Source organism: Streptomyces sp. CB01580 (assembly GCF_001905795.1).
In the GTDB taxonomy this organism is placed as follows: Bacteria; Actinomycetota; Actinomycetes; order Streptomycetales; family Streptomycetaceae; genus Streptomyces.
In genome coordinates, this window is the sequence record NZ_LIXJ01000005.1 from 113,765 (window position 1) to 305,238 (window position 191,474).

168 protein-coding genes and 13 pseudogenes (1 of these 181 cut by a window edge) are annotated in these 191,474 nt (G+C 71.1%); 86 read left to right on the top strand and 95 right to left on the bottom strand.

Annotated elements, in window-relative coordinates:
- The 4 genes and pseudogenes from AMK22_RS39460 to AMK22_RS10735 form a co-directional block, all read right to left on the bottom strand.
- Positions 1 to 191: the start of a hypothetical protein gene (locus tag AMK22_RS39460; RefSeq protein ID WP_158072039.1), read on the bottom strand. The gene continues 4,126 nt to the left of window position 1, outside the view; 191 of the gene's 4,317 nt are visible here — the first part of the coding sequence; the start codon lies at positions 189 to 191; its stop codon lies beyond the left edge, outside the window.
- Between the two features lie 514 nt (positions 192 to 705).
- Positions 706 to 876 carry a hypothetical protein gene (locus AMK22_RS40385; protein WP_206780478.1) on the bottom strand — a complete coding sequence of 57 codons (171 nt, stop codon included), beginning with the start codon at positions 874 to 876 and terminating at the stop codon, positions 706 to 708.
- Positions 877 to 1,082: 206 nt separating this feature from the next.
- Positions 1,083 to 1,652 (bottom strand): annotated as a pseudogene (locus AMK22_RS10730) (APC family permease); the annotation flags it as partial.
- A 256-nt stretch (positions 1,653 to 1,908) separates the two neighbouring features.
- Positions 1,909 to 3,120, bottom strand: a complete 1,212-nt coding sequence (locus tag AMK22_RS10735) for a saccharopine dehydrogenase family protein (RefSeq protein WP_073783789.1) — start codon at positions 3,118 to 3,120, stop codon at positions 1,909 to 1,911.
- A gap of 119 nt (positions 3,121 to 3,239) precedes the next feature.
- Here AMK22_RS10735 and AMK22_RS10740 point away from each other — a divergent pair, with 119 nt between their 5' ends.
- Entirely contained in the window at positions 3,240 to 3,962 is a 723-nt protein-coding gene (locus AMK22_RS10740; protein ID WP_073783791.1) for a TetR/AcrR family transcriptional regulator, read from the top strand.
- 444 nt (positions 3,963 to 4,406) lie between these two features.
- On the opposite strand, the gene AMK22_RS10745 is transcribed toward AMK22_RS10740, so the two are convergent.
- The 4 genes from AMK22_RS10745 to AMK22_RS10760 are packed head-to-tail and all read right to left on the bottom strand — an operon-like array spanning position 4,407 to position 10,049.
- Complete coding sequence (locus AMK22_RS10745) at positions 4,407 to 5,657, bottom strand: NAD(P)/FAD-dependent oxidoreductase (RefSeq protein ID WP_073783793.1); 1,251 nt, start codon at positions 5,655 to 5,657, stop codon at positions 4,407 to 4,409.
- Entirely contained in the window at positions 5,654 to 7,090 is a 1,437-nt protein-coding gene (locus AMK22_RS10750) for an NAD(P)/FAD-dependent oxidoreductase (protein ID WP_073783795.1), read from the bottom strand. Before AMK22_RS10750 ends, AMK22_RS10745 begins: the two co-directional genes overlap by 4 nt.
- The gene (locus tag AMK22_RS10755) at positions 7,087 to 8,520 is read right to left on the bottom strand and encodes an FGGY family carbohydrate kinase (protein WP_073783797.1); all 1,434 of its coding nucleotides are present in this window, start codon (positions 8,518 to 8,520) and stop codon (positions 7,087 to 7,089) included. The genes AMK22_RS10750 and AMK22_RS10755 overlap by 4 nt, the downstream gene beginning before the upstream one ends.
- The gene (locus AMK22_RS10760; protein ID WP_073783799.1) at positions 8,517 to 10,049 is read right to left on the bottom strand and encodes an APC family permease; all 1,533 of its coding nucleotides are present in this window, start codon (positions 10,047 to 10,049) and stop codon (positions 8,517 to 8,519) included. The genes AMK22_RS10755 and AMK22_RS10760 overlap by 4 nt, the downstream gene beginning before the upstream one ends.
- 411 nt (positions 10,050 to 10,460) lie before the next feature.
- On the opposite strand from AMK22_RS10760, the gene AMK22_RS10765 reads away from it, so the two are divergent.
- The 3 genes from AMK22_RS10765 (at position 10,461) to AMK22_RS10775 (ending at position 12,630) form a co-directional block, all read left to right on the top strand.
- Positions 10,461 to 11,222: a DeoR/GlpR family DNA-binding transcription regulator gene (locus AMK22_RS10765; RefSeq protein ID WP_073783801.1), complete on the top strand. Its 762-nt coding sequence runs from the start codon at positions 10,461 to 10,463 to the stop codon at positions 11,220 to 11,222.
- A 536-nt stretch (positions 11,223 to 11,758) separates the two neighbouring features.
- Entirely contained in the window at positions 11,759 to 11,977 is a 219-nt protein-coding gene (locus AMK22_RS10770; RefSeq protein ID WP_143203542.1) for a hypothetical protein, read from the top strand.
- Positions 11,974 to 12,630 carry an HAD family hydrolase gene (locus AMK22_RS10775; protein ID WP_073783805.1) on the top strand — a complete coding sequence of 219 codons (657 nt, stop codon included), beginning with the start codon at positions 11,974 to 11,976 and terminating at the stop codon, positions 12,628 to 12,630. Before AMK22_RS10770 ends, AMK22_RS10775 begins: the two co-directional genes overlap by 4 nt.
- Positions 12,631 to 12,818: 188 nt before the next feature.
- On the opposite strand, the gene AMK22_RS10780 is transcribed toward AMK22_RS10775, so the two are convergent.
- Complete coding sequence (locus AMK22_RS10780; protein ID WP_073783807.1) at positions 12,819 to 14,696, bottom strand: amidohydrolase; 1,878 nt, start codon at positions 14,694 to 14,696, stop codon at positions 12,819 to 12,821.
- A 102-nt stretch (positions 14,697 to 14,798) separates the two neighbouring features.
- Between AMK22_RS10780 and AMK22_RS10785 the strand changes: the two genes are divergently transcribed.
- Entirely contained in the window at positions 14,799 to 15,818 is a 1,020-nt protein-coding gene (locus tag AMK22_RS10785) for a LacI family DNA-binding transcriptional regulator (RefSeq protein WP_079186051.1), read from the top strand.
- Positions 15,819 to 16,125: 307 nt separating this feature from the next.
- Here AMK22_RS10785 and AMK22_RS10790 read toward each other — a convergent pair whose 3' ends face one another.
- Positions 16,126 to 16,785 carry a LysE family translocator gene (locus AMK22_RS10790; RefSeq protein WP_242433914.1) on the bottom strand — a complete coding sequence of 220 codons (660 nt, stop codon included), beginning with the start codon at positions 16,783 to 16,785 and terminating at the stop codon, positions 16,126 to 16,128.
- Between the two features lie 446 nt (positions 16,786 to 17,231).
- Between AMK22_RS10790 and AMK22_RS10795 the strand changes: the two genes are divergently transcribed.
- Entirely contained in the window at positions 17,232 to 17,837 is a 606-nt protein-coding gene (locus AMK22_RS10795; protein ID WP_242433915.1) for a TetR/AcrR family transcriptional regulator, read from the top strand.
- On the opposite strand, the gene AMK22_RS40000 is transcribed toward AMK22_RS10795, so the two are convergent.
- Positions 17,838 to 18,098, bottom strand: coding sequence for a hypothetical protein (locus AMK22_RS40000; protein ID WP_199883184.1), 261 nt, complete (start codon positions 18,096 to 18,098; stop codon positions 17,838 to 17,840). It abuts the gene before it with no gap.
- Positions 18,099 to 18,353: 255 nt separating this feature from the next.
- On the opposite strand from AMK22_RS40000, the gene AMK22_RS10805 reads away from it, so the two are divergent.
- From AMK22_RS10805 to AMK22_RS10815, 3 genes and pseudogenes are all read left to right on the top strand, one after another.
- Complete coding sequence (locus AMK22_RS10805; protein ID WP_443333287.1) at positions 18,354 to 19,376, top strand: D-alanyl-D-alanine carboxypeptidase family protein; 1,023 nt, start codon at positions 18,354 to 18,356, stop codon at positions 19,374 to 19,376.
- Positions 19,373 to 20,359 carry an endonuclease/exonuclease/phosphatase family protein gene (locus tag AMK22_RS10810; RefSeq protein ID WP_079186054.1) on the top strand — a complete coding sequence of 329 codons (987 nt, stop codon included), beginning with the start codon at positions 19,373 to 19,375 and terminating at the stop codon, positions 20,357 to 20,359. Before AMK22_RS10805 ends, AMK22_RS10810 begins: the two co-directional genes overlap by 4 nt.
- A 29-nt stretch (positions 20,360 to 20,388) precedes the next feature.
- Positions 20,389 to 20,748: pseudogene (locus tag AMK22_RS10815) on the top strand (response regulator); the annotation flags it as partial.
- Positions 20,749 to 20,883: 135 nt separating this feature from the next.
- On the opposite strand, the gene AMK22_RS10820 reads toward AMK22_RS10815, so the two are convergent.
- Positions 20,884 to 21,525 (bottom strand): nucleotidyltransferase domain-containing protein, encoded by a 642-nt coding sequence (locus AMK22_RS10820; protein WP_073783815.1) that lies wholly within the window; start codon positions 21,523 to 21,525, stop codon positions 20,884 to 20,886.
- Positions 21,526 to 21,608: 83 nt separating this feature from the next.
- Between AMK22_RS10820 and AMK22_RS10825 the strand changes: the two genes are divergently transcribed.
- Positions 21,609 to 22,169, top strand: a complete 561-nt coding sequence (locus tag AMK22_RS10825; protein ID WP_073783817.1) for a hypothetical protein — start codon at positions 21,609 to 21,611, stop codon at positions 22,167 to 22,169.
- A gap of 144 nt (positions 22,170 to 22,313) precedes the next feature.
- On the opposite strand, the gene AMK22_RS10830 is transcribed toward AMK22_RS10825, so the two are convergent.
- Positions 22,314 to 23,123, bottom strand: coding sequence for a hypothetical protein (locus AMK22_RS10830; protein WP_073783819.1), 810 nt, complete (start codon positions 23,121 to 23,123; stop codon positions 22,314 to 22,316).
- The gene (locus AMK22_RS10835; RefSeq protein WP_073783821.1) at positions 23,120 to 23,671 is read right to left on the bottom strand and encodes a SigE family RNA polymerase sigma factor; all 552 of its coding nucleotides are present in this window, start codon (positions 23,669 to 23,671) and stop codon (positions 23,120 to 23,122) included. Before AMK22_RS10835 ends, AMK22_RS10830 begins: the two co-directional genes overlap by 4 nt.
- A 235-nt stretch (positions 23,672 to 23,906) precedes the next feature.
- Here AMK22_RS10835 and AMK22_RS10840 point away from each other — a divergent pair, with 235 nt between their 5' ends.
- Complete coding sequence (locus tag AMK22_RS10840; protein WP_073783823.1) at positions 23,907 to 27,347, top strand: S8 family serine peptidase; 3,441 nt, start codon at positions 23,907 to 23,909, stop codon at positions 27,345 to 27,347.
- A 180-nt stretch (positions 27,348 to 27,527) separates the two neighbouring features.
- Here the strand turns inward: AMK22_RS10840 and AMK22_RS39465 are convergent, their stop codons facing one another.
- Both AMK22_RS39465 and AMK22_RS10845 read right to left on the bottom strand, forming a co-directional pair.
- On the bottom strand, positions 27,528 to 27,665 hold the full coding sequence (locus AMK22_RS39465; protein ID WP_158072040.1) for a hypothetical protein: 138 nt from the start codon (positions 27,663 to 27,665) through the stop codon (positions 27,528 to 27,530).
- Between the two features lie 276 nt (positions 27,666 to 27,941).
- Positions 27,942 to 28,400, bottom strand: coding sequence for a hypothetical protein (locus tag AMK22_RS10845; protein ID WP_143203543.1), 459 nt, complete (start codon positions 28,398 to 28,400; stop codon positions 27,942 to 27,944).
- Between the two features lie 172 nt (positions 28,401 to 28,572).
- Between AMK22_RS10845 and AMK22_RS10850 the strand changes: the two genes are divergently transcribed.
- On the top strand, positions 28,573 to 29,562 hold the full coding sequence (locus AMK22_RS10850) for an ArsR/SmtB family transcription factor (protein ID WP_143203544.1): 990 nt from the start codon (positions 28,573 to 28,575) through the stop codon (positions 29,560 to 29,562).
- Positions 29,563 to 29,809: 247 nt separating this feature from the next.
- On the opposite strand, the gene AMK22_RS10855 is transcribed toward AMK22_RS10850, so the two are convergent.
- The 4 genes from AMK22_RS10855 to AMK22_RS10870 form a co-directional block, all read right to left on the bottom strand.
- Positions 29,810 to 30,106 carry a hypothetical protein gene (locus tag AMK22_RS10855; protein ID WP_242433917.1) on the bottom strand — a complete coding sequence of 99 codons (297 nt, stop codon included), beginning with the start codon at positions 30,104 to 30,106 and terminating at the stop codon, positions 29,810 to 29,812.
- A gap of 261 nt (positions 30,107 to 30,367) precedes the next feature.
- Complete coding sequence (locus AMK22_RS10860; RefSeq protein WP_073783828.1) at positions 30,368 to 31,105, bottom strand: dienelactone hydrolase family protein; 738 nt, start codon at positions 31,103 to 31,105, stop codon at positions 30,368 to 30,370.
- Between the two features lie 387 nt (positions 31,106 to 31,492).
- On the bottom strand, positions 31,493 to 32,683 hold the full coding sequence (locus AMK22_RS10865; protein WP_073783830.1) for an FUSC family protein: 1,191 nt from the start codon (positions 32,681 to 32,683) through the stop codon (positions 31,493 to 31,495).
- Positions 32,684 to 32,723: 40 nt separating this feature from the next.
- Complete coding sequence (locus AMK22_RS10870) at positions 32,724 to 32,918, bottom strand: hypothetical protein (protein WP_073783832.1); 195 nt, start codon at positions 32,916 to 32,918, stop codon at positions 32,724 to 32,726.
- A gap of 443 nt (positions 32,919 to 33,361) precedes the next feature.
- On the opposite strand from AMK22_RS10870, the gene AMK22_RS10875 reads away from it, so the two are divergent.
- The 3 genes from AMK22_RS10875 to AMK22_RS10885 all read left to right on the top strand — a co-directional run bounded on the left by AMK22_RS10875 (position 33,362) and on the right by AMK22_RS10885 (position 35,419).
- Complete coding sequence (locus AMK22_RS10875) at positions 33,362 to 34,198, top strand: alpha/beta fold hydrolase (protein ID WP_073783834.1); 837 nt, start codon at positions 33,362 to 33,364, stop codon at positions 34,196 to 34,198.
- Positions 34,191 to 34,745 carry a TetR/AcrR family transcriptional regulator gene (locus AMK22_RS10880; protein ID WP_073783836.1) on the top strand — a complete coding sequence of 185 codons (555 nt, stop codon included), beginning with the start codon at positions 34,191 to 34,193 and terminating at the stop codon, positions 34,743 to 34,745. The genes AMK22_RS10875 and AMK22_RS10880 overlap by 8 nt, the downstream gene beginning before the upstream one ends.
- Before the next feature lie 131 nt (positions 34,746 to 34,876).
- On the top strand, positions 34,877 to 35,419 hold the full coding sequence (locus AMK22_RS10885; RefSeq protein ID WP_073783838.1) for a DUF3592 domain-containing protein: 543 nt from the start codon (positions 34,877 to 34,879) through the stop codon (positions 35,417 to 35,419).
- Positions 35,420 to 35,583: 164 nt separating this feature from the next.
- Here the strand turns inward: AMK22_RS10885 and AMK22_RS41740 are convergent, their stop codons facing one another.
- Positions 35,584 to 35,709 carry a hypothetical protein gene (locus tag AMK22_RS41740; protein ID WP_274535417.1) on the bottom strand — a complete coding sequence of 42 codons (126 nt, stop codon included), beginning with the start codon at positions 35,707 to 35,709 and terminating at the stop codon, positions 35,584 to 35,586.
- A 17-nt stretch (positions 35,710 to 35,726) separates the two neighbouring features.
- The gene (locus AMK22_RS39470; RefSeq protein ID WP_158072041.1) at positions 35,727 to 35,870 is read right to left on the bottom strand and encodes a hypothetical protein; all 144 of its coding nucleotides are present in this window, start codon (positions 35,868 to 35,870) and stop codon (positions 35,727 to 35,729) included.
- Between the two features lie 154 nt (positions 35,871 to 36,024).
- On the opposite strand from AMK22_RS39470, the gene AMK22_RS10890 reads away from it, so the two are divergent.
- The 3 genes and pseudogenes from AMK22_RS10890 to AMK22_RS10900 all read left to right on the top strand — a co-directional run.
- Positions 36,025 to 37,728: an amidohydrolase gene (locus tag AMK22_RS10890; protein WP_073783840.1), complete on the top strand. Its 1,704-nt coding sequence runs from the start codon at positions 36,025 to 36,027 to the stop codon at positions 37,726 to 37,728.
- Positions 37,729 to 37,759: 31 nt separating this feature from the next.
- Positions 37,760 to 38,569 (top strand): helix-turn-helix transcriptional regulator, encoded by an 810-nt coding sequence (locus AMK22_RS10895; protein WP_073783842.1) that lies wholly within the window; start codon positions 37,760 to 37,762, stop codon positions 38,567 to 38,569.
- A 137-nt stretch (positions 38,570 to 38,706) separates the two neighbouring features.
- A pseudogene (locus AMK22_RS10900) lies at positions 38,707 to 39,762 on the top strand (CocE/NonD family hydrolase); the annotation flags it as partial.
- A 177-nt stretch (positions 39,763 to 39,939) separates the two neighbouring features.
- Here AMK22_RS10900 and AMK22_RS10905 read toward each other — a convergent pair.
- A complete protein-coding gene (locus AMK22_RS10905) occupies positions 39,940 to 41,004 on the bottom strand; it encodes a 2,3-butanediol dehydrogenase (RefSeq protein WP_073783843.1) in 1,065 nt (354 codons plus the stop codon).
- Between the two features lie 269 nt (positions 41,005 to 41,273).
- Here AMK22_RS10905 and AMK22_RS10910 point away from each other — a divergent pair, with 269 nt between their 5' ends.
- A complete protein-coding gene (locus AMK22_RS10910) occupies positions 41,274 to 41,840 on the top strand; it encodes a hypothetical protein (RefSeq protein WP_073784037.1) in 567 nt (188 codons plus the stop codon).
- Between the two features lie 274 nt (positions 41,841 to 42,114).
- On the opposite strand, the gene AMK22_RS10915 is transcribed toward AMK22_RS10910, so the two are convergent.
- From AMK22_RS10915 to AMK22_RS10930, 4 genes and pseudogenes are all read right to left on the bottom strand, one after another.
- Positions 42,115 to 42,576: an SUKH-4 family immunity protein gene (locus AMK22_RS10915; protein ID WP_073783844.1), complete on the bottom strand. Its 462-nt coding sequence runs from the start codon at positions 42,574 to 42,576 to the stop codon at positions 42,115 to 42,117.
- Positions 42,577 to 42,872: 296 nt separating this feature from the next.
- Positions 42,873 to 43,226 (bottom strand): annotated as a pseudogene (locus AMK22_RS10920) (SDR family oxidoreductase); the annotation flags it as partial.
- Positions 43,227 to 43,478: 252 nt separating this feature from the next.
- Positions 43,479 to 43,946, bottom strand: coding sequence for an NUDIX hydrolase (locus tag AMK22_RS10925; RefSeq protein WP_073783845.1), 468 nt, complete (start codon positions 43,944 to 43,946; stop codon positions 43,479 to 43,481).
- A gap of 334 nt (positions 43,947 to 44,280) precedes the next feature.
- Entirely contained in the window at positions 44,281 to 44,901 is a 621-nt protein-coding gene (locus AMK22_RS10930) for a TetR/AcrR family transcriptional regulator (protein ID WP_073783846.1), read from the bottom strand.
- Positions 44,902 to 45,021: 120 nt separating this feature from the next.
- On the opposite strand from AMK22_RS10930, the gene AMK22_RS10935 reads away from it, so the two are divergent.
- Positions 45,022 to 45,969: an alpha/beta fold hydrolase gene (locus AMK22_RS10935; RefSeq protein ID WP_073783847.1), complete on the top strand. Its 948-nt coding sequence runs from the start codon at positions 45,022 to 45,024 to the stop codon at positions 45,967 to 45,969.
- A gap of 154 nt (positions 45,970 to 46,123) precedes the next feature.
- Here AMK22_RS10935 and AMK22_RS10940 read toward each other — a convergent pair whose 3' ends face one another.
- From AMK22_RS10940 to AMK22_RS42010, 3 genes are all read right to left on the bottom strand, one after another.
- On the bottom strand, positions 46,124 to 46,927 hold the full coding sequence (locus tag AMK22_RS10940; protein ID WP_107430521.1) for a MerR family transcriptional regulator: 804 nt from the start codon (positions 46,925 to 46,927) through the stop codon (positions 46,124 to 46,126).
- Positions 46,920 to 47,456, bottom strand: a complete 537-nt coding sequence (locus AMK22_RS10945; protein WP_073783849.1) for a VOC family protein — start codon at positions 47,454 to 47,456, stop codon at positions 46,920 to 46,922. Before AMK22_RS10945 ends, AMK22_RS10940 begins: the two co-directional genes overlap by 8 nt.
- Before the next feature lie 370 nt (positions 47,457 to 47,826).
- Positions 47,827 to 48,120 (bottom strand): MazG nucleotide pyrophosphohydrolase domain-containing protein, encoded by a 294-nt coding sequence (locus tag AMK22_RS42010; protein WP_073783850.1) that lies wholly within the window; start codon positions 48,118 to 48,120, stop codon positions 47,827 to 47,829.
- Between the two features lie 313 nt (positions 48,121 to 48,433).
- On the opposite strand from AMK22_RS42010, the gene AMK22_RS10955 reads away from it, so the two are divergent.
- The 7 genes and pseudogenes from AMK22_RS10955 (at position 48,434) to AMK22_RS10985 (ending at position 55,100) form a co-directional block, all read left to right on the top strand.
- Positions 48,434 to 49,009: a GNAT family N-acetyltransferase gene (locus tag AMK22_RS10955; protein WP_073783851.1), complete on the top strand. Its 576-nt coding sequence runs from the start codon at positions 48,434 to 48,436 to the stop codon at positions 49,007 to 49,009.
- A gap of 115 nt (positions 49,010 to 49,124) precedes the next feature.
- Positions 49,125 to 50,153 (top strand): IS1380 family transposase, encoded by a 1,029-nt coding sequence (locus AMK22_RS10960; RefSeq protein ID WP_107430522.1) that lies wholly within the window; start codon positions 49,125 to 49,127, stop codon positions 50,151 to 50,153.
- A gap of 306 nt (positions 50,154 to 50,459) precedes the next feature.
- Positions 50,460 to 51,536, top strand: a complete 1,077-nt coding sequence (locus tag AMK22_RS10965) for an IS110 family transposase (protein WP_073783853.1) — start codon at positions 50,460 to 50,462, stop codon at positions 51,534 to 51,536.
- A gap of 449 nt (positions 51,537 to 51,985) precedes the next feature.
- Positions 51,986 to 52,318: a DUF4333 domain-containing protein gene (locus AMK22_RS10970; RefSeq protein WP_073783854.1), complete on the top strand. Its 333-nt coding sequence runs from the start codon at positions 51,986 to 51,988 to the stop codon at positions 52,316 to 52,318.
- 79 nt (positions 52,319 to 52,397) lie between these two features.
- Positions 52,398 to 52,526, top strand: coding sequence for a DUF397 domain-containing protein (locus AMK22_RS10975; RefSeq protein WP_079186057.1), 129 nt, complete (start codon positions 52,398 to 52,400; stop codon positions 52,524 to 52,526).
- A 126-nt stretch (positions 52,527 to 52,652) separates the two neighbouring features.
- A pseudogene (locus AMK22_RS10980) lies at positions 52,653 to 53,984 on the top strand (IS1380 family transposase); the annotation flags it as partial.
- Between the two features lie 546 nt (positions 53,985 to 54,530).
- Positions 54,531 to 55,100 (top strand): GNAT family N-acetyltransferase, encoded by a 570-nt coding sequence (locus AMK22_RS10985; protein ID WP_073783857.1) that lies wholly within the window; start codon positions 54,531 to 54,533, stop codon positions 55,098 to 55,100.
- A gap of 108 nt (positions 55,101 to 55,208) precedes the next feature.
- Here AMK22_RS10985 and AMK22_RS40715 read toward each other — a convergent pair.
- Positions 55,209 to 55,373 (bottom strand): annotated as a pseudogene (locus AMK22_RS40715) (DoxX family protein); the annotation flags it as partial.
- A gap of 179 nt (positions 55,374 to 55,552) precedes the next feature.
- A complete protein-coding gene (locus tag AMK22_RS10995; protein WP_199883185.1) occupies positions 55,553 to 56,047 on the bottom strand; it encodes a cupin domain-containing protein in 495 nt (164 codons plus the stop codon).
- Between the two features lie 81 nt (positions 56,048 to 56,128).
- Here AMK22_RS10995 and AMK22_RS11000 point away from each other — a divergent pair, with 81 nt between their 5' ends.
- Both AMK22_RS11000 and AMK22_RS11005 read left to right on the top strand, forming a co-directional pair.
- Positions 56,129 to 56,980, top strand: coding sequence for a LysR family transcriptional regulator (locus tag AMK22_RS11000; protein WP_242433919.1), 852 nt, complete (start codon positions 56,129 to 56,131; stop codon positions 56,978 to 56,980).
- A gap of 624 nt (positions 56,981 to 57,604) precedes the next feature.
- Positions 57,605 to 58,789 (top strand): PucR family transcriptional regulator, encoded by a 1,185-nt coding sequence (locus AMK22_RS11005; RefSeq protein WP_079186059.1) that lies wholly within the window; start codon positions 57,605 to 57,607, stop codon positions 58,787 to 58,789.
- A gap of 39 nt (positions 58,790 to 58,828) precedes the next feature.
- On the opposite strand, the gene AMK22_RS11010 is transcribed toward AMK22_RS11005, so the two are convergent.
- Both AMK22_RS11010 and AMK22_RS11015 read right to left on the bottom strand, forming a co-directional pair.
- Positions 58,829 to 60,229, bottom strand: a complete 1,401-nt coding sequence (locus tag AMK22_RS11010) for a carboxylesterase/lipase family protein (protein ID WP_073783861.1) — start codon at positions 60,227 to 60,229, stop codon at positions 58,829 to 58,831.
- Between the two features lie 118 nt (positions 60,230 to 60,347).
- Complete coding sequence (locus tag AMK22_RS11015) at positions 60,348 to 61,202, bottom strand: alpha/beta hydrolase family protein (protein WP_073783863.1); 855 nt, start codon at positions 61,200 to 61,202, stop codon at positions 60,348 to 60,350.
- A gap of 706 nt (positions 61,203 to 61,908) precedes the next feature.
- On the opposite strand from AMK22_RS11015, the gene AMK22_RS11020 reads away from it, so the two are divergent.
- Positions 61,909 to 62,886, top strand: coding sequence for a peptidoglycan-binding protein (locus AMK22_RS11020; RefSeq protein ID WP_079186060.1), 978 nt, complete (start codon positions 61,909 to 61,911; stop codon positions 62,884 to 62,886).
- 277 nt (positions 62,887 to 63,163) lie between these two features.
- Here the strand turns inward: AMK22_RS11020 and AMK22_RS11025 are convergent, their stop codons facing one another.
- The 4 genes from AMK22_RS11025 to AMK22_RS11040 are packed head-to-tail and all read right to left on the bottom strand — an operon-like array spanning position 63,164 to position 66,901.
- A complete protein-coding gene (locus tag AMK22_RS11025) occupies positions 63,164 to 64,357 on the bottom strand; it encodes an ABC transporter permease (RefSeq protein WP_073783865.1) in 1,194 nt (397 codons plus the stop codon).
- Positions 64,354 to 65,172 carry an ABC transporter ATP-binding protein gene (locus AMK22_RS11030; RefSeq protein ID WP_073783867.1) on the bottom strand — a complete coding sequence of 273 codons (819 nt, stop codon included), beginning with the start codon at positions 65,170 to 65,172 and terminating at the stop codon, positions 64,354 to 64,356. The genes AMK22_RS11025 and AMK22_RS11030 overlap by 4 nt, the downstream gene beginning before the upstream one ends.
- Positions 65,169 to 66,245, bottom strand: a complete 1,077-nt coding sequence (locus tag AMK22_RS11035; protein WP_073783869.1) for a peptidoglycan-binding protein — start codon at positions 66,243 to 66,245, stop codon at positions 65,169 to 65,171. Before AMK22_RS11035 ends, AMK22_RS11030 begins: the two co-directional genes overlap by 4 nt.
- Positions 66,242 to 66,901 (bottom strand): hypothetical protein, encoded by a 660-nt coding sequence (locus tag AMK22_RS11040; RefSeq protein ID WP_073783871.1) that lies wholly within the window; start codon positions 66,899 to 66,901, stop codon positions 66,242 to 66,244. The genes AMK22_RS11035 and AMK22_RS11040 overlap by 4 nt, the downstream gene beginning before the upstream one ends.
- Before the next feature lie 136 nt (positions 66,902 to 67,037).
- On the opposite strand from AMK22_RS11040, the gene AMK22_RS11045 reads away from it, so the two are divergent.
- From AMK22_RS11045 to AMK22_RS11060, 4 genes are all read left to right on the top strand, one after another.
- Entirely contained in the window at positions 67,038 to 67,730 is a 693-nt protein-coding gene (locus tag AMK22_RS11045) for a response regulator transcription factor (RefSeq protein ID WP_073783873.1), read from the top strand.
- Positions 67,727 to 69,361 carry a sensor histidine kinase gene (locus AMK22_RS11050; RefSeq protein WP_079186061.1) on the top strand — a complete coding sequence of 545 codons (1,635 nt, stop codon included), beginning with the start codon at positions 67,727 to 67,729 and terminating at the stop codon, positions 69,359 to 69,361. Before AMK22_RS11045 ends, AMK22_RS11050 begins: the two co-directional genes overlap by 4 nt.
- Positions 69,358 to 69,852, top strand: a complete 495-nt coding sequence (locus AMK22_RS11055) for a hypothetical protein (RefSeq protein WP_073783875.1) — start codon at positions 69,358 to 69,360, stop codon at positions 69,850 to 69,852. The genes AMK22_RS11050 and AMK22_RS11055 overlap by 4 nt, the downstream gene beginning before the upstream one ends.
- Positions 69,853 to 69,951: 99 nt before the next feature.
- Entirely contained in the window at positions 69,952 to 70,812 is an 861-nt protein-coding gene (locus AMK22_RS11060; RefSeq protein WP_073783877.1) for a phosphotransferase enzyme family protein, read from the top strand.
- Between the two features lie 349 nt (positions 70,813 to 71,161).
- Here the strand turns inward: AMK22_RS11060 and AMK22_RS11065 are convergent, their stop codons facing one another.
- The gene (locus AMK22_RS11065) at positions 71,162 to 71,890 is read right to left on the bottom strand and encodes an SDR family oxidoreductase (protein ID WP_073783879.1); all 729 of its coding nucleotides are present in this window, start codon (positions 71,888 to 71,890) and stop codon (positions 71,162 to 71,164) included.
- A gap of 660 nt (positions 71,891 to 72,550) precedes the next feature.
- Here AMK22_RS11065 and AMK22_RS11075 point away from each other — a divergent pair.
- The 4 genes and pseudogenes from AMK22_RS11075 (at position 72,551) to AMK22_RS11090 (ending at position 75,980) form a co-directional block, all read left to right on the top strand.
- On the top strand, positions 72,551 to 73,915 hold the full coding sequence (locus AMK22_RS11075) for an MBL fold metallo-hydrolase (RefSeq protein WP_073783881.1): 1,365 nt from the start codon (positions 72,551 to 72,553) through the stop codon (positions 73,913 to 73,915).
- 72 nt (positions 73,916 to 73,987) lie between these two features.
- Positions 73,988 to 74,362 (top strand): annotated as a pseudogene (locus AMK22_RS11080) (rhodanese-like domain-containing protein); the annotation flags it as partial.
- Between the two features lie 134 nt (positions 74,363 to 74,496).
- Positions 74,497 to 75,243 (top strand): sulfite exporter TauE/SafE family protein, encoded by a 747-nt coding sequence (locus AMK22_RS11085; protein ID WP_073783883.1) that lies wholly within the window; start codon positions 74,497 to 74,499, stop codon positions 75,241 to 75,243.
- Between the two features lie 158 nt (positions 75,244 to 75,401).
- On the top strand, positions 75,402 to 75,980 hold the full coding sequence (locus AMK22_RS11090) for a rhodanese-like domain-containing protein (RefSeq protein ID WP_073783885.1): 579 nt from the start codon (positions 75,402 to 75,404) through the stop codon (positions 75,978 to 75,980).
- 386 nt (positions 75,981 to 76,366) lie between these two features.
- Here AMK22_RS11090 and AMK22_RS11095 read toward each other — a convergent pair whose 3' ends face one another.
- Both AMK22_RS11095 and AMK22_RS11100 read right to left on the bottom strand, forming a co-directional pair.
- Entirely contained in the window at positions 76,367 to 76,990 is a 624-nt protein-coding gene (locus AMK22_RS11095) for an SRPBCC family protein (protein ID WP_073783887.1), read from the bottom strand.
- A 225-nt stretch (positions 76,991 to 77,215) separates the two neighbouring features.
- Positions 77,216 to 78,181: a winged helix-turn-helix domain-containing protein gene (locus AMK22_RS11100; RefSeq protein ID WP_073783889.1), complete on the bottom strand. Its 966-nt coding sequence runs from the start codon at positions 78,179 to 78,181 to the stop codon at positions 77,216 to 77,218.
- A 162-nt stretch (positions 78,182 to 78,343) separates the two neighbouring features.
- On the opposite strand from AMK22_RS11100, the gene AMK22_RS11105 reads away from it, so the two are divergent.
- Positions 78,344 to 78,724, top strand: coding sequence for a hypothetical protein (locus AMK22_RS11105; protein WP_073783891.1), 381 nt, complete (start codon positions 78,344 to 78,346; stop codon positions 78,722 to 78,724).
- Between the two features lie 64 nt (positions 78,725 to 78,788).
- On the opposite strand, the gene AMK22_RS11110 is transcribed toward AMK22_RS11105, so the two are convergent.
- Genes AMK22_RS11110 through AMK22_RS11120 form a run of 3 tightly spaced genes read right to left on the bottom strand, consistent with a single transcriptional unit; the run spans position 78,789 to position 82,653 of the window.
- Positions 78,789 to 79,967 (bottom strand): acyl-CoA dehydrogenase family protein, encoded by a 1,179-nt coding sequence (locus tag AMK22_RS11110; protein WP_073783893.1) that lies wholly within the window; start codon positions 79,965 to 79,967, stop codon positions 78,789 to 78,791.
- Positions 79,964 to 81,148: a CaiB/BaiF CoA transferase family protein gene (locus AMK22_RS11115; RefSeq protein WP_073783895.1), complete on the bottom strand. Its 1,185-nt coding sequence runs from the start codon at positions 81,146 to 81,148 to the stop codon at positions 79,964 to 79,966. Before AMK22_RS11115 ends, AMK22_RS11110 begins: the two co-directional genes overlap by 4 nt.
- Positions 81,145 to 82,653, bottom strand: coding sequence for an aldehyde dehydrogenase family protein (locus AMK22_RS11120; RefSeq protein ID WP_073783897.1), 1,509 nt, complete (start codon positions 82,651 to 82,653; stop codon positions 81,145 to 81,147). Before AMK22_RS11120 ends, AMK22_RS11115 begins: the two co-directional genes overlap by 4 nt.
- A gap of 285 nt (positions 82,654 to 82,938) precedes the next feature.
- Between AMK22_RS11120 and gabT the strand changes: the two genes are divergently transcribed.
- Positions 82,939 to 84,315, top strand: coding sequence for a 4-aminobutyrate--2-oxoglutarate transaminase (gene gabT / locus AMK22_RS11125; protein WP_073783899.1), 1,377 nt, complete (start codon positions 82,939 to 82,941; stop codon positions 84,313 to 84,315).
- Between the two features lie 243 nt (positions 84,316 to 84,558).
- On the opposite strand, the gene AMK22_RS11130 is transcribed toward gabT, so the two are convergent.
- The 3 genes from AMK22_RS11130 to AMK22_RS11140 all read right to left on the bottom strand — a co-directional run bounded on the left by AMK22_RS11130 (position 84,559) and on the right by AMK22_RS11140 (position 90,324).
- Entirely contained in the window at positions 84,559 to 86,064 is a 1,506-nt protein-coding gene (locus tag AMK22_RS11130) for a PucR family transcriptional regulator (RefSeq protein WP_073784041.1), read from the bottom strand.
- A gap of 242 nt (positions 86,065 to 86,306) precedes the next feature.
- Positions 86,307 to 88,283 (bottom strand): hydantoinase B/oxoprolinase family protein, encoded by a 1,977-nt coding sequence (locus AMK22_RS11135; RefSeq protein ID WP_073783901.1) that lies wholly within the window; start codon positions 88,281 to 88,283, stop codon positions 86,307 to 86,309.
- Position 88,284: 1 nt separating this feature from the next.
- Positions 88,285 to 90,324 carry a hydantoinase/oxoprolinase family protein gene (locus AMK22_RS11140; protein ID WP_073783903.1) on the bottom strand — a complete coding sequence of 680 codons (2,040 nt, stop codon included), beginning with the start codon at positions 90,322 to 90,324 and terminating at the stop codon, positions 88,285 to 88,287.
- A gap of 140 nt (positions 90,325 to 90,464) precedes the next feature.
- On the opposite strand from AMK22_RS11140, the gene AMK22_RS39130 reads away from it, so the two are divergent.
- Positions 90,465 to 92,075, top strand: coding sequence for a PucR family transcriptional regulator (locus AMK22_RS39130; protein ID WP_158072042.1), 1,611 nt, complete (start codon positions 90,465 to 90,467; stop codon positions 92,073 to 92,075).
- 106 nt (positions 92,076 to 92,181) lie between these two features.
- Here the strand turns inward: AMK22_RS39130 and AMK22_RS11150 are convergent, their stop codons facing one another.
- The gene (locus AMK22_RS11150) at positions 92,182 to 93,663 is read right to left on the bottom strand and encodes an aminopeptidase P family protein (RefSeq protein ID WP_073784042.1); all 1,482 of its coding nucleotides are present in this window, start codon (positions 93,661 to 93,663) and stop codon (positions 92,182 to 92,184) included.
- A gap of 499 nt (positions 93,664 to 94,162) precedes the next feature.
- Between AMK22_RS11150 and AMK22_RS11155 the strand changes: the two genes are divergently transcribed.
- From AMK22_RS11155 to AMK22_RS11185, 7 genes are all read left to right on the top strand, one after another.
- A complete protein-coding gene (locus AMK22_RS11155) occupies positions 94,163 to 95,386 on the top strand; it encodes an MFS transporter (protein ID WP_073783907.1) in 1,224 nt (407 codons plus the stop codon).
- A gap of 94 nt (positions 95,387 to 95,480) precedes the next feature.
- A complete protein-coding gene (locus AMK22_RS11160) occupies positions 95,481 to 96,269 on the top strand; it encodes a cupin-like domain-containing protein (protein WP_073784043.1) in 789 nt (262 codons plus the stop codon).
- Entirely contained in the window at positions 96,266 to 97,540 is a 1,275-nt protein-coding gene (locus AMK22_RS11165; protein ID WP_073783909.1) for an 8-amino-7-oxononanoate synthase family protein, read from the top strand. The genes AMK22_RS11160 and AMK22_RS11165 overlap by 4 nt, the downstream gene beginning before the upstream one ends.
- Positions 97,537 to 98,418 (top strand): HpcH/HpaI aldolase/citrate lyase family protein, encoded by an 882-nt coding sequence (locus AMK22_RS11170; RefSeq protein ID WP_073783911.1) that lies wholly within the window; start codon positions 97,537 to 97,539, stop codon positions 98,416 to 98,418. Before AMK22_RS11165 ends, AMK22_RS11170 begins: the two co-directional genes overlap by 4 nt.
- Entirely contained in the window at positions 98,415 to 99,380 is a 966-nt protein-coding gene (locus AMK22_RS11175) for an acetaldehyde dehydrogenase (acetylating) (RefSeq protein ID WP_073783913.1), read from the top strand. The genes AMK22_RS11170 and AMK22_RS11175 overlap by 4 nt, the downstream gene beginning before the upstream one ends.
- Positions 99,377 to 100,387 carry a 4-hydroxy-2-oxovalerate aldolase gene (gene dmpG / locus AMK22_RS11180; RefSeq protein ID WP_073783915.1) on the top strand — a complete coding sequence of 337 codons (1,011 nt, stop codon included), beginning with the start codon at positions 99,377 to 99,379 and terminating at the stop codon, positions 100,385 to 100,387. Before AMK22_RS11175 ends, dmpG begins: the two co-directional genes overlap by 4 nt.
- Entirely contained in the window at positions 100,384 to 101,340 is a 957-nt protein-coding gene (locus AMK22_RS11185) for an ornithine cyclodeaminase family protein (RefSeq protein WP_073783916.1), read from the top strand. The genes dmpG and AMK22_RS11185 overlap by 4 nt, the downstream gene beginning before the upstream one ends.
- 2 nt (positions 101,341 to 101,342) lie before the next feature.
- Here AMK22_RS11185 and AMK22_RS11190 read toward each other — a convergent pair whose 3' ends face one another.
- Positions 101,343 to 101,834, bottom strand: coding sequence for a MaoC family dehydratase (locus tag AMK22_RS11190; RefSeq protein WP_073783918.1), 492 nt, complete (start codon positions 101,832 to 101,834; stop codon positions 101,343 to 101,345).
- A gap of 228 nt (positions 101,835 to 102,062) precedes the next feature.
- Here AMK22_RS11190 and AMK22_RS11195 point away from each other — a divergent pair, with 228 nt between their 5' ends.
- Entirely contained in the window at positions 102,063 to 103,418 is a 1,356-nt protein-coding gene (locus tag AMK22_RS11195) for a hypothetical protein (RefSeq protein WP_384410663.1), read from the top strand.
- Between the two features lie 116 nt (positions 103,419 to 103,534).
- Positions 103,535 to 104,254 carry a hypothetical protein gene (locus tag AMK22_RS11200; RefSeq protein ID WP_073784044.1) on the top strand — a complete coding sequence of 240 codons (720 nt, stop codon included), beginning with the start codon at positions 103,535 to 103,537 and terminating at the stop codon, positions 104,252 to 104,254.
- Positions 104,255 to 104,340: 86 nt separating this feature from the next.
- Here the strand turns inward: AMK22_RS11200 and AMK22_RS11205 are convergent.
- Positions 104,341 to 105,186, bottom strand: a pseudogene (locus tag AMK22_RS11205) (response regulator); the annotation flags it as partial.
- A gap of 107 nt (positions 105,187 to 105,293) precedes the next feature.
- Between AMK22_RS11205 and AMK22_RS11210 the strand changes: the two are divergent.
- Positions 105,294 to 105,755 (top strand): annotated as a pseudogene (locus AMK22_RS11210) (inositol monophosphatase family protein); the annotation flags it as partial.
- 196 nt (positions 105,756 to 105,951) lie between these two features.
- Here AMK22_RS11210 and AMK22_RS11215 read toward each other — a convergent pair.
- Positions 105,952 to 107,400: an amidase gene (locus AMK22_RS11215; RefSeq protein WP_073783923.1), complete on the bottom strand. Its 1,449-nt coding sequence runs from the start codon at positions 107,398 to 107,400 to the stop codon at positions 105,952 to 105,954.
- Between the two features lie 429 nt (positions 107,401 to 107,829).
- On the bottom strand, positions 107,830 to 108,537 hold the full coding sequence (locus tag AMK22_RS11225) for a FadR/GntR family transcriptional regulator (protein WP_073783927.1): 708 nt from the start codon (positions 108,535 to 108,537) through the stop codon (positions 107,830 to 107,832).
- A 101-nt stretch (positions 108,538 to 108,638) separates the two neighbouring features.
- Here AMK22_RS11225 and AMK22_RS11230 point away from each other — a divergent pair, with 101 nt between their 5' ends.
- The gene (locus tag AMK22_RS11230) at positions 108,639 to 109,988 is read left to right on the top strand and encodes an MFS transporter (protein WP_073783929.1); all 1,350 of its coding nucleotides are present in this window, start codon (positions 108,639 to 108,641) and stop codon (positions 109,986 to 109,988) included.
- A gap of 192 nt (positions 109,989 to 110,180) precedes the next feature.
- Here the strand turns inward: AMK22_RS11230 and AMK22_RS11235 are convergent, their stop codons facing one another.
- Positions 110,181 to 110,540, bottom strand: coding sequence for a peptidoglycan-binding domain-containing protein (locus AMK22_RS11235; RefSeq protein WP_073783931.1), 360 nt, complete (start codon positions 110,538 to 110,540; stop codon positions 110,181 to 110,183).
- Positions 110,541 to 111,024: 484 nt separating this feature from the next.
- Between AMK22_RS11235 and AMK22_RS41745 the strand changes: the two genes are divergently transcribed.
- The 3 genes from AMK22_RS41745 (at position 111,025) to AMK22_RS11250 (ending at position 113,236) form a co-directional block, all read left to right on the top strand.
- Positions 111,025 to 111,147, top strand: a complete 123-nt coding sequence (locus tag AMK22_RS41745; protein ID WP_274535418.1) for a hypothetical protein — start codon at positions 111,025 to 111,027, stop codon at positions 111,145 to 111,147.
- A 95-nt stretch (positions 111,148 to 111,242) separates the two neighbouring features.
- Positions 111,243 to 112,487, top strand: a complete 1,245-nt coding sequence (locus tag AMK22_RS11245) for a nucleotide sugar dehydrogenase (RefSeq protein WP_338014151.1) — start codon at positions 111,243 to 111,245, stop codon at positions 112,485 to 112,487.
- Positions 112,488 to 112,702: 215 nt separating this feature from the next.
- Positions 112,703 to 113,236: an EF-hand domain-containing protein gene (locus AMK22_RS11250; protein ID WP_073783935.1), complete on the top strand. Its 534-nt coding sequence runs from the start codon at positions 112,703 to 112,705 to the stop codon at positions 113,234 to 113,236.
- 130 nt (positions 113,237 to 113,366) lie between these two features.
- On the opposite strand, the gene AMK22_RS11255 is transcribed toward AMK22_RS11250, so the two are convergent.
- From AMK22_RS11255 to AMK22_RS11275, 5 genes are all read right to left on the bottom strand, one after another.
- Complete coding sequence (locus AMK22_RS11255) at positions 113,367 to 113,801, bottom strand: DUF6917 domain-containing protein (protein ID WP_073783937.1); 435 nt, start codon at positions 113,799 to 113,801, stop codon at positions 113,367 to 113,369.
- The gene (locus AMK22_RS11260; RefSeq protein ID WP_073783939.1) at positions 113,798 to 114,844 is read right to left on the bottom strand and encodes a Gfo/Idh/MocA family protein; all 1,047 of its coding nucleotides are present in this window, start codon (positions 114,842 to 114,844) and stop codon (positions 113,798 to 113,800) included. The genes AMK22_RS11255 and AMK22_RS11260 overlap by 4 nt, the downstream gene beginning before the upstream one ends.
- Positions 114,841 to 116,001: an Ldh family oxidoreductase gene (locus AMK22_RS11265; protein WP_073783941.1), complete on the bottom strand. Its 1,161-nt coding sequence runs from the start codon at positions 115,999 to 116,001 to the stop codon at positions 114,841 to 114,843. Before AMK22_RS11265 ends, AMK22_RS11260 begins: the two co-directional genes overlap by 4 nt.
- Entirely contained in the window at positions 116,001 to 117,425 is a 1,425-nt protein-coding gene (locus AMK22_RS11270) for a M20/M25/M40 family metallo-hydrolase (RefSeq protein WP_073783943.1), read from the bottom strand. Before AMK22_RS11270 ends, AMK22_RS11265 begins: the two co-directional genes overlap by 1 nt.
- A 211-nt stretch (positions 117,426 to 117,636) precedes the next feature.
- Complete coding sequence (locus tag AMK22_RS11275) at positions 117,637 to 118,608, bottom strand: Gfo/Idh/MocA family protein (protein ID WP_073783945.1); 972 nt, start codon at positions 118,606 to 118,608, stop codon at positions 117,637 to 117,639.
- A 527-nt stretch (positions 118,609 to 119,135) separates the two neighbouring features.
- Between AMK22_RS11275 and AMK22_RS42015 the strand changes: the two genes are divergently transcribed.
- From AMK22_RS42015 to AMK22_RS11315, 7 genes are all read left to right on the top strand, one after another.
- Complete coding sequence (locus AMK22_RS42015; protein ID WP_443333286.1) at positions 119,136 to 121,577, top strand: DegT/DnrJ/EryC1/StrS family aminotransferase; 2,442 nt, start codon at positions 119,136 to 119,138, stop codon at positions 121,575 to 121,577.
- Positions 121,578 to 121,818: 241 nt separating this feature from the next.
- On the top strand, positions 121,819 to 122,799 hold the full coding sequence (locus AMK22_RS11290; RefSeq protein ID WP_073783947.1) for a UbiA family prenyltransferase: 981 nt from the start codon (positions 121,819 to 121,821) through the stop codon (positions 122,797 to 122,799).
- A complete protein-coding gene (locus AMK22_RS11295; RefSeq protein ID WP_073783949.1) occupies positions 122,796 to 124,175 on the top strand; it encodes a protoporphyrinogen/coproporphyrinogen oxidase in 1,380 nt (459 codons plus the stop codon). The genes AMK22_RS11290 and AMK22_RS11295 overlap by 4 nt, the downstream gene beginning before the upstream one ends.
- Entirely contained in the window at positions 124,172 to 125,764 is a 1,593-nt protein-coding gene (locus AMK22_RS11300; RefSeq protein ID WP_242433920.1) for a class I adenylate-forming enzyme family protein, read from the top strand. Before AMK22_RS11295 ends, AMK22_RS11300 begins: the two co-directional genes overlap by 4 nt.
- A 319-nt stretch (positions 125,765 to 126,083) precedes the next feature.
- Positions 126,084 to 126,998: a methyltransferase gene (locus AMK22_RS11305; RefSeq protein WP_079186069.1), complete on the top strand. Its 915-nt coding sequence runs from the start codon at positions 126,084 to 126,086 to the stop codon at positions 126,996 to 126,998.
- Complete coding sequence (locus AMK22_RS11310) at positions 126,995 to 128,812, top strand: CoA transferase (RefSeq protein WP_079186070.1); 1,818 nt, start codon at positions 126,995 to 126,997, stop codon at positions 128,810 to 128,812. Before AMK22_RS11305 ends, AMK22_RS11310 begins: the two co-directional genes overlap by 4 nt.
- A complete protein-coding gene (locus AMK22_RS11315) occupies positions 128,809 to 130,575 on the top strand; it encodes a class I adenylate-forming enzyme family protein (RefSeq protein WP_073783951.1) in 1,767 nt (588 codons plus the stop codon). Before AMK22_RS11310 ends, AMK22_RS11315 begins: the two co-directional genes overlap by 4 nt.
- 41 nt (positions 130,576 to 130,616) lie before the next feature.
- On the opposite strand, the gene AMK22_RS39475 is transcribed toward AMK22_RS11315, so the two are convergent.
- The 4 genes from AMK22_RS39475 to AMK22_RS11335 all read right to left on the bottom strand — a co-directional run bounded on the left by AMK22_RS39475 (position 130,617) and on the right by AMK22_RS11335 (position 133,460).
- Complete coding sequence (locus AMK22_RS39475; RefSeq protein ID WP_073783953.1) at positions 130,617 to 130,991, bottom strand: substrate-binding domain-containing protein; 375 nt, start codon at positions 130,989 to 130,991, stop codon at positions 130,617 to 130,619.
- A gap of 125 nt (positions 130,992 to 131,116) precedes the next feature.
- A complete protein-coding gene (locus AMK22_RS11325; protein WP_073783955.1) occupies positions 131,117 to 131,497 on the bottom strand; it encodes a peptidase inhibitor family I36 protein in 381 nt (126 codons plus the stop codon).
- 478 nt (positions 131,498 to 131,975) lie between these two features.
- Entirely contained in the window at positions 131,976 to 132,173 is a 198-nt protein-coding gene (locus AMK22_RS11330) for a hypothetical protein (RefSeq protein WP_143203546.1), read from the bottom strand.
- Between the two features lie 345 nt (positions 132,174 to 132,518).
- The gene (locus tag AMK22_RS11335; RefSeq protein ID WP_073783959.1) at positions 132,519 to 133,460 is read right to left on the bottom strand and encodes a hypothetical protein; all 942 of its coding nucleotides are present in this window, start codon (positions 133,458 to 133,460) and stop codon (positions 132,519 to 132,521) included.
- Positions 133,461 to 134,016: 556 nt separating this feature from the next.
- Between AMK22_RS11335 and AMK22_RS11345 the strand changes: the two genes are divergently transcribed.
- A complete protein-coding gene (locus tag AMK22_RS11345) occupies positions 134,017 to 134,292 on the top strand; it encodes a hypothetical protein (RefSeq protein ID WP_073783960.1) in 276 nt (91 codons plus the stop codon).
- Between the two features lie 115 nt (positions 134,293 to 134,407).
- On the opposite strand, the gene AMK22_RS11350 is transcribed toward AMK22_RS11345, so the two are convergent.
- From AMK22_RS11350 to AMK22_RS11385, 8 genes are all read right to left on the bottom strand, one after another.
- Positions 134,408 to 137,224, bottom strand: coding sequence for a DUF5682 family protein (locus AMK22_RS11350; RefSeq protein WP_073783962.1), 2,817 nt, complete (start codon positions 137,222 to 137,224; stop codon positions 134,408 to 134,410).
- Positions 137,221 to 138,333 (bottom strand): ATP-binding protein, encoded by a 1,113-nt coding sequence (locus AMK22_RS11355; RefSeq protein WP_073783964.1) that lies wholly within the window; start codon positions 138,331 to 138,333, stop codon positions 137,221 to 137,223. Before AMK22_RS11355 ends, AMK22_RS11350 begins: the two co-directional genes overlap by 4 nt.
- A gap of 188 nt (positions 138,334 to 138,521) precedes the next feature.
- Positions 138,522 to 140,159, bottom strand: coding sequence for a vWA domain-containing protein (locus AMK22_RS11360; protein ID WP_242433921.1), 1,638 nt, complete (start codon positions 140,157 to 140,159; stop codon positions 138,522 to 138,524).
- Positions 140,156 to 141,547 carry a hypothetical protein gene (locus AMK22_RS11365; protein ID WP_199883190.1) on the bottom strand — a complete coding sequence of 464 codons (1,392 nt, stop codon included), beginning with the start codon at positions 141,545 to 141,547 and terminating at the stop codon, positions 140,156 to 140,158. The genes AMK22_RS11360 and AMK22_RS11365 overlap by 4 nt, the downstream gene beginning before the upstream one ends.
- On the bottom strand, positions 141,547 to 142,050 hold the full coding sequence (locus AMK22_RS11370) for a hypothetical protein (RefSeq protein ID WP_073783970.1): 504 nt from the start codon (positions 142,048 to 142,050) through the stop codon (positions 141,547 to 141,549). The genes AMK22_RS11365 and AMK22_RS11370 overlap by 1 nt, the downstream gene beginning before the upstream one ends.
- 518 nt (positions 142,051 to 142,568) lie before the next feature.
- Positions 142,569 to 143,786 (bottom strand): outer membrane protein assembly factor BamB family protein, encoded by a 1,218-nt coding sequence (locus AMK22_RS11375; protein WP_073783972.1) that lies wholly within the window; start codon positions 143,784 to 143,786, stop codon positions 142,569 to 142,571.
- Between the two features lie 312 nt (positions 143,787 to 144,098).
- Positions 144,099 to 144,326, bottom strand: coding sequence for a helix-turn-helix domain-containing protein (locus AMK22_RS11380; RefSeq protein ID WP_073783974.1), 228 nt, complete (start codon positions 144,324 to 144,326; stop codon positions 144,099 to 144,101).
- Entirely contained in the window at positions 144,323 to 144,949 is a 627-nt protein-coding gene (locus AMK22_RS11385; protein WP_073783976.1) for a DUF2975 domain-containing protein, read from the bottom strand. Before AMK22_RS11385 ends, AMK22_RS11380 begins: the two co-directional genes overlap by 4 nt.
- Positions 144,950 to 145,410: 461 nt before the next feature.
- Between AMK22_RS11385 and AMK22_RS11390 the strand changes: the two genes are divergently transcribed.
- Both AMK22_RS11390 and AMK22_RS11395 read left to right on the top strand, forming a co-directional pair.
- The gene (locus AMK22_RS11390; protein ID WP_073783978.1) at positions 145,411 to 147,141 is read left to right on the top strand and encodes an ABC-F family ATP-binding cassette domain-containing protein; all 1,731 of its coding nucleotides are present in this window, start codon (positions 145,411 to 145,413) and stop codon (positions 147,139 to 147,141) included.
- An 80-nt stretch (positions 147,142 to 147,221) separates the two neighbouring features.
- Positions 147,222 to 148,859, top strand: coding sequence for an ABC-F family ATP-binding cassette domain-containing protein (locus tag AMK22_RS11395; protein WP_073784053.1), 1,638 nt, complete (start codon positions 147,222 to 147,224; stop codon positions 148,857 to 148,859).
- Positions 148,860 to 148,973: 114 nt separating this feature from the next.
- Here the strand turns inward: AMK22_RS11395 and AMK22_RS11400 are convergent, their stop codons facing one another.
- Positions 148,974 to 149,687 carry a TetR/AcrR family transcriptional regulator gene (locus AMK22_RS11400; RefSeq protein WP_199883186.1) on the bottom strand — a complete coding sequence of 238 codons (714 nt, stop codon included), beginning with the start codon at positions 149,685 to 149,687 and terminating at the stop codon, positions 148,974 to 148,976.
- 113 nt (positions 149,688 to 149,800) lie between these two features.
- On the opposite strand from AMK22_RS11400, the gene AMK22_RS11405 reads away from it, so the two are divergent.
- Positions 149,801 to 151,255, top strand: a complete 1,455-nt coding sequence (locus AMK22_RS11405) for an amidase (protein ID WP_073783980.1) — start codon at positions 149,801 to 149,803, stop codon at positions 151,253 to 151,255.
- A gap of 144 nt (positions 151,256 to 151,399) precedes the next feature.
- Here the strand turns inward: AMK22_RS11405 and AMK22_RS11410 are convergent, their stop codons facing one another.
- Positions 151,400 to 151,972 (bottom strand): GNAT family N-acetyltransferase, encoded by a 573-nt coding sequence (locus AMK22_RS11410; RefSeq protein WP_079186073.1) that lies wholly within the window; start codon positions 151,970 to 151,972, stop codon positions 151,400 to 151,402.
- A gap of 441 nt (positions 151,973 to 152,413) precedes the next feature.
- Between AMK22_RS11410 and AMK22_RS11415 the strand changes: the two genes are divergently transcribed.
- Positions 152,414 to 153,052 (top strand): LysR substrate-binding domain-containing protein, encoded by a 639-nt coding sequence (locus AMK22_RS11415; protein WP_073784059.1) that lies wholly within the window; start codon positions 152,414 to 152,416, stop codon positions 153,050 to 153,052.
- Between the two features lie 118 nt (positions 153,053 to 153,170).
- On the opposite strand, the gene AMK22_RS11420 is transcribed toward AMK22_RS11415, so the two are convergent.
- A complete protein-coding gene (locus AMK22_RS11420) occupies positions 153,171 to 153,884 on the bottom strand; it encodes a hypothetical protein (protein ID WP_073783982.1) in 714 nt (237 codons plus the stop codon).
- Between the two features lie 289 nt (positions 153,885 to 154,173).
- Between AMK22_RS11420 and AMK22_RS11425 the strand changes: the two genes are divergently transcribed.
- On the top strand, positions 154,174 to 155,013 hold the full coding sequence (locus AMK22_RS11425) for a S1 family peptidase (protein WP_073783984.1): 840 nt from the start codon (positions 154,174 to 154,176) through the stop codon (positions 155,011 to 155,013).
- Positions 155,014 to 155,103: 90 nt separating this feature from the next.
- On the opposite strand, the gene AMK22_RS11430 is transcribed toward AMK22_RS11425, so the two are convergent.
- The 6 genes and pseudogenes from AMK22_RS11430 to AMK22_RS11455 all read right to left on the bottom strand — a co-directional run bounded on the left by AMK22_RS11430 (position 155,104) and on the right by AMK22_RS11455 (position 159,592).
- Positions 155,104 to 155,646, bottom strand: coding sequence for a DapH/DapD/GlmU-related protein (locus tag AMK22_RS11430; protein ID WP_073783986.1), 543 nt, complete (start codon positions 155,644 to 155,646; stop codon positions 155,104 to 155,106).
- An 88-nt stretch (positions 155,647 to 155,734) separates the two neighbouring features.
- The gene (locus tag AMK22_RS11435) at positions 155,735 to 156,721 is read right to left on the bottom strand and encodes a LysR family transcriptional regulator (protein ID WP_073783988.1); all 987 of its coding nucleotides are present in this window, start codon (positions 156,719 to 156,721) and stop codon (positions 155,735 to 155,737) included.
- A 428-nt stretch (positions 156,722 to 157,149) separates the two neighbouring features.
- Positions 157,150 to 157,278: pseudogene (locus AMK22_RS42280) on the bottom strand (aminoglycoside phosphotransferase); the annotation flags it as partial.
- A gap of 273 nt (positions 157,279 to 157,551) precedes the next feature.
- Complete coding sequence (locus AMK22_RS40005) at positions 157,552 to 157,896, bottom strand: hypothetical protein (RefSeq protein WP_199883187.1); 345 nt, start codon at positions 157,894 to 157,896, stop codon at positions 157,552 to 157,554.
- A 443-nt stretch (positions 157,897 to 158,339) separates the two neighbouring features.
- Positions 158,340 to 158,945, bottom strand: a complete 606-nt coding sequence (locus tag AMK22_RS11450) for a hypothetical protein (RefSeq protein ID WP_073783992.1) — start codon at positions 158,943 to 158,945, stop codon at positions 158,340 to 158,342.
- Between the two features lie 359 nt (positions 158,946 to 159,304).
- Positions 159,305 to 159,592: a hypothetical protein gene (locus tag AMK22_RS11455; RefSeq protein WP_073783994.1), complete on the bottom strand. Its 288-nt coding sequence runs from the start codon at positions 159,590 to 159,592 to the stop codon at positions 159,305 to 159,307.
- A gap of 107 nt (positions 159,593 to 159,699) precedes the next feature.
- On the opposite strand from AMK22_RS11455, the gene AMK22_RS11460 reads away from it, so the two are divergent.
- From AMK22_RS11460 to AMK22_RS11470, 3 genes are all read left to right on the top strand, one after another.
- A complete protein-coding gene (locus AMK22_RS11460) occupies positions 159,700 to 160,536 on the top strand; it encodes a helix-turn-helix domain-containing protein (protein WP_073783996.1) in 837 nt (278 codons plus the stop codon).
- Positions 160,533 to 160,748: a DUF397 domain-containing protein gene (locus AMK22_RS11465; protein ID WP_073783998.1), complete on the top strand. Its 216-nt coding sequence runs from the start codon at positions 160,533 to 160,535 to the stop codon at positions 160,746 to 160,748. The genes AMK22_RS11460 and AMK22_RS11465 overlap by 4 nt, the downstream gene beginning before the upstream one ends.
- A 591-nt stretch (positions 160,749 to 161,339) precedes the next feature.
- Positions 161,340 to 162,569, top strand: coding sequence for a hypothetical protein (locus AMK22_RS11470; protein ID WP_073784000.1), 1,230 nt, complete (start codon positions 161,340 to 161,342; stop codon positions 162,567 to 162,569).
- A gap of 121 nt (positions 162,570 to 162,690) precedes the next feature.
- Here the strand turns inward: AMK22_RS11470 and AMK22_RS11475 are convergent, their stop codons facing one another.
- The 3 genes from AMK22_RS11475 to AMK22_RS11485 all read right to left on the bottom strand — a co-directional run bounded on the left by AMK22_RS11475 (position 162,691) and on the right by AMK22_RS11485 (position 164,505).
- Positions 162,691 to 163,671 (bottom strand): helix-turn-helix transcriptional regulator, encoded by a 981-nt coding sequence (locus AMK22_RS11475; RefSeq protein WP_073784001.1) that lies wholly within the window; start codon positions 163,669 to 163,671, stop codon positions 162,691 to 162,693.
- Between the two features lie 156 nt (positions 163,672 to 163,827).
- Positions 163,828 to 164,163, bottom strand: coding sequence for a hypothetical protein (locus AMK22_RS11480; RefSeq protein WP_073784002.1), 336 nt, complete (start codon positions 164,161 to 164,163; stop codon positions 163,828 to 163,830).
- Positions 164,164 to 164,184: 21 nt separating this feature from the next.
- Positions 164,185 to 164,505 (bottom strand): hypothetical protein, encoded by a 321-nt coding sequence (locus AMK22_RS11485; RefSeq protein WP_073784003.1) that lies wholly within the window; start codon positions 164,503 to 164,505, stop codon positions 164,185 to 164,187.
- Between the two features lie 583 nt (positions 164,506 to 165,088).
- On the opposite strand from AMK22_RS11485, the gene AMK22_RS11490 reads away from it, so the two are divergent.
- Positions 165,089 to 166,174, top strand: coding sequence for a hypothetical protein (locus tag AMK22_RS11490; protein WP_143203547.1), 1,086 nt, complete (start codon positions 165,089 to 165,091; stop codon positions 166,172 to 166,174).
- A gap of 61 nt (positions 166,175 to 166,235) precedes the next feature.
- A pseudogene (locus AMK22_RS11495) lies at positions 166,236 to 166,499 on the top strand (TetR-like C-terminal domain-containing protein); the annotation flags it as partial.
- Positions 166,500 to 166,786: 287 nt separating this feature from the next.
- On the opposite strand, the gene AMK22_RS11500 reads toward AMK22_RS11495, so the two are convergent.
- The 4 genes from AMK22_RS11500 to AMK22_RS39480 all read right to left on the bottom strand — a co-directional run bounded on the left by AMK22_RS11500 (position 166,787) and on the right by AMK22_RS39480 (position 170,120).
- Positions 166,787 to 167,551, bottom strand: coding sequence for a choice-of-anchor P family protein (locus AMK22_RS11500; protein WP_073784005.1), 765 nt, complete (start codon positions 167,549 to 167,551; stop codon positions 166,787 to 166,789).
- 255 nt (positions 167,552 to 167,806) lie between these two features.
- Positions 167,807 to 169,168, bottom strand: coding sequence for a glycosyltransferase family 2 protein (locus AMK22_RS11505; protein WP_107430525.1), 1,362 nt, complete (start codon positions 169,166 to 169,168; stop codon positions 167,807 to 167,809).
- Complete coding sequence (locus tag AMK22_RS11510) at positions 169,165 to 169,734, bottom strand: archaeosortase/exosortase family protein (RefSeq protein ID WP_158072043.1); 570 nt, start codon at positions 169,732 to 169,734, stop codon at positions 169,165 to 169,167. The genes AMK22_RS11505 and AMK22_RS11510 overlap by 4 nt, the downstream gene beginning before the upstream one ends.
- 212 nt (positions 169,735 to 169,946) lie before the next feature.
- The gene (locus tag AMK22_RS39480; protein WP_158072044.1) at positions 169,947 to 170,120 is read right to left on the bottom strand and encodes a hypothetical protein; all 174 of its coding nucleotides are present in this window, start codon (positions 170,118 to 170,120) and stop codon (positions 169,947 to 169,949) included.
- A gap of 425 nt (positions 170,121 to 170,545) precedes the next feature.
- Here AMK22_RS39480 and wecB point away from each other — a divergent pair, with 425 nt between their 5' ends.
- Positions 170,546 to 171,718: a non-hydrolyzing UDP-N-acetylglucosamine 2-epimerase gene (wecB, locus tag AMK22_RS11515; RefSeq protein WP_073784007.1), complete on the top strand. Its 1,173-nt coding sequence runs from the start codon at positions 170,546 to 170,548 to the stop codon at positions 171,716 to 171,718.
- 214 nt (positions 171,719 to 171,932) lie between these two features.
- Positions 171,933 to 172,520, top strand: a complete 588-nt coding sequence (locus AMK22_RS11520; RefSeq protein WP_073784008.1) for a hypothetical protein — start codon at positions 171,933 to 171,935, stop codon at positions 172,518 to 172,520.
- A 225-nt stretch (positions 172,521 to 172,745) separates the two neighbouring features.
- Here the strand turns inward: AMK22_RS11520 and AMK22_RS11525 are convergent, their stop codons facing one another.
- From AMK22_RS11525 to AMK22_RS11545, 5 genes are all read right to left on the bottom strand, one after another.
- The gene (locus AMK22_RS11525) at positions 172,746 to 172,982 is read right to left on the bottom strand and encodes a chaplin (RefSeq protein ID WP_073784009.1); all 237 of its coding nucleotides are present in this window, start codon (positions 172,980 to 172,982) and stop codon (positions 172,746 to 172,748) included.
- 375 nt (positions 172,983 to 173,357) lie between these two features.
- Positions 173,358 to 173,930 carry a transcriptional regulator gene (locus AMK22_RS11530; protein WP_073784062.1) on the bottom strand — a complete coding sequence of 191 codons (573 nt, stop codon included), beginning with the start codon at positions 173,928 to 173,930 and terminating at the stop codon, positions 173,358 to 173,360.
- Between the two features lie 553 nt (positions 173,931 to 174,483).
- Positions 174,484 to 175,254 carry a GntR family transcriptional regulator gene (locus AMK22_RS11535; protein WP_242433922.1) on the bottom strand — a complete coding sequence of 257 codons (771 nt, stop codon included), beginning with the start codon at positions 175,252 to 175,254 and terminating at the stop codon, positions 174,484 to 174,486.
- A gap of 9 nt (positions 175,255 to 175,263) precedes the next feature.
- A complete protein-coding gene (locus AMK22_RS11540; RefSeq protein WP_073784010.1) occupies positions 175,264 to 175,770 on the bottom strand; it encodes a VOC family protein in 507 nt (168 codons plus the stop codon).
- Between the two features lie 545 nt (positions 175,771 to 176,315).
- Positions 176,316 to 177,080, bottom strand: a complete 765-nt coding sequence (locus AMK22_RS11545) for a DJ-1/PfpI family protein (RefSeq protein ID WP_073784011.1) — start codon at positions 177,078 to 177,080, stop codon at positions 176,316 to 176,318.
- 610 nt (positions 177,081 to 177,690) lie between these two features.
- Between AMK22_RS11545 and AMK22_RS39485 the strand changes: the two genes are divergently transcribed.
- The 4 genes from AMK22_RS39485 to AMK22_RS11565 all read left to right on the top strand — a co-directional run bounded on the left by AMK22_RS39485 (position 177,691) and on the right by AMK22_RS11565 (position 182,227).
- Positions 177,691 to 178,056, top strand: coding sequence for a hypothetical protein (locus AMK22_RS39485; RefSeq protein ID WP_158072045.1), 366 nt, complete (start codon positions 177,691 to 177,693; stop codon positions 178,054 to 178,056).
- 509 nt (positions 178,057 to 178,565) lie between these two features.
- A complete protein-coding gene (locus AMK22_RS11555) occupies positions 178,566 to 179,252 on the top strand; it encodes a PASTA domain-containing protein (RefSeq protein ID WP_073784013.1) in 687 nt (228 codons plus the stop codon).
- Between the two features lie 177 nt (positions 179,253 to 179,429).
- The gene (locus tag AMK22_RS11560; protein WP_073784014.1) at positions 179,430 to 180,206 is read left to right on the top strand and encodes a methyltransferase domain-containing protein; all 777 of its coding nucleotides are present in this window, start codon (positions 179,430 to 179,432) and stop codon (positions 180,204 to 180,206) included.
- A gap of 647 nt (positions 180,207 to 180,853) precedes the next feature.
- Positions 180,854 to 182,227 (top strand): S41 family peptidase, encoded by a 1,374-nt coding sequence (locus AMK22_RS11565; RefSeq protein WP_073784015.1) that lies wholly within the window; start codon positions 180,854 to 180,856, stop codon positions 182,225 to 182,227.
- Between the two features lie 140 nt (positions 182,228 to 182,367).
- On the opposite strand, the gene AMK22_RS11570 is transcribed toward AMK22_RS11565, so the two are convergent.
- Positions 182,368 to 182,751 carry a DUF1801 domain-containing protein gene (locus AMK22_RS11570; RefSeq protein WP_073784016.1) on the bottom strand — a complete coding sequence of 128 codons (384 nt, stop codon included), beginning with the start codon at positions 182,749 to 182,751 and terminating at the stop codon, positions 182,368 to 182,370.
- Between the two features lie 145 nt (positions 182,752 to 182,896).
- Between AMK22_RS11570 and AMK22_RS11575 the strand changes: the two genes are divergently transcribed.
- From AMK22_RS11575 to AMK22_RS11590, 4 genes and pseudogenes are all read left to right on the top strand, one after another.
- A complete protein-coding gene (locus AMK22_RS11575) occupies positions 182,897 to 184,168 on the top strand; it encodes an APC family permease (RefSeq protein ID WP_073784017.1) in 1,272 nt (423 codons plus the stop codon).
- A gap of 109 nt (positions 184,169 to 184,277) precedes the next feature.
- A complete protein-coding gene (locus AMK22_RS11580) occupies positions 184,278 to 184,775 on the top strand; it encodes a DUF2975 domain-containing protein (protein WP_073784018.1) in 498 nt (165 codons plus the stop codon).
- The gene (locus AMK22_RS11585) at positions 184,775 to 185,017 is read left to right on the top strand and encodes a helix-turn-helix domain-containing protein (RefSeq protein ID WP_073784019.1); all 243 of its coding nucleotides are present in this window, start codon (positions 184,775 to 184,777) and stop codon (positions 185,015 to 185,017) included. Before AMK22_RS11580 ends, AMK22_RS11585 begins: the two co-directional genes overlap by 1 nt.
- A 109-nt stretch (positions 185,018 to 185,126) precedes the next feature.
- Positions 185,127 to 185,573: pseudogene (locus AMK22_RS11590) on the top strand (GNAT family N-acetyltransferase); the annotation flags it as partial.
- A 176-nt stretch (positions 185,574 to 185,749) separates the two neighbouring features.
- Here AMK22_RS11590 and cpt read toward each other — a convergent pair.
- Positions 185,750 to 186,265: a chloramphenicol phosphotransferase CPT gene (gene cpt, locus AMK22_RS11595; protein WP_073784066.1), complete on the bottom strand. Its 516-nt coding sequence runs from the start codon at positions 186,263 to 186,265 to the stop codon at positions 185,750 to 185,752.
- Positions 186,266 to 186,509: 244 nt separating this feature from the next.
- Here cpt and AMK22_RS11600 point away from each other — a divergent pair, with 244 nt between their 5' ends.
- Complete coding sequence (locus AMK22_RS11600; RefSeq protein WP_242433923.1) at positions 186,510 to 186,998, top strand: hypothetical protein; 489 nt, start codon at positions 186,510 to 186,512, stop codon at positions 186,996 to 186,998.
- A 106-nt stretch (positions 186,999 to 187,104) separates the two neighbouring features.
- Here the strand turns inward: AMK22_RS11600 and AMK22_RS11605 are convergent, their stop codons facing one another.
- Entirely contained in the window at positions 187,105 to 187,470 is a 366-nt protein-coding gene (locus tag AMK22_RS11605; RefSeq protein ID WP_073784020.1) for a VOC family protein, read from the bottom strand.
- 132 nt (positions 187,471 to 187,602) lie between these two features.
- On the opposite strand from AMK22_RS11605, the gene AMK22_RS11610 reads away from it, so the two are divergent.
- Positions 187,603 to 188,619, top strand: coding sequence for a helix-turn-helix transcriptional regulator (locus AMK22_RS11610; RefSeq protein WP_073784021.1), 1,017 nt, complete (start codon positions 187,603 to 187,605; stop codon positions 188,617 to 188,619).
- Positions 188,620 to 189,382: 763 nt separating this feature from the next.
- Here AMK22_RS11610 and AMK22_RS41750 read toward each other — a convergent pair.
- Positions 189,383 to 190,690, bottom strand: coding sequence for a hypothetical protein (locus AMK22_RS41750; protein ID WP_073784022.1), 1,308 nt, complete (start codon positions 190,688 to 190,690; stop codon positions 189,383 to 189,385).
- Positions 190,691 to 191,330: 640 nt separating this feature from the next.
- On the opposite strand from AMK22_RS41750, the pseudogene AMK22_RS38295 reads away from it, so the two are divergent.
- Positions 191,331 to 191,474: pseudogene (locus AMK22_RS38295) on the top strand (N,N-dimethylformamidase beta subunit family domain-containing protein); the annotation flags it as partial.

The window sequence follows — 191,474 nt, forward strand, 5'->3', positions numbered from 1 at the left end:
CGATGTTCCTTCGGCAGCGACGAGCCCGGCCGCTTTCCCTTACGGGCCGACTCCAGTTCGCCCTTGCGCGCGTCCGCGGTGGCCGAGGCGGCCGCGGCACCACCGTCCGGGAGCCGTGCGGGCAGGACGGGCTCCTCGGCCGGCCGCGGCCGGTCCGGCCGCGCCGCCTTCTCGTCGGTCGGCGGCCTCATGACGGCACGAGGGGCGGCGGGGCGCGCTTCGGGGGCGTGGGCCGCCCCCTCCTCCGCGCCGAAATCGCCCATCCCCGGGGAAGTGCCGGGCGAGGTCCCGGGAACGGCTTCCTGCCGGTCCGGCGCAGACCCGCCGTACGCAGGCCCTTGAGCAGGGGGGCCGCCCGGCGCCCGATTCCCCGGGCCCCCGAAACCCTGCGGGCCCGCCGGTCCCTGGCGTACCGGTGGCCGCGACGGGCGCTGCGCAGCCAGCAGCCGTGACACGGCAGCGTTGCCCGCCCCGCGCTGCAACCGCTGAACGGATCGAGCGTCGAGCGTACGGCCGCCACGTCCCGCGGGCTGCGGAGTCCGCCGCTCCCCGCCCCGCTCCACCTGTTGCTCCGGGGTCCTGGCCTCGTCGTTCTCGGGCGCGCTGTCACGAGCGTGCACGGCGGTGGCCCTTCACCGGTGGTTCGAACGTCGCGTCCGAGCCTCCATCGGGCAGCGCGCCCACGAGAGAGCCGTCGAGGCAGCATCACGGGCAGTCCCGGCTGCCCTTGCCGCCCTTCCGGGTGCCGTCGTCACCGTCCGCGCCACGTGTGCGAACCGCAGACCGCGTGTCACCGTCCGGACCGCCGCCGGGCTGCTGGGCGGCGTCCACCACATTCCGTTCCGACGCGTCCAGGACCTCGCCCTGGCCGGACATTCCGACGACGAGATCGCCGGGACCATCACCGCGGAGGCGGCGCCGGGAACGGGTGGTCCGGGTCCTCGGAGGGCGGTTCCGTCGCGCCTGCGGCACGGATCCCCGCTGCCGGGTGCAGATGGCTGACCGTATCGGCCGCCACGGTCGTCACCGGAACCCGGCGGCCCGGTGACGACGCCGCCGAGCGGCGGTTCCCGCCGTGGGCGTCATGCGTCCATTCCGTCGTGAGCAACGGCTGCGGGGGCGGGGGCGGTTGCGTGCGGCATCACGGTGGCACGGGGGGACTCCGGCCCGGCCACGCTCGGGCGTTCCGCCCAGAAGGCGGCGGAGAACAGGCGCCGTACGAGCATGGTGACCACTCCGACGACCGCGATGCCGATACCGATGACGAGCGGCGGGCCCAGCGAGAACCAGGTGTTCCCGCTGTACGAGTTCTCGGGGTCGGACATGTCGATGACCGATTCCACGAGCAGCCAGGTCAGCATGGCGGCCCCGATCAGCGGGCCGACGCCGAGCAGGACGAAATCGCGAAGGCTCTCGAACAGGCGGCGGCGGTAGTAGACCGCGCAGGCCACGCCGGTGAGCGCGTAGTAGAACGCGATGAGCAACGACAGCGCGGTCAGCGAGTCGAGCAGCGCGTTGGCGCTGATCAGGCTGACACCGAGGTACCAGACGATGGCCACGCCGGCGACCCACCAGGTGCTCACGTGGGGGGTCTGGAAACGGTGGTGCACACGGCCGAAGTGGCCGGGCAGGGCGTGCCGTCGGGCCGATGACCGCGGCGAGGGAGTACGCGGGGGAGGTGGAGTTCAGCCCGATGACGAGTGCATCGACGAAGCCGATCGCGTCGGCCTTCAGTTCCCCGGGCGGACGGGCGTCCGCAGCGTCGTCTTTCATGTGCTCCCTTGCTTCGGGGTGTCGGCGTGGTGCGTGGTGTGCGGTGCCCCCGGCCGGGCGCGGGCGCGCGACGGCCGGGGGCAGGGGTGCCGGCCCGGCCCCCGGGACGGGACGGGTCGGCCGTGAGGTGCAAAATCACTGATCGCGCAGGCCCCAGGGGGAGCCGTGCTCGTTCAGCAGGTCCAGGAAGGGGCGGGGGTCGAAGGCCTCGGCGCCGAGGACGCCGGATCCGGTCCAGGTCCCGGCCGCCATCAGCTCCAGGGCGACGACCGGGTTGATGGCGGTCTGCCAGACCACGGCCTGCGAGCCGTACTCGCGCATCGACCACTGGTTGTCGACGACGTGGTACAGGTACACCTCGCGCGGCTTTCCGTCCTTCATGCCCTTCACCCACGTACCGGCGCACGTCTTGCCGTGCATGCGGTCCCCGAGCGTGGCCGGGTCGGGCAGGCAGGCGGCGACGACGTCACGCGGGGAGACCTGGGTGCCGTCGCCGACGGTCACCTTCTCCGTGCGGTCCAGACCGAGCTTGTGCAGGGTCTTGAGCGTCTCGATGAACTCGTCACCGAGTCCGTACTTGAAGGTGACCCGCTCGGCGTCCACCCAACGCGGGATCAGCAGCACTTCTTCGTGCTCGACGTTGACGCACTCGACGGGGCCGATGCCCTCGGGGAAGTCGAAGACCTCCGGCTCGCTGAAGGGCGCCGTGGTGAACCAGCCCCGGTCCTTCTCCCAGATCACCGGCGGGTTCAGGCATTCCTCGATGGTTGTCCAGATGGAGAAGGACGGCGCGAAGTCATGACCGTCGACCGTCAGGTTGGCGCCGTCGCGGACGCCGATCTCCTCGATCTCGTCGAAGAGTTCCTCGGCGGCGTAGCGGGCGAAGACGTCGGAAAGACCCGGCTCCACCCCGACGCCGACCAGCGCCAGCCGTCCGGCCTTCTCCCATTCGGCGGCGCGCTCGAACTGCGCGTCGCCGAGCTTGACCCCGCACTGCTCGTACGGCCGCTCGGGGTGCGGGTACGACAGCGACATCGCCATGTCGAGGTAGTGCGTCCCGGCCGCCGAAGCGGCTTCGAACAGCGGCATCACGAACCGCGGGTCGGTGGCGTTGAGCAGGACGTCGCACCGCCCCTGGGTGAGCAGGGCCGTGACGGCCTCCTGGTCGGAGGCGTCGATCTGCGCCGCGCTGAATCGGGTGCCGGTGTCATCCAGCGCAGCCACCGCCGCTTCGGCCCGGGACAGGTCGTAGTCGGCGACGATGATGTGGTCGAAGAAGGAGCGGCGAGCCGCGATCCGGGTGATCGCCGTTCCTACGCCGCCCGCGCCCACAAGCAGTACTCGCATGGCAGAGATGCCTTTCATCTACAGAGGCCGGAGCCTTGGTGCGCCCATGAAAGGTCCCCCGCCCCAAACACGTCAATGGCGTTGGCATAAGCTGCGAAAGAGGTGCTGGAGGAGCGGTCATGCCCAAGGAAGTAGTGCCGGAGACGGAACGAAGGCGCAGAAAGCCCACCAAAGGTGGCGTAGTCCTGTCGGAGCGGCTCATTGTCGAGACCGCGATGCGGCTGCTGCAGCAGCACGGCAGGGAAGGCCTGAGCGTGCGACGGCTCGGCGTGGCACTCGGTGCCGACCCGAGCAGCCTCTACCGCTACTTCCGCAGCGCCGACGACCTCACGCTCGCCATCGCCGACGCGTTGATCGGCCGTGCCATGCGGGGCTGGAAGGCCACCGGCGACTGGCGCACCGACCTGCGCGACCTGGGTCTGCGCATCCACTCCGCCTACCTCGCCCACCCGCAGGCGGCCGTGCTCACCGCCAGCCGGGTCAGTGGCCGGGCGAACGAGATCGACGCCGACGAGTCGATCCTCGGGGTGCTGCGCTCCGCGGGCCTGCCCGACCCCGAGGCGGTGCGCATCTACCACGCGTTCATCGACCAGACGCTCGCCTTCGCCGCGCTGGACGCGGCCGGCCTCGCCCTCCCGCACTCCGCACGCGCCGCCGACGAAGCGGTCTGGCAGGCGACCTACGCCCGGCTCCCCGCAACGACCCATCCGAACATCGCGACCACGGCCCCCCTGCTGATCGCCCGCATGAACGACAGCGCCTACCCGACCGCGCTGGAGATGCTGCTGGACAACGCCGCCGCCACGCTCGTCCGTGCGAGGAGGGCCGATCCGGGGGCATGACGCCGCGTCCGGAGTCGGGGCACTCGTCCGTGACGCACGCGCCACGCCGACGAGCCGCTGCTTCACCCGACCGACCGGCTGCCGCCGCCCCTGCGGATTCCGGGCCGGCGTGCTGTCTCCGACTCCGAGCGGACCCCGTCCCACCTCACGGACCGCGTGGGTCGCGAGCCGGTCCCCCACTCCGCGGCCGCTCCCGAGCCTCGCGGCGGTGTCGGGCATCGCGGCGCCCCGTCCCGTCCCGCGTGCGGGACGCGGTGCGCATTCCGGGCTGCCGCGGCGCCGGGGCGTGGCGTTGCGAGAGGGCGAACAGGTCGGCGAACGGATCGGCCGGGGGGGCACACCTCCGCAGGGCGCCGGAATGGTCTCACGCTCCTGAAGGCGGAGCGAGTCCGCGATGGTGGCCGGCGGGTGCGGGGCACCATCGCGAACTCGTGGCGCGACAGGCTACATGGTGATGTGGACGGGGCCTCCGGTGAGGGAGATCCCGTCGAGGACCGAGGACGGGATACGGAAGACCCGACCGGGGGCCGCAGGCCAGGCAAGGGTGCGGCGGGTGACGACACGGCCGTCCTGACGGACCGTCACCTTGGGGAAGCGGACGAACTCGTCCGTCCAGAGCAGGAGCCGGTCGCGGGCCGGAGCCGGATCGCCGGGGCGGAGGATCTGCGGTGCGATCCAGCGGAACGGGGCGTCGGCGATCAGGCGGACCCCCTCGGTCGGCTCGCGCCTTCCGTCCAGGTGGTCGATGACCTGCTGGGCGACGTGCTTGCCGTCGAGGGCGGCCACGTCTGCGGTGTCGACGGGGTGGAGCATGTTGCCGACCGCGAAGACTCCGGGCCGGCTGGTGCGCAGCGCGGTGTCCGTGAGGGGGCCGAGGGTGCTCTCGTCGAGGGTGATGCCCGCGGAACGTACGAGTTCGTGGTCGGGGATCCAGTCGCCGGTGAAGACGACGGTGTCGCATTCGACGGTTCGGCGCCTGCCCGTGTCGAGGTGCTCGATCTCGACAGCCTCGCAACGGCCCTTGCCCAGGATCCGGGTGACCCGGCAGCGGGTGGCGACCGGAACGCGGAGAACGGTGCGGCCTGCGGCGTTGAAGGCGCCGTAGGACTCCGCCTTCGGGTACTTGCTGATCATGAGCGCGGGGGTGCAGCCGGCTTCACGGAGGGTCATGGCCGCGGACCAGCTGACCAGTTCGCCACCGACGATGACGGCCCGCTCGCCGACGGGCTGGTGGTGGAGGTGGACGAGGTTTTGGAGTTGACCGGTGGTGTAGACCCCGTGGGGGCGGTCTCCGGGGATGCGGCGTGCGGTGCGGGGCCGTTCGCGGGCTCCGGTCGCCAGGACGATGGCTCGGGCACGGATCTGGTAGCGGCCCTCGGGGCTGGTGACGTCGACGGTGCGCTGGTCGGACCAGCCGGTGACCATGGTGCTGGTGCGGATCTCCGCTCCGGACCGTGCGGCCCGGTCGGTCAGGTGACGGGCGTAGGCGGGGCCGGTCATCACACGGCGCAGGTCTCGCAGGCCGTATCCGGTGTGGTCGCTGTGCCGGGGAATGCCGCCGGCCTGCTTCTCCCGGTCGACGACCAGGACCCGCCCGGCACCACGGTCGACGAGTTCGGCGGCGGCGGTGAGCCCTGCGGGACCGCCTCCGATGATGAGGACATCGGGCTCGATGAGGGGCAGCTGGTGGGTCATCGGTTGTCCTTGTGCTGGCTGCAGCAGCCGTCGTTGGTCTGGTGCCGGGTACGCAGGGCGGCGACGGCCGCGCCGCAGAAGAAGCCCTGGCAGCGGCCGTTCATGGCCCGGGTGCGTCGGCGCAGCCCTTCCAGACTGCGCGCGGGCACCGGGGCGTGGCAGGCGTCTCGGATCTCGCCCTCGGTGACCCGTTCGCAGAAGCAGACGATGGTGCCGTAGGCGGCGTCCTCGGCGATGAGGTCGGCGTCCTGGTAGGGGCGTGTGGTGGCTTCGCCGATGTTCGGCATCCGGGGCGGGGCAGGCAGGTCGCTGCGGCTGCGGAGCCCGAGTCCGGCTTCCGCCAGGAGCCCGCTGACGTGCTCGGCGATGGCGATGCCTGCCGTCAGGCCGGTGGAGCGGATGCCACCCACAAGGAGGTATCGCTGTTCGGGGGTGGCTTCGATGAGGTAGTCGTCGCGGTCGATCGCGGCACGCAGTCCGGCGTAGCTGGCGGTGACCTCCTCGTCGAGCAGGCTCGGCATGAGCCGCGCGCCCTTGCCGAGGAGGAAGTCGTAGCCGTCCTCGGACGTGGCGGTGTCGGTGCGGTCGGTGAGGTCCTCGGCGGTGGGGCCGAGCATGACGTTGCCGTAGATCGTCGGGGAAATGAGCACGCCCTTGCCGCGGGAGGAGGGCACCGGCAGGACGATCTTGCCGGCCTTGGGCCGTGCCAGCTTGTCGAACACGAACAGTTCGCCGCGGCGGGGGGTGACGGTGAAGCGGTCGTGGCCGAAGAACCGGTCGATCGTGTCGGCGCCGAGGCCCGCCGCGTTGACGACCCAGCGGGCTCGCACATCGCCCTGGGCGGTGTGCAGCGTCGTCGCGTCGTCGCCCACGTCGATGCCGGTCACGGCGTGTTCGAGCAGGATCGTGGTCCCGCGTTGCCTGGCGTCCGTGGCCAGGGCGAGGTTGGTGGTCCAGGTGCAGATGATGGACTCGTCGGGAACGCTCAGGCCGCCGAGCACACCCTCGCCGAGATCGGGCAGGACCCGGTACACCTCGTCCGCGTCGACGATGCGGCAGTGCTCGTATCCGTTGGCCTCGGCCTTCTCCTTCAGGGCGGGCAGGGCGTCGAGCTCTTCCTGGTTCCAGGCCACCAGCACGGCGCCGGTGTGCTCGACGGGGATTCCGGTGGCCTTGGCGTAATCGCTCAGCAGGTGGTAGCCGCGAGCCACGAGCCGGGACTCCAGCGTGCCCGGTTTGGCGTCGAAGCCCGTGTGCAGGATGGCGGTGTTGGCCTTGCTGGTTCCGTCTCCGACGTCGTCGCGGGCTTCGAGCAGCGCCACGGAGACGTCGTGGCCCGACAGCTCGCGTGCGATGGCCGAGCCGACGATGCCTCCTCCGATCACCACGATGTCGAAGACTTCGGGGTGAGAACGGTGGGGGGTGGGGGTCATGAGTGGTCTCCCTTGGTGGCGCAGGCCGCGGCGGCCTGCGCCCATGTGGTGCGGAACTCCTGGGCCCGGTCCTCGGACCAGCGGGGTTCGTAGACGGCCGCCGGCTGCCAGTCGCCGACGGCCTCTTCGAGGCTGATGGCGGGGTCGAGCGCACAGCGGGCGAGCGCGGCGGCGCCGAGGGGGGTGGCGTGCGCGTTGGGGTAGATGTCGACGGGGAGCTGGGCGATGTCGGCCTGGGCCTGCATGAGGGCGGCGGAGTTGGTCAGTCCGCCGTCGGCGCGCAGCCGGTCCAGGGGCCGGTCGAGGTCGCGGCCGACGAGGGCCGTGAGCTCGGTGACCTGGGCGGCTATGCCCTGGAGCACGGCCAGGACGAGGTGCTCGCGGCGGGTGGCCAGCGTCAGACCGGTGAGGGAGGCCGTGGCCTCGGAAGCCCACCACGGAGCGGCGAGTCCGGCGAACGCCGGGACGCACAGGACGCCCTCGCTGTCCTCCGCGACCAGCGCGTCGAGCTCGGTGGCGGACTGAAGAAGACCGAGGTCCTGCAGCCAGCGCACGGCCGAGGCCACGGTGTAGACCTGACCGTCCAGGCAGTACCGGGTCTGCCCCGCGGCCTGCCAGGCCACCGACGTCGTCAGGCCCGCGCTGGAGCGCACGGGGACCGGTCCCGTGTTCGCCAGCAGGAACGCGCCCGTGCCGTAGGTGCACTTGGCCGTTCCCTGCTCCAGGCACGCCTCGGCGACCAGGGCGGCCTGCTGGTCCACGATCAGGCCGGCCACCGGCGTCTCCGGCCCGAAGGCGCGCGTGGTGCCGACCACCTCGTCACTGCCGACGATGCGCGGCAGCCGCTCGTCGCCGAGGGAGAACAGATCGGCGAGATGCCCGTCCCACGCCGCGCCGTCCAGGTCGAAGATCAGGGAACGGCTGGCGGTGGAGGCGTCGGTGACGAACTCGCCCGTCAGGTGGTGCACGAGCCAGGTGTCGGTGGTGGTCACCACCCCGTCACGGGTGAGATTGCGGCGCAGCCACGCCATCTTGGGCGCGGAGAAGTAGGGGTCGAGAACGAGACCGGTACGCCGCGCGATGTCCTCACGGTGCTCGGCCAGCTCGGCACAGATGCTCTCCGCACGACTGTCCTGCCAGACGATCGCCGGGGACAGCGGCGTTCCCGTGGCCTCGTCCCAGGCCAGGACGGTCTCTCCCTGGTTGGCCAGGGCCACGCCGTCGATGGGCCGGCCGGCCATGCGCATGGCCCGGCGGCCGGCGGTGAGGACGGAGTCGAGCAGTTCGTACGGATTCTGTTCGACGCCTCCCCCGGGCAGGTAGGCGGGGCGGATGGTCTCCTCGGCTATGGCGACCGTTCCGTCCTCGGCGTCGACGACGATGGCTTTGGTGCCCGAGGTGCCCTGGTCGATGGCGAGGATCGTGGTCATCGCGGGGCCCCTTCCGTGCCGGCTGCGGAGGGCGCGGTGGCGCTGTCCAGGGCGCGGTCGACGTCAGCCATGTCCGGCATCGTCAGGGCGGCGCGTCCGCGCCGGGCGATGAGCGCCACCAGGTAGACGGCGCCGATCCCGCACAGCACCAGGACGTAGGCCCAGGGGCCGCGGAAGGAGGCGTCCCGGAAGATGAGCAGCTCGTACACCAGCCAGATCGCGGCCAGAATCAGGACCGGGACCTCCCACCGTCCCAGGGAGAAGCCGCGCGACGGCGGCAGGGAGGAGCGCTTGACCGCGTACATCGCGACCGTGCCGGCGTAGATGACGGCGGGCAGCAGGGTGGCGGCGGAGAACAGCTGGAACAGGGCGTCGGTGGAACGGGAGAAGACCGCGAGGACGATCTGCGCAATGAGCATCATGAACACGGTGGCGTTCAGCGGCGTCGCCGTCCGGGGGTGGATGCGCTTGAGCAGACGCCATCCGGGGAAGCGCTCGTCCCTGGACATCGCGTAGACCAGGCGGGTTCCGCTGAGGGTGATCACCAGTCCGCAGGAGAAGATCGAGACCACGACGAGGACCAGGAGGGCCTTGCCCACCACGGACCCGAGCACGGCGGTGATCACGGTGGCCACCGGGGTGGCCGACTCGGCGGCGCCGTCGACCTGGCCGACGGCGGCGGTCACGGCGACCAGGAAGAGGAAGCCGAGGACACCCAGGGACAGGACGGCCTGGACCATCGCCTTGGGGATGACGCGGGCGGGGTTCTTGGTCTCCTCCGCCAGGTTCGCCGCGGACTCGAATCCGACGATGGTGAACGCGCCGAGCAGGAATGCCAGGGCGAAGGGGCCGGCGTCGGTTCCGCCGCCCAGAGCGTAGTAGCCGCTCTCCGGAATCGTCCCGGTGTCGAACAGGGTGGCGAAGTCGAGCTTGCCGGTGAAGTAGCCCACCGCGAACAGCAGCACCGTCAGTGTGATCATGCCGATGAGCTGTGCCGTCACCGCCGCGCTGTTGACCTTGTGCGTGATGCGCGTGGACGCGGCGACCAGCAGGGCCTGCAGCAGCACCACGCCCGCCGTGATGACCCAGGCGTTCTGTGTCGTGCCGATGTACTGGAACAGCTCGGGGAGGATCGTGGAGGCGATCGTGTAGTCCACGGCGACCACGACGACCCCGAGGAAGGCGAACGAGATCCAGCCCATGATCCAGCCCCACACGGGCCCGACGATCCGCGACACCCACTGGTAGGAGTAGCCGCTGATCGGGATACGCGCCGCCAGCGCTCCGAAGACGAGGGCGATGCAGAGCTGGCCGATCACGGAGATGGGCCAGGCCCAGATGCCGCGCGGGCCCGAGGTGGCGAGCACCGAGCCGTAGGCCGTGAAGATCCCTGTCGCGATCGACACGAACCCGAACGCCACGGAGAACGAGGCGTACCAGCCCAGCTCCCGCGCCATCACCTGGTTCGGCTCGCCCTGCTGCACCTCAGCCGTTCTTGGCGCCTGAGCACCTGCTTCTGATTTGGCCATGACCTCGTTCCCTGCTTCAGAGTGCCCCGCCGTCGCCGCGGAAGCCAGTGGGTGGTGGAGAACCGGATGCGGTCGGTATCGAGGCGCGCGCCCCACAGGGATGCGCTGGAGCCTGTCCGTGGCGGGACAGCTGCAAGGGCGCGCGGTCCGCGCCACCTCGATGCCTTTCAACAGTCCCTCGTGACCGTTTGTGTGGACTATTGACTGCTGAGAGTGTGGACCCTTGCCCGTTTGCCGTCAAGGGTTCACGCTCGCGACCTGGGGAGCCACCGCTGATCGCTTAGCAGAAACCGACCTTGAGCTGCAGAGAAAACCGAATTTTGCGGCCGTCGGCGATGCGTTCCGGACATCACATGAGCCCTAGAATGCAGTCAGGGTTCCACAGAAACAGTCAATCAGAGAGGGTCGGACGTGCTAGCAGCCGAGCGTCACCGCAGGATCGTCGCCGAGATCGCCCGGCTCAGATTCATCACGACCGACGACCTGACCAGCCTGCTGAGCGTCTCCCACGAGACGATCCGCAGGGACCTCGCCCTCCTTGAGCGCCGCGGCGAGCTGGCACGCGTCCACGGAGGCGCCACCGCCGTCCAGTCCCCCGTCGGGGAGGAGGCATCCTTCAATGAACGCAGGGGCGCCTTCCTCGCCGAGAAGCAGGCCATCGGCCGAGCCGCAGCGGCCCTGATCGAACCCAACCAGACGGTCGTCATCGATGTCGGCACCACGGCTCTGGAGGTGGCCCGCGCCCTGCCCGCCGACCACGTCGGCGTCATCGCCACTCCCTCCCTGCTCGTGGCCGCCGAAGTCAGCTCCCGCCCGCGCGTCGAGGTTCTGGTCAGCGGCGGGCGGCTGCGCGGAGGCGACCTGGCCTGCTCCAACGCCCAGACCGTCGAGTTCTTCGACAACCTGCGCGCGGACGCGGTCTTCCTGGGCTCCGGAGGCATCGCCTCCTACGGCCTGACCGACTTCCACCTCGACGAAGTCGCGACGAAGCGCGCCATGCTCGCCAACGCGTCCCACCGCTACGTACTCGCCGATTCCAGCAAGTTCGGACGCACGGCCGCCCACCGCGTCTGCGAACTCGACGGCTTCGACACCCTCATCACCGACAGTCCCTGCCCGGACGACCTGAGCGACGCCCTCGACGCGGCGGGCGACAACATCGTCGTGGCCTGAGGAACCGTGGCCCGAAGGACCGTGTCCCGAAGAACCGTCGCGGCCCGAGGGCAGGGCAGCCGACCCCGTTTCCTTCAGCATCGGCAGATCCCTCGACGTCGGCAGATCTCCCGGCATCGGAAGATCCCTTGCCTCTGGCGCGGCGGGGGGCGCACGCACGCGAGGAGCAGCGCGAGGAATCCCGCCGTTCCGCCGCGGCCGTGCAGACGATCCACCGACGCCTCCCACCTGGACCTCCTCTTGACTCCCTCCTGCCACCGCGTTCACAATCGCAGACAGAAACAGTCAACTTTCCACATGTTCGGGCATCGGAGCGGCGACGCGTCATGACAAGATCGAGACGCCGCAACCGGCCTTCTATTACCGGACGAACCACTGCAGCCGCCCCGCGCGGGAGTGAGGGACGGCTCCAGCTCTCCACCGGAACCGAGGGACCCCCTGTCCCGGCGCGGGAACATCTCTCGGGGTCCCCCCGCGAGCCTGTGCTCGGGTGCTCCCGGGCCGCCCGCGTCGGGAACCAGGTCTTCGCCGCCGACATGACGGCCGGGGCCGCCGACGGGGCCGCCGAATATGCCGAGGCAGCAGCGCGGGCGCGCGAGATCCTCGGCCGCATCGACGCCGGCTTAGACCCGATGAGCGCCGTCCACGGCGTTGGCTTCCGCGACGTCCTCCCTGATACGGCGGTCGTCGAGGTGGGCGTGCTCGCTGCCGCAGACCCTCTCGTCGAGACGAAAGCCGACACCCTCCCACAGTGAACCCGACCGAGAACATCACCTCGATCTTCGACCTCGACGGCGTCCTGACCAGCGACGACACATTGTCGTCACTGGTCAGATCCCGTCTGGCAGCTCGTCCTCTCCGGTTCGCCGCTGCGCTCCCACCGTTCCTGCTCGCCTCGGCCGCACCACCGGACGGCACGCTGAGGCCCGCGATGAACCGGGCGATCGTAGCCTTGGCGCTGCGCGGAATGACCCGCGGCCAGTACGAGGAGCTGGCCGCCGCGACGGGCCGGACCATGGCGGCCCGGACAGCGGTCGGGCAGGCCGTGACCAGGTGCCTGCGCGCCCTCGACGAGGGTCCGACAGTCGTGGCGACAGCCTCGGAGGAGAACCTCGCGCGTGCGTTTCTGGACGGTGTCGGCTTGCACGGCATCCCCTTGGCCGCTTCCCGGCTCGACTTCACCCCACGAGGGCCTCGACTCGTCGCGCACAACGTGGGCGAAGCAAAGGTCGATGCCGTCCGAGCGCTGGGGTTCGCCCCCGAGGAAGCGGTCCTGTACACCGACTCGGCCAGCGACCTCCCGCTCGCCCGTGTCGCCCGCCGGACCGTCACCGTCAACGCCGCCCGTCGCTCGATCGCGAAGCTCACCGGCGCCTCCGCGGACATCCGTCACGAGCGCTGGCGCTGAGACGGCACGAGCTGCCCCAGGCGGTCCCCTTCCACGACGGACGAGCACCCAGGCGTGGAGCAGCCGGTCACCGGACTCCGCGACGGCCAGGGCCGCGGTCCAAAACGCTCAGGCCATCCGGTGGGGCGGTACGCAAGGGGCCGTGCCGCCCCACCGGCACGTTCGGTCAGAAATGCGGAGTCGGACCGCTACGGTCGGTCGTCTTCATGGCCGCAGGCCCGGTGCCGTCCGCCGTGCACCGCCGCGCTCGCCGACGGGCGCGGAGCGGTGGTGGCCCGGTCGAGTCGCGCGGCCGCGGCCCGTCCCGCCGACGAGTGCGCGTCGTGGACGACCCGGCCGCCCACCAGGGTCAGCTCCACACGGGTGTCGCTGATGTCGGCCACAGGGCATTTCGTCACATCGCGGTCGAGAACGATCAGGTCCGCCGCCAGCCCGGGGCGGACGGTTCCCGTGAGCCGGTCCATGCGCAGCTGCCATGCCGTGCCGTGCGTGTGCATCCGCAGCGTCGACGTACGGCTCAGCCCCTCCAGCTCCCGGTGGAGCGGCCCCTCGCCCTCCGCGCCCGTGCGGTCGATCGCCGTACGGATCTGGTTCCACGTCTGGAGCGGGTCCACCGGCCAGTCCGAACCGCCCGAGAGCCGGGCCCCGTGCCGCTCCAGGGAGCGGGCGGGGTACATCCATCGGTGCCGCTCGGGCCCGATGTACGGCAGCAGCGCCTCCATCGTCCACGTGTCCTGTGCGGCCCACTGGAGCTGCATGCAGGCCACGACGTCCAGCGCGGCGAACCGCCTCAGATCCGCCGGGTCCACCAACTGGAGGTGAGCGATGGTGTTCCGGGCACCACGCAGCCCGGTCGTGCGCCGGGCGTACGCGTACCCGTCGAGCGCCGTACGCACCGCGCGATCGCCGAGCCCATGAGCGTGCATCTGCCAGCCGGCCCGGTTGAAGACCTCGGTCAGCCGCCCGTATTCCTGTCCGGTGGCGTACAGCTCACCGCGGTTGTCGGTCGGGTGTCCGGAACCGTCCAGATAGGGTTCCAAAAGCGCCGCCGTCTGCGCCGGGTACTCGATCACCCCGTCGAGGAACACCTTGATCGTCCCGAACCGCAGCCCGGGTACGTCACGGAAGGAGTGCCGCAGCCCGCGCGCATGGGCAAGGGCGGCTTTCGGATCCTTCACCAGGTCTGCGTCGATCCTGATCGCGGGGACGATCCGCTGCGGCAACGACCCCGCGTCCGCCAGGGCCTGATAGAGCGCCAGCTCGCTCTGCCCGACCAGCGCGTCCATCATGGTCGTCACGCCGCAAGCCGCTGCCTGGGCGAGGACCCGGGCGCAGGCGGCGACCAGTTCGGCCTTGCCGGGCTCCGGAATGTGACGGGTCACCAGCGGCTGGGCGTCGTCCTTGAGCACTCCGCTGGGCTGCCCGTCCGGCCCCTTCACGATCTTTCCGCCCACAGGATCGGGGGTCGCCGCCGTGATTCCGGCGATCTCCAGGGCACGGGCGTTGACCCAGATGTTGTGGCCGTCGCCCCCGATGAGCGCGACCGGGCGGCGCGTGGGAAGGGCGTCGAGCAGCGAGTGGTGAGGGAGGGTGCCGTGCGGCAGCAGACCGATCGGGTTCCAGTCCGAGACCACCAGCCAGCCCTCGGGTTCCTGGCCCGGCGTGTCCTGGAGAAATCCGGTGAGGATCGCCACGAGTTCCTCGGCGGTCGTCTCGGCACCCTCCAGGGAGGGGCGCAGTGAGCGGTCGCCCGCGGAGAGGGGATGCACATGGCCGTCGTGGATGCCGCTCATCACGGTCGCCCCGCGCGCGTCGACGATCTCGGTGCCACGTCCGGCGAGGCGGCGCAGGTCGCGGCCCCGGCCGGTGGCGAGAATCCGGCCGTCGTGCCCGACGGCCACGGCCTCGACGGGGCGGGCACCGGGAAGTCCGGTGAACACCTGTGCGTTGTGGACGATCAGGGCGGCGGCGCTCCGCTGGGCGGCGGCCGCGGGGCCGGCCGCCGCACCCACCAGTCCGGCCGCACCCGCGGCAAGCACGGTCCGCCGGGCGAGAGAAGAAGTCATGGCCACTCCAAGGGTTGGGCTGCATTCGCTGTGGCCGGACCCTCTTTGATTAACGCCGTAACCAGAACCCGTTCGGAACGACTGAATCCGTAGGATGACGCCATGTCAGGGCCCACTCTCGCAGATGTGGCACGCGCCGCAGAGGTCTCCACCGCCACCGTCTCGCACGCTCTCAACGGAACAGGCCGGCTCGCCGACTCCACGCGCCGCCGGGTCCGCGAGGTGGCCATCGCGCTCGGCTACGGCGCACAGCGAGCCCCGCGGGCCGAGAAAACCCTGGGCGTGGCCGTCACCACCTATGCCGGATCGGCCTGGAACTTCCTCGATGTCCCGTACTTCGCCCAACTCCTCACTGTTGCCACGGCCACCGCGCACGCCCACGGCTACGCCCTGACCATCCTCCCCGCCACCTGCGGGGCCGAGACGCCCTGGCACACCCTCACCGTGGACGGCATGCTGCTCCTCGACAGCCCCACGGACGACCCGGTACTGCGTGCGCTGCGCGCCCGGGGCATCCCGCTCGTCTTCGACGGCCGACCCGTCGATCCGAGGCCCGGGGACATCTGGGTCGACAACGACCACATCGCCACCACCCGCGAGGTCCTCGGCCACCTGACCGCCTCGGGCGCCCGACGGATCGCCCTGCACGCCGGATACGGCGACGAGCACTACACCCGGACCGTGACCCGCTCCTACCAGCAGTGGTGCCACGAAAACGCCCGGACTCCGCTGGTCCTCACCTTCGACCCGTACGACACCTCGGGCCACGGCTTCGACGCCGTCTTCGCCGCCCGCGCCTGCGACGCGGTCTACACGGTCTACGATCCCGGCGGTCGCCAGGTCCTGGCCGCAGCGGCTCGCCACGGCCTGCGGATCCCCGACGACCTCCTCCTCGTCTGCGCCAGCGAGGACCGGGCCTACGCCGAGAGCGATCCACCGGTGAGCACCGTGACTCTGCACCCCGCGACGATCGCCGAGACCGCGGTGACGGCCCTGGTCTCCCGCCTGTCTTCCACCGCCCCGCCGCCGCCCCTCGGCGCCCTGACCGTCCCGGCGGTCCTCCACCCCCGCCGCTCCTCACTCCGCCGGGCCCGGTCCGGCTGCACTCGGCCGGGAGGTTGACACGCGTTCCTGCCGGTTGTTGATCACGAGGTCGCGACCGCCCCTCAGCGACCGGTCGGCCCAGGGATCTGTTCGGGGGGTGCTGCGCGCCCCGGGTCCGATGCGGCGTCGCTCAGGCTGAGGTGGCGGGGAACGCTGAGGTGGCGGGGAACGCAGGCCCCATCCGACATCGCCGCGGATGCCGTGGCCGAGGTCGTCGAGGTGATGGCGCAGGCTGGGAGTCCCCTGCTCGTCCGCGAAGGCGTCAGCCGCACCGGCGGCGGACAGCCGGTGCCGTACGCACGCACAGTGAGTCATGTGTTTCCGATCAGGCGACCAGCGGTGCCGCCATCCAGACGGCAACTCCGATCAAGGTGGAGGCGAACAGGTAATCGATGCATCTCTTCGACCGCTCACTGCGGAACAGTGCGGTGAGCGCTCGGCCGCCAAGTGCCCAGACGATGAAGGCAACGAGGTTGTTCACGGTGAAGACGGCCGTGATCACCAGCACCGCGGTGACGCCCTCGTCGGCGGACGGCGTGAGGAACTGCGCGCACATCATCGCGATGATGTAGTACGCCTTGGGGTTCAGCAGCAGGACGATCGCACCGGCCCAGAACCCGATCCGCTGCTTCCCGACGGGTGCGGCATCCGCCGCCTCCCCTCCCTTCGACCGGGCGGCACGAATGAACGCCACCGCCAACCACAGCACGTAGAGGCTCCCGACCGCGCTGAGCACCTTCGCGAGCACGGGATGCTCCAGGACGGTGACCCCCATCCCGATCCCGATCACCGTGGTCACAGCGAACGTCGCGACGTGGTACCCGGCGAGCGCCGGAACGGCGGCGCGCAGCCCGTGCGATGCGCCGATCGCCGCGAAGAACGCGTTTCCGGGGCCCGGACTGTACGCGAGCGGGAACAGGAAGACGACGAGCGCGACGAGCATGTCAGCGCTCACCGCCGATATCAGGTCGGTTGAAAGGTTCACACACCGAGCTTTCAGAACCGCCGCCGCTCGCGCTGGCGGAAGTCAGACATCGCACCACAACAACACCGGGCCGCTCCATGCCCCGCTCAAGGTCGAGCTCCGCGTCCATCGACACCGGGACCGTGGCGGCCCTCGGCTCTATTCCCTGGCGTAGATCCGGTCCGCCGCGCTGCCGGGACTCCCGGGGCGATGTCGGCGACGAGAAGGGGAGCGCTCAAAAGGCGCGACGCACCCGCTCGCCCGGTCGGATGCCGTGCTCGCGCAGCGGGACGATCAACGGTCCGCAACCCCTTGCATGTTCTATGCCATACACCCTGACTTACTGTCCAGTAGCCCCTCCAGGGGCGTCTCGTACCGGAGTTGGGGGAGGCGGTTCTCGGTATGGCCCATCGTGCTGTCGGAAGCCGGGCGGCCGTGCGCCGCGCACCCGCAGGGCCGGTGGTCCCATGAGCCCGCGCAAGAGCGACAACCGTGAGCGGATGGTCCTCAGTGCTGCGGAGTTGCTGCGGGAGTACGGCGCAGGCGCGACGAGTATCGACCGGGTGCTGGCACACAGCGGCGCCCCTCGGGGCTCGGTCTACCACCACTTCCCCGGCGGGCGGGCGCAGTTGATCGACGAGGCGGTGTCGCTCGCCGGTGCCTTCGTCTCCGGCCTGATCGACGCGGCCACGCAGGCCGATGACCCCGTGGAGGCGGTCGACGCGTTCTTCGGGCTGTGGCGCGAGCGGCTGGTGGAGAGCGATTTCCGGGCCGGATGCCCGATCGTGGCAGTGGCCGTGGAGACCAACGACGAAGCCCCGCACCTGGCCCGCTCCGCAGCTGCGGTGTTCGCCCGCTGGCAGGAGGCGCTGGCGGCCCTGTTCGTCCGGCACGGCCTGCCCGAGCAGCGAGGAAAGCGGCTCGCCGCCTTCGTCATCGCCGCGGTCGAGGGCGCAGTGATCATGTGCCGCGCCGAACAGAGCACCGCCGCACTGGAGGCGGCCGCCGCCGAGATCCACGACCTCTTGATCCACGCACTGCGAAACCGGCCCGAGCCCGTCCCCGGGCCGTGATCAGTCCACCACCTCGTCCGACCCCACCGTGAGGGAGCCGACGCGAACAAGGCCGACGACACCCTCGGCACCATCAAGGCCCGCATGTACGCGCCCGCGCTCGCCGCCCTGCGCGACACAACGGCCCCGCTCGGCTGACGGGCCGCCGTACACGGCGATCCGGCCCGCCCCGGCGCCCTCCACCGCGCGCCGGGCGGCCACCGCCCCGTTCAGGGCGCAGAGCCGACCAGGAGACGACGCGATGCCGGCCGACCTGCCCACCTGGCGGCGATCGGACGCGAGCGTCGTCCGCGAGTTCGCCTTCCGCGCCGGACACATGCAGCACGGTCGCGGCGTCGGTTCCGCCTGCCCGCACTTCTTCGCCCCCGTGCAATGACGGGAAAGGAGCCCTGGTTACAGGACCGACACAATTCCGCGCGCCGCCCGATGTACGGCCACAACCGCCCGGATGCGCTCCCCGCCGAAGGTGAGGGGGTGTGCGCGGCCTGTCGCGCACATGTCCTGGAGAGGTGGTTGCTGGTGAGTGCGCAAGAGACGGGTGCACAAGAGATACGCGGCGCCGGGCCCGATGGGGCGCGCCGGAACCGGCCCCGGGTCGGCGGGGTGTGCGTGGCGGCCGCGGTGCTGATCGCCGTCGGGGCCGGCGGCTGTTTCGCCGGGAGCCGCGCCGACGAGGGCGGCCCGGTGTCCGCGTCCTCGTCGGCCATGGGCCTGCTCGGTCTTTCGCTGCCGTGGCCCGGGGAGGGCCAGACGAGCATCCTGGTGGAGGGTCTGGGCAGCCTGGGGAGCAAGGGCGGGCGGCGGCCGGTTCCGATCGCGAGTCTGACCAAGGTGATGACCGCGTACGTCGTCCTCAAGGAGCACCCGCTCGGGGACGGGGAGCCGGGGCCGTTGATCACGGTCGACGAGCGGGCTGCGCAGGAGGCCTTCTCCCTCAGCGAGTCCACCGTGCCCCTGCGCGAAGGACAATCGCTGACGCAACGCCAGCTCCTGGAGCTGTTGTTGCTCCCTTCCGGCAACAACGTGGCGAGGCTGCTGGCCCGTTGGGACGCGGGCAGTCAGGAGGCGTTCGTCGCCAAGATGAACGACGCCGCCCGGGACCTCGGGATGACGCGGACCACGTACACCGGGGCGAGCGGGATCGAACCCACCACCGTCAGCACGGCCGAGGACCAGCTCGTGCTGGCCCGGCAGGCCATGGGGATCCCGGTGCTGCGGACCGTGGTCGCGCTGCGCAGGACGACCGTTCCGGGAGTGTCGGGCACGGTCGTCAACACCAATCGGCTGCTGGACAGACCCGGTGTGATCGGGCTCAAGACCGGGTCCAGCTCGCCCGCCGGGGGCGCTTTGATGTGGGCCGCCGAGGCGGGATCCGGTACGAAGCGACGCCTGGTGCTCGGTGTCGTCCTCGGACAGCGGGTCGACACCACGCCCGAGGCGGGCCTGCGGGCCGCCCTCGACCGGAGCGGTGCGCTGATCGAGGCCGTGCGCGATGCCCTGCCCGCGGTGCTCGACAGCCGGGGGCAGGTGCGGGCATGACCACGATCCTCACGCGTACGACCACCGGGACCGGGCACGAACGCCGGAACGGGAAAGGTGGCGGGACCGCGGCGCGGCGCGGACGCCGGACCGCGGCGGCGGCCGTGGTGACGGGAATCGTCATGTTCGCCGCCGCCCGGCTTCCGTCCGGGCCCGGCAACCTCGTGAACCTGCTGCAGACCTTCCTGCCCTGGCTCGGCCTGAGCGTGCCCCTCCTGCTCGTCCTGGCCGCCGTCCGGCGCGCACCGGCCGCCGCCGTCGCCGCCCTGGTTCCCGCTGTCACGTGGTGCTTTCTGTTCGGCGGACTGCTCACCGACAAACGTGCCGACGGCGGGGACATGACCATGGTCAGCCAGAACGTCCACGATGCGAACCCCGACCCGCGCGGGACCGCCCGCGCCCTCGCCGCGTCCGGCGCCGAGCTGCTGGCGCTGCAGGAACTGACGTCCCGGACCGCCCCCTCGTACGAGAAGGCGCTGGCCGACACGTACCCGTACCACGCGGTGCGCGGCACGGTCGGGCTGTGGAGCACCTACCCGCTGCGGGACCCGGAGCCCGTCGCGATCATGCCGTGGACCCGCGCGCTGCGGGCCACCGTCGCCACTCCGAAGGGACCGCTCGCCGTGTACGTCGCCCATCTCGCTTCCGTGCGCGTGAGCCTCGCGGGAGGCTTCGCCACGGAACGCCGCAACGAGGCGGCCGCGAAGCTCGCCGAGGCGGTACGGGCCGAACCGCTGCCCCGTGTCGTCGTGGCCGGTGACTTCAACGGCACACCTGACGACACATCGCTGCGTCCCCTGACCGGAGAGCTGCGTTCCGCGCAGCGGACAGCGGGACAGGGGTTCGGCCTCACCTGGCCGGCCGCCTTCCCGGTGGCCCGGATCGACCAGATCCTCGTGAGGGGCGCCACCCCGACGGCGTCCTCGACCCTGCCGCGCACCGGCAGCGACCACCTCCCGGTCGCCGCCTCCCTGCGCCTGTGAACGCCCTGACGACGGCGGCTACGATCGCTCTGCGACAGCGGTCCGGCAGACGGCCGGACCACCAGGAAGGCAATCCCGCAGTGAGTGTGCACATCCTCCTCGTCGAGGACGACGAGGCCATCCGCAGATCCGTCGGGCTGGCCCTGGAACGGTACGGCTACCGGACCTCGGCCGCCGCCGACGGGCTGACCGGCCTGGAGATGTTCCGCGAGGGAACGCACGACCTGCTCCTGCTGGACGTCATGCTCCCGCACCTCGACGGGATCAGCCTGTGCCACCGGGTCCGCGAGACCAGCCAGACCCCCGTCCTGATGATGTCCGCCCGGAGCGACGCACTCGACGTGATCGGCGGTCTCGAGGCCGGCGCCGACGACTACGTCGTCAAGCCCGGGACGGCTTTGGCCGGCAGCGGAACGCTTCGCCCCAAGACGGCTCACCTGCCGACGGCGCGGCCGTTCACCCTCGTTCGTCGATGGCGGCGACGAGGGCGACGGCTTCGCGGCGAACGGCGCTCCGGTCACGCGTCACCGCCTCGCCAGTTCCGCCAGCCAGGGATGTCCGGGATGCACGCGCGTCAGCCACCCGCCGAGAACGTCGCGCCGCGCCCGATTCAGCAGCGGCAGGACGCCGTCGAAGTCCTCATGGTCCTTGGGCCGTGCCTCCTTCGCTTTGAACAGCAGCACCAGCTCCGGTACCAGGTAGGGGATGCCGTCCGCGGACCGCTCGATGATCGCGTCGTACGGCAGCCGCAGGCTCTCGTCCCGCCGGCAGATCCATGTCCCGCCCTCGTGCGGCTCGCGGAAGACATCGAACAGGAACTGACCACTCGCCGGATCCCGCAGCCAGGTCTGGTGCGTGGCCGCGAGCGCCTCGGCCCCTGCTCCCGCCCAGACCCGTCCCGAGCCCACCGCGTCGAACACGTGCTCGGGAAAGCGGTCCCGAACCTCCGCGAACCCCGCCTCGGGCACCGCGATCTCCAGATCACCGTGGGGCCGGGACTGCTCCCCGCGGAACAGATCCAGCGCCCACCCCGCCACGACGCACCAAGGCGTAGCCACCCCGCCCAACCGCTCAGCGACCTGCTCCGGCCGCCAGGCATCCGCCCACCGAGCATCCAGTTCGTCCACATCAGGAGCAACGCCGCCGGGCGGTACGGAATCGGTCATGGGACCAACATACTGAGCACGGGTGCGCGGCCGGTCCCCCGGCGTTCGGGGCGTTGTCCGAGGGGGCGGTTACGATCCCGGCCATGCGTCTTGAAGAACAGCTGGACAGACTGGCGGAACTGGGGCTGCCGCTCGCGGCCGACCTGACCGTGGACGAGTTGCTGTACTCGTGGCCGCGGGAGGAGTACGAGCGCAAGCCGTTCGACCTGGTGCTGTTCGCGCTGGGCTGCGAGGTCGAGGCCGAACCGTGGGGGCGGTGGTTCTGCGACCGGGCGTGGCACTTCGACACCGAGTGCGTGCGCGGCCGGGGCTCGTACGTGGCGATCGCCCGACAACTGTGCCGGATAGCCGGCCGGCCGGACGCCCTCTCCGACCTGCGGGACCATGTCGACCTCGGCGCGGAGGAGGCGTGGATCGAGTACACGGCCGACGACCGGCGGGTCAACTGGCCCATCGAGGTCAGGGACGACTGGGCCGACCTGATGGTGGTCGGCTACCTCATGGACGAACTGGAACACGGGGGCCGGCGCTTCCATGTCCGGCCCAACGGCCAGGCCATGACGCTCTTCTACCTCGACGACGACGCGGCCGGACGGCTGAACGCGCTGGCCGGCGGACGGGCGGTCGCCCCGTTCCCGGGGTAGCGGCCCCGCCTGCGAGGCCGGGCCGACAGCCGTGGGCGGGCCGGGACGCGGAGGTGGCCGTGCTCGGAGTGATGAGCGGACACCGGCCGCGAGTCCCGCCCGGCCCCGGTCCGCGTCGGGCGGCCGGGGCGGGCACGCCGCGGGTCAGAACTTCCAGGCGGGGTCGTTCGCTATCTTCAGCATCGCGGCGGTGTCCGGCTGCGGCTGTGACGGCGTGCCGCTCGCCCCCTTCGTGCCCGTCCGGCCGGCCCACTGCTGAAGGGTCACCGTCCGGCCGTCCTTGCGGAGCACCCGGACGTACCAGGACTCCCGTCCGTCCCCGGCCCACCGCAGCGTCACGGCCTCCGCCCGTGCGCCATCGGCGAGTTCGACCACCTGGCAGTCGCTCGCCGGGGCGGCGTCGCGCGGAGCCGGTGCGCCGGACCGCGGTGCGACCTTCGGCATCGTGATGCTCGCGCAGAGCGGCACCTTCGGGCTCTTGGCGGTGTATTCGGCTCCGCCGACGAACTCTACGCGGCCGGTGCCGCCGTCCCACCGCACGCGGTAGGTCCGGCCGGGGAAGTCCCCCTCCCGGACGGTTGCCTTCCCCGGCGGGAGCAGCCCGACCAGGGTGTCGGCGAGCCGCTCGCTGCTCCACCGGGTCGTGTGCTCGGTCCCCGAGTCGAAGGCGTCCGGCCGCAGGCTCCGTGGCGCCGCGCTGTCGGCCGCGGCGGGTACCAGCGGGCCGACGAGCGGGTCGGCGGCCGACGGGGTCGGGCCCGGGTCCGCGGCGGGCGTGACCAGTGCCAGGGCGGCCACGGCCGCCCCTGCGGTCAGACCGGCTCCGGCCAGCGCTCCGCGGCGGCGGGCACGACCGCGCCGTCCGGCCGCGACCACCTCGTCCACGCTGGTTCGCAGGGGCGGCTCGTCATGGAGTCCGGCCTCCAGAAGGTTCTTGACGTCGTGGTTGTTCATCGCAGTGCGGCCTTCCTTCGGGTGGAATCGGCTGGAGGAACGAACGCCCCGAACGTGTCGGCGTCCGCGTCGTCCCCCAGGAGGGAGCGCAGGCGGTCCAGCGCCCGCGCGGTGTGGCTCTTGACCGTGCCGACGGAGCAGCCCATGGCCGCGGCGGTCGCGGCGATGTCCAGATCGGCCCAGTAGCGCAGCACCACCACCGCCCGCTGCCGCGGCGGCAGGACGGCCAGTGCGGCGCGTACCTGAAGTCCCAGCGCCGGGTCCGTGCCGGGCTCGGCGCGGTCGGGCAGTACGCAGGAGGGCTGTTCGCGGCGCCAGCGCCGCCGCATGTGGTCGACGCAGGCCCGGGTCAGTACGCGATGGGCGTACGCCTCCAGGTTCCGTATCTGGCGCCGCCGCCCCCACACCGAGTACAGCTTCGCCAGTGCTGTCTGCGTGATGTCCTCGGCGTGGTGCCAGTCACCGCACATCAGGTAGGCGGTGCGGCGCAGGTGCACCAGCTGCTCCTGGGCGAAGCCGCGGAATTCCTCCAGGTCACCGGTACGCAATGCGTGCCCTCCGTTCGTCTCTGTCCCCTTCGACGGAGCGGACCGGGCCCGGGGATGTCACGGGCCGTGAGATCTCTCCGGATTATTTTTCTCTGACGCTCCGTGACATCCCCGCGCGCCGTCCGCTCCGTCGTTCCTCTCGAGACATGGGAGAAGGCGGCGCCCGCGTCCGGAGCGTCCACCCGTGTGATGCGGGCGGACGCTCCCGCGGGGCCGCGCGATCGAGAGGACAGGTATGCGAGGCATACGTACAGCAGGCCCGCCGGCCGCCGTCGTGCTGGGCGCACTGCTGATCGGTACGGCGGCCGTGCCGCCCGCCGGGGCGGCCCCGCCGCGCACGGCCGCGGCGTCCGGCGCGGAGTCCGGGGCGGGCTCCGTGGTGAGGACGACGCTCATCACGGGCGACGAGGTCACCGCCCGGGTCGGCGCCGACGGCACGGTGTCCGTGGTCGCCGTACGGCCGGGCCCCGGGCGTGAGGACATCGCGTTCACCCAGCAGGGCGCAGGGGGTTCGGTGTCGCTGGTGCCGCAGGACGCGGTGGCGCCGCTGCGCGCCGGATTCCTGGACCCGCGGCTGTTCGACATCACGGGACTTGTGGCCCAGGGGTACGACGACGCCCACAGCCCGCAGTTGCCGCTGATCGTCACGTACGACGAGGCGGTCGCCGGGAAGGCGGCTCCGCGGCCACCGGCCGGGGCAGCGGCCGTACGCGCCCTGGCGAGCGTGCACGGCACCGCGCTGCGGGCCGACAAGAAGCGGGTGTCTCAGCTCTGGGAACGGTGGGGACCCGCCGCGTCGAAGCGCCGGTCGGCGGCAGCCCTCGCCCCGGGCGTGGCCAAGGTGTGGCTCGACGGCAAGGTCGGCGCCACCCTGGATCGCAGCACGGCCCAGGTCGGTGCGCCGCAGGCGTGGAAGTCCGGCTGGACCGGAAAGGGCGTGAAGGTCGCGGTGCTGGACACCGGCATCGACTCGACGCACCCCGACTTCTCCGGCTCGATCGCCGAATCGGCGGACTTCACGCGGGGCGACAGTGCCGTCGGCGGCGCCGTCGGCGACGGTGACGGTCACGGCACGCACGTGGCCTCCACGGTCGCCGGGGACGGCACCGCGTCCGACGGCCGCTACCCGGGCATGGCCCCCGACGCCGAACTGCTGGTCGGCAAGGTGCTGGACGACAACGGCGGCGGGCAGGAGTCGTGGGTCCTCCAGGGCATGGAGTGGGCCGCGGCGCGGGCGCCCATCGTCAACATCAGCCTGTCCGGCGCCGCCACCGACGGGACCGACCCGCTCTCGCAGGCCGTCGACAAGCTCTCCGCCGACCACGGCACGCTGTTCGTCGCGGCGGCCGGCAACCGCGGACGCCCCGGTACGGTCGGCACGCCCGGTACGGCCGACGCCGCGCTGACCGTGGGCGCCGTCGAACGCGACGACGCGCTCGCCGACCTGTCGAGCCAGGGACCGCGCCTGGGCGATCACGCGGTCAAGCCCGATCTGACGGCGCCGGGCATCGGCATCGTGGCGGCCCGCGCGGCAGGCACCGACGGCGACAACCCGGTCGACGACCACTACACCGCCCTGTCGGGCACCTCGATGGCCGCGCCGCACGTCTCCGGCGCCGCCGCGCTGCTCGCCCAGGCCCACCCGGACTGGAAGGGACCGCAGCTCAAGGCCGCACTGACCTCCTCGGCGAAGCCGACCGCCGGGCAGGGCGCGTACGAGCAGGGCGCCGGACGCCTGGACGTGGCACGGGCCACCGCCCAGAGCGTGTTCGCGACGGCCGAGGACACCGGCGTGCACTTCACCGACCCCGAGGCCACCGAACCGGTCACCCGAACCGTCACGTACCACAACACCGGCGCGGCGGAGGTCTCCCTCACGGTGGCCGCCAGCACCACCGGCCGGGCCGACGAGCCGGGGCCGAAGGGTCTGTTCACCGCGTCGCCGGCCGTTCTGACCGTGCCCGCCGGGGGCACCGCCCGGACCACGGTCACCATCGACCCGGGCGCCGCGGCGGCCGGAACCTCCTTCAGCGGACGGCTGACCGCGACCGCCGGGAGCGGCACCGTCGTGACCGGACTGGCCTTCGCGGTCACCAAGGAGGCCGTCCACCGCCAGGTCACGGTGAAGGCGGTCGACCGCGACGGCGCACCCCTCGGGCCGGGCTCACGCGAACAGGGCTTCTCCTCCGTACAGTTGACGAACCTCGCCGACGGCCGGACGTTCGGCCTCGCCTTCGACGGCGGCACGGCCACCGCCCGCGTGCCGGAGGGCCGCTACAACCTCGGCGGCACCCTGGTCACCCCGGGAGCCGGGGAGGCCGCACCGACGTCGACCTTGTTCCTCCGGCCCGAGCTGGACGTACGCGGCGACGCCGCGTTCACGGTGGACGCCCGGCAGGGCAAGCCGATCAGCGTCGCCGTCCCGGACCCCGGCGCACAGCCCTACTCGCTGTCGGCCGGATACTGCTACCGCCTGCCCGGGGACAGCATGTGCGCGGACCAGAGCGCCCTGCTCGGCAGGCCCGGACGGCTCTACGTCATACCGGGCGAACGGGTTTCCGGCGGCACGCTCGGCTTCTACGTCCGCAGCATCCAGCACGGCGCGCGGGCCCCGAAGGGACGTCTGCCCGACCGTTACGACCTGCTGCTGCTCACCACGGGTTCGCTCCCCGACCCGGCGTTCCGCCTCGCCCGCGAGGATCTGGCCGCCGTCAGGAACGACTACTACGCGCAGGGTCCCGGTACCGCCGGCAGCACGTCCAGCTGGCCCACCGAGTCCGGTCTGGGCGGGATGAGCATCGTCGAACCGGACTTCGCGCTGCCCGCGGCACGCACCGAGTACATGACCGTGCGCGGCCAGCGGCGCGAGACGTACTTCAGCCAGCAGGTCGGCGAGGGCGGCGAGTACCTGCCACTGCCCGTCACGCAGATCGGCACCGTCTCGTGCACGGCCGGCAGCACCTGCGTCGACCGGTGGAACGCCGCCGTCATCGGCCCGGGCCTGGCTCCCGTCAAGAACGGCGGGCCGTCGATCGGCCGCGCCAGTGACGGCACCATCGGCGCGGAACCGCAGTTGTTCAGCGACGCGGCCCCCGGGCACTACGGCGGCCCGATGCCCGACTGGCTGGAGGACACCGTGGACATCACGCTGACGAAGGACGGGCAGAGGCTCGGCTCCAGCGACTCCCCCAGGGCCACCTTCGCCGTCCCCCGGGACGCGGCCACCTACCGGCTGACCGCCCACGCCACCCGCAAGGAGCCATGGGCGTCACTGTCGACGACGGTGAAGACGGTGTGGACCTTCCGCTCCTCGGCGGTCGCACCCGGCCCCGGCGGTGCGGTGCGCACCGAGGCACTGCCGCTGGACGTCGTACGTTTCATCGCCCCCGTCGACGCCGACAACCGGACCGCCCGTGCCAAGCACACACTGACCGCGCGGGTGGAACGGCAGGCAGGCGCCGCGGCGCCCAGGACCGAGCGCCTCACCGTGCAGGTCTCCTTCGACGACGGCGTGACGTGGCAGGACGCCCCGGTCACCTCTGGCGGCGCCACCGGTCACCGCGTCACCATCACCCCGGGCTCCGGCTCCTTCGTCTCCCTGAGGGCCACGGCGCGCGACGCCGACGGCGGCACCGTGGAACAGACCGTTCTGCGCGCCTACCGTCTGGCCCCCTGACAGCGGCGGAACGCCCCGGACCACGTTCCGTCCGCTCCCCGAGCCACGTGGTAGGCACCCCGCGCGGGACGGCCGTGCGTGACACGTCCGAGGCCAAGTGAGGCGGACGCTCGGGAGCCCGCACCGGACCAGGCCGGCGCGGGCTCCCGCGGACGCGTTGGGGCCTGATACGGGGCCGGGTCAGGAACCGGCCTTCGTCCCGTCCCGCTCGTCGGCCTTCTTCGTACCGACGGGCCGGCCGAAGAGGAGGAGCAGGTTCCGGGCCAGCGAACCGACCGCTCTCACGACAGAGCCGACGAATGCGAGCAGTGGGTCCATCGTGGTGCTCCGCTCCCATCGGTCATCGGTCACGCTGTCGTGCCGTTCCGGTCGGGCTACGGGATCGATGGCGTGGCAGGCGCGGGGCGGGGTTGGGCGGTACTGCTCCCGGCTCTGCGGCACCGCGCCCCGGTGGATGGGCGCGGCGCCGAAAAGCCGGACGGGGTGGTCCCGTATCCGGGGACGTGTGGATCCGCGTACCGGCCGGGAGGGGTCTTCGATGCCGGCGTCGACATCGTGATCGGATCCGCCCCACCCGGCCGGTCTGCCGGTCCGCTACCAGGGCCACGGCGAGCAGAGGAAGGTGTTGACCCCTCCGGCCTTGTCGCCGACGCAGGTTCGGAACCTCAGGTTCTTCACCGGGTGGTTCGAGCTGTAGTAGGGGGAGATGACCTGGCTCCCGTTGGGGCTGCAGTCGATGGCGGGAGAGCGGGTGTCCTCCTTCCAGGTGCCGTTGATCTGGACGTCGTAGTCGATGACCGTGACGGCGCACTCCCCCTGGCTGCCTGCCAGCAGCTTGGCTCCGGCGTGCACCTCGACCGTGGTCCCGCTCCAGTCGACGCGGCCCCATCCCTCGACCCGATTGTCCCTGTCGTGCATGTAGCCGGTCGCCTGGTGGTACGGCAGGCCCGTGCGGTCGGGGATCTGGTGCCACTGGTCGGAGGCGTGCGCGGGGATCACTGTGGTGGCCAGTGCCGCGACGCCACCCGCCAGGACCACGGAGAGTTGCTGCAAGCGCTTCACTGAATTCCCCCTGCTTCGTCGGACGGCACGAGTGGTCTCGGCCGGACGGTCCGTGCGCCCGCCGTTCACGGGCGCCTTGCATCAAGACAACTACCGTTCAAAGCAAGCCTGTTAATGATTCGAACCCCTTCGAATGAGGCAGGCGCGCCTACGATCCGAAGCTGTGATCTCTGTGCTTCTCGATGCGGGAAGTCTGAGCAAGGTCCGGCTCTCGCCGTCTCCCGCGTACGAAGTGGTGATGTGGCTGCGGCTCACGGCAGCCGGGCGCCGTCATCCGCTCCTCGGTGATCCGGGGGCTGCGGCACGGTGGGCGCTGCGCAACCCTGACGTCGCCCTGATCGCGCAGTGCCAGCCCGACGGGACGGGCGGGCTCACCTACATGCCGGACCTGCTCACGCCGAAGCCGCCCTTCGGGCCTGCGGGGCATACGTTCGCCGAGCAGTTGGCCATGATGGACGCGACGTCTCAGGAGGTCGCCGTCCACCAGGTCGCCACGGTGCGTTTCGGCAACGGCCGGATGCCCGCGCCCCTGCGGTCGGCGCTCGAGGCGGGAGAGTTCGGCCGACGGGTCGCCAACGGCATGCGGCAGTTCTGGAAGGACGTCGTCGCCGACGAGTGGACCGGGATGCGCTCCGTCCTGGAGGCGGACATCGCCGCGCGTTCCCGCGAGATGGCCGGACACGGAATCGGGCATCTCCTCGACACGCTGCATCCGCACGCCGGTTGGTCGGGCTGTCGGCTCGACGTACGCAAGGGAGCCTACGAGGAGACGATCCAGCTGACCGACAAGGAGTTGGTGCTGACACCGACCGCGCACGGCTCGGACGTCGGCGTGCAGCTGGAAGCCACCGGCGACTTCGTCCTGCTCTACCCCGCGGCCGGCCTGGGCTCCGTGCTCGACCGCCCCCGCACCCCTGCGATGGGGCGGCTGCTCGGACAGAGCCGGGCCGCCCTCCTGAGCGACCTGGACGCCGCACGCACCACCGGCGAACTGGCGACACGGAACAACCTGGCCCCCGCCACGGTCTCGTACCACCTGGGAGTGCTGCACCGCTCCGGCCTGGTGCTGCGTGAACGCGACCGGCATGTCGTCCGCTACCGGCGCAGCGCGGAGGGCGACACACTGCTCGGACGGCAGCGGCCCGCGGGCTAGTGCCGTGACCGGCAAGGTTTGCCCGGAAGGAGCGGCGTCCGGTGCGTGCGATCGCAAGGCGGCCGAAAGCCCTCGGATGGGGTCTCCCCTGCTCGAACGAAGTCGAGAGCTTGGGGAAGGGCTACGTGGGCTTTCGGCCAACGCCGAAGGGGGTCCCCCCTGGCCCTTAAGGCCTTGGGGGAGTGCGTGCCGGGCGGTGCGACGGGGCAAACGTTGCCGGGAGCGGCACTAGTGCGACCGGAAAGGTTCACCGGCTCGCGACGCCCGGCACGGCACCTCGCCGCGTTGTCGCGTAGAACATCTTCCGCTGCATCTTCTCCCGCAGGGCGACGTCGAGGCGCCACAGGGCGGCGATCTGGTTCTCCGCGAGAGCCTTGGTGCGGTCGGGCGGTGCCGGCCGCCGCTCGATGCCGATCGTCGGGTCGCCTTCGATCCAGCCTTGGCGCTGCCACCAGCCGATCGCCTTGCGTGCGATGGATAGTTCGCGGTTGACGGTGTCGGCGTCCATCTCGTCAGCCCGCGCCGCCGCCAGCTCGGCCAGCAACTCCGGCAGCGCCGGGTCGTCGATCGCGGCGACGGGGAAGACAGGCGGCTTCGCGCCCCGGCGGCCGGAATCGTCCGCCGCAGGTCGCGAAGATCACCGTAGGGGCTCTGCCGCAGTAAATCCGGTATTTACCGCGGCAGTTGCGAACGCTTCTCCGCGATCGAGCATCCGCCCGAATGCGGTTCTGCTGTGCGGACTTGAGGGGAGGGGGATGTCAGTGCCCGACGCCGACCAGGCCCGGCGCCAGCATGCTTACCTGGGTCATGCCCCCAGATCCTCCGTGACGGGCAGGCACTCGGCGAGCAGGTCGACGACGTCGTGCCAGGCTCGCTGCGCATGCCGTGGGTGGTATCCGACGCCGGGGCGCACGATGTGGTCGACCGGCGGGTGGTGGAAGGCGTGCAAGGCGCCGCCGTAGACCACGAGGCGCCAGTCGACGCCCGCGGCCTGCATCTCGGCCGTGAATGCGTCCCGTTGGGCGGGCGGCATGATCGGGTCTTCCGACCCGACCCCGGCCCATACCGGGCAGCGAATGCGTGCCGCCTCGTCCGGTCGGCCGGTGGTCAGTGCGTTGACGGTCCCGATCGCGCGCAGGTTGACGCCGTCGCGCCCGAGTTCCAGCGCGATCGCGCCGCCGGTGCCGTAGCCGATGGCGGCGATCCGGTCGGGGTCGGTCCGAGGTTCGGCGCGGAGCACGTCGAGCGCCGCGTGGCCGATGCCTCGCATCCGGTCGGGGTCGGCGAGCAGCGGCATGCAACGGGCCAGCATCTCCTCGGGGTCGCCCAAATAGCGCCCGCCGTGGATGTCGAAGGCAAGCGCCACGTACCCCAGTTCGGCGAGGGCGTCGGCCCGGCGGCGCTCGACGTCGCTGAGCCCCGTCCCCTCGGGTCCGATCAGGACTGCGGGTCGGCGCTCGGCACCGGCCGGGAGCGCGAGGTGCCCGATCATCGTCAAACCGTCGGCCGGGTACTCGACCGTACGCGTCGTAATCGTCGTCATGAGACTGGACTGTAGTGATCGTCGAGCCTGGTCCGGCCGGTGTTCTGCCGCTGGCAGAACAGCGCCGGTGTCCCTCTGAAATACGGCGAGGGCTCACAAGAACCGTCACAAACCCCGTTCCCACGGCAGCGCTGTCGGACCACCTGCCCAGGCCACGGTGTTGGAGGCTGACCCTCGCGGCAGGATTCTGGCGTATACCGGCCCGCTCCCGTGAAGCGCGTCACCAGCTGGTTCGCCTCACGGTTCAGGCGGCCTGGCCGCAGGGGCGGTTGCCGTACCGGTGCGGTGTGCGGCGACGGTGGCCAGGGCGGCCAAGCCGATGCAGCCGCCGAGTTGGCGGGAGCTGTTCATGAGTCCGGAGGCCGTGCCGGCCCCGCGCCGCTTCGTCTACGGGTGGGGGATCTGCGGGGTCGTGGCTGAGCGGGCCGCGCGGTCGAGGTCGGCGAGCAGGCGTTCGGCGTCGGTCATCAGTGATCCGTACACGTGCCAGGCGCCCGGCTCGGTCAGCGCGCCCTGCTCGATCTCGCCGGTCATCATGGTGTGCCACGCGGCGGCGTCGTCGATGGCCCGGCGCAGTCGCTCGCGGGCGCCGTCCTCGGCCGAGCCGTCGGCCACCCCGGGCGTGGCGAAGCACTTCACCGCATCGCCCGCCGTCTCCAGGGTCGCCGCGTACCGGTCGAGGAACATCTGCGCCGGACGGTGGCCGGTGCGCCGGTCGTCGGCGGTGTCGGCGAGGGTACGGGCGATGCCTCGGACCTGGAAGGTGATCCGGTGCAGGGCGCGCAGCGCCTCGCCGTAACCCGAGGGCTCGCGTCGTCCGCGTACGACGACGCACCGCGTGTTCCAGCGCAGGCTCTCCTGGCTCTCGCGGACGTCCTCGTGCGCCCGCACCGCCAGGTCCTCCAGGCGTCTTCCCTGTTCCAGCCAGGCGTGCGCATGGTCGGCGTGCCGGCGTTCCCGCAGCCCGCGACCCATGTCGACGAGCAGTTCCGCCATGGCGACGGCGAGACCGCGCACCGCGGAGTCGGACGCGCTCAGGTGCACGGGAGGCAGGATGAGGGCGTTCACTGCGATCCCCGCCACCGCGCCGGTCAGCGTCGCCAGGGTCAGCGCGACCACGTGGTCCACGGGAACGGCCGTCGCCGCGGCCAGGGCGAGCACCGCCGTCGAGGCGACCTGCAGACGGCTGTCCGCCCCCCGTCGGCCGGCGACGACCAACGCGATCGCCGGGATGGCGGCCGCGCTCCCCGCGTCCGGGCCGAGCAGCCACACGACGGCCACGGCAACCGACAGACCGGCCGCCCGCGCTGCCACGCTGCGCAGCGCCTGCGTCACCGACCGGTAGACGGTGGGGGCGCTGACCATGGCGAGCGCGGTGGCCACGGCGAGGTACCGCTGCTCCCCCGGCAGCCACCACGAGGCGGCCTGCCAGGCCAGGAGGGCCGCGATCAGGGCCTTGACGGTTCGCACCGCCGCGGGGCGTACCGACCGGAAGGCCCGCGGCGACCACCGGGCCCGGCCCGCGTTCCGCCACCGCACGGCGACGGCCTGACCTCGCGCGAGGACGTGTGCTGTCATGCTCCCGGCTCCTGCCTCATCCACAACGGCGATACGCCCCTCATGGGGCCGACAGCCGTCGACGCACCCCCGCCACGGAGCGCTCGGCGACCCCGCGGCCCACAGCGGCGCCGGCCTCGCCGCGGCGGGCGGCCGGAACCGGCGCGAGGGCCGTGACACCCGTCGGCAGCCACCCGCCCCGCGTCGCGGAAGGCTCGGTGCCTGCCTGATGCCCGGAGGTCTGTTCCAGTTCCATGGCCTTCTCCTTGATCGGCCTGTAACGACCTCGCCCACGATTGTCAGCGGCGTCGTAAGTCCTGCGACAGCGGCCCGGCGATACCCGGCCGCAATGGGACATGGAAGACACTACCGGCAAATATGTTGAAAATTGAACTTCCCGCTTGTGGGTTATGTCATGCCTGCCGGGCCGAAAGGATCGGCGACACTCGCCGCCGAATCGACGACCGACGGAGCACCGCACGGTCGACATGACCGGCGCATCAGGCACCGGACATCAGGCATCGGGCACCGGGATGCCCAGCCGGACCCCGGCCCGACCGAAGCCGCGAGCACGCAGCGACGGCCCGATCCGCCGCCCGCCAGGAGGCGGCTCCCCGCAGGCACGGGATCGACGTTTGACAGAGCAGGCTAATGGCATTAGCTTTCTGGTTATACACATTAGCTCCTGTGGGGGACGGCATGACCGAATTCCTGAAGACCGGCGACGGACAGCTCGCGTACGACGTGACGGGCGAGGGCCCGCTGATCGTGCTCGCCCATGGCATGGGTGACAACAGGGCGGCCTACCGCGAGGTGGCCGCGCGTCTCGCCAGCGCCGGACTCCGCGTCGCCAGCACCGACCTGCGCGGACACGGCGAGTCCAGCACCGGCTGGACCTCCTACACCCGCACCGATGTGGCGGCCGACCTCCTCGCTCTCGTCCGGCACCTGGGCGGCCCCGCCGTCATCGTGGGCCACTCGTTCGCCGGTGGCGCCGCCACCATCGCGGCGGCGCGGGAGCCCGAACTGGTCAGCGCCGTCGTCGAGATCAGCCCGTTCACCCGCGCGCAGAAGATGGACCTGGGTGCTCTGGTGTCCCACGCCCGCTACCGCAAGGGCATGGCGCTGCTCATGGGTACCGGGCTCCTGCGCAGTGTCGGGTTGTGGAAGCGCTACCTCGACCATGCCTACCCGGGCCTCCGGCCCACCGGCTTCGCCGACCATGTCGCCGCGCTCGACGCCGACCTGCGCAGGCCTGGCCGGATGGCGGTAGTCAGCAGGATGGGGATGTCCGCACCCACGGACGCGGGTGCGGTGCTCGCCGACATCCAGTGCCCCGCTCTGGTCATCGGTGGCACGCTCGACCCCGACTGGGCCGACCCCCGGGCCGAGGGCGAGGGCGTCGTGGCGGGGATGCCCGCGGGACTCGGCCGCCTCGAAATGATCGAGGGCGCGGGCCACTACGCCCACGTCCAGTTCCCCGCCGAAGTCGCCGCGGCCGTCCTGGCCTTCCTCAAGGTCGGCGCCCGTGGCTAGGGCCGCGCTCTCCGCGGACGCGGTGGTCGATGTCGCGCTACGGATCATCGACGAGGGCTCTCCCACGGCCCTGACCCTGTCGGCGGTCGCCGGCCGGGCGGGTGTGGCCACCCCCTCTCTCTACAAGCACGTACGCAACCTCGCCGAGCTGCGTGACCTCCTGTCGGCACGCATCATCAACGAGATCGCCGACCAGGTCGGCGAAGCCGTGCTCGGACGCTCCGCCGACGAGGCGATCCGCGCACTCATGTCGGCCTGGCGCGACTACGCGTCGGCACACCCGCACCGGTACGCGGCACTCGTCCAGAGCCCCGAGCCACGGACCGCCGAGGCCGGCACACGACTGGTCAAGATCGTGCTGGCCACCCTGCGGGCCTATGGCATGGAGGACTCCGCGGCGATCCACGCGACCCGATGCCTGCGCGCCGTCGTCCACGGCTTCGCGACCCTGGAGAGCGAAGGCGCCTTCGGGCTCCCCGAGAAGCTGGACGAGAGCTACGACCTGCTGATCCACATGGTCATCACGGGCCTGCGCTCGCCTCGTTGACCTTCTCGCACGTGATTTCCCGGGTAGAACTCTGTTCGGTGGGGAGGACACCTCAGCGGAACGCGCGACGCGGGCCGCCCGGTACGAGGTCCGGCAGGAGGGGCCATGGCTCGTGGGACGGGTGGGAGACGGTGAGCAGGCGGCGGTGGCCGCGCCGGTTCGGTGCGGGGGCGCGCGTCGCCGGGAAGGTCGCGGTCGGGGTGGCCGTGACCATGCTGGCGATGTTGTTCACCGTCCTCGGGTACGGGTTCGTCCGTGGAGGACTCGACGGGCTGGACCACGCCTCCGCGGTCGCCGCGCGTGGGCGGTCGGTCGACGGAGTCGTCCTGGCCACGGACGAAGTGGCTGAGCCCCAGGGGGGCCGCGCCAAGAGGATCGAGGTTCGTTTCACCACGGCCGACGGGACGTCCTATCGGTTCTGGGAAGGCGGCGACGCGGACGTCGGTGACACGGTCCGCGTCCACTACGAGCCGGGACGTCCCGAGACGGCGAGCACCCACTCCGTGACGAGCGACAGGGTGGGGTACGGCATGCTGGCCCTGGTGGGGCTCGCGCTCGTGATCCTCATGCCGCTGCTGGTGCTCATGCTCGGCCGGGAAGGGCTTCGCGCCATGAGGCGGGCGGTGCCCACGGCCGCCCGTCCCAGGGGTGCACGAGCGCCTCGCTCGCGGTGAAGCCGATGAGCACCTGGCCGGCCGAGGGCTGTCCCGTGATCCGTTGCGGATCGGCGCGCGGCGTCGGATGTGGTGCACAGCAGGACGGAGATGCGCCCGCATACCGGATGCATGCGGGGGTTCCGACAACGCGGCGAGGTGCCGCAGCTGTCGTCGGGCGCCCGTCAGGGATTACGGACAGCCCGTGGCGCGGTGTCCTCCGCGTGGAACGCCGATATGCCGATGTGGTTGTCGTCGGCGATCGACGCGAGGGCGATGCCGGTCGGCCTCGCGTGTTCGGATATCGCCACCGGGGCGTGGTGGGCGATCACGTGCCGATGCCGCGTTCCCCGTCGATGCTCAGGTGCGCGGCCGTGGTCCAGGTGTGGCGCCCGGTGGTCGTGCCCTCGGCGGCTCCTGTCCGCCCGGGGCCCGGGCGGGTGACCGCGAGCGGTGCCGTCGGACCGTCCACGAAGGCAGCCGTACGAAGGCCGGCCGTCGGCCCGCCCCCGCGAGAGCGCGTATCGGTGGGATGACCGATGTGCGGGGGGCGGGCGCGCGGTCATAGTCCTCGGGAGACCGTTCGCGGGCAGCCGTGGTGCGCCCGTTCTTCGAAAGGACCTTCTGTGGGCACGTATGCGGATCTGGTGTTTCTCGGCGGGCGGGTGATCACGGTCGATGCGGAGTTCTCCGTCGCCTCGGCCCTGGCGGTGACCGGTGGGATCATCACCGCCGTCGGTGGGCGGGACGACGTCGCGCCGCTCGTCGGACCCGGCACCCGCGTCGTCGACCTCCGGGGGGCGACGCTGCTTCCCGGCATCAACGATTCCCATCTGCACGCGTGCGCCTTCGGCATGGCGACACCCCCGCTCTCGCTCGACCTCGGCCATCCCGCCGTGTCCTCCCTCGCGGACGTGGCCGGAGCGGTGCGGGAGGCCGTCGGGCGGGTTCCGGGCGGACAGTGGATCACGGGGCACGGCTGGGACACCGGTTACCTCGACGAGTGCGTCGCCGATCCGTCGCGGCTGCCCTCGCGGCACGACCTCGACGCCGTGAGCCCGGACCACCCGGTCGTCCTGTACTCCTTCTCCGGGCACGCCACCTGGGTCAACTCCAAGGCGCTGGAACTCATCGGGATCGACCGGCACACCGTCGCACCGCCCGGCGGGGCCGTCGTCGTGGACGAGTCCGGGGAGCCGACCGGGCTGCTCCACGAGGGGGCACAGGCCCTCGTCCAGAACGCGCTGCCGCCGCTCAGCCGACAGGAGCGGACCGACGCGATCAGGTCGGCCCTCGGCACACTGGCCCGGCTCGGCGTGACCAGCTTCACCGAGCCCGGGCTCGGCCCCGGCGGCGACGGCATCATGCGGGGCGCGCTCGGCACGGAGACCCTCGACGTCTACCGCCGACTGCTGGCCGACGGCGAACTGACGGCCCGCGTCGGCGTCCTGCTCCTGCCCACCGGAATGGCGAGCACCGCCGAGGAGTTCGCCCGCGCGCTCACCGCTCTCGGCGAGTCGGGCGACGCCGATCCGCGTCGCCTCGCGACCCACGGGATCAAGGTCTTCGCCGACGGCATCGTCCCCAACAAGACGGCCTGGATGCACGAACCGTACGTCGGCGGTGGCTGCGGCTCCCTGTGCGTCGGCGGCGAGACCGACGGCGAACGGATCGCCGAGATCGGCACCATGATCCGGCACGCCCACGCCGCCGGACACCAGTTGGGCGTCCACGTCACCGGTGACCGGGCGATAGACACCGTCGCGGACGCCTTCGCCGCGGCCATGGCCGAGCACCCGCGGCCCGACGCCCGCCACTACGTCATCCACGGCGACTTCCTCACCGCGCACAGCATGAAGGTACTGGCCGCGCACGGCTTCGGCGTCAACATGAACCCCACCATCAAATGGACCGTCGCCGACATGGAGGAGGAGTTCGTCGGCACGGAACGGGCCGCGTACGCATGGCCCTACCGCGATGCCATCGACGCCGGGGTGCGGGTCGCGAGCGGGTCCGACGCCCCCGTCACGTACCCGGACTGGCGCCAGGGCGTCGCCACCATGGTGCTGCGCGAGTCGAAGGCCGGGGGCCGGGTCAGCGGCCCCGAGCAGCGCATCGCCCTGGCCGAGGCGATCCGTACGTACACCGTCGACGCGGCCTGGCAGGACTTCGCCGACGACTGGAAGGGCTCCCTGGAGCCGGGCAAGGTCGCAGACCTCTGCGTGCTCGACGGGGACCTGCTCAGCGCCGACCCCCACGACATCCCGGAGATGCCCGTCGTCCTCACCGTCGTGGACGGGCAGGTCGTGCACGACACCCTTCGCGATTGACGTATTCCGGGCGCTTGATCATCCTTGGAGGATGGCAGCGGAGCGGAGCACGGCGGACATCCTGGACGCGGCGGTGCAGGTCCGTGAGGCCGCCAGGAGCGGCGCGACCGGCGTCGGCACGGTCCTGGCGGCGCTGTCGGAGGTGATGGAGTACGACCACGCCTCCCTCGCCCGGTGGGATCCGCTGCGGCGGCGCCACACCACCCTGGCCGGGAACTACCCGGCCGACGCCACGGCCTACATCGAGACCCGCCTCCACCACGACCCGGTGTTCCACGTGCTCCGCAGCCCGGCCCGGGGCGGTCTCTGGCTCAGGGACGTGCCCCGGCAACTCCTGGCGACGTCCCCGGGCTTCCAAGAGGTGCTGTGTCCCCTCGGCATCGAGGACGGCGTGGCCCAGTGCCTGTTCGCCGCCGACGGCCGGTACGTCGGCATGCTGAACGTCAGCACCCGCCGGCGGCGGCACACGCCCGATCCGGCCCGCGCCGTGATCACCCTGCTCACCGAGGCGCTCACCACCGCCGTCGACCCCCGCGCGGGTCTGCCGCCCGAGGAGGTCGCCGCGTTCGCCCCCGAGACGGACACGCGACACCCGGACACGCGACACCCGGACACGCGACTCCCGGACACGCGGCGGCCCGGCGGACTCTCGCCGCGGGAGCTCCAGGTGCTGGCCGAACTGACCGCCGGCCGCACCAACCGGGAGATCGCCGAGCGGCTGTACGTCACGCCGCGGACCGTGGGGACCCACATCGAGCACATCCTCGCCAAGCTCGGCCTCCCCAACCGCGCGGCCGCCGCCGCCCGAGCCGCCGCCTGGGGAATCGGGCCCTCCCGCTGACGCGGGTGCGCGCGCCGTCGACGACGACGAGCCGCAACCCCCTCCGAGAACCGGGTACGTCGGCCGGTCTGCCGCAGCGCGCCTCGGTACGGTGCCGAACCGGGGCAATCCGATCGCCGTCCTCGCGGCCCGCTGGGGTTTCCCGACACCCGCCGCGAGTTCAGCAGCTCCTTCCGGGCGGCGTACCGGCTCAGTCCCCGCGCCTTCCGGCAACCGACCCGTACTGGCGCGGCGCTTCCCCGGCCGAGGCGGCCGAGCGGCTCGACGTGCCCACGAGCCTGATCACCGGGTGGCACGACGCGCTGGTCGACCAGACCTTCGGGCAGTACGAACGGCTGCGTCGGGCCGGATGCGAGACCGCCCTGCTCGTCGGCCCCTGGACCCACACCTCCGCCCTGCAGCAGGGCTGGCCCGAGGTGTTGGCCGAGAGCCTCGCATGGCTGCGCGCACACCTGTACGCCGACCCCTCCGGTCTGCGTCCCACCGCGGTGCGCGTGCACCTCGGCGGCGACGACACCTGGCGGAACCTCGACGCCTGGCCGCCGGCCGCGACCGCCACCTCGTGGCATCCCGGCCCCGACGGGCAGCTCACCCCGCAGGCCCCCACGGACTCCGCGCCGTTGACGACGTTCCACTACGACCCGGCCGAGCCCACCCCGTCCCTCGGCGGCCCACTGCTCTCCCGCACCGCCGGTCCGCGCGACCCCCGCGCCCTGGAAGCCCGGGACGACGTCCTGACCTTCACCACTCCCCCGTTGACCGAGCCCGTGGACGTCCTCGGACCGGTCTCCGCACTGCTGAGCGTCTCCACGGACACCGGGCACGCCGACGTCTTCACCCGCTCGTGCGACGTGGACCCACAAGGCCGCTCCGTCAACGTCTGCGACGGGCTCGGCCGGCTCCGGACGACCGAGGACCCACCTTCGACGACCGAAGAGGCGCCCACGACAGCCGAAGAAGCGTCTTCGACGACCGGGCAGGCGCCCTCACGCACCATCGTGTCGATGAGCTCCACGGCCCATCGCTTCCGCGTCGGCCACCGCATACGCTGGCAGATCAGCGGAGGCGCCCATCCGCGCTACGCCCGCGGCACCGGCGAGTCGTCGGTGGACGCCACCGTCTTCGAACCGGTGCGCATCACGCTCCACGCGGGCTCGGCCCTGCTGCTTCCGCGCGATAACGGACCCGCGTGATTCCGGTGCTCGCGATCCGGGGCTCTCGATTCCGGTGCTCTCGATTCCGGTGTTCTCGGGGCGAGGGCGTCCCGGTGCTGTTGAAGAACCTGTTCCGCCTGCGGCGGCCACGCGCGCCGCAGGCGGTGGCGCGGTGACGAACGAGCCCCGGTAACCCGCGGCCGGTCCGACGGCCGGTCAGAGGTTGGGGTCCACCAGGATCTTGACGGCCGTCTCGTTGTGGTGGATCAGGGTCTCGAAACCATCGGCGACGAGGTCGTCCAGGCCGATCGTCTTGGTGATGAACGGCGCCAGGTCGACGCGCCCTTCCTGCACCAGCTTGATGGTCTGCGGGTGGGAGTTGACGTAGGCGATCGTGCCGCGCAGGTCGACCTCCTTGAGGACGAGCTTCTGCATGTCGATCGTCGCCGGCTTGCCCCAGATCGAGATGACGGTGATGACACCGCCCGGCCTGACCGCGTCGAACAGGGTGTCGAGGACGACGTTGACGGACGTGGCCTCGAACGCGACGTCCGCACCCTTGCCGCCGGTGAGGCGCCGGACCTCCTCGGCGACGTCGGTGGTGGCGGGGTCGATGACGTGATCGGCGACCTTGGCGTCCAGCGCCTTCTGCCGACGCAGCGAGCTGAGCTCGCTGACCGCGACCTCGACGCCCATCGCCTTGAGCACCGCGCAGGTGAGCAGCCCGATGGGCCCGGCGCCGCCGACGAGGGCGAAGTCGCCCGCCTTCGCGCCGGAGCGCTCGAACGCGTGGTACGCCACCGACAGCGGCTCGATGAGGGCAGCCTGGTCCAGCGGGACGTCACCGACCGGGTGGACCCACCGGCGCTCGACGACGATCTTCTCCGCGAGCCCGCCGCCGCGGCCGCCCAGCCCGATGAAGTTCATGTCGGGCGAGATGTGATAGGTCGGGTTGTTCTCGCTGGTGTCGACCTCGGGGCGCAGGATGTAGGGCTCGACGACGACGCGGTCGCCCGGCTTCAGGCCCTCGACACCTTCGCCCACCGCGTACACGACGCCGGACATCTCGTGGCCGAGCGTCACGGGCGCGGACTCGCCCGAGACCGGGTGCGGGTGGCCGGCCGGCGGGACGAAGATCGGTCCGTCGAGGTACTCGTGCAGGTCGGTACCGCAGATCCCGCAGTACGCGACGTCGATGCCCACGGTGCCGGGCCGGACAGTGGGCTCCGGGACGTCCTCGATACGGATGTCACCACGGTCGTAGTAGCGTGCAGCCTTCACTTTGAACTGGCTCCTTCGTTCGTTTTCCGCTCACACCTCGTGACAAGTCGTGCCGTGGAGTGAGGTGTGCGAGCCTCGCGCGGCGCATTCACGTCAACAATTAAACAATACGGTGCAATACGGTCAGCTGCCTGGTCGGCCTCCCGGGCCAAGAGGTGCGGCCGGGGCCCGTCGCATGGGCGAGCCCCGTGACGCTCCGTGCGGAGCGGATGGTGATCGATGACCGGCGGTCCGGTGAGGTTGTCAGTCCTCGTTCGTACGATCACGGCATGTCGGATGCCTTCACCGTCCTGTGGACCCATGACACGTGCCGTGCCCTGCGCAGGGAGGGCCGGGTGGGCGAACGGCCGCCGGTCGCCTTCAGCGGGATCCACACGTCCCTTCCCGCCTGGTCGGGTGCCCGCTCCGGGGACGAGGTGTACGCGCTGCACGTCAACCGGCGCGAGGTGTTCGTGGTGAGTCGGATGCGGGTGATCGACCTGGAGCGGCGCGCATGCTGCGGATCCGCTCCCGCGACATGGCAGGACCCGGCGTTTCCCGGACACGCCGACTGGTCCGTGCTCGGCGCCAACGGTTGCGGCGCCGCCGCGGTGCACGTGGACGCGACGCCCGTGCGCTTCGACCTGCCGATACCCGGTGAGCTTCTGGAACGACTCACCTGGCGCAATCGCCGAGGTCGAACCCGCGGTCTGAAGTACGTCGTGGACGGCCGACTGGAGCGCGCGATCAGTCTCCAGGGGTTCTACCGTCTGACGTCCGATTCGGCCGACGAACTGGCGAAGGTCGTCGACTCCCCGGGCCGAGAAGGTCGTTGTTCAAGCAGCGACAGCCGCTGACGGGCCCCGCACGTCCTACGCCCCTCGGCGAGCGGGAGGCCGCCCCCGCCAACAGGGTCCCGGGGGCGAGGACTTCGTCCTCATGGCGGCCCGACGGCCACGTGCGGTCGAGCGCGCGGCGTGCACCATGTCCACGGCTGCTGCCCGACCGGCGATGCCCCCTGCGGGCGTCGGCCGCCGCAGAAGAAGCACCGCCCGCACACGGACCGCACCGAAGCCGATCCGGGCCGCACGCCCGACTCGAGTGAGCGGCCTGCCCCGATGTTCTGCGCTGTCACACGCTCATGCCGTAGCCCAGCTCCTCGGCGGCGACGCACCAGAAGGAGTTCTCGTCGGCAACGGCCTCGGCATCAAGTGCCCCGAATCGTTCCACCAATGCTTCGGTGAGCGCGTCGGCGGCCTCCTCGGCCAGGTCGACAGCCTCGGCTTCGTCGGGACCGTCGCCGGGCCCCTCGTACACGGCAGCCTCGGCCGCGGCCTCCTCGTACGCGCGGTTGAAGGCGACGAACGCCTCGACACCGGAGTTCACCAGATACGGAACGCCGTCCTCCGGCAAGCCCCACAGCGAACCGTCGTCACGCCGGACCCCGAGCGCGCTCAGCCCTGGATCGACCGCGACCAGGGCATACCGCGCACCGTCGACCGTGCGCTCCGTAAAAGGGGAGTCCTGCCATGCTCCGGGGTACGGGCAGCGCGCACATCCGGCCAGGAGCGAGGCGAGTTCGGCATCGTTCATGCCGAGAGCCTAAAGGCTGTCCACGACGGATCAGTGCGATCCATGACGGATCGGTGCGCGGCGTCGGATGTGGTGCATCGCAAGGCGGAGTGGTGTCCGTGTACGAGACCGACCCCCGGACGGCGAAGCCCGGACCGCACGGTCATCCCCGGCCCCGACGACCACCACCCCGCCGGCGGGATACGGCCGACATGCCCGGGACCGTACGTTCAGCGGAAGACACCGGCGTTCTCCGAGGCCCACTGCCAAAACGTCCTGGCCGGGGCACCGGTGATCCGGGAAGAGGTGTCGCGCACCTTGAGCAGCCGCTCGACAGCCAGGTTCTCGTCGGCGGGGCCGGGATGCGGATGGGTCTGAACGGTGATGGACGACACCAGCACCACATGTTCCACACCGGCCCGGCGGGCGGCGTCGAGGATCTCGGCGTCCGAGCCCATGCGCGACATGAGGAACAGCGAACGCACCCCTTCCCGCGTGGACTTCAGCGAGGCCGTCCGAGCCACGTCCCCCTCGACGGCTTCGACCCCTTGGGGTAACGCGGCCCGCGCGGTGTCACGGGTGAGCCCCCTCAACGGTCCGGCACCGACCGCTCGAAGCTGTCGCAAGAGGGCGCTGCCCATGTTTCCGGTGGCCCCGGTCACGAGGATCACGAGATCGTCCCTGTCGTCAGGCGGTGGTCGACGGAACACGGACCCTAAGACCTCGACCGAGCTTCAGATCAAGGGCTACGGCAGACGCCGTGAGCCATGCACCATCGCCGGACAGGCGGACAGGCGGACAGGCAGGCAGGCGGGCGGACCGAGCAGCTCATACGTTCCGAGGAGGGCACGTCGCAGGCCTTCCTGGTCTGCCTCTCGCGAACGTCGCCGGAGCAAGCAGGCCCGGCGGATGTTCGTCACGCCTCAGTGCTGGACCAGGCCGCCGACCGGGACGGGCGCGACGTGGCCGGTCGCCGGAAGGGTCCGGGCCAGAGCGAGTCCGATGTCCACGAGCGATGACCGGCGCAGGCAAGGGACATCGGGGATCGCGGTCCAGACCGACTCGGCGATTTCGCCGTTCGGTTCAGGCCGGAGTCGGCCGCCGGTGATACGGACCCGGTAGAAGACGCCGACGTTCTGGTGCTCGACTCCCGCACGGGCGACGGCCGCGGGAACCACTCGCGAGTCCACGCCCAGCAGGCGATCGACCACCGCGGCGCAGCCGGTCTCCTCGGCGACCTCCCGGATCACCGCATCGAACGGATCCTCCCCATGCTCGACCCCGCCGCCCGGAAGAGTCCAGTTGCTCTCGCCCTCCGGTGGTACATGACGGGCGAGCAGCACCCTCCCGTCCTCAATGCACACGGCGTACGCCGCCAGCCGGAAACTCATCCCGTCCCCTCCCGCCGGCCCCTGTACGACACCCGGCATCCGACATCACTATGCGCGCGGAGTGGAGCCGGATCAACTTCTCCTGCCTGTACGCCACTTCTGCTACGCGCGGTGGAGCCGGCACGGAAGTCGATCCATGCGGCTCGCCGGACGGCGCTCCGGTGGCGACGGCCCGTTCCGACGTGTCCGACGGGTGGCCCTCGGTCGTCGGGGCAGGCGGAGCCCGGCGAGGCCCCGGGCCGTCGGCAGCCCTCTCGTCCCGACGGCGCACGTTCAAACGGCACGGCATCGACCGAGTCGGGCGTGCTCCGGAGGCCGGGGCACGACCGGCTCCTCAGGAAACTTCAGCGGGCCCGGGCAGGAAGATCCGGTCCAGGTGGTGGGCGAGCACTCCGGCGGCCGACTCCGCACTGCGCTGGCCGACGAGCACTCCGGTGCCGAGCCCGGCGGACATGGCGAGCAGCCCTACGGCCGTCGCACGGGGGTCCACGCCGGGCCGCAGGCGCCCTTGTTCCGCCGCCTGCCCGAGCAGACCGGCCACGGTGTCCTCGGCGGTGTCGGGGTCCTTGATGAACGGCTGGGCGGCGAGGGCTTCGTCGGTCACGGCCAGGACCGCGTACGACGTGTACAGGTGGTGGAAGACGCGGCTCTCCTCGTCGACGGGCAGGGCCGCCGCCAGCAGCGCCTCGATGACCGCGCGCGCTCCCGGATCGGTCCCGGCGGCCCGTACCCGGGCGGCCACCCGTTCCCCGAAGCGCTCGGTGAGATACCGGAGTCCGAAGAGGAGCAGTTTCTCCTTGGACTCGAAGTAGTACTGCACCAGCCGGAGGGACACGCCCGCCTCCGCCGCCACGTCGCGCATCCCCACCGCGTGGAGGCCGAGCCGTCCGGCGGCCCGGACGAGTGCCGCCGCGATCTCGGTCCTTCGCTCCTCGTGGTCCACACGCTTGGGCATCGTTCGGCTCTCCGCTCCTCGGCCGGCAGTGCGCAGGCGACCTCCTGCCCTTTTGATGATACGACCGTACCACCATCGTGGTACGGTCGTATCACAAAGATCGACTACCCGGAGGTGGCCATGTCCTCGTCCGCAGCAGCCCGTCCCCAGGCCGATGTCGGCCGCTTCGTCAGCGACGCCTCGCGCGAGCGCTACTTCGCCGCCTGCGACGCGGTCTACGCGCTGGGCGCACCCGCGTCCTGGGAGGGGGACGTGGAGACGTCCTTCGCGACCACGCACGTCTACCGCTACGAACCCGCCGACCCGGCCGCCCGTGACCGCACCCCTGTCGTCCTCGTGCACGGCGCGGGCAGTTGTTCCGCCATGTGGTACCCGAACACCGCCGACCTCGGCGGGGAGCGGCCCGTCTACGCGCTCGACACCCCGGGCGACCCCGGCCGCAGCGTCCAGCGCGCCCCCATCCACCAGCCCGAGCGCGCCGCGCAGTGGCTCGACGAGGCCCTCGCCGGGCTCGGGCTCGACCGGGTCCACCTCGTCGGCAGCTCGTACGGCGGCTGGCTCGCCCTGAACCAGGCGCACTTGAGGTCCGAGCGCCTGGCCTCGGTCACGCTGCTCGACCCGGGCGGCCTGGAGAAGGTGGGGTTGCGCTTCTTCATCTGGATCTTCGCGAGCCTTTTCGCCACCTTCGCCCCCAAGGCGTTGCGACCCCGCCTGGCCTCGTGGCTGGAGCAGCCGGTGCTCGTCGTACCGGAACTGCGCGCCATGATCAGGACCGGGGTCCGCGCCTACCGGATACGCCGCCCTGCTCCCCTCCCCTTGTCCGACGCCGAACTGGCCGGCGTCAGCACGCCGTTGTATCTCCTCATGGGCAGGCGAAGCCTGCTCGTGCACCCGCAGCGGCAGGCGGAGCGCGTGCCGCGACTGCTTCCGGGCGCGCGGGCCGAGATCCTGGCCGACACCGGGCACGGACCTCAGATCGACCACGCCGAGCGAACCAACCGCCTCGTGCTGGACTTCATGGACGCCGTGGAGCGCGGCGTGCCGGAGAGCACCGGACGAAGCCTCTAGGTGTATTGCCCTGTGAGGTTGCGAAAGCAGCGTCGTCCGCCCGAAGGGCGGGGACTTCGAAACACGCCCCAGTGCCGTGACCGGCAAGATGTGCACGGAAGAAGCGTCGTCGGGTCCGGACGCCCGCAAGGATGCAGGCTTCCGGACCCGCGCTCTACTGCCAGGTCGCGGTGTCGGGGTCGATGCCGTGGGCACGCGCGCAGGCGTCGACGATTCGACGGAACCACGTGGCGAGGCCGGCGCGGATGCCGTCGTAGTGGGCGGCAAATGCCGGATCGGTCTCATACATGCGGCCGAGACAGACCTGCATCTGCCTGGTGAGGGGAAAGTACGAAGCAAAGACTTCGCGGTGCCGCTCGACGAGTTGATTCGCCTCCGGGCTACCAGGTGTGACGCCGACGTCCATCGCATCCCCGAGGGCGCGCTCGAGGTCGGCCATGGCGTCGGCGATGGTCTGCCATTCCTCCGGACCTCGAGAGGCGGAGCGCTCGGCGTACTGCCGCCATTGCGTCGTGTCTCCGTAGCGCTGACGGGCTTGGTCGGGCCAGTCCGGGTTCCACTGGGGGCCGAAGATCGCGGCCTGCTGCTCGACGGTCAGCAGCAGGCCGCGCTCGTGGGCGTCGATCATCCGATCCAGTCCGGCGCCGAGCTGCTGGAGGCGGTCGATCCGTTCAGCAACCTGGGTGCGCTGCGCGCGCAATGCGCCGGGCACGTCTGCGGTCGAGTCGTCCAGGACGGCCCGGATCCTGTCCAGGCCGAGACCGAGCTCGCGGTAGACGACGATGCGGTGCAGCCGTTCCAGATCACCGGCGGTGTAGAGCCGGTATCCGGCAGCCGTGCGCAGCGACGGCCGCGCCAGACCGATGTCGTCCCAGTGGTGCAGCGCGCGGACTGTCACGTCCAGTCGCGTCGAGACCTGACCGACAGTCAGGCCATCGGCGGCAGTGGCATCAGGCATGCTCCCCATTGTCGCCGCGGCCGTCGCCCGGTGGGGTGATCCCGATGGCTTCAAGGTTCCGCGCCTCCTGACTGGCCGGATCAAAGGGCTTCGCCGCGGTGAAAACGATCCGTGCGTTCTCGGGGGTGATCACCTCCACGTCGCGGGTGTTCCAGGGAGTGTCCCGCGGACCGTCGACCGAGTTCGGGCGCAACGCACGACAGGCCTCGACAAGGGAATCGACCTGGCTGAGCACGCCGGCGAAACTGAAGCTCATCGCTGGTGCCCGCTCCGGAACGCTCGCCGCCGTGACGAGGAGTACGTCCTGGAACGCCCACCGGCGCAGATGCACCAGCGTGCCGGGGATGCTGAACAGCTCGAAGAACCCGAGCCCACGAGTCCAGAAGTCCACCGACGCCGCCAAATCGCTCGTGGGGATCGTCACGAACGCGGGCATTCCATAGATGCCGCGGAACGGCTCCGGCGGAACCGCATCCGGGCCGGGATCGGGCACGGGACTCATCTCGAACGCGTTGTAGTAGTCGCTCATGCACCCCACCTTTCAGCCTCACGCAACGTGAGGGTCAAGCCGGGCCCGTGATCCCCGCCCCGCTCCGACGATGCGACACATCCCGTCGCCTCCATGGAGGTCAATCCGACGGGTCATCATCCTCACCCTGACGCATGGGTTTACGCGCGCCCGGCCACGCGACCGTGTCGGTCCTGGGACATGTTCCGCGAGGGCCGAGGGGCAGGAGCCGTATCGATCACGGTTCCGGCGTCCGACGAGGGGCACCCGCGGGGCCATCGATCAAGGCAAGGAGTGTTCAGGATGCGCAGGAACCGGAAGTTCGCCATCACTGTCGCCGCCACCGTACTGACAGGTGCCGCCGGTCTCGCGGCTTGTGCGAGGGCAGCGTTCAGTCGCCGTTCGTCCTGATCGGAGTTCCGTGTTCGTTGCGCTCGTACGTGCGCTGGGCGTTCTTCTCGATCTTCCGGGCGGCCTCGGAGTCGAGGTCCAGTCCGTTCATTTCCGCCAGGGCAGTCAGGTAGAGGAAGACGTCGGCCAGTTCTTCCCCCAGGTCCGGGAGACCTTTGCGCCAGGCGGTGAAGGCTTCGCCGACCTCGGCCGTGAGGAGCCCGAACTCCAGGGAGATGTCGGTGGTGTTGAAGCCCTTGACGAGCTTGTCTCCCAGGCGGGCTTCTGGGCGGATGAGATGTCCACGACTCCTCCGGAGCGGTGCAGCGGGTGCTGTCGCAGCCTAAGCCTCGATCCACCGACGTGATGCCTGGGAGATAGGTGTCGGGACGTAAGAGATACCTCGTGACCTGTGATGATGGGCTTGTCGAAGCCTTCTTCACGCACGATCGGCGAGGCATCTCGTGGGTGAAGCCATCCCATGCTGCTTCAGCGGTTTCTGTCTGGTTCGACGGAGCGAATCTGACTGCGGACGCGGTCTGTTGCCGGTGGTCCGGCTGGCGGGTTGGGCTGACCACCGTGGTGCACCAGACCGGTATCGTGAGGAAATGACCTCACCTGACCGTAGCTCAGCCGAACGTGAGGCAGCGGAGGCAATCACCTATCGCGTGGCGGAGAGCGAGAGAGACAAGTCCGCCGTCATCACGGGCGAGTTCAGCTCGGATACCGTCTTCGAAGTGGTCGGTTCCGAGGGCGGGTTCACCATTCGACCCGTCCGGCTGGACCCGCCGATTCACAAGGTCTTCCCCGACGACGGGCCCGAGGCCGCCGATGAGACATCGGAGGGCAAGCGGCGGTTTGTCGCGCTGCATGGCGAACTCGTATGCGGCTATGTCGATACGGAGTATGAGCCCTGGAACCGGCGGCTGATCATTGCCGATATCGAGGTGGCTGGGCCGTACCAGGGCCGGGGAATCGGGCGGACACTCATGAGTTACGCCATCGGTTGGGCCCGGGAATGCAGTGCCGGGCACGTGTGGCTGGAAGTGACGAACATCAACGCTCCGGCCATCCGCGCCTATCAGCGGATGGGGTTCACCTTCTGCGGTCTGGACACTTCTCTCTACCGCGGTACCGAGTCCGAGAGGGAGACGGCACTGTACATGAGCCTCTTCCTCGACTGATCCGCTGGCCGGTAGCCGGTCCAGCGCTTGGACATGGAGACGCGGATGTCCTCTGAGCTGGGACGATGGGACTTCCTACGGTTCCACGTCCGCAGAGCAAGAGGACACTCGCGAGATGCGATCTTCCCATGCCGCTTCAGCGGTGTCCGCCGTGTTCGATGACTCGAATCTGATCGCGCATGCCGGGCTGGTCCCGGTGATGTGGCTGGCCGAGCGGTGTGGGCTGTCGGACCTGGTGGCCGAGAAGGTGAAGCTGACCGGGACGACGAACGGTGCGGGGGCTGCGGCGGACGCCAAGGTCAGCAGCATCGTGGTCGGCATGGCAGCGGGCGCGGACAGCATCGACGACTTGGACGTGCTGCGGCACGGGGCGATACCGATGCTGTTCGGCGGCATCCGCGCCCCGTCCACCCTGGGCACCTTCCTTCGCGCGTTCACCCACGGTCACGCCCTTCAACTCCATGCCGTGCACCGCGGGTTCCTGGCCGCGCTTGCCGCGCACACTCCACTGCTGCCTGGCTCTGGAGAGAAGGCGTTCATTGATGTCGACTCCACCCACAAGCGGGTCTACGGCCGGGCCAAGCAAGGCGCCGAGTACGGCCGGTTCAAGGGCATCCGCACCCTGCACCCCCTGCTCGCCACGATCTGCACCCCGCACTCCCGGCCGGTAATCGCCACAGCACGTATGCGCCGCGGCAAGGCAGCCGATTCCCGCGGGGCCCCGAAGTTCGTCAGTGAGGCGCTGGCCACCGCCGCCGAGGCGGGCTGCACCGGCACCCGGGTCCTGCGAGCGGACTCGCAGTTCTACAACGCCGCGGTGATCTCCGCCTGCCGCCGGGCCGGAGCCCACTTCTCGATCACCTGCGGGATGAACCCCTCTATCAAACGGGCCGTCCTCAGCATTCCCGACCAGGCCTGGCAGCCGATCACGTACCCGACCGCGGTGCCCGATCCCGCCACCGGTGCACTGACCTCGCCCTTCCATACCAAGGCCACCACCGCCACCCTCCGCAGCCACCTGGTCCAGGTCCCGGCCCGGATCGCCCGCTCCGCCCGCCGCATCACCCTGCGCCTACCGCACAACTGGCCCTGGCAGCACGCCTGGACACACGTGTTCTCCACCGCCCACGGACCGGCCGACTGATACGAAAAGTCCCTGCCCACCCCGCCCGCAAGGGCCCGACCGGAACCGAACCGTGGAAGAGCTGGGCAGACAGTGAGGATGTCAGTGGCTTCTCCGAGGGGTCTGACTCATGGGCAGACGGACGTCGTCGGGCTGTCTTGCGCTGGATCCGTCGATCCACTCGGAGAAGCCACTGACACGCGACCGGACGGGCATTCGTGACTTTATAGGAGCTTGGTTCAAAAGCCCCATCACTGTCTTGTCCGCCAGCCCGGCCGGCGCGTGCCGCCCCCGGAACGGACTCTCGCAAGGACGGACACGACCAGCATGACGCACAACACCCCTCAGATCACCGGCGGAGTCGACACGCACGGCCAGACCCACCACGCCGCGGTGATCGACTCGGTCGGACGGCACCTGGCCGACCAGGAGTTCCCCGCCACCATCCGCGGCTACCGCGACCTGCTCGACTGGATACGCTCCCACGGCACGCTCGTCGCGGTGGGGGTGGAGGGCACCGGCGCCTACGGGGCCGAGCTCGCCCGCGTGCTGACCGCCGCAGGGATCACCGTCATCGACGTGGACCGCCCAGACCGCAAGACCCGTCGGATGAAGGGCAAGTCCGATCCGATCGACGCCTATGCCGCTGCGACGGCCGTGCTGTCGGGCCGGGCCACCGGCGTCCCCAAGAGCCGGGACGGTGGGGTCGAGGCGGTGCGGGTGCTGCGGATCGCGCGCCGCAGCGCGGTCAAGGCCCGCACCCAGGCCATGAACCAGATCCGCGGGCTGCTCGTCTCGGCGCCCGCGATGCTGCGCGAACAGGTCGCCGGCCTGGACCGCGCCGCGCTGATACGCACCCTGGCCCGGCTGCGGCCTGGCCATGACCTGTCCCGCCCGCTGGCGGCTACCCGGGCGGCACTGCGGCGGCTCGCCCGCCGTCACCAGGCCATGGACGCCGAGATCACCGAGCTGGACGCGGAGATCGGCCCGCTGGTCGAGCAGGCAGCCCCCGCGCTGCTAGAGCTGTTCGGCATCGGACCCGAGACTGCGGGCCAGCTGCTGGTGTCAGCCGGGGACAACCCCGAACGCATGCGATCCGAGGGCGCATTCGCGCACCTCGCCGGGGTCGCACCGATCCCGGCCTCCTCAGGACGCGCCCACCGCCACCGCCTCAACCGCGGCGGCGACCGGGCCGCCAACAACGCGCTGCACACCATCGTGCTCACCCGCATGCGCTTCGACGACCGCACCCGCGCCTACGTCGAACGCCGCACCAAGGAAGGCCTGTCCAAGAAAGACATCATGCGCTGCCTCAAGCGATTCGTCGCCCGCGAGGTCTACCGCGCCCTGACCACCACACCCACGGAACGAACCACTCAAACCGACCTCGTTCCAGCGGCTTGACAACCATAGGAGCATCCAGCGGACACAACCTGCCCTCACCCGGCCGCCCGACCCGAAACCGATCAAAAAACCACTCTCAAACCACCTCGGTGGATCCTGGCTAAGGGCTGTCCCGTAATCCGTGGTGGACCGGTGCGCGGCGTCAGATGTGGCGCATCGCAAGGCGGAGGGGCGTCCGCATACTGGATGTATGCGGACGTTCCGACAACGCGGCGAGGTGCCGCAACTGTCGTCGCGCACCGGTCCACCACGGATTACGGGACAGCCCTTAGGCGGGGAGTGGTCTCGGTGGAAGGGGATGTGACGGACCGTGAAGAGCAGGCCGACCGCCAGACAATTCGAAGCCTTCCGCTCTCCCGACGGACGCGGTGTACCTCGACCTGACCGGCGGGGCTGTGGCGTAGGCCGACTCTTGTCACATCGGTCACAGGAGCGATAGGAAGCCGGGTGTGACTGAACAAGGAAAGTTCACCCGTGCCCTCATTGGGCTGTCTGCTCTCGTCGTCGCCGTCTGCGCTGTCATCGTGACCGTGAAGGTGGTATCAGCCTCGCCGCAGCCGCATCTGCTGGATCAAGAAGCAGTTGAGCGGCAGGCGTCGGCAGAAGCACGAAGCGGGAAGACGACCAGGGACGGGGTGGCCTGCCCCGCTGCGATAGAGGCCAAGAAGGGCAACAAGTTCGAGTGCAAAGTTAAGGAGCTGAAGGAGTTCGGCAACTACCTGACCGTCCTAGGCGAGGTCACCGACGATCAGGGCGACTTGAGCATGACCCTGCGGGATTAAAGGACGCGGGGCAAACGAGTGCTGGGGCCAGGGCCGCCGCGCTGTCGCCGAAGGCGTCCCTAGCACTCATTGAGTCGTGATGGAATCCCCTGACCTCACCGCAGCTGCGTGGCGCAAGAGCAGCTACAGCGACGGTAACGGCGGCGCCTGTGTCGAGGTCGCCGACGGTTACACCGGCATGCTCAGAGCCCTCTACGCGGGCGGCTGACTAAGCCTCGATCCGCCGAGCAATAGCCGGTCCAAGGCTTGGGCATGAATATGCGGATGCCCTCTGGGCTGGGACGATGGGACTTCCTACGGTTCCACATCCACAGAGCAAGAGAACACCCGCGAGATGCAATCTTCCCATGCCGTTTCGGCGGTGTCCGCCGCGTTCGATGACGCCAACCTGGTTGCGTATGCCGGGCTGGTCCCGATGATGCGGCTGGCCGAGCGGTGCGGGCTTGCCCAGCTGACCGTGGAAAAGGTGAGGCTGAGCGGGGTGGGGAACGGTGCGGGTGCGGCAGCGGACGCCAAGGTCACCAGCATCGTCGCCGGGATGGCCCTGGGCGCGGACAGCATCGACGACCTGGACGTCCTGCGCCACGGCGCGATGCCGACCCTGTTCGGCGGGATCCGCGCCCCGTCCACGCTCGGCACGTTCCTGCGCGCGTTCACCCATGGTCATGCGCTCCAGCTCCACGCTGTGCACCGACGGTTCCTCGGCGAACTGGCCGTACACGCCCCGCTGCTGCCCGGTGCGGGGCAAATGGCGTTCATCGACGTCGACTCCACCCACAAACGGGTCTACGGCCGCACCAAACAGGGCGCCGAGTACGGCCGGTTCAAGGGCATCCGCACCCTGCACCCCCTGCTCGCCACGATCTGCACCCCGCACTCCCGGCCGGTAATCGCCACCGTGCGGTTGCGCCGCGGCAAAGCGGCCGACTCCCGTGGCGCCCCGAAACTGGTCAGCGAGGCCCTGGCCACCGCCCGCGAGGCCGGCTGCACCGGCACCCGCATCCTGCGAGCGGACTCCCAGTTCTACAGCGCCGGTGTGATTGCCGCCTGCCGCCGGGCCGGCGCCCACTTCTCCCTCACCACCGGCCTGAACCCCTCCATCAAACGGGCCATCCACAGCATCCCCGACACCGCGTGGCAGCAGATCACCTACCCGACCGCGGTGCCGGACCCCGAGACCGGCGAACTCGTCTCGGACGCCGAAGTCGCCGAGATCCCCGCATACACGGCGTTCGCCAGCCGGAAGAAAACGGAGCGGGTCACGGCCCGGCTGATCGTGCGCCGGGTCCGTGACCTGGCCAAACCCGCGGTCGTCGGAGAGCAGGGCGAGTTGTTCCCGGTCTGGCGCCACCACCCGTTCTTCACCGACAACCCCGCCGAAACCCTCCAAGCCGAGCGGGAACACCGTCACCACGCCGTCGTCGAGCAGGTCATCGCGGACAGCAAAGCCTCCGCCCTGGCCCACCTGCCGTCGAGGAAGTTCAACGCCAACGCCGCCTGGCTCACCTTGTGGGCGATGGCCTACAACCTGCTGCGGGCCGCCGGGGCACTGACCTCCGCCTTCCACTCCAAGGCCACCACCGCCACCCTCCGCGCCCACCTGATCCAGGTCCCGGCCCGGATCGCCCACTCCGCACGGCGTATCACACTGCACCTACCGCACAACTGACCCTGGCGAGACGCGTGGACACGGCTGTTCGACACCGTTCACCGCCCACCCGAACCGGCCTGACCGCCTCTGCCCGACCCGCCCCGCCAGGGCCCAACCGGAACCGAACCTGTGGAAAAGCTGGGCAGACCAGCGGATACCGCTTGTCCACACCCGGCCGACAGTCCAGAACCCGCCCCGCAAGCCCTCGACGACCACTTCAAAAACACGTCGGCGGATTGAGGCTAAGGGCTGTCCCGTAATCCGTGGTGGATCAGCGTGCGGCGTCGGATGTGGTGCATCGCAAGGCGGAGGGGCGCCCACATACTGGACGTATGTGGGCGTTCCGACAACGCGGCGAGGCGCCGCAGCTGTCGTCGCGCGCCCGCCAGGGAATACGGGACAGCCCTTAGGAGCGTGGGTCGGTAAACAACTCCTGGAATGCCGCGCCTCGTGGTGAAGTGCGGTTGCCGATCCCTGCTCTTGAAAAGGCGTGGCTGCCGGGCAGTCGTGATGCGAAAATCAGTCCGCAACTTGATCCACATCCGCGTCCCGGAGGTCCGCATGGACATCGCCTCGCTGCTGCCGTTGACCACGGCCCGGTTGTCGCTGCGTCTGTTCACTCCCGGCGACGCCGACGACCTGTACGCCTACCAGAGCCTGCCGAGCGTGGCGCGCTACTTGTACCGGCCGGCGCACACGCGTGAGCGCAGCGAGCAGGTTGCCGCCGAGCGCGCGGCGCAGACGGTCTGGCGCGCCGACGGGGACAAGCTGGCGCTCGCCGTCTGCCGACGCGATGAGCCCGGCGTCCTTGGCGAGGTGAGCCTCGCCCTGGCCGATGCCCGCGCCGCCCAGGCCGAGATCGGCTGGACTCTCGACCCAGGTCACCAGGGGCACGGCTACGCGACCGAGGCGGCCGCGGCGCTGGCCGGGTTTGCCTTCGACACGCTGGGCGTGCACCGGCTCTACGCACGGCTGGATGTGGAGAACACCGGGTCTGTGCGGGTCTGTGAGCGCCTCGGGATGCGCCGGGAGGCACACCTGGTCGAGAACGACCTCGACGGGGATCGCTGGGGCAGCGAGTACATCTACGCGGCGCTGTCCGCGGATCTTGGCAGTCGATCAGGCGATTGAGCCCGACGCCGCCTCCTGTTCGTGATCTTCCATCTGGGAGAATCCTGGTATGTCTGGTGGGGATGGCCTGTTCGAGGTGGATCCGGTGGCGGTGGTGAAGCCGGAGATCGCGCCGAGTACTTCGACTGTCCCCAGCGCCCTGAGGGCGGGCAAGGGTACGCGGTCGACCCAGGCCATCATCGGGCGGAGTTGATCGCGGCTGCGGATCACCTTCAGCGTTCCTGCGTAGCAGTAGAAGAGCGTGAGCAGTCCGGCGACGATCCAGTAGGCGATGTTCGTCGTTCCCGTTCATGGGCCACCGGTTCGCCGGGCCCCGTCGATGGCGTCGGTTGGCAGGGAAGCCACTGGAGAAGGCCCGGTCCGTCGTCCGAGGGGGCCGGACGGGAGAGGCGGCAGCGCCACGGCCCCGCCGGTCGCAAGAAAGGGTGGCTGGGCCGTCCGTCCCATCGGCTTCAGGCGAGGTCGGTGGCGGGTTCGGTTGCGTAGCGGCTCATCGCATCGATGTTGGCCTGTCGCGTCAGCGGCCGGCCGCCGGTGAGCACCTCCTGGAGGTCTCGGAAGTACTGCACGTACAGGTCGGGGGTGAATGTGCTGAGCATGACGGCGGGCTGGTCGGTCAGGTTGGCGAAGGTGTGCGGGGTGCCTGGCGGAACCATCACGAGCGTGCCCGTGGTGGCGTCGTGATCCTCGTCCCCAACGGTGAACCGCACGGTGCCGGAGAGGACGTAGAAGCCCTCGTCGTGTTGGGCGTGGCGGTGCTGCGGCGGTCCCTGGGTGCGCGGGGCGAGGATGGACTCGGCGATCGCGAGGCGGTGCCCGGTGTGGCTGCCGTCCTCCAGGACGCGCATGCGCGTGGTGCCCAGAACGATCGTCTCGCCGTCGCCGGGACCCACCACCGATACGGCGGGGTCGGCCTGCGGCTCGCTGGTCTTCGCTTCTTCGGTCATGCTCACCAGTGCACCGCCGGGGCCCTGCCGGTGTCCAAGACCCATCCCGCAGCGGCGATACCTCGTGGATATCGTTGCAGCGTGGAGCTACGGACTTTGCGCTACTTCGTGGCGGTCGCCGAGGAACTCCACTTCGGCCGGGCCGCCACCCGACTGCACATGAGTCAGCCGCCGCTGAGCCGGGCGATCAAGCAGTTGGAGGCCGACGTCGGGGCCCTGCTCTTCGCCCGCTCGCCCGTGGGCGTCACGCTCACTCCGGTGGGCAGGGTGCTGCTCGACGAGGCGCGGGCCCTGCTCGACCATGCCGACCGCGTCCGTGCACGCGTGAGTGCGGCGGCCGGCGTCGCGACCCTCACCGTCGGCATCCTGGGCGACGGCACCGACCCGGGCGTATCCAGGCTGGCCGCCGCCTACCGACGACGCCACCCCGGCATCGACATCCGCATCCGCGACACCGATCTGACCGACCCGACGTGCGGGCTGCGCGCCGGACTGGTCGACGTCGCCCTCACCCGGGCGCCGTTCGACGAGACGACCCTGACGATGCGTGCGCTGCGAACCGATCCGGTCGGCGTGGTCCTGCGCGCCGACGATCCGCCGGCCCGCTGCGACCGGCTGCGGCTGGCTGAGCTGAGCGACCGCCGCTGGTTCCAGTTCCCGCAGGGCACCGACCCCATCTGGCAGTCGTACTGGAACGGCGGCAGGCCGCGCGAGGGCCCCGTGGTGCGCGCAGTCCAGGAATGCCTGCAGGCCGTGCTGTGGAACGGCACGGTCGGCCTGGCCCCGCTCGGAAACGAACTGCCCGCGGAGCTGGCCGTGGTACCGCTGACCGACATGGCGCCGAGCCGAGTGGTGGCGGTGTGGAACGAAGGTGACACCAACCCCTTGATCCGATCCTTCATCGAGATCGCGACAGCCGCGTACCGCAACTGAGCGCTGCAACTGGTGCTGCCGCATCCCGTGAACAATTCGAACGCTGCGACCCTCGGCACTGCCCCCCGAAGTAGCGGACATCCGCTGCCCTTCTCGCGTACAGAACCAGGCCGTCGGCTCCGCGCGAGCGGAGGTGTCCCGGTGTCGGTGCAGGATCGCACTCCACGTGGTGGGTCATCGGAAAGACGTCACGGGGATCGACATTCAGAGAACCTGCAGGTCAGACGCGGTGTGGCCGCTCCCGAGGAGCGGCCTGCACATACCCGGAGCGTCAAACGAGCGTCACGGCCGAGACGGCTCGGCCCTGCTCGACGCGTGTCGATGGCAGTCCCGCACACTGCCAGAAGCAAGGGCGTGGGATTGTGCGGAATCACCGGCCGGTGCTCGCCCCGGGCGCCGGCCACCGTCGAAGCGTGCCCGCACTGCGGGGTCGTCGAGCAGTCGGCACGGGTGACCGTCGGTGCGTACAGATGTGGCCTCGGGACACAGTGGCTCGCCGCAGGTACGGGACATGGGGCTGCGTCCGGCCGGGAGCGGTTCGGGGACACGCTCGACGCACTGCCCGCCCCGCCGGACCCGGGGCTCCGATTGACGGCACGGCCGGGGCGGTGTGACGATGCGCCGATGTCGGACCTGCACGCCCGGATGGCCGCCCGGGTCGGTGACCTCACGGCCGTCGTGGTCGCGCGCTGCGCGGCGGAGGCGCCGTTCTACGGGGCGCTGCCCCGCGCCACCCTCCAGGGCGAGGTGGCGCGGTCCATCGTGGCGGTGCACGCGCTGTTGCTCAGGGCACTGCGCGACGGCGGCGGCGAAGGTCCGATGGGGCCGGGCGATCTGACCCGGCTCATCGAGTGGTCGGCGCGCCGGGCCGAGGAGCGCGTCCCCCTGGAGGCGGTGATCGCCGCGTACCTGATCGGCGCCGAGGTGTGGTGGCAGACGCTGACCGAGGTCGCGGAGCCCGGTGAGCTGGCCGGAGCGGGCGGCAAACTGCTCGCCTGCCTGCACGCCGCGCTGCCCGCGGTCGTCCTCGCCCACCAGAACGCCCAGGAGGACCTCCACAGCGAGGACAAGCGCGTACGGCGGGCTCTGCTCGGCGCCCTGCTGGCAGGACGGCCGTACGAGGAACTGGCGGGCGTGGCGCGGGTGGCCGTGGTGGGTGAGCACGAGGTGGTCGCCTTCGCGTTCGAGTCCGACCCGCCGAGCAGATTGGTGCAGTCCTCGCTCGACGCCTTCACCGGGATCCCTGTGCTGATGGACCACGTCGCTCGGATCGCCTTGTTGCCGGGCAGGTCCGACGTGCCGGGCCTGGTGGCCCGGCTGGAGAAGGACGTGGGGCAGCCCGTGCGCGCCGCCGCCGCCCGCTCCTCCGTACCGGCGGCCATCCCCTCGGCGGCGCAGGAGGCCGGCCGCGTGCTGGATCTCGTCCGGCGCCTGGGACGCCCGCCCGGGTGCTACCGCCTCGACGACGTGCTGCTGGAGCACCAGCTCGCGCGCCCTGGGGACGGCCTGGTGCGGCTGGCGGCCAAACTCGACCCCTTGGAGGAGCATCCGTACCTGCTCGAGACGCTGCGCGTGTTCGTGGAGCGGGGGCTCAACCGCCGCCAGACGGCGTTGGAGCTGTGCGTCCACCGCAACACCCTGGACTACCGGTTGCAGCGAGTGAGCGCGCTGACGGGCCTCGACCTCGCGGTTCCCGCGCAGGCGCGGCTGATCCAGGCGGCGCTCGTCGCCAGGGACCTGGCCGGGCCCGCGGATCACCGCGGGGCCACCGGATGGCAGGGATCCGCAGGAGCAGCGGAAAGCGGATGAACCACGGCCGGCGTCGGCGAGCGCTCGGCCTGTTGTCTGTCAGAGCCAGGCGCCGAGTTCCTCGTGCCGGGGTGCGAGGACCGGGCCGGCGTCGGGGTGGTCGAAGACCATGACGGGCCGGTCCGCGTTCCAGCCGGACCAGCCCGGCTGTCCGGTAGTGGCGAAGGCGACCCAGGCCCGGTGCATGGCGTCGGCCAGTGGCTGGGGCGCGCCGGGCCCGGTCAGGTCCTCGGCGGCGCGCAGGTTGTCGAAGACGAAGCCGAGTTCCAGCGCATGGCACGCGCCGAGTCCCATCACGGGCGAGCGCCAGCAGAATTCGTAGACGAAGGTGCGGGCGGGCCGGGAGTCGGCGAGGCGGTTGAGCGGCCCCCGCAGCAGCAGGTCGGTGGCCATCTCTCCCAGGATCTCTCCGGGTTTGGCGTGCGGCCGGGTGGCTCGGTACAGGCGTGCCACGCGTTGCGGGACACGGATCTTCAGCAGTGCCAGCCGCAGGGTGAGCCGGCTGATCCGGTCCACGGTTCCGCCGGGTACGAACCACAGCCGGTACTCCTCCCGGTTGCAGCCCAGCAGAAGGTCGGCCTCAGGAAGGGGCGGGGCGGCGGGCACCACGTCGTCGTCGACCACGATGTGGAAGCCGGGACCGCCGCCGATGGGGTCGGACCGGTCGACGACGGCGGCCTGCGCGTCCAGCAGCAGGTCTCGGTCCACCGCCGCGAACGCCTCGGCGGTGGCCGGGATCCGCAGTCTCCTCGCCATCGACCGTACGGTCTTCGCGCCCTCGCGGCGCGACACCGTGTGCGGCGGGCCGCTCTGCAGGATCGCCCGGTGGAACAGCCCGGCCGCGCCGGGGCTGGTCATGAGGGCCGCGACGCTGATCGCGCCGGCGGACTCCCCGCACACGGTGACGTTCGCCGGATCTCCGCCGAAGGCGGAGATGTTGTCGCGGACCCAGGTCAGGGCTGCGATCTGGTCGAGGAGGCCCCGGTTGACGGGGGCGTCGGGGAAGACCCCGAACCCCTCGACGCCGAGCCGGTAGTTGACGGAGACGAGGACCACCCCGTCGCGCGCGAAGGCGCCCCCGTCGTAGAGCGGCAGGTTCGCCGAGCCGTTGCGCAGGGAGCCCCCGTGGATCCAGACCATGACGGGCAGCCGGCCCTCGCCGACGGATGGGGTCCAGACGTTGAGGTTGAGACAGTCGTCCCCGGCGATGCTCGGATCGGGTATCAGCCGGTCGAGGGGCGGGCGGTAGGGGCGTTTGGGGGCGGTCGGCCCGTACTCCAGAGCGTCTCGTACCCCTTCCCAGGACTCGACCGGGGCGGGAGCGCGGAAGCGGTGGGCGCCGAAGGGCGGGGCGGCGTAGGGGATGCCGAGGAAGGTGGCGATCCCGTTGCGGAAACGGCCTCGGACCTTGCCCTGCCCGGTGGTCGCGATGAGGTCCATGGCGGTCCTTCCATGTGCGAACGGGGGCCGGCCGCCCCTGGTCGCGGGAGCATCAGGGGCGGGCGGCGTGGATCGGGGACGGCCGCCGGTCACGGCGGAAGGGATCTCCGGGAGCGGGTCACCGGTTTGCGAGGCCGTTGCGGCGGACGTCGGACCAGGTGCCGCTGTCGGTGCAGATCCCGCAGTCGGCCCCGAAGAACTGTGCCCTCGCCGTCTGGTCCCCCATCAGGTGTGCCTTGAACCAGGCGGTGGTGGGCGCGGCGAACGGGCCGGGGTCGCCCACGACCGTGAGGTGATCGGCGCCGCGCAGTTCCCCGTAGATGGCCGGTATGTGGTCGGCGTCGTTGTAGAAGGCCTTGACCATGAAGGGGAAGACGATGCTGTCCTTCTGCCCGGCCAGGAGGAGCGCGGGTACGTGTACGTTGTCGATGTTGGCCAGCGGCCCGGGCTGGATGGGCAGGATGGTGTCGATGCGCGGGTCCGAGCCGACGACGATGGCGGCGGCGCCGCCCTGCGAGTGACCGGACGCGCCGATGTGCTCCAGGTCGACACGGTCGTGGAAGGGGCTGCCGTGGTCGGCGTTGCGACGGGTGAGCATGTCGATCCCGGCGCGCATGGAGATGCCGAGGTTGGACTGCGGGGTGTTGGCGGCGGCGACGATGAAGCCCTGACTGGCCCAGTGGAGCAACAGGTCGCGGTAGACGACCGGGAAGGCGAAGGTGCCGTCTCCCCACACGATCACGGGGTGGCGGCGGTCGCTGGTCGCGATGTCACGCGGGTAGTACAGGGTGGTCACCGCCCCGACCTCCACCGCGGTGGCGTAGGGGCCGGGAGCGCCGTAGTCGGCCGTGGCCGCCTCGGCACTGGCACCGGCGGGGGAACCGGTGGACGCCGCTGCCGCTCCCGCGCCGGCAGAAGCCGTCGCCAGGAGCAGGAGCGAGGTCAGGGGGACGAGCAGTTTTCTCCAGAGCACAGCGGACTCCCGATGTCGTCACGGTGAACTGGATGTTTCATCCGGCTCACGCCTTGTCTGATCGCACATCCTGAAGCACGGTTCGAGACCCGTCTCTGCGCAATCGCGGCAAGCAGCGACGTCGGAGTTTGTGCAACATGCCGAGAGGCCTGAGCGCGGTGAGGGTGCCATGCTCGGTTCCGCCGCTACGACAGAGAGCCCGCCGCCCGGCCCCTAGTGCTGCGACCGGGAAGGTTCACCGGCTCGCGACGCCCGGCACGGCACCTCGCCGCGTTGTCGCATCACCCGAGTACGTCCAGTACGAGGGCGATCCTCCGCCTTGCGACGCACCGCACCGGACGCCGCGAGCTTCCCGGCAAACCTTTCCGGCCACAGCACTAAACGAGAACGCCGGGAACGGAGAAGGCCCCGCGCACCGTCCGCCCCGCATGACCTGCACGGTCAATCAGGTGACGCCCCATCAGAGCGAGCGCCGCACGAGCGCCACGAGCGTCATCCGGCCGCAGCCCACACGCCGCGTGTCCGAACGGTACGCGGAGCAGCGCGAGTTCGTCCTCACCCGCACGGGAACCGGGTGGCGCGACGCGAGCCGCCGTCGACGTATCCGGCTCTGGGCCCCTGGTCCCTGGAGCACCACCGGTATCTCTGGCATGCTCTCGCCAACTCAACGCGCGTAGAGCCGACGAGAACTCAAGGAGGACAGGACATGTGCGAGCAATGCGGTCCGGCCGACGGCGCGTCCGGCGAGCGGGGGAACCAGCGGTTCACGGCGCTGTCACGCAGAAAGCTGCTGCTCGGTACCGGGGCCGGACTCGGGGTGATGGTGGCGGGCCTGCCGGGCCTGACCCCCTCGGCCTCGGCGGCGACGCTCAAGGACGGCAAGTGGTGCAACCCCGCCCGCGGCCGCTTCCCCGCGGGCGGGAACTACGGTGCGCCGCGCGGCGGTTACCCGCACGCCGGCCAGGACGTCACCAACTCGACGGGGACGGCCGTCTACGCCGCCGCGGCCGGAACCGTGGTACGGCGCGGCACCGGCGTCCTCACCGGGCGCACCGGCAAGGGCCTGGTCATCGCGCACGGCGGCGATCGGTACACCTACTACGGGCATCTCAGCGCGTTCCGGGTGGCCCTCGGCGCCAAGGTCGCCGTCGGTCAGCGCATCGCCGACATGGGTGCCACGGGCAACGTGACCGGCCCTCACCTGCATTTCGAGACCCACACGGGAGGGCTCGGGTCCACGACCAACCCCGTCACGTTCCTCTCCGCCCGCGGTGTGCGTCTGGGCGGCGGCTGGCCCGCCATCGACCCCGGAGCCGCAGGCGCGACCGTCCGGGCCGTCCAGCATCTGATGACCCAGCGCGGCACGGCGCTGAGCGCCGACGGCGCCTACGGAACGGTGTCGGTCGAGGCCGTCAAGAAGTTCCAGTCCTCCAAGGGCCTGGTGGCGGACGGTCAGGTCGGTCCCAAGACCTGGCCGTTCCTGGTCCATTCGCTCCGGCGGGGCAGCTCGGGATCGCATGTGCGCGCCCTTCAGACGGTGCTGAACAAGCACGGTGCGGGGCTCGCCGTCGACGGTGGCTTCGGGACGGCGACCGACTCCGCCGTACGCGCGTACCAGAGCCTCAACCGCCTGAGCGCGGACGGCCTGGCAGGGCCCAAGACCTGGGAGGCCCTCGTCGGGTGACCTCCCGGCCCGCGCACGCCGGCGGATCCCGCCCCTGGGCCCGTGGGCCCACGGGCCCAGGGGCGGGGGAATCGGGGTGGCTGCGCCGCCGCGGACCGGCGCACGACGGTCACCGCGCCTCCGCGCCCGGCGGCGGGCGGATGTACGGGGCACCCAACCGTGGTGTACGGGGCACCGCCCCACCGGGGTGCCCCGTACACCACGCCCACTGGGAGCCGTGCACGGCGCACCGTCCCACCCCGTACCCCGCTCACCCCTCACTCCTTGCGCCGCTGCCTCACGTCGCGTGCAGGGCCACGGTCGGGTGGAGGCGGGAGGCGCGGATCGCCGGATAGAGGCCCGCGACCACGCCGATCAGGAGGGTGGCGGCCAGGCCACCCGCCAGGGACCAGGGCGGGACCACCGCGGTCCACTCCTGGACCCGCGCGAAGCCGTACGTCACCGCCGCTCCCAGCAGCGCGCCCGTCACGCCGCCCAGCGCCGACAACAGCAGCGACTCCGCCAGGAACTGGAGCCGGATCGCGCTGCGGGTCGCGCCCAGCGAACGGCGCAGCCCGATCTCCTGGCGGCGCTCCAGGACGGAGATGACCATGGTGTTCGCCACGCCCACACCGCCCACCAGGAGGGCCACCGCGCCCAGGCCGAGCATCAGGGTCGTCAGTCCTTCGTCGGTGGCGGCCTTGGCGGCCAGCGCGTCCGAGGGCCGCGAGACCTTGACGCCCGCCTCGTCCCCGGGGCTGATGGTGCGGGCCAGGACTGCCCGCACGTCCTCCACCGAGGCGTCCGTGGAGCGCTCGAAAATGGTGGTGGGGTGGCCGTCGAAGCCGAAGTGGCGCTCGGCGGCGGGGAATCCGACCATCGCCACCCGGTCCAGGGTGGGCACGAGTTCGAGCGGCTTGAGGATGCCGACGACCACGACGCGGGTGTCGTTCATCATGATCGTCTCGCCGGTGCGGGTGATGCCGAGGCGTTCCGCCGCCACCGCCCCGAGAACCGTCGTCGGGAGGCGCTCACCGGCCGGGTCCAGCCAGGCTCCCTTGTCCACCTCCCCGCCGAGCGTGGACAGCAGGTCGAGGCGGGCCGCCTGCGCGGTGACGCCGGCGGTGCGTTCCTCGGGGACGACATCGCTGCGGCGGATCCGGGCGTCGACGTCGGCGGTGGCCGTGGCATGCAGCACCGGGCCGACGCGCTCGACCATCGCCACCGCGTTCTTGGGCAGCTTGACCGCCCGCCCCATGGCGTCCTCGCCCGCCTCGGCCGTGAGGAGGTTGGTACCGAGGCGGTCGAGCCGGGCCATCAGGTCCGCACGGCTCGACTCGGACAGACCGACGACGGCGACCATCGTCGCGATACCGATGGCGATGCCGAGCGCCGAGAGCACCACACGCGCACGGCGCGCGCGAAGGCCGAACGCGCCGACGCGCGCGATGTCGCTGAGGGGGAGGCGGGACGGTCTGAGGTCGTTCTTCACCGACCGGCCTCTTCTTCCGTACGGGAGGCGGGTCCTGGGCCGGAGCGTGCGGTGGGCTCCGCGCCGGAGCGCGTGGCCGGTCCCGCGCCGGAGTGCACGGCGGGTCCTGCGTCGGCGCGCGCGCCGCGCCGCGTGCCGGAACGCGAGTCCGCCACGATCTCGCCGTCCCTGAACCGGACCCGTCGCGGCAGCGCGTCCGCGATCTCGTTGTCGTGGGTGATCACGCAGATGGTGGTGCCGGACGCGTTCAGCTCGTGCAGCAGCTCCATGACGATCTCGCCGGACGCGGTGTCCAGCGCCCCGGTCGGCTCGTCCGCCAGCAGCAGCCGAGGGCTTCCCACCAGGGCGCGGGCGATGGCCACGCGCTGTTTCTCGCCGCCCGACAGCTCGTTCGGCGTGTGTGCACGGCGGTGGTCCAGCCGCACCTTGGCCAGCGCCTCCCGGGCACGCGCACGCCGTTGGCTCAGCGGTACGCCCGCGTACAACAGCCCATCGGCCACGTTGTCCACCGCGTCGCGCCCCGCCGCCAGGTGGAAGTGCTGGAACACGAAGCCGATGTGGCGGGCGCGCAGCGCGGAGAGCCGGGAGTCGGAGAGCTCGGACACGTCGTATCCGGCGACCCGGACGGTGCCCGTGGTGGGCTTGTCGAGAGTGCCCATGATGTTGAGCATCGTGGACTTGCCGGAGCCGGACGGGCCGACCACGGCGACCATTTCACCTTCTTCGACGGTGAGGTTCACTCCACGCAGCGCGTGGACGCCACCGGGGTACGACTTGCCGGCATCGCGCAGTTCGATCACCGGGTCCCATGTCATGACTTCGCCACTCCGACCTTCAGTCCCTCGCGCACGTCCGGTCCGCTGACCTCGATCAGTCCGTCGGCGGTCATGCCCGTCTCCACCCGCACCATCGTCGAAGTGGTGCCCCGGACGACCTGGAGGCCGTAGCCGCCGTTCTCGCCCCTCAGCGCGACGACCGCCTCGACGGGGACCGCGAGGACCCCCTTGCGCGCCTCGCTGACGAACTTCACGCTCGCCGACACCGCGGTGTCCTCGCCGGACGCGGCTTTCACCCCGCCGTCCAGGACGACCTCGACGGTGATGCCCTCCTGCGCACCGGCACCGCCCCCGGCCGCGGAGTCCTCCGGGCGTACCGTCCCTGCGACGTCGCCGGACACGGTCTTCCCGCTCGGCAGGGTGACCTCGACCCTGGTCCCGCGTGCGGTGAGCGCGCCGTCGGTCTGGTCGAGTTGCGCCCGTACGACGGGCTTGGTGGAGGCGATCGTCAGGACCGGTGTGTCAGGGCCCACCTGGTCGGCGAGCGCCGCGTCGGCGGAGACCACTTTGACCGGGCCGGGCTGGAAGACGACGTCGCCCTGGCCGACCCTGCCGGTGGTGTCACGGTTCAGGGACTTCTGCCACCGTTTGACGGCGGCCTCGGTGTCCGTGTCGTACCGCGTGTCGACGTACAGGTTCGCCCCGTACCCCAAGTCGCGCAGGGCGCGCTCCAGTTGGAGTACATCGGTGCCGCGGTCGCCGACCTTCATCTCGCGGAACATCGGGACCGGCCCGTAGAGAAGGGTGACGGGCTTGTCGTTCAGTTCGTACAGGGCCTGTCCCATGGTCAGTGTCTTCCCTTCGGAAGCGGCCACCGTGACGGTGCCCTCGACGGCGGACTTGACCGCGCGGCGCTGGGCGAAGTCGAGCTTGCCGTCGACCGTCTTGGACTGCACGAGGTCGGTGCGTACGACGGTCGCGGTGGCGGGCGGCAGGTCGCCGCTCCTGCCGGAGGCGCCCGCGTCGCCCCCGTCGAAGGGGAGCAGGAAGCCCCCGGCGACAGCGGCGACGACCACGGCGCCGAGTGTGATCGAGAGGGTGCGGCGCTTCACTGCATGCCGTCCAGACCGTCGAGCAGCTTCGACCTGCATGCCTCGCGGGCCTTCTTGTACGCCGGCGAGTTCGGGTCGAGGGACGGCGACGCCGGGTTGGGGTCGCCGCCCGGCTGGGCGTGGCCGCCGCTCATGGTCGGATTGGTGAACCTGGAGACGCCGTTGTCCCGCATGCACTTGGCGTGCGCGAGCATCGACTCGTAGTCCTTCTGCTGGTCCCGCTGGGGCTCGGCCGCCATGGCGGCCCGGAACTCGTCGACGCAGGCGCCCCCCTTGCCGCCCTTGATTCCTGCGTTGGCACGGGGCTGGGCGCCGACCTCGTTGATCTTGTCCCAGTCGAGGTGCCCGCTGAGCTTGGGGTCGGGGAAGTCCTTGTAACCGCCCTTGGCGCGCATGCACCGGACGTACTTCATCTGGGCGTCGTAGAACTCGCTCTTGCCCGCGGCCGGGCCGCCCTGGCTCTTCCCGTCCTTCGCGGTGCTCTCGGCCGGCGATTCCGGTACGTCGGCGATCGTGTCGTCCTTCTTCGTCCCGCCGACACTGTCGTCCCCGCCGCCGCAGGCGACGGAGAGCGCGAGCACGGGCACGGCCACAAAGGCGGCCAGGCGCAGCCGGGCGGTGGTGACTCGGGGGTTCGTCCTGATGAGGAAGTTCATGCGTCCCACGCTCGCCGCCACGGATGATGAGCCGTCCATGGCCACATGATGGGAACGTAACAATGCCCCCGACCTGCGGGTCCGCCCCCGTTCCGGACTAGGCGCAAGGGGCTCGGGCGTGCTCATAATCGGCCCCATGCCGCATGTGCTGCTCATCGAGGACGACATGTCCGTACGGGACGGAATGGAGCTCGTGCTGCGCCGGCACGGGTACGGCGTGGACACCGCCGCCACCGGCGAACAGGCGCTCGCCCTGCTCGCCGGGAAGCAGGGCACGCGGGTGGAACTGGCCGTCGTGGACCTGATGCTGCCCGGGATGGACGGCTTCGAGGTGTGCCGCCGCATCCGGGCCCGCTCGGCGACCCTGCCGGTCATCATGCTGACCGCGCGCGGCGACGACCAGGACATCGTGACCGGGCTGGAGGCCGGCGCCGACGACTACGTCGTCAAGCCCGTCACCGCGCCCGTGCTGCAGGCCCGGATCCGGGCCGCGCTGCGCCGTGCGGAACCGTCGGCACGGCCGGGGCCGGACGCCGATCTCGCCGGTCTGACGATCGACCGCGCCGGACTGACCGTCACCAGGAACGGCACCCCCGTCCCGCTCCCGCCCACCGAACTGCGGCTGCTGCTGGAGCTGTCGGCCTCCCCGGGCCGGGTCCTCAGCCGCGAGCAGCTGCTCGAATCCGTCTGGGACCACAGCTTCCTGGGCGACTCCCGGCTGGTGGACGCGGCGGTCGGCAGACTGCGGGCCAAGATCGAGGAGGTACCGGCCAAGCCCCGGTACATACAGACGGTGCGGGGCTTCGGCTACCGCTTCGGGCCCCTGTGAACCGTACGGTCGGGGGGCACGAGGACCAGCGCCGTGACACCTCGGCTCGACGCACGTGGCGGCTCGTCGGTGGGCTGCGCACCCGGCTCGTCGTCACGTTCGTCCTCGTCGCCCTCGTCAGCGCGCTGACCGCGACGACCCTCGCCTACCGGGACGCCCGCACCGCGGTCCTCCGGCGCACCCAGGACACTGCCGTGGACGACCTCCGGGAGCGGGCCACCGCGGTCGCCGCCGACTTCGACCTGCCGCCCGATCAGGAGTCGCTGTCCCGGTTCGCGGCGAAGGTCTCCGACGGTCTCGGCGCCCGCATCGTGGTCGCCCGCTACCAGGACCTCGTCGCGGTCTCCGACATGCTCGCCGACACGAAGGAACGGATCACGGTCGAACTGCGCGCCGCCGTCACGACCGGGAGCGGTGCCCGGTTCCAGCGGGTGACGTGGCGCGGCGAGCCCTACCTGGTCGTGGGCATGCCCGTGACGTACACCGACGGGGACCGCGGAACCTCGGGTCTGGACGTCTACGCGATCACGGATCTGCGGGCCGAACGCGACGACACCGCCGCCCTGCTGGACTCCGTACGGGCGGGCACCGTGCCGGTGGTGCTGCTGGCCGCGGTCCTGGCCCTGCTGGCCGCGGGGACGGTCCTTCGCCCGGTACGGAAGCTGGGCCGGGCCACCCGGGAGCTCGCGGGCGGAGACCTCGGCAGCCGGGTGGCCGTCAGCGGGCACGACGAACTCGCCGACCTGGCACGGACGTTCAACGAGACCGCCGACGCGCTCCAGACCTCCGACGCGGAACTGCGCGAGCAGGAGGCGAAGGCACGCCGCTTCGTGGCGGACGTGTCGCACGAACTGCGCACGCCCCTCGCGGCGATGACGATGGTGGCGACCGTCCTGGAGGAGGACGCCGACCAACTGCCGCCGGACGCCGCGCGGGCGGCCCGCACCGTGGGCGCGGAGACGGCACGGCTGTCCCGGCTGGTCGAGGACCTGATGGAGATCTCCCGCTTCGACGCCGGGGCGGTACGGCTGAACGCGTCCGAGACGGATCTGGCCGACACCGTGCGGGCGTCGCTGGCACTGCGCGGCTGGACGGACCGGGTGGAGACGCGCCTTCCCGAAGGGCTGCGGGCGGTGGTCGACCGGCGCCGCATCGACGTGATCGTCGCGAACCTGGTGGGCAACGCGCTGCGGCACGGGGCCCCGCCGGTCACCGTGACCCTCGGGACGGCCCGCGCGGCGGACGGGGACGGGGAGGAGTGGGTGACGCTGGAGGTCGCCGACCACGGCCCCGGGCTGCCGCCGGAGGCCCGGGAACGGGTCTTCGACCGGTTCTACAAGGCGGACGCGGCCCGTACGCGCGGCGCGGCCGCCGACGGACTGGGCAGCGGCCTCGGTACGGCGATCGCGCTGGAGAACGCACGGCTGCACGGCGGCACGATCGACGTGGCCGCCGTTGCCGATGTGGCCGGGGTCGCCCATGTGGCCAGGGCGGCCGACGTGCCCGATACCACCGATGCGGCCTACGCCGCCGGCATCGCTCGCACGGCTGATGCGGCCGACGGACCGCGGCGCGGCGCGGTGTTCACACTGCGGCTGCCCCTGCGACGCACGGAAGGGGAGGCGGGATGAGGGGCCGGTTCACGGGTCTGGCCGTCGCGCTGGGAATCGTCCTCACCGGCTGCGGCGTCCAGCCGACCGGGGTGGTGGGCGCGGGCGAGCCCGCGTCCGGGCTGACGCACGGGGCACGGCTGTACTTCGCGACCGCCGGCGGACTGCGCGCGGTGCCCGTGGGCGACAGGGAGATCAAGAACCTCGCCACGGTGGTGAAACTGCTTCTTCTGGGGCCGCCGCCCGGTGGCCGGGCCGACGGTCTCACCTCGTTCGTCGAGCTGCCCGGCTTCACGGCGACCGGAAAGGGGGCCCAGGTGACGCTGCACCTCTACGGGGTCTACGCGGGGACGGGACGCGACCAGGGCACGGGGCAACTGGTGTGCACGCTGGCGCGCGCCCAGTCCGTGCTCGCTCCGGAGGTCAGGACCGATGACGTGGAGGTCACCCTGCTGCCGTCCGAGGGCGCCGCGCTGGGCCCGTACCGGTGCGCGGAGTTCCTCAACAGGTGAGGGTGCGCGGCCGTCGGTGAACCGCGACGCGAGAAGCAGTCCGCGGACGGCCGGGTCGGCATCGCCCTCGCTCATCCATGCCAAGATACGAGGGTGGATATGACCGACGTCACGCGTGCGATCGCGGCTGCGACTTCGGTCGCCGCATCGCTCGACCTGCCAGCCAACGATGCAATCGTTCTCCACAACTCGAACAAGCTGGCACTGCGGCTGACGCCATGCGACGCCTTTGCCCGGGTCGCCCCTGTGGGACAAGAGGTTGCACAGTTCGAAGTCGATCTCGCTCAGCGGCTCACCGAGGCCGGATGCCCGGTGTGTCCCTTGGAGCCTCGGACGGACCCGCGTGTGTACACGCGCGATGGCTTCGCAGTGACGCTGTGGACCTACTGCGAGCCCGTGACACCTCACACCTCACCAGTCGACTACGCCAAGGCGCTGGAGCAGCTGCACGCCGGCATGCGCAAGGTCGATGTGCCGAGCCCGAGGTTCACGGACCGGATCACGGAGGCGGAAGAAGTTGTCGCCGACCCGGATCGCTCGCCGGAACTCACCGACGCGGACCGCGTGTTCCTCGGCGGCAGGCTGGCAAGCCTGCGACGAGCGATCGACGACCGCGGCGCCGTGGAGCAGCTGCTCCACGGCGAACCGCATCCAGGCAATGTGCTCAGCACGAAGAACGGCCCGTTGTTCATCGACCTCGAGACGTGCTGCCGTGGACCCGTCGAGTTCGATCTCGCCCATGTTCCCGAGGCGGTCTGTGCGCACTACCCAAGCGTTGACCAAGGGCTGCTGGACGAGTGTCGGCAGCTCGTCATCGCGATGGTCGCCGCGTGGCGTTGGGAGCTTGGCGACCAGTTTCCGAATGGGAGGCGATTCGGAGAGGAATTCCTGCGCTTGCTGCGCGAGGGTCCTCCTTGGCCGACACTCGACACAGTGACCAGGCGACTGGATGATCTGTAGAAATCGCCGAAGGTCACGTGAAAGCGGCAAGGAACCAAGCGACGAGACTGTCGCCGTTGCAACCCCATGCGCGCCGGCCTCGCTGCCGCGCCGGACCATGGCGCCGGCGCCAACAAACGTGGCAATTCATCACAGATGTCAAGAATCTTGGCCAGGTGGTGCCACGGGGGTGGAGTTCTCGCCGTTCCTGCTCCTGCGCAGACCTGCGACGGCGGAGGCTGCTCGCCCGTTGAAGGGACGCAGGCCCGCCGGGTAATGGTCGGGGAACTGTCCGAATGCCCCCGGTCCGGGGCCCATGGGCCGCCGGACCGCGGTGTGAGTCGCCGTGCGTGGACGTGCCGGGAACCGGTCAGACCTGTTCGAAGTGGAACGCCTTGATGAAGCAGTCGCGGGGCTGGGCGACGGCGAAGAGGATGCACTCCACGAGTGACTGCGCGGTGAGGGTGTCCTTGGCCTCGCGTGGTGTGGTCTCCCACTGCTCGGAGAGCGGGTCAGGGTTGTCGAAGTCGGGCGGGTAGAGGGAAATCACTCGGACCCCCTGGGGCCTCAGGCGCTTGGAGAGGATCTCGGTGAACCCTGCCTGGGCGCTCTTGGCCGCGTAGAAGGCGTCGTGCGCGTCCGAGCGGTGATGACCGGCCGTTCCGCAGCCGGAGACCATGGTCACCACGTCCGGCTTGTCCGAGTTGAGCAGGAGGGGGAGGAAGTTCTTCACGGTCAGGACGGTGCCGGTGGCGCCGGATGCGATGGTGTCGACGACGTCGGCGTCGGATGCGGATTGGAGGTCTGGTCCTTCGAGGTAGCGGGAGCCGTTGTTGATCAGCACATCGATGCGGTCGGTGTGACGGGCGACGCCGGCAGCGAAGTCGCGGATCGAGGCCGGGTCAGTCAGGTCGCAGGCGAAGGCGTGGACCCGCTGGGGCCCTCGGCCGCGAATCTCGTCGCGGACACGTTCAGCGGCGGCCAGAGTGCGCGCGGAAAGGAAGACCTCGGCGCCGAGGTCCGCGAGACGGATGGCCAAAGTGCGTCCGAAATCGCGGCCGGCGGCGGTAATGACCACACGGTGATCGTCGAATCTCATGTCGGTGCTCCTGGTGCATGGATCGGAGGTTGTGGTGGAGTGCGGCGGCTGACCTCGGCGGCGTAGGCGGCCCAGTCTCCAGCTGCGGCTCGCTGCCATGTGACGGCGACGGTGATGTCGATGCCGAGGGTACGGGCGAGGACTGCTGCGGGTAGCTCGGTGGCGAGCTGGAACAGCGCGGTCGAGCGGGCTTCCGCTAGTGCTGTGACCGGGAAGGTTCACCGGCTCGCGACGCCCGGCACGGCACCTCGCGGTGTTGTCGCATCACCCGCGTACGTCCAGTACGCGGACGATGCTCCGCCTTGCGATGCACCGCACCGGACGCCGCGAGCCACCCGGCAAACCTTCCCGGTCACAGCACTAGCCGGATGGCGCGGTGCGGCGCCAGGTGTCCTCCCCGGTCGGCAGGCGAGGGTTGTTCTCCAGGGCCCAGACCACTCTCTGGCGATAGTGGGGACGGTGGGGCGCCGACCGGCGGAGGGCCTCGGGTGCTTCTTCGCGCTGCCGGTTTGCCGGCCGCGCCCTGCGAGGTGCGCGCGGCTCACGGCCCTCCCGCGCTCGCGCAGGGCTCTCCCCGCCTCGAAAAATACCCCCAGGGGTATCGTGCTATCGTCTAGATATACCCCGGGGGGTAAGTGCAATCACTGGAAGGGAGTGCCCATGTTCTTCGTCGACACGATCGAGGTGGCAGGGCTCGGCAACCGCAGCTACCTGGCGGGCGGCGAGCGGACGGCCGTGGTGGTCGACCCGCCCCGTGACATCGACCAGGTGATCGCGGCGGCAGCGCGGCGCGGGGTGCGGATATCCCACGTCGTCGAGACGCACCTCCACAACGACTACGTCACCGGCGGTCTGGAGCTGGCCCGGCTCACCGGCGCGGCCTACCTCGTCCCCGCCGCGGCCCACGTCTCCTACGACCGCGTGCCTGTGCACGACGGCGACCGCAGCGAGATCGACGCCGAGGCCGGCCTGGCGCTGCGCGCGCTGGCGACGCCCGGCCACACCCCGCACCACACCTCGTACGTGCTCGAAGAGAACGGCAAGGCCGTCATGGTGTTCACCGGCGGTTCGCTGCTGATCGGCACCGTGGGCAGGCCCGACCTGGTCGAGCCGCGACTGACGGAGCACCTCGCCCGGGCGCAGCACGCCTCCGCGCACCGCCTGGCGGACGAGCTGCCGGACGACGCGGCGGTGCTGCCGACCCACGGCTTCGGCAGCTTCTGTTCGTCACGGCAGGCGGCGGGCGAGTCCACCACGATCGGCAAGGAGAAGGCGTCGAACGAGGCGCTCACCCGTGACGTGGAGACCTTCGTCGCCGATCTGCTGGCCGGCCTGGACGACATACCCGCGTACTACGCCCACATGGGCCCGGCCAACGCCGCGGGCCCCGCCCCGGTCGACCTGACCCCGCCCGCCCTGGCGGACGCCGACGAGATCGCCGCCCGGCTCGCCGCCGGCGAGTGGGTGGTGGACCTGCGCAACCGGGTCGCGTTCGCCGAAGGCCATGTCGCCGGTTCGTTCAACTTCGAGGCCGAGGGGCAGCTCGCCACCTACCTGGCCTGGCTGATCCCGTGGGGCAAGCCGGTGACCCTGCTCGCCGAGTCCGCGGAGCAGCTCGCCACCGCCCAGCGCGAACTGGTGCGGGTCGGCATCGACCGCCCGGCCGCCGCGGCCACCGGAGAACCGTCGCGCTGGGTGCGGCAGGGCGAGGCCCCGGCCTCCTTCCGGCGGGCCACGTTCGCCGATCTCGCGGAGCACCCCGGGGACGGCATCGTCGTACTGGACGTCCGCCGGGAGTCCGAACGGGCGGCGGGCCATGTGGCGGGCTCGGTCCACATTCCCGTCCACCTCCTGCACCGCCGCCTCCACGAGATCCCCGCGGGACAGGTGTGGGTCCACTGCGCCGGAGGCATGCGCGCCGCCATCGCCGCCTCCCTGCTCGACGCCGCGGGCCGGGACGTCGTCGCCGTCGACGACCCCTTCGACGCGGCCGAGCAGGCCGGGCTCACGATCCGCACGCGCTGACGACGGCCGTCGCGGATCAACGCGCCCAGACGATCGACGCACCCCAGAGAACGAACAGGAGCGAGAACCACGATGAGCCTCTTCGGACGCGACCGGAGCGGCCCGGAACGGGTGACCGTGCAGGAGGCCGCCGCACGCACCGGGCACGCGCGAGCGGCCGGAAGCACCGCGGCCTCCGCAGACGGCGGAACCTGCGTACTGCTCGACGTACGCGAACCCCACGAGTGGCAGGCCGGCCACGCCCCCGGCGCCGTGCACCTGCCCCTCGCGATGCTGACCGCCGATGCCGAACTGCCCGCAGCGGCGCGGGCGCGACCGGTCGTCGTGATCTGCCGGTCGGGCGTTCGCTCCCGGCAGGCCGCCGAACTGCTCCGGGCCCGCGGCGTCGAGGCCGTCGACGTCATCGGCGGCATTCAGGAGTGGGCCGACGCGGGCCTCCCGGTCGTGACCGGCCTCCCGGTCGCGCCGGAGCTCCCGGTCGAGGACGGGCCCCCGGGCGGGGACTCGCAGGGCGTGGGCGTGCACTCGCCGGGCGGGGACTCGCGGGGCGGGCACTCGCCCGGCGGGAACGGGACCTCCCTGTGAGCGCGGTGATACTCGCCCTGGTCTCCGGGGCCGTCATCGGCCTGGCGCTCGGAGCGCTCGGGGGCGGCGGCAGCGTCCTGGCCGTCCCCGCCCTGATCTACCTGCTCGGCTTCACCCCCGTCGCGGCGACCACGGCGAGCCTGGTCATCGTCGCCGTCACCTCCGCCACCGCCCTGCCCGCCCACGCCCGCGACGGAAACGTCCGCTGGCGCACCGGGCTGCTCTTCGCGGCGGCCGGGATCGGCCCGGCCATGCTGGGCGGCGTACTCGCCGGACGCCTGCCGGAGGCCGTGCTGACCGCGGCGTTCGCCGTGATCGCGGCCGCCGCCGCGGTACGCATGCTCAGACCGCGCCCGTCCCCGGAAGGCGCCACCGGCGCACGGCCGGGCCGGGCGGCGGCCGCCGGCGCCGGACTCGGCGCGGTCACCGGTGTGCTCGGCGTGGGCGGCGGCTTCCTCGCCGTCCCCGCGCTGGTGAACGTCCTCGGCATGCGGATGCGGGCGGCCGTGGGCACCAGCCTGCTCGTCATCACCGTCAACTCCCTGGCCGCCCTGGCGATGCGCGCCGGTACGGCCGACGGCCTGGACTGGGCCGTCATAGCACCGTTCACCGGCGCGGCGATCCTGGGCGCCTGGGACGGCAGACGCCTGTCGGCGAAGCTGTCCGGGCACGCCCTTCAACGGGTGTTCGCCCTGGTCCTGCTGGCGGTGGCCGGCTTCATGCTGGTGGACGCGGTGGTGTGACGACCGCCTGCCCGGGAGTCCTGCCGTCCGAGCGGGATTCCCGCCGACGATGACGGAATCGACTGCCTCCGTTCCCGCAAAACACTGAAAAGAATACCCCCAGGGGTACCGTGCGTCCCGATCCGGGGCGGCGGCGACCATCAAGGAACACATCTGCCATGAACACCCCCATCGCTCTCGACGCCGACCAGGCCCACGCCCGGCTGCACGAGCTCACCGTCATCGACGTCCGCACCCCCGGCGAGTACGCCTCCGGCCACCTGCCCGGCTCGCTCAACATCCCCCTGGACCAGATCCGGCGCGCGCTGCCCGAGATCCGGCGCGCGACGGAGCGCGGCGACGTCCTCGTGGTGTGCGCTTCCGGCGCCCGTTCGGAGGGCGCCTGCGAGCTCCTGGCCGAGCAGGGCATCCCGGCGGCCACCCTCTCCGGCGGCACCGGCGCGTGGGCCGCCGCGGGGCACGACCTGCAACGGCCCGTCGCCTGTGACACCCGCGCCAAGTGGAGCATGGAGCGCCAAGTGCGCTTCACGGCGGGGACGGTGGTGCTCCTGGGCCTGCTCCTCGGCCTGCTGGTGCACCCGGCCTTCCAGCTTCTCTCGGCGGGCATCGCGGGCGGCCTCGTCTTCTCCGCACTCACCAACACCTGCGGCATGGCCGTCCTGTTGGCCAAGTTGCCGCACAACCGTCCCCGCGCGGCCGATCTCGCCGCGACACTCACCGCACTGCGCCACCGCTGACCGACGGCACGGGGCGGCCGGCGCTCGACGACACGAGCCGCGGGCCCGCCCCGCCCGCACCTCGGATAAGGGCTGTCCCGTCGGCCGGCCGCATCACAACGCACCGGGCACGCAACGGCCGCGTCATCAACCGGACACGTCCCGGGGATTCGACCCGGACGGCAGCGACGGGGCCCTCGACAGCCGTCCCCCAGCGTGCCGGACATGCCATTCAGGGGCTTCCTTGCCCATACTTTCCTCGACAAATCAAGGGATTCGATGGCGCCTTGAGATAATCATTTCCGGGCGCCGGAAATTCCGAGGTCCACACCATTACCCCTGTTGTCAAGTGTGAGTATCCGTACATGCCCAGTGCGCTCAGCAGGGGGGCCGCCGTTCCCGTCATCTCAACGGGTGCGGGCTTCGGCGGCGGCCTTCAGCTCGCGCAGCCACGCTTCGAGCCCCTGGCGCAGGATCTCGGTCGCGGCGGGGACGTTCGCATCGACCTGGGGACCGGTGTGGGTCTCCTCGGTGCTCACGCGGACGCCGCCTCCGACCTCGGTGAAGTTCCATACGTGGATGCCGTCGATGCGCAGTCCCTCACCGACCGCGGGGCCGGTCCAGCGGATGCAGGAGCCGCGCCTGAGCTGCTCGACCGTCGAGGTGATCTCCAACTCGGTCGCCGGAGTGGCGGGGTTGGGCGGCACCGGGGTCGTCCACCGGAACGCCGAGCCCTTCCGGAACGGGCCGTGGTCGAGGCGCCCCACGGTCTCGATGGAGTCCTGCCAGGACGGCCAGCGCTCCACGTCCGTCTGCAGCTTCCAGATGGTGCGCAACGGCGCGTGGATCAGGGTCTCGGTCCGGTGGCGGACCCGCGCGTCGGGGTCGACGCCCTGCCCTCGGCAGGTGAGGGAATCGCCGGAGCGTTGGGAGGTCGCCCCGGCCGGTGCGGCCGTGGTGCCGAGAAGGCCGATGGCCAGTGGGACGGCGAGCAGGGCGGCGCGGACGCCGGTGCTGCGGACGGTGGACATGGTGCTCCCCCTGTCGGTTGTCAGGCGGGCGTCGCCTGCCGTGCGACGGCACTTCGACAACAGCCCTTGGATGCCTACGCGTTCGTCAGAAGTTATAACCAAGCGCGAAACGAAAGGTCAAGAGATTTCGTGAAGCCCTCTAACGAAAACTTGAAGCCGTAGCCATCGGAGCCATTCCCGGGCGCCTCGGCGAACGGGCCGGCTCACGGCCGGTCGGGGAACGGCTCAGCGGCGCCTTGCCAGGGCGCGGCCGAGCGGCGTCAGCGCGTGCAGCACCATGCAGCCCCGCCGCGTACTGGTGATGAGCCCCGCCCGGCGCAGCACGGAGGCGTGCTTGCTCGCGGTGCCGATGGACACGCCTGTGCGGAGGGCGAGTTCGCCCGTCGAGCAGGGCGGGTTCAGCGCCCGGAGGGCCCTGGCGCGCGTCCGCCCCAGCAGTTCGGCCAGGCCCTCGGGATCCGCGGGCGACGGAGGGGGGTGGCCGACCGGGTGCACCAGCACGGGGGAAAGGTCCGGGTCGATGAGTGTCACCGGGGCCTTCGCGCAGAAGTACGAAGGGATCAGGGTGATGCCCCGGCCACGCAGATGCAGGTCACGGTCGAGCGGGTAGTCGGCGGTCAGCGTCGGGGGCGTCCAGCGGATGCACGGCGGCAGTCTGCGCAACAGCCGTTCGACACCGCCCTCCAGGACGTCGTGGCCGTGCTGTGCGCGGACGAGGTGGAACGTCTCGCCGATCAGCGGCAGTTGTGGTGCGATCAGTTCGTGGAAGTACGTGGCGAGGGCCTCCTGGAGGTCCTGCCGGGCGGAGCGGTCGCCGTCGGCGAGGCGGCGGACCCACGGGGGCGGGGTGCGCGGGCCGAACTGCGCGGCGAGTTCGCGGCGGAGCCGGGCGGCCGCGGTGGCTCGGATGCGGTCGAGCGACGCGCCGAGGTCCTCCGCGCCCGGCGGGGTGAGGAAGTCGGGGAAGTCCCCTCGGCGCGGGACGAGGGTGGTGACGCAGCGGATGGGGGCGCGGAGGTCCCGTCGGTCGAGCCGGGAGCGCACGTGGCGCAGCCACGGTCCGTACTCCGACGGCGGGCACGGGGACTGCAGGACGTGAAGGCTGTTGACCAACTCCCACATGTGGTCCGGGCGGGCGACCACCGTGGTCCGTGCCAGGTCGTCCGCCGTGAAGTGGATGCGCAGTGCCATGCGGTCCCCCGTGTGCAGAGCTGAACCTTTTCCGTGTGCCGCAAACTGTTGGTGTCCCGGCGAGTGGCACTTCCATCATGGGAAGAGCTCATAAACGAGCGGTCAACGACGAAGGGCCGCGGTCCGGACCGGGACCGCGGCTTCGACAAGGGGGAAGCTCTCATGCGCAGGGTTCGAAGCACGATCGGCAGGACGATCGCGGCGGCGGCCGTCCTCGCCACAGGCTCGGTGCTCTCGCTCGGTGGCGGCGCCACCGCGGCAGAGGCGGCCGGCACGATCCACGGATGTCCGTCCGGCGCCGTCTGCCTCTATCCGAACGGCAGTTGGGCCAACGACAAACCCACCTACAAGTTCTACAGCTACGGCGTCCACAAGATCTACAACCAGATCGGCACCAAGCGGATCTTCAACAACCAGACCGGGGGCGCGACCGCCCGCAACTGCTACGACGCCAGCGGCACGAACTGCGGCGGACACCAGCGAGCCGGCACGTACGCCGACTACGACTACACCCCGTACAACTCCGTCCGACTCGTCAAGTGACGGCAGCGCCGGTTCCGGGCGCGGGCGTGCGGTCGGCGCGCCCGGAACCGGCGTGCGGGGCGGGTCAGCGGTAGGCGGCCTGACCGGTGAGGGCCTGACCGATGACCAGGGTGTGAATCTCGCTGGTGCCCTCGTAGGTGAGCACCGACTCCAGGTTGTTGGCGTGGCGCAGCGGCGAGTACTCCAGGGAGATGCCGTTGGCGCCGAGGACGGTCCGGCATTCGCGGGCGATGGCGATGGCCTCGCGCACGTTGTTGAGCTTGCCGACGCTGATCTGTTCGGGGCGGATGCGGTCCTGGTCCTTCAGGCGGCCCAGGTGCAGGGCGAGGAGGGCGGCGTTGCCCAGGGAGACGCTCATGTCGGCGAGCTTCTTCTGGGTGAGCTGGAAGCCGCTGATGGGCCGGTCGAACTGGACGCGCGCGTCGGCGTAGTCGAGGGCCGTACGGAGGCTGTCGCGGGCGGCGCCGACGGCACCGAAGAGGATGCCGAAGCGGGCCTCGTTGAGGCAGGACAGCGGTCCGCGCAGGCCCTGGGCGAGGGGGAGGCGGGCGGAGTCGGGCAGCCGGACGCTGTCGAAGTACAGCTCGGAGGTGATGGAGGCGCGCAGGGACATCTTCTGCTTGATGTCCTGGGTGGTGAAGCCGGGGGTGCCGCGCGGGACGAGGAAGCCTCGGACGCCGTCCTCGGTCTGCGCCCAGACGGTGGCGACGTCGGCGATGTCGCCGTTGGTGATCCACATCTTGGAGCCGTCGAGGATCCAGTCGCCGCCGTCCCGGACGGCCTTGGTCCGCATGGCGGCGGGGTTGCTGCCGAAGTCGGGTTCGGTCAGCCCGAAGCAGCCGATCGCCTCACCGGCGGCGAGCCGGGGCAGCCATTCCCGCTTCTGGTCCTCCGAACCCCACTTCCAGATGGAGTACATGGACAGCGAGCCCTGCACGGAGACGAAGCTGCGGAAGCCGGAGTCGGCGGCTTCGAGCTCCAGGCAGGCCAGGCCGTAGCTGACGGCGTTGGTGCCCGCGCAGCCGTAGCCGTCGAGGTGCATGCCCAGCACGCCGAGCTTGCCGAGTTCGGGGGCGAGTTCGCGGGCGAAGTGCGCGTTCTCGAACCATTCGGCGATGTGCGGGCGGACCCGGTCGGCGAGGAACCTGGCGACGGTGGACTGGATCTCGCGTTCCTCCTCGCTGAGGGCGGAGGAGAAGTCGAGCAGGTCGAGGGGGTCCTTCATCGGCTTGGTGGCGCTCATCGTGTGCTCCTTGGGTGGGTGGGGTCGGGGGTGTCCAGCCAGTCGGTGATCTCGCCGGTGTGCTCGCCCAGCCGGGGCGGGCGGCGGTCGTGGCGGGGCGGGGTGCGGGACAGGGAGATCGGGTTGGCGACGAGGTCCATGGGGGCGCCGTCGTCGCCGGTGACCGTGGCCCGGGGCGAGAGCCCGAGGCGTTCGGCGAGGTCGAACGCCTGGGCGAGGTCGTTGACGGGGCCGCAGGGCACGCCCAGGGGCGTGAGGTGTTCGAACCATTCGGCCGCGGTGCGGGTGGCGAGCAACTCGCCGATTTCCCGGGTCAGTTCATCGAGGTGGGCGACCCGGTCGGGGTTGGTGGCGAAGCGGGGGTCGTCGGCGAGGTGCGGGGCGCCGAGGCCCTGGCTCAGGGCGGTGAACTGGCGGTCGTTGCCGACGGCGACGACGAGCGGCCCGTCCTTGGTCGGGTAGACCTCGTAGGGCGCGATGGACGGGTGCCGGTTGCCCAGGATTCCGGGCACCTGCCCCGCGAGGGTGTATCCGGCGGACTGGTTGACCAGGCTCGACAGCAGGGTGGAGAGCAGGTCGACCTCGACGTGCTGCCCCTGGCCGGTCGCGTCGCGGTGGCGCAGCGCTGCGAGCACGCCGGTCGTGGCGTGCAGCCCGGTGAGCACGTCGACGAGTGCGACGCCGGTCTTCACCGGCTGCCCGGGGGCGGGGCCGGTGACGCTCATCAGTCCGCCGACGGCCTGGATCAGCAGGTCGTACCCGGGCAGGGCGGCGCCGGGCCCGGCGCCGAAGCCGGTGATCGAGCAGTAGACGATGCCGGGGTTGGATGCCCGGACCCGGTCGTAGCCGAGTCCGTGCTTCTCCATCGTTCCGGGCCGGAAGTTCTCGAACAGCACATCGGCACGGCGCGCCAGTTCGGCGGCGCGGCGCCGGTCGGTCGCGTCGCGCAGGTCGAGCGCGACCGAGCGTTTGTTGCGGTTGACGGACAGGAAGTAGGTGGCCTGGCCGTGGGCGTGGGGCGGGCCCCACGCCCGGGTGTCGTCGCCGGCGGCGGGGTGCTCGACCTTGACGACGTCGGCTCCGAGGTCGGCGAGGAGCATGGTGGCGTAGGGGGCGGCGAGGACGCGGCCGAAGTCGGCCACGAGGACGCCGCTCAGCGGCAGCGCGCAGGAGGTGGTCACGGTGTCGGCCCTCCGGAGCTTCGCAGGTACACGGTCGTGGTGCGGGTGAAGAACTCGCGTGCCGCGCGGCCCTGTTCCTTGGGTCCGTACGCGCTCTGCTTCGCGCCGCCGAACGGGACGTGCGGATCGGCGCCGGCCGTCTCGGAGTTGATGTGCAGGATGCCGACGTCGATCCGCTGCACGGCGGCGGTCACGGCGCGCAGGTCGTCGGTGAAGACGGCGGCCGACAGGCCGAAGTCGCTGTCGTCGGCCAGGGCGAACGCTTCGGCGGTGTCGCGGGCGCGGCGCACGGCGAGGACCGGGCCGAACAGCTCCTCGCGCCACAGCGGGTCGTCCCCGGCCAGTTCGACGACGGTGGGCGGGAGGAACGCGCCGGTCGTGCGGTCGTCGTCGTACGGGCGGCCGCCGGTGAGGACGTCGACACCGGGGCGGGCGGCGGCCTCGCTCACGGCCCGCTGGATCCCGTCCCTGGCCCGCAGGGAGATCACCGGGCCCATCTCGGTGTCCGGGTCGAGGGGGTCGCCGACCCGCAGGGCGGCGGCCCGCTCGGTGAGCCGGGCGAGGAAGGCGTCGGCGACGGGCTCCGCGACGACGAGCCGGGAGGTGGCGGTGCACTTCTGGCCCGCGGAACGGAAGGCCCCGGCGAGCACCTCGGTCGCGGCCAGGTCGAGGTCGGCGTCGGCGAGGACGACCGCCGCGTTCTTGCCGCCCATCTCGGTCTGCACGGGCCGGGCCAGGCGACCGCAGGCGGCGATCAGGTCCCGGCCGACCGATGTCGATCCGGTGAACGTCACCGCGTCCACCCCGGGGTGCTCGACGAGTCGGCCCCCCAGGTCTCCGTCGCCGACGAGCAGCGACAGCACGCCCTCCGGCAGCCCGGCCTCGACCAGGGCCTCGGCCAGTCGCACCGCGAGCAGCGGAACGGTGCTCGCGGGCTTCCACACGACGGTGTTGCCGTAGCCGAGAGCGGGGGCGATCTTCCAGGCCGGGATCGCGATGGGGAAGTTGAACGGGGTGACGGCCGCGACCACGCCGACCGGGCGGTGGATCACCTGGATCTGCTCGCCGGGCCGGGGCGAGGCGAACACCTCGCCCACGGGACGCGAGGCCTCGCCCGCGTAGTAGCGGAGGATCTCGGCGGCGCGGCGCACCTCGCCGATCCCCTCGGCCCGGGTCTTGCCCTCCTCCCAGGACAGTTCCTCGCCCCACTGCTCGGCGTGCGCGTCGATGACGTCGGCGGCCCGGTCGAGGATCCGGCCGCGTACGTGGTGAGGGGTGGCCGCCCAGCGGGGGAAGGCGTCGCGGGCGGCGGCGACGGCCTCGTCGAGGTCGTGCTCGCGGGCGAGCCGCCCGGTCGCCACCGTCTCGTGCGGGCGTGCCGGGCTGGTGTCGACGAGTTCGTCGCCGTCGCCGGGCCGCCACCGCCCCGCGACCAGGTGACGCAGGGTCCGGGCCGGTCTCGGGACTCCGCCCGCCGCCACGCTGCTGCCTGCACTGTGCCGCATCGGCCTTCCTCTCGTGACTCCGTACGCGTCCATGACTCCCGTGCGCACCCGTGGGCCGGCACGCCTCCGCTCCCGGCCCCCGGGCTCGTGTCCGTGGGGCCGTGCGCGCCGTCCGTCGGGGCTCCGGGCGGTGAGGACGATTCTGGGGACCAGGTGGGTGCCACCGCACTGGACAGGATGTCCCGTACCGGAGGGCTCCGGCACGCCGCTTCGTCCATGGCCGCGGTCGCCGGAGCGGTGTTTGGCTCGGTGCCCCCATCCCCGCAGTTCCTCGGAGGACCTTCCATGCCCCGTGCTTCCCGACCGGTCGGCGGTCCCGGTCTCACGCAGGTACGACGGATCACCGGCGAGATCCCCGGCCCGCGCTCGCGCGAGCTGCTGGCCCGTCAGCGCACTCTGGTCCCGGCCGGGGTCGGCTCGACGCTGCCCGTCTTCGTGGAGGCCGCCGGAGGCGGAGTGATCGTCGACGCGGACGGCAACTCCTTCATCGACTTCGGCAGCGGCATCGCCGTCACGACAGTGGGCAACTCCGCCCCGTCCGTGGCGGAGCGCGCCGCCGCCCAGCTGCGCCGCTTCACCCACACCTGTTTCCTCGTCAACCCGTACGAGTCGTACCTCGACGTGTGCGCGAAGCTCAACGAGTACGCGCCCGTGCCCGGTGAGAAGCGCACCCTTCTGGTGAACTCCGGTGCCGAGGCCGTGGAGAACGCCGTCAAGATCGCGCGGGCGGCCACCGGGCGTCCCGGCGTCGTCGTCTTCGACCATGCCTTCCACGGGCGCACGCTGCTCACCATGAGCCTCACCGCCAAGAACAAGCCCTACAAGCAGGGTTTCGGTCCCTTCGCGCCCGAGGTCCACCGCGCCCCGATGGCGTACCCGTACCGCTGGCCCTCCGGCCCGGCCGACTGCGCCGAGGAGGCCGCGGACGCCCTGGAGGACCTGCTGGACCGGCAGGTGGGGGCGGACAACGCGGCCGCGGTCCTCGTCGAGCCGATCCAGGGCGAGGGCGGGTTCATCGTGCCGGCGCCCGGGTTCCTCCCCCGGGTCGCCGAGATCTGCCGGGCCCGCGGCATCCTGCTGATCGCCGACGAGGTCCAGACCGGCATCGCCCGCACCGGGCGCATGTTCGCCTGCGAGCACGAGGGCGTCCGGCCCGATCTGATCACCACCGCGAAGGGCCTCGCGGGCGGTCTGCCGCTGGGCGCGGTGACCGGCCGGGCGGAACTGATGGACGCGGTGCCGGCCGGCGGTCTGGGCGGCACCTTCAGCGGCAACCCGGTGGCCTGCGAGGCCGCGCTGGGGGTCTTCGCCGAGATCGAGGCCCATGACCTGCTGGAACGGGCGCTCGCGATCGGTGACACCATGCTCGGGCGGCTCGACGCGCTGCGTGACGCGCATCCGGTGATCGGGGATGTGCGCGGCCGGGGCGCGATGGCCGCGATCGAGCTGGTGGAACCGTTCGGCGACCGGCTCCCGGCACCCGATCTCGCCGCCCGGATCGCCCGGCGCTGCCACGCGGAGGGGCTGATGGTGCTGACCGCGGGCAGCTACGGCAACGTGCTGCGGTTCCTGCCGCCGCTGTCCATCCCCGACGACCTGCTGGTGGAAGGGCTGTCCCTGCTCGGCGAGGCCGTCGCCGCGGAGGCCGCGTCCGTCGTGTGACCGGCTTCCTGCCGCGGCCTCTCCGCCGGGCGGGCCGGTGCCGCCCGGCGCCGTCGTCGGCCGGGGAGGCCGGGGTCCTGCCGAGGGTTGTCCCGCCCTCCGTGACGGATCGGCGTGCGGCGTCGGATGTGGTGCGTCGCAGGACGGAGGGGCGCCCGCATACCGGATGCATGCGGGCGTCCCGGCACCACGGCGAGGTGCCGCAGCCGCTGTCGGGCGCCCGCCGGGGACGACGGACGGCCCTCAGACCGACAGCGCCAGCAGGAGCTCGGCCCGGACGTGGGCCGCGTCGAGGTCGACGCCGAGGATGCTCCGGATCCGTTCCAGGCGGCCACGCAGGGTGTGCCGGTGCACGCCCAGGACCGCGGCTGCCCCCTCCCACTGCCCGTTGTGTTCGAGGAACGCCCGCAGCGAGGCGACCAGTTCGGTGCCGCGCCGGGCATCGTGGGCGGCGAGCGGGCCGAGCCGGGCCTCGGCGAGCGCCTGGAGCGCCGCTCTCGTCCCGGGGTCGGCGATGAGCGTCCGTCCGGCCAGCGACTCGAAGGCGACGAGATCGGGGCGGCCGCGCGCCCACGCCGCCGACGCCGCGTTCATGGCCTCGCGCAACGCCGCCGGGCCGTCCCCCGGATCGTGTACGTCGCTCAGTCCGGCGCAGGCGCGCGAGCGCGGCCGGGAGGGCGCACCGTCCGCGAGGGCGCGCGCCGTCTCGGTATGGGCGCCGGGCAGCAGCACCACCGCACACCCCTCGTGCACGGCGCCGAACAGGGGCAGGCCGCGCCGGGCCAGCTCCTCCCCCGCCCACTTCAGGTCGCGCCGCGGGTCCCCGCCCCGCAGCGCCAGGACGCGGACACCGTCCCGGAGCGGGAAGCCCGACTCGGTGAGGTGGTCGGCGCAGGCCGTCGCGGAAACCGTGCCGTCCAGCAGCATCCGCAGGAACATGCCGTTCACGCGGCTCTGTTCGTCCCGCAGCCGCAGGGGTTTCTCCGCCTCCAGGGCGATCAGCGACGCGGCGTGTCCGAGGAGCAGGTGGTCGACCGTCGTGAGGGGCCGCCGCGCGGTCAGGACCAGGCGCCCGTGCACCCGGGGCCCCACGCGCACCTGCTGCACCGCCACCACCCCGTCCGGGCCGGTGCTCACCGCCGCCGCTGCCTGGTCCGCCGGGCACGCTCCGGCGAGGCCCCAGGGTTCCGGTGCGCTCGCACCGGGCGGGTGGGAGGCCCGTGCGGTGCCGTCGTGGTCCAGGAAGAGGACGGACGTCGTGGTGGAGACGGCCAGCTCCCGCACGACGGCCTGGGCGCCGCCGTGCAGTGCGGCCCTGGTCATCCGGGGCTGGATCCGGGATGCCTGTACCACGCCCTCGTACTGCTGCTCGGCGAGCCGCTCCATGACCGCCTTGGTGACCGCCGCGAAGGGTGTGGGCAGGGGGACTTCGAGCAGGGGCAGCCCGGTCTCGTCCGCGGCCTCGACGAGGACGTCGGGCACCCGCGCGTGCGACAGGCCGACGCCGAACCCGACGGCCGCCACCCCGGCCTTCGCCAGCTGCCGGGTGTAGTGCCCGCGGGCCTCGGCCGAGTCCGGGAGCCGCAGTCCGGTGGTGAGCACGAGTTCGCCGCCGCCGAGCCACGGCACGGGGTCGGCGAGTTCGATGCTGTGCGCCCACTCGACCTCGCGGTCCAGGTTGTCGTGTCCGGCCAGCACCTTCAGGCGCAGTTCCTGGCGTCGCAGCAGCCAGGCGAGGGGTACGCCCACGCTGTTCGTCTCCGTTCGGTCGGTCGTCCGGTGGTGCGAGGCCGCGAGGCCCGCGTCGAACTGCCTCCGGCCGAACGAGGGCGATACGACGACGGCCCGGGCCGGTCTCCGCGAGTAGAGGTAGCACATCGCGCAGACCGGCCGTCACCGGCCCGCCCGACCGGGCCGCAGCCCGTCGGCGCTCCGTGGAGAGCGCCGACGGGGTGTTCCGGGCGGGGAGGCGCCCGGGGTGCGGGGGCGGATCAGGCCCAGTGGGCGAGCGCGCGGTCCCGCAGGGTGCGGCGGAACTGGTCGGTCGTCTCCCGGAGCAGTTCGCCGGTGCCCCAGTCGACGATGACGCCGTAGCGGCGGATCATGTCGAGCATGTCTACTTCACCGGCGCGGTAGCGCTCGGCGAGTTCCTCGGGGTCCTGGGCGAGCCAGCCGGCGCGGGCGGCGGCGATCTCGGTGCGCAGGGCGGCGGTGGCCTCCTGGTCGAGTTCGTACTCGTCGAGCTCCGGGCGTACCGGCCGGATCACCACGCCGTAGTCCTTGGCCGCGCGTTCGAGCGAGACGTAGCCGTCGATGACGTCCTCGACGACGAGGCGGGGGTCGCGTTCGAGCGGATCGCCGTATCCTCCGCCGCCGGCCGAGGGGCGGGTGAAGGTGTCGCCGGACTCGACGGTGACGTTGGAGAAGACGCTGCCGAGGAAGCGTTCCTCCTCGGTGCCCTTGTTGAGCCAGACGCCGTGCGGGACGGACGGCAGACCGCCCTCGATGCCCCAGGTGATGGACCGGGCACGGTCGCAGCAGTACGACATGACGGTCTTCTCGGCGTCGGTGAGCAGGCCGCCCTTGTCCACGCCGCAGCCGCCGCGGTACTTCCCCGGGCCGCCGGAGTCGGTGGTGATGCCGTGCGTGGTGGTCAGCACGGGGGACAGGCGTTCCTGGCCCTCCAGCGGCTGCACCGCGAGGCCCGCTCCGAACACCGGGGACGTGGCGTTGGAGCCGTCCTTCGTGCGGCGGCCGCCCCAGCCGCCGGCCATCCAGTCGTACCACATGAAGTACGGCCGGTCCTCGGTCCGGCCGTCGCGCCCGCCGACGAGGAGGTATTCGAGGTTGAACGAGCAGGCCATGGCCCGCTCGGGCAGGATCCGCGACCAGATCTCGATGATCGCGTTCATCAGCTTCTCGTAGGCTCCCGAACAGAATCCGGTGACCGCGATCGGCCACCCGGCGTTCACGACCGTCCCCTCGGGGCCCAGGTCGCCGAGCACCACGCGGTAGAAGCCGGAGTTCAGCGGCACGTCGGGGAAGAAGGTCTTGGTGCCCGCGTAGAGCGCCGAATACGTGGCGCCGTAGCCGCTGTTGAGGAAGGTCGCGACGGCGGGGGCGCTGCCGGAGAGGTCGTAGGTGACCGTGCCGCCCTCGATCGTCATCCTCACCCGGATCGGTACGAGGGCCTCGTCGGCGCCGGGGTCGGCGTCGAGGTGGTCGACGGCCTCCCAGGTCCCGTCGGGCAGTTCGCTCACCTTGCCGCGCACCAGGTCCTCGACGTAGTCCTGGACCTCGGCCATCGCCGCGACGACGGTGCCTCGGCCATAGCGGTCGACGAGGCGCAGGAGCTCACGCTCGCACACTGCGGTCGCCTCGGACTGCGCGTGCAGGTCGCCGAGGCCGACGAACGGGGAGCGGGTGTTCTGCACGATCAGCTGGGCGACGTCGTGGCGGAAGTCGCCGCGGTCCCAGATCTTGAGCGGCGGGATGCGCAGGCCCTCCCCGAAGTGCTCCGTCGCGGTGACGTCGAACGAGCCGGGGACGGTGCCGCCGACGTCGGCCCAGTGGCCCTTGTTCTGGGCGAAGCCGATGATCTCGTCGCCGGCGAAGACGGGGCGGATGAAGCTGATGTCGTTGAAGTGGGTGCCGCCGCGGTAGGGGTCGTTGATGGCGAAGACGTCGCCGGGGTGGATGTCGTCGCCGAAGTACTCGATGACCGCCTTGCACTGGAAGTGCAGGGTGCCGACGTGCACGGCGATGTCCTGGCTGCCCTGCATGACGGTGTTGCCCTGTGCGTCGCACAGCGCGGAGGAGAAGTCCCGGCAGTAGATGACGAAGGAGTAGCAGGTCCGCAGGATCTGCTCGCTCATCAGGTCGACCGAGGTGGTGAAGGCGTTCTTCAGGACCTCGAAGGTGACCGGGTCGAGCGTCCGCGCGCGCGGGAGGTGCTCGGTGGTGCTCACGTCAGGCCTCCTGGAGGTGGATGCGGATGTTGAGCCAGGCGTCGATCTCGGCCTCGGCGCGGGGCGGGACGACAACGGTGGAGTCCAGTTGCTCGACGATCACGGGGCCCTGGAGGCGGGTACCGGCCGGGAGGTCGTCGCGGCGGTGGATGCCGGTCTCGGCCCAGCCGGTGCCGGGGAACCAGACCTGCCGGGTGGACGCCGGTTCGGGGGCCGGGCCCTCGACGGGGTCGTGGGGGGCGAACGCGGGCTTCGGCGTGACCCCGGTCGCCCGCAGGCCGAGCTGGTAGATCTCGACCGGGGTGTCGTCCCGGCGGAACGCGAACTCGCGCTCGTGCTCCTCGTGGAAGCGCTCCACCGCCTCGGTGAGGGCGCCGGGCCCCGTGCCGCAGGGCACGACGAGCGAGCGCCACTGGCCCTGGTAGCGCATCGAGGCGTTGCGCTCCAGCACCGCGTGCTCGGGCGCGACGCCTTCGTGGGCGAGGCGCTGCGACGCCTCCCGTTCCAGTTCCTGGAAGGCGCGTTCGAACTCCTCGGTGTCGGCCTGGTGCGCCAGGCAGGAGAACATCGCGGACAGGTCGTGCCGGATGTCGACGAGCAGGCAGCCGAGCGCGGAGGTGACGCCCGGATTCGGCGGGACGATCACGGTCGGGATGCTGAGCTCGCGGGCGACCTCGGCACCGTGCAGGGCGCCCGCGCCGCCGAACGCGACGAGTGCGAAGTCGCGGGGGTCCAGGCCCCGCCGGATCGAGACCAGCCGGACCGCGTCGGCCATGTTGGCGTTGGCGACCTCGACGATCGCCCCGGCCGCCTCGGCGAGCGGGAGCCCCAGCGGTTCGGCGATCTTCGCGACAGCCTTCTCCGCCAGTTCGGGCCGCAGCGACTTGGCACCTCCCGCGAGGCTGGTGCCGAGCCTGCCCAGGACGAGGTTGGCGTCGGTGTTGGTGGCCTCCTCGCCACCCGTGGCGTAGCAGGCGGGGCCCGGGGTCGCGCCGGCCGACTGCGGGCCGTTGCGCAGCGAGTCCGCCTCGTCGATCCAGGCCAGGGAGCCGCCGCCGGCACCGATGGTGAGCACCTCGATGCTGGGGAAGATGATCGGGTAGCCGTACTCGACGGACCACTCCTTGGTGGTGCGCAACTCCCCCTCGTGCACCAGGCAGATGTCGGTGCTGGTGCCGCCCATGTCCAGCCCGATCGCGTTCGCGTACCCGCACTGCGCGGCGACGTGCCGGGCGGCGATGGCACCGGCCGCGATGCCCGAGGCCGCCAGGCGTACGGGGAACCGGCCCACCATCCGCGGGGTCATCGAGCCACCGCCCGAGTGCAGCAGGAGCAGGTCGCCCTCGTAGCCGCCCCGGCGCAGGTGGTCGGCCAGCCGGTCGACGTAGCCGGTGACCAGCGGGGCGAGCACGGCGTTCGCGACGGTGGTGTTGAACCGCTTGTACTCGAAGATCTCCGGGAGGACCGCCGCCGAGGTGGACACGCTCGCCCCGGGCAGCTCCTCGGCGAGGATCTGCGCCATCCGCAGTTCGTGGGCACTGTTGGCGTAGGAGTTGACGAAGCACACCGCGACCGTGGTCACGCCGCGGCGGGCCAGCAACCGGGCCAGCCCGCGGGCCTCCTCCTCGTCGAGCGGGGTGACGACGCGGCCCTCGGCGTCGGTCCGCTCGGCCACCTCGAAGCGGTCGCGGCGCCGGATGTAGGGGCGCGCGATGTCGGAGTAGGCGTCCCAGAGGTCGTCCTTGGTGCCGTCCCGGATCTCCAGCACGTCCCGGAAGCCCCGCGTCGTCACCATCGCGGCCGCCGGGAAGCGGCGGGTGATGAGCGCGTTGGTCGCGACGGTCGTCCCGTGCGAGAAGAGGCCGACGTCCGCGAGGTCGATCCCGGCCCGCTCGACCCCGGCGACGACCGCGCGCATCGGGTCCGCCGGTGTGGACGGCACCTTGGTCACGCGGGTCGCGTGCGCCTGCTCGTCGAAGACGCATACATCGGTGAACGTGCCGCCGACATCGACGGCCACACGAAGTTTTGGCTTTGGCACAAGTGCTCCTGAGGTGGTGGGCGCCGCGATTGCGGAGTGGAGAACAGGATGGGGAACCATCGGCGCCCGGTCGATGTGCTCTCCTCCAAACCGACGGGCCGGGGGTTGTGCCGCAGTACAAAATTTGGTTCGCTGCGTGCGTGTCACGGGCCCGGAACATCACGGTGCGAGGACTGCTCGCGGAGCGTCATCTCGGTCTGAAGCTCGTCGGCGAGGGCGATCTCGACCGCCGTGTCCGGGGCGCGCACTCGGTCGAGATCGAGGGCGCCGGGAAGTGGCTGCGCCAGGACTGGCTCATGCTCACCACGGGCCTGAGGTTCGTGGGTCTGCCGGATGCCGAACGGCAGCAGCGGACGCTGGTCGAGGAGCTCGTCCAACGCCGGGCCGCGGCGCTCCTCTTCGGCGTCGGCGTCCATTTCCAGGACGTGCCGCCCGCCCTGCGCCGGGCCGCCGAAGCCGCCGGACTGAACCTGCTCGCGGTGGACCCGTCGGTGCCGTTCCTGCAGGTGGAGCAGTACGTCTACGAGGCCGAGCTGTCCTTGGACGCACATCTGCTGCGCCAGCGCCTGCGCATCCAGGAGGACCTGCTGGAGGCGCTGTCGGCGGACCAGCCGATCAAGGCCCTGGTGCACCGGATCGGTGCGCTCACGCATGGGTCGGCCATCCTGTACGAGGAGTCCGGGCGGGTGGTCGAGTCCACCGGCCAGGGCCCCACGATGCTCATCTGGAGCGCGGTGCGCGCCGGCAGCAGCCATGGCGGCCGGCACGGCTTCACCGTGGGGCGCTGGCACGTCGCGGCGCGTCCGGTGGCCCTGCGCGGTGTCGGGTACTGGATCGCCATCGCCTCGCGCCGCGAGCAGGTCGTCGACGAACTCGGCCAGCCCATCCTGGACGCGACCCAGAAGCTCCTGGGAGCGATGCGGGGACTGCGCGCCCTGACGACGGCCCAGTCTGTGACCGAGGCCGCCGAGATCCTGCGTACGATCCGCGCGGGCATGACCCCGGACACGGCCGCCCGGATCCGGGACCGGCTGCGCCCCTTCCGTTTCGAGCGGGACCGGACGATGCGCGCGTTCGTGGCCGTCCCGAAGGCCGGTACGGCGCCCCCGCGCGGCGACGGCCCGGCACCCGTGCTCCCCGACCCCCGGGACGTCCTTCTGGAGACGGCCCAGACCTGCGGTCTGCCGCTCGTCCTGGAAGCCGACGAGGCGGGCGGATTCAGCGGGCTCGCCGGTGACCGTGTCGTCCTCGACCACTGGCTGCGGGAAGCGGCCCGCACCCACCACGTCGGACTGAGCGAGCCGTTCGAGGACCTCCACCTCGCCCGTGCCCGGACCAGGGACGCCGAGCGCGCTCTCAGGGTGGCGCTGCGCCGTCGGCACGCCCGTGCCGGGGAGGGCCTCGCCGGGCGGACCGACCAGCCGGGATCGGTCCTGCGGTTCGAGGACGTCGACCTGGCCACCTGGCTGCTGGCGAGCCGCGACGACGCCGCGGTGGCCGCCAAGGCGCACCAGCAGCTCGACCGGCTGCTCGCCCACGACGACCTCGTCGACACCGTCGTCGCGTACCTCGGCTGCGGGCTCGACGTACGGGCCGCGGCAGAGCGGCTCTACCTGCACCCCAACACGGTGCGCTACCGGCTGCGCAAGTCCGAGGAACTGCTCGGTTCCCCGATGAACTCGCCCGCCGTCATCACCAACCTCTTCCTCGCCCTGCACGACAGGGTCGACGCCGCGTGGGAGACGGGCTGAGGGGGCTGCGGCGCGGTCCGGCGCGTCGGGTGCCCCGGGATCCCCTCGCCCCGGGCCCGCGCGTCGGGGCAAAGGCCGGGGCGGGGGGGATCCCGGGGCCAGTGGGTCAGGCCAGGAGGCGGGCCATCCAAGCCTCGACCTCGTCCGCCTGCCGGGGCAGGGCGGCGGAGAGGTTCTCGTTGCCGTCCTCGGTGACGAGGATGTCGTCCTCGATGCGGACGCCGATGCCCCGGTACTCCTCGGGGACGGTCAGGTCGTCGGCCTGGAAGTACAGGCCGGGCTCGACGGTGAGCACGATGCCGGGCTCCAGCGTGCCGTTGACGTACAGCTCGGTGCGGGCGGCGGCGCAGTCGTGGACGTCGATGCCGAGCATGTGGCCGGTGCCGTGCATCGTCCAGCGGCGCTGGAGGCCGAGTTCGAGGACCTTGTCCACGGACAGGTCGCCGAGCAGGCCCCAGGCGACCAGGTGCTCGGCGAGTACGCGCTGGGCGGCGTCGTGGAAGTCGCGGTAGGCGGCACCGGGACCGACGGCGGAGATGCCCGCCGTCTGGGCCTCGTACACCGCGTCGTAGATCTTCCGCTGGAGCGGCGTGAACCTGCCGCCGACCGGGAGGGTGCGGGTGATGTCGGCGGTGTAGAGGTTGCGCGTCTCCACCCCGGCGTCGAGCAGCAGCAGGTCGCCGGAGCGGACCCGGCCGTCGTTGCGAACCCAGTGGATGGTGGTGGCGTGCGAACCGGACGCGCAGATCGAGGCGTAGCCGACGTCGTTGCCCTCGACGCGGGCGCGCAGGAAGAACGTTCCCTCGATGTAGCGCTCGCTCGTGGCCTCCGCCTTGTCGAGGACCTTCACGACGTCCTCGAAGCCGCGGGCGGTGGCCTCGCACGCGAAGCGCAGGTCGGCGATCTCGAAGTCGTCCTTGACCCGGCGCATCTCGGAGAGGAGGACCCGGAGCTCCTCGTCCCGCTCGGCCGTCACCTTGTCGGTCAGGGCGGACTCGACGCCGGTGTCGTGGCCACGCAGTACGCGGACGGGGCCGGTGGCCTCCTCCAGGTGGTCCGCCAGCGTGCGGACGTCCGCGCAGGGCAGGCCCAGGAGTTGCTCGTTCTCGGTGAGGCTGTTGCGCCGGCCGTCCCACAGTTCCCCTCGGTCGGACAGCCAGAACTCACCGCTCTCCCGGTCCGAGCGGGGCAGCAGATAGGCGGTCGCCTCGTGTCCGCCGCCCGTGCGGGGTTCCAGGACCAGCACGCCGTTCTCGGTCTGGTCGCCGGTCAGGTAGGCGTAGTCGGACGAAGGCCGGAAGCGGTAGTACGTGTCGTTGGCGCGGACCTTCAGGTTGCCTGCGGGGATCACCAGGCGCTCGCCGGGGAAACGGGCGGAGAGGGCGGCGCGGCGGCGGGCGGTGTGCGCGGCCTGCGGGACGGGCTCCAGGTCGTGCCGTTCGGTGTCGGCCCAGCCCCGGGTCATGTTCGCGGCGAGTTCGTCGCTCACCTGCGGCTCCAGACCGTTCTTCCGTAGCTTCACGGCCTCGGTGGCCGGGTCGTCCTCGGCGCCTTCCGGGCTCGGCGGTTCCTCCTGGTTCCCGGACATCCGCTCGGCCACGACTGCCTCCTGAATCGATTCGGTCACGAATTCCTGCCCCTCCGACTGCCTTCCCCGTCACGTACGCGGTCGGCGTTCATACGCGGTCGGCAGCCATCGTATGGGGAAGATCAATATCCGTCTCGTGCCACGCCCCGTCCGCAACCCATCGGAAGAATTTCGGGAGAATTCGGAACGGGGAAATCGCTCTGCACCCGGATCCCTCAAATCGCTTGCGGATCAAGGGCGTTGACACCGGGTAGGGCCCATCCTAGTATCGGCTGGTCGCTACGGCGGGCCAGGGGGGCGCGGGGTCGAAGCAGCCATGTGCGGGATCTGTCAATTTCCTTGATGTGCCGGGACTGAATTTTCCGTCCTCCGGACCGGGGTCGTCACGTCTTCCCAGAACGTCCTCTTTCTGATCGGGATCTTCGCGGTTTCCCGGAACGGCCTCTTTCACGCCGACAGGAGCATTGTGTCCGCAGGTGTTTCAACATCGCCTTCCGGCTTGGGTTCCTATTTCCGATTACTGCGGTCGCCCGACGCCGCGACGCTGGCGGTGTGGGGCGTGGTCGGGCGGCTGCCGATCGCCATGCGGTCCATCGGCTGTCTCATGTTCGTCTCGGCGGTGACCGGTTCGCTGGCCGAGGCGGGGGCGGTGGCGGCGGCCATGCTGCTGGCCCAGGGCGTGGTCAGCCCGGTGCTCGGGCGGACCGCCGACCGGGTCGGTCAGCGGCGGGTGCTGCTCACCGCGGCGGCGGCGCACATGGCGGGGATAGCGGCGCTGACCGTCTCCATCGTGTGCGGGGCGCCGCTGGTGCTGATGATCCTCGCGGCGGTGGCCACGGGCTGCACCTCGGTGTCGTTCACCTCGTTCATGCGCGCGCGGTGGGCGGTGATGGTCGACCAGAATCTGCTGCGCACGGCGTACGCGCTGGAGTCCATGCTGGACGACACGATCTTCCTGCTCGGACCGCTGCTGGTCACGGTACTGGCCTCCGCGGTGCACCCCGCGGCCGGGCTGATCGCCTGTGCGCTGCTGACCCTGACCGGTTCCGTCGCCGTGGCGCTGCACGGCCGGTCCGAGCCGAGGCCGGAGCCGGCCGCCCCCGGCCGACGGCCCGAGCGCGCCATCACGGTGCCCGGCGTGTGGGTTCTGATGCTGTGTTACGCCGGCATGGGGTTCCAGTTCGGCGCGATCGACGTCACGATGATCGCGTTCGCGCGGGAGCAGTCGGCGCCCGGTCTCGGCGGGGTGTTCCTGGCCCTGATCTCGGTGGGCAGCCTGATCGCGGGCGCGGTGTACGGCGCGGTGAACTGGCGGCTGTCGCAGGCCCGTCTGCTGTCGGTGACCTGCTGTGTGCTGACGCTGGGCGTGGTTCCGCTGGCGTTCGCCCCTTCCTCCCTCGTGATGTGCTTCCTCGCCGTCCTCGCGGGCGTCGCGATCTCCCCCGGGCTGATCGCGGGCAGCACGCTGCTGGAGTCGGTGTGCCCCAGGGGGGCGCTTTCGGAGGGGTTCTCCTGGCTCACCAGTGCCGGTGCCCTCAGCATCGCCCTGGGTACGGCGGCGGGCGGGCGGCTGACCGAGGCGTTCGGGTTCGCCGCCGGGGTGTGGGCGGGGGTCGGCGGCGGGGCCGTCGCCCTGGTGCTGAGTCTCGTGGGGCAGCCGGTGCTGCGTGCCGGAAGGCCGGCCGAGGGATCCGCCTCGGAACCGGTGGTGCAGGAACAATGAGCAGAGAGGGAAGATCGTGGAACCACAGGATCCTGTCCCGACGCGGTCCGGACCCGAGGGCCTGCCCGTGCCCCGGCTCTCGTTCGACGAGTTCATGGCCTTCGGTCGGGACGCACTCATCCGGGCCGACGTCCCCGTCGTGATCACCCTGCCGGAAAGCGTCCAGGGCCTCGGCAGGAACGGGGTCGCCGAGCGCCTCGGACATCTTGCGGTGACCCTGTTCACCGAGCCCAGCGACAAGCAGAACCCCGAGCGCTGGACCACCCGGGAGATCCGGCTCTCCGAGTTCTTCGCCGACGACCGCTACCAGAACGACGCGAGCACCTGGAACCGGGTCGTGGCGAACATCCGCAACCGGCCCTCGGACGTCGACGCGATCCTCGGCTTCGACGCCGCGAAGCTGTTCGCGTACCAGCGCTCGCTCAACGCGGCCAACCTGTGGATCAGCCATCGCGGGGTGTTCACCCAGAGCCACTTCGACGAGCTGGAGAACTTCAACGTGGCCCTGGAGGGCCGCAAGCGGTTCGTTCTGGCGCCCCCGGGTTTCCGGGAGTACTACCCGCGCTCGCTCAAGCACGGTTTCGGCGACAAGTCGCAGGTCTTCGACTTCGACGACGTGGACCGGGCGCGCTACCCGAAGCTCGCCGCCAAGCTCGCCCAGCGCCGCGAACTCGTCCTGGAACCGGGGCAGATGCTCTATCTTCCGCTCGGCTGGTGGCACCAGGCCGAATCGCTGGACGAGATGAACATCAACGTGAACTTCTGGCTGCGCGACCCGAAGATCCTGCGCCGGCCGTACGTGCTCGGCGTGGCGCTCTACACGGCCGTCTTCCGCAAGCTCAAAGGCGTCTACAACTACGAACCTGCCCAGGCGGCGTCATGACCGAGCGCATCACGATCAGCCCCACCCACCACTACCGCAACAACGACAAGCTGATCGGCATCGGCAACGCGTTCTGGGACATGTCGGAGCGCAACGGGCTGGCCGGTATCGTGGCCGACCTCGACGGCGGTGTCCTGCGCACCGCGCCCGGGCACGAATTCATCGGCGAAGGCCACGAGTTCGTCAACTTCAGCTGCTGCTCCTACCTCGACCTGGACTCCCATCCCCGGGTGGTCGAGGGCGGCATCGAGGCGCTGCGCCGCTACGGCGTCCTGGACCACTGCATCGCCCGCAGCCGGGTGCAGATACCCGCGATGCTGGAGCTGGAGGACTCGCTGGGCGAACTCTTCGGCGCCCATGTCGTGTGCTCGATCGCCGCCAGCACCGCCACCTTCGGACTGCTGCCGCTGATCGCCTCCGGCCATCTGGGCGACGGCACCCGGCCGCTGATGGTCTTCGACAAGAACGCCCATGTGTCGATGGCGAACGTCAAGCCGGTCTGCGCCGACGAGACCGAGGTCGTCACCTCGCCCCACCACGACCTCGACTTCATCGAGGACAAGTGCAGGAAGTACGCCCGGGTCGCCTACGTCTGCGACGGCAGCGACAGTCTCGGCGGCTACGCCCCGGTCAAGGAACTGGCCGAACTCCAGGACAAGTACGGCCTGTTGGTCTACTACGACGACTCGCACTCGCTGTCGGCGTACGGGGAACGGGGCGTGGGCCACGTCCGTACGCACAGCCCGGTGCTGGACGAGCGCACCATCACCGTGGTGACCCTGAACAAGGCGTTCGGCACCAGCGGCGCGGCCATCGTGCTCGACGGGTACGACAAGGAGACGCTGCGGGTCATCGAGCGCTTCGGCGGCGCCCTGAACTACTCGCAGCTGCTGAACACGGCCGCGGTCGGGGCCGGTCTCGCCTCCGCCGAGATCCACCGCACCGCCGAACTGACCACGCTGCAGAACCGGCTCCACGCCAACATCGATCTCTTCGACTCGCTGATCCACACAGACCAGTCCGGCGGCACCTATCCGATCCGCCTCGTGCCGATGAGCGACGAGACGGTGATCGAGGCCGGACGACAAGTCTTCGAGGCCGGTTTCTACGTCTCGCCGGTGTTCTTCCCGATCGTCGCCCGCGGTACGGCGGGGCTGCGCGTGATGATGCGCGCCGGACAGACCGAGGAGCAGATCCGCGCGCTGTGCGCGGCCCTCATCGCGGTGGGCGCCCGGCCGGCAGCCCCCGTGCCCGGGGAGGACGGCAGATGACGGACACCGCGAGAGCGATCCCGCGCAGCATCCTCTACACGCCCGCGCTGTCCCTGGACCGGGTCGTGAAGGCCTGGTCGTACGACGCGGACGTGCACGTGATCGACCTGGAGGACGCCGTCCCCGCGCCGGAGAAGACGGCGGCGCGGCGGGTGTGCCGGGCGGCCCTGGAGAAGGCGCCGCACCCCGCGAACGTCGGGGTGCGGATCAACCGACTGGGCACGCTGGAGGCGGTGCACGACCTCGTGCTGCTCGCCGAGTCCCCCGTCCGGCCCGGGATCGTCGTGATGACCATGGTGAACTCCGCGGTCGAGGTGCGGCTGCTGCGGGACACCCTCGCCTCGGCCGGGGCGCGCCCGGAGATCTATGTGACGGTGGAGACCCCGGCCGCCGTCGCCGCCGTCGACGCGATCGCGCGGGCCGCCGACGGGCTGGTCCTCGGCTCGGCCGACCTGGCCGCGACCCTGGGCGTCGAGATCACCTGGGCCGGGATGCTCGCGGCCCGACAGGCGATGGCCCTGGCCTGTGCCCGGTACGGCACCGCCTGTGTCGACACCGCCAACTTCCGCCTCGCCGAGCCGGACGTGCTGGCCGCCGAGATCGACCGGGTGCGCGAGCTGGGCTTCCACGGCAAGGTGACCGTGCACCCCGGCGAACTGGACACGATCAACCGGGCGTTGCGTCCCGACCCGGACGAGCTGCGCCGGGCCCGGCGGGTCTCCGAGGCGGTCCGGGCCGCGAACGGCGGCATCGCGGTGCTGGACGGTTCCATGGTCGGGCCTCCGTTCGCCCGCCTGGCCCGTACGACGGCAGCGCTCGGGGACGCCTGGCGGACGCGGTTCGCGGACCGTGCCACGGACGCGGGGGCCGGCCGATGACCGCCACCGCCGCAGACACCGCAGCCCCCGGAACCACAGCCGGAACCCCCGTCACCGGGGCACGGCCGGACGGTGTCCCGCCCCTCTCCGTCGCCGTCATCGGCACCGGCGCCATCGGCCAGGACCTGGTCTCCAAGATCTGCGGCTCGGCCGTGCTGGAGTGCGCCCTGGTGGCCGGGCGCGACCCGGAATCGGCGGGCCTGCTCCGCGCCGCCCGGCTCGGCTGCCCGACCACCGCCGGTGGCATCGACGCGATCCTCGCCGCGCCGCGCCCGTTCGACGTGGTGTTCGACGCCACCAGCGCACGGGCGCACGCCGAGCACTGGCGGTTGCTGCGACCGCTCGGCACGCTGCTGATCGACCTGACGCCGAGCAGGACCGGGCGGATGGTGGTACCCACCGTGACGGGCGTCCAGTCGCCGCCCGAGGGCAACGTCAGCCTGATCAGCTGCGGCGGGCAGGCGTCGGTACCGCTCGCGCACGCCCTCGCCGAACGGTTCGACGTGACGTACATCGAGGTCGTCTCGACCGTCGCGAGCTCCATCGCCGGACGGGCCACCCGGCTCAACCTCGACGAGTACGTCGCGACGACCTCGCAGGCAGTGACCGCGTTCACCGGTGTGCGCGACACCAAGGCGATCCTCAACATCAGCCCGGCCGTGCCACCCGCGACGTTCCGCACCACCGTCCACGCGGTGGCACCCGGGGCCGGCACCGGGGAAGTACGGGCCGTGGTCGACGAGGCGGCAGAACAAGTACGGGGATTCGCACCGGGCTACCGGGTGCTCGGCTGCGACGTGCACGACGGTGTGGTCGCCGTGTCCCTGGAGATCACCGCCGACAGCTCCGTGCTGCCCCCGTACGCGGGAAATCTGGACATCATCGACGCGGCGGCGGTCCTGGTCGCCGAACAGCACGCGGTCCGGCTCGCGTCGGCCGCCCGGCAGGAGGTGGACCGGTGAACCCCGTGGTGATCCATGACCCCACACTGCGCGACGGCCAGCACGCCGTGCGCCACCGGCTCGGCGTGGCTGCGCTGCGCGGCTACGCCGAGGCGGCGGACGCGGCCGGGGTGCCGGTGGTGGAGGTGGGGCACGGCAACGGTCTGGGGGCCTCCTCCCTCCAGGTCGGCCGGGCCGCCGTCGGCGACGACCTGATGCTGTCCACCGTGCGGGAGGCGCTGCGCAGGAGCCGGATGGCGGTGTTCCTGCTGCCCGGCTGGGGTACCTCCGAGGACCTGCGCAGGGCCCTGCGACACGGTGCCGACGTGCTGCGGGTGGGGGTGCACTGCACGGAGACCTCGCTCGCCGAACGCCATCTGGGCTTCCTGGCCGAGCAGGACGCCGAGGCCCACTGCGTCCTGATGATGAGTCATATGGCTTCGCCCGCCGAACTCGCCGAGCACGCGGCACGCGCGGTCGGCTACGGGGCGCGGGCGGTGGGCATCATGGACTCCGCGGGCCACTTCCTGCCCGACGACGTCACCGAGCGGATCGGCGCGATCCGTGCAGCGGTCGACGTCCCGGTGATCTTCCACGGGCACGACAACCTCGGCATGGCGGTGGCGAACTCGGTCGCGGCGGCCCGGGCGGGCGCCGGGATCATCGACGGCTGTGCGCGCGGCTTCGGCGCGGGTGCGGGCAACACGCGGCTGGAGGTGCTGGTGCCGGTCCTGGAGCGCACCGGCTTCACCACCGGCATCGATCTGTACGCGCTGCTGGACGCCGCCGGGTACGCGGAACGGGAACTCATGCCCGCTCCCCCGGTCACCGACGCGCTGAGCATCGTCAGCGGACTGGCCGGGGTGTTCTCCGGGTTCAAGCACCAGGTGCTGGAACAGTCGCGGCGAGCCGGTGTCGACCCTCGCGACGTGTTCTTCGAACTCGGCAGACGGCAGGCCATCGCCGGGCAGGAGGACATGATCGTGGACGTGGTGGCCGAGCTGGGCGCCCGGGGGTCGGCCACGTGAGCGGGCCGGTGTTCCTCGGGGCCGCCGACATGGCGGGGACCGAGGTACTGCTGCGGGTCGTCGACACGCTGGCCGATGCCTTCGGCGACCTGTCCGCGGGCCGTACGTCGTCCCCGCCGCGCACGGTCGTACCGCACGGCGACGGACGGGAGCTGCTGGCCGCGACGTCGGTCTGGGAACGCCACGGCGTGGGCAGCGTCAAGATCACCACACTGACCCCGGACAACCCGGACCGCGGACTGCCACTGATCCACGGCGTCGTCGCGCTGACCGACCTGGACACCGGCCGGATCACCGCACTGCTGGACGGCGCCGAGCTCACCGCCGTCCGCACCGGTGCGGTCGCCGCCCTGGCCACCCGCCTCTGCGCCCCCGAGGACGCCGCCGACCTGGCGGTGCTCGGCGCCGGGGTGCAGGCGCGCGCGATGGTGCGGGCGATGTGCGCGGTGCGCCCGGTGCGTACGGTCCGGGTGTTCTCCCGAACCCGTGAACGGACCGAGAGGTTCGCCCGATGGGCCCGCGAAGCCTCGGAGGAGAGGCTGCGGGTCACCGTGTGCGACACGGCGGAGAAGGCCGTCACAGACGCCGCCCTGATCTGTACGACGACCTCCACCGCGGGCCGGACACCGCTGGTGGAGGCCGGGTGGGTGACCCCCGGAGCCCATCTCAACGTGATCGGCGGCACGCACGAGGACGCCCTGGAGGTGGACCCGGCGCTGCTCGCCGACGCGCTGGTCGTCGTCGAGGAACGGGCCGCCGCCCGCGCGGAGGCGGGCGAGGTGCGCGCCGCCCTGGCCGCCGGGCTGACCGCCCCCGGGGCTTTGCGCGAACTGGGCGAGCTCGTCGGCGCGGCGGCGGTGGCGGACGCCCGGACGTCGGTGTTCCGGAGCGTGGGCCTGGCCATCGAGGACACGGCCGCCGCGGCGGCGCTGCTCGCGGCGGCCGGGCGGTGACGTCAGCCGGCCTCGCGGCAGCGCACCATGAAGGAGCGCTCGAAGACGATGACGGTCTCACCGGTGGACTTGGTACCGGTCGTCTCGACCGTGACGATGCCCTGTCCGGGCCGGGACCGGGACAGCCGCTTGTCCAGGATCCTGCTGGTCGCGTACAGGGTGTCGCCCACGTACACGGGGTCCTTGAGCCGGACCCGGTCCCAGCCGAGGTTGGCCACGGCCCGCGCGGACAGCGCCTGCACGGTCATGCCGCCGATCAGGCACAGGGTGATCCCGCTGTTGACCAGCACCCGCCCGTACTCGGCGCCCTCCCCGTAGGCCCGGTCGAAGTGCAGCGGGTGCTGGTTCATCGTCAGCAGCGTCAGCCAGGTGTTGTCGGTCTCGGTGATGGTCCGTCCCGGCCAGTGCCGGATGACCATCCCGGGCTCGAAGTCCTCGTAGTCCCCGCCGTGTTCCTCGACGTACTCGTTGTCCCCGACGTGGCGCAGTGTCATGCGTTGGTCTCCCGTGTGCGGTCCGTCTGCCGGGCGGGCGCGGGCACCGCCGGGACGGCGGCACCGCGAAGACGGCACCTCGCCGCGTTGTCGCATCACCCGAGTACGTCCAGTACGAGGGCGGTCCTCCGCCTTGCGATGCACCGCACCGGACGCCGCGAGCTTCCCGGCAAACCTTGCCGGGAGCGGCACTGGTTGTCCAGGAGAAAAGGAGAAAGACGGATGAGCATGCTCCAGGAGGCGGGCCCTTCGGCGTCGGCCGGTCACCCGTGGTTCGGCGAGATGCGGCTGCGACCCGCGGCCGGTGCCCGGACCGTCCGGGAGCTGCTGCGCGGCGAGATGCGGGACATCGGGCTCCCCTATCAACCGCTCCTGCCCGCCGCCCCGTTCGCGCTGCCCCGCGCCTCGTACGCCGAGCTGTTCCGGGTCACCTCGGCCCTGCTGGACCTGGTGCGCCGTGCCGCGCTGGAGAGCGCGCCCACCACGCGGGGGCGGCTGGCGGCGTACCGCATGCCGGACAGCGAGCATCAGCTGTTCGTGGCCGACCCGTTCACCGAGGAGCGGTACGCGGACTGCGTGGCCCGCCCGGACGTCGTGATCGGTCCGGACGGGCCGCAATTCCTCGAACTCAACGTCAGCGGGGCGCTCGGCGGCCCGGTGGAGGTGCACGGCCATCTCGACGTCTGGCGCGCGCTCCACACCGACGCCGACGGCCGCCTTCCGTTCGCCTCCCACGACCCGTACACCGTGCGCACCGAGATGTTCCGGACGCTGTGCGCGGAGCTGGGGGTGGCGCCGCGCGTGGCCGTTCTGGGCAGCGCCCGCGACCAGGGCGGCTCCACACGGTACTTCGACCTCCAGGTCGCCCATTTCAACAGCCACGGGCTCATGGCGCGGTTCTTCGAGCCCGAGGACCTGCACGAGGCGTGGGACTGTCCACCGCATCTGCGTCATCCGGTGGGGCTGCGGGACTTCACGATCCCGGACTGGGCGGAACTCGGCATCGACACCGCCCCCGTGCAGGAGGCGCTGGACCACGGCTGTCTGCTGGTGGGCACCCAGACCTCCACCTTCCTGTCCAGCAAGCTGACCCTGGGGATGCTGTCGGAGGGCCGGCCGTGGATGAGCGCGGCCGAGTGCGCCCTGGTGGACACCTATCTGCCGTGGACCAGGATCCTCTCGGACCGGCGGACGACGAGGGGCGGGCGCGAGGTGGACCTGGTGCGGTACGCGGTGGACCACCGCGAGTCGCTGGTGCTGAAGGCGGGCATCGGCATGAGCGGGAAGCAGGTCGTCATCGGCCGGGACACGGACCAGGGCGTGTGGGAGGCGGCGGTGGCCGAGGCCGCCGAGGCGAGCACCAGCGTGGTGCAGGACTTCGTGGAGCCGCGGACGTGCGGGCTGGCGGTGGTCTCCGACGGTGTGGACGAGCCGTACGACATGGAGGTCGTCCCCGTCCTCGGCCCGCTCCTGTTCGCCGGTCGCCCGGCGGGTGTCTTCACGCGCTTCACCGGCGACCTCACGACGGGCATCGTCAGCGTCCTGGGCGCCAACAGCTCCGTCAACTGCGCGGTCGCGGTCTGAGGGGGCGTCAACGCCGACGGGCGAAACCCCCGGAAGGGTTGAACGTACCCCTCCTGCGGGTGACGCGCCCCGGTCCCCGCTGGTGCGGTACCGGCCTGCTGCGGTCGTCTGCCACCGTGGACAATCCGCAGCACTCCGCGTACCGCATCCCGACGAAACTGCCCTTCCTGCTCGGCGAACTGCGCTCCAGACTCCCGAGCACGGACGACCGCATCCGTACCATCCCCGGGCGCGGAGACCCCACCGAGTACGACGCGATCGCCGACTCCCTGTACAAACTGTTCGTCACCGCCCGGAACCTCGCCCCGTCACGGAACACGACGAACTGCTCGACCCACCCGAACGGGCCGGTGGATCCGGCACCGCCCGAGGAGTGGGGGCCGTGCCTGTTGTGCAACACCAACCGCCGCGCGGGCGACCCCAGGGCCCGGAGCGGAACGGCGACCGCGGTGAACCGGTACGAGATCCCACCACCGCCCTACACCCACGAGGCCCTGCTCGCTCGAATGCGGCAGATCAACGAGGTCGTCTTCGAACTGCACTACCGCTCCTCGGCACAGGACCTCGCGCTCACCGCCGATCTGGTGCACGGGGCGTTCATCATCGCCCGCGAACTGTCCCGTCCTCGTACGGTCTCCCGCTGTCCCCGGCACCCCGGGGCCCCGCTCGACCCCGCGGCGCACGGCGGACCCCGTTGCCTGTTCTGCGTCACCGACGAGGCCCGGCGGACGCGTACGGCACCGCCCCCGCAGATCCGCGACCGGCCACGCCGCCTGCCCCGCGGGAACGGGCGCCGGACCGTGCCCGGGCCGACGACGGAAGGCGACGGCGCCTGAGAGACGGGGACGCGAGCAGGCCGGGTGCCCCGCGACGGGGGCACGGGCACGGGACCACGCGCGACGGGTCACTGCTGGACGACGGGTCACTGCTGGGCACGGCGTTCCAGGTAGATGGACGTGAACACGGCGACCTTGGCGCGCAGGGCCCAGGGATCGAAGGGCTTGCTGATGTAGTCGACGGCACCGGCCGCGTATCCGCGGGCGGAGTGCTCCGGGTCCACGCCCATCGCGGTGAGGAAGATGATGGGGACGTCCCGGTTCCGGGGACGGCGCTTGATGTGGGCGCACGTCTCGTAGCCGTCCATCTCCGGCATCTGCACGTCCATGATGATGACCGCGAAGTCGTCGTGATCGAGCAGCGCCTTGAGCGCCTCCCTGCCGGAGGCGACGGTGACGAGCTCCTGGTCGAGCGTCGCGAGGACGGCGGTCATCGCCAGGAGGTTGCCCGGCTCGTCGTCGACGACGAGGATCTTCGGCATGTCCTGGGGCGCGTTGGCGACGGGCAGCGAGGCGGTGGACTTCTCGACGGCGTCCAGCTGGCGTTCGAGCAGATCGCACCGGTCCTCGGCCGCGACGCACAGCTCCCGGGCCTCGTGGAGTTCCGCCCCCAACCGCCGTACCTCCAACTGGAGTTCGTCGCGCTCCCGCAGCAGGCCGGAGACATCGGGGTGGGCCGCCGCGAGTTCGTCCGCCCGCTTCCGCTCGGCGACCCGGTCGGCCTCCAGCTGACCGAGCCGCACCTCCAGGTCGGCGATGCGGTGCGTACGGTCCAGCAGGGCGTCGCCCAGGACGTCGCCGCGGACGCTCGAACGCCGGGAGACCCGGTCGGCGTCGGCCAGTTGCTGCTCCAGGATCTCCACCGCGTGCTTGGGCGAGGACGAGGCGTCGACGGCCGACCCGTACAGCCCTCGTACGAACTCGATGGTCTCGGTGCGCTGCTGATGTCCGGCAACGAAGGGTCGCCCATGAACCCGTGTCGGCTCCCTGCCCGGGTGCTGTTCCGCCCACCGAGCCCTTGACAGGAAGGCGGTCGCTTGCTGACCTGTTCGGCGGCGAGGTCTTCCTCACCGACGGGAAGTCCGCCCAAGTACGGCGCGACGGTGTCGACACGCGACTGGCGCCCACGGCCGCCACCCGGCTCGTTGACGTCAATCTGGACCCGCCGTTCCCCAACGCGCCCGGGTTCCGGGCCGTGGACCTGCTGGCCGAGCCCGGTTTCGTGGAGCGGTTCCGGCCCCGGGTCGTGTCCACGACGCTGGCGCTGGCCTGGGTCGCCGCCGGGAAGCGCGCCGCCTACGTGACCGACGGCGGGGACCTCTCCGAGAGCGTCCACTTCGCCGCCGGCATCGCCCTGTGCCGGGCCGCCGGATGTGTGGTCACCGGGATCGACGGCGCCCCGGTCGGCCGGGCGGGGCGCGGACTCGTCGTGGCCGCCGACGGCGAGACCCACCGACTGCTGATGTCGTCGATCCACGACGGAGGCCGGCACCGCGCCTGACGACGGCCGGTTCCCGCGACGTTCGACTGCGCGAGTCGGTCGCGGGAACCGGCCGCGGGAGTCGGGCACGTCGCAGGCCGGGCGGAGGCCGGATCGAGCCGCGCCGACGGCGCGGTGACCGGGCCGCCAGGCCGCCACGTCGCGGGCCGCCGGCCGCGTGACGACGCTCGGGAGACCCACCGACCCGTGACGGCGCTCAGAAGCCCGGCGGACGGCGGAACCCGCCGATCACCTCCGCGAGGCACTGCACGAACCGGACCGCGGTGCGGTCGTGCAGGTAGGGCGCGATCACCTGGATGCCGACCGGCAGCCCTTCCCGGGTCGCCCCGACGGGCGCCACCGCCGCGGGCAGATGGTTGACCGACGACGGCGCCATCCATGTGAGCATCTCGCGGTACGGCCGGTCGGTGCCGTCGACCCGCAGCGTCCGGACCGACCAGCCGGGATCGGGTTGCTGGTCGTGGGGGAAGGCGGCCGTAGGGCTCACCGGGCACAGGAGCACGTCGACGTCGCGGAAGAACTCCGCCCAGCGGCGGCGGGAGTGCTGCCGGCGTTCGTCGAGCGCGTGCCAGTCGCGGAAGCGGAGCGTCAGGTCCGACGCGAACCCGCCCGTGGTCCCCTCCGTCGCGGCGAGTTCCACGAGCCGGGCATACGACTCGTCCGGCTCGACCAGCCCGCTCTGCGCCATCAGCAAGGGCTGGTAGAGGTCCATCGTCTCGTCGAGGCCGACCGGCCCCTTGTCGTCGACCACGGTGGCGCCCGCGGCCCGTACCGCCTCCAGCGCCGCCTGCATGATCGCGACCAGCTCGCTGTCGACGGGGCAGAACGGGTCGTCGAGCCATGCCGCAACCCGGAACTCCCGCAGCGTGCTCGCCCTGGCGGCGGGCAGCTCCAGCCGCCAGGCCGGGGCGCGGTCGTGGTCCGCTCCCGCGAGCACGTCGAGACCGAGGTCGAGGTCGTCGGCGTGCCTGCCGAGCGGGCCGAGTACCGCCATGTCGAAATCCGCCAGCGTCCCGGGAGCGTGTCCCGAGACGCTCCCGTACCTCGGCACGATCCCGAACGATGGGCGCAGCCCGTAGACGCCGCAGAAGTGGGCGGGCACCCGGATCGAACCCGCCGTGTCGCCGCCGAGCTCCAGGCCGGTCAGCCCTGCGGCGACCGCCGCGGCGGACCCGCCGGACGAACCGCCGGGGCCGCGGGTCGGGTCCCACGGGTTGTTCGTGGTCCCGTAGACCTCGTTGTAGGTCTGCCAGTCCCGGGCGTCGGGCGGCATGTTGGACTTGCCGAAGACGATCGCGCCCGCGTCCTTGAGCCGCGCGACCGACTCGGCGTCGTGCGTCGAGACGTGGTGTCCCCAGCGGGTCGAACCCCCGGTGGTCCGCATGCCCGCGACCTCGAGACTGTCCTTGATCGTCACGGGGACGCCGTGCAGGGGGCCGAGCGGCTCGCCGCGGGAGACCGCGCGGTCGGCCGCCTGCGCCGCGGCCCTGGCCCCCTCCTCGTCCCGGGCGACGATGGCGTTCACCTTCGGATCGAGCCGCTCCCCCCGGGCGAGGTAGTGGTCGAGCAGCTCGACGCTCGACACCTCCTTCGCCGCGACGGCGGCAGCGAGCTGCCCTGCGGAGCGAAATGCTGGATCGGTCATGCAATCTCCAGGAAAGGCCAGACCCGCGGCGATCACATCGCTGTGGCCGACGCAAAATCCCAGTTCAGGGCGGGTCTAAGCCGACCCTAGCGGACGTGGGGGACCATGTCGGGGTGTGGCTTTTCTCACTTTCAGCGGCAGCTTTGTCCGGCACTCCGGGCAGCGGCTGGAGGTCGACGGGCGCGGGAATGTTCACGAGAAACGGGAGGCACCCTCACCCGGCCCTAGGATGCTCGGTGCGCTTGCGGCAGCAGAAGGGGCCCGAACGTCTGCCGGGCAATGTGCTCCGCCTCCGGCTGATCGACCACACGGCCAGGGACATCCGGGTTCCGGCGTTCTCGGCATCGACTCGCGCCCGACGGCTCGTGCCCGGCGCGGACCGGTGCGGGAGAGGTTGCCCCGTCCGTACGAGCGGCCGGCCACCGTTGTTCATCCGCGGTCTCGTTCGCCGGGTGGCGGTGTGGACGCGTCGTGCCAGTGGGCGGTGGCGTCGATGTTGGCGGTCGCACTGGCGGCGGCACGTTCGGGATCGGCGGCGCCGAGCGCCTCCAGGAGGTCCTCGTGGCCGCGGGCATCCGCGCCGTCGAAGCCGTCGTCCGACCAGTGGGAGGTCATGGCCCGGCGCAGGGCCGGTCCGAGTGCGGCGTAGAGGTCGCTGAGCAGGGAGTTGCCGGTGGTGTCGGCGACGGCCTGGTGGAAGGCGTGGTCGGCGTCCAGCCACGCGTCGCGGTCGCGGTTCTCCCAGGCGTCGGCGCGACGGGCGAGCAGGGCGGCGAGGTCGTCGAGGGCGGTGGGGGTCATACGGGAGGCGGCCAGCCGGGCGGCCTGTGTGTCCAGCGCCTGGCGGACCTCCAGGACCTCGGTCAGTTCCGTGTCGAGGCGCTGGATGGCGCCGGAGAGTTCGCTGGTGGCGCGGACGTACGTCCCGTCGCCCTGCCGGACCTGGAGAAGGCCCGCGTGGGCGAGGGCACGGACGCCCTCGCGAAGGGTGCCGCGGGCGACGCCGAGCTGCTCGATGAGCACGGGCTCGGGCGGGATGCGGGAGCCGACCGGCCAGCGGCCGGAGGTGATCTCGGCCCGCAGGCTTGCGATGACATCGGTCACCAACGCGGTTCGTCGAGCTGAGGCCAGGGCCATGGGAACAGGGCCTTCCGTGTTGTCAGGGGCGCCGTACGGGCTCCCGGCCAGCCTACCGGAAAAGGTTGGACGTCAAAGGTCAGACGTTTTATGTTTGGCAGATGCCTTCGACTCATCCCTCTCCCCATCACGTCCACGCCCGCCCCTCCCCGGTCCGTGCCGCCTGGCTGACCGGCGTCGGCATCGTGCTGATCGCCTTCAATCTCCGTCTCGCGATCAGCAGTGCCTCGGCACTCCTCGAACAACTGCGGGCCCAGGACGGGTTCGGCCCGGTGGTCGCCTCGCTGGTGCCGACGCTGCCGACGCTGTGCTTCGCGGCGGTGGGCGCGACCAGCGCCATGCTGGCCCGGCGCGTGGGCACCGAGCGGGCAGTCCTGCTCGCGCTGACAGCGCTGTGCGCGGGACTCGCCGTGCGCGCCGTGCCCGGTGCGGCGGCCCTGCTGACCGGCACCCTGCTCGGTGCGGCAGGGCTCGCGCTGTGCAACGTCCTGCTGCCCGCGGTGGTGCGGGACCGCTTTCCCGACCGGGTGGCGCGGCTGACCGGGGTGTACACCGTCGCGATGGCGCTCGGCTCGTCCGTGGCCGCCGCGGCGGCGGTGCCGGTCGCCGACCTCGTCGGCTCGCCGTCACTGGGGCTGGCGGCGTGGACCCTGCCCGCACTGCTCGCCCTGGCCGTCTGGGCCGCCCGCCCGCGTTCCCCGGAGCCTGCGGCGGAGGCCCGGACCCCCACCGAGCGGGTCTCGGCGTGGAGCATGGGCCGCACCCGCCAGGGGATGCTGATCACCGCGTACTTCGCACTCCAGTCCCTGAGCAGCTACGCGATGATCGGCTGGCTGCCGAGCATGCTGTCGGACCAGGGCCTCGGCTCCGCCCGGGCCGGCACCATGCTGGGTCTGACCCTCGCGGTCGGCATCCCCGCGACGTTCGCGCTGATGCCCCTCACTCGCGGCGCCGGCCGGCTCCGGGCGGCGTTCGTCCTCGTCGGTGCCTCGCTGGTGGCCGGCTGCCTGGGGCTGGCTCTCGCCCCGCTCGCCGCCCCCGCGCTCTGGGCGGTCCTGGCCGGGGTGGGGCTGAGCGCCTTCCCGTTGGTCCTGGCCGTCATCACGACCGGTGGGCGCAGCGCGCAGGAGACGGCGGCGCTGTCGACGTTCGCGCAGAGCACCGGCTATCTCGTGGCCTCGGCCGGGCCGTTGGGCATCGGCCTGCTGCGCTCGGCCACCGGCCGGTGGGACGTCCCCCTCGCCGTACTGATCGCGCTCGCGGTCGTCCAGTGCCTCGTCGGACTGGCGCTGACGGCCCGTACGACCGGCCGCGACAGCACAGTTCAAGGCGTACGGGACGACGTGCACGACATGCGGGACGGCAAGAACGGCCCGGACGACCAGAACGGCCATGGCAACCAGGAGGGCCACGACGACCGGGACGACCGGGTCGGTTCCGATCGCGGGTGAGGGTCCGCCGGGCGGACGGGCGGGACGGGCAGGGCACGGGACGGACGAGGCGGACGGGGCGGGACCGTGCGTGGCGCCACGGGTTCGCCGTGTGCGGCACTCGCCCGCCCCGCGCGTCGGCGCCGTCGGCGCGGGCGTGGTGTCAGCGGCGGGAAGCGGGCCGGGCCCGTGCCGCCCGGCCCACGGGAGGGTCTATCCCGGGTAGGGGTCGTAGCAGTCGAGGGCCGGGTTGTAGAGAACGTTCCAGGTCTTGGGGCCGATGATGCCGTCCTTGGTCAGGCCGTGGCATCCCTGGATCCACTTGATCTTGGTGAGCGTCTGGCTGCCGAAGGTGCCGTCGATGGACAGCTTCGGCACGCCGCCCCAGACGTTCGACAGGCACTGGGCCTGCTTCACTCCCACCCCCGTGTTGCCGTACTGCAGGGTCGGGCGGTAGGTCGACGAAGCGTAGGAGCAGCCCCCGGGCACGGCACCGGCCGATGGCGCACCGACGCCCAGGACTCCGAACGCGAGCGCCGCGGCGCTCAGAACGGAAGCGATCCGGCGTTTCATGACGTTTCCTCCCCACTCGAAGGGTCGTCACCACAAGTGACAGCCGGTGACTTTAAGGATGCGGAGGCTCCTTGTCGAGAGCGGGCGGCGGGCTTCGGCCGGCGCCCCGGGCGACAAACCTGCCCGGACGACAAAAGGGGCGGAGCGTAGCGGCTGCCGTTCCCACCCGATGTCGCTGTCGGATTCCGTCACCCATACGTGTGCATATCCCCTGCGGCGGCCGTGAAAGTCTTCTGCGAGCCCCAAAATATCCAGTGTCCACGAACTCTTCGTGCACGCCGCTACAGGAGGTTGGAAATTGCATCGCTTCGGGGTCGCAACCGTACTCGCCGCCGCGGGTGCGCTTTCCGTATTCGTACCGGCGGCTCATGCCGCTCCCGCGAGCGGTGGTGACGTCGCGGTTTTCCGCACCGAGATCTCTCCGGTGACCGTGTACGAGAATCCCCGGGGCTGTCACAAACTCCCGGTCGATTCCCATGTACTGGTGAACCGGAGCGATCGTCCGGTGACCGTGTACGGCGACCCGCTCTGTCTGACGCCCGGGCTGGTCGTGCAACCGGGGCACGGCGCCCATGTGGTGCCCGGCAGCGGCAGCTTCTCCGGCTGATGGGGGACTCGCCACAGGCCGCATCCGCGGCCTCCTCGGCGCGGCTGCCACGGCAGACGCCGTTACCGGGACCGGGGGGCCGGCCCGCCGAGCTGGTGGTCGTCGGGCTCGGACACGTCGGGCTGCCGCTCGCCCGCGCCGCCTGCACCGCCGGGATCCGGGCCGTCGGACTCGACGTCTCCGGCCGAGTCGTGTCCGGTCTCGGCTCCGGTCGTTCACATGTCGGCGGTGTCGCGGACGACGAAATCACGGGGATGCTGGAGCGCGGCTTTCGCGCCACGGCCGATCCCGGCGTCCTGAGCGGCGCGCGCACGGTGGTCATCTGCGTGCCCACGGGACTCACCTCGGACGGCGGGCCGGACCTCTCGGCGATCGAGGAGGCCACCGCGGAAGTGGGCCGCGCCCTCGCTCCCGGAACCCTCGTGGTCCTGGAGTCCACCAGCCATCCGGGCACCACGGAAGGCATCGTCAAACCCCTGCTGGAAAGGGGGAGCGGACTTGTCGCGGGTCAGGATTTCCATCTCGCCTACTCCCCCCAGCGCATTGACCCCGGAAATCTTGAATGGGGAGTAGAGAACACGCCGAAAATCGTCGGCGGATACACTCCTGAATGCGCGAGACGGGCGGTTGCTTTCTATTCCGGCTTCATTCGCAACCTTGTCCTCGCAAAAGGGGTGCGCGAGGCCGAGATGGCCAAGCTTTTGGAAAATACCTACCGTTATGTAAATATCGCCCTGATCGATGAGGTGGCGCTCTACTGCCGCCGTGCCGGGATCGATGTCTGGGACGTATTGCACTGCGCCGGGACAAAACCCTTCGGTTTCGGCCGCTTCACCCCCGGGCCGGGCGTGGGCGGCCACTGCATCCCTGTCGATCCGCGCTATCTCGCCGTCGAGGCCGAGCGGCAGGGCTTCTCCTTCCGGTTGCTCGCCGCCGCCCGGGAAGTGCTCGACGCCATGCCCGGGCATGTCGCCGGGCGCGTGCTCGAACTGCTCGACACCCACGGCGTCAAGGCCGAGGGAGCCAGAGTGCTGCTCCTCGGCGTCACCTACAAACCGGACGTGGCCGACACCCGCGAGACACCTGCCCGGGCCATCGCGGCCCGGCTGCTGGAGACCGGGGTCCAGGTCGGCTACCACGACCCGTACGTGGAGCACTTCCACGTGGGCGACGAGCCACTGCCCCGGTCCACCGACCTGGAAGAGGCGCTCGGCACCGCCGACCTCGTCGTCCTCCTGCAGCCCCACTCCTGCTACGACCCCCAGGCGTTGAGCCGCTGCGGCCGCCCCGTCCTCGACACCCGGGGAGCGCTCGCCGGACGGCTCGTCACCCCGCTCTGAACCCGGCCCGCATACGCGCGTTCCCGATTTCGTGCCCCGCCCCGTACCGGGCGGTGGCCCCCTGCTCGCACGCCGGTCCGGCGTGCGCGGCCGGGTCCCGTTCCCCGGTGTGCCGATGGCCGGGACCCGGTTCTTCACCGCGATGCCGCGGACAACGCGATACCGCAGCCAACGCGGTACCGCGGATAACGAGAAACATGAGAAGGAGTACAGACATGACCAATGCCCTGGCCAAGGACCGGCTGCGCAAGCGTTTCGCCCGCTGGGACGTGGACGGCAACGGCCTGCTGGAGCTGGAGGACTTCCGGCAGGAGGCCGCCCGCATCGTCTCCGGATTCGGCGCGACGCCGGACTCCCCCGGGGTGCGGGCGCTGCACGACGCCTTCGAGGCCCTCTACACCCACCTCGCCGAGCAGTCCGGGAGCAGCGTCCAGGAGGGCATCTCCGAGCAGGGCTTCCTGCAGGCCACCGAGCAGCTGCTGTTCACCGAGGGTGAGGCGGCGTTCAACCGCGCCCTCTCGCCGGTGGTGAAGGCCCTCGTCACCCTCTCCGACAGCGATGGCGACGGATCGCTCGACGCCACCGAGTTCGAGGCGTGGCTCACCGGGATCGGTCTGCCGCGCACCGAGGCCGCCGAGACCTTCAGCAAGATCGACGCGAACGGTGACGGAAAGCTGAGCGAGGACGAGCTGCTGCGCGTGGTGCGTGAGTACCACTACGGGCGTCTCGACGTCGAGCTGCTGGGCTGAGTCCGGTCCACCACAGGCCGGGGCCGGTGGCCGGACTCCTCGTCCGGTCACCGGCCCCGGTGCGTTTCCCCGGCCCCGGCTGCTCCCGGTGGTTCTCCCGGTCGCCGCGGGTCTCCTGGGCCTTCCCCTCTCAGTCCTTCGAGCCCTCCCCCGCTGCCTGCTGCCCGTCGAAGACGACCGGGGCCTCCGGGCGCAGGTCGAGCGAAGCCCCGGTCAGCAGAACGGGGTTGTGGACCAGGATGTTGTAGTGGTTCGGGAAGTGGCAGCCGTCGAAGCCGAGCACCGGCCCCACCTCGATGCCGCCGATCCGCAGCACGTCCCCACGGTCCACCACCCCGCCGCACTCCATCTCGGCGAAGCCGAGGAAGCCGACGCGGTCGATCCTGGCCCCCGCGACCGGGGCCCACTGGTCCGTCACCACCAGCTCGTGCACCTCGCCGGCGCGCACGCAGCGGCCGGCCCACTCCAGCAGGCTCATTCCCCGGTCCGTACGGCTGTGCAGCAGTACCTTGACCAGGGTGGCGCGCACGGCCCTCTTGGGGCCGTCCTCGACGGTGTTCCTCATGTCCGGGCCTCCCTGGCCTCGCGGGCCTCCCTGGCCTCGTTGTTGTCCGGGCGCCGGGACGGTTCCGGCACGAGCGGTGTGTCCGGGCGGGCCGCCTCGCGCGCGTACGCCGCGCCGACGAGGTCGAGACAGGCGAGGCCGCCCCCGGCGCCGTCACCGGTTCCGCCTCCCGTGCCGTCGGCGGTGCCGGTCCTGTTCGTGGTGGTGCGGAGTCCGGCGAACTCCACGAGGATCCGTTCGTACTCGTGCCACAGCGAGCCCTTGAAGCCCGGATGACCGGCGAGCAGGTCGGCGTGGAGCGCGCGCCCGTCCGCGAGAGTCACCGTGACGTCCTTGGCCTCCCCCGGGTACGACCAGTCCAGCAGCACCTCCGCCTCCGCACCGTCGTCCGCCCGCAGCCGCAGGTGGGCCGTGCGGTCCACCCCGGCGGCGTCCCGGCCGACGAAGGAGTGCGTCAGTGCGACGTCGCCGAGCAGTTGGCGTACGAGGTCGAAGGTGTTGGGCCCGTTGTCGGCGACGCAGCCGCCACCGCATCGTTCGGGCTCCAGGTACCAGGACTCGCCTCCGGTGTGTTCCTCGATGCGTTCCAGGTAGCGCACCCGGACCGTGCGCACGGGCGAGCCCGCGGCCGTGACGGCGGATCGCAGGACCCGGAAGGCATCGTTGTGACGGCGATGGAAGGCGGTCAGCAGCGGGGTCTCGAACTCGACGGCGAGACCGGCGAGTTCGCGCCCCTGCGCGGCAGTGAGGGCGAGCGGTTTCTCGACGCAGACCGGTACGCCCGCGGTGAGTGCCGCCCGGCACACCTCGGCGTGGGCGTCGTTCGGGACGGCGACCACCACACCGTCGAGGGGGGTCTCGCGCAGCATCGCGGCCGCGTCGGTCCAGCCGGGCACCGCGTCGCCGTGCCGGCGCAACGCCTCGGGGCGGGCATCGCAGACCGCGGCGAGCCGCCAGTGCGGGGAATGCTCCAGGGCGGCCAGGTAGTAGCGGGAGATGGCGCCGAGGCCGATCACCCCGAGGGCCGCGCGGGTGGCCGTCACGGGCGTTCGCCCCCCACGTTCCGGGAACGGGGGGAATCGGGCAGGGGGTGCCCCTCGTCGAACAGGCCCAGGCCGGTGAGCTCCTCGTGGAGCCAGGCGGGCAGCGGGACGCCCTCGCGCCGTCGGTGGAGCGCCCGTTCGGCCTCCCGCCAGCCCGGGTAGCGGACCTCCTCGTCGGTTCCGGGTGCGGGCGGGCTCGCGTTGACGGTCCCGAAGAGTTCCCGCATCGCCTCCGCGAAGCCGTCGCCGGGGCGCAGCCGTCCGGGGTCGACGGCGAGCAGCAGGAAGCCGATGCCGTCGTCGGTCCCCCGCGACTCCTCGTCGTCCGCCAGGGCCTGCGGGGCGGGCCCGGTGGCGCTTCCGGAGAGCCCGGCGGCGAGCACCTCGACGGCCAGGGCGAGGCCGAAGCCCTTGTACGCCCCGGTCTCCGGGTCCCCGCCGAGCCAGCGCAGCCGGGCCTCGCCCCGGTCGTAGGCTCCGGGGTCGGTGACGGAGGTGCCGTGCTCGTCCTCCAGCCATCCCGGCGGCACGGGTTCCTCGTGCCGTGCCGCGAGTCGGAGCCGGCCGGTGGGGACGGCCGTGGTGCTCATGTCGAGGACGAAGGGGTGGCCGGGGAGGGCGGGGGCGGCCACGGCGAGGGGGTTGGTGCCGAGCAGCGGCAGCGCCCCGCGGGGGGCCGGGACGAGTCGTTGGCCTCCGCAGTTGCTCGCCACGAGGCCCACCATTCCGGCCGCCGCGGCACGCCCCGCGTGGAAGCCGGCGCATCCGAAGTGGGTGCCGCCGCGTACGGCGACGAGTCCGATGCCGTGCTTCCGGGCCCGTGCCACGGCGTCGTCCATCGCCTCGGCCGCCGCCCACAGCCCGAGGGCGCGCCGGTGGTCGATGACGGCGCAGGCGCCGAGGTCGGTCACGGTGGTGGGTTCGGCGCGCGGGTCGCAGCGTCCGGACTTCAGCAGCGGGAGGTAGAGCCGGGCGAGGTTGAACAGTCCGTGCGAGGAGAATCCGCTCAACTCGCCGTGGCAGAGCGCCTCGGCGGCGGTGCGGGCGCGGGCGGCGTGGAGGCCGTGGCGGGTGAAGAGGTCGGTGAGGGCGTCGAGCAGCCGTTCGTGGGCGACGAGGACGGAGGGCGCCCCGGCCTGACGGACGGTGGTGGTCATCACGCGGTGGTACTGCCTTTCGGGTGAACGTTCCCCTGGGCGGGGACGGGGGCGTTGACGGGATCGGGTCGGACGAGCTCCTCGGCGAAGGCGCCCAGGAGGCGGGAGACGATCCGGGCGAAGCGCTCCAGGTCGTCGAGGTCGATGAACTCCCCTTGCGCGTGTGCGTGGTTGGCGTCCAGGGAGCCGGGGCCGAGGACCGTGGTGTGGGTGCCGGGCAGCCCGCTCACCCAGATCGCGTCGCAGGTGAAGCCGGGGTCGTCGGGGGGTGCGGGGAGGGCTCCGGCCGCGCTCAGCAGCGCCTCGGCCCACGGGTCGCCGTTGCGCAGGGCCGGCAGGTTCCGTTTGTCCCAGCGCAGCCGGACGAGCCGGGCGCCGTCCTCGGCGGTGCGGGCGAACGCGTGGGTGGCGCCGAAGCGTTCGGTGAACGCGGCCAGTCCGGAGCCGAGGGCGTCGGTGAGGGCGGCGGCGAGCCGCGCTCCGTCGGCTCCGGTGCCGTAGGAGAGGTTGAGGAGGAGGGTGCCGGTGCCGTAGACGCGATTGTGGCGTTCGCCGGTGTGCAGCCCGGCCACGCAGACGCGGGTGCCGGGGACGGCGCCGTCGAGGCGGTGGGCCAGGTGCTGGGCGAGGTGGCCGAGCAGGACGGTGGCGTTGTGCCCGGCCTCGGGCCGGTCGTCGATGGCGTCCTCGCCCTCGACGGTGATGCGTGCCGTCATGGCGGCGGTCGCGCGGGGCAGGGAGCGCAGCCCGGTCGGCTCGCAGAAGACGTTGATCCGTCCGTAGTGACCGGCGGCGATCAGCGGGCGGGTGCCGTAGGTGCCCATCGCCCCGCCCTCCTCGCCCGCCACGGCCTGCACGAGGACGGCCACGTCCCGGCCGAGCGCCGGGTGCGCGGCGGCAGCGGCCCGGATCCCGGCGAGCAGGGCCACCGCGGGTCCCTTGGCGTCGACGGCCCCCCGGCCGTGGAATCGGCGGCCGTCGAAGCGGACCGGTTCGACGCCGGCCACGGTGTCGAGGTGCACGTTGAACATGACGGTGCGGGCGGGCGGCAGCCGGGGCCCCAGGCGCAGCAACAGGCTGGGCTGGGCGGTGAGGAAGCCGGGGTCCGCGCGGGCCGCCTCCCGTACCACCACGGGGACGCCTGGGCGTTCCAGCCAGCTCGGATCGGCGGGAGCGTGCTGTACGACGCTCAGCCCGCAGGGCGCGGCGGCCCCGGCATAGAGCTCCTGTGCGGTGTGCAGGGGGTGTTCGCCGTCAGTGCCGCCTTCGGTGCCGCCCGAAGTGGCGCTGATTGCGGTGCCGCCGTCGGCGGAGCCTTCGAGCGGGCCTTCCAGGGGGCCGGCCGTGGGCAGGTCCAGCAGACGCAGGAGGAGTTCGTGGTCGCTCGCGTGCAGGAGGGGCGACGGCGGAAGGGGTGTGTTCACGAGGTCCCTCCGCCGGGGCCGTGGTCCGCCGGGGCATCGTCCGTCGGGGTGCGTACCGCCGGGGCGTCCAGGAGTTCCGCCAGGCGGCGGCCCGCCCGGACCACCGGTCCGTGCGGCCCGCAAGCCGTGCGGTCCGAGGGGGCGGGAGCCGTGCGGTCCGGAGGGCCGGCGGTCGTACGGACCGAAGGGTCGGGGGTGGCGGGGCGGTGTGTCACAGCAGGGCCTTCGCCTCGCAGACGAGACGGGCCGCTTCCGCGGTGGTGGCGAAGTGCCCGTGCGCAAAACCGGGGGAATCCTCGGTGGCGAAGTCCTGGTAGGCGGCGTGGAAGAAGGCGAGGAGGGCGTCGTCGCGGAAGATCTGGGGCGCGCGGCCGGGGAGTTGGAGCTGGGCGTGGTCGTCGTCCTCGCCGACCGGGTAGTGCGCGACGACGGTCGCGTCCCGGAACTCCAGCTCCGCACTGCGGCGGCGGACGGGCGAGGTCAGGTCCGAGCGCAGTCTGGTGCGGACGCCGTCGGTGTGGTGCAGTTCGACCCGTGCCCCGCCGAGGTGCGGGCGTGCCTCGTGGTCGGTGCGCAGTTCGGTGCAGGAGGCCCGTACGACCTGGGCCGGACCGCAGAGGTGTACGGCGAGGGCGAGCGCGTGCGGGATCTCCACTTCCAGGGCGGTGCGGTGGGACCCCGAGGCGAGCGACCGGGTGAAGCGCGGTTTGTCCTGGTCGATGGTGAGCCGCCGCAGGGGGCCGTAGGGCTCTTCCGTCACCAGTCGCCGCAGCCGCGTGGTGAGTTCGGCGGCCAGCCAGTGGGTGACGGCCGTCAGTCGGAGGCCCGCTCGCTCGCGCAGCCGGAGCAGGGCGGAGAGCTCGTCCCGGGTGGTGGCGATCGGTTTCTCGATCAGCAGGTGCCTCACCCCGTGGTCCGCCAGTTCGCGCACCAGCGGCAGCCGGTCGTGCGGCGGGGTGCACACGTGGGCGACGGTCGTCCGCGGGTCGTGCACGTGGCGCAGGGCCTGTTCCGGTGAGGTGGTGAGGACCACGCCCGACAGATCGCGCGCGAGGTCGGGGCGCGGGTCGCAGCCGATCACCGGTCCCAGTCGGATCTGCCCGGACCGTGCCAGGTTCCGGAGCGCCTTGAGGTGCAGTCCGGCTCCCGAGCGGCCGAGTCCTACGACCAAGGGCTGTAACAAGGTGGCTCCTTCGAGGAGGGAAGAACGGAAGGAAGGAACGAATGGAGGCGGCGGGCATGGCCGCGCGACCGCCCGTCGTTCTGTGTGATGTCGGAGTCGGTGTCGGCGCGGTGCCATGGGCCTGCGCCCGTCGCACGGGGTGATGACGAGGGAGCGGAACGGGCTCCCGGCAGCCGGAACGCGCATGCTCCGACGTCCCCGGCGTGTTTCTGCACGGATTTCTACACGGACCTTTTCGACACCATCGCGCCGACGTCAAGCCAAGTGGGAAATGAGCACCGCAAAGTGTGAAGCGGAAGGGTTTCCGCTACCGGTCGGGTTTCCCCTTCGGCCACGCTGATCCCACGTGCACCGCGGATCGGGAGGGCGTCAGGGTGGGGGCGGGTTTGGAGATCAACAGCCTTGCAGCACAAGGGATTCGGGGCGGGTCACCGGACCCCGGAGGGTCCTCGTCACCCGTCCCGTTCTTCTCCCAGGCGAGGGGATTCCAACGGCTCTGGCCGCTGGTCGAACAGAATCTTGAGTGCGTGTTCGACAGTGGGAAATTCTCCCACGGCGCTCAGGTCGCGGAATGGGAAAAGGAACTGTCCGCCCGCACCGGGGCCCGGTACGCGATCGCCGTGAACAGCGGTACGGACGCGCTCGTGCTGTTGCTGCGCGCCTGCGGGCTGCGCCCCGGCGACGAGGTGCTGGTGCCCGCGTACTCGTTCTTCGCGACCGCCTCCTCCGTGGTCCTCGCGGGCGGTGTCCCCCGCTTCGTGGACATCGACCCCGCCACCTACGCCATGGATCCGGACGCCCTGGCCGACGCGGTCACCCCGGCCTGCCGTTTCGTCATGCCCGTGCATCTCTTCCACACGATGGCGGACATGGCGGCGATCGGCGAAGTGGCGCGGACCCACGGGCTCACGGTCGTGGAGGACAGCGCCGAGGCGATCGGGATGCGGCGGGGCGGCCGGCACGCCGGGCTCTTCGGGGCGGGCGGGGTGCTCTCGTTCTTCCCCAGCAAAACCCTCGGCGCCCTCGGCGACGCCGGGGCCGTGCTCACCGACGACCCCGAACTGGCCTACGCCGTCGACGCGTTGCGTCACCACGGACGGGCCGGGCACACCCTCGACAACTTCCCGGCGATCGCCACGCAAAGCAGTCGCCCCGGGGTGAACAGCAAGATGGACGACGTGCAGGCCGCCGTCCTGCTGGCGAAGTCGACCACTCTGGAGGAGGACATCGCCTGCCGCGCAGTTCTGGCGGCCCGCTACACCGAGCGGTTGCGCGACATCCCCGGCGTGCTGCGGCTGCCCCGGTCCACCGCCCGGCCCGAGCGGGGCGACCGCGACGTCTTCTACGTCTATCTGATCGAGGCCGAGCACCGTGACGACCTCGTCGCCCATCTCGACGCCCACAGGATCGGGACCGAGGTCTACTACCCGGTGCCCCTGCCCCGGCAGCCCGCCTTCGCCGGGCTCGGCTGCCGCGACCGGCGGTTCCCGCATGCGGAGGCCGCAGCCGGACGGGCCGTGGCACTGCCGCTGTACCCGGACCTCGGCACCGAGGAGATCGACCGGGTGTGCGAGGCGGTCGCCGACTTCTACGTACGGCAGGCCCCCAGGGCGCCGCGTGCCCCGGAGGTCCCGCACACCCGGCGCGGGACGGCCGAAGGGGGGCGTGGCAAGGCGGGCGACGAGGCGGCCGCGGAACGTGCGGAGGCCGCAGGACGTAGGGAGACCGCGGGACGTACGGAGACCGTGGACACGCTCCCCGCGGCGCCGGCCGCGGACAACGCGAACGGTAGGGATACGGACGGCAGGGCCGGGGTCGGGGCCGTCGGCACCTCCCATGTGCCTCCGGTCCGCGTCGAGTTCTTCCCCCGGAAGCTCTTCGAAGCCGACCGGAAGGAACTGATCGGTCTTTTCCGCGAGGTGGCCCTGGATCCCTCCCAACGCTTCATCCTCGGCTCCCGCACCGAGGAGTTCGAACGGGTGCTGCGCGATTCCCTCGGCGCGCCCGACGTGGTGCTCTGTGGCAGCGGCACCTCCGCGCTCGAACTCGTCCTCACCGCGATGGAGGTGGGCGCCGGGGACGAGGTCGTGGTTCCCGCCTTCGGGTGCGCCCCGCTGGCTGCCGCCGTCGTCAACGTCGGGGGCACCCCGGTCTTCGCGGACATCGATCCGCACACCATGGTCGTCGACCCCGACGACGTGGAGCGCCGCATCGGCCCCCGGACCGCCGCGCTGATGCCGGCCCACATGTTCTCGGTCATGGCGGACATGCCCCGCTTCACCGACCTCGCCCGGCGCCACGGGCTGCGGCTCGTGGAGGACTCGGCCGTCGCCCAGGGGGCCGTGCTCGGCTCCACCCCCGCGGGGCTGTGGGGCGACGCCGGAGTCTTCTCCTTCGTGCAGGTGAAGTCCTGCGGGATGCCGGGCGAGGGCGGCGCCGTGGTGACCCGTGATCCGCAGCTGGCCGCGCGGGTACGGATGCTGCGCAACCACGGGCAGGACGGACGGCAGCGCTTCGTGCACCATCTCGTCGGCCGCAACAGCCGCTTCGACGAGGTCCAGGCGGCCTTCCAGTTGCACCGGTTCGACGGTTTCCCCGAGCGCCTCGAACGGCGTGCCCGGATCGCCGACTACTACAGCGAGCGCTTCGCCCCGCTCGCCGGGCAGGGAATCGTTCCGCCCCCGTCGGGCCGCGACGGCCGCTGCTACTACGTCTACACCCTGCTCGTCGAGGAACGGGACGCGTTGCGCGCCCACCTCGACCGCGCCGGGGTCGCCACCCACGTCTACTACCCGTTGCCGCTGCCCGAGCAGGCCGCCTTCGCCCCGTACGCGCCCGTCGGCGAACAGTGGCCCCGGGCTCGGGCCGCCGCCGCCCGCGCGCTGTCGCTGCCGGTGCACCACCTGCTGAGCGACGCCGAGGTGGAGCACGTCGCCGACAGCGTGTGCGCCTTCACGGCCGAACGCTGAGACCGCCGCCGGGGCCCGCGGGCCTCCGGCACCGGGCCCCCGGCCCGGGTTCCGACCGCACCACGACTCGGCTCGAACCGGCAGGCACCGGCCCGAGCCGGGTCCGCCCGGTCCCGTACCGGACATGCCCGTAGGCATCCGCCCCTGGTCCGCCGTCATCCCGCGGGCCGCCGACGGACGACACAACACGGCAACGCAACACAGCACAGCAAAACACGACACGAAGGACCGAGAAGAACTCATGACACAGAGCGTCACGGCCGGCGCCGGGGCAGTGCCCGCCGCGTCCCGGCCGGAGAGCAAGCTGCGCAGTTACCGCAGGCTGGGCAAGCTCGACGTCTTCGACTACTACCTGAGCACCCCGGTGGTCCTCGCCGCCGTGCTGCTGCCCCTGACCCCCGGGCTCGACGGGCGGTCCGTCGCCACGCTCGTCCTCTTCCTGCTCGGGCAGGTGCTCGTCATCATGGCGATGGTCGCCCTGGACGACGTGACCGGCTTCCGCGACGGGAGCGACATCGCCAACTACGGCCCCGACGACCCGCTCCGCAACAAACTGCGCAAGCCCCTCGTCGCCGGGACCCTCAGCGAGCGCGAGGCGCTCCGTTTCGCCTGGGTCTGCGCGCTGGCCGGGGCGGTCGTGTGGGCGCTCACCGTCGCCCTCGCCCCGCACCGCCCGCTGTGGGCGCTGATCCTGCTGGGCCTGCTCTACGTCGTCTCCCTCCAGTACTCCTACGGGCTGAAGATCAGTTACCACGGCTTCCAGGAGGCATTCCTCGCCGCCCTGGGGCTCGTGCTCGTCATCGCTCAGTACGGGCTGCTCACCGGGGAGTTCAGCGGATTCCTGTTCGTGCAGGGCGTGCTCTTCGGCTTCGGGCCGCTCATGTTCGGGGTGTACTCCAACACCAACGACATCGAGGGCGACCGTGCCGTGGGCCGTCCCACGGTCGCGGTCCTCGTCTCCCCGCGCGGCAACGCCCTCTTCATCGGCGCCCTGTCCGCCGCCGAATACCTGCTCAGCGTCGCCGCCTCGGCGACCGGGATCGCCCCCTGGTGGTTCGCGCTCGTCATGCTCCCGGCCGGCTGCCTGCGGCTGCGGCAGTACCTCACCGGCTTCCGTGCCGACAACATCATGGGCGCGCGGCGCATCGGCTTCCGCGTGCACCGGCTGGGCGTCGTCCTCCTCGTCGTGGCGAACCTCCTCGTCGGGGCGGGGGTCGCATGAGCCGGCCCGTCTCCCCCGACCTGGACGTGGCCGTCGTCGGCGCTGGTCCCGCCGGGCTCACCGCCGCCCACGAGCTGAGCCGTGCCGGGCTGAGCGTGCGCGTCTACGAGAGCCACCGCGAGGTCGGCGGCCGGATGCGCAGCTTCCGCCACGAGGGCTGGACCGTCGACCGGGGCGCCGAGCAGGTCCCGTCCCGGGGCTACCGCGCCACCTGGGAGCTCCTCGACCGTCTCGGTGTCCGCCATGACCAGGTGCCCCGCATCGGCGGCGAGGTCGCGGTGTGGCGCGAGGGCCGGGCCCGGCCCGGGGTCGGCGGGCCCGCCGCCCTCGTCGACGGCGGTGCGGGGCTCGGCCCGGCCGCCCGCCTCGACCTGGTCCGGCTGCTCGGCCGGATCGCCCGCGACCGCCGCCACTACGACGGGGACCGGCCGCACGACACCCCCGTCGGCGCCGCCACCGTCCGCGCCGTGGCCGGGCGTTACCACCCCGATCTGCACGACTATCTGCTCCAGCCGCTCGTCGGCTGCTGCTTCGGCTGGGACACCGCCCGCTCCGCCGCCGCCCCGATGCTGAGCCTGCTCGCCGAGGTCGGCCCGCCCTCCGGCTGGCGCACCTACCTCGACGGCATGGACCTGCTCACTCGGCGGCTCGCCGACACCGTCGAGGTCGAGACCGGCCGCGCCGTGCGCGAGGTCGTCCAGACCGAGGACGGGGCCCGGCTGCGTCTCGACGACGGCGAGGTGACCGCCCGGGCCGCCGTTCTCGCCGTACCGGCCCCGCTCGCCGCCGCGCTTCGGCCCGAGGCACCGCCGGACGAGGCCGAGTTCCTCGGCGCCTGCACCTTCAGCTCCGCGCTCAAGGTCAGCTGTCTGCTGGACCGGCCCCTCGCCCCCACCGCCGACGGCCGCCCGCTCTATCTCCTGCTGACCCCCGCCGTCGAGGAGGATGTCCTGACCGCCGTCATCGCCGACCACGTCAAACACCCCGGCCGCGCCCCGCACGGCCGGGGGCTGCTCACCCTCATGGCCGCCCCGGGGATCGTACCGGGACTTGCCGAGTGCCCCGAGGAGGAGACGAAGGCCCGGCTGATCGCCGCCGCCGAGCGCTACGTGCCCGGACTCGGCCGCGCCACCCGGCACACCTTCGTGCACGCCTTCCCGCACGCTCTGCCGGAGGCCACCCCCCGCGCGCTGCATCTGCGGGAACGCTTCATGCGCCGCCCCACCCGCCCCGTGGAGTACGCCGGTGACTGGGTGATGCTGCGGCCCGCCTCCGAAGGGGCCGTACGCTCCGGGAGCCTCGCAGCCTCCCGCGTCCTCAGCCGCCTCGGCACCCGACGAACCCATTCCGAACGACAGTTGGAGACTGCCCGGTGAAGCCGTACGACATGGGGGTGCTCTTCGACGAGGCCGCGGAGCGCGGCCACACCACCGTCGTCCATCTCGACCGGCCCTTGGACCTCGCGCCCGAGGACGGCACCCGCTGGACCGTCCCCGCCCTCGCGGACCTGGTCGCCACCACGGCGGCACGGCTCGCCGCGGCCGGGGCCCGCCCGTGCGACCGCGTGGCCGTCGTCAAGGAGAACCACTGGGACTACGACCTCCTCGCCTGCGCGGCGGTACGCGCCGGGGCCGTACCCGCCCAGCTCTCCGGACAGCTCGAACCGGCGGTCCTGGCCACGCTCCTCGCCCGGCTCGAACCGGCCGTGCTCGTCACCTCCGCCGCACTGCTGGAGCGCTGCCGGGCCACCGGGAACGACCTCGCCTCCCTCGCCGGCACCACGCTCACCGTGGACGAGGCCGCACCACGCGCCGTACCGCTGGCCGATGTCGCTCCGGGGCCCGCGGTGCACCGCCGCCGCCACGACGACGAGCCGCTCGTCATCAACCACACCTCCGGTACCACCGGGGTGCCGAAGCTCGTCGTGCACTCCACGCGCACGATCATCCGCAAGCTCGCCCGCTTCGAGGCCGTCCCCTACCCCGGCATCGGCGTACGCCGTGACGACACCCTGCTGCACGCCGGTTCCTACGCGCACGGGCGCACCTTCTGCTGGACGGGCGTCGCCTTCTCGCGCGCCCCCGAGGCCATGGTCCTGCTGTCCGGGGCGGATCCCGACGCCGCCGACCCGCTGCTGCGCGCACACCCACCCACCATCGCCGAGGCGCTGCCGAGCACGTACGTCCGTCTCCAGGAGCTCACCAGCCGCCTCGACAACGCCTTCCGGCGGGTACGCCTCTTCATCAGTACCTACGACGCCGTGCACCCACCCACGATCCGCGCCTATCTGGCGGCCAGTCGGCGCCGGAACCCGGTGTGGATGCAGGGCTGGGGCCAGACCGAGACGGGCCCGCTCACCTTCCGCTTCCACACCCGCCGTTCCCCGGGGGACGGCGAGCGTACCGCCACCGCCCGCGACCTGGGCCGCCCCATCCCCGTCAAGACCCGGCTGCGCGTGGTCGACCCGCGCACCCAACTGCCCTTGCCGCGCGGCCGGACCGGGCTCCTCCAGGCCCGGACCGCCGCCCTCGCCCTCGGCTACGTGGGCGAGGAGGACCGCTGGGCCGACAAGCAGCACCAGGGCTGGTGGAACACCGGCGACATCGGGCTGCTGCGCCGCGACGGCAGTGTCCGTCTGCTCGACCGCGAGGTCGACAACCCCGGCCGGATCAGCTGTCTGGAGACCGAGGACCGGCTGGAGGAACGGCTTCCCGAGGCGCTGGAATGCGTCGTCCTCGGCCGCCCGGACGACAAGGATCCGCTGCCCGTCGTCGTCACCCGGGACGGGTGCCTCGATCCGTTGCGTTGGAAGACCGCCGCGGACGGGCTCCCGCCCCTTGCCGATCCCGTCGTGCTCACCTGGGACGAGGTGCCGCGCACCGGGACCGGGAAGGTGCGGCGCGCCGCCCTGCTGCGGCAGCTCACGGGCGACTCCGACACCTGCGGCACCGGCCGCTGGACCTGACCCCGTCCGTCCGGTCCTCGGCCTTTCCGTCCTGGGCCCGGCCCTGTCCGTCCCGGCCGCTGTCCGGTCCCTCCTGAGCCTGGCCGTGTCCGTCCTGAGCCCGGCCGTATCCGTCCTGAGCCCGGTCCGGTCCGGCCTGGGCCCGGTCCGGTCCGGCCTGGGCCCGGTCCGGTCCGGCCTGGACCCGGTCCGTGATCCCCGTGTCGGGGTGTGATCGCCGCTCACCACACACCGCGCCGAGCCCCAACACCACCTGACACACCATCAGCTTGATCGAGCCCCAATCCAACGAGTCCCAGTCCCATCGGAGGAGAACACCGTGCCGCAGCCGACGGCCGCCCGCCCGACCCCCACCCCCGGCTACGCCCAGCCCGGGCCGGAGCACAGCTCGCCCGGTCCGGGATCGGCCCGGCCCGCAGCCCCGGAACAGGTCGGGCCCGACCCCGGGTACGCCTTCGACAACGCCACTCTGCACAGCACGGAGCAGCACCGCTGCCTCGCCGCCGCCTACGACCCCGTGACGCTGCCCCGGCTCGCCGCCACCGGTGTCGGTCCGGGCTGGACGTGCCTGGAGGTCGGCGCGGGCGGCGGCAGCGTCGCCCGCTGGCTCGCCGGACGCGTCGGCCCCGGCGGCTCCGTGCTCGCCACCGACCTCGACCCGCGCCACATCTCCCCCGCCCCGCATCTGGAAGTGCGCGCACACGACATCGTGCGCGACCCGCTCCCCGAGAACCACTACGACCTCGTGGTGGCCCGCCTGGTCCTCCAGCACCTGCCGGAGCGGCGCGCGGTGCTCGACCTGCTCGTGCGTGCGCTGCGACCCGGCGGGGTGCTCCAGATCGACGAGTTCGACACCTCCTACGAGCCCCCGCTGCTCGCCCCCGACGCGGAGTCCGAACAGCTCTACACCGCCTTCCTCGCGGCCAAGTCCGCCGCCCTGCGCGCCGCGGGAGGCGACCCCCACTGGGGCCGGCGCGTCCCCGCGGCACTGCGGGAGGCCGGGCTCGTCGCGATCGACATCCGCCCGTACGTCGAGGTGCGGCACTCCGGATCGGCCAGCCTCCAACTCCAGCACCACCACACGCACCACCTGCGCGACCGGCTCCTCGCCCAGGGGATGACGGACCGTCAACTCGACCGTATTCGGGAGCTGATGACCGATCCGGGCTTCCGCGCGGCGTCCAGCGTCCTGTACTCGACACAGGGCCGGAAGCCCGGAGGAACGCCCCGATGAACATCACCTTCTCCGCGCCCTCCCCCGCACCCGTCGCCCCTCCGACCGCCCCGTCGGTCGTCGGCGAGGTGGCGGCACGGCTGCTGCGCGGAACCATCGGGGACATCGAAGACACCCGGGACACCGGCGTCACCGGACCGTGCGCCGTGCGCCGTACGGCCGACTGGGCCGGGCCCGTGGCCGACGATCTCGACGGGGAGGGCGCCGTCCAGGCGGCCTGCGGGATCATGCACGTCCACGGCAGGGCGGGCGGCGGGCCACTCCCGCTCGCTGTGGACTACGCCGCCACCCTGGGCGGGGTGCTCACCGCCCAGGGCGTGTCCGCCGTAATGCTCGCCCGGCACCGGGGGCTGGAGCTGCGCGAGGTACGGACCTCCGCGGCGCAGGGGGCGCTGCTCGCGCTCTGTCAGTACCTCGCCGAGGCCACGGCCCCACCGGACGAGGCCGCCGCACCACGGATCCCCGTTCCGTCCGACGCGACCGCGTCCGGTGCGGCCGTCGGCAGTGCAACGCTCGTGTCGGCGGAGGGCGCGGCCTTCGAGCTGGAGACCCTCGATCCCGAGGCGTGGCGGCAGTTCTGGGCGCGGCTCGGGGTCACCGCACGGGCGGCGGGGCGCGGCTGGTCGCCGTTCCAGCAGCGGTTCGCAACCGCCGTCTGCGTACTGCCGGGGGAACTGCGGGAGGCCGCCCGTACCGCCCCGCTCGACGCCCTTCGCGCGGCCGCGGGGGCGTGCGGCGTCAGTCTGGTCGCGCTGTCGGACGACCCGGTGCCGCCCGGACTACCGGAGCCCGTACGGCTCCTACCGGCGCCGGGCGGCGCGTGCGTCCCCCGGCCGGGCGGCGGGCCCGCGTCGCCGGGCGCGCTCCCGCTCAGCGGCGTACGGGTCGTCGAGTCCACCCGCCGGGTCCAGGGCCCGCTCGCCGGGCACGTACTGGAACTGCTGGGCGCCGATGTCATCCGCGTCGAACCCCCGGGCGGCGACCCGATGCGGGGGCTGCCGCCGCTGGCCGACGGCTGTTCCGCCCGCTATGCGGCGCTGAACGCGGGCAAGGCCGTCGTCGAGGCCGACCTGCGTACCGCCGAGGGCCGTGCGGCGCTGCGCGAACTCGTCGCGGACGCCGACGCGTTCGTGCACAACTGGGCGCCCGGACGTGATGTGCGCCTCGGTCTCGACGCCGAGGGGCTGTGGCGGGTGCGACCGGACCTGGTGTACGCGGGTGCCTCCGGTTTCGGGGACGCCTACCCACCCGAGCACACCCCGATCGGCACCGACTACCTCGCCCAGGCTCGCAGTGGCCTCGCCGCCGCCCTGCGCCCGGCCGGCGAGCCGCCCGCGCCGTCGCTCATGACGCTGACCGACGTCCTCGGCGCTCTCGTCTGTGCCCAGGCGGTCGTGGCCGGGCTCCTGCGGCGGGCGAGGACCGGGAGCGGCGTCCGTGCCGAGACCTCGCTGCTCTCCGCCGCCGCCCTGGTGCCTCGTCCGCCCGTACGCCGCGCGGCGTGGTCGCCGTTGGAACTGCCTTTGCGGACGGCGGACGGCCACCTGTACCTGGGCGAACGGGCCCGCGCCGACCTGGTCGCGCTCGCCCGGGTCACCGGGTCGGCGCACGCCGCTCCGGGGGCTGTCGCCGGGCGCTTCGGCAGGCGCACGACCGGGGAGTGGCGGGAGCGGCTGCGCTCGGCCGGGCTCGGCGCCACCGAGGTCCGCACCGATCTGAGCACCCTCCCCGCCGACCCGGCCTTCCGGGACGCCGTCGTCCCGGCCCCGCCCGGTGGATACGCGACGGTGCGCAGCCCCTGGACGTTCTCGTGACGGGCGCGGTCCGGGAAGCCGCGGCCCGCACGCTCACCGCTCCCCCGGCCGTTCCCGGGGCCCGCCGCGACGGGGTGTGGACCTCCCGGGCCGGTCTGGCCGTCCCCGACCTCGTTCCGCGCGCCGAGCGCCGCGCCTGGACCGAGGAGGGGCTGTGCCCGGACCGCGACCTCTACGCCCTGTTCCGGGAGCGGGTACGCCGCCACCCCCATCGGCAGGCACTGGTGGAGAGCGGCGACCCGGCCGGCGGGGGGCTCGACTACGCGGGGCTGGACGCCGAAGTCCGCCGCATCGCCGCCCTGTTCACGGAGGCCGGGCTCGGCGCCGGGGACGTCGTGGCGTTGCGGCTGCCCGGCGGCAGGGACGCGGTCGCCGCCGAGCTCGCCGTGTATGCCATCGGGGCGGTCGCCCTCCCGTACCCGCCGGGCGGGGACGACCGGGACACCCTGGCCCTGCTGAGCCGCTCCCGCGCGCGGGCCGCCGTGCTCGCCGACCGCGCCGATGCGGCCGTGTGCGCACGACTGCCTTTTCTCGACGTGGTGTTCGGCACCGACCGGGCGATGGCGGGCGCGCGTTGGCTGGGCGCGCGGGCCCGGCGCCCGTGGCGTCCCGTACCGGTGGACCCGGCCGCGCCCGCCCGTGTCCTCGTCTCCTCCGGCACCGAGACCGCGCCCAAGATGGTCGCCTACGCCCACCAGGCGGTGGCCGGGGGCCGGGCCGCCTATCTGAGGGCACTCGATCCGGACGCGGCCGTACGCCGCCACCTGGTCCTCGTACCGCTCGGCTCCTCCTTCGGGTCGTGCGGTGTCGTCACCCTCGTCGCGCTCGGCGGCACGCTCGTCGTCCCGCCGTCGTTCTCGGTTCCCGAGGCGCTGCGGGCTCTCACCATCCACCGCCCCACCCACGTCTTCGGGGTGCCGACGATGCTGCGCCGGATCGCCGAGAACTGCCCGGCCGACGCCGGGGACTTCCCGGGGCTGCGGGCCCTCGTCTCCAGCGGTGCCGCCCTGCCGCACGGCACCGCTCGGGCGTGCGCGGAGCGTTTCGGCCGGCCGGTGCTGACCGTGTATGGCTCCTCGGACGGCGTCAATTGCCATACGGTCTGGTCGCCCGGCGCCGAGGAAGGGTGCGTCGGGACACCGGACCCCGCGGTCGCCGGCATCCGGATCACGGGCCCCGACGGCGATCCGGTGCCACCGGGCGCTTCGGGGGAGATCCAGGCCAAGGGCCCCATGACCCCGCTCTGCTACCTGGGCGCCCCCGAACTCGACGCCCGCTACCGGACCCCGGACGGATGGGTGCGCACGGGCGATCTCGGCCGGATCGGCCCCGACGGGCGCCTGTACCTCCTGGGCCGCATCAAGAACGTGGTGATCCGCGGCGGTCTCAACATCAGTCCCGCCGAGGTCGAGGGCGAACTCGCCCACCACCCGGACGTCGCCGAGGCGGTCTGCGTGCCGGTCCCCGACCCGGAGCTGGGCGAACGGCTCTGCGCCTGCGTGCGCCCCGTACCGGGCGGTCCCGTCCCCGCCCTCGCCGACCTCAACGCCTTTCTGCTGCTCCGAGGTCTGGGGAAGCGCAAACTGCCCGAGCGGTTCCTCCACGTTCCTGTCATGCCGCTCGGTCCCACCGGCAAGGTCTGCCGACGCACGTTGACGGACCGGGCGGGGGACGCCTTCCGGGGGACGGCCGTCGTGCCCCAGGGCCCGGGAGTCGAGGTCGGTCTGGATGCCTCCGAGGGTGTGAACACGCCCTCGTCGTAGCGCAGCACGCCGGATCGCGGGGTGACCACGGCGCGGCCGGTTCAAGCAGAGCTGCGTGTGACGAGCCTCGGGCGGGCGATCTCGGCGAGGCCGGGGTCGAGTCGCTCGCCGCCGAGCAGCCGTTCGACGGAGGAGGCAACCGCCGCGACGCCCTCGGCGGGATCCAGGCAGGTCGTGGTGAGGGCTGGGCGGAGGGCGGCGCCGAGCGGGTGGTTGTCGGTGCCGATGGCGGCGCTGTCCTCCGGTACGCGAAGGCCGGCGTCGGTGAGGGCCTGGGTGAGCACGAGCCCGAATTCGTCGTTGTACGTGTACACGGCGTCGGGCCTTCGGACGGGGTCGCGCCAGCGGTCGACCGTCGCCGCGAGACTGGCGGCCGAAGCGCTCGGCGGCTGACCGTCGGCGACGTGTTGGTCCACGCGAGCTGTCGTGGACCACAACAGCCAGAGAGCCCCAGCCCGGTTCGGGCTGGGGCTCGAAGGGCTCACGGGGAGCTCACCGGTGCGGGTTCCGGTTCGGTGGACACCGTCGTCTTCGGGCGGTGTCAGCAGCCGCTGCCGATGCGAAGAGAGGTCATCTTGTCGTTGAAGTGCGAGGCTACGGCCGCTTCGGACTTGCCCGGCGCGATCGTGAACATGCACCCGACGTACTTGGAGTGCTCGTAGACGCTGACCTTTTTGCCAGTGCGGTTCCAGTACGAGGTCATGCGGTCGTTCATGTAGTCGCCGACGTTGGGGTTCGACGAGGTGTAGTGCCGGAAGTCGCCCCGGTAGCTGGATTTCTCCCAGACGCAGAAAGATCCGGACGGGCACTGGTCGGAGTCGGCTGCCGCCGGACTCGCGGCCATGGAGGCGGTGCCCGCGGTGAACGCCAGGACGGCCGCGGCGGCCCACAGACGCGAGGAGAAGCTTCTGAATCGGACCATGCTTTTCTCCGTTTCGTTTTCCATGGTCGACCGCATAAAGCCGACCGTGAGCAGCGTAGGAATGCCGCAGATCGGCTGGCAATAATCACTCGGGGCGGACCCTTCTACGGATAAAGGTTTCTCCTCTTGATTTCAGAGGCTTCTCGGGATTTCAAGACGTGGCGCCGGTCAACACGAACAGGTGATATTCCGGCGCGTCCTCAGGGGCGCCCCTGGTCCGTCCGGCGGACCACCGCCGCCGTCCTCAGCGGCCCCATCTCCCTGTTCGTCTTCGCCAGGGGCCTGGCCTGCCTCGCCACCGCCGCCGCCTGGAAGTACGCCCTCTTCACCCAGGGCCCGGCGTTTGCCCGGCTCGTCCGATCTTGGCCGGTTGAAGCCGACGACGGACCCCGGAGCGGGCGAACACGGCCCCTGTGAATCAGGGAGTTCTCTACGCTTCGAGATCCACGAAGGCTCCGTTTTCGTCCCGCCCTCATCCTCAATCGCCGCTCGCGCCTGCCCCGCACCCCGTCTGCAAGCCCTGCATGAGGGGGCAGCGCAGGGTCAAGTCCGCGGCCTGATCGCCAAGTTCGAGGCGCTCACCGGCATTCAGCATCGAGGCGGTCTGCGAAGAACTCCTCTTTGTCGGTGGTCCCGTCATCATCACCGCGGTCATCGTGACCAGTTCTCCCAGCATCGGGCTCTGGGTGTCCGCGGCAGCGGTTTCCGTCGGCACTGCAGCAATGACGTCCTGTGCGTCGTCGGGGGCGCTGCGCGGAACAGGAGGGAGTGGCGTGCGAGGTGATCGCCCGCAGCGCCGGCCAGGTTTCGTAAGGGTATTGATCGTGCTGCTGGGCGTCGGTGGTGTACTGGGCGTAGCGGAGATCGCAGCACCGGCCGTCGCTGCGCAACGTGATGCTGTCGCAGCTTCGGGCCGGCTCCTGGCGGCCTTAAAGCTCGGTCGTCCACGCGCACGCCTCGGGCGGGAGACAGGTTCGCCTCGCACGTCTGTTGGTGCAGTCGGCGGCGGGTGTCCTTCCCTTCAGCTGCGGCGGTGCCTGGCCGCCATCGCGTGGAACACCTTCTTCGGTGTCCACCGTGTCTCATCGAGCATGCGGACCACGCCGTAGGAGCCGAGATCCGCCTCTCCGGGCCTGCTGTAGCCGGCGAAGGTGAACCAGAGTGCGGTGTCCACCCCTTCCTCCTCGAAGATGCCCAGGAGCTCGGTGAAGTAGCGGACCTGCTCGTCCTCGTCCGGCACCGCGCCGTGCGGAACCTGCCAGGCCGCGCCGCCCCGCTTGCTCGCACCCCTGTAGGCGCAGGTTCCGTACTCGGTCACCGCGACGGGCTTGCCGTGTGCGAGGTGTCCCCGCAGCTCGGAACGGAAGGTGTCGGCGTTGTAGGCGGCGCGGTAGGCGTCGACGCCGACAAGGTCGAAGGGACGCCAGTCAACGAACTCCCACGGAGCCGAGGCGTATGTGATACGGCCGCCGAAGTGGGCGCGCGCCGTCTCGGCGACGCGCATGAGGAAAGCGTTGAGACGCTCTTGCACGGGTCCGAGGCCGTGCCACCACTCCAGGCCCGCTTCGGCCATGGTGCGCAACCGGTCACCGTAGGTGTCACCCGGGATGAAGCCGCCGCAGAACGCGCTCATCTCGCAGCCCGCGCCGAACACCACCTCGGCACCGTTCTCCCGTACGGCTTCGGCCCGGCGGGCGCAATCGGCGAAGAACAGCAGCAGCCGGTCGGAGGGCAGATCGACAGGGAACGGGGCGAACCGCACCTCAAGGCCGGCGGCCGCCGCACAGTGGGCAGCGATGCTCAGCCGTTCGGGATCGCGGCCGGAGACCCGTACGGCGTCGCAGTGCAACTCGTCCGATATCACCGCCATGTCATGCCGGACCGTTTCGTGGGTGAAGGTTTTGCGGGAGAGGTCCTGTCCAGGGAGGAACCCGGTGTCATAGTTGACGCCCCGTGCGCGCACGTCACTGCCTCTTCTGATGAAGCTTCAGGTGATGGACGCCGTGCTCCAGCAGGGCGAAGGCCAGCTGGGGACCACTGGCCTTGATGTTGAACAGGTAGCGGCCCAGGAAGTTGATGTGCCGGTCTTTTGGTGGGGAGAGGCGGGCGACGTCCTCGTGGCCCCCGGCTCGGGTCAGCGCCTTGCTCGCGGTCGACCGCGCCCTGCGGCAGCTTGGCGTTGGAGAACACCGCCCGCTTCCACATCGCGGGCACCGGCTCGGCGTCGACCTCGCGGGGCAGCAGCGGGGTGCTGGGCCTGCTGCCCGTGTTCGTGGGCGTGGCCGCCGTCATCCCGCCGTGGCGGGCGCCAGTACAGCTGACGGGAACTCAGGTACCCACGACGGCGGCCCCGGGGTGCCGGGGCCGCTCAACGGCAGCGAGCCGCCCCGCCGGGGACCGGCCTCCCCGCGGGACTCTTCCTGTGGGCACCCCGCTGGCACACTGGAGTCGGCCCTGCCATCCGGTCCGTCCCCGGTCGGCGGGGCCGTCCCGGAGACCAGACATCCCGGAGGTCATGGATGACGTGCGGAAACTGCGGCGCGGCGGCGACTCAGGGGCCCGACGGGTCGTGGACCTGTTCCAACCAGTGCGGCTGGTCCTCGGTCGCCCCGGCCGTCGCGATAACCCCCGAGATCACCACCACCCGCTGCCGCGGCTGCGACGCCCAGGTGTACGGGCTCGACGGGAGATACGCCTGCGGCCTGTGCTCCTGGTCCAACCACTGGGACGAAGGCCACCGCCCGCTCCCCACCGCCGACCGGACGGCCGAGAAGGACGTCAACGTCCTGGAGTGAGCCGGCGCGAGCCGTGATCGCCTCCGGCGCGAGCCCGGAGGCGGCCCCGGTGCGAACGGCGGGACGCGCCCGGAGCGGGGACCCGGTGTGAGCACCGGGTCCCGCCCCGCCGAGGTCACGAGCCGGACAGCAGCGCCTCCAACGCCACCGCCGTGTCCGGGTGACGGCCGATCAGTGCCGCACCCGACGGGCCGGGTTCGGTGGTCACCCATGCCCCGTCGCAGCCCAGCAGGTTCGCCACCGCGTCGCAGGTCGCGGGGTGGGCGGCGAGCAGCGCGGCGCCCCGGGCCTGGGCCGTGCCCCGTACCGGACGTACGGCTTCCGGCTCCGGGCGGGCCCGCCACGGCGGGACCCACTCGTCCAGGGCCCCGAGCCGGCCGGGGAAGATCCGTCCGGCCTCGCGGATCAGCAGCGGGGCCAGCTCCGTACCGCTCGTCCGCAATGTGCTGATCAGGCTCGGCAGCCAGGGCAGCAGCACCGGGTCCGGCAGCCGCCCGAACGCGTTCGACACCGCCTCCACGACGAAGTCGGTGAGGCCCGGGACGGGCTCCAGGGCGTGCACGAAGCCACTGAGGTAGCGCGGATAGGCGGGCACCACCAGGGGGTTGGCGAGCAGCTCGTCGCAGCGTGCCCGCAGCTCGGCGCGGGAGAGGAGCCCGAGGTGGTTCCGGGCCGCCCACAGCAGCGCCGTCTTCGACGGGTCCTCCGGGTGCGACTGGGCGACCGCCAGCTCCAGCTGGGCCCGGTCGCATCCCAGGGACAGGGCCAGGCTCTCCATGCTGAACAGGAAGCCCAGCATCGCCGCCACCTGACGGACGGTGGCGTCGTCGTCGGTGAACGCCGTGGGCAGCAGGGTGCAGTAGTGCGCGTAGCCCGCCTTGACGAAGGACTCGATCCACGGCGGCAGCACCGGCTCACTGGTGCGGTAGTAGGCCAGCAGCCCGCGCACGCGGCGCAGCACCTCCGGTGCGTCGTCGACGCTGCGTTCGGCGGAGAGCACCTCCAGGGCATGGGTGCCCAGCTCGTCGGCGAGGCGGCGGCTGCGCAGGTACAGGGTCGCGTCCTCGACGGTCGCGAGGACGGTCGCCGCGGTGGCCTGCGGGTCGTACGCCGTGCGGCGCAGGCGCTGTTCCAGGACCTGTTCGAGGCTGACGCCCTCGTAGCCGAGCTCGATGAGGGCCCGCTGGTGGGTGCCGAGCGCCAGGTCCCACGACTCCTGGATCGGACGTTCGCCGAGCCGGCGCTCACCCATGATCGGGCGTGCGGCACCCCGCGGCATCAGGCGGCGCAGCATCCACAGCACATCGGAGCACCGCTCCAGTTCGGGCTGTGCGGCGATGTTCAGCAACGCCCGCTGTACGCCGCGTTGCTGAAGTTTCAGGTTCAGCGGCGCGAGCCGGTCGTGCACGTCGCGTGCCAGGGGCGGCAGCGCGTCGTAGCCGACCTGTCCGACACGGTCGCCGCCCATCATGATCTCGACGAGGCGGCGCACGTCGCGCCGGCCCGGCACGGTGTCCTTCTCGATGCAGGTGACCGCCGCGTCCTGGAAGTCGTACGGCGTGGGCCTGGCCCGGTCGCGCATCCCGGCCAGCAGGATCGACGTCTCGAACACCGCGATGGCGTCGGCGGTGGAGGCGAGATAGCCGTTGCGGCGGGCGGCGCGCACGATCTCCACGGACCAGCCGAGCAGTTCGGCCTCGTCCAGGCGGTCCAGGACGGGTGGTCGCCGGAGGAATCCGGTCAGCTTGTCGGAGGCCGGATCCGCGGCCGTCGGTGCGGGGACCGCCGGGGCCGCGGTCTTCTTGGGCTTCGCCTTCTTCGTACCGTTCTGGCCTGCCAGGCGGTACGGCTTGACGCCGGTGCGCTTGAGGTTCTTCGCCCAGACCGTCGCCGCGATCGACACCGAGCCCGCGGCGAGGCCGAACTGCGCCTCGATCGCCGCGTGGCTGGACGGGATCAGTCCGTACTGCCACGTGGTGGCGGTGCGCGGGCCGATCTCGAAGGTGTCGATGCCGTGGACGCCGAACTCCTCGACGCGGCTGACCGCGTGGAAGGCGCCGCAGACGTAGAGGCAGTCGGCGGGATCGGTGCCGGTCGCGGCCAGGTGCTCGCGCATCCTGGTCCACATATGGCGTTCGCGGTCCTCGTCCACGCGCACCCGGTCGGAATCGCCGGGTGCCAGGCGCCGGAAGAGGCTGCCGATCAGGAGCATGACCTGGCGGTAGGTGTCGTGGTCGCTGGCGCGGTCGCCGAGCGGCAGTTCGACGTACTGGTGCCACCACTCCGACCAGTGCCGCACCTTGCCGTGACGCAGCAGGTGTTCCTCCAGTTCGGCGAAGCGCGGGCGCAGGTCGCCCAGTTCCACGCCGACGGCGTCGCCGTGGAGCGCGGCCTCCTCCTCGGTGGGCGGTGGTGCGTCCGCGTCGGCGGGCTGCTCGGTCCGCGCACCGCGCGGGTCCCACTGGAAGACGTGGTCCGAGGAGCGGTCGACGAGGACGAGCTCGACGCCGGGGGTGTCCAGGGCGTAGGCGATCGCCTGGTACTCGGCCGACGCCTCGGTGATCGGCGCGACGACCGACAGCGGGGACCACTCGGCGGGGAAGCCGTCGATCTCGGTCGCGAACGCCTGGACCGCGACCGGGAGGCGGCAGTTGCGCAGCTCGGTCAACAGCGGTGCCATGTCCTCGCACAGCTCCAGGTAGACCACCTTGGGCTGCTTCTCGCGCAGGCGGCGGGCCATCGCGGTCGCCGAGGCGGGCGAGTGGTGGCAGACGGGGAAGACCTCCAGCGGCTCGCGCACCGCGCGGTCGACGTCGTCGACGATGCCGAGGAGGATTCCTTCGAGGGCGTCGGGTCCGTCGGCGAACGTCGCGGCAGCTTCCTGGAGCTGCGTGCGCAGTGTCGCGAAGGTCCCCTCGTGGGCGGCGCTCATGACAGGGTGGCGATCGCGTCGCGGCCGCCCTCCAGGAACTCCGGCCAGGATCCGCCTTCCTCCTTGCTGCGGGGCTCGACGACGCCGTGCAGGTACTTGTTGAGGATGGCGAGGTCCTCGGGCTCGCGCCGGGCCAGCGACCCGACGAGCGAGGAGGCCAGGGCGCGAGCGGTCAGGGAGCGCTCGCCGAAGAAGTTGCCGTGCAGGATCGCGTCCTCCAGCACACCGATCTGTTCGGCGGTGGACAGGGCGGACTCCAGCTTCTCGTCGTCGCTGCCGGCCGCCGCCGACGAGGCGCGCAGGTCCGCGAAGCTCTGCAGCAGCACGTCCAGCAGCGTCGGCGGGACGTCCAGCTCTATCTGGTGACGGCGCAGCAGTTCCTCGGTGCGGAAGCGGACGATCTCCGCCTCGCTCTTCTTGTTCGTCACCACGGGGATGCGTACGAAGTTGAAGCGGCGCTTGAGCGCCGAGGACAGGTCGTTGACGCCCCGGTCGCGGCTGTTGGCGGTGGCGATGATCGAGAAGCCGGGCTTGGCGAAGACGATGCTGTCGCTGTCCAGTTCGGGGACCGAGATGTACTTCTCGGAGAGGATCGAGATCAGCGCGTCCTGGACGTCGCTGGTGGAACGGGTGAGCTCCTCGAAGCGGCCGATCGCGCCGGTCTCCATCGCGGTCATGATCGGTGAGGGGATCATCGACTCCCGGGACTGGCCCTTGGCGATGACCATGGACACGTTCCAGGAGTACTTGATGTGGTCCTCGGTGGTTCCGGCGGTGCCCTGCACGACCAGGGTGGAGTTGCGGCTGATCGCGGCGGACAGCAGCTCGGCCAGCCAGCTCTTGCCGGTGCCGGGGTCGCCGATGAGGAGCAGGCCGCGGTCGGAGGCCAGGGTGACGATGGAGCGTTCGACGAAGCTGCGGTCACCGAACCACTTCTGGGAGATCTCGCGGTCCAGGCCGTCGGCGCGCTCGGAACCCAGGATGAACAGGCGGACCATCCTCGGGGACAACCGCCAGGAGAACGGCTTGGGGTTGTCGTCGATGGACTCCAGCCAGTCCAGCTCCTCGGCGTACTTGATCTCGGCGGGGGCGCGCAGCAGGTCGGACATGTCAGGGCCTTTCTCAATGAAGTTCGGCAGGCTTGGCAACTTGGCGACTTGGCGACTTGGCAAGTTGCCGGGTTCTGCGGATCCGGCGCAGTCGGTGGATCCGGCGCGTTCGACGGTTCCGGGAGTCGGCCGAATCGGTCGACTCGTTTGATTCGGCGGAGTCGGCGGAGTCGGTCGATTCGGTGGATCTATGTGAGGAACGTCTTGAGCTCGTGGACGAGTTTGCGGATGTGACCGGAGATCACCGGGGTGCCGAGATCCTTGAAACGCTCCCGGAACCAGGGGTTGACGCTGGCGCGGCCGGAGCTGGTCACCGAGCCCACCGGGATGAACTTGGCGCCCGAGCGGTGAATGGCGGTCATGCTCTCGAACAGCGGCTCGCTCCGCCATTCGTAGAAGTCCGAGATCCACACCACGACCGTGTTGCGGGGCTCGGCGATCTTCGGCTGGGCCAGTGCCATGGCGACCGTGCCGTCCGTGCCGCCGCCGAGGTTGGTGCGCAGCAGGGTCTCGAACGGGTCGTGCACCCAGGGGGTGAGGTCGAGGGCCTGTGTGTCGTACGCGATCAGGTGGACGTCCACCTTCGGCAGCCCGGCGAAGATGGACGCCAGGATGGTGCAGTTGACCATGGAGTCGACCATGGAGCCGGACTGGTCCACGACGACGATCAGCCGCTGGGGCGTCGTCTTGCGGACGGTGTGCCGGTAGTAGAGACGGTCGACGTAGAGCCGTTCCTCCTCGGGGCTCCAGTTGGTGAGGTTCTTCCATATCGTGCGGTCGAGGTCGAGGTTGCGGAAGACGCGCTTGGGCGGGACGGAGCGGTCGAGGGCTCCGACCGTCGCCTTCTCCACCTGGGTGCGCAGCACCTCGGCGACCTCGTCGACGAAGCGGCGGATCAGGGCCTTGGCGTTGGCCAGGGCCACGCCGGAGAGGTTGTTCTTGTCCCGCAGCAGTTGCTCGATCAGCGACATGCTCGGGGTGAGCTGGGCGGCGAGCGCGGGGTCGGCGAGCACCTCGCGCAGGTGCATCCGTTTGACGAGGTCCGCCTCGAGCGCGCCCAGCTCCGGGCCGATGGCCGGGATGAGCCGGCTGAGGTCGGGGGTCGTGCCCCGGGTGCCGGTGCCGGTGGGGCTGACGCCGGCTCCCGCGGCGCCTCCGCCGGTACGGCCGCCGCCGCGTCCACCGCGCAGTTCACCGGGCCGGCAGCCGAGCGCGCGCTCCAGCCAGCCCGCGTCGGACTGCCAGCGCGCCAACTGTCCGGCGGTGACCGTGCCGGAACCGGTGGCGAAGACGTTGAGCAGCACCTTCGACACCAGTGCCGCGCGCCGCACTTCGGCGGCCCGGTCGCGTCCGTCCTCGTCCTCGACCGTCGCGTCGTCCGCGTCGTCCGGTGCGGGGGCCATCAGGCCGTCGAACTCGTCGGCCAGACCTGGGTGGCGCTGCACCACCGAGTCGACGGATGCCTGCGGGTCCAGCAGCGCGGACGGCAGACCGATGTCCTCGACGACGGCGAGGCTCGCCGATTCCAGCGTGGGCTGCTCCTCGTGGTCGAAGAGGCGGGCGAGGAGCCGCCAGTACAGGACTTGGCGACGGTTGTCGTACGGGTTCGCCACAGGATCCCCGTCGGGGTCCGTCGCAGATGTCCCGCCGGGGTCCGCCGCAGAGCTGTCCGCGTATCGCCCCGCGGCGCTGTCGCCGCCTTGCGTCGCGGGTCCGCCGCCCGGTCGCGCCGCAAGGGGCGTCTCGGTGTCCACCGCGGGGGTCTCGTCGCCCTCCGCCCCGGTGATGTCGTCGGGTTCTCGTGTCCCGGGAGTCCGTCCGGTCATTTCCGCAACAGCCTTCCGGCTCGCTCCCGCAGCACCGACGTGGCGTCGGTGGCGGCCTTCTCGGCCTTGGCGCCCGCCTTGTCGGCCGTGCCCCCGGCCCATCCCCCGGCGTGGAGCGCGACGGTCTTCTTCCGCACGGTCGTCTCGACGGCCAGGGGCTGCACGCTGAACGATCCGTCGTCCCAGCGCAGCAGTCCGACGCACGCGCCGGACGCCGCCACGGCCTCCGGGGTGAGCGGTCCGGCGGCCGGGATGCGGTCTGTGTCGACGGCGAGGGGGCGCCCCGCGACGGTGAACGTCAGGGACCCGTCGTCGTCCTTCCCGGCGGTGTAGCCCTCCAGGAAGACGGGCACGGCGATGCGCACCGGGTGCCGGTCCAGCGGCGCGGTCACCGGGTCGGCGGCAGCGGGCAGGGCGACGCGGGCGGTGGCGAAGACGTCGGCGGGCTCGCCCGGGCGGGCGTGCTCGTCGCTCCAGATCAGGTCGCCCTCGGCGGTGACGGGCATGTCGGTGAGGTCCATCGAGCGGCCCTCGCCCGCAGCAGCCAGGAGCGAGAGGTGCGGGCGCAGCAGCTGCCACACACCGGCACCGACGACGGTGTCGGGCTTGGGTACGGCGACGGCGGCGCGCACGAGGCGGGGTGCGGTGCCGTCGGCGGGCTCGAACACCGCGTGGACCTGGGCCTGCGCGGCGGTCGAGTGCTCCTGGAGGTCGACGCCGAGGGGCAGGAGGCGGCCCGTGGCCGTACCGCTCACGGGTGCCTCGGCCACTCCGGGCAGCGTCAGCAGCAGGGCACGGGACCACAGGTCGGCCCAGCGGCGTTCCGGGATGTGTTCCAGGGTGGCACCCGGACAGGACGCGGCGAGTTCGGCGGCGAAGCCGTCGAGGAGCGTCGCCGGACGGCGCAGGGCCGGATCCGGGAGCATGGCGGAGACGACCTGGGCCGCCCCGGAGACCACCTCGTGGTCGATGCCCTGCCATCCGGTACGCGCCAGGTCGGACAGCCAGGAACGGGCGGCGGCGAGCAGGTTCGCCGCGTGCTGTCCGTCGGCCGGGGCGACGGTCTCCTCGGTGTGGGTACGGCCGGTCGCCTCCTCGACACGGGTCATCAGTGCGTCGTGGACGGAGCCCAGGAGTGCGGTCCGGGCGGCGGCGAGGGCGATGAAGTGGTCCTCCCCGGCGGCACCGGCCGCCGCCTTCTCCGCCGCCTCGGCGGTCCGGGCGGCGAGCGGTGTCCCCGCGACGGCATTAACCAGCTCCGCCAGGCCGGTGGCCTGGGCGGGCTGCGGACGGAGCAGCCCGGTGACGAGGACGCGGTCGAAGGCGTCGACGGCCGCAAGGGCCTCGTCGAGCCCGGTGATGGTCTCGGCGAGCAGGTCGGCACGCATCACGCCACCGCCCTGGTCGGCGGGAACCACTGCATCTCCGGCAACGGCGCGGTGGTGGGGGCGAGTTCCAGGTACGCCAGGTGACGCAGGAACCGGCTGAAGACGGATGCGGCGGCCGCGGGGTCCCCCTGCGGCGGACGCGTCGCGGTCATGCCTGCGGTGATGCTCTGCGCGCTCGGCTCCCCATCCGCCGTCTCGGCCTTCAGGTAGCGGGCGACGCGCTCGGCGCCGTACTGGAGCACCGCCTCGGTGATCAGGGACCCGATGTGTTTGCAGAACGAGCCGCGCGCACCGCCGCAGGGGCGGTTGTTGTTGGTGCTGCAGGTGAACGCGAACGTGCCGACGGCGACCGACGAGACATAGACCCGTGCGATGTCCGAGCCGCTGGACACCACGCCCTGCAAGCGTCCGTCGGCCAGCTCGACGAACGGAACCTTGGCGAGCTTGCGCGGCCGGGCGGGCGGTATGACCCGTGCCGTGCTCGACCTCTCCCGAACTGACAACGCACCATCTCCTATGCACCGAGGGGTTTTCCGCGCCACGTCGGCGGGACACTGCTGAACATAGTTGCGACCACTGACAACGCCCGATCGCGCGCATGCGCCAGCGCCCCGCACGGCCTGCCGGACGGCACCGGGCGAGCTCGGGAAGAGAAGAGGAAGAAGGGAATCACGGCCCGCGCAGAAGTCGTCGTGCACGGGCCGACGGCGAACGGGCCGGAGCTGCCGGCCTTTGCCCGCAGGGACTTCCCGGACGCGCGGGTCCGGGGTCCGCGCACGGCGGGCGCCACTGGACGCGGACGAGCCGCGCCCGATCACAGGTCCGTGAAGCGGGCGCTCCCCGCCGTGCTCGTGGCCGGTGACGGGGCAGCCGGTGCCGGTGCCTTCCGCGACGCGCGCGGCCGGACCCCCCGCGCGGTCGCGGGCCGGGAACGGTTCATGGAACCAAGTACCCTCCCGGCCCGGCCGCCGACGGAGGTCCCGGAACCACCGGTGGTCCGGGACCGTTCCGCACGGTGGTGTCACACGGCCGGCAGGGCGGTCAGCTTCTTCGCGTGCAGGGCCGCCAGCCGCTTGCCCCGGGCCGTCAGGTACCACTTCTGGATGTCGCCGCTGCCGTCGTTGTACGTCCAGCGCAGTTTTCCGCTCGCGGCGTCGAAGGCGTGGATGCCGCCGTCCTCGTCGAACTCGGTCGCCCCGTAGAGAGTGCCGCCGACCTTGGCGAACTGCCAGGGGTAGGCGACGTCCAGGAGGTCGGTGTTGTGCCAGATCCTCTTCCCCGTCGCGGGGTCGGCCGCCCACAGGCCGTGGGTGCTGTCGGAGGCATAGAGAACGCCGTCCAGGACCGCCGGGTCGTTGAACCGGCTGAACTCCTCGGAGGCGAGCGACCAGCGTTCCTTGCCGTCGGCCAGCCCGAAGGCGCGCAGCCGGCGCCCGTCGGCGACGATGACCAGGTCGTCGTGGACGGCGAACTTGCGGTTGTTGGACCGGCCGATCTTCTTCGTCCAGAGCTGCCGTCCGGTCCTGGTGTCGCGGACGGTCAGGTTCTCACGGAAGTCGGTGTAGACGAGTCGGCCGCCGATGGCCGCGGCGGTGATGCCGGTCTCCTCCGTTCCGTGGTCGCGCTGCTCGCGCCAGGCGACCTTGCCGGACGAGGTGTCGATCGCGGCGACCACGTTGTCCGGCGTCCTGAAGTCCTTGTCCAGGATGCCCCCGGTGACGTAGATGTGGTCGTCGTCCACGGCGATCGGCCGGGGCTGCGCGTACTGGCTGCCCAGGCGGCTGCGCCAGGTCTCCTTGCCCGTGGCGGGATCCAGGCCGACGACGTTCCCGTCGTACTCGGCGCTGGCGAGGTAGAGCGTGCCGGAACCCAGGAGCAGGGCGGCTCCGGGGGTGGTGACGCCCTTGCGGGACCACACCTCCTTGCCGGTGGCCAGATCACGTGCCACCAGGGGGTCACCGGACACGATGACCAGGTCGCCCACCACGGCGAGCGCATCATCTCCGGCCAGGCTGTCGTTGGCCGCCGGGGCCTGCCAGAGGGCCCGGGGGCCGGTGCCCGCCGGAGGGGTGGTGAAGGTGTCCTTGTTGCCGCCCCCTCCGGGTTCCCGCGTGGCACCACCGCCGCCGGATTCGTCCTCCGGTCCGCATCCCCACGCACCCGCCCCGAGCAGCGCCAGTCCCAGGCCCTTGCCCGCGAGGCTCATCACACGGCGGCGTGACACGTCGTCTCGGCTCATGGTCTCGTTCCCCGTCTCCTGCGAAGTCCGTGTCCGGTGTGCCTGATGTGGCGCCCGGAGCCGGATCAGAGTAGCCATCGAGTTTCGGCCATTTGAGCGGACGGGACGCGACCGGGACAGCCCTGTGACTCGTTCGTCACGGCGAAACGAACGAGAACGAAGGAGCGAGCACCGGGGGCGCCGCCGGCCTGCGCGGGCCCGGATGTACGGCGCTCGGACGCCGGGCCCGGCCCCGGACGTACGGTGCCGGACGCACGGCATCCAGCTGGCGTGCGACCGGACGCCCGGCACTCCGGACGAGGGGACCGACCCTCACTCGTCCCGGTAACCGAGCAGGTCACCCGGCTGGCAGCGCAGCTCGCGGCAGAGCGCGGTGAGCGTGCTGAAGCGGATCGCCTTGGCGCGGTCGTTCTTCAGTACGGAGAGATTGACGACCGACACCCCGACCCGGGCCGCCAGCTGGGTCAGCGTCATCCCGCGCTCGGCCAGCAGCCGGTCCAGGTGGACCTCGATGCCGTGCTCCGGCGCCGGGCCCGTCACACCAGCCCCTCCGTGTCGGCGCGCAGCCGGGCGCCCCGCCGGAAGACCTCGGCGACGGCGGCGATCAGGAGCGCGAGCAGCAGGTACGGGAAGGAGTAGGTGACGGAGAACGGAACCAGGTCCTCGGACCCGGTGCCCCGCAGGAGCAGGCCGGTCGTGACGGCGTCGAGCAGCGGCGCGAGGACGCTCATGAGGAACACCGTGACCGCGATGGCGTGGAGCCTGCGGACGTTCCGCGTGGTGAACTCCTCGCCGCCGCGCAGGCTCCGGGCCATCCGGAGCAGCAGGCCGAGTATCACGATCAGCAGCACACTGCTGACGATCTCGGGCAGCGCGAGCAGCAGCCGCTGCCCGAAGGCGGGGTGGGCGAAGACGAGTTCGGCCTGATCGGTGCCGATGACGGACGGCCCGTCACCGCCCGGCGTCACGTGCGGGGCCGGTGCCCGCCCTTCGAGCCGCACGTCCCGGTTCGTGATCGGGTCGAGGACACCGACCACCCCGAGGAGCGGTAGGAGCACACCGAACAGGCCGACCAGGCCCAGCGCCAGCGCGCAGCCCAGCTCCAGCGCCCGCTGGTCGCCCCGGCTCCACCACGACTTCGTGCCCACGAACAGCACCTCCATATCGTTTATCGTTATTATCGAATAACGATAAACCAGTGGTGGCACCTCGGACACGGGCACCCCGGACACACGGGCGACCCCGGACGTACGGACGTACGGACACGATGGCGGCCCACCCCGACACGACCCGCCCGGCGCGGCCCGCCGGACCACGGGCCTCGGCCTGCGGGCCGCCGCCCCGGCCGCCGCCCCGGCCGTCGCGGCGGCCGTCGCGGCGGCCCGCGAAAAACCAGGAGCCATCGCGACGCCGCCGCTGTTAAGCTCGTGGCGACGTTGTTCGTGTATCGAGGAGACCAGACATGGCAGGGGACGACGACATCTCGGGGTGAGATCCCGCTCCGACAGGCCACCGGCCGATGCCCAGAGGCATCGCGTCACCGTCGTGGCCCGTTCCGTCGTTCCCTCTGTCCGTGTCCCGGGCACCACTCTCTGCGTGCCGGTATTCCCTTTGAGGTCTTCCCATGTCAGACGCCTCCGTCATCTGCTCCCACCTGTCCTTCGCCTGGGCCGACGGCACCCCCGTCTTCCAGGACCTGTCCTTCGCCCTGGACGGCGGCCGGACGGGCCTGGTCGCGCCCAACGGCTCCGGCAAGAGCACCCTTCTCAAGCTCATCGCCGGTGAGTTGCGGCCGGGCACCGGGTCCGTCTCCACGGTCGGCACGCTCGGTTACCTTCCGCAGACCCTCCCCCTGACCGGGGACCTCACGGTGGCCGAGGTCCTGGGCGTCGCCGCGGTGATCCGGGCCCTGGACGCCGTGGAGTCCGGGGACGTGAGCGAGGAACACTTCGCGACCATCGGTGACGACTGGGACATCGAGGAACGCACCCGCGCCCAGCTGGACCGGCTCGGCCTCGACGGTCTCGCCCTCGACCGGAGCCTGAGCACGCTCAGCGGCGGCCAGATCGTCTCGCTCGGCCTGGCGGCCCAGCTCCTGAAGCAGCCCGACGTACTGCTGCTCGACGAACCGACCAACAACCTCGACCTCGACGCCCGGCACAAGCTCTACGACGTGCTGGGCGACTGGTCCGGCTGTCTCCTGCTGGTCAGCCACGACCGGGCACTGCTCGACCGCATGGAACGCATCGCGGAACTGGAGAGCGGTGAACTGCGCTTCTACGGAGGCAACTTCACCGAGTACGAAGCCGCCGTGCAGGCCGAGCAGGAGGTCGCCGAGAAGAACGTCCGCAACGCGGAACAGGAGCTGAAGCGCGAGAAGCGGGAGATGCAGCAGGCCCGCGAACGCGCCGAGCGCCGCGCCAGCAACGCCGCCCGCAACCTCAAGAACGCGGGCCTGCCGCGCATCGTCGCCGGGGGACTGAAGCGGAGCGCCCAGGAGTCCGCGGGCCGGTCGGGTCAGATGCACGCCTCCCGGGTCGGCGAGGCCAAGGCCCGGCTGGACGAGGCGGGGCGCTCCCTGCGCGACGAGCAGCGGATCGCTCTGGATCTGCCGGACACCGACGTGCCCGCCGGACGCACCCTCTTCCTGGGCGAGCGGATGCGGGTCCAGCACGGCGAACGTCCCCTGTTCGCCGGTGCGGGCGTCGACCTGACCATCCGCGGCCCCGAACGCATCGCACTGACCGGTCCCAACGGCGCCGGCAAGACCACACTGCTGCGTCTGGTCAACGGTGATCTGGAGCCGGCCGAAGGAATGACCGACGGCGCGGGCGAAGGAGCGGGCAAGGGAACGGTCGGAGATCCGGGCGACGGACGGACCGGCGGACGGAGCGACGAGCTGGTCGGCGGACAGATCAAGCGGGCCGACGGCCGGGTCGCGTACCTCTCGCAGCGGCTGGACCTGCTGGACCTCGACCGCAGCGTCGCCGAGAACTTCGCCGCGTTCGCCCCGCACCGGTCGGAGGCGGAGCGGATGAACCTGCTCGCGCGCTTCCTCTTCCGGGGTTCCCGCGCCCATCTGCCCGTGGGCGTGCTGTCCGGTGGCGAGCGGCTGCGGGCCACCCTGGCCTGTGTCCTGTGCGCCGAACCGGCCCCGCAACTGCTGCTCCTGGACGAGCCGACGAACAACCTCGACCTGGTCAGCGCGGGCCAGCTGGAGAGCGCGCTGTGCTCCTACCGGGGAGCGTTCATGGTGGTCAGCCACGACGAACGCTTCCTCGCACGGATCGGGGTGAACCGTTGGCTGCGGCTGGCCGACGGTGAGCTGAAGGAGACGGGGGCGCCCGAGGTGTGAACCGCTGACGTGTCGGCCGGGCCCGCGTCCGAGGGGTGTCCCCCGGCGGGCCGAACACCAACCACGTCAGGTGGATCATCATGTCTCAACCCGCCCTGCTCGCACACGACATCGTCCGTACGCTCGGGGACAGGCGTGTCCTCGACGGGGTGTCGCTCACCGCCTCCCCCGGCCGTCGCCTCGGCCTGATCGGGGAGAACGGCGCCGGAAAGTCGACGCTTCTGCGCCTGCTCGCCGGGGTCGACGAGCCCGACGCCGGGAGCATCACGCGCCCGGCCGACCTGGGCTTCCTGCACCAGGAGATGCCGTTCGACGCCGCGTCGACGGTCGCCGACGTGCTGGACGACGCCCTGCGCGAGGCCCGCGCCGACCTGGCCGAGCTCGACCGCCTCGCCGATCTGCTCGCGCACGTCCCGGAGGACTCCCCCGGCCACGACGAACTGCTCGACGCATACGGCCGACGGCTGGAACAGGCCCGGGAACGCGAGTCCTGGGACGCCGACCGGCGTGCCGCGATCACGCTCGACGGGCTCGGCCTCGCCGCACTCGACCACGACCGGACCCTCGGCACCCTCTCGGGCGGACAGCGCAGTCGCCTGGCGCTGGCCGCTCTGCTGGTCCGCCGCCCCTCCGCACTGCTGCTCGACGAGCCGACCAACCATCTCGACGACGGCGCCGCCGCGTTCCTGGAGGCGCGGGTGCGCGAACTGCCCGGGGCCGTGATGGTGGCCAGCCACGACCGGGCCTTCCTCGACGCCGTGTGCACGGATCTGATCGACCTCGACCCGGCGGTGGACGGCCCCGTGCGGTACGGCGGCAACTACAGCGCGTTCCAGGCGGAGAAGCACGCCGAGCGGCAACGCTGGGAACGGCGGTACGCGGAGGAACAGGAGGAACTGGCGGCATTGCGCCGGTCGACGCGAGTGACCGCCCGCCTCGTCGCCCCGAACCGGGAGCGGCGGGACAACGAGAAGATGATGTACGGCCTTCGGGGCGATCGGGTGCAGGGCCAGATCTCTCGGCGGGTGCGCAACGCCGCCCGCAGACTGGAGGAGTTGGAGCGCGGGCAGGTCGGTGAGCCGCCGCGACCGCTGCGGTTCCATGTCACCGCGCTCGCCCAGGGGCCGACGGACGACGACACCCCCGGCGATCTCGTGAGCCTGCGCGACGTACACCTGCCGGGTCGACTGGAGGTCGCCCGGCTGGACGTGTCGGCGACCGAACGCCTCCTCGTCACCGGCGGCAACGGGACGGGGAAGTCGACGCTCCTGTCCGTACTCGCCGGACGGCTCGCGGCCGGGGGCGCGGGCGGGGTGCGGCGGCGACCAGGGCTGTCCGTGGGGCTGCTGTCCCAGGACACCGTGTTCGCGCGGCCCGACCGCACCGTGCGCGACACCTACGCGCTCTCGCTCGGCGCCGAACGGGCGGAGGAGGTCCCGCTGGTCTCATTGGGGCTGATGCACGAGCCGGACCTGGAGAAACCGGTCGGGCAACTGTCGGTCGGCCAACGGCGGCGGCTCGCGCTGGCACTGCTGGTGGCGAGTCCTCCGGAACTGCTGCTGCTCGACGAGCCCACGAACCACCTGTCCCCGCGCCTGTGCGACGAGTTGGAGGACGCCCTGGGCACCGGGCCCGGGGCGATCGTCCTGGCCAGTCACGACCGCTGGCTGCGAAGGCGCTGGCAGGGCCGCGAGTTCCGGCTGCGCCCGGCTCGGTGACCGCGCCCCGCGCGGTGAGTGCCCGGCACGCGGTGAGTGCCCGGCACGGTGAACGCGAGGCAGGGTGAGAGCGCGGCGCGGTGAACGCGGGGCACGGTGAACGCGGGGCACGGATCAATCGGCCTTTCCGGAAACGGGGGTCGTCACACCGAGGCGTTCCCAGAGGAGGGCCAGATGCGCGTGCAGGACGTCCTGGGCCTCCTCCGGGCTCAGGTGTCCGATGAGCACATGGCTGGTCAGGCCGTCCGTGAGCGCGAGCAGTGACCGGGCCTCGCGCCACGGATCGAGCGCCACGGGGACTCCGCCGGCAGGATCGTCCCCGGCAGTCCCCTTCCCCGTGACCGAACTGTCCCCGGTGCCGGGGCCGTTCCCGGTGCTCGGGCCGGCGCTCTCGGCGGCCTCCGCGATGAGACGGGAGAAGACATCCTGGAGATCCGCGTAACTGGTCCTGAGCTTGTCGGCGAGCGGCTCGCTGACGGCGGCCTGGGCGACGAACGCGAGCCAGACCCGTGCCTCGGCGCGGTGTTCCTCGCGCAACAGGGCGACCTCGCCGGCCGTGTGGCCCAGGGCGGTGGCGGCCGACTGGGCCGGACCACGGACCAGGCGGGCCCGTACGCGCTCGGTCAGACGCTCGCCGACGTGTTCGACGGCGAACAGGAGCATCTCCTCCTTGGTGCGGAAGCAGCGCTGAACAGCCCCCAGTGAGACCTGCGCGCGAGCCGCGACATCGCGCATGGACACCCCTTCCGGCCCGTGTTCATCGGCGAGACGACAGACGGCGTCGGCGATCCGACGGCGTCTGCTCTCGTAATCCACCTGCTTGGGCATGGCCGGTCGCTCCTCGCTCTTGATCGATGCGTTCTCTTTTTTCGATACGATCGTATCGCTTCTGGGCTATGGTTCCGGCACGAGTGCTTCGACCCGCGAAGGACGCGAAGGATATGAGGGAAAGGACAGGGATCGTGCGGGACGCCCTATGGAAGTTGTCGGCCACGGCGCAGGCGGAAGCCGTCCGGGCCGGAAACGTATCGGCCGTCGAACTGGTCGACAGCCATCTGGAACGCATCGCCGACGTCAACCCGCGGATCAACGCGGTCACGCAGCTGATGGCCGAACGCGCCCGTGAAGCGGCGGCGGAGACCGATCGGAAGCGGGCCGCGGGCGAGGATCCCGGCCCCCTGGCGGGCGTGCCGTTCACGGTGAAGGAGTGCCTCGCCGTCGAGGGCGTGCCCACCACCTTCGGGACGGCGCGGTTCCGCGATCTGGTGGCGGCGACCGACGCGCCCCCGGTGGCCCGGCTCCGGGCTGCCGGGGCCGTGCCGATCGGGCACAGCAACATGCCGACCATGATCCTCGCCGGGATGCACACCCGCAGCGAACTGTTCGGCGACACCGTCAACCCGTGGGACCCGAGCCGGACGCCCGGCGGCACCAGCGGTGGCGACGGGGCGGCCGTCGCCACCGGCATGGCCGCGGTCGGGCTCGGCAACGACTCCGGCGGTTCGATACGGATCCCCGCCTCGTTCTGCGGTGTCGCGGGGCTGAAGCCCACCGCCGGGCGGTTCCCCGCCGACCATCGTGTCCTCGGCCCGGACGACCCCGGACCGGCCTCGCAGATGCTGGTGACCGACGGCCCGCTGGCCCGCCGGGTCGCCGACCTGCGGCTGGCGTACGAAGCGCTGGCCGGAACCGATCCACGCGACCCGCGCGCCGTACCCGTACCCGTCCGGGGCGAACCGCTGCCGGGCCCGGTGAAGGTCGCGGTCGTCGCCGACCCCGGTGGTCGCGGCGTCCACCCCACGGTGCACGCGGCCGTCATGGCCGCGGCCGACGCGTTGCGGGACGCCGGGTACGACGTGCGGGAGGTGGCGGACGTTCCGAGGCTGGACGAGGCACTTGAGGCGTACGGCCGGATCACCGTGACCGAGTTCGCCCCCACCTGGCCCGTGGTACGCACGTTGCTCGGGGCGGGCGGAGACCGGTACATCGCGATGGCGATGGAGCGGACCCCGCCCGCGACCGCCGCGGAGTTCATGAAACTGATGGGCACCTGGCTGGGCATCCGCCGGTCGTGGGCGGAGTTCCTCGACACGTACCCGTTGCTGCTCGGGCCGGTGTTCACCGAGCCGCCCGTCGAACCGGGGCTCGAGTCACGCGACGCGGCGGGACACGAACGGGTCGGCACGGGTATGCGCCTGTGCACGGTGACCAGCTTCGTGGGCGTGCCCGCGGTGGCCGTACCGACCGGGGTGGCCGACGGCCTGCCGTCCGGCGTCCAGATCGTCGGGCGCGCGTTCCGGGAGGACCTGTGCCTGGCCGCCGCCCAGGAGATCGAGGACCGGCTCGGAGTGCTCACGCCGCTCGACGTGCCGCTTCGGAGTGCTCACACCGATTGACGTGCTGATACGGCCGGTGAGTAGTGCCGGTCGACGACTCGTACCGGTCAGCGACTCGTACCGGTCGGCGAACCCCGCAGGTGGGTGAGCCGGTCGGTGAGCCCTGCCGATCGGCGAATCGCGCCACGAGCCGATCGGCGGGCCCTACCGGTCGTACCGGCGGAGCGTGTGACGGTAACGGAGTTCGGTGAGCGTGACGTCGTCGTACACGTCATCCTGGGTCCCGCCGTCGGCCCGGTAGCCGGATCGTTCGTAGAAGCGGCGGGCCCGTCGGTTGTCCTCCAGGACCCACAGGACCACGGTCGGGAATCCCGGGCCCTGCTCACCCAGGCTCATACGCGCATGGGTCTCGGCGAGCAGCGCCCGGCCGGCTCCGTGGCCGATCAGGTCGGGTCGGACGTAGAGGGCATGGATCTCACCGACCGCCTCCTCCCACCCGCTCGTCTCCTCCCGCCCCGCGGCGGACGGCCGCCCCCGGTACGGACCGAAGCAGATCCACCCCACGGGTACGTCGGCGGCGTCGACGGCAACGAGGTCCGTCGACCGCCGCCGCGGATGGGCGAACCATTTCCGCCGCTGTTCGGCGTCGTCCTCCACCGTCATCGTGTCCAGAGAGGCGCGGGGAACGATGCCCGCGTACGCGTGCTGCCAGCCCCGTACCCGTATCGCGGAGACGGCGTCGATGTCGGCTTCGTTCATCTCTCGCACCTGGAACATCGCGCCACCGTATGCGAAGATCCCCCGCGCCGATAACCGCTTTCGCGCACGACGTTCTCGACCCGACCGGAACGAACTCCGCACCAACCGGGCCGACGTGCCCGCTCGCAGGAGGGCGGGTATGTCACGTGCGTCCTCCCCGCCCTCACTACTGCGGGCATGCCAACCGTCCTCACTCTTTCGGCGATTCGACCGACCGCTCGAAGCCGCACACACGCGCGGCGCGCGTCGAATCGGGCACGCCAGAACGCCGTCAGGCTCGTACCGGACAGCGGCGTCCACGACAACCGCGTGTCAACTTGACCCGGCCCTGAAGGACCGGGCTTGGAGGTAGTGCCCGGCTGGCTGCTGGGGTGGACTCCTCCGTCCAGACACCTCTATGGGGTGGCAGGGACGCGTGACTCACGCCCCGCATTCCACACGCTCTCGCCACGGGTGGCGATGCGGGCCGCCCTTCTGGCTGGTGAACTGGACATGGCCCTGCTCGGGCAGACCTGGAACGAGTCCTCCCCCGGACTCTCCCTCCAGACCGTGATCGACGAGCCGCTGGCCGCCGCCGTCGCCCCGGATGACCCGCTCCTCACCCGCGCCGTGCGGACCGTTCACGCCGACCACGGCGACCACATCGACCGCGGCCCTCACGTCGACCGCAGCCCTCACGTCGCCCACGCCGATGATGTCGATGGCCCCCTTCACGCCCATGACGCCGTTCACGCGGATGTCCCTCTGGCCGAGCTGCGCGATCGGCCGCTAATCTGCCTGCCGTCCGGTACCGGCGTGCGCTCGGTGCTCGAACGCGCCTGTGCGCAGCAGGGGTTCCGGCCCCGGGTGGCCTTCGAGGCGGCATCTCCGTACGTTCTGGCGCAGCTCGCCGCCCGGGGTCTCGGTGTCGCCGTGCTGCCGGCCGACGAGGAATCGGTCCCCGACGGTCCCTTGCGCACGCTGCGGATCGTCCGGCCCCGGCTGCGCGGCCGGGTCGCTCTCGCCTGGCAGTCCACCGGACCCGCGAGTCCTGCGGCGCGGGCGCTCCTCGACCGCCTGCGCGACGCGTTGCCGACGCCACCCGGGCGACAGCCGTGACGTCTGAACAGGGTGCCCGGCGTACGCGCCGCGGTACGCCGGGCGCCCCGGCGCGTTTCCCGGGCACCAACGCCCCTCCCGCCGTACAGGGCGCGGTCATCGACCAGGCAGGACGTGGTCAGCGGCCATGCAGCCAGATACGCAGCGGACCGATTGGCTCGAAGCCATGACGGACGGCTGTCGCCAGATCGTCGCCCTGCTCGTAGCCGACCACCGGCAGGGCGGGGAACAGCTCCGTGACCGCATCCAGCACGACCGGCCAGGCCGTGTCGGGGCCGCCGTCCAGCGCGAAGACGTTGGAGATTCCGACCGCTCGGTCACTGCGGCTCGCCACCGCCCCGGCGACCACGCGGCCATCGGTGGAACGCCCGGCGAGCACGAAGGAGGCCCGGTCGTCGAGAAGTTCGGGCCAGAAGAGGCCCGCGTCGCCGCCCCCGACGTCCCAGGCGAGCGCCCAGGTACGCAGCGTGTCCGGGTCGCCCGCCACGTCCCAGGAGAGCCCCGCCGCGGGGGCCGGCGCACTTGCCGGGCGGTGGATCCACTGCGCCTCGAACAGCACCTGGAAGCCGAACTCCGCCAGGTCGAGGTCGGCGAAACTGTCCTTGACGCAGGCACCGGGTGCGCCGGTGTCGATCCGGGCCGCCAACGCGGCCGGGTCGGCGCCCGGCACCAGCGTCACCGCATCGGGGTAGTAGGGCGGCGTGCGGGACGGGGCAGCCCAGGCCTGTGCTCCGAACTCGCCCACCACGCCGTGCGACCGGCTCATCGCCGCGCACCAGTCGGCGTTGTTGCGGGCGGCGGTCCGGACCAGAAGCTGTTTGGAAGTCGTCACAAGTACGGATCATGACCATTCCGGTCTGGCGTGTCGACCCCGGTCCGGCCCGTCGACCCCGTGCGCGTGCCGGGACGCGCCGCCATCGGGCCTGCTCATCGGGCCTGCCCGGGGCGACCGCCCCTGGCTGTTACACAGCTGAGTGAATGCCCTGATGTGCCTGACACGGTGTCGAGACCCGCCGGAAGGGCTTCCGGCCCAGGATCGGGGCCGGAAGGGACGGCCGGGTGCCGGTCCCGTACGAGCCCGCCGGGGCTGTGCCCGGTGGCATACGAAAGTAGGTGTCCTCTTGCGCAAGTCGATGAGCCGACAGGCGGTCACCGCCCTCGCGGGTGCCGGTGCGTTCGGAATCGTGTGTACCGCCGCGCCGCCCGCCTCGGCGATCGTAGGCGGAGATCCGGTCGCGGACGGCAAACGGCCCTTCGTCGTGCAGATCGAACAACAGGATGACGACGGGGCATGGTCGCACTTCTGCGGTGGAGCTCTCATCGACAGCCGGGTCGTCGCCACGGCGGCGCACTGCACGAAGTTCGTCGTGCAGGGCAAGGTCAAGATCCGGCTCGTCATGGGGCGGGCCGATTCGAGTACGCCCGGCGGAACGGTGGTGACCGGTGATCACTTCTCCGTCTACAGCCACCCCGAATTCTCGACACTGACCAACACGGACCTGGGCCTCATCGTGCTCGACAATGCCGCCGACCAGGCGAGCGCGGCCCTTGCCCCGTTGCGAACGAAGCTGCAGCCGGGTCGCCTCGTGCGCGCCGCCGGCTGGGGGCGTACCGACCTCTCCGATCCGGACAAACCATCGCGCCTGCGCGAAGCGAGGCTTCCCGTCACCGAGTTCGACACCGAAGGAGGCACCTGGGACAAGCAGTTCATCTGCGCGGGCACGGCGGCAACGCGGGTCGCACCTGGCGACAGCGGCGGGCCGCTGTTCGATCCGAGCACATCCGGCTCCGACAAGGCTGTCGTGTACGGACTGGTGACCGGGGAAACGAACACCTGCCAGGGGCTCTTCACCAACCTGGCCGACCCGACGATCTGGAAGCCCTTCCGGAAACCGCTCGCTTCCCATGGGCTCTTGCACGTCGTCCCGACCAACGCCGGCCACCCCGCCGAAGCAGCCTGAAACCGCACCCCATCCAGTCGACAACGCGGCGAGCAATGCGGAAGCGTCCCTGCTCGACCGAAGACCTCAGGGGCGACCCCGGAGAGGTCGTCACCACCGTCGGTGCACAGTTGCCTTGGCGCCGGTCACCAGGCTTGCCGGCGGAACGTCATCGGCCACGACCGCACCGGCGGCGACCACCGCATCACGGCCTATGCTGACACCGGGCAGGATCGTGGCACCGGCGCCGATCCACACGTTCTCCGCCACGTCGATGGGCGCGCCGGTGAGGTACAGCCGCCGCTCCTCGGGATCGACCGGGTGGCCGCTGGTGATGAACGTGACCTTCGGGCCGATCATCACGCGCTCGCCGATCCGGATACCGGCGTAGTCCAGGAACGTGCAGTTCTGGTTGATGAACACGCGCTCGGCGAGATCGAGGTGCAGACCGTGGTCCGTGTAGAAGGGCGGATAGATCGTGACTCTCGGCGGCAGCGGCTTGCCGAGGATCTGTTCGAAAAGCTCCGCCTTGCCTGCTTCGTCCTCGAAGGGCAGGACGTTCAGGCGGGAGGTGAGCTCGGTGACGCGCAGAACCCTCTCGGCCATGGCCTGGAACTCGGCGCTGTGAATGCGCATGAGACGGTCGCTGGACATGCCATGCCCCTTTGCTGGTGTACTGGTGACTGGATAGGACTCACGAGGCGCTGGTGGAGACTGCCTTCGGCAGCCGGTCGAGGTCGAGTCACCCTTGCCGGGGTTGGGCCCCGTGAGCATTCGCGATGCAGCTGTCGACGCGCTGTGGCGTCGTTGCCCAGGACGGGAGCCAGACCGCCCCGGGGAGCCTTGGCAGGGTTCCGAGGTGGGTGATGATCCGACGGAGTTCTGGGTGCGGATTCGTTCTGGGGAGGATGAGCGAGAGCGGGTATGCGAGGGTCGGGTTCACGACAGGGATGCGGCGCAGGTCGTGGTTCGTCGGCCAGATGTACCGGTCGCGTGCCCCGACGAGAGTGGCCACGTCCGACGAGTCCGTGAGGGTGTCCAGGAGTACTTCGTCTCCGAAGTGCGGGCCTGCCGCGTCGATGCGCAGGTCGAAGTCGGTGGCGAGCTGATCGTAGAACTCTGCCCATTCGCTTCGGGGGGCGATGCCTGGCACCCAGATCCGGTGCTTGCGCAGCTGCGCTGGTGTCAGTCTTCGCGCGGAGGCGAGCGGATGTCTCGGGCCGACGAGGAGTTCCAGCGGGGAGTCGAACGCGTGGATCATCCGCACGTCGGGCGGCAGTACGGCCGGGTCGGTGACGGTACGGAACGAGGCGTCGATATCGCCCGTTTCGACGGCGGCGACCGCCACGCGTGGGTCGTCGACCCTGAGGGTCACCACGTCGAGCTCGGTTTCGGGATGCGACCGCCAATAGTCGTGCAGCACAACGGCCTGCGCGCTTCGCAGGCCGAGAACGTCGATCCGCAGGGCCCGGGAGCCCGGCCTGACCGCGGTGACGGCACGGTCGACACCCGCGACGATGCTCCGCGCATGGGGGAGAAACGCCTGACCATCGAGTGTCAGATCAACCCCTCGGGCGGTACGTGCGAACAGACGGACTTCCAGCTCGCGCTCCAACGCGGCGATCCGTTTGGAAACCGCCTGCTGTGTCACGCCCAGCTCATCGGCCGCATGCTGGAACTGCCCGAGCTCGGCCGCCCGGACGAACGATCGCAATGCCTCGGTGTCCACTGGTTCACCTTAGGCGCGCCCAACCAATCGTTGTGACTCGCCAAGGATCGGTTGTTGGATGACGCTCCGGCGCGGCTGTTGTGTTCCGAGCGTCCAAACCGTCGGTTGTCGCGAGAAGCCTTGTGCGCTGCCGCACCCGCCGTGTCGCGCGTGTTGCCACGGAAATGGGCTCTCGCGCCACCGCGTCGAAATGTGTGAACCGCTACCGCCGCTACGGCGAGCCCCCTGCCCGTGCCCAGCGGTGCCGCACTCCGAGACACCTGCTGGCGCCGGGGCGGCCGTAAACACCTGCTTCTCCGATGAGGATGCCCACGAGGGCACGCTGCACCGCAACGCCGCGCGCGGCGCAGGGTCGCGGCGTCCGGGGCCGGCTGGTAGGCGTCATGGAAACGGTCGGCGGCACCGTCCGACAGCAGATTCCAAGCGGCGGCGAGGGAGGGCAGCCAGGCGTGCTCCTTGCGCAGCAGCGCGTCCGCGGACTCCGTCGCCCAGGGCAACCGGACGGCGAGGTCGTCGCCGAGCCGGCACAGCCGGTTGTCCCAGCCATGCGCGCCGAGCCTCACGGAGTGATCCCTCGGACCCCGCGCCCAACTCGGCGCGAGCGTCAGCAACATCCTGGCCTCGTACATCTAGTGCCGCTCCCGGCAACGTTTGCCCCGTCGCACCGCCCAGCACGCACGCTCGCAGCGTTGGCCGAAAGCCCACGTAGCCCTTCCCCAAGCTCTCGACTTCGTTCGAGCAGGGGAGACCCCATCCGAGGGCTTTTGGCCGCCTTGCGATCGCACGCACCGGACGCCGCTCCTTCCGGGCAAACCTTGCCGGTCACGGCACTAGGGCTTGTGGTCCGGCACTGGCTCGGGCAGTCCTGCGTACCAGCCCTGGACGGCCAGCCAGAATCCGGCCAGCACTATGGCAACGAGCGCGACGCGGCCTACGTACCCGGCAACGGACGGCCCGATTATCCATCGCCGGGGCAGCAACCACGCTGACAGAGCGGCTACGACTCCGACGAGAACGGTCAGCGGAAGCTCCGCGTACAGCACGCTCCAGTCCGGCCCTGCTTCGAATCCGGCGCGCGCCCGGAGTTCGGCATCTGCCGCCCATCCCAGCAGCCCGACAAATCCACCGGTCAAGGCCACCCCGGTACCACTCAGCGCTTCCACTCGTTCCCTCATGATCACTGTGACGCCGGCTACTTCGTGGGGGTTCCCGAAGAACCGCATGATTCCGTAGCGGACGGCGCGTTTGTTGTACCTGGTGGCGACGCGCGGTGGCGCTCGAGGCGGTTGATCCCGCACCCGACCGCGGTCCCAGGTGATCAGGCCCTTGGCGTCGGCCGGTGCCGGTCCAGAGGAGCCACAGGTCGTGTGTGGCTGGTGGTTGGACTGCCCAGAGGCGTGCGGCGTGCTGGGTGTGTTGTGCGTCGTGTTCGCCGAGTTCGCACAGGGCGTGGCCGTCCATGCCGGTGTCGGGTGGGTTGTCGGGTCCGCCGGGCATGGTGGTGAGGGCGACGAGAGCTTGTATTTCGTGAATGTTGGTGAGGGCGGTGCATTGCAGCATGTCGGTTCTCCTCCGTGGTGGTGCTGGAGGGCGGGGCGGTACGGGCTCTGCTGGGCGGTCATGGGAGTGGGGTGACGGTGACGTTGTGCAGTTCGCGGTGGAGGCGGGAGGCGAGCATGCCGGGGAGGCGGGGTTCGCCGTAGGGGGCGAGGACGTCGTTGTCGGAGGTGTGCCATCCGGTGTCGGTGAGTTGGTAGAGGGTGCCGGAGACCCCGTGGAGGCGGGGTTTGCGTACGCGTAGTACGGCGTGCTCGGTCCGGCGCAGGAAGGGGCATTGGTGGAGGGAGATGTGGGCGTGTTCGGTGCACAGGGGTGGCATGGAGGTGATGGAGCGTTCGGGCCAGGTCGGGGGTGAGTCGGGGCGGCGCCAGTCGAGGAACAGCCAGCCCTGTTCGTTCCGGTCGGCGGGGGTGCCGCAGATCTGGCAGAGCATGTTTTCCATGCAGGTGCGCTGGCGGTGGACGTGCATGCGGTTGTACTGCACGCGTCCGGTGGTGGATTGGTCCATGCGTACCCACAGGTTGCCGTGGTGGTCTCGGTCCCCCGGTCGTGGGTGGCGGTAGGCGAGCCGGGGCCCGCTCCGGGCGAACTCGATGGTCAACTCGGCTTCGCGTACGGGCTGTTCGGTGGTGCGCGAGGCGACGTACGGCGTCAGGAGGGGCATGAGGGCGCTTCCCTTTTCGGCAGGCGGGGCGAGGGCGATGGGGAGGGAGGAGGTGGCACGGGCTGTGCCGGTGACGTGAGGGGGTACGCGGCCATCAGCGCACGAAGCGCGGGTGCGGGTGCGGGCGCAGGCGCGGTCGCGGTCGCGGGGGCAGACGTGGGCACGGGTGTGGGCGCGGGCCGTCACACGTATGGGGGAATCCGTGGGGTGCCCGGTTCCGGGTCCAGTCCGTTCGCGATCCGTGCGGCCTGGCCGTGGTGCCACCGGAGGGCGAGCCGAGGCGTCGTGGCGAGGGTTGCGCCGAACCGGACGGCCGTGCGGCCGTCACCCGCGTGTGCTGCGGAGGGGGAACGGTCCTGTCACAGCAGCTCACCACGGCTGCGTCGGTTGGCGCGGGTGAGCTCGGCGCGCAGCCGCTGTATCGGGTCGGCCGGCCGCACGTCCTCGGGGGCGGCGGTCCACTCGACCCCGCCACCGACGGGGCGCAAGGACCACTTCCCGCACCACTCACCGCGGAACTCACCGACCCGGTCCTGTGATAGGTCCACCATGAGCGTGCCGGGGGCTGGGGCCGAAGCCGGGGACGGAACCGAGGCCGGGGCGTGCGGGGGTTCCTGTTGGTTCGAGGCGCCGTTCTTCGCGAACACGGGCCACTCCTCTCCGTAGTGACTCCACTACCAAGGCGGCCCAGCGTGACCTAGCGTCTGGAACGCTTCAACTTGTTGAGCAAGAACGGAAAGCTGGTGAAAGGCCGTTGAACCGCAAGGAGTTGGACCCCGAGAGCAGTCCGGAGGCTGCTTTTGGCGCGCGTATCCGCAGCTTGCGAGAGGCTCGTGGCTGGAAGCAGGAAGAACTGGCCGGGGAGATGGGGTACTCCGGCACGCATGTCTCCGCCGTTGAAACTGGTCGCAAGATGCCGACTCTTCGCTTCTCGCGCAGCGCAGACCGCGTCTTCGGAACCGGTGACACAGCCGACACGTTCGAGCGTCAGTGGCGCGAGATCCGGCACGGTTCACTGCTGGAGGGCTTCCCGCAGTACGTGGGGCATGAAGGACGCGCTGTAGAGATCCGGTTGTACGAAATCGGCATCATCCCCGGGCTGTTACAGACGCCCGAGTACGCCAGGGTCCTCGCGGACAGTGCCGTACGGCGTGGGGCGATCAGTCCCGAGCAGGCGACCGAACGGGTCTCGTTCCTGGCGGAGCGGCAGGCGGCTCTGGTGCGCTCCCGCCCGCCCATGATGCTGGTGGTGATGGACGAGAGCTGCATCCGCAGGCGGGTCGGCGGAGATGAGGTCATGGACGCGCAGTTGGAGCGACTGACGGAGTTCGCCGAGCAGCCGAACACCGTGGTCCAGGTCGCTCCCTACGACATAGGGGAACGTCGCCCATTCAACCTGCCCATGAACCTGTTGACCTTGTCCGACCTGTCCGTGATTGCGTACGCCGAATCCCAGATTCGGGGCCACTTGGAGCGCGAGACGACCTCCGTACTCCCCCTGTTGACGGCCTACCATCAACTACAGGCCGAGGCGCTGTCCCAGGCGGAATCCGTATCCGTGATCAACGAGGCACGAAAGGTCATCCCGTGACGACCACGACCGAGTCCCCCCGCTGGTTCAAGTCTTCGTACAGCGACAACGGCGGCAACTGCGTGGAGGTCGCTGCCAACCTCGTCGCCACCCGCGGCATCATCCCCGTCCGCGACTCCAAGAACCCGAACGGCCCGGTGCTGAACCCCACCACCGCCGCCTTCGCGTCCTTCGTGACGGGCCTCAAGACCGAAGAGTTCGGCGCGGCCTGACGGCCGGCCCGCGTACCGGGCCGGACCAGGACGGGCAGCCCCACCGTGCGACCGCATGGTGGGGCTGCCTCTGTTCACAGCCAACACACCGTCATCTGCGATGCGGCGCTCCCCCCTGACTCGATCTCTCAGCTCGTTCTTCATGGTCCGACCAGGTCGGTTCGGTTTCGGCGCACGGGCCGGGCATGGCAAGTGAACGCGGAGGTTCCGGAACCCCCGCCGGGCTCGGGCCGGGGTGAGTCGGCCAGGCTGTGCCGGTCGCTCCCAGGGCCGGCGAGGCACCTGGCCCCGGCATTGAGGTGGGCCGGCCGGGCTCCCACGGGTCGTGACCCCACACCTGCTGAGGCACGTTATGGCCGGCAACGCCGCGGACGGGTGATCAGGAAGGGCAGCGCACCATTCCGTGTCCACCGCTTCCGTACTCGAACTGCGGAGCACTCCGCTGCATGGCACACGGCGTCCCTGGTGAGTTGTCCGGTTCCAGACATGCTGGTTTCGGACAGTCACCGCCCGTTCACCAATGAGCAGTCGGACTTACAGACTGGCGACGCCCACGGTTCCCCCTACCGGGCAACCTCGAAAGGAATCCCCGTGAAGAAGAACCTCTCCATGGCAGCGAGCCTAGCCATTGCCACGACCTGTGCCCTTGGCCTGGCGCTTCCTGCGCACGCCGCCGCGACCGGGCCCACGGCCGTCACCGGCCGGTCGCTGCCGTCGTCCGTCGACGCCTCCGGAATGGACCCGCAGACCAAGGCCATCGTCGACAAGATCCAGGCCAAGCTGCCAGCTGACTGGGAGTCCCGCCTCAGTGCAACCCGTGCGAAGTACGGCCTGAACGAGTCGCCGTGGAGCGAGATCCGCGACAGCGTGATCAACCCCGGCGATCACCAGTGCCAGCGGACCGAACTCACGACGTACGCCGGCTCTCTCCTTGATGGCGCGCACTCGGGGATTGTCGGAAACCTCCGGTTCTACGGTGGCTTCGACTGGGCGTCCTTCGACGCGCTGATCTACGGTACGGAGTCGAAGTCGAACACCTTCGGTGTCAACGGCGAGTACACCCAGAAGCTCACCGCCGAGGCGAAGAACCTCAAGCGTTTCTGGGACATCGACTCCGCGGGTATCCAGGTGATACCCATGCACGGAAAGGATGTCCTCTCCAGCCCCGAGCGGCTCGCCCACACGCTCTCCGTGATGTACGGCAACCCGATCGACGAGGCCCCGCGGGAGTGGGCGCTCGGTCTGGCCGAGCTGTTCATCGAGCTGGTCGACTCGGACCCGGTGCTCCAGGGCGGCGCGAACCCGATGTTCACCTTCAACGCTTTCGCCTACAGCGAGAAGGGCGATCCGGAGCCTTTCGGCATCTCCGAGCGGATCGTCATGGGTGACGGCATCCTGCAGGGCATGACGGCGGTGGGCCTGGGCGATGTCGCGCCGAAGGGCATTCTGGGCCACGAGTTCGCTCACCATGTGCAGTTCCAGAAGGACCTTTTCGAGAGCGACCTGACCGGTCCGGAGGCCACTCGCCGCACCGAGCTCATGGCTGACGCGTTCGCCACGTACTACCTGACCCACGCCCGCGGCGAGTCGCTGAACGCCACCCGGCTCCTCAAGTCCGCGAAGTCGTTCTACCAGGTCGGCGACTGCAGCTTCACGAGCTCCGGTCACCACGGCACGCCCGACCAGCGGTTCAACTCGGCTACCTGGGCGGCGGGCGTGGCCAACGACGCGGCGAACCAGGGGCACATCCTGCCGTCGCTCAAGCTCGACGAGCTGTTCGAGGCCAAACTCCCCGACCTGGTCAAGCCGGACGCCGGCTGACGGCTGCGCTCCCGCCGCAGGGCGATGACCGCGCGAGCGGCCGAAGACCCGCGGGGGCGGGCCGGATCACGCACCGGCCCGCCTCCCACGCCCATTGCACGGGGCCGGCCAGGGCCGTGGTTCAGAGCCAGCCGCGGCGGCTGGCCTGGACACCGAGCTGGAACCGGGTCCGGGCGCCGAGCATCTCCTGCATGCGGGCGATGCGTCGAGCTACGGTCCGCTCGCTCACCCCGAGCTCACGGGCGATCGACTCGTCGGTCAGCCCGGCACTGAGGTAGCTCAGAAGTTGCCGGTGCCCGTTCATCGAGCTGGTCCCGCTCTCGAAGACCTCACCGGTCGACGGGAGCGGAACAGCCATCCGCCAGTACGACTCGAACACGCCGATCAGCCCGTCCAGGAGACCCGACGGCTGGACGACGATGCTGTGGTGTCCCGTGCGGTCCGGCGCGGTGGCTCCCACCACGGCGAAGCGGTCGTCGCAGACCAGCACGTTCAGCGCGACGTCCGGGAAGACCCGGGCCTGCTCTCCACGGTCGACGCACTCGTGCGCCACCGCCAGCGCCTTGGGGTCCTGCAGGATGGTGGCGCCGTACACCACCCGGTAGGCGATCCCGCGGTCCAGCGCATCCAACAATCCGAGGCTGACCTCCGGCACACGATCGCCCCTACCGACCGGCCCTATCGACAGCCCACGCACCTCCGCCACCGCCTCGTCGTGGACCCGTCGCTGTACCGCCATGTGTCCGTGGGAGGAGTCGACGACCTCGACATAGCTCGATCCCGACGTGTGGTCGAGCCAGAACCGTGACAGGGCCGTCGCGCTCTCGTAGGCGATCCGGGCTTCGCGTGCGCGTCGCTCAGCGACGGCCTCCAGCACCGCGCGAGGCGGCTGGGCGGTCAGCCTGCCGTCCGTGCACGACACCAGACCGATGTCGCTGAGCTCGGCGACCGCATGCTGGAGGCATTCGAGAGGCGACCCGACCAGCGCCGACCGGTCGGCGAGCTCGGCCGAGGTCTGCGGACCCTGTTCCACGAGCGCCAGGTAGGCAGCCTCCGCCATCGCGGAGAGGCCGAGAGCCTGCAGTGGGCGCAGTTCGCGCATTCTCCCCCCACCCTGGTGGCGCTGCACGGCACCGCCCACTGACTTCATTTCTACGGTGACTGTTTATCTGCTGAAGATCGCTACCGTAGCACCGGCGTGAGCAGTAGACGGCGTCCGAGGGCTGGTCGACGCCGGCAAAGACCTTGAACGACAAGCCTATCCGAGCGGGGTGATGTCGGCTGGTTCGCCCAGGTCGTAGAAGTGTTGGGTGCGGGTGTCCAGTTTGCCGGCGATCTCCATCGAGGCTTGGTCGCCGACGGGAGTCCAGTCCTCTGCGAACCAGAGGATGAACTCCTTTACTGGAAGCCCGTTCCATGAGAAGGCGTCGTCGCTGGTGATCCGGTACGACTCCACGGAATCACCGTTGGGCAGCTCGATCTTGTCTTTCGTCCCGTCCACCTTCCACACCGGCTGCGACTGCACCATTTCGGCGGCGTACTTGACGTCGGAGAAGGTTCGGTAGAGCTCGCCGGTTGCAGCGACGAGCTGCATGGCGGATGTCGCTGCAACCGGTCACAGACCGGCGACGTCCCGGGCCCTTTTCAGCACGGAGCCGAGCGCGTCCACTGCGGCGCCGTGCCGCCTCGCGCGCGCCGCCCGGTCCGCCGGTACCAGTCGCGCGGCAGCCTGTGCGGCATAGGCGTCCGGGTCGCCGAAAGCAGTGCGCGGGTGCTCTCCCGTATCCGCGCAGTGCGTCGTGACTTCCTTGACCGCCTGGAGCACCACTGCCCGGTCCACACCCGGCTGCATGGCCAGCCGTACCTGGAAACGAGCCATCCACTTTTCGCGGTCCTTCTCCCTCGCCGCGTCCGTTGTCCGGTCCTTCTTCACCACGTGCCCTCCCGGGTAATCGGCAACCGTCCGTCAAGGGGTCGGACGCCTGGGCATCGAAATGGGTTGCACAAGCAAGAAGCTGATGAGTCCCAGGTGACTACATGAGCCACACTGGCCCTACCGGCCCGGTCCGCTGTCACAGGTCACGGGTTCTGGCACAGCTTCCCGCCCCGCCCTGCCCGGAAGTCCTGGTGACAGGCCTCCTGCCTTAGCGACAGCTATCGTGCTTCGGTTCAGGTGGCTGAGCCGAAGCGCGTTGGTTGTCACCGGCAAAGCCGCCTGAACCGGCGGACAGGACCGGTCGAGGCAGCCCAGTTGTCACCGATGAGGCATTCGGCTTGTCACAGGTGCTCATTCGGCAACCGTCCCGTCACCAGCACCGAGGCGGGCCGGGGGCGTTCGCTGCGGTCCGCCGGGGTTGCCCTCGCCTGAGGCAATCCTGCCCTCAGTCACCCGCAACACCCACTCAACGACTGTGCAACCTTCGGCTATCAGTGCGGAATTGGATGCGATCCGGTGTCTCGCTGGCATGATGAGGGAACAGGGGCAGTTGCCTGGTGGCCGTGTGATTCGGGGGGGCTTCATGGGAGCGGATGAACTCGCCGCGGCCGCTGTCGGGGTGCTGGCAGCTGTGATCACGGGAACAGCGACCAGCATGGGCGAGCAGGCTGGGGCCGCCGTCGCACAGATCGTACGAGACCGGCTGGGAGCGTCGGATCGCGGCCGGGCCGCACTGGCAGATCTTGAGGAGTCCGGGGCGTCCCCGGAGATGCGGACCGGGGCATCGGCGGTTCTCGCCGAGGAGATCAAGAACGATCCCCAGTTGCAGCACGCACTGACGGTTCACCTGAGCGCACCGCATGCTGCTGGCGGTGTGGTCATCGACCGCAGCCGACTGCGGGGCGACAACCCGATCCTGGTCGGCAGCGGGACGATCAACTTCACGAAGCCGAAGTCAGCGGCCGGCATGGTGGCGCTCGTGCTGGGCGTGCTGGTGGTCCTCGCCGTGATCGTCCTCGCTGTGTACGGCGGGAGCCAGATCCTTGGTTCTGATGCCTCTCCGGAAAGCGGCCGTGGCTCCGCATCCGCGACGGCCGGCAAGAACGACGGTTCGGCGTCGGGCAGCGGCAGCGGCAGCGAGGAGAGGACGATTACACCTCGTGCGCTGACCGTGGCCGAGGCGAAGGACGTGGTGCCTGGGCTGGAGGACATGCCGTCAGGCTGGGCAGTCAGCAGTGCACGCAACGGGTTCCCCGCCGAAGGGGACGAAGGGTGCAACGCGGGAACTGCGAACTATGAGAACCCGGAAAAGAACTCTGGCAACCTCACGGTGACCTACCGCGTGACCGCGTGCCGAAACGTTCGAACGGTGATCGACGGGTACGCGGAGGTGTTGAAGGGTGTCGCAACCAGCAATCCGGAAGAGACACGTATCGCGATGCCGAAGTGTGGTGATGAGAGCTTCGCGACCAGCTACACCGTCACTGACAGCCAAAGCGACTGGAATGGCGATCACGTCGAGATCCGGGCCCGGGTGGGAGCGGTCTACATCGACATGAACTACGGCCCGATCGGCGACGGCCCTTACAGGCTCGACTTCCTGGAGCGGGCCCAGGAGCTCATGCAACTCGTCTGCGACCGGGCTGTCGCTTCGCAGAGCACTCCCTGACCGCCCCCGCCCCTGAGCGGCGCGGGCGTCACAGCACCTCAAGCACGGCGTTGCAGATGGTCAGTGCACTCTGGCCGACTCACGGCAGGGGGCGCTCTTCAAGGCGGTGATCGCGGCCGCCACCTGTGACGCGGAGACGGCCGAGGCTCTGCACCGCTTCTACGACATCCGCGTCCGGGAGTGGGCACCCTGCGTGCAACAGGCCATCGACCAAGGCGAGATACCCGAGGGCACCGATGCGCAGGAGGTGATCCGCGCCGTCTCCGCCCCCTTGTACTACCGGTTGCCGACCACGGACGACCGCCTCGACGAGGCCGCCGTCGACGGCTTCCGTGCGTACAGGCTCACCGAAGACGCCCTCGGAGTCGAAGTCGACGAGAGCCGGACGAAGGACGCGTTCGAAGGCTTCCTTTTGCACACCCGGCCCGATGCCCACCAGGCTCGGCTTCGACTTCGGGGGAAAGCGCGCCTGCGAACGTCTCCGGATCACGCGTCGGGGTCGGGGCCTTCCCCAATCCGTCGGGGCGTACCGGCGGCCCCGGTGAGCCCGGTCCCTCGGTCCGGTGGGCCGAGGGACCGGGCAGCCGGGCCGGAGGCCCGGTGCGCTGGGCGTCAGGCGGCCGAACCGTCGGCGCCGGTGTTGCGACGGCGCAGGTAGACCGTGGCCAGGACGCCCGCCACGGCCACGCCGCCCGTGGCCCCGGCGACGGTCGGGTCGATCATCGGAACCGCTTCGGCGGGCTCCGCGCCGCCGCACTCGGCGTGGCCGATGACCAGGTTGGCGCCGTTCAACGCCGGCAGCAGGGTGATGTGGACGGCGTTGACGCTCAGTACGCCGTCGGCGTCGGTGGTCTGCTCGTTGAGGACGATCGAACCGACGGCGGGAATGCTGACTTTGGTGTTGGCGGGGGCATTGGCCTGGAGGTTGGTCGGGATTCCGAGGACGGTGATCGACCCGCCCGCGATCAGACCACTGCCCTTGGCGCCGGTGGGGGTCGCCTCGCAGGTCGACTCGACGCCCGTCAGGGACGCCTGGGCTACACCGAGGTCGAGCCCGAGCTTGTCGACCGTCGCGGAGGCCGACGAGGTGCCGTCGGCCGGGTTGCCGCCGGTCTTCGCGGTGAGCACCGACGTGGTGGTGAACGCGCCGAGGTCGAGGCCGACGAGGGTCTCCGTTCCGCCCGACGGGTAGGTCGAGTGGGGTGTCGGCGAAACGGCGACGGCCCCGCTCAGGGCCTCCGAGGAGACGACGTAGGCGTCGGCCTCGGGAGCCGGGAGGGCTGCGTACGCCGGGGCTGCGGCGGACAGGATGCCGGCGACGAGTGCGCTGCCCGTCAGGACATGGATGCGGGCACGGGCACGGGTACGGGTTCTCACAGGTTGGGCCTTTCGTGTAGCGGACAGCGAGATTCGCTGCCGGGTGATGGTTCCGGGAACGGGTCGGTCTCCCGTCGGCCGTGAAGGTGCTGCTCAGGGCTTTCGGGAACGTCCCCGGACGGGCCGTCGGCGGCGGCCGGTCGATGCGGCAGGCGTCGTCGCGCCGGGTGCCGGGGCCTTGGGGTTGGTGCGTCAACTCCCTTGTCCGGTCGTGGTTTCGGCCACGGTTTACCGGTCGGGGAGAAGCTTCGTCGGTCAGGCGGTGGCGATCTCCTGGGCGGCGGGCAGCGGCTCGGCCGTGCGGGCCGTCTTGTGCCAGGAGCCCTTGCGCCGCACGATCCGCCAGAAGGCGCGGACCGCGACGATGTAGGTGGTCGCGGCGTAGACCGCGAGCGCGAGTCCGTAGCCGAGCGCGGCCCGGCGACTGGTTCCGGGTTCGCAGCGGCGCCGGTAGAGCGGTCCCCAGACGGCGAACTCGGCGATCCCCACGAGCAGGTAGATCGCGATCAGCGGAGCGCCGCCCTGGCCGAGGAAGGCGAAGACGAACTCCGGGTACACGACCGCGTTGTAGGCGAAGGCGGCGATCGGAACGGTGTAGACGACCAGCCCGACGGCCTGGAGCCATGGCTGGCTCATGAAGTAGAGGACCTCCAGGAAGCCCGTCGTGGTGAAGTGGTGGGACCGCCAGACCTGGCGCAGATAGGGCGCGCACTGCATGGCCCCCTGTGCCCAGCGGACCCGCTGGGTGAGCAACTGCCGTACGCTCCACAGGGCTTCCTGGTCCACCCAGGCAGCCGTGGTGTAGCCGTTGCGCCAGCCGCCGAGCATCATCCGAAGCCCGAGTTCGAAGTCCTCCAGCAGCGCCTTGCCCCATGGTTCGGCGCTGCCCTGATCGATCGAGCGCAGTGCGCTGAGCCGGTTGGCCTGCCCGTTGCCGCCCACGTTGACGGTCCTGGTGTACCGGCGGGTGATCTGCATGGCGGAGATGGGCCCGCGGAATTCGATGTCCTGCAACCGGGCCAGCAGGCGGGCGAACCGGTTACGGACGGGCCCCCGGTCGGGCAGGGGCACGGCCACGTCACGGTTGGACATCCGGACCTCGACCTGCACGGCCCCGATGGACGGGTCGCCGAAGAACGTCGGTCCGGCGAAGCAGTCCAGCATCCCCGGGGAGGGCCGCCCGTCGGCGTCCAGAACGGTCACGATGACGCGGTCGGCATCGGCGTCCTGGGGCAGCCAGGCTTCGAGTGCCTGGTAGGCGGCGTTCAGGGCGTCGCCCTTGCCCGTCCGCGCCTGCGGCAGGCGACGGCCGACCAGATGGACGGGCCGTCCCGCGTCCGCCCGGGCCCGTACCACCTCGGCCGTCCGGTCGTCGGAGTGGTCGTCGACGACCCAGACGTGGGCGTCGGGGAAGTGCCGGGCGAGGTAGTCCAAGGTGGTGCCGATCACGGCCTCCTCGTCCAGGCAGGGGACGAAGAAGTGCCAGCTGAAGCCTGTCGGATCGCCCGGGGGATCCGGGCGCGCCCGCAGGAAGTTGCGCACGATCACGGCGACGTAGGCGAGGAAGCTGACCCCGAGGACGAACGAGAGGGATATGGAGATGTCGAGCAAGGTCACAGCGCGTCGTCCTCGGCGTCTTCGGTGGACGTTCGGGTGATCATGTAGAGGAAGAGCAGCAGGGCGACCAGGGCGGCGGCCATCATCAGCACCGAGCCGAACAGGATGTGTGTCCAGCCGAAACCCTCGTCGCCGTAGCGGTGTTGCATGGCGACGATCAGCATCAGGCGCCCCAGATTGGTGCCGCCGATCAGGACGGCCGCCAGGACGAAGCCCAGCAGGATCCGTGTCGGCCGGCGCGTGCTGAACAGCAACAGGACGCCGGACAACAGGGCGAGCGTGGCGATGAACAGGGCGCTGCTGCAGCCGGTGGTCAGCGCGATTCCGCGCCCGAAGCCGTCGTCGCCGCCGGCGTAGAGGACCGGCGCTTCGGGGGCCGCGAGCACCATGGTCCGCAGACCGAGGACCTGAGAGATCAGCCACTCCGCCGCAGCCATCTCGTGGAAGCGGTACTCGCGCTCGCCGACGACCAGGAACCCGCACAGGACCAGCAGCAGCGGCCCGAGCACCCGGCCGAGCAGCGAGGTGCGGCCGGTGCGCGACACCCGCGAGCGGGTCGGCCTCAACGGCCGTGCCCCTTGCGGAAGCGCGTCTGACGTCATGAAGAGAAACCCCCTGGGAGAAAGGCGGTCGGCCTGGGCTCCGCAGCGGCCGACCCCGGACCCGCTGCGGACGAGTCGAGCCGACGACACGGCCGACGCTGGTCCGCGGTCCGCCGCAGCCCCTCCCCCGGGGCCGCTCGGAACCGCCCGATCCATCCGCTCACGGCGGCGACCGATTACGCGTCGCCGCGCCTCGGATCGGTCGGACCGGCCTTGTGGACGGCCAGCCGATTACGCCGGACCAGCACGACGCCGAGCAGCACCAGCGCGGTCGCGGCGGTCGCAGCGATGCCGAGACCTGGCGAACCGGTGGAGGCGAGCACGCCGCCTCCGGCGGCGGCAGGGGGCAAACCCCCAACTATGGGTCCATACATGACTAGTTCCTCTCACTTCAGGCAAGTTCATGAGATCGGATAAGCCCGCATATTGCCGCAGAAATCATGCGTTCTGACCAAAACTGTGCACATCCATTCGAGATTCACCCGTTTGCCGTAACTGCTCACAGTGCGACAGGGGAGATCACCGAAAGCTCGCACCCCCTGGCCACCCCGGCCGCCCCGGCCGCCCCGGTCACCCCGGCCGATCCGCCGACCCGAGCCCGAGGCGGACACGCCCACTCCAGGCCGGACCAACACCTCATTGAGCCTTTCGAGTGATTTTGACCAATTTTTCGGATATTTCTTCGAATCGCCTTCGTACTGTCTGCTGATACTGCACTGCCTTCTGCACCACACCTCTCGTATCGCCCCCTCTCCCCTCGCCCCTTCGGAGCGCCATGTCCCCGACCGATGTCGCCCTGGTCTTCGGCACCCGTCCGGAGATCGTCAAGCTCGCCGGCGTAGTCCGCCTGCTGGGTCCGCAGGCCCGCGTCGTCTGGACCGGCCAGCACTGGGATCCGGCCCTCACCACCGCCTTCTTCGCGCAGTACGGCCTTCCTCGTCCGCACCACCGGCTCAAGGGCGTCGGTGGCGAACCCCGCGGACAGCAGATCGGCCGCATGGTCAGCGCGCTGAGCGACCACCTCGCGGCACGTCCGCCTGCCGCCGTCGTCGTTCAGGGCGACACCAACACTGCGGCCGCCGGCGCGCTGGCGGCGCACTGCGTCGGCATACCCGTCGTCCATGTCGAAGCCGGTCTGCGCTCCTTCGACCCCGCCATGCCCGAGGAGGCCAACCGCCGCCTCATCGCCCCGCTCGCCGACCTGCACTGCGCGCCCACCGCGACCGCGGCCGCGCACCTCCTGCGCGAGGGCATCGAACCGCACCGAGTGATGATCACGGGGAACACCGTCGTCGAGGCCACCCTGGAAACCCTGCCTTCCGAGGCTGAAGTCCGCCGGATCGTGGCCGAGCACGCCGTCGTCCCGGGCGGCTACGTGCTCGCCACCATCCACCGCCCCGAGAACACCGACGACGCCGCGAGGCTCGCCCAGATCCTCGACCAACTCGCCGCCACGGACCTGCCGGTGCTGCTTCCGCTGCACCCCCGGACCCGGGCCGCCGTCGACGCGTTCGGCCTGCGGACGTCGATCACGCGACTGCGCCGCATCGAGCCGTTGGACCACGCCGCCTTCCTCGCCCTGGCCCAGCACTGCCGCCTGCTGGTGTCGGACTCCGGCGGGATCCAGGAGGAATGCACCGTGCTCAAACGCCCGCTCGTGGTGGTGCGCAACTCCACCGAGCGCCCCGAGGCCGTCCAGGCCGGCTTCGCCCGCCTCGCCCGGCCCGGCCACGAACTCGCTCGCGTACTCAGGGAATTGCTCGACGACGAGGCCGGTGCCGAACGGCTGGCCCGGCTCCCCTCCCCCTACGGCACCGGACAGGCGAGCGCCGACATCGTCACCGCGGTCCGCAGCCGCTACCTGCACGCCGGACCAATCGCTGCCGGGCCAACCGTTTCCGTGTCGACCACCGCCGCGTCGGCCACGGCCCTGAGCGGCACATCCTGAGCACGAAACCTCACCGGCCCGCTGCGGGCACGACCGTCCCTCTGCGGGCTCCACGGTCTTGCTACGGGGCGCACCGTCCCCGCCACGGGCTCGGCGGTCGCCCCCCTGGGCTGCCTGTCGGCCGCTTCCATGTCCCAACTTGCTGTGAATCACGCATGGTTGAGTACGAGTGCTCATGGCGTCGACGCGTCGCGGTGGCTACGTTGACCGCGCTATGAGCAATGACACGGGCGGCGAGATGCGACGGAGTACGAACGTGACGGCAGCGGTGAAGGTGCGTGTACTGGAAGGGCCGTTGCGTGTCGAGTGGTTGTGCGCCGAGACGGCGATCAGTTGGGTTCTGGTCACCGTCGCGGGAGCCCTCGGCTTTCTGGGGGACCATCCGACATGGTGGTTCTTCCCCGCCTGCCTGGTGCTGCCGGTCGTGGTGCATTTCGCGCTGCGGGGCCGGTTCGCCGTGTGCTTCGACGAATCCGGGGTCGCGGTCCTCCGACCGTGGTCACGTCGCCAGGTGGCCTGGGAAGAGGTGAGCGGCGTGCGCTTCGCGCCCCTCCCTCTCGGAGAGGACGACATCACCCGCTGGGCGGTGACGATGACCGTGGGGGCTTCGCGCGCCCTGCCGCTCACGACGGTCGAGGACACCGGCGCCCCGGGCCCCGACACGGCGCTCCGGCACGGACGGCTGTTCCGGCCGTTCGCGGACCGGGGGCTCGCGGTTCTCGGAGCGCCTGAGGGATCGCGTGAACGCGCGTACTTCGATGAGGCCGTACGCGTCGCCGGTGGCCGAACCACCCCCTGCTGAACGGCTCCCCCCAGGATCCGCGCCGACGGCTGCCCGGTGCGAACGAGAACTCGGGCGGGACGCGGGCCGTAGGGTTCCCACGCCGCACACACGTGGGTCCGCCCGGGTGATCCCGGGCGGACCCCGCGCCGTGCGTCAGGCATCGGGCACCGTGCTGTTCGGGGCGGGCACTGACACGGTCACCGTCCCACTGCCGCTCCCGACGGCATCAGCACCCCTCACGCACTAGAGGTTGGCGCACGTGTTGCCGAACGTCGGGTTCAGCACACCGATGAGGTTGACGCTGTTCCCACAGGCGTTGATCGGGACGTGGATCGGGATCTGAAGGACGTTGCCGGAGAGAACGCCGGGGGAGCCGATGGCGGCGGCCCCCGCACCGGCGTCGGCAGCGGCGGCACCGGCGCCGGCGAGAACGGCCGAGGCGGCCATAGCGGTGGCGGCCATAGCGGTTCGAATGCGCATGTTTCTCCTATCAGGGGACGAAAGTTCCGAAACTGATCACATCACGATCATCTTCGGATTAGGTCACTGGAGGGCACTACATCACTCGATCGGGTAACGACACTCCGCGTCACAACTGATGGCCTGGGCCGAACGAGTGAACCGGCAACAGGTAAACGTCCGTCACGCCGCTCGCGGCGAATGGCGGAAGGGCGTCAGCGTACGGCGCTCAGTGGGCACGACCGCACCCCCGCACACCCTTTGCGGCCCGCACCCTTGCGCCCGCGCCGCGCGCCCTTGGGCCCCGCGCCCCGCATGCTTGGGCCCGGCACTCCGTACCTCGTACCCACACCCCGTTGAGAGTCATTACGAACCGTTACGGGCCATTACGAGTCGCTACGCGGCGAAACCGATGTTGGTGCAGTACTCGTACTGTCCCCACTGCGAGCCCAGGTCGACGATCTGGTCCACCCACGCGGCGTCCAACGCGGCATCGTCCTCTCGGACCCACGCATCCACGATCCGGTCCCAGTGGCGGATGTTGAGCGTACGGAACTCCAGGAACCGCTGACGCGGGCGCGGCACCTGGGACTGGTTGAGGGGGTGGATCTCGACGCGTGTGCCACGTCCCTCAGCGTTGAGGCGGCGGAGCAGGTATCGGGCCACGTTCGCGCGGCGCACCGTACGGTAGGCCCTCTCGATCCTTTCGAGGTTCTTGCGCGAAGGGCTGCGCCTGCCGTCCAGCCATGCCTTGAGGGTGCGGTCGGTGACGGTCAGGCCGGCGTCCCGGGCCGCCGCGCGGGCGTGGGCCGACCTCGTCAGGTAGTGCAGGCGTGCCATCAGGCCGCGCTTGGCGGTGATGGGGGTGGTGATGCCGCCCGCGAGTTCGTCGAGCCGCCGGGCGACCAACTCGTGGCCCTTGACGCCCTGGGCACCGTACTTCCCGAACTCGCTTGTGCGCTCAGGCACTTCGCCCTCCCCTCCTCCGTCGTGCGTGCCGGGCACGGTGTGCCGGGCCCGGCGGTGGCCGCATTTCGTCTGCGTCGCTGTCGGCCACGACCGGAAGTCCAGCATGCCTGGTGGGTCGTTGTCGATCACGGCAGCCCCCTCGGGCCGGTTCCGCCGGGCCGGTTCCGCCGGGCCGGTTCCGCCGGGCCGGTTCCGCCGGGCCGGTTCCGCCGGGCCGGTTCCGCCGGGCCGGTTCCGCCGGGCCGGTTCCGCCGGGCCGGTTCCGCCGGGCCGGTTCCGCCGGGCCGGTTCCGCCGGGCCGGTTCCGCCGGGCCGGTTCGTCGGGCCGGTTCGTCGGAAGGCCTGCCTCTCGCGACGGACGGTGGGCACCGGAGGTGCGAACGACGGAACGGCGGACGGTGGGCGTCGGAAGGCGGAGCGGTCGCCGAGGGACGTGTGAAGGAGGACTTCGCCATTCTGCTGCCGCTCGGATGCCACCCGCGAAGCCGCTCCTCCGGGGACCTGAGACGGGATGGGTGAGGGGGCCACGGTCGCGGACAGAACCGCGGCCTCGTCATCCGTCGAAGACCTCGGGGTGCTGGGAGAGTTCCACGCGGGTGCGCCGGATGTGGCCCTCCAGCACGCGTCCGGCGTCGACCGGGTCGCGCCGCTCGATGGCCTCCAGCAGCAGTCGGTGCTCGGCGTTGACGACCCATCGCCTGCCGGAGCCGCCGAGGCGCATGAATACCCTGCGGTGGTGCTGGGTGGAGTTCCACAGGCGGACGACGACCGAGGAGAGGTGGTCGGTCCGGCAGCCGGAGTAGCTGCGGAGATGGAACTCCCGGTCCAGCGCGAGGAATTCGAGGAGATCGTCGGCCGCCTCGATCCGCCGCTGGATCTCGCCGAGGGCCCGGAAGTCGTCCTCCGTCAGGTGCGGAAGGCTCTCGGTGAGCGCGAGAGGTTCCAGTCGTTCGCGCATGTGGTAGACCACGCCCACCTCGTGGCTGCCCAGCCGGGGCACCCGGGCGCCCCGGTTCGGCCGGTGCTCGGTCAGGCCCTCGGCCTCCAGGATGCGCAGGGCCTCGCGTACCGGCAGCCGGCTGGTACCGAAGCGCTCTGCGACCTTCTCCTGCCTGATCGGCTCTCCCGGCGCGATCTCGCCGTTCAGGATCGCTTCGCGCAGATGGTGTGCGATCCGCTGACTGGTCGCCCCGGCCGAGGGGCCGCCGACCGCCTTGTCCGACTGCTCCGGCGCGGTCCGGTACGCCGACGCGCTCTCGCGTTCCGACACGGCCTTCCGCTCCGGAACGCTCATCTTCTCCCCCGGCACGTTCTCCCCCAGCACGCCCGGAGCCTATCCGGCCGCTCGCTGCCGGTCGAAGGCCTTGCCGCCCGGGTACGAGACGAGCTCGAACTGCATGCCCCAGGGGGCGAGGAAGTAGACCCAGCGCTGCCCCTCGCTGGGGCCACTGCTGCTCGACGGCTCGCCGAGGACGCGTATCCCCCGGCTCCGGAGGTACGCGACGGCGGCGTCGAGATCGTCGACATACAGGGCGACATGGTGGCCGCCGATGTCGCTGTTCCTCGGCAGGGTCGTGTTCCGTCCGGGCGCGGCGTACTCGAAGACCTCGAAGATCGCCTGCCCACCGCACCGGAAGAAGTGCAGCTGCCGCATGACCGCGCGCGGGTGGACGTCGAGGTGGTCCGCCATCCAGTTCCCGTGGTCATCCCGGAACGGGCCGAGCGAGTACATGTACTCGCAACCGAGCACATCGACCAGGAACGCCCTGGCCTCGGCGAGGTCGGGCACCGTGAACCCGATGTGATCGACACCGGCCAGGCCGGGCAGTCCGCCGCTCATCTCACTCCTCCTCAAGCAGACATGGCACACGCGGCGCGCGCAGGGCACATGGGGCAGGTGGCCGCGCGAAGCACGCGGAGCCTCCAGGGCATGCGGAACACACCCAAAGCATGAGATACATGGAAACCTCTGAAGTTCTGGATCCCAAAACCATAGGCGCGCCCATTGAATCCCGTCCAGCGTCGCCTCAAACCTGAATTTTGGATCCAAACCTGTGCCACTGCGAGCGAACTGCAATCGATCGCCGGAGTGGCCATGCCTCGGGTGAACCGGAGGGTGCAGCCGTCGGGTCGACCCTGCCCCGGAAGGATGCGCTTCAGAGGAATACACCCCAAAAGGGAATGTTTCGGGCATAGACGCCCCGCCTCCGTCCCTTCGGAGGGGATACCTCCGAAGGGACGGAGGCGGCGGAGGGTGCGCCTCGGTGAGGGCCGTCCCGGAAGGTCACCGACACGCCCCACAACCCGGATCGGCAAGGCGATCGCGAAGCGGCTGAGTGGAAGCAGGCGGACGATTCCGCACCCCCGCTTCCCATCTCACGTGCTTTACCGTCGCCCGTCGGGCACCCAGACCGTGCCCCGCGCCTCATACTCCAGCATCGCCTCGACCTCGGTCGCCACATTCGCGCCGAGTTCCCGGCGTACGAGCCAGAGCGCGAGGTCGAGCCCGGAGGTGATGCCGCCTGCCGTGACCAGGTCGCCGTCGTCCACGACACGGGCGTTCTTGAGCATGCCGCCCTGGTTCTCCAGGTCGGCCAGCGCCTTGTGGTGGGTGGTGCAGGGACGGTTGCGGGTCAGGCCGGTGGCGGCCAAGATCATCGTGCCCGTGCACACGGCACTGATCGTGAGCCCTCTCCGTGCCGCCGCCACCAAGGCCCTGGGCAGCGTGCCGCGCCGGATCTCGGCCCATACCCCGGCGCTGTCCCGGCGCGCGTAACCACCACCGGGCACGACCAGGATGTCCGCCCGATGCGGCGACCAACCGTGCTCGACACGGATCTCCGTCCCGTACGAGGCCCGGACCATGCCGGGGCCGGTGGCACTGACGTAACGGACGTCGACCGTCCGGTCGGTGAAGAGCCCGGCGGCGGAGAACACCTCGTACGGGGCGGCGAAGTCGAGTTCCTCCGCACCGTCGAACATGACGACGTGCACACGAAGCGGCCCGGCGCCCGGTCGGAGCGTTCTGGCGCCCGTCCGAGCGGTCGACGGATCCGCCGAGGCCGCGGTGGCAACGATGCCCGTCACGGCTCCGGAGGCCCCGGCGGCACCGAGGGCGGTGGAGGCGCGGAGCAGGCTTCTGCGGTTCATGGCTCTCCTGTCATAGAGAAGCGGGAGCCACGCCGTGTGGGCGCGGCACGTCTGTGATCCGGGGGCCCGGCACATAGGTGATCCCGGAGCTCGGCACGTCTGTGATCCGGGGGCCCGGCACATAGGTGATCCGGGAGTTCGACACGTCTGTGGTCCGGGGAACATGGTGGTTGTCGTCCGGGGCATGGTGGGCTGCCTTCGACCGTCGCGAAAAGAACGTGGTCGCGGACGACGAGGCGGGCGCACGACGCGACCGACCCCGAGTCGAAACGCCCTGACCGGGGCGACCGGTGGTGTTCGAGAACGGCCGCTCCCCGGAAGCCGGCCACCGCGCTGTCACTGGCCCAGCCGCCCGGCCTCGAACCGCCCTCGCCCGAGCCGAGCCGCTCCGGCCCGTCCCTGCCCATGCACACCCCCTCGCCATTGCCGTGGTGCGGACGCGAGCCCGGCGCAGGACTCGGCCTGCCATCAGAAGTCGTACGCGTCGCCACACCAGTTCCCGCTCCGCTCTGTGGCACGCGCCACACCCAATGCGACGAAGAGGAGCACTCCTGCGATCCGTGCACCGACCCGCAACGGGGCCGACGGCGGGTGCGAGGACGACCCCGCCATGACTACGGGCCGGTGCTGCCGAGCGCTCAGGGCCGCGGCCTTCACGGCCACGTGCGTGCTGCTCGCTGCCACGGGCCACATCCTCATGTCGGGCTCGCCGATCGCCGGGCCGGGCCTCGTCGCCGCGTTCGCGGTGACCGGTACGGCGGCATGGGCACTCGCCGGGCGCGAGCGCGGCACGGCCACGGCCATAGCCACGGCGGCGACGGTGACGGCCCAGGCTGGCCTCCACGCGGTCCTCTCACTGAGCATTGAGAGATCCTGCGGCCATGCCCGCCTTCGCGGGGTCGACGAGTTCGAGGGCCTGCTCGTCGACGAGCCCCGCGGCGAGCGCCGTACCCGCGCCGGTGACGATCATCGGTAGCTCCACGACAGCGACGGACACCTCGCGGCCGAAATCATGAGGGCGGCGTGAGCATCGTGACGAAGCCGAACGAACCGGTCACGGGGCACCAGACAGAGCACGACGAACCGACGGTTGCGCAGGCCCGGAAAACCATCCAGCCATCTCGCTTTCGGGCCGCCCACACCGGCCTTCGTACTGGTGGGCCCTCGTGTTCGACTGTCGCCGGTTCTCCGCGGGTCCAGCCCCTCTGGTTACCGTGCGTGGTCACCGGGGCCGGGGCGAAGGAGCACTGATGCGTGGTCACTACATCCCCCGGCCACCACCAGACACGGGGCCGACGTAGGTTGCGGTGGTCGAGTGCTACCTCAGGCGCGGGCATCGCGAAGTCCTCCGCGTGATCTACCGAATCTCGCTCACCAACTGGGGGCGGACCAGACAGACTTACTTGGCGCACCGGCGAGACCTCATCGTTTCCCGGCAATGACCATGCCCATGCGCGGGGAGAGACCCCGGCTGGAGAGGAACCCATGACCACCCGCACGGCCGCCACCGCGATCCCCGCCGCCGTCGCCTCAGCTCTGCTTCTTGCCGGCTGCGGCGGGCCCGAGGCCCCCAAGGTGGCGGACTTGACCGGCAAGACCTTCAAGGAAGCCAAGAAGATCGCCGTCCAGGCCGGATACAGGGGCGAATTCGGCGTCAACGTTCAGTCCGCCGACGCCTACACCGCCCCTGGCAGCACCAACAACCACCACGTGCGGGAGTTCGACGAGGATGACCCGGCCTACGTCTCGTGGACCGTCTGCTCCCAGGATCCCAGCGACCTGTCCTCCGAACGGGACGGCAGCGACTGGACCCTCTTTCTGTACGTGGTCGAGAAGCCGTCAGACTGCAAGGATGGCGAAATCACCGCTGAAGCCCGCAAACGGTATGTCGCCATCGCCAAGCAGGGGGAAGCGCTGGCGAACGAGCCCACCGCAGATGCCACCGCAGACGCCCCGACGGAGGACAGCTACCGCACCATCGACGACCCCGACTTCACATACACCGGGGACTTCACCATTGACACCGGCCTGCCCGATCCGCAGGAACGGGACACGGACGGCTCTTACCGCTACAGCTTGTGCGAAGGCTCTGACTATGAAACCGCCGCCGACTGTTACCCCGCCGAATGGCAGAAGGTGTACGAGGAATATCGCGAAGAGTACGGCTGGTAGTCGAGACGGAGGAACCCGCGGAGGCGGCTGGTGGTCTTGTCGTGGTAGCTGGTACGCCCCCCCCGAGATCACGGACGATCGTTTCCAGGCTGAACCCACGGGGCACTCACAGCGGATGGCGCCACAAACTCACCGTCAGGACCCCGTCGGCTTGCCGCAGTTGCTTGACTGATTCCCATGACCTCAACAGCGTTCGAGACCGCCACCCCCGACCCGATCGCCTACCTCGATCGGGTCGCCGCGACCGACCTCAGCCGCTCCTACAAGGGGCGCATGCTCGATGAACTCGACATCCGTCCGGGCCAAACGGCGCTCGACCTGGGCTGCGGCCCCGGCACCGATCTCGCCTCGCTCGCCCAAGCTGTCACCGCGACAGGCACGGTGATCGGTGTCGACCACGACCAGGCCACGGTCGACGCCGCCAGGGAGCGCACGTCCGACCAGCACACTGTCACAGTGCGACTCGGCGACATCCACGACCTGCCGCTGCCCGACCGCACCGCCGACCGTGCCCGCACCGACCGGGTACTGCAACACGTCGCCGACCCTGCCCGGGCGCTCCGGGAAATTCACCGCGTGCTACAACCCGGCGGGCGGCTCGTCATGGGTGAGCCGGACTGGGACACCCTGACCGTCGACCATCCGGACAGCAGCCTTTCGCGCGCCTACACCCAGTACGTCACGGACAAGGTCGTCCGCAATTCCCGCATCGGCAGGCAGCTCCCCCGACTGGCAACAGGGGCCGGATTCGCGGTGCCCTCGGTCATTCCGATCACCCCCGTATTCCGAGATGCCCAGGCAGCCGACAAGATCCTTGGACTGGAGCGCACGACGCAGCGTGCCGTGGCCGCCGGATACCTCACCGAGGAAGCAGCAGGACGCTGGCTGGACCACCTCTCCACCGGCCCCTTCCTCGCGGCGGTGACGTTCTACATCGTCGTAGCCGAGTCATAGTCGCCAGCCCAGCAACGACAGCCCGCCGGGAACAGCTCCCGGCGGGCACGGACAGTGACCAACACCGCTTGCACTCACCCCGGACTCACGACACTTGAATCACGCGAGCCCACCAGTTAACTACCGTCAGCAGCATGGCAATGCCGAACTGTGTTCAGTCCCTCCGTACGAATTGGTGTCGCACCCACAGCACCGCCGCTGTGACCGGGGACATGACTCCCGCAAATAGCACCCAGAACCACACGTGACCTGCGAAAACCTCGAACGCGGGGGCATTCGCCAGGACATCGGAACACGACCCTGACGCGCATGTTGTACCCGTCGTCGTCCGGGTGTGTTGCGCACCAGTCGGCCTCGTGGCCCGCCGCCTGCAGAAGGAATCCCAGAAGGACCGCGCCCAGACCGCCTAGCGCAGGCCACCCGGGCGGAGGCATCCGGGCCGCTGGCAGGGTCGAGCTCTTCGCGGACGTGCTCCGGTCATCCCAACTTGCCGAACGCCCGGGCGAGCACGCTCCAACATCCCTTGCGGGGCAGCCCGTTAGAGGGCTGGCCCCACCTCCGATCAACCGGACAGCCGGATGGCCGCGAGAACGCCACGTCGGCGACCGTGGGGGTGCCCAAGCAACTGCTGCAAGGAGGGCGCGTTCGTGCGCATCGTTACGACCACCGCCATCTCACTGGCACTCGTCGGCGGAGCCGTGCCGGCGGCCATCGCCCAGGGGCCGACCACCGAGGGAATCTGGCGCATGAACGGCTACGGCACAGTGCTGTCCCTCCACAACGGGATCTTCCAGGAGTATCAGATCACCGCGGTGAGCTGCCTGAAGGGCGACTCCGCGCGGCGGACCGGCCCCGGCACCTACACCACGTCCGACGGCACCGTCCTGACCGTGCGCTCCCGAGGAGACCACGACCACGCTTTCGTGCGCGAGGACGGCTCCGTCGGCAGCCGGAGCCTCCGGCGCATCCCTGCGCTGCCCGACGCCTGCTCGCGCCCGCAGGCAGAGGATCCCCGCAAGACCTTCGACGTCTTCTGGCAGACCTTCGAGGAGAACTACCCCTTCTTCGCAGCCAAGGGCATTGACTGGCACAAGGCCCGCGATCAGTACCGCCCCAAGGTGCACGCCGGGACGACGAGGGACGAGCTGTACGACGTCTTCAGCGAGATGGTCGAGCCGCTCCACGACGCCCACGTCGCCGTCCTGGACGGCAAGCGTGTCTTCTATCAGGCCCGCCCCGGCACCGTCATGCCTTCCGCGGAACTGGACGCCAGGGTCAAGAAGTTCATCGTGGCACGCGACCTCCAATCCGCCCGGAACCTCCAGGACTTCGCGAACGGGCGGATCACCTACGCCGACCTGCCCGGCGGGCAGGGCTATCTGCGGATCTCCGGCTTCGACGGGTACGCGGATGATGACGCCTACGCCGACCAGCTGGCCGAACTCGACAAGACATTGGACACGGTCCTCAGCCAGGAACGCACGCGGCGCCTGAAGGGCCTGATCATCGACCAACGGATCAACGGTGGCGGCTTCGACGCGTTGGGAATCCACATCGCCGCGCGCCTCACCGACACCCCCTACCTCGCCTACTCCAAGAGGGCCCGCAACGTTCCCACCGACCCCACCCGGCACACTCGCCCCCAGCCCGTGTACGTCGAACCAGCCCAGGGCCCCCGCTACACCGGGCCGGTCGCCGTGCTGACCAGCGGCTCGACCGTCAGCGCGGGAGAGACCTTCGCCCAGGCCCTCATGGACCGGCCCGGCAAGACGGTCCGAATCGGGCAGCCCACACAGGGCGTCTTCTCGGACATCATGGTGCGCAAGCTCCCCAACGCCATGTCGGCCTGGCTACCGAACGAAGAATTTTTGACCCGATCGGGCATGACCTTCGACGGTACAGGCATTCCGCCAAATCTCACTGAGCCGGTCTTCACCAAGGAGGAGTTCGCCAGGAAGAGGGACTCGGCCTTCGACAGAGCTCTGAGCATCCTGCGGAACTACGGCAGCGCCACGAGCTGACACGGGAGCAGCGGGACAGGGCAGCCCTCCAGTGATCACGGAAGGTCACTGTCGGCTCGGCGGAACCGACGACTCACGACAGTTGAATACGCAAACTCACCAGTACCGAGGCCGCACACGTCGAGAGACCGCGGAGGGGGTCAGGCCTTCGCGAGTTCGGCGGCCTCCAGTTCGCCCGCCTGCTTCAGCCAGTCGGCGAAGAGCTTCTCGTCGATCTCGTCGACGGAGGCCAGCTTGGCCTGCCCCATGATGCGTGCACCGGGCTGCAGTCGACCGGACGGGTCGTCGAGTTCCTGCCCGCGCCAGAACCCGAAGGTCACGTACTTCGAGTACGCCCTGACGTAGCAGACCGGCCCCTTTCCGGGTGCCTCGCCCGCACTCCAGGTGGGTGCCTGGTGGTAGACCGCCGAGTTCGCGTCGGGCAGCGCGGCGTCAATGAGCGGGATCAGCTTCTCGACGATGTCACGAAACGGGCCGGTGGCGAGCCCTGCCACGTACTCCTCAACAGGAGCGAACTTCCCCACTTTTACTCCAAGTTCTTCTGTTCCGATCAGCCCGCACACCCTCACACAGGGGGCCCGCGACCGTGGGGGCCTGCCCGAAGCTCCTCTATCGTCTGCCGGTGTCGCAAACCGTGCCCCCTGTGACCTGCTGCCGAGGAGTACACCCGTGAACAAGCCATCGACCACCGGCGTCCCGGACGAACTGCAGCGGCGGCTCGGCGTGACCGACGCCGTGGTGATCGGCCTGGGGTCGATGATCGGTGCGGGGATCTTCGCCGCCCTCGCCCCGGCAGCACGGGCGGCCGGCTCCGGGCTGCTGATCGGTCTGGCCCTGGCCGCCGTGGTCGCCTACTGCAACGCGACGTCCTCCGCGAGGCTGGCTGCCCGCTACCCGGCCTCGGGCGGCACCTATGTCTACGGTCGCGAGCGCCTCGGCGACTTCTGGGGCTACCTGGCCGGGTGGGGCTTCGTGGTCGGCAAGACAGCCTCCTGCGCGGCGATGGCGCTCACGGTCGGCTCGTACGTGTGGCCCGGGCAGGCGCACGCGGTCGCGGTGGCCGCCGTGGTGGCGCTGACGGCCGTGAACTACGCGGGTGTACGGAGATCCGCGCTCCTGACCCGAGCGATCGTCGCGCTGGTCCTGGCGGTGCTCGCGGCCGTGGTGGTCGCCGCCCTCACCTCCGGGACCGCGGACGCCGCCCGGCTGGACGTCGGCTCGGACGCCACCGTCGGCGGGGTGCTCCAGGCTGCGGGCCTGCTCTTCTTCGCGTTCGCCGGCTACGCCCGTATCGCCACGCTCGGGGAGGAGGTCCGCGATCCGGCCCGCACCATCCCCCGGGCCATCCCGCTCGCGCTCGGCATCACCCTGGTCGTGTACGCCGTCGTCGCCGTCGCCGCCCTGGCGACGCTCGGCCCGGGGCGGCTGGCCGAGGCGTCGGCTCCGCTGTCGGACGCCGTGCGGGCCGCGGGCGCCGACCGGCTCGTCCCCGTCGTACGCGTCGGCGCCGCCGTCGCTGCGCTCGGCTCCCTGCTCGCCCTCGTCCTCGGCGTCTCCCGTACGGCCCTGGCCATGGCCCGGGACCGTCACCTGCCCCACGCCCTGGCCGCCGTCCATCCCCGTTTCAAGGTGCCCCACCGCGCCGAACTCCTCGTCGGCGCCGTGGTGGCGGTGGTGGCCGCGACCGCCGATGTGCGCGGGGCCATCGGGTTCTCCTCCTTCGGCGTGCTCGTCTACTACGCCATCGCCAACGCCTCCGCCTGGACCCTCGCCCCCGACGAAGGCCGCCCCCACCTCCTGGTCCCCGCCGTCGGGTTGGCCGGCTGCCTGGCCCTGGCCTTCGCACTCCCGTGGGCCTCGGTCGTCTCCGGCGCCGCTGTGCTCGCGGCCGGTGCGCTCGTCTACGCCGCGCGCCGCTCGGTGTCGGTGCGCAAGCCGTAGTCGTAGGCCGTATCCGCTGTCGTCCGAGCACTCGTACGCATGCCATGAAGCTACGGAAGGCCGGACGCAGTCGATTGACTTTCGATCGATATCTATCGAAAATCGATGTATGAATCACCTCTTCATAGTCGCGCTCCGGGCCGGTATCGTCGCAGCGATCGTGATCGGTCTCTTCGGTCAGATCGTGGTCGTCCCGACGACCGCAGCCGACGAAGTGGACCGCTTCCCTCCCTACGCCCCGTTCGCCGCGCCCTACGTGACGGTGGCAATCGTCGGCATCGCCTGCGTCCAGGTCGCGCTCGTCGCGGTGTGGATGCTGCTCGCCATGGTCCGACGGGACGCGATCTTCACTCCGCAGGCCTTCCGATGGGTCGATGTCATCATCGGGTCCTCGGCCCTGGCAACACTGCTGGCGATCGGGGTGGCCGGTCACCTGGCCCTGGCCGACGTCCCCTCTCCCAACGGCAACATGGGCGCCATCAGCGCCCTGGCCGCCGCGATCACGGGTGTCGGCGTCGGAGCGTCGTTCGCGATGCTGGTCGTCATCATGCGCGGCCTCCTGCGCAAGGCGACGGATCTACAGACCGAGATCGCCGAGGTGATCTGATGGCGATCATCGTCGACCTCGACGTCCAACTCGCCAGACGCAACCTGTCAGTGGGGGAGTTCGCCGCCGCCGTCGGCATCACACCGGCCAATATCGCCGTGCTGAAGAACGGTCGCGCGAAGGCGGTGCGGTTCACGACGCTCGACGCGATCTGCCGCACACTCGACTGCCAACCCGGCGACGTGCTGCGCTGGGTTCCCGACGACGAAGACACCGAAGGCAACGACGAATACAACGACTGAGCACGCGTCACGGGCGAGGGTGGCGTTGTGAGCGGCCCGTGGCCTGGGAATCGGCCGACGGTCAACGACCCGACGCCGTTGTCGGTGCCGGGTGCCAGACTCACCGAGCATGACGAACAATGTGCGGTTGAGGGACGTCGAAGAGGCCGATCTGGAGTTGTTCTTCCGGTACGAACACGACGCCGAGGCTGTCCGGCGTTCGAGGTTCACGCCCCGGGGCCGGGAGAGGTTCATGACCCATTGGGCCACGAAGGTCCTCGGGGATCCGAGCGTCTTCGTGCAGACCGTCACCGTGGATGGTGAGACGGCGGGCAACGTCGTCGCCTGGTGGGATGACCACCGACGCTTCATCGGCTACTGGTTCGGGCAGCGTTACTGGGGCCGAGGCATCGGCACCCGGGCGCTGACGCTCTTCCTGGAGCGGGAGAAGAACCGCCCGCTCCATGCCGACCCCTTCGCCGACAACACCGGCTCGGTGCGGCTGCTGGAGAAGCACGGTTTCCAGCACACGGGCACCGTACGGTACGGCGAGCACGAACACGCGATGCTCGTGCTCCGCGAGAACAGCGGGCCGAAGCCCGGGGCCGTGGGAGACACACGAACTCCTGACGCCTCCGCGCCGCAGGCCGACGTCGGCTCGGCCGCCGGATCGGGAAGCTGACGGTCGCCGACGACGGCCGGGTCGTGCGCGGGAACCTGTTTGCCGCCGACGGGGAGCCGCCGAGACCGTGATCATACGACCTGGGCGGCGATGATCCGCGCGCACTCCAGGGACTCGGTGTGCGTGGTGTCCACCTCCAGGTCGTAGACCACGTCCCGGTGGGCCTTCTCCGCCTGCGACTCGGCCATCCCGGGGATTCGGTCTCCGCGGGCGATCTCGCGGGCTGCGGCGACCGCGCTCTCGCACCGGACGCCGACCCACAGCACGTGCAGTCCGCCGAGAGCCTTCCGCCACCGCTGCTGGGACTCCGCCCCGCCGAGAAAGACATCGTCGACGATGATCCGGGCGCGTGCACGAGCCATCGCGGCGACCCCTTCCATCCATGCCTCTTCCAGCGCCCGGAACTCGGCTCCGATACTCACGCCGCCGTCCGTGTCGAAGTCGATGCCGGACTGCGATGCCTGCAGGGAGACGGGCATCGTCTCGATCAAGGTGTCGACCCCGAGAGCGAGCCATGGATCCGGCAAGGTGGACTGCAGACACCGGGCGATCCCGGATTTGCCCGAACTGGACCCGCCGTTCAACATAATCACCTGAGTTCTCACCACGTCACAGTAAAGGCGCTCCCCCTCAGCATCGAAGCCGATTTCGCAAGCCAGGCCGAGGTCCATGAGGGCCGACCCCGATCCCACAGGCCAGAAACGGGTTCTGCGGGACGGCGCCGCTGCCCGTACTCGCGTACTCGCTCATGTTGCCGGGTCCCGGAATACTGCGAGGCGTATTCCCTGCCCGTTCCGGCAGGCGCATGGGCCCGGCCGGGAGCCCATCCTGGTGGGGGAACCACAGCGGCGGGTCTTCCGGCTGCGGTGTTCGAAGTTGCTCAACTCGGAGTTGCGCAACTCGAAGTTGCTCGATTCGAAGTTGCTCGATGTGGTGGAGGGGCGGAGGTTCGCGACCGTGATGGAGTTGTTCGAGGCTGCCATGGATGTGTTCATGCTGGCCATGGGCCTGGGATGCGTGTGGCTGGGGTGTTCCGCCACGCATCGGCGCCACCAGTACCCGGAGCTGGCTCGGGGGCCCGTCTGGGCCACCCGCACCTGGGGGCTCGGATTTGTGCTGCTGGGGGCGTCGCTCGCCATCGCGTCGGTGGGCCGGTTCACCGGCGAGACGTGGAGCTGGCCGTCGGCCGTGATGCGCTGGGTCGCCGGGCCGTTGGTGTTCGGCTCGATCCTGGTCTCGATGGTGTTCCGGCAGTGGGGCAACCGGAACAACCGGGCGGTGAGGGCGACGGAATCGGTGGACGAGGGACACCAGGCGTGAACCGGCCTGCTTCGTGATGCGAGGCGGCATTTCGTGGCACCGGCTGCTCGCCCGTCTTCTCGCCCACTCGTCTTCCCCTCCCCGTCGGCACGCCCGGCCCGTGTGATCAGTCCACCGGGGAGACACGAATGAGGTTGCCGTCGGGGTCGGTGACGACGAAGGTACGGCCGAAGACCTCGTCGTGCGGCGCCTCGACGACCGTCACATCCTTGGCGCGCCATTGCTCGTAGACCTCGTCGACCACGGCGGCGCCGCCCGGAACCATGAGTCCGACCTCGGACGTACGTGGGGTCGCAGGCATCACGTTCACGCTGCGCCCGCTCCACAGCGCGAACAACACTCCGGGTGCCACCTCGAACGGCACGTAACGCGGTGTCGTGACGACCGGCTCGATCTCGAACAGGTCGCTGTAGAAGCGCGTGGCCCGTTCCACGTCGGTCACATAGATCAGGAACAGGTTGGGGTTCGCCATGATGTTTCCTCTCCTTCGTCTGGACGGTCGCCCGCGTCGGGGCCGGGCCGCCGTGTCCGCAACACTGGCACGTAAACATGACACTTCACGTCATGTTTACGTGGAGATGGACCTATGATCCGAGGTGATCCCATGAATCGGCAGCAACGGCTGCTCGCGATGCTCGCCGCTCTCCAGGCAAGACGGCGCACCACCGCGAACGAACTGGCGGCGGAGTTCGGTGTATCGGTGCGCACGGTGATGCGCGATGTCGAAGCGCTGGCCGCCGCCGAGGTCCCCGTCTTCACCGAGCGGGGCAGATACGGCGGGATCGTTCTGCTCCCAGGCACCCAGCTCGACGTGTCCCGCCTGAGCGACACCGAGACGGAACTGCTCACCGTGCTCGGAATCGACCTCGTCCAGGCGCGCAAGCTCGGCATGGAAGCCGCCGCACGCAGCGCCACCGACAAGCTCACGGCGCGGGGCACCCCTCAGCGGCGGGCGGCCTCGCAGAGGAGCGATCTGATCCCGTTGGCGGAGGTCGTCGCCGTCGATCACCGGGCCTGGTTCGTCCCGGACGAGGACGAAGAGGCGGACATCGCCTCCCTCACGCGTGATCTGCGCCGTGGACGACGCCTGCGCGTCCGCTACCGACGCAGCGGCACCCGGCGCCACCGGCCGACCGTCGTCGACCCTTACGGAGTGCTCCTGCGCGGCGGCCGGTGGTACCTCGTCGCCGACACGGACGGTGAACCGCGTATGTACGCGCTCAGCCGCCTCGCCTGCTGGGAGGTGTTGGACGAACCCCGCATCCTGCGCCCGAACACCACGCTCACCGAGTTGGCCGGGACACTCGGTGCGGGCCTGGAGGACGCGCGGGACGTCGTCGTGACCGTGCGGCTGGACGCGGACCGCCTCGACATCGCCAAACGAATCCTCGGCAAACGTCTGCTGAGCACGGAAACGACCGACGCCAATGCCGATGCCGATACCGATGCCGATGCCGATGGCACCGTCTTGGTTCGGGTCGGCTACGACCGGCTCGACGGGGTGCGCCAACTCCTCCAATTCAGCGACCACTTCGAGGTCGTCGACCCGCCCGCGGCTCGGGAACTCGTCGCGCGCCTCGCCGGAGCGATCACACTCCGGCATCGCACCCCGAGCCCCTGACGCCCGAACGGCGGGCCCTGTGGTCGTCCGCGCCCCGGGACCCGTGGACGGCTCGGGTTTGATGACGGGTTCACATTCACGCCTGAGTAAGTGTTTGGATCAAAGCTTGCACCCATGCTTGCGTCAGTGTTTACGGAAGAGATCGCATCCATGTTTGCGTCGATGTTTGTACCGATGGTTGCATCAATGTTTGCTTCAATGCTTGCATCAACGCTTGCTCCGATGTTTGTAGCAGCGCTTGCATCAAGGTCTGTAGCAATGCTTGTAGTCATACGTGCCAGATGGTTTAAACCTGCACTGAGTGCAACTTAGTCATACATGTGGAGTCATGACCGATTCTGGGCTTTGATCCGATCTGACATCGAGGTGGCACTGCCCCCCTCTGGGGCGGGCCAGAGTTCGAAGGGCTGCCCGGCCACCACCTCAGGAGTGCCGAGGCTCTCTTGAAGTAGCCATTCACCAACGCGAGTTCGCCACGATCGAGCGGTGTCCGGCACGGGGCGCCCGGCCCGCTCGACACCCCCTCACCCGTGGCCCGAGCTGCCGCCCATCCGGATCGGTTGGCCGCGGTGGAGGCACCCTGGGACGGCGAACCCGCCCAGGGCTGGTTCGAACCTCTCCTTGTCGCGGTCCTGGACGCACCCGAAACGCATTCCCTCGGCCAGAACCAGAAACGCAGCGTACGGGCCGTGTACTGACGCTCTGAAGCGCCCGTTCCTTCCCATCCTGCCCTCCTCCTTCCGGCTCACGACGACATCGTGATTCAACGCACGCGGTCCCTGAGAGCGGCGCGGATCCGGCCGGCGTGGGCCTGGACGTCGGGGTCAGCGGTGGTGGTGCTGTCGTTCCCGGTGGTGGGCGAGTGGCGGGGACGGCAGGAGCGGCAGAGGCCGTCAGGGAGCGCCTCGGGCGGACCGGGCACTGCGCATTCCGTGCATTCGACCAGAGCGTGGCGGGTGGGGGCGTTGGGACCCCCAGGTGCATTGGGGTCCTTGAGCGGAGAGGAGGGCAGGGTGGGCGGGATCTTCGTTTCGAGACGTTTGCGCGTGAAGGCGATGGGTGAGTGGATGCGAGAGGGAAGGCCGCTGGTGAGGGCGTGGACGAGGTAGTCGACGGTCACGCCCCGGTTGAGCCACTCGGCGGCGAGCGGCACCAGGGCTGTGCAGTCGGCGTCGGAAAGCCCGAGTCGCTCGTCGATGCAGCCGAGTTGGGCCAGGGCGTAGTAGGTGAATGACTTCTCTTCGACGGGCGGGAGGTCTCCCGGGCCAGGCTGTCGCGGCACGGCGGGTACGGCAGGCACGGCGGACGGAACGGGCACGGCGAGCGAGGCAGGCGCGGCGGACGGAGTGTGGGCGGTGTGCGGAGTATCCGGGGCGGGCTGGACGGGTACGGCGGCGGTCGGGACAGGTGCAGCAAGGGACGGGGCGGCGGGGTCAGCGGGGACGGGTGCGGCGGGTACGACGGACGCAGCGGAAGCGGTCGGCTCAACGGAAGCGGGAAGCGCGGCGGAGACAGCGGGGAAGGTGGGCGCGGCGGCCTCGGGCGCCGGGGCGAACGCCTCCGAGGCGCCTTCCGCCGACCGGGGCTCCGGGACGACGCATTCCGGGCCGGTGGATGCCGGGACGTCGCATTCCGGGCCGGTGGATGCCGGGCCCGCAAATTCCTGGACGACGGGCTCCTGAACGACGGGCTTTCGGACGACGGGCCCTTGAGCGGCGGGTTCCAGGGCGGCAGGCTCCAGGGCGGCGGATTGCGGGACGGCGGGGTCCTGGGAGGCCGGCGCCTGGACTGCGGGCTTCAGGGGCCGAGGCACCGGGGCGGTGAATTCCGGTGACGCCGGATGGTCGGAATCGGCTTGGCCTTCCATCGAGGCGAGGTAGGTGGCCCACCATTCGTTGTCATGCGCGGTGCGGGACCAGAAGGTGCGGTAGGCCCAGCGAACCGTACCGTCGTCGCCGACCGGGCAAAGCACGCGGCGGAGATGACCGGCGATTCCCAATGCGGCCAGGGCCTTGCCGACGGCCTGTTGCCCGTAGAGCGGAAGTTGCTTGGCCAGGTCCTTGATGCTCATCGCGGCACCGTCGGGAAGGCGATCGATGTACCCCGCGACGTAGCGCTCCCTTTCGGGCAGCAGTGCGAATGCATCACCCTTGCGGGGACACTGATCTCGAACAGAGCGCTTTCCGTAGCCGGGACTCGCCATCGTACGCACGGAAGAACGTGCATAAACGCTCTGGGCAGGGGTACGGTTTTGAGTAGCCACGAGATCGCTCCTTTGTCGGTCTTGGAGGTAAGACCCCGGTTGGTGCTGTGAACACACGCCGGGGTCATTACTTTTTCCGGCAACGTAAGCAACCGTCCCGGCGCGCCACAAGTTGCCCCGATTAGTCATACTTGCTGCTCGTTACGGGTCAGGGAGGGTGGGAGGTTTTCTCCAACCACCCTTTCTACCTACCTGTTTTCAAAAGAAGGCGCTCGAATCTCGGGGCTCGGGACTCGGCTCTCGAAGCTCGCCACTCGGATCTCGGAGCCCAATCGTCATCACGCCGCCCGCAATTCCGCTCGAACGGGTGACCAATGCCTGTTCCGTCAACGGCTGCAAAAGGCTCCGAGGCGCCGCGGCCCCGAAGCCTGGAGCCCCCGGAGTCCGGAGCCCCCAAGTAGGTTGCTCCGACCGACGGTTCACTCGTCGGCACGCCGGAGAGTGCTCCTGCCGCAAGCGCCAGGGGCCGGGAAGACCCGCGCTCTGGCGCGAGATCGACCGGCCCGAGCAGCATCTCCTCGGCATCCAGTACGCGGGCCGGGTGCCCGACCCCCACCCCCTCGTCGTACGGAACGCCGAGCACTGGCTGTGG

What these genes read in the sequence shown, in the direction of transcription:
- AMK22_RS11100 (WP_073783889.1), bottom strand. Translation starts at nt 78,181, where the DNA reads ATGGCACTGCGCATCCACTTCACGGCGGACGACCTGGCACGGACCACG.
- AMK22_RS11560 (WP_073784014.1), top strand. Translation starts at nt 179,430, where the DNA reads ATGACCTCAACAGCGTTCGAGACCGCCACCCCCGACCCGATCGCCTAC.
- AMK22_RS39485 (WP_158072045.1), top strand. Translation starts at nt 177,691, where the DNA reads ATGACTACGGGCCGGTGCTGCCGAGCGCTCAGGGCCGCGGCCTTCACG.
- AMK22_RS10770 (WP_143203542.1), top strand. Translation starts at nt 11,759, where the DNA reads ATGACGGCCGGGGCCGCCGACGGGGCCGCCGAATATGCCGAGGCAGCA.
- AMK22_RS10975 (WP_079186057.1), top strand. Translation starts at nt 52,398, where the DNA reads ATGGAATCCCCTGACCTCACCGCAGCTGCGTGGCGCAAGAGCAGCTAC.
- AMK22_RS11065 (WP_073783879.1), bottom strand. Translation starts at nt 71,890, where the DNA reads ATGAGATTCGACGATCACCGTGTGGTCATTACCGCCGCCGGCCGCGAT.
- AMK22_RS10860 (WP_073783828.1), bottom strand. Translation starts at nt 31,105, where the DNA reads ATGACGACGATTACGACGCGTACGGTCGAGTACCCGGCCGACGGTTTG.
- AMK22_RS11415 (WP_073784059.1), top strand. Translation starts at nt 152,414, where the DNA reads ATGCGGGCCGCCCTTCTGGCTGGTGAACTGGACATGGCCCTGCTCGGG.
- AMK22_RS10995 (WP_199883185.1), bottom strand. Translation starts at nt 56,047, where the DNA reads ATGACCGAAGAAGCGAAGACCAGCGAGCCGCAGGCCGACCCCGCCGTA.
- AMK22_RS11215 (WP_073783923.1), bottom strand. Translation starts at nt 107,400, where the DNA reads ATGACCGATCCAGCATTTCGCTCCGCAGGGCAGCTCGCTGCCGCCGTC.
- AMK22_RS11475 (WP_073784001.1), bottom strand. Translation starts at nt 163,671, where the DNA reads ATGCGCGAACTGCGCCCACTGCAGGCTCTCGGCCTCTCCGCGATGGCG.
- AMK22_RS11400 (WP_199883186.1), bottom strand. Translation starts at nt 149,687, where the DNA reads ATGCCCAAGCAGGTGGATTACGAGAGCAGACGCCGTCGGATCGCCGAC.
- AMK22_RS10945 (WP_073783849.1), bottom strand. Translation starts at nt 47,456, where the DNA reads ATGAGCGACTACTACAACGCGTTCGAGATGAGTCCCGTGCCCGATCCC.
- AMK22_RS11030 (WP_073783867.1), bottom strand. Translation starts at nt 65,172, where the DNA reads ATGACATGGGACCCGGTGATCGAACTGCGCGATGCCGGCAAGTCGTAC.
- AMK22_RS11480 (WP_073784002.1), bottom strand. Translation starts at nt 164,163, where the DNA reads ATGCAGCTCGTCGCTGCAACCGGCGAGCTCTACCGAACCTTCTCCGAC.
- AMK22_RS10930 (WP_073783846.1), bottom strand. Translation starts at nt 44,901, where the DNA reads ATGCCCAAGCGTGTGGACCACGAGGAGCGAAGGACCGAGATCGCGGCG.
- AMK22_RS10895 (WP_073783842.1), top strand. Translation starts at nt 37,760, where the DNA reads ATGGCAGCGGAGCGGAGCACGGCGGACATCCTGGACGCGGCGGTGCAG.
- AMK22_RS10840 (WP_073783823.1), top strand. Translation starts at nt 23,907, where the DNA reads ATGCGAGGCATACGTACAGCAGGCCCGCCGGCCGCCGTCGTGCTGGGC.
- AMK22_RS10910 (WP_073784037.1), top strand. Translation starts at nt 41,274, where the DNA reads ATGTCGGATGCCTTCACCGTCCTGTGGACCCATGACACGTGCCGTGCC.
- AMK22_RS11120 (WP_073783897.1), bottom strand. Translation starts at nt 82,653, where the DNA reads ATGCGGCACAGTGCAGGCAGCAGCGTGGCGGCGGGCGGAGTCCCGAGA.
- AMK22_RS11250 (WP_073783935.1), top strand. Translation starts at nt 112,703, where the DNA reads ATGACCAATGCCCTGGCCAAGGACCGGCTGCGCAAGCGTTTCGCCCGC.
- AMK22_RS11330 (WP_143203546.1), bottom strand. Translation starts at nt 132,173, where the DNA reads ATGCTGGGAGAACTGGTCACGATGACCGCGGTGATGATGACGGGACCA.
- AMK22_RS11225 (WP_073783927.1), bottom strand. Translation starts at nt 108,537, where the DNA reads ATGGCCCTGGCCTCAGCTCGACGAACCGCGTTGGTGACCGATGTCATC.
- AMK22_RS11095 (WP_073783887.1), bottom strand. Translation starts at nt 76,990, where the DNA reads ATGTCCACCGTCCGCAGCACCGGCGTCCGCGCCGCCCTGCTCGCCGTC.
- AMK22_RS11265 (WP_073783941.1), bottom strand. Translation starts at nt 116,001, where the DNA reads ATGACCACCACCGTCCGTCAGGCCGGGGCGCCCTCCGTCCTCGTCGCC.
- AMK22_RS11105 (WP_073783891.1), top strand. Translation starts at nt 78,344, where the DNA reads ATGCGCAGGGTTCGAAGCACGATCGGCAGGACGATCGCGGCGGCGGCC.
- AMK22_RS10785 (WP_079186051.1), top strand. Translation starts at nt 14,799, where the DNA reads ATGTCAGGGCCCACTCTCGCAGATGTGGCACGCGCCGCAGAGGTCTCC.
- AMK22_RS11555 (WP_073784013.1), top strand. Translation starts at nt 178,566, where the DNA reads ATGACCACCCGCACGGCCGCCACCGCGATCCCCGCCGCCGTCGCCTCA.
- AMK22_RS11410 (WP_079186073.1), bottom strand. Translation starts at nt 151,972, where the DNA reads ATGTTCCAGGTGCGAGAGATGAACGAAGCCGACATCGACGCCGTCTCC.
- AMK22_RS11360 (WP_242433921.1), bottom strand. Translation starts at nt 140,159, where the DNA reads ATGACCGGACGGACTCCCGGGACACGAGAACCCGACGACATCACCGGG.
- AMK22_RS11610 (WP_073784021.1), top strand. Translation starts at nt 187,603, where the DNA reads ATGAATCGGCAGCAACGGCTGCTCGCGATGCTCGCCGCTCTCCAGGCA.
- AMK22_RS11580 (WP_073784018.1), top strand. Translation starts at nt 184,278, where the DNA reads ATGAATCACCTCTTCATAGTCGCGCTCCGGGCCGGTATCGTCGCAGCG.
- AMK22_RS11170 (WP_073783911.1), top strand. Translation starts at nt 97,537, where the DNA reads ATGACGGACACCGCGAGAGCGATCCCGCGCAGCATCCTCTACACGCCC.
- AMK22_RS11585 (WP_073784019.1), top strand. Translation starts at nt 184,775, where the DNA reads ATGGCGATCATCGTCGACCTCGACGTCCAACTCGCCAGACGCAACCTG.
- AMK22_RS11040 (WP_073783871.1), bottom strand. Translation starts at nt 66,901, where the DNA reads ATGAACTTCCTCATCAGGACGAACCCCCGAGTCACCACCGCCCGGCTG.
- AMK22_RS11230 (WP_073783929.1), top strand. Translation starts at nt 108,639, where the DNA reads ATGCCTTCGACTCATCCCTCTCCCCATCACGTCCACGCCCGCCCCTCC.
- AMK22_RS10985 (WP_073783857.1), top strand. Translation starts at nt 54,531, where the DNA reads ATGGACATCGCCTCGCTGCTGCCGTTGACCACGGCCCGGTTGTCGCTG.
- AMK22_RS11175 (WP_073783913.1), top strand. Translation starts at nt 98,415, where the DNA reads ATGACCGCCACCGCCGCAGACACCGCAGCCCCCGGAACCACAGCCGGA.
- AMK22_RS10750 (WP_073783795.1), bottom strand. Translation starts at nt 7,090, where the DNA reads ATGACCCCCACCCCCCACCGTTCTCACCCCGAAGTCTTCGACATCGTG.
- AMK22_RS11010 (WP_073783861.1), bottom strand. Translation starts at nt 60,229, where the DNA reads ATGGACCTCATCGCGACCACCGGGCAGGGCAAGGTCCGAGGCCGTTTC.
- AMK22_RS11290 (WP_073783947.1), top strand. Translation starts at nt 121,819, where the DNA reads ATGACACAGAGCGTCACGGCCGGCGCCGGGGCAGTGCCCGCCGCGTCC.
- gabT (WP_073783899.1), top strand. Translation starts at nt 82,939, where the DNA reads ATGCCCCGTGCTTCCCGACCGGTCGGCGGTCCCGGTCTCACGCAGGTA.
- AMK22_RS11075 (WP_073783881.1), top strand. Translation starts at nt 72,551, where the DNA reads ATGTTCTTCGTCGACACGATCGAGGTGGCAGGGCTCGGCAACCGCAGC.
- AMK22_RS10820 (WP_073783815.1), bottom strand. Translation starts at nt 21,525, where the DNA reads ATGACCGATTCCGTACCGCCCGGCGGCGTTGCTCCTGATGTGGACGAA.
- AMK22_RS11045 (WP_073783873.1), top strand. Translation starts at nt 67,038, where the DNA reads ATGCCGCATGTGCTGCTCATCGAGGACGACATGTCCGTACGGGACGGA.
- AMK22_RS11390 (WP_073783978.1), top strand. Translation starts at nt 145,411, where the DNA reads ATGTCAGACGCCTCCGTCATCTGCTCCCACCTGTCCTTCGCCTGGGCC.
- AMK22_RS10780 (WP_073783807.1), bottom strand. Translation starts at nt 14,696, where the DNA reads ATGACTTCTTCTCTCGCCCGGCGGACCGTGCTTGCCGCGGGTGCGGCC.
- AMK22_RS11385 (WP_073783976.1), bottom strand. Translation starts at nt 144,949, where the DNA reads ATGGAGGTGCTGTTCGTGGGCACGAAGTCGTGGTGGAGCCGGGGCGAC.
- AMK22_RS11255 (WP_073783937.1), bottom strand. Translation starts at nt 113,801, where the DNA reads ATGAGGAACACCGTCGAGGACGGCCCCAAGAGGGCCGTGCGCGCCACC.
- AMK22_RS10935 (WP_073783847.1), top strand. Translation starts at nt 45,022, where the DNA reads ATGTCCTCGTCCGCAGCAGCCCGTCCCCAGGCCGATGTCGGCCGCTTC.
- AMK22_RS10810 (WP_079186054.1), top strand. Translation starts at nt 19,373, where the DNA reads ATGACCACGATCCTCACGCGTACGACCACCGGGACCGGGCACGAACGC.
- AMK22_RS10925 (WP_073783845.1), bottom strand. Translation starts at nt 43,946, where the DNA reads ATGAGTTTCCGGCTGGCGGCGTACGCCGTGTGCATTGAGGACGGGAGG.
- AMK22_RS11605 (WP_073784020.1), bottom strand. Translation starts at nt 187,470, where the DNA reads ATGGCGAACCCCAACCTGTTCCTGATCTATGTGACCGACGTGGAACGG.
- AMK22_RS10825 (WP_073783817.1), top strand. Translation starts at nt 21,609, where the DNA reads ATGCGTCTTGAAGAACAGCTGGACAGACTGGCGGAACTGGGGCTGCCG.
- AMK22_RS10795 (WP_242433915.1), top strand. Translation starts at nt 17,232, where the DNA reads ATGAGCCCGCGCAAGAGCGACAACCGTGAGCGGATGGTCCTCAGTGCT.
- AMK22_RS10915 (WP_073783844.1), bottom strand. Translation starts at nt 42,576, where the DNA reads ATGAACGATGCCGAACTCGCCTCGCTCCTGGCCGGATGTGCGCGCTGC.
- AMK22_RS10745 (WP_073783793.1), bottom strand. Translation starts at nt 5,657, where the DNA reads ATGACCCACCAGCTGCCCCTCATCGAGCCCGATGTCCTCATCATCGGA.
- AMK22_RS11190 (WP_073783918.1), bottom strand. Translation starts at nt 101,834, where the DNA reads ATGACACTGCGCCACGTCGGGGACAACGAGTACGTCGAGGAACACGGC.
- AMK22_RS10955 (WP_073783851.1), top strand. Translation starts at nt 48,434, where the DNA reads ATGACCTCACCTGACCGTAGCTCAGCCGAACGTGAGGCAGCGGAGGCA.
- AMK22_RS11090 (WP_073783885.1), top strand. Translation starts at nt 75,402, where the DNA reads ATGAACACCCCCATCGCTCTCGACGCCGACCAGGCCCACGCCCGGCTG.
- AMK22_RS11150 (WP_073784042.1), bottom strand. Translation starts at nt 93,663, where the DNA reads ATGTCCGGGAACCAGGAGGAACCGCCGAGCCCGGAAGGCGCCGAGGAC.
- cpt (WP_073784066.1), bottom strand. Translation starts at nt 186,265, where the DNA reads ATGTTGAACGGCGGGTCCAGTTCGGGCAAATCCGGGATCGCCCGGTGT.
- AMK22_RS10960 (WP_107430522.1), top strand. Translation starts at nt 49,125, where the DNA reads ATGCGATCTTCCCATGCCGCTTCAGCGGTGTCCGCCGTGTTCGATGAC.
- AMK22_RS11355 (WP_073783964.1), bottom strand. Translation starts at nt 138,333, where the DNA reads ATGTCCGACCTGCTGCGCGCCCCCGCCGAGATCAAGTACGCCGAGGAG.
- AMK22_RS11365 (WP_199883190.1), bottom strand. Translation starts at nt 141,547, where the DNA reads ATGCGTGCCGACCTGCTCGCCGAGACCATCACCGGGCTCGACGAGGCC.
- AMK22_RS10740 (WP_073783791.1), top strand. Translation starts at nt 3,240, where the DNA reads ATGCCCAAGGAAGTAGTGCCGGAGACGGAACGAAGGCGCAGAAAGCCC.
- AMK22_RS11375 (WP_073783972.1), bottom strand. Translation starts at nt 143,786, where the DNA reads ATGAGCCGAGACGACGTGTCACGCCGCCGTGTGATGAGCCTCGCGGGC.
- AMK22_RS11325 (WP_073783955.1), bottom strand. Translation starts at nt 131,497, where the DNA reads ATGGTCCGATTCAGAAGCTTCTCCTCGCGTCTGTGGGCCGCCGCGGCC.
- AMK22_RS11525 (WP_073784009.1), bottom strand. Translation starts at nt 172,982, where the DNA reads ATGCGCATTCGAACCGCTATGGCCGCCACCGCTATGGCCGCCTCGGCC.
- AMK22_RS10735 (WP_073783789.1), bottom strand. Translation starts at nt 3,120, where the DNA reads ATGCGAGTACTGCTTGTGGGCGCGGGCGGCGTAGGAACGGCGATCACC.
- AMK22_RS11395 (WP_073784053.1), top strand. Translation starts at nt 147,222, where the DNA reads ATGTCTCAACCCGCCCTGCTCGCACACGACATCGTCCGTACGCTCGGG.
- AMK22_RS11545 (WP_073784011.1), bottom strand. Translation starts at nt 177,080, where the DNA reads ATGAACCGCAGAAGCCTGCTCCGCGCCTCCACCGCCCTCGGTGCCGCC.
- AMK22_RS10755 (WP_073783797.1), bottom strand. Translation starts at nt 8,520, where the DNA reads ATGACCACGATCCTCGCCATCGACCAGGGCACCTCGGGCACCAAAGCC.
- AMK22_RS11110 (WP_073783893.1), bottom strand. Translation starts at nt 79,967, where the DNA reads ATGAGCGCCACCAAGCCGATGAAGGACCCCCTCGACCTGCTCGACTTC.
- AMK22_RS11160 (WP_073784043.1), top strand. Translation starts at nt 95,481, where the DNA reads ATGGCCTTCGGTCGGGACGCACTCATCCGGGCCGACGTCCCCGTCGTG.
- AMK22_RS11005 (WP_079186059.1), top strand. Translation starts at nt 57,605, where the DNA reads ATGTCGGACCTGCACGCCCGGATGGCCGCCCGGGTCGGTGACCTCACG.
- AMK22_RS11450 (WP_073783992.1), bottom strand. Translation starts at nt 158,945, where the DNA reads ATGCCCCTCCTGACGCCGTACGTCGCCTCGCGCACCACCGAACAGCCC.
- AMK22_RS11165 (WP_073783909.1), top strand. Translation starts at nt 96,266, where the DNA reads ATGACCGAGCGCATCACGATCAGCCCCACCCACCACTACCGCAACAAC.
- AMK22_RS11520 (WP_073784008.1), top strand. Translation starts at nt 171,933, where the DNA reads ATGAGCAATGACACGGGCGGCGAGATGCGACGGAGTACGAACGTGACG.
- AMK22_RS11350 (WP_073783962.1), bottom strand. Translation starts at nt 137,224, where the DNA reads ATGAGCGCCGCCCACGAGGGGACCTTCGCGACACTGCGCACGCAGCTC.
- AMK22_RS40385 (WP_206780478.1), bottom strand. Translation starts at nt 876, where the DNA reads ATGTCCGGCCAGGGCGAGGTCCTGGACGCGTCGGAACGGAATGTGGTG.
- AMK22_RS10830 (WP_073783819.1), bottom strand. Translation starts at nt 23,123, where the DNA reads ATGAACAACCACGACGTCAAGAACCTTCTGGAGGCCGGACTCCATGAC.
- AMK22_RS10875 (WP_073783834.1), top strand. Translation starts at nt 33,362, where the DNA reads ATGACCGAATTCCTGAAGACCGGCGACGGACAGCTCGCGTACGACGTG.
- AMK22_RS40005 (WP_199883187.1), bottom strand. Translation starts at nt 157,896, where the DNA reads ATGAGGGAACGAGTGGAAGCGCTGAGTGGTACCGGGGTGGCCTTGACC.
- AMK22_RS10865 (WP_073783830.1), bottom strand. Translation starts at nt 32,683, where the DNA reads ATGACAGCACACGTCCTCGCGCGAGGTCAGGCCGTCGCCGTGCGGTGG.
- AMK22_RS11345 (WP_073783960.1), top strand. Translation starts at nt 134,017, where the DNA reads ATGACGTGCGGAAACTGCGGCGCGGCGGCGACTCAGGGGCCCGACGGG.
- AMK22_RS11310 (WP_079186070.1), top strand. Translation starts at nt 126,995, where the DNA reads ATGAACATCACCTTCTCCGCGCCCTCCCCCGCACCCGTCGCCCCTCCG.
- AMK22_RS11235 (WP_073783931.1), bottom strand. Translation starts at nt 110,540, where the DNA reads ATGAAACGCCGGATCGCTTCCGTTCTGAGCGCCGCGGCGCTCGCGTTC.
- AMK22_RS10965 (WP_073783853.1), top strand. Translation starts at nt 50,460, where the DNA reads ATGACGCACAACACCCCTCAGATCACCGGCGGAGTCGACACGCACGGC.
- AMK22_RS11060 (WP_073783877.1), top strand. Translation starts at nt 69,952, where the DNA reads ATGACCGACGTCACGCGTGCGATCGCGGCTGCGACTTCGGTCGCCGCA.
- AMK22_RS11430 (WP_073783986.1), bottom strand. Translation starts at nt 155,646, where the DNA reads ATGTCCAGCGACCGTCTCATGCGCATTCACAGCGCCGAGTTCCAGGCC.
- AMK22_RS11405 (WP_073783980.1), top strand. Translation starts at nt 149,801, where the DNA reads ATGAGGGAAAGGACAGGGATCGTGCGGGACGCCCTATGGAAGTTGTCG.
- AMK22_RS11020 (WP_079186060.1), top strand. Translation starts at nt 61,909, where the DNA reads ATGTGCGAGCAATGCGGTCCGGCCGACGGCGCGTCCGGCGAGCGGGGG.
- AMK22_RS41750 (WP_073784022.1), bottom strand. Translation starts at nt 190,690, where the DNA reads ATGAGCATCAAGGACCTGGCCAAGCAACTTCCGCTCTACGGGCAACAG.
- AMK22_RS11195 (WP_384410663.1), top strand. Translation starts at nt 102,063, where the DNA reads ATGCTCCAGGAGGCGGGCCCTTCGGCGTCGGCCGGTCACCCGTGGTTC.
- wecB (WP_073784007.1), top strand. Translation starts at nt 170,546, where the DNA reads ATGTCCCCGACCGATGTCGCCCTGGTCTTCGGCACCCGTCCGGAGATC.
- AMK22_RS10940 (WP_107430521.1), bottom strand. Translation starts at nt 46,927, where the DNA reads ATGCCTGATGCCACTGCCGCCGATGGCCTGACTGTCGGTCAGGTCTCG.
- AMK22_RS11490 (WP_143203547.1), top strand. Translation starts at nt 165,089, where the DNA reads ATGGGAGCGGATGAACTCGCCGCGGCCGCTGTCGGGGTGCTGGCAGCT.
- AMK22_RS11295 (WP_073783949.1), top strand. Translation starts at nt 122,796, where the DNA reads ATGAGCCGGCCCGTCTCCCCCGACCTGGACGTGGCCGTCGTCGGCGCT.
- AMK22_RS11055 (WP_073783875.1), top strand. Translation starts at nt 69,358, where the DNA reads ATGAGGGGCCGGTTCACGGGTCTGGCCGTCGCGCTGGGAATCGTCCTC.
- AMK22_RS10760 (WP_073783799.1), bottom strand. Translation starts at nt 10,049, where the DNA reads ATGGCCAAATCAGAAGCAGGTGCTCAGGCGCCAAGAACGGCTGAGGTG.
- AMK22_RS11540 (WP_073784010.1), bottom strand. Translation starts at nt 175,770, where the DNA reads ATGAGCGGCGGACTGCCCGGCCTGGCCGGTGTCGATCACATCGGGTTC.
- AMK22_RS10870 (WP_073783832.1), bottom strand. Translation starts at nt 32,918, where the DNA reads ATGGAACTGGAACAGACCTCCGGGCATCAGGCAGGCACCGAGCCTTCC.
- AMK22_RS39465 (WP_158072040.1), bottom strand. Translation starts at nt 27,665, where the DNA reads ATGGACCCACTGCTCGCATTCGTCGGCTCTGTCGTGAGAGCGGTCGGT.